Genomic DNA, 221569 nt, shown 5'->3' on the forward strand with positions numbered 1-221569 from the left:
CGGTTCTCGCGCGCACGCCGTTCCTGCACCGTCTGCATGACCAGCAGGCGGATGCCGACGCCGATCAGCGTGATCAACGCCAATCCCGCCAGCGTGGTGAGCAGGCCCTGCCACGAACTGAAATCCAGACCGCGCATGGATGTCTCCTCCGGAATGCCTACGGCAGCTTAGCGGACGCGTCAGCGCGCAAAGGCGACGCGCGCGCCGCGCAGGTGCGGCGCCGCGTCCGCCACATCGGTCCACACCAGCCAGGCCGCGCCGTGCGCCCATTGCAGGCGCGGAATGCCGCTGGCGCGTCCGCGTGCTGCGAGCGTGGCAACATCGGTGCGCTGCGCCTGCTTCCAGGACTCGTCGTAGCGACCCAGGACGAGGCGCTGGTCCGCGCCATCGCCCTCCTCCAGCCAACTGACGAACACATGCCCGTCGCCTCGTACCAGCCCGAGGCGGCCCAGCACCTGCGGCCCCTTCGCGAGCGTGACGGGTGCGCCGAACGTATCGCCGGCATCCTGCGAGCGCGCCGCGCGCACCTCCGGCATGCCGTCGGCTTCGGTGTACCAGGCCACCCAGACCGACGACCCATTGGCCACGACCATCGGGCCGTTCACCGGACACCCCGCGATCTCCCAGCCGTCGGCATGGACGTCGCGCGGCGGCGTCCACGCGGTTCCGTCAAAGCGGACGAGGCGGGTGTCGCGGATCTCGCCCGTCGTGCGACCTCTGTAAACCACAACGGTGCCGCGATCCGTCACGGCGGACGAGGTCGTGCAACAGTCGCAGGTGGACGCATCCAGCGCCCACTCGGCCTGTTGCTGCACATGGGCGTCGTACAGCGCAGCGCGCAGCATCATGGGCGCGCCTCCCCCATGATCGTGTCCGCCGTCGTCGTGCCCCGCATGACCCGCTGCCGCCTTCTGGCGGCTGTCCAGCCAGGCAATGCCCAAGCGATCGCGCGCATGCGGCCAGAACGTCACGAATCCATGGTCGCCACGCGTCGGCGGATGCACCAGCTGAGGGGCGCTCCAGGCGCTTCCGCCCGTTTCCGACCTCACCAATGCGATGCCGTAGTCCATCGGATCGGGGCCGGTGCGGCGCAACCAATGCGCCCACAGCGAGCCGTCCTGCAACGCGAACACATGGGGCGTGTCGGCCCAGTTGCGGAAAAGATCATCGCCTTCGGCAATCGTCGCCGGCGACGACCAGGCGCCCTGATGCGCCTTCGCATCCCATCGACTGACCCGGAAGCGCTGCTGCGTTCCCTCGGCGGGTTCGAGCCAGCTCAGCAACAGCCCACCCTCTGGCGTGGCCACGAGATCCGGCTGCGCAGCGCCCTCCGCCACCGGCAGCGCCCAGGCATGCACGGTGCCTTGCGACGCGGACGGCGCGGTCGCAACGGGCGCATCCGCAGGCGTACAACCGGCGACGACCAGAGCCATCAGCCACGGCGCCACCCAGCAACGCCATCCGGACGAACGAAGAGGCATCGGCATGCAGCGGTTCCGGGCGACAGGAGACCGCCATTCCACCATGGATTCCACATGGGCGGCGGCATCGGCGGCCAGCGTTTATCCTTGCGGCATGACGGACACGGCCCGCGACATCCTTACGCCCAGCCAGCTGAACGCGCTCGCGCGCAACCTGCTGGAAGACACCTTCCCGCTGATCTGGGTGGAAGGCGAGTTGGGGAACGTCACGCGGCCGGCGTCGGGGCACCTGTACTTCACCCTGAAAGACGCGCGCGCCCAAGTGAAGTGCGCCATGTTCAAACCGAAGAGCCAGTGGCTGAAGTTCGCGCCGCGCGAAGGCCTGGGCGTACTCGCGCGCGGACGGCTGACGCTGTACGAAGCGCGCGGCGACTACCAGTTGGTCGTCGACCACATGGAAGAGGCCGGCGAAGGCGCGTTGCGGCGCGCGTTCGAGGAATTGAAGGCGAGGCTCACCGCCGAGGGCCTGTTCGATGCCGACCGGAAGCGCCCGCTACCCGCGCATGTGCGGCGCCTTGCCGTGCTCACGTCGCCGACCGGCGCGGCCGTGCGCGACGTCCTGAGCGTCCTGCAGCGGCGCTACCCCTTGCTGGAGGTCGACGTGCTACCCGTGCAGGTGCAAGGCGAAACCGCCGCGGCGCAGATCGTCGAGATGCTGCAGCGCGCGGGACGCAGCGGCCGCTATGACGTGCTGCTGATAACGCGCGGCGGCGGCTCGCTGGAAGACCTGTGGGCCTTCAACGACGAGCGTCTGGCGCGCGCAATCGCGGCCTCACCGGTGCCGGTGGTGTCCGCCGTCGGCCACGAGACCGACTTCAGCCTGGCCGACTTCGCCGCCGACCTACGCGCGCCCACGCCGTCGGTCGCCGCCGAATTGCTGGTGCCGGACCGCCGCGACCTGCTCGCACGCGTGCGGATGCTGCACAGCCGACTCGCGAGCACGCAGGCCCATCGCCTGCGCAACGCTATGCAACGCGCCGATCGCGCGGCGCTGCGCTTGAACGCACAACGTCCGCAAGCGCGCTTGGCGATGCTCGGCCAACGCCAGGATGCGGCCGTGCGACGCTTGCATGCACTGTGGCAGGCGCGTCGGGCCCGCCACCTGGCGAGTCTGCGCCACGCCGAAGCGATCCTGCGCGCACACGCCCCGCAGCGCCGCCTTGAACAGTTGCGCGCGCGTCTGCTGGCCCTCGCACCACGTCCGCAAGCGTTGGTGGCGCGCACGCTGCAACGCGACGCCCTGCGCCTGCGTGCCCTCGCCCGCTCGCTGGAAGCCGTCAGCCCCCTCGCTACCGTCGCACGCGGGTATTCGCTGGTGACGAAGGAAGACGGAACCCTGGTGCGGTCGGTGGCGCAGGTGCAGGCCGGCGACCAGGTCTCCGCGCGCCTTGCCGACGGCCATGTGTCGCTGCAGGTGCTCTCGACGCACGCGACGCCTACTTCGAAAGACCTGTGATCGCCGCGAGGGCACGCGCGATCCCCGGTTAACCCCACTCCTTAAGCCCGGGCGTTCGACCTTCCGTACCCACCACGGAGTCACGCCATGTCGCACCGCCGCCTGACCTTCACCCTGCTCGCCGTCGCCATCCTCGCCGGCTGCAACTCGAACCCCACCGCGCAGCAGGTTCCCGCCGGGAAAACGGACACCCCCTCATCGCCAACGGAGGCCGTGGTCGCCGAAGCGGCGGCGGACGCCGCGGCAGCCGCGACCGCCGCAAGCTCGGAAGCCGAGCGCCGCGAGCGCGCGACGCTCGACAGCGTCGTCGTCACCGGCGCACGCCTTTCGCGTCAGGAAAAGGCCGCCGTGGCCGCACCGCCGGCGTATGCCTATGCGCCTCCGCCCCCACACGCTCCTGCCTCGGTGGGCTACCTCCAGGGCAATGCCATCGGTGGCGTGGCCGCTTATCCACAGGCGCAACCCGCCAATACCGAGAAGTACGCCGAACGCGACGACAATCCCGTGCGGCGCACGCTGGACGAGCCGGTCTCGACGTTCTCCGTCGACGTGGACACGGGCAGCTACAGCAACGTGCGCCGCATGTTGCGCGATGGGCAGCGGCCGCCTTCCGATGCGGTCCGCGCTGAGGAGTTCATCAACTATTTCCGCTACGGCCATGCCGCGCCCATGGATCGCAGCCGCCCGTTCCGCGTGACCACCGAACTGGCGCCCGCGCCGTGGAACGCCAAGCGCCAGGTGCTGATGGTCGGCATCAAGGGCTACGACGTGCCGAAGGCGACGCTGCCGGCATCGAACCTGGTCTTCCTGCTCGACACCTCCGGTTCGATGGAATCGCTGGACAAGCTACCGCTGCTGAAGCAGTCCTTCGCCCAGCTGGTGCCGCAGCTGCGTGCGCAGGACCGCGTCAGCATCGTGGTCTATGCGGGCTCCGCAGGCCTGGTGCTGCCGCCGACGCCGGGCGATCGCCACGACGAGATCCTCGCCGCGCTGGACCGCCTCCAGGCCGGCGGCAGCACCAACGGCGGCGATGGCATCCGCTTGGCCTATGCGATGGCCAAGCAGGCCTACGTGCCCAATGGCGTCAATCGCGTCATCCTGGCGACCGATGGCGACTTCAATGTCGGGACCATCAGCCAGGACGCGCTGGAAACGATGGTGGCGGACCAGCGAAAGTCGGGCATCGCGCTGACCACGCTGGGTTTCGGCACCGGCAACTACAACGACGCGCTGGCCGAGAAGTTGGCCGACGTCGGCGATGGCAACCATGCCTACATCGACACGCTGCAGGAAGGCCGCAAGGTGCTGGTCGAAGAGATGCAGTCCACCCTGCTGACCATCGCGCGCGACGTGAAGATCCAGGTGGAGTTCAATCCGGCCGTGGTCGCCGAGTACCGCCTGATCGGGTACGAAAACCGCGTGCTGGCGAACGAGGACTTCGCCAACGACAAGGTGGACGCCGGTGATATCGGTGCAGGCCACGAGGTGACGGCCCTGTACGAAATTACCCCGGTCGATTCCGGTGCAGATCGCCTGCCGGCGCTGCGTTATGGCGGCAAGACCGTAGCGGCCGGCGCGGCCACCGGCGAGGTCGCCCATCTGCGCCTGCGCTACAAACTACCGGGCCAGGACGCCAGTCGCCTGATCGAAGCACCAATCGCACGCGATTCACTGACGACGCAACCCACCGATGCCTTCCGCTTCGCCACCGCCGTGGCCGCGTATGCCGACCTGCTGCGCGGCGGCCAGCGCATCGACGGCTGGGCCTGGAACGACGTGGCGCGCACTGCCCGTGCGGCGACGGGGCGCGATCCCTACGGACTGAAGGCAGAGTTCGTGGGCATGATCGACCAGGCACACCGCCTTGTCGCCGCCCAGACGGATGCGCCGGCGATTGCCGGCGAGTGATCGTGGTCCATGCGGATGCGGCAGGGACGCCGCTCCGCAACCTGGATGCGCGGCCGATCAGGCCGCGTCGATCGTGGTGGCCTGGTCCAGGCTCGCGGCGGGCCGGCCGAGCAGGTAGCCCTGCCCCAGGTGGCAGCCCAGTTCCACGAGCGATTGGCGCTGCTCTTCGGTTTCCACGCCTTCGGCGATGGTTTCGATGCCCAGCGTACCGGCCAGCGCAAGGATCGCGCGCACCAAGGCCAGGCTTTCGGGTCGCGCTTCGTTGCCCAGCCCGGAGACGAAACTGCGGTCGATCTTGAGCACCGAGATGGGGAAGCGATGCAGGTACGACAGCGCCGAAAAGCCGGTGCCGAAGTCGTCCAGTTGCGCAAGGATGCCGTGCTGGCGCAGCGTGCGCAGGATGCGCAACGTCCGGGGCGCGTCATCAAGCAGCGCCACCTCGGTGATCTCCAGGCGTAGTTGCGACGGGTCGGCGCCCTGCGCCTCGAACATGGCCAGCAGGCGGTCGGCGAAATCCGGCGAACGGAAATGCCGCGGCGACACGTTGACCGAGATGTAGCCCTCCACGCCACGCGCGATCTGCCGCACGACCTGTTCGTAAAGCAGCCAGTCGACCTGTTCGATCAGTCCGCTGTCCTCGCCCAGCCCGATGAATTCCGCCGGCAGCAGCAGGCCACGACGCTCGTGCTGCCAGCGCAGCAGCGCTTCGTGCCCGATCACGCGACCATCGTCCATCCGGCGGATGGGCTGGTAGAACGGCAGGAAATCGCGGTTGTTGATGGCGCGCCGCAGATCGGCTTCCAGGTCCAGGCTCTGCATCGCGGCTTCGCGCATCGCCTCGTCGAACAGCGCGGAGCGGTCGCGCCCCTGCTCCTTCGCGCGGTACATCGCCGCGTCGGCGTCGCGCAGCAGTTCCTCGCCATTGCGGTAGCGGGGATGCCAGAGCGCGATGCCCAAACTGGCGGACGGGAACAATTCGCGCCCTGCCACCCACATTGGCCGACCCAGCGCCGCGAGCAGGCGCTGGGCGAAATCGCGCACGTTCTCGACACCGTCGGCGTACTCGACCAGCAGGGCGAACTCGTCGCCGCCGAGTCGCGCGACCACGTCGTCGCCGCGCACGCTCATGGTGATGCGGCGCGCGACTTCGACCAATAGTTCGTCGCCAGCCGCATGCCCCATGCTGTCGTTGACGAGCTTGAACCGGTCCAGGTCGAGGAACAGCACCGCGAACGCCTGCCCGTCCCCATGGCGCGCGCGTTCGATCGCCGCCGACAGACGGTCGAGCAGGTGCGGCCGGTTCGGCAAGCCGGTCAGCGCGTCATGCGTGGCCTGATAGGTGAGCTGCTGTTCAGCGCGCAGGCGTTCGCTGATCTGCCCGCGCAACTGGTGATTGGCTTCGTTGAGCTCGCGCGTGCGTTCCTCCACCCGGCGTTCCAGGTCCGCGTGCGCACTGCGCAGTCTGTCCTGGGTCAGCTGACGGTCCAGGCCGTTGCCGATGTGGTGGGCGACGAAGGTCAGCAGGTTCTGGTCGTGCGACGTGAATTTCACTTCGTCGGAGTAACTCTGCACCACCACCGTACCGACGACATCCTCGCCGCGGAACAGCGGCACGCCCAGCCAGCTGTGCGCAGGCGGCCCGTGCTGTAACACCTTGCCCGCCTCGGCCAGCTGCCCGATCACTTCGCGGTCCGCGAGCAGCGGACGGCCGGTGGCGACGACGTACTCCGTCAGGCCGTTGGTCATCCGGCGCGCCTTGCGCATCGGGTCGCGTTCGTCGATGGAGTACGGGAAGTTGAGCTCTTCGCCATCGTCCGAGATCAGCGCGATGTAGAAGTTGCGGGCATTGATGAGTTCGTCCACCACCACATGCACGTCGGCGTAGAAGCGCTCCAGGCTATCGGAGGTGATCGCCAGTTCGGTGATGCGGAACAGTGCGCGCTGCAGTTTCTCCGCCCGCTTGCGCTCCATGATCTCCGCCTGCAGTTCGCGGTTGGCGCGCTGCAGTTCGTGAGTGCGGACCGCCACGCGGTGCTCCAGCTCCACGTGGGCATGCTTGCGGTCCAGCGCCGTCAGGATGTGCTGGGCCACGTAGCCCAGCAGGGCGCGGTCTTCATCGGCATAGCTGGCAGGTGTGTCGTAGCTCTGCACGACGATGGCGCCGCAGACACGGTCGTCGCGCCGCATCGGCACGCCCAGCCAGTCCAGGCTGTCGGGGCCATGCGAGGGGTCGCGGACGACGCCCAGTTTCTGCCGGATCACTGCCGACGGACCACGCAGCGGCTGCCCATGGCGCAGCAGCGCGAAGGTCATGCTGTTGGCCATCTCTTCTTCGCCGAACTCGCGCTCCGGCTCGGCGATGTACGGGTCGCGCTGGTCCGCGAAGTACAGGAAACGGACGGTGCGACGCTGGTCGTCGTAGAGGACGATGTAGCAGTTCTCCGCGTACATCAGCGAATTCACCACCGCGTGGATGCGACGGAGCATCTCCGGCATCTCGAGGTCAGCACCGGCCAGGTCGGCGATCTCGTACAGCGCCTGCTGCAGGCGCTTGGATTTCTCCAACGAGACGATGCGCGCCTGCGCGCGCGACGCATCCAGTGTGGTCACCAGCAAGGTGCGGGCAAGCAGGAGCCAGGATTCTTCCTCCACCATCGAGAGCGGAGTCGGTAACGCCACAGCGAGGGCGACCCGCGCGTTGCCGTCGGCGTTGTCCCAGGCATGCACGCGCAGGTCGGGACCGTCGTGTTCGACGATCGCCTCGGCCAGTGCATGCTCGGCGCGCCGCCGGAGCATGGCGGAGGCGCCCGGTGTGGCGCCGGCTCCGTTGCCCAGCGCCCAGTCCCGCCAGCAGACCGCCAGCTCCGCGCCTGCCGGCAGCAGCCCACGCAGGATCGACGCGATCCGCTCAGCGGGCGACGCGGGCGTACTGGCCGGATTGTCTGCGCTGATCGATGGCGTAGGCATGACCGTGTCCCGACAGAGACGGTGCAAGTATCTGGATATCCCCCGGCGAGCATACCGCCTGCCGCCCCCTGAACGGAAACCGCGCCACAACCCCATCCCGGCCCGCGAGGCGTTCACCCTTCATGTGTGCAAGACGCTCGCCAGCGCCACCCTCGTCCTCATCGGCCCCGAAACCGCCTCGGCCGGGTGGCTGAACGCGTCGGCCGCGCTGCCCCGCCCCGGCTTCACGGCCGTGCGCGGACCGCTTACGCTGGTGGCGGTGAACGATCTTGCCGAACCCGCCGACGAAACCTTGATGCTGGCCTATGCCGCCGGCGACGCGTCGGCCTTCGAACAGCTCTACGCACGGCATCGCGGACCGCTCTACCGGTTCCTGCTGCGCCACCTGCGCGATGCGGCGCTGGCGGATGAGTTTTTCCAGGACACCTGGCAGCGTGTGATCGCCGCGCGCCAGGGTTGGAAACCGGAAGCGGCGTTCGGGACCTGGCTGTACCGGATCGCGCACAATCGGTTGAACGACCACTGGCGTGCGCTGAAGCACCGCCCGGCGGCCCCCGAGGACGCGGAAGCGCGCACCGAGCGCGTCCCGGACCCGGATACGCCCGAGCGGCAGCTGTCCGAGTTCGAGCAGCGGCGGCGGCTGCAGGTCGCGATGGATGAATTGCCCCCCGAACAGCGCGAAGTGCTGCTGTTGCGGTTGGAGCAGGAACTGACTCTGGAGGAGATCGGCGAGATCACCGGCGTGGGCCGGGAAACCGTGAAATCGCGGTTGCGGTATGCGATGGACCGGTTGCGGTCGAGGTTGAACGAATGAAGACGCCCCACGAACCCCTGACGCCCGAAGAACGCGCCCTGGCGCAGTCCCTGTCCAGGCTCGGCCCCCATGGCGGCCCATCGCCCGACCTGGATGCGCGCATCCTCGGCGCCGCCCGGGCGGCCGTGCAGGAAGCACCCGCGTCGCGCGGCGGGGCCGTGCGGTCATCGCGCCGGCGCTGGCCGCTTGGAATGGGCGTAGCCGCCTCCGTGCTGCTGGCCGCCGGGATCGCCTGGCAGTTGCGGCCCACCCACCAGATGCAGGCCGCCAGCGAGGTGCCTGTGCTGGCCCGGCATGAAACTGCGGTGATGTCTCCGCCCCTGGACCAGGCCATCGATGCCGCGGCGGCGCCGGAAGCGGACGTCGCGGCGGCTGCTGCGGCCGTCGAGTCCTACGAGCCGCCTGCCCCCGCCAAGAATCTCGCCCCGCCCAAGGTGGAGGCGGTGTCGGCACCGCCTGCTCCCCCCAGCCCCGCCCGCAAGAATGCCGAGGCCGCCGCGCGCCAGGAGCCTCCACCCAAGCGTGGGCCGCTGTCGATCATCCCCACCGTGCCGGGCCTGCCCGCGCCCGCCGAACCGACACTGGCGCGCAAGTCGACGGTACCTCAGGCATTCCCTGAGGCCGTCGAAGATCGCGCAGCCGCGGAAGAAGGCGCCCTGCAGCAACAGTCCCGCCAACGCGCATTGGCGGAGCAACAACGCGAACAGCAGCTGCGCAGCGAAAGCGAGCGTCGGTCGAGCGAAGCCAAAGCGGCCGCCGACTCCTCCGACACACTCGACGCCGTCATGGTCACCGGATCTCGGCTTTCGAAGCAGGATGGCTATGTTGCGGCGCCGGCCGCGGCCCCTCCGCCGCCCCCGCCCGCCCCTGCCGCCAGCGCAGGCGCCGCGTCGCCCAGCGTGGCGCGCAACGCGCTGCGCCGGACCGAGCTGCAGGTGCCCGTGGACGAAGACGCGCGCCTGATGCCCGCTGAGTGGCTGGACCGGATCCGCCTGCGCCGCGATCTCGGCGACAGCGCCAACGCGCTGCGCAGCCTGCAGCTGTTCGTGCAGGAACATCCCTTCCAGCGCGTGCCGGACGACCTGCGACCGCTGCTGGGAACGCCGTGACCGATACGCTCGCGGCGCGCGCCTCCCATCTGCTGGAGGTGAAGCACAGCCGTTTCCTCGCACTGGCCGCACCCGTCGCAACACCGGACGACGCGCTCGCCTTCCTGCGCGATGTCGCCGTCCCCGACGCCACGCACAACTGCTGGGCATACCGGATCGGCAGCGAGTACCGCTCCAGCGACGATGGAGAACCCGCGGGGACCGCCGGCCGGCCGATCCTAAGCGCGATCGACGGCCAGGGTTACGACCGCGTAATGGTGGTGGTGACCCGCTGGTACGGCGGCATCAAGCTGGGTGCCGGCGGCCTGGTGCGCGCTTATGGCGGGGCGGCGGCGGAGTGCCTGCGGCAGGCGCCGCGCCTGCCCGTCGTGGCGATGGCCTCCCTGGTGCTGGTCTGTCCCTTCGACGATCTGGGCGCCGTGCATGGCGCGCTGGCCGCCCATCTGGCGGTGAAACAGGACGAATCGTTCGACGAATCCGGCGCCCGGCTCGCGATCGAACTCCCCGCCGATCGCGTGGACGCCTTGAAAACCCAGCTGCGCGACGCCACCCGTAATCGTGTGCGCGTGATGCCGGCCACGGCCTGATGCGCTACGCGAGGCGCATGCGGGAGGCGCTGCGGGATCCCGACGGACCGCAACGCCTCCCACAGTCGCCTTGATCCGATCTTCCCGATGACCGACAACGCCACCGACACCCCCGACCCGTCCAAACCCAAGGCCAAGCTCGGCACGCTGCGCGCGCTGTGGCCCTTCGTGCGCCGGCATGCGGGCCTGTTCGCCGCCTGGCTGTGCGCGCTGGCGCTGGCGTCGGCGGCGACGCTGAGCTTCCCGGTCGCGTTCAAGCAGATGATCGATGGCGGTTTTCACAGCGGCGGGAACATCGATCGGGTGTTCCTGGGCGTCTTCATCGTCGTCCTGGTGCTCGCGATTGCCAGCGCGGCCCGCTTCTATTTCGTCTCGCTGCTCGGCGAGCGCGTCGTGGCCGATCTTCGCAAGCAACTGTACGGGCACCTGGTCGGACTGGATGCCGAGTTCCATGACCGCACCCGCAGCGGCGAACTGGTCTCGCGCCTTTCCGCCGACAGTGAACTGCTTCGCAGCGTCGTGGGTAGCAGCATGTCGGTGGCCCTGCGCAGCAGCATCACCGTGATCGGCAGCATCGTGATGCTGTTCGTCACCAGCCCGAAGTTGGCGGCCTACGCACTGGTCGGCATTCCACTCGCGGTGCTGCCCATCGTGCTGGGCGCCCGCCGGCTGGAGAAGGCATCGCGCGCCAGCCAGGACCGCGTGGCCGACGCCAACACGCTTGCCAGCGAAACTCTGGGCGCCGTGCGCACCGTGCAGGCGCACGCGCGCGAGCCGTATGAACTCAAGCGCTTCGGCGATGCGGTAGCGGTCGCCGTGGAAACCGCGCGCAAGCGCATTCGCGCGCAGTCGCTGGTCACGGCCACGGTCATCACGCTGGTGTTCGGCGCCGTGGTGCTGGTGCTCTGGTCGGGTGCGCACGACGTGATCGGCGGACGCATGACGACGGGCGAACTCGGCCAGTTCGTCTTCTATGCCCTGATCGGCGGCGGCTCGGTGGGCGCCTTGGCCGAAGTCTGGAACGAACTGCAGCGCGCCGCCGGCGGCATGGGCCGGATCGCCGAACTCCTCAACGAAACGCCGACGATCCGCGCCCCCGCGGCGCCGCATCGCCTGCCTGCCCCGGTGAAGGGCGAGATCCGCTTCGACAACGTCTCGTTCCACTACCCCTCGCGGCCCGACCTTCCCGCGCTCGACGATTTCGACCTGACCGTCAACCCGGGCGAAACCGTCGCCCTGGTGGGCCCGTCCGGCGCCGGCAAGAGCACGGTGTTCTCGATGCTGCTGCGCTTCCACGACGCGCAGACCGGCAGCGTGCGCATGGACGGCGTGGACCTGCGCGACCTCGACCCAGCCGACTTGCGCGAACACATCGCGCTGGTGCCCCAGCAGCCGACGATCTTCGCCGCCAGCGCTGCCGAGAACATCCGCTACGGCAAGCTCGACGCCAACGACGCGCAACTGCAGGCCGCCGCCGAAGCCGCCGAGGCCGATGATTTCATCCGCGAATTGCCGGGCGGCTTCGACAGCCCGCTGGGCGAGCGCGGCGCTCGCCTCTCCGGGGGACAGCAGCAGCGCATCGCGATCGCCCGCGCCCTGCTGAAGGACGCACCGGTGCTGCTGCTGGACGAAGCCACCAGCGCGCTGGATGCGCAGAGCGAGCGCGCCGTGCAGCACGCGCTGGAACGGCTGATGGATGGCCGCACCACGCTGGTGATCGCGCATCGCCTGGCCACCGTGCTGAAGGCCGACCGCATCGTCGTGATGGACCGTGGCCGCATCGTCGCCCAAGGCACGCACGCGGAGCTGCTGGCGCAGGACGGCCTGTACGCGGAGCTCGCGCGCCTGCAGTTCCTCGACTGAGGGTCGTCGCGCACGACAGCCCAGGGCACGTGGTCTAGGATGCGGGGCATTGCCCCCGGGAGCCGCACCCGATGTCCGATTCCCTGCCACCGCTGCTGCGCGGCCTGGGCACCCTGCTGATCCTGCTGACCAGCGCACTGGTCGTGACCGTGGAGCGGCGCGAGAACACCGCGCGTGTCGAACAGGCGCACATCGCCCGGGTCGCACTGAAGGCGGAGGAATCGCTGCCGCCAGGGCGCGCCGATACGGACGCGCTGACCCAGGAAGTGAAGCTGCTGCGCCTGCAGCTGCAGGACAACGACCTGGCCGACGACGTCTTCGAGAACCCGTGGTTCCAGTGGCTCGGCCTGCTGGGCACCGGCCTGATCGCCGCGTCGTTTTTTGCCGAATGGCGCCTCAAGCGCACCATCGCCCGCGCGGCGCGAGCGACGTCGCCGGAAGACGCCTAGCGGTTACGCGATGGCGTCGGCCGTCACCAGCGCCGGCATGCGGCGCGGACGGCTGGGAAACGCATGCCGCACGATCCGCCAGCACACCTGGCCGAATTGGGTAAACAGCGTACCGGTGTTGTAATGCTGTCCGTAGCGCGCGCAGATGGCCCGCACTTCCTTCGCCATCTCCGCGTAGCGGTTGGCGGGGATGTCCGGATAGAAGTGGTGTTCGATCTGGTGGCTCAGGTTGCCCGACATGACGTTCATCAGGAAACCGCCGCGCAAGTTCGACGAACCCCGCAGCTGGCGCAGGTACCAATGGCCGCGCGACTCGTTCTTGATGCAGTCCTTCGGAAACGTCTCCGCGTTGGCGGTGAAGTGGCCGCAGAAGATGATCACGTAGGTCCACACGTTGCGCAGGCCGTTGGCGACCATGTTGCCCAGCAGCACCGGCAGGAAGAACGGGCCGGCCAGTGCCGGATAGATCACGTAGTCCTTGGCCAGCTGGCGACCCATCTTGCGCACCACCGGCGCGGATTTCCGACGCAGCTGCTTGTTGGTCATCTTGCCGCTCCACCAGCGGCCCAGCTTCAGGTCCTGGATGGCGATGCCCCACTGGAACAGCAGCGCGAATACCACGGCCACGAACGGCTGCACCAGGTAGAACGGACGCCACTTCTGTTCGGGGAAGATGCGCAGCAGGCCATAGCCGATGTCGTCGTCCAGGCCGCGCACGTTGGTGTAGGTGTGGTGGCGGAAATTGTGGGTGTGCCGCCAGTTGTCGCTGGTCGCCACGATGTCCCAGTCGTAGGTCTTGCCGTTGAGCTGCGGGTCGCCCATCCAGTCGTACTGGCCGTGGATGACGTTGTGGCCGAGTTCCATGTTGTCCAGGATCTTGCCCAGGCCCAGCGAGAACGCACCCAGCGCCCACAGCACCCAGAACAACCAGCCCACCGCGCTATCGGCCAGCCACAGGCCACCGGCGATGGCGGCGGCGAACAGCAGCACGCGGCCGGTGAGGTTGCTGAAACGCACCGCCTTCACCACGTTGCGGATGTAGCGCGCATCGCGTGCGCCCAGCGTGGCGACGGTGCGCGCGCGCAGAGCGTCGAGTTCTTCGCCGAAGCGGTCCAGCTCTTCGACGGAAAGCTTGCGGTTGCGGGAAGAGGAAGTGGCCATCAGAGATCGAGCTCGAGATCGGTGGCGGCGCTGTGGGTGCACAGCTTCAACGCCTGGGTGGGTTCGTGGGACAGGTCGCCGCTCGGCAGGTGACGCGTGCTGCCGGCGGACTTGCCGCAGGCGCAGGTGTTGCAGATGCCCATGCGGCAGCCGGACGGCGGCTTCAGGCCATGCTGTTCCAGTGCGACCAGCAGCGACTCGCCGCGCGGTATGCGCAGCGTGCGCCCGCTGCGTTGCAGACGGATGTCGACCTCGCCTTCGTCGACCACCGTCACCGGGGGCGGCGTGAAGGCCTCGGCCTGGAATGAGGTCGCTTGCGCTGCGAGCAGCTGGCGCGCGGCTTCGACGAAGCCACCCGGACCGCAGGCCAACACCTGCGAAGTCGCTACATCGCCGGCATGCGCGGCCAGCAAGGCGTCGTCGATGCGGCCTTCGGCTTCGTCGGCCGCCGCGGCGGCTTCGCGCGTCACCAGCAGGCGGAAACGGAAGCGCGGCTGGGCCGCGGCGAGTGCGCGCAGCTCCGGCAGGAAGCAGGCTTCCTCGCGCGTGCGGACCCAGTACAGCAGCGTGGCGTCGGCGGGCATGTCCTTCGCCGAAAGCTCGCGCACTAGCGCGATCATCGGCGTAATGCCGCTACCGGCCGCCAGCATCAGATACGTGCCCTGCGGCACTGCCGGCAGTGTCATCCCGCCGAAGGCCTGGCCCAGCTCGACGATGTCGCCGATGCGTGCAGCCTTGCAGAGATGCTGGCTGACCTTGCCACCCTCGATGGCTTTCACCGTCACCGGCAGCAGGCCGTCCGCCCGCGGCGGCGTGGTCAGGCTGTAGCTGCGGGTGATGCGCACGCCGTCGATGTCCACGCCCAGGTTGACGTGCTGGCCGGCGCGGTGGCCGGCCCAGTGGCGATTGGGCTTGAACAGCAGGGTGACGGCATCGGCCGAGGCGGCTTCACGTGCGACCAGGCGCGCCAGCGGGCGCTCCCAGGTCCAGGTGCGGTGGAAACGGGCGGCCCAGAAGTCGAAGACATCCGGCTTCACGAGGGGCCGGATCAGGCGTTTCAGGGGACCGGGCCGGCGGGGGGACGGGCGGAACTGGGCGTTCATGGCCGCCACTATACCCATGTGAAGACGTTTGTGTATACAGTTGTATATTAATTTACCCGGCTATGATGCCCCTACCACCCCGTATGCCCGGCCCGCCCGCGTGACATTGCATCCGCACCCGCTGCCCCACGATGACCACGGCCCAGGCCGGAAGGCCACGATTTCGCGCGAGGATCTGCTGGCCGCCGCTCTGAAACTGGTGGGCCCGCACCGCAGCGTGTCCACGCTAAGCCTGCGTGAAGTGGCCCGTGAAGCCGGCATCGCGCCGAACAGCTTCTACCGCCAGTTCCGCGACATGGACGAATTGGCGGTGGCGTTGATCGACCTGGCCGGCCGCTCGCTGCGCAAGATCATCGGCGAAGCCCGCCACCGCGCCGCGAGCACCGACCGCAGCGTCGTACGTGGCTCGGTGGAAGCCTTCATCGAGCAGCTGCGCGCCGACGACAAGCTGCTGCACGTACTGCTGCGCGAGGGCAACGTGGGCTCGGACGCCTTCAAGCATGCGGTCGAGCGCGAGCTGCAGTTCTTCGAAGAGGAATTGCACGTCGACCTGGTCCGCCTGGCCACGCGCGACAGGGCGCCGCTGCACGAACCGGCCCTGGTGTCGCGCGCCATCACGCGCCTGGTCTTCGCGATGGGTGCCACGGCGATGGACCTGCCGCCCGAGCGCGACGGCGAACTGATCGACGAACTGTCGGAGATGGTGCGCCTGATCCTGACCGGCTCACGCGCCCTCGCCTCCCGCTCCGCGCCGCGCTGACGCGGCGTCAGGGATCGATGCGGATCGGCGTTCCGACCGGAACGCGTTGCCAGATCGCGTCCATCTCCGCATCGGTGACGGCAATGCAGCCTTCCGTCCAATCCGTGCGCAACCCCGGCGGGGTCGCGCCGTGGATCATGATGTCGCCGCCCGGATCCACACCGCGTGCGATGGCCTGCCGGCGATCGGCTTCGTCCGGATAGGAAATGCGCAGCGACAGGTGGAAGCGGCTGCGGTCGTTGCGATACGTGATGCGGTAGTCGCCTTCCGGCGTGCGCTGGTCGCCTTGCTGCCGCTTGTGTCCCACCGGCTCGCCGCCCAGCACGACACGATAGGTGGCGATGACACGGCCATCGCGCAGCAGGTCCAGCCGTCGCTGCGCCTTGTAGACCCGGATGGCATCGGCCTGCTGGGCCGCCGGAAGCAAGGCCGGCGCAGGACGACCCGGCTCATGCGCGTGCAAGGGCGCTAATCCGCACGCGACCAAGAGGGCGGTAAGACCGCGCATGAGACGGATCTTCATGCCGGCAGCGTCCGTGCGATCACGCCGGCGAAATCCCCCTCCGCCAAGGTGCCGAACACACGCCCCTGCTCGCCGCCCAGGCGACTACGTACGAACATCTCCGCCACCGGGCTGCCTGCGCGGATCAGCACGCCGGCCTGCAGCGCGAGCGCAAGCCGCTCGACCAACCTGCGCGCGCCGCTCTCGGTGGCCTGCGCCATGTCGTGCTGCAAACGCCCGACGAAGGCATCGAAGATCGCATCGCGCCCCGCACACGCTTCGAGCTCGGCGAGCACCGCCTGCGCGCTGGCGGGCTCACGCGACAGCGCGCGCAGTACGTCCAGACACTGCACGTTGCCACTGCCTTCCCAGATGGAATTCAGCGGTGCCTGCCGGTACAGCCGCGGCAGGATCGATTCCTCGACATAGCCCGCGCCGCCTAGGCACTCCTGCGCCTCGTTGACGAAGGCCGGTGCACACTTGCAGATCCAGAACTTGCCGACGGCCGTGGCGACGCGCGCGAACGCCGCCTCCGCGGTATCTCGCGGCGCGGCATCCACAGCGCGCGCGACGCGCACGGCGAAGGCGGTGGCGGCTTCCGACTCCAGTGCGAGGTCCGCCAGCACGTTCTGCATCAGGGCGTGATCGACCAGCCGCTGGCCGAATGCGCGACGATGCCGTGCGTGGTGCACCGCCTGCGCGAGTGCCATCCGCATCTCGGCGGCGGAACCCAGCATGCAGTCCAGGCGCGTCAGCATGACCATCTCGATGATGGTCGCCACACCCCGTCCCTCCTCGCCCACGCGCCATGCCTGCGCGCCGGTGAATTCGACCTCGCTCGATGCATTGGCCCAGTCGCCGAGCTTGTCCTTCAGCCGCATCAGCCGGAACGCGTTTTTCGTGCCGTCTTCGCGTCGGCGCGGCATCAGCAGGCAGGTCAGCCCTCCCGGCGCCTGCGCCAGCACCAGGAAGCCGTCGCACATCGGCGCGGAGAAGAACCACTTGTGCCCGACCAGTGCATACGTACCGTCTGCCTGTGCCGTAGCGACGGTCGCATTCGCGCGCACATCGGAGCCACCCTGCTTCTCGGTCATGCCCATGCCGAGGGTGATACCGGCCTTGTCGGCGATGGGCACATCGCGCGGATCGTAGTGCGGTGCCGCGGCCTTCGCCGCCCACTCGCGCAGCGCGGGGATGCGCTGGAGCACGGGCACTGCGGCATGCGTCATCGTCAACGGGCAGCTGGTGCCCGCTTCCGCCTGGTGATGCAGATAGCTGAGTGCTGCCCGTGCCACGTGCGCGCCCGGCACCGGCTCGTGCCACGAAAGACCGGCCACGCCGTGGGTCTTCGCGACCTCCATCAGCCGGTGGTAGGCGGGATGGAACTCGACGGTGTCTATCCGATGGCCAAGGCGATCGTGCGTGCGCAATCGCGGTCGGTCGCGATTCGCGTCGAAGCCGAGCCGGTACAGCTCGTCGCCCGCCAGCGCGCCATAGGCTGCGAGGCGGGACACGAACGCCTCGCCACCCTCGCGCAGCACGGCCTCGCGCAGCACGACATCATCCGCCCACAGATCGCGCGGTTCGAACGCAGGCGGTTGGTTGTCCACGCGATGCGTTTCGAATGGAGGAAGATCGTCCATCACCGGCTCCCACGGCGGGCTGTCGTCGTCGATTGTGCCCGATGATCGGTCGCGAGCTAGCCTTGCAGCGCCTCCAGGAAGTCCGGCTTCAGCCTCAAGGCACCGAAGAAGCCATGCTGTGTACCGCTCAACACCCGCAGCATGTGGCCACGTCCGCCCGGCAGGCGGCCCATCGGCAGGAAGGCGAGATCGCGCGCCCGTGCGATCACGTCGCGGTCGGACTGGAAGATCGGCGTCAGCCAGCGGCTCCAGAATTGGTAGACGCCCACATGCGCCTGGCGTTCGCGCTGGTAGGCGTGCAACGCAGCAGGAACGGACGCCTGTGTGCGCAACGCATCGCGTAGAGCCAGCGCATCCATCAGCGCCATGTTCACCCCCTGCCCCAGCTGCGGACTCATGCCGTGCGCTGCATCGCCTAGTACGACCAAGCGGTCGCGATGCCACTGGCGCAGGGTAACGTCGCGATAGCTCGCGCGCGCCAACTGGTCGGCATCGACGGTATCGGCCAGGCACGCATCGGCGTCGGGCCACAGGTGCGCAACCTCATCGCGCCATGCTGGCAGTCCGCGCGTTCGCCAAGCATCGAAATCGGCGACCGGCAGACTCCAGAAGAAGCTCAGGCGGGGCAAGTCGTCGCCTGGCCGGGTCCCCACCGGCAACAGGCCGATCATCTTGCGCGCCGCGACGTAGCGCTGCCGCAGTTCGTCGCCCCAGGCCCATCCGCCTTGTGGCACCAGCTGCCATAACGCACCCCAGGGATAGACGGCCTCGCGCTCCACCGCGCCGGTGAACCCGCGCAGCTGCGACGCCGACCCGTCCGCGGCGATGACCAGGTCGAACGGACCGTGCCAGCGACCGTGCTGGTCGCGGACGCGGCGCGTGTCCTCGCTGATCGCGTCGATGGCGTGGCCACGGTGTACCTCGCCGTGCTCGGCCCAGGCATCGGCCAGCAGCGAAAACAGCGCGCCACGCTGCATGCCCACGCCGAACAGCCGCACGTCCAGCCCCGCATAGCGCATGTCCATCACCGCGCGCCCGCACGGCGTCTCGCCATACAAGCGGTTCACGCGCCGGCCATGCGCCATCACCTGGCGCAGCAGGCCGAGCTCCCACAACACCTGCAGGCCGGTCGGCTGCAGCAGGAAGCCGGCGCCCACCGGCCCGAGTTCCGGCGCGCGCTCGAACACCTCCACCCGGTGCCCATCGCGCGACAGCGACAAGGCCGCCGCCTGGCCGGCGGTGCCGTAACCGATGATCGCGATGTGTTGGGAATCCATGGCGCGTGGCGGCCTTTCGTCGTTCGTCAAAGCGGCTTGGCAGGAAACGCGGGCGTTAAAAAACCCCGCCGGAGCGGGGTTCAAGAAAATCGTCTTGGATCAGGCTGCTGGCGTGATGTTGGACGCCTGTGCACCCTTCGGGCCCTGGGTCAACTCGTAGCTGACGCGCTGGCCTTCCTGCAGGCTGCGGAAGCCCTTGGAATTGATGGCGGTGTGGTGCGCAAAGACATCGGCGCTGCCATCTTCTGGCGCGATGAATCCGAAGCCCTTGGCATCGTTGAACCATTTCACGGTACCGTACGGCATAGCGCTTGCGTTTCCTTTTCTGGATGCGGGTGGTGGTGTGTGACTGGACGTCACACGCGCCGAGTATGCAAAGCCCAGCGCGCGTTGACAATCACCCGCGTGCCAGCGCCTCGACCAGGGCCGGGATGCCCGCCGACGCGGCGGCCACGTTCGCCAGCACTTCGTCCATCGTGATTTCCTCGTCGGTCCCGCAGCCGGCGGCCCAGTTGGCGACGATGGCCAGGCATGCGTATTCCAGGCCCATTTCACGCGCCAGACCCGCTTCCGGCATGCCGGTCATGCCGACCAGGTCGCAGCCATCGCGCCGCATGCGGCGGATCTCCGCACGGGTCTCCAGGCGCGGTCCCTGGGTGGCGCCGTAGCACCCGCCATCGACCAGGGAAACGCCGGTCGCGCGGGCGGCCGCAAGGATCTGCTGACGAAGTAAATGCGTGTATGGATCGCCGAAGTCGACATGCAGTACCTCGGTGCCGGGCTCTTCACAGATCGTCGAGATGCGGCCCCAGGTGTAGTCGATCAGCTGGTCCGGGCACGCCAGCACGCGCGGGCCGCAGGCATCGGTGATGCCGCCCACGGTGTTCAGTGCGAGCACGCGGGTGGCACCCAGGTCCTTCAGCGCCTGCAGGTTCGCGCGGTAGTTGATCTTGTGCGGCGGCACCGAATGGCCTTCGCCATGACGCGCGAGGAAGGCCACGCGCTGCCCGCCCAGCAGGCCGACACGGACCGGGCCGGACGGTGCGCCGAAGCGGGTGTCGACGTCATGGGCCTGCACGTCCTGCAGGTCCGCAAGCTTGTAGACGCCGGTACCGCCGATGACGGCGAGCGCGATGTCGCCCATGGCTCAGTCCTTCAACGCGTAGATGCCCGGCAGGTTGCGACCCTGCTCGTGGTAGTCCATGCCGAACCCGAACACGTAGCGGTCGGCGACTTCCAGCCCCACATAGTCGGCGCAGATGCCCGCCACGCAGCGGTCGTGCTGCTTGGTGGTCAAGGCAGCGATGCGCACGTCGGTGGCGCCCTGCTCCAGGCACCACTGCTTCACGGCGAGCAGCGTATGCCCCTCGTCGAGGATGTCGTCGACCAGCAGCACGCGGCGACCGTACAGCGCGGTGGCCGGGCGGTGCTTCCACACCAGTTCGCCGCCGGTGGTTTCGCCGCGGTAGCGCGTGGCATGAAGGTAGTCGAATTCCAGGTCCAGCCCCAACGCGCCCAGCTCCAGCGACAGCTGGCCGGCGAACGGCAGCGCGCCGTGCATGATGGTCAGATAGACCGGCACCTCGCCGGCGTAGTCGCGCGCGATCGGTGCCGCCATCTGCACGATGGCGCGGTCGATCGTCGCACGATCGACCAACAGGTCGGCGTTGGCCAGCGCATCGGCCAGCTTCGGCCGCGGATTGCCCAGCGATTCCATCAAGCCACTCCTTTCAGACTGTCGATGACGCGTGATTGCGTCTGGCCGTAGCGGTCGTCCGCGATCAGCCCATCCCATCCCAGTGCACCGCGCCCCAGTACGCCGAGGACGGCGGCGGTGTTCAGCGCGCGGCCTTCTACCGCCTTCAGCGATTCGTCGACGAGCTTCGGCGAGCAGACCAGCACCACGTCGCATCCCGCGTCCAGGTGGTCGTGGATGCGCTGCTTCACGCCACCAGCCGAGAATGCGGCGGCCATGCCGATGTCGTCGGAGAACACCACGCCGCGGAAGCCCATCTCTTCGCGCAGCACCTGCTGGATCCAGAACGGCGAATAGCCGGCCGGTTCTGGGGCGACGGCGGGATACTTCACGTGTCCCATCATCACCGCATCGGCCTTGGCCTCGATGCCGGCCACGAAAGGCACCAGGTCCTCGGCACGCAGCACCTCCAGCGTGCGCGGATCGACGGCGTCGTCGAAGTGGGTGTCTTCCAGCACCGTGCCATGGCCCGGGAAATGCTTCAGCGTGGCCGCCATGCCGGCGCTGTGCATGCCGCGCACGTAGGCGCGGGTGAACTCGGCGACGATCTGCGGATCGGCATCGAACGCCCGGTTGCCGATGGCCCGATTGCCTCGCGCCAGGTCCACGACCGGCGCGAAGCTCAAGTCCACGCCGCTGGCGATGATCTCGCTGGCCATCAGCCAGGCGTGCTCCTCGGCACGCTGCAGGGCCAGGGACGGATCCTGCGCATAGAGCTTGCCGAACCCTTCCAGCGCGGGCAGGTCGCTGTAGCCCTCGCGGAAGCGCTGCACGCGGCCGCCTTCCTGGTCCACGCAGACCAGTTGCGGACGCGGCGCGGCGGCGCGGATGGCCTGCGACAGTTCCGCCACCTGCGCGCGCGAGGCGAAGTTGCGGGTGAACAGGATGACGCCGGCGACGGCGTCGTGCTGCAGCCAGTCGCGCTCCTGCGCGGTGAGTTCGGTGCCGGCGATGCCGATGACGAGCATTTCGGGGGATCCTCAGGGAAGGTCGTGGGCGCTGCGCTCTTCGTCGGACCAGGCCGAGTACGGGCGCGACGCCAAGGCCAGATTGTAATAGCGGGCCGCGTCGGTGACCTGCTTGCCGATCCAGGCCGGTTTCACGAACGCTTCATCGGCATGATCCAGCTCGATCTCCGCCACCACTAGGCCGGCGTTGTCGTCCAGGAACTCGTCGACCTCCCACAGGTGGCCTTCGTGTTCCACGTAATACCGGCGCTTGTCGATCACGCCTCCCACGCACAGCGCCAGCAGTGCACGTGCGTCCGCGACGGGGATCGGGTATTCGAATTCCTGGCGCGTATGGCCGAGTTCGCGCGATTTCAGGTTGAGGAAGGCGGCATCGCCCTGGATGCGCACGCGCACAGAGGCTTTTTGTTCGCCGCGGTCCATCGCACCCATGTCGTTGATGTAACCCTGCGCCATGGGCAATACCTCGCGTGCGGCTGCACGCCAGCCATCGCCCTCCACCAGGAACTTGCGCTCGATCTCGACGCCCATCAGCGCTTCTCGAACAAGGCAATGGACTCGACATGCGCCGTGTGCGGGAACATGTCCATCGCCCCCGCCGACACCAGCGTGTAACCCTGCTCGTTGACCAGATAGCCGGCATCGCGCGCCAGCGAGCCCGGGTGGCAGCTGACGTAGACGATGCGGCCGAACTGCTTGAGCGGCAGTTGCTGCAGGACTTCGATCGCACCGGAGCGCGGCGGGTCCAGCAGCAGCTTGTCGAAGCCCTGCCGCATCCATGCCGCGTTGCGCTGGTCCTGGGTCAGGTCGGCCGCATGGAACTGCGCGTTGGGCAGCTTGTTGCGCTCGGCATTCTCGCGGGCGCGGGTCACCAGTCCGGCATCGCCTTCCACGCCGACCACTTCGCGCACCAGGCGCGCCATCGGCAGGGTGAAGTTGCCCAACCCGCAGAACAGATCCAGCACGCGATCGTCCGCCTGCAGGTCGAGCAGACCGAAGGTGTGCGCGATCATTCTCTCGTTGAGCGCGGCATTGACCTGGATGAAGTCCAGCGGGCGGAACGCGAGCGAGATATCCCACGGCGCCAACCCGAACGCCAGCTGCGGTGCTTCGGGCCACAGCGGATGGACGCTCTCCAATCCGCCGGGCTGCAGGTAGATGGCGAAACGGTGCACCTGCCCGAACGCGACGAGCGCGCTCCGGTCCGCATCGCTGAGCGCCATCAGGTTGCGGAAAACCAGCGCGACGCCGTCGAAGTCCGCCGTGGCGTCGCCGGCGATGAACTCGATCTGCGGGATGTGCTCGCGCGCCTCCAAGCCTTCCACCAGTTGGGCGAACGCGGTGACCTTGCCGCCGATTTCCGGGATAACGGTATGGCACTCGGCCAGGTCGGCGACGAAGCGCGGATCCTGCTCGCGGAAGCCGACCAGCGTCTTGTCCTTCTTGTTGACCCGACGCACCGAAAAACGACCCTTGCGACGGTAACCCCAGGCAGCGCCCGTCAGCGACGGCAACACGGTGCCGGGCGTGACATGGCCGATGCGCTCCAGGTTCTCCATCAGCACGCGCTGCTTGGCCTCGATCTGGCGATGTTCGTCCAGGTGCTGCAGTACGCAGCCACCGCAGGTGCCGAAATGCGGACAGCGTGGCGTCACGCGATCCGGCGACGCTTCTAGGACCTCCAGCGCCCTCGCCTCATCGAAATGGCGGTTCTTGGCGGTCTGTTCGGCCATCACCCGTTCACCCGGCAACGCGCCGGCAACGAACACGGCCTTGCCGTCGCGGCGCGCGACGCCGCGCCCGTCGTGGGTCAGGTCGGTGATCTGGGCTTCAAACGGGGTTTTGTCGATGCGGGGGGAGCGGGTACGTGCCACGTGGCGTCAGGCTGCGTGTTTCTGCGGGGGCCGCATTGTCGCATGGCCGACGTCCCCTCCCGCCGGCGCTAAGATGGAGGAAACCCGCAGGAAACCCCCCATGTCCGCGAACAGCGGCACCCCACCCCGCCTGCTGTTGGTGGAAGACGACCCGATCAGCGCGGCCTTCATGCATGCCGCGCTCGCCGCGCTGCCGGCCGAGGTCGAACTGGCCGCCGACGGCGCGCAAGCCCTCGCCGCGCTCCCCTCGTTCGACCTGTGGCTGATCGACGCCAACCTGCCGGATGGCAGCGGCAGCGTCCTGCTCCAGCACCTGCGCGCTCGCCATGCGCACCCGGTCGCGTTGGCGCACACGGCGGATGCCACGCCGGGCATGCGCTCGACGCTGCTCCAGGCCGGCTTCGCCGATGTACTGGTCAAACCGATGGGTGTACAGGCCCTGCAGCAGGCCGTGCGGGCAGCGCTCGGCGACACGCACAGTGACGACGCAGGCGATTGGGACGACGCTGCAGCGCTGGCGGCCTTGGGCGGTCATCGCGAACACGCAGCGCTGCTGCGCCAGCTGTTCCTCGCCGAGTTGCCGGCGACGCGCACCGCCTGCCTCGCCAGCTTCGAGCGGAACGACGAGGAAGCGCTGCGTGCGCACCTCCACCGCCTGCAGGCCAGCTGCGGCTTTGCCGGTGCAAGGGCGCTGGGCGGCATCGCATTGAGGTGGCACGCATCGCCGGGAAACACGGCCGAGCGCGATGCCTTTATCGCCGCGACAGACCGCTTGCTGGCGAACCGGCAGGACTAGCCCGCCCGCGGCTCCGACGCCCGACGCAGACGCCCCAAATCCCCGATCATTTCCCACGATTTCAGGCCGCGTGGCCCCAGGTGGTGCGACAGCACGGCACGCAGCGGCAAGCGCAGGCTGGCCAGGTCGTCGGCCGACGGTCGCGTGTCGCTAGCGAGCGCCAGCAATGCCAGCCCGGTCGCTGCGCGGCTGCGCTCCTCGTGGCCGCGGTCGCTGAGCAAGCGGCGCGGCCCCTGCTCGGGATCGAGTCGGTAACGTGCGGCAGGATCAATGGCATCGCCTTCGGCATCTTCGTCGAGCGGGAAGCCCACTCCCAGCGCTTCCAGCAGGTCGCGCTCGAAGCGACGCAGCGTCCAGGCCAAACCTTCCCGAAGGCGCAAGCCTTCGCGCGCATCCGCGTAGGCCTCGAACAGCGCGGGAAGCGGATCGTGCCGCGGCGCCAACCGCAGTACCAGTTCGTTGAGATAGAACGCGGCCAGCATCGCGTCGCCCGCTGGCTGCGGCGCGGCATCCAACGCTTCGGCGGCCACCAGTCGCCCGAGCTCGCCGCGCAAGTCGACATCCAGGCGGATACATTGCAGAGGCTGCAATGCCGCGCGCAACACATGCTTCTTCGGGCCCTGCACGCCACGCGCGACCAAACCGATGCGGCCGTGCTCATTGCCCAGCACCTCAACCAGCAGGCTGGTCTCCCGCCAGGGCCGCGCGTGCAGGACGAAGGCGGTCTCGCCCGTGATGCGCATCAGCGCGTCATTCGTAACCGAAGGCCTTGAGCGCGGTCTCGTCGTCGGACCAGCCCTCGCGCACGCGCACCCAGGTCTCCAGGAAGACCTTGCGACCGAACAGGTGCTCCATCTGCTGGCGCGACTTGCTGCCGATCTCCTTCAATCGCGCACCGCCCTTGCCGATGACGATCGCCTTCTGGCTCTCGCGCTCGACCCAGATCACGGCACCGATCCGCGCGAGTTCGCCCTTAGGGGAGTCCTCGGTGGTGAACCGTTCGATCTCGACGGTGGTGGCGTAGGGCAATTCCGCGCCGAGCTGGCGCATCAACTGCTCGCGCACCAGTTCGGCGGCAAGGAAACGCTCGCTGCGATCGGTGATCTCGTCCTCGCCGAACATCGGCGGCTGCTCCGGCAGCAAGGCCAGGACATCCTTCACCAGCGCCTCCAGGCCGTTGCGCTTCAACGCGGAGACCGGATGCACGGCCGCGAACTCGCGCTCCTGCGCGACTTCCGAGAGGAACGGCAGCATCGCCGCCTTCTCCTTGATACGGTCCACCTTATTGACCACCAGCACCACCGGGATGCCGGCATCGCGCAGCACGTTGTAGGCCAGCGTGTCCTCGTCGTCCCAGCGGCCCGCCTCGACGACCATCAACGCCGCGTCGACTTCCTCCAGCGCGCCGCGCGCGGCACGGTTCATCACCCGACTCATCGCCGAGGCAGAAAACTTGCCCTGCTGCTTGTGCAGGCCGGGGGTATCCACCAGCACGATCTGCCCCGCCGGCCGTTCCTTGGTTGCCGCGAACGTGGCGATGCCGAGCAGGCGGTGCCGCGTGGTCTGCGGTCGGTTGGAGGTGATGCTGACCTTGGCGCCCACCAGGGCGTTGGTCAGGGTGGATTTGCCGACGTTGGGACGGCCGATGACCGCAACGCTGCCGCTGCGGTAGGGGGAGGAGGTGCTCACCGGGGTGTACTCACTTCGAAATATCGAGCTTGTCGAGCAGGGCGGCCGCAGCCACCTGCTCGGCGTTACGGCGCGAAGTCCCCTCGCCTTCCGCCGTCAGCGGCGGATCCAGCGTGGTACAGCGCGCGAGAAAAACCTTAGCGTGGTCGTCGCCGCTTTCGGAGACCAGATCATAGACCGGGAGAGGCCGCTGGCGGCCCTGCAGCCATTCCTGCAGTCGCGTCTTGGCGTCCTTTTCCGGTCGCCCGACCGGCAGTGCGGCCAGGGAGGCCTCGAACCAGGGCAGCACCACACCGCGACACCCCTCGAAACCGGCATCGAGATAGATGGCGGCGACCACCGCCTCCAGCGCATCGGCGAGAATCGAATCGCGACGATGTCCGCCGGACTTCATCTCGCCGGGACCCATCGTCAGGCGCTCGCCCAACTGAAGTTCACGGGCGATGACGGCCAACGCGGCCTCGCGTACCAACTCGGCACGGGCGCGAGTCAGCGCCCCTTCGTCGGCTTTGGGCCAGCGCTGGAAAAGCGCTTCGGCGACCAGCAGGTTGACGACGCTGTCGCCAAGGAATTCCAACCGCTCGTTATGCGGCGCCCCGGCACTTCTATGCGTCAGGGCCTGCGCAAGCAGGCCCTGGTCGGCGAAGACATGGCCGATGCGGTCAACCGCCAAATGCTTATTCCGGCGCGCGCATTGTCAGCGCTTGGGACGCATCGAACTTGCCTACCACATCGAGATTCCCAACCAGTTCGCGACGGACTTCGTAGTTGACGTTCATCTTCCAGCCACCGTCCATGCGCTCGATCTTGACGTTGGAAGGCTTCACGTTCTGCGAGTAGTTGATGTACAGCCGACGGAAGAACAGGTCCTGGATCTTGGCCGGATCCATGTCGGAGACACCGGGCTCGGTCGCCAAGCCCTTCAGCGAAGATTTGACCGCGTAGTACTCCTGGTACATCGGGAACAACCGCATAGCGATGAAGGCCGCAAAGCCCACCACCACCAGCACCATCAGGAACCCCAACAACGTCATGCCACCTTGGTTGCGCTTCATTGCCATTCCCCCATGCCCCGTTGGACGTTCAATTGTTATTCGATGCCGTTGCCGATACGCGAGGCATCGAAGCCATTCTTGCAGACCCAGCCCTCGCAGTTCAGCCAGACCAGGAAGGCCTTGCCACGGAGATTCTCCTCCGGCAGGAAATGGTAGTCCCAGAACCGGCCGTCCAGGCTGTTGTCGCGATTGTCGCCCATCACGAAATAGCGGCCCGGCGGCACGATCCAGTCGCCTTCGCCGCCCCCCGGGGGCGGGACGCCGACGGTTTCCAGCACCGTGTGGGGACGTCCCGGCAGCTCTTCGCGCAGCAGCGTCGCGCCAGGCGCTTCCGTGTTGCCACCCGTGCCCTCGTAGGGACCCAGCGTCTGATACTTGAGGGGCTGGCCGTTCAGATAGACCGTATCGCCGTGGAACCCGATCTTGTCGCCCGGCAGGCCGATCACGCGCTTGATCCAATTGTTTTCCGGATCGTGCGGCGGTTTGAACACCACCACGTCGCCACGGGCGGGTTCGCCGAGGGCCAGGAACTTCTGGTTCGTGATCGGCAGGCGCAGGCCGTAGGAGAACTTGTTGACCAGGATGAAATCGCCGATCAACAGGTTCGGCATCATCGAGCTCGACGGGATCTTGTAGGGCTCGGCGATGAAGCTGCGCAGCACCAGGACCACCGCCAGCACCGGGAAGAAGGCGCGCGAGTAGTCGACCAGCACGGGCTCCTCGTCCAGCAATCCACCCTTGGCCTTGCGACGCTTGGCGAAGAACAGCGCGTCCAGCAGCCACACGGCGCCGCTGACGAGCGTGGCGCCCACCAGCAGCGATTCGAACCAGGTCATCAAACTCATTGAGCTTCCTTTGGGTTGCACTTGGCGGCAGTGCGGCGATGCGCCTGCGCCCCTACCGGAACCGGATTACTTGCTGTCCACCTGCAGCACCGCCAGGAAGGCTTCCTGCGGAATCTCCACGCGGCCGACCTGCTTCATCCGCTTCTTGCCCTCTTTCTGCTTCTCGAGGAGCTTCTTCTTGCGGGTGATGTCGCCACCATAGCACTTGGCCAACACGTTCTTGCGCATCGCCTTGACCGTGCTGCGCGCGATGATCTGAGAGCCGACCGCGGCCTGGATCGCCACGTCGAACATCTGCCGCGGGATCAGCTCCTTCATCTTTTCGCACAGCTCGCGACCGCGCCGGTCGGCGTGGCTGCGGTGCACGATCAGGCTGAGCGCGTCGACCTTGTCCCCGTTGATCAGCGTATCCAACCGCACGAACGGGCCAGGCTGGAAGCGCAGGAACGAATAGTCCAGCGATGCGTAGCCGCGGCTGACCGACTTCAGCTTGTCGAAGAAATCCAGCACCACTTCGGCCATCGGCAGCTCGTAGCTGATCTGCACCTGGCTGGCGAGGTACTGGATGCCGATCTGCACGCCGCGCTTCTCTTCGCACAGCTTGATGATGGCGCCGATGTAGGTCTCGGGGGTGAGGATGTTCGCGCGGATGATGGGCTCGCGCACCTCGTCGATCAGGTTGGACTGCGGCAGTTTGGCTGGGTTGTCCAGCGAAAGTACCGTGCCATCGGTCTTGAGGACTTCATACACGACCGTCGGGGCGGTGCTGATCAGGTCCAGGTCGTACTCGCGCTCCAGGCGCTCCTGCACGATCTCCATGTGCAGCATGCCGAGGAAGCCGCAACGGAAGCCGAAGCCCATGGCTTCGGAGCTCTCCGGTTCGAACCGCAGCGCGGCGTCGTTCAGGCGCAGCTTTTCCAGCGCCTCGCGCAACGCCGGATAGTCCTCGGCGTTCACCGGGAACAGGCCGGCGAACACGCGCGGCTGCATTTCCTGGAAACCGGGCAGCGGACCCGGCGCGGGATCACCGGCCAGGGTGAGGGTGTCGCCGACCGGCGCACCGTGCACGTCCTTGATCGACGCGGTGATCCAGCCCACCTCGCCTGCGCCGAGCTTTTTCAGCTCCTTGCGCTTCGGCGTGAACACGCCGACCTTGTCCACCTCGTGGGTGCGGCCGGTGGACATCACCAGGATCTTGCTCTTCGGGCCGATCTCGCCCTGCATCACGCGCACCAGCGAGACCACGCCCAGGTAGTTGTCGAACCACGAGTCGATGATCAGCGCCTGCAGCTTGTCCGTGTCGCGCGGCTCCGGCGGCGGGATGCGCTGGACGATGGCTTCCAGCACGAGGTCGACGTTGAGGCCGGTCTTGGCGCTGACCGCGACGGCGTCGTCGGCGTCGATGCCGATGACGGCTTCGATCTCGGCCTTCGCGCGCTCGGTGTCGGCGGTCGGCAGGTCGATCTTGTTCAGCACCGGCACGACCTCCAGCCCCTGTTCCACCGCCGTATAGCAGTTGGCGACGGACTGGGCTTCCACGCCTTGTGCGGCGTCCACCACCAGCAGCGCGCCTTCGCAGGCGGCCAGCGAGCGGCTGACTTCATAGGAGAAGTCGACGTGGCCTGGCGTATCAATGAAGTTGAGCTGGTAGACCTGCCCGTCCTTCGCCTTGTAGGGCAAGGACACGGACTGGGCCTTGATGGTGATGCCGCGCTCGCGCTCGATGGGATTGGAGTCGAGCACCTGCGCTTCCATCTCGCGGGCCTCGAGGCCGCCGCAAAGCTGGATGATGCGGTCGGCCAAGGTCGATTTGCCGTGGTCGACGTGCGCGATGATCGAGAAGTTGCGGATATTCCGCATGGAATCAGAAGACATGGGGGGCGGCGGCCTGTGCCGTCGTCAGGAATAACGGGACATTATCGCACGCCCGCCGGCCCATCTCGCCGTTCTGGCGTCCTGGACCGGGTCGCCCCGAGTGCTCGGGGGACCCGGTGAGGGGCCGGGTCAGGATTTGTCGATGGTGACGGCGAGGAAACGCGTGCCGAAACTGGGGTGCCGGACGAGCAGCATCACCGTATCGCCGGCCTTTGCACGGGCAAGCTCACGATCCAACGCCGCAGGGCTGTCCACCCGGGTCCTGCCCACCTGCAGGATGGCCATGCCGGGGGCGAGACCGGCCTCTCGTGCCGAAGCGCTCTCGACACGGCTCACAAGCACGCCGTCGCCGTTCTCGATGCCGAGCCGCTTGCGGGCAGTGGCGTCCATCGCCTGCGACTGGATACCCAGGGGGTTGCTTCCCGCTGGTGCGGCCGATGGCGCAGGCGCGGCACGCGGTGCACCCGCCATGTCGTCAGGCTCTTCGAGCGCACTCAGGGTTACCTTCACGTCCCGCGGCTTGCCATCGCGGATCACCGTCACCGTCGCCTTGCTGCCGGCGGGCAACGGGCCCACCAGCGGTGGCAGATCCTCGCGGGTGCCGATCTTGCGACCATTGAACGCCGTGATGACGTCACCGGGCACGATGCCTGCCTTCTCCGCGCCACTGCCCGGCTGCACCGTGGACACCAGCGCCCCGTTGGCGTCGGGCAGGTCCAAACCCTTCACTTCGTCCGGTCCGATGTTCTGCATGCTGACACCCAGCATCGCCCGACTGACCTTCCCGCCGGATTTCAGCTGCTCCACCGCGCTCATCGCCAGGTCGATCGGGATCGCGAAGCTGATGCCCATGTAGCCGCCCGACACCGAGAAGATCTGCGAGTTGATGCCGACGACCTCGCCGCGGGTATTGAGCAGCGGGCCGCCCGAATTGCCCTGGTTGATCGCCACGTCGGTCTGGATGAAGGGCACATAGCGCTGTTCGGGGGAGGCGCTGCGGCCGACCGCGCTGACGATGCCGGCGGTGACCGAGTGATCCAGTCCCAGCGGCGAACCGATCGCGACCACCCATTGACCGGGCTTCAGCGCCGCCGAACTACCGATGCGTACCGTGGGCAGCCCCTTGGCATCGACTTTCAGCAGGGCGACGTCGTACTGCTGGTCGCTCCCCACCACCTTGGCGGTCAGCTCGCGGCGATCCGGCAGCGTCACCTTCACTTCGTCCGCGCCATCCACCACGTGATGGTTGGTCAGCACATAGCCATCGGCCGAAATGACGAAGCCCGACCCGATCGACGTGCCACCGCGGCGCTGCGGCCCCTGCCCGGGGCCAGGCATCTCGAAGCCCGGCGGCAGCATGCGGCGAAAGATTTCCGGGATATCGCCCTCATCGGCCTGGGCGCTGGCGCGCGTGCCGATCTTGGCTTCGACATTCACCACCCCCGGCCCCACCTGCTCGACCAGCTGGGTGAAGTCCGGCAGGCCGGTCACCAGTTGCGGGGCGGCGGACTGAGCGACAGCCGGCGCGGCCGCCGCGACCGGGGCGGGCGCCTCGGCCTGCTGCGCGCAGGCGGCCAGCGGCGTGGTCAGCATCAGCAGGGTCAACAGACCATGACGGGCGTGGGGAGTCATCGAACGCAAGCCTCGATAGGAAGAAGGAACACGGGGAGGGACGCCGGCGACGGCCGGCGCCCGGGGGACTTACTCGCGCGGCGCGTCGGCAGGCAGCTCGACCGGCGGCGCCTGCTGCAGGCGCGGTTCGAACGGATAGAACGTCCGGCCCGCGGACTCACTGCTGTAGCCAGTCGTCAGGGCACCCGTCGCAGACGGATAGGACGACAGCGCGGAGCGCGGCCACGGACGCGCCGGCACGGCGGACGTATCCTGGGACGGATGGGAGAACGGGTTGGCCGAGGCATGCACGGGCGTTGCCGCCAAGGCGTTCGTGGTACTGCCCGCAGCGGCCAGCGTACCGGTCGCACGACGGGGCGCGTCCGCACTGGCCACGCGTTGCGCGGACCGGGCGGCCTGCTGGTTGCGGGTGGCGCTGCGACGGGTTGCGTTGTCCTGGCGACGCGGCAGGCTGGCGGCGGCGACCACGGCCGCAGCGGCGTAGGCCTCCGCATCAGGTGCCGGAGCCGACGGGTTCTGGGTCGGAGCCACGGACGGTGTGGCCTGCGCCGATGCGACCTGGGCTTCTTCACCGGCCGGGGCCGGTTGCGGTCCCTGCTGGCGGGCCATGAACAAGGCGACCAGCGCGACGGACGCCGCGAGCGCACCACCGCCCCAGCGGGCCAACAGGTTGCGCGACCGGCCAGCCGCGGCTTGCGCGGCGACCGGCGCCGCGGCGGACTCGGCCGCGACGGCCTTTGCCACGCGCTCGGCGAACCCGGTGGGCGCCGGTGCACGGCCTTGGCCACGCAGCACGTCGCCGCACAGCTGCCAGCGTTCCCAGCAGCCGGCCAGGTCCTGGTCATGCTGCAGGCGGCGCAGCAGGAAGCGGGCTTCGTCCGCCACCAGCTCGCCGTCCATCAGGGCGGAGAGTTGCTGGCGATGGTGGATGTCGAGCTTGTCGATGGTCTGAATCTCGTTGCGGGCAGTCATGAGCGGGCACGCTCCCGGGTTGTGTCGGTGTCCAGCAGGGGACGCATCTGTTCGTCGATGGCTTCGCGCGCCCGGAAGATGCGCGAACGCACCGTCCCGATCGGGCAATCCATCTTCTGCGCGATCTCCTCGTAGCTCAGCCCTTCCACCTCGCGCAGGGTGATGGCGGTGCGCAGTTCTTCCGGCAACGCGTCGACGGCCTTCATCACCGTGGCCTCCAGCTCCTGGCGCATCAGCTCGCGCTCGGGCGTGTCGGTGTCGCGCAGCCGGGCGCCGATGTCGTACTGCTCGGCGTCGGCGGCGTCCACGTCGTCCGTGGGGGGACGGCGGTTGTGCGCGACCAGGTGGTTCTTGGCGGTATTCACGGCGATACGGTGCAGCCACGTATAGAACTGGGAATCGCCCCGGAAGTTTCCGAGCGCGCGATATGCGCGCAGGAACGTCTCCTGGGCCACGTCCTGGCACTCACTCCAGTCATGGACGTACCGCCCGATCAGCGCCACCACGCGATGCTGGTACTTGCGCACCAGCAGGTCGAAGGCCGCGCTGTCGCCGCGTTGCACGCGTCTGACCAGCTCGAGGTCCAGCTCCTGGGTTGGATCTGTTTCGGCCATGCCGGGCCGCACTCCTGTCGGCTCGGCGGTGGCCGTGCCCTGTGACCGCGCTAGCGGAGGAAAGTTCAACGCCTTGTCCAAACCGTTGCCCTATCAAGAATTTAACCAAGGCAGCAGGAACATCCCCCTGCCGCCGGTCACGCCCATGACGACGTTTCAACGGATATGTGGATTTGACGTGGGTTAAACAACCTCGGGATGATAGCGGCCTTATCCATACGTCAACGGATGGTCCTGCATGGCCGCGAACTTCGATGGGCTGCGATTCAGTCACTGGCAGACCGAGCTGCGCGAGGACGGCATCGTGGTATTGGCGTTCGATCGCCAGGGCGCGAGCGTCAACGCCTTCTCGCAGGACGTGCTGATCGAGCTGGCCGACATCATCGAACGCCTGGCCATCGATCCACCCAAGGGCGTGGTACTGCGCTCAGCGAAGGCCTCGGGCTTCATCGCCGGTGCGGACCTGAAGGAATTCCAGGCATTCGACCGCAAGGGCACCGTCAACGACGCGATCCGCCGCGGCCAGGCCGTGTTCCAGAAACTCGCCGAACTGCCCTGCCCCTCGGTTTCCGCGATCCATGGCTTCTGCATGGGCGGCGGCACCGAGATTTCGCTGGCCTGCGATTACCGCGTGGCCAGCAGCGATCCGTCCACCCGCATCGGCCTGCCCGAAGTGAAGCTCGGCATCTTCCCGGGCTGGGGCGGCAGCGCGCGCCTGCCGCGCCTGGTGGGCGCGCCGAAGGCGATGGACATGATGCTGACCGGCCGCACGCTGTCGGCCAGTTCGGCCAAGGCGATGGGCCTGGTCGACAAGATCGCAGAACCAGCCGTGCTGGTCGACGCCGCCGTTGCATTGATCGCTTCGCGCCCGCAACGCCCGTTCAAGCAGCGCTTCACCGGCTGGATCAGCAACAGCTGGCTCGCGCGCCAACTGCTCGCCCCGCAGATGCTCAAGCAGGTCGCGCGGAAGGCGCCGAAGGCGCACTACCCCGCACCGTATGCACTGATCAACGTCTGGAAGACCGCCGGCGGCAAGGGCATCCAGGCGCGCCTGGATGCCGAGCGCAAGGCGGTGGTGAAGCTGGCCGGCACGCCGACCGCGCGCAACTTGATCCGCATCTTCTTCCTCACCGAACGCCTCAAGGGCCTCGGTGGCAAAGACCACGGCATCGCGAACGTGCATGTCGTCGGTGCCGGCGTGATGGGCGCCGACATCGCGGCGTGGTCCGCCTACAAGGGCTTCAACGTCACCCTGCAGGACCGTGAGCAGCGCTTCATCGATGGCGCACTCTCGCGTGCGCAGGAATTGTTCGCCAAGAAGGTGAAGGACGAGAGCAAGCGCCCCGCCGTGGCCGCGCGCCTGAAGGGCGACCTGGCCGGCGACGGTGTGCCGCAGGCCGACCTGGTGATCGAGGCGATCATCGAGAACCCCGAGGCCAAGCGCGATCTCTACCAGACCGTCGAGCCGCGCCTGAAAGCCGATGCGCTGCTGACCACGAACACCTCGTCGATTCCGCTGACCGAATTGCGCGAGCACATCCAGCGTCCGGCGCAGTTCGCCGGCCTGCATTACTTCAACCCGGTAGCGCTGATGCCGCTGGTGGAGATCGTGCAGCACGATGCGTTGGACGAAGCGAATGTCAAACGCCTTGCCGCGTTCTGCAAGGCGCTGGACAAATTTCCGGTGCCGGTCGCCGGCACGCCGGGCTTTCTGGTCAACCGCGTGCTGTTCCCGTACATGCTGGAAGCCGCGACCGCCTACGCCGAAGGCATTCCCGGCCCGGTGATCGACAAGGCCGCGGTGAAGTTCGGCATGCCGATGGGACCGATCGAACTGATCGACACCGTCGGCCTGGACGTGGCGCAGGGCGTGGGCGCGGAACTGTCGCCCTTCCTCGGCCTGCAACTGCCCGCGGCGCTGGCGACGGTGGAACCCGGCAAGCGTGGCAAGAAGGACGGCCAGGGCCTCTACAAATGGGAGAACGGCAAGGCGGTGAAGCCGCAGGTGCCGTCCGACTACAAGGCGCCCGACGATCTGGAAGACCGCCTGATCCTGCCGCTGCTCAACGAAGCGGTCGCCTGCCTGCACGACGGCGTGGTCGCCGATGCCGACCTGCTCGATGCCGGCGTGATCTTCGGCACCGGCTTCGCTCCGTTCCGCGGCGGCCCGATCGAGCACGTGAAGGCGGTCGGCCCCGACGCATTGCGGGAAAAGCTCAAGGCATTGCAGGCGCGCCATGGCGACCGCTTCGCACCGCGTCCGGGCTGGGACAACCCGGCGTTGCGCACGCCCACCGTCTGATCCGGCACCACGATCATGACCCTCGCAACGCTGCTGCTCGCGCTGATGCTCGGCACTTCGGCGGTTGCCGCCACGCCGGACGCCGCCCTGCTGTCCGGCCTGCTTGAAGTGCACGAGCGCGACGGCGGTTGCAGCGGCGAGGCGAACACCGACCTGCGCGTGCAGGTCGACGGCACGCGTACCACCTTCGAACAGGATGTCTGGCTGTCCGCGCGCGAATCGCTGGACCCGATGGACGTCCTGGAGGTTAAGCGCGAAGGCAGCGTGCTCAGCGCGACGGTGAACGTCCACGTCGCCCCGATCGAACCCGGCCGCCCGGTGCCCGCGTGCATCCGGCCGGTCAACGTGCGCCTGCACGTCGACGGCCTGCCGCCGGGTGACTACACGTTGCAGCTGAAGCGCGCGGAATCCTGATATCGGCGCACTGGGCGGCGGATCAGCCGCCCGGCAGCGTCTGGGTCATCACCCAGTCTTCCTTGGGGTCGTCACCCACGTAGAAGATCGAACGGCCCACGATCTGGAAGCCGTGCTTGCGGTAGAAGCGGATCGCCTGCGCCGATTCCTGCCAGACGTTGAGCCATACCGAACGCGACTTGCGCAGTTGGGCTGCCGCCAGCAGGTGCGACACCAGCACCGCCGCGATGCCTTGGCCGTGGAAGGCTTCATCGAGGTAGATGCGGCCCAGTTCCACCGTCGGCCGCAGCAGCACTTCGGCCGGCGGCACCGTTCCCCAGCGCAGTTGCGCGAAGCCGGCCCACACGCCGTCGTGCTCGACGATCAGGGTGAGCGTGTCGGGGTCGCGGATTTCCTGTGCCTGGCGTTCCGGCGTGTAAACCGTATCGAGGAACGCGGCCACGTTCTCCGGCGTACTGCAATGGCCATTCGCGGCCACGAAGGTGCGCCGCATCATCGCCGAGAGCTCGGCGGCTTCATTCGCCCGCGCGGGGCGGACCACGGTACCGGCCTTCATGCCGCGAGCGATGTCCCTGTTGCCATCCATGCCGATGACAACGCGTGCCGCAGGCAGGAAAGGCCACACCCGCGCGCCACACGTTCAGCGTCGCGCATGCACCTCGGGCGGCGCACGCATCGGACGCCGGGCGATCGCATCCTCATCCAGCGTGCCCAGTTGCGCGGCGAAATCGGCCAGGCGCGCCCAGACATAAGGCTGGAGATCGTCGGGGGCGGCGTCGTAGACCTGACGCCACAGCTGATCCATGAACACGCGCGGGTCTTCCCGCATCGCACCGCGTTCGATGCGCTCGCCTGCAAGGGCCAGGACGGCCCGGATGTCGGCCAACGTGTCCATGGCCGCAGGGTAAGGGCCTCGCATGCCGGTTGTGTTACACGACATCCGTTCATCCGACGACCGGTCCCGTTTCGTGAACGCGGTTACGGTTCTGCTTCGTCACTGCGCCGGCGGGGCTGCTTCCGGGAACAGCCAAAGCATCGCGCGCCGGTAACCCTCGCCGATGCTGGCGGCGTGGGTGCCGCCCTCGATCTCCAGCAGCGTGGTCTGCCACGGCACGTCGGCGCGCGCCGACCAGTCCGCGATCCATTCGCGGGCGAGCTGCCGGCGCCCTTCGTCCTCGCGCGTGCCGCTGACCATCGCCACCTTCAGGTCATTTCGCGCATGCGGCGCGGCCGGCGCGAACAACTGCTCCCGGGCCGGGCCGCGTGCCGGATTGCTGGCGATGCGGGCCCAGAACAGGTCCGGCGCCTCGCGCGCCGACCACAGCACGAAGTAACCGCCGCGCGACTGCCCCAGCAGGATCCTGCGCGCAGGATCGGCGGCATGGCGACGCTCCACCTCGGGGATCACCTGGTCGCGCAGGAATGCCAGGAAACCCGGCGCACCGCCCTGCTCGGCCGTGGCATCGGCACCGGGTGCGGTGAAGTCGGTATTGCGCTTGTTGATGGCCGGGTCGAAACCGCCGTACGCGATGCCGACCACGATGGCCTCGGGCAGTTTTTCGTCGTAGTGCAGGAACAGGTGCGTGGGCGCCAGCAGCGGAAACAGGCTGTCGCCATCCAGCAGGTAGACCACCGGGTAGCGCCTCGGCGCGGACGCGTCGTACCCCTCGGGTAGCCGCACGTAGATGTGGTGCACGCGGCCGGAACCATGATCGGTCAGCGGGAAGTAGTCGCCCTTCAACGCAGGCAGATGCTCCAGCGGTACGTGCTCCGTCGCGTTCCCACCGGGTGTGGCGGGCGGCACCGCCCACGCGGATGGCATCGCGATCATCAGCCACCCCACGAGCAGAGCGGTCATGCAGCGGATCATGGGCATCTCCCTCGCGCCCGCGTCCTGCGGGCGGCCCCATTCTCGCAGCATCGCCCGCGTGCGGGCGCGACGCCTCACGACGCCTTTACGCACCGCCGTTCAGGGTGCAAGGGAACCCAACGCGAGGACTCGCGCATGACGACACCCCTGGACAAAGCCCTGCGCCGTGAGATCACCGTCGACGACAAGGCCTACACCCTGACCATCGACCCGACCGGCCTGAAGCTGGTCGAGAAAGGGCGCCGCAACGGCGTGGAGCTGCAATGGAAGGACGTGCTTTCCGGCGACGCCGGACTGGCGGCGGCGTTGCAGGCGTCGACCCAGGCCTGACGCTCCGGCGGCTATCGCCGCCCCCGCGCGATCGGCGTAGTCTCATGCCACGGCGTGGGCGGCAGATCGATGAGCGTCAGGACGATTACGGACAACGGGCATTCGCTGACCGTGCAGACGGTCGAGAAGACCGACACCCTCGGCACGACCTATTGGCAGGGTCGTGCGATGTTCCGCGTCGCCGATGCGCGTGCACGCGTCGACGTGGTCACCACCGCGCGCCACGCCAGCCGGGAGAACGCCGAAGAAGCCGCGCTTGCCCTGGCGCGCCGGAACGGCTGGGGCGCCAGCTGAACGATTCAGACAGCCCGTGTCACACGCGTGCTAGTGTCCGGGCCTCTGCTGCATCTCGCAGCCCTTCGCGGTCGGAACCGCACAGGTCCTGACCATGAGATTGAACCTCTATCGCGTAGACGGGGGGTACTTCGTCTGCCCTGCCGGCGCGAACATCCCCGACTCTCACGCTGCCGACCTGCAGGGCCGCAGCCCCGACATGCAGTTCCTGTCGCGCGACACCGCGGGCCGATCCTTCATCGAAGACCACATGCGCAACAACGGCGCCGTGCTGATGGACGAGCACGTGGCCGGCATCATGCTGGCCGGCTATCCGGCCTGGGAAAAGCGCGCGTTCTGATCCGAACGCGCGTTGATTCAAGCGTGGCCTGTCAGGCCACCTTGCGGGGCGGCGCGATCTCCGCGATCCGGTAGCCCGCGCTCTGCACGGTGTGCAGCAGCGGCGTATCGAAGCCCTTGTCGATCGCCTTGCGCAGGTTGTACAGGTGGCTGCGCAGCGTGTCGGATTCAGGCAACTCGTCGCCCCAGATCTCGCGCTCGATCTCGCGGCGCGTCACCACGCGCGGCGATTCGCGCATCAGGATATTCAGCAGCTTGGTCGACACCGGCGACAGCTCCAGCTCCTTGTCGCCCCGGCGCACGCGGTGGCAGGCCGGATCGAACGACAGCTCGCCCACCGTCAACACTTCGCGCCCCACCTCTTTCCGGTTCCGGCGGATCACCGCGTTGAGGCGCGCCTCCAGTTCCTGGGTGGCGAAGGGCTTGGTCAGGTAGTCGTCGACGCCGCGGTCGAGGCCTTCCAGCTTGTCTTCCAGCGCGTCGCGTCCGGTGACCATGATGATCGGCGTCGCCACGCGCGCGACCTCGCGCAACCCACGCACCACGTCCAGCCCGTCCATGCGCGGCAAGTGACCGTCGAGGATGATCGCGTCGTAGCGGTTTTCCGCGGCCAGCCGGTAGCCTTCCTCGCCGTCGGCGGCGTAGTCGACTTCCATGCCGCGCGTTTCGAGATAGGTGCCGACGGTTTCCGCGAGCCCGCGGTTGTCTTCGATGATCAGAATGCTGGCCGAAATGGACACGAGTCCCCCTGGATGCGAGTCAGTGACGTGAACGTGCCTCAGGCCGTGTCGTCGGCATGTGAACGCCCCCGCGGGACCACAGGCACAATGCGCGTCGCTGAACGCTACCGAGGGAGTGCGCCGCCGGTGAATCCGCCCCCCGAACTGCTGCGCCGCCTGCTGCGCGCAAAGGACCGCATGGATGCGCATCCCGACCAGGACTGGCCGGTCGAGCGCCTGGCGGAGGTCAGCGCGGTGTCGAAGGCGCACTTCGCCCGCGCGTTCAAGCAGGCGTTCGGCTTGCCCCCGCACCGCTACCTGCTCACCCGCCGCATCGAGCGCGCCGCGGCGCTGCTGCGCGAGACCGACGCACCGATCATCGACATCGCGCTGCAGACCGGCTGGACCAGCATCGGCACGTTCGGCCGGATCTTCCGCGACATCCTCGGCGAGAGCCCGGGCGAGTGCCGGCGCCGCGCGCGGGAGATGATCGACCCGCGCAGCGCGATCCCGGAATGCGTCATGCGTGCGGTGGAGCGCCCGGACCTGAAGACCGCAGTTTCGGAGAAGCGCCGCCAGGCTGGCGAGGCTACGGTGGCCACCCCAACAACGGAGGTCCCATGAGCCAGGGTATCGAGGTGATCGGTGTATACGTGCGCGACCAGGACGAAGCGCTGGGCTTCTACGTGGACAAGCTCGGGTTCCGCGTGCAGGCCGATGTGCGCAACGGCAGCTACCGCTGGCTGACGGTGCAGCACCCGGAGCAGCCGTCGGTGCAACTGGGCCTGTTCACCCCCGGCCCGCCCGTCCACGACGCCGCCACGGCCGAGGCGCTCAATGCCCTGGTCGCCAAGGGCGCGATGCCGCCGCTGGTCTTGAAGGTCGCCGACTGCCAGGCCACGTACGCCGCGCTGAGCGCCAAGGGCGTGGAATTCATCCAGGAACCGATCAGCCGCTACGGCCAGGTCGATGCCGGCTTCCGCGACCCGTCCGGCAATGGCTGGAAGATGATCGAACGCCAGCGCAAGGAGACCGCATGAACATCGCGCGCTTCTCGCGGCAGAGCCACCGCTGGCTCTCCCTCGTGTTCACCCTGACGGTGATCCTCAACTTCGCCTGGCGCGCCGCCGCCGGCGGCGAACCGCCGGCGTGGGTCACCTACTCGCCGTTGCCGCCGCTGTTCCTGCAACTGTTCACCGGGCTGTATCTCTTCGCCCTGCCGTATCTGGGGCGCGGGCGTGCGGACGGCGCCGCGACCTGACATGCGTGCGCTGAGCACTGATGTGTGTTGATTCACCCAAGAAGCCTGACGCGTCAGGCTTTGTCTGAGTAAAGACCGTGCGGGCTGAACGGGCGCCGGTGGCGTGAGCGGCACGACGCTGCCGGCATCCCCGCGCACATGATGCGACCGCGAGCGCCCGCCTACTTCTTCAGGCCGGCGACCACTTCCCGCACGCTGAGGCCGAGCTCCAGCTGCAGGCGCACGTATTCGCGTTCCTTGCGCGACAGGGCGCGACCCAGCTCGATCCGCACGTCTTCGGCTTCCAGAATGCGCAGGATCCGCGGCATCGCCGAGCCGATGGCATCCTGGCCGTAACCGGCTTCGCGCAGCGCCGCCGTCAGTAGGGTTTCGACATCCATGGTGCATCCAGGTGCGGGGAAGGGAGCGCATTGTGCACCCTCCCCGCCTCGCCCGCGGCTCAACGGCAGACCGCGACCGCCTTGGATCGCTGGTCGATGACGACCACGGCGCCCTGCAGCGCGTGCGCGCCGACCAGCAGCTCCGGGTAACGCTCCGATATGCGCACCTCGACATCCGTGAGGCGGAGGTCGCCGACGCGGAACGGTCCATGCACCTTCGCACGCTGCGTGTCCACCTGCACGTTGGAGAGTCGTGCTTTGCCGGCCGCCTCGGCAGGCGCGTTGCCGATCTGATCGAAGAGCGCTTGCGGCAACACGAAGGCGACGTTCGCGCCGGTATCCAGATTGCCGACCGTCTCGATGTCGCCGATCGACACCGGCACGCGGAACGGCCGTTCGTAGGCCAGCACACCGGCCTGCCCGGGGGACAGCGCGAGGCGACGGCTGAACGACACCGTCTTCCGCGGGTAGTCGATCACCAGCACGCCGTCGGCGAAGAACTCGCGCGCGATGATCCCGGAGAACGCGGCTTCGGGCGCCATCTTGCTGTTGTAGTCGCGCGTGATGACGTTGAGGTCATGCCGGACGAGGCCGCCGACGTCGAGCGTATCGAACCGCGTGGTGTCGGCCTCGGCGGTCTTGACGCCATCGGAGTTCAGGATGGGCTTCTCGATCGGCAGGCCAAGCCGCGTAACCAGGCTGGCGTCCGCGCGTCCCAGCCCGCTGGCGCCGGTATCCAGCGCGAACGTGAGCGGCGCCTGCCCATTGACCTTCGCCTGCACGTAGATCCTGCCGTCGATCACCTCGAATGGCACCTGCATGTCGTACGCGTCGCGCGGCGCATGCGCGGCGTCGCAGGCGGAGCCAGGCGCTGCGTGCGCCGCGTCGATACTCGCGGTGAACAGGGCGGGTAGCGCAATGAATGCGATGCGCTCGACCCAGATGACGAGACTGCTCGGGCTGGACATGCGGGGGCTCCACGATCCGGAGTGCCCGTTGTACCGGCGCGATGCAGGGCGAGGCCCGTGCCGGAAGGCATGTGCCGGGAACACGGCGGGGCCGGCGCGTCGCAGGATCATGCGCGTCCTGCGCGCGGCGTCACCACTTCCCGAAGAAGGACGAGATGTCGAAGTAGATCTTCTTTTCTTCACCCGACGGCAGCTGGATCGTGATGAGGTCCATCGGGACCTTGCCCATCACCAAGGCCTGGGACTTCACTTCCGCACCGGGATAGTGCTTCTGCAGCCACTGTCGCTCGGCCTGGATGCTGCGGACCCGCACGGCGGATTCGGCCGTCAGTCCATCGCCTTGGGCACTGTCGGCGCTTTCCCGACCGGCCGGCGTCGATTGGCACGCTGCAAGCAGCAGGGCGAGTACCACCACGATCAGAACGCGCTGCATGTGACCTCCCGTTTGAACATCCACGACCACGCCTCAGGACGCGTCCAATGAGGCGCCATACCGATATCGATAGATCAGACGCCGGATGCCGGCGTTGCCGACCACCAGCCACAGTCCGATCACCAGCTCCGCGAGCGTGGCGAACACACTGGCCACCTGATCATGGGACCACTCGAAGTAGACCGCCGGGACCTGCCGGGTGCGGATCCACAGCGTGAGCCAATAGATCGCATCCACCACCCCATAGGCCAGCACCCAGATGCCGATCAGCGTCAGGCCGACGGACAGCGCCAGCGATGCATCCATGGGCGGTTCCGTGCGCGGCTCGCGCATCACGGGCAAGAGCCTGCGCGCGATGCTCAGCGGAAAGAACCAGAGCAGCACGCAGATCAGCGTTCCCGACAGGAGGCCCAGCGCATTGAAGATCGCCCACGCCCTGCCCTGATCGCCCGTGGCGAAGAACTGGACGACATCCGGCACCTGCTTGATCACGCCAAGGAACAGGAAAACCGAAAAAAGCCGGACCGCGATGGCGACAAAATCCTCTCTACTCAGCATGCTGTCCTCGTTGATTCCATCGAATGCGTCATCCGCGTCGCGCCTTCAGCACCCCATCGGCGGCAGGAAGGCCAGCGTCGTAACCTCCACCCACGTGCCCTTGCGCAGCACTTCGACGCGCACCCGCACCGTGCTGATCGCCACGTAAGGCGACACCGACACCAGCGCATCGGGCTTGTCGAGTTCGGGGAGCCAACCATCGGCGATGGTCGGGTCACCCTGCTTCGCCGCATGCGCATGCACCGCGGCGTCGAGTTCCCTGCGTGTGTACCTCGGGAAACAGCTCTGCTGCTCCGATGACGGTGTTGGCAGGACGAAGCTCACCGCATCGATCGTCTGCGTCGGCAGCCAGGCCGACGTGCAGTGCTTCCAGTCGATGAGATCCAGGTGCGGACCCTCCGCGCCCAGGGCGAGGCTGGTCTCAAACTGCACGCGCACACGGTACATTTCGCCCGCCTGCGCAGGCTGCAATTGCAGCGTTGCACCGTAGACCTCATCGCCCAGTTCCAGCGGCACCGTCAGCGACGTGGGCACCGTGCCCTCGTGCTTCCACCCCTGGAACGCATACTCGCCGTCGACGGACGGCAGCACGCGGATGCCGGACAGCGCCTGCGCCTGCGCCCACAGCGGCGCGCACAGCAGCGCGATCGCGAACAGCGCGCGCACGCGACGCAGCCGCCCGACTCCCTGTGTCCCCTTCATCCCTGCTCCCCTTTGGGGCGCCGACATCCCCGGGGCGATGGTAGCGCGATCCACAACGGCCGGCCGTCGCGCGCGGCGGCATGACCGGGTTAGGATGCGGCAGGGCCCGGGAGGGGATAACCGGCCCACACGACGAAGACCCGACGTCTGGCCGCCTGCGGAGGGCCGCCATGCTGCGCAGCCTTTTCCTGACGGTCCTGCTGTTGGTGGTCGGCGTGCCTCTGAGCGCGCTGCCGGCGCATGCGCTGGATCCGGGCGCCGGCATCGGCCAGCTCAAGCACAGCCGCTGGATGGCGGACGACGGTGTACCGCTGGGCATCTATGCGTTGGCGCAGACGCCGGACGGCTTCCTGTGGATCGGCAGCGACGCCGGACTGCACCGCTTCGACGGCGTGCGCTTCGATGCCGCCGCAGGACCGGACGGCGCACTTCGCAACGAACCGGTCTCGGCCCTCATGGCCGCGCGGAACGGCGACCTCTGGATCGGCTACCAGTCCGGCCGCATGGCCGTGTTGCGGGATGGGAAACTGCTCGACCGGTCGACACCCACCAGCGATCGCTGGGTGGTTCGGCTCTATGAAGACCGTGCAGGGGGGGTGTGGGCCATGACCGGCAACACCCGCCACCCACTGCTGCGGTACAGCGGCGCCCGCTGGGAACACATCGAAACGGCATGGGCGTTCACGGGGACCTACGCCTGGTCAATGGCCGAGTCCGGTGATGGCCGCCTGTGGCTCGCCGATGCGACCGAGGTCATGGTGCTGGCACCCGGCGAGCGCCGGCTCCGCCGAACCGGCATCGTGAGCAAGATCGAATCGGGCGACAACTTCGGCCTGACGGCGGACAGCACCGGACGCGTCTGGCAGTCGAGTGCGTTCAGCGGCACCCGCCGCCTGCCGGATGCTGCCCATGCGCAGGGCACACCGGACGCCACCGTGCCGGTGTCATCGGTCGGGCATTTCTATCGCAGCTTCCTGTTCGACCGCGATGGCGCCATCTGGGGCATCACCTATTCCGCGGGCATCTACCGCATCGCAAGACCGCAACGCCTGTATGCGGGGGAGCGCCCGCTGGAAGAGAGCTTCACCGCGAAGGATGGCCTCTCCTCCGACCGGGCACAGGCCATTCTGGAGGACCGGGAAGGCAATATCTGGATCGGTACCAGCGCGGGGCTGGATCGTTTCCGGCCAGCCAACATCCGCCCCGCCGCCGGCGTTACTGCGCATTCCCCGCTGGGTTACGTGTTGATGGGTACGCGCGATGGCACCGTGTATGTCGCCGATTCGGTCAGCGTGCTGCGCGTGCCAGTGGTGGGCGACGCGACCCGGGTGCTCGAAGGGCTGCGCAATCCCCAAGCGTTGTGCGAAGACCGCGACGGCGCCCTCTGGGTGAAGACCGGTGATGCGCTGTTCCGCGGCATCGAAGGACGCTACGAGCGCATGCCGGTGCCCGAAACGCCGCGCGGGGCGCTGGACTGCGTGGTGACCGCAGATGGCCGCCGCTGGTTCAATCGTGTTCGTGGCGGCCTAATGCGCTACGAGAACGGCGCATGGATCGATGCGCTGCCGGAAAGCGCGGACGACGAAGCCCCGAAGATCCCGGCGATGATCGAGGCGCCCAGCGGTGGCCTGCTGATGTACGCCCGCTCGCTGGGATTGGTGCTGTCCGAACCACCCCGGATGCGCATGCTGTGGAAACATGCCGACATTCCTGGCGGTGAAGTGACCGTGCTTTATCCCGTCGGCAAGGACGTGATCGTGGCCAGTCTCGGCGGTGTCGCCCGCCTGCGCGATGGCAAAGTGACCACCCTGCGCCGGAACGATGCCTGGCTGCTGGGCATCACCGGCATCACGGAAAGCCGCGACGGCTACATCTGGCTGCAATCGCGCGCGGGCATCGCCCGCCTGCGCAGAGAGGCGTTCCTGGGCAGCTTCGACACTCCAGCGCGCCCGCTGGAGGTCGAGTTACTGGACTTCGACGACGGCCTGCGCGCGCCCCCCGCCCCCGGTTACGCCAGGAACAGCGCGCTGACCGGCGGCGACGGTACGTTGTGGCTCCTGACAACCGACGGCGTGGCGCAGATCCAGCCGACGCAGTTGGCGCGCAATCCGGTGCCGCCGCCGGTGCGGATCGTCGGCCTCGCCTACGGATCGCAGCGGTTGCGGGACCCGACATCGGCCACGCTGCCTGCGGGCGTGTCGCGCATCGAGATCGACTACACCGCCCTGAGCCTGAGCGTTCCCAGCCGCGTGCGGTTCCGCTACCGGCTCGAGGGCGTGGACGAGGACTGGATCAATGCGGGACATCGCCGCCAGGCGTTCTACACCAACCTCGATCCGGGGCAGTACCGCTTCCGCGTGATCGCGGCGAACGACAGCGGCGTGTGGAACGAGAAAGGCGCAACGCTGGCGTTCGTCGTGCCGCCGACGTTCCTGCAATCGATCTGGTTCAAGGCGCTGCTGGTGCTCGCCGTGGCGGTGCTGTTGTGGGGCCTGTACGCGCTGCGCCTGCGCTACGAAACCGCGCGCTTGCGCGATCGCTTCCAGGGACAGATCGCCGAACGCACCCGTATCGCGCGCGAGCTGCACGACACGCTGCTGCAGGAATTCCAGGCGCTGACGTTGCGCTTCCAGGGTGCCGTGGACTGCCTGCGTACCGATGCGCGCACGCACGACGCACTGACCCGGGCGCTGGATCGCGCCGACGAGGCGCTGAAGGCCGGTCGCGAGCGCGTACACGACCTGCGTGCGCCACACACCGGCGACCACCTGCCCGACGCCCTGCAGGACACGGCCAGACACCTGATCGATGACGGTGCGTTGGATCTCCAGATATCCGTGGAAGGCATCCCTCGGCTGCTGGTCGATGCCGCGGCCGAAGAAGTGCGGCGCATCGCGGAAGAGGCACTGCGCAACGTGGTGCGGCATGCGCAGGCGCGGAACGCGTGCATCGTGCTCGCTTATCGCACCGAGGGGCTGTCGATGACGATTCGCGACGACGGCATCGGGCTCCGCGCGAAAGCGGACGGCGACGATGATCACTTCGGCTGCGCCGGCATGCGCGAACGCGCGCAGCAACTCGGCGGGAGGCTCGATATCGGCAATGCGCCGGCAGGCGGCACCGTCGTCGAGCTGTTCGTCCCTGCCCGGCATCTCTACTGTCAGCGCCACGCCGGCTTCTGGGGATGGCTGGTGCGGCGCGATGCCGCACCCCGCGACGACGTCCGCTGAGTCGCTCGCAGCCCACCATCGGCTGAACATCCGCCACGGGCATTCGGTTGCTTCACGGAAGCATGACCGCGGCCGACCTATGGTCGGAAAAAAGGCGCGGAGGCATTCCGATGACGATGATCAGACTGCGGGCCACCGGCACGCGCACCGGCTTCGATGCGCTGGTGGCGGCGCTGCATGGCGTGGATGGCGTGGAGCGCGTGGAAGAACTGGCGGACCTGATGCCGCACATGGACGACGAGGATTCCAGTTCCGCCGGGTTGACCGACGACCGCGGCGGCGACCTGCACGCGCTCGAGGTGGAAGCGGCCTCGCCGTACGCCGACACGGTGCGCGAGACGGCGGACGACATCGCGGCGCGCTACGACCTCGTGCTCGAGTTCGTCGACGAGTTCTGAGGCCGCGTGGCCGGCCTGCACTACACCACCGATACCCTGCCCGGCCTGCGCCGGCAGCGGCGTGGGCGCGGGTTCGTCTACCTGGATGCGCGCGGCCGTGCGGTGCGCGCGCAGACCACGCTGGAGCGCATCCGCCTGCTGGCCATTCCGCCGGCCTACACCGACGTGTGGATCTGCGCCGATGCGCGCGGCCACCTGCAAGCCACCGGACGCGATGCGCGCGGGCGCAAGCAGTACCGCTACCACCGCGACTGGCAGGCCGAACGCGGCGCCCGCAAGTACGACCGGCTGGTTGCCTTCGCCGATGCCCTGCCCCGGCTGCGCCGCCGCATCCGCGCCGACCTTGCGCTGCCGGGGTTTCCGCGCGACAAAGTCGTCGCGCTGGTGCTCGCCCTGCTCGGCCAGACCCTGCTGCGCGTGGGCAACGCCAGCTACGAGAAGGACAACGGGTCCTACGGCCTCACCACGCTGCGCAACGTGCATGCGCACTTCATCGCCGGCAGCGAAGTGCGCTTCGCCTTCCGCGGCAAGGGCGGCAAGCCGATCGAGTCGCGGGTCAGCGATGCGCGCCTGGTGCGGCTGGTGCGCGGTTGCCGCCAGCTGCCCGGGCAGGCGCTGTTCCAGTATCGCGAAGGCGACACCGTGCAGCGGATCAGCTCCGGCGACGTCAACGCATATTTGCAGGAGGTGATGGGCGGGCCGTTCACCGCGAAGGATTTCCGCACCTGGGGGGCCACCCTGTTCGCCTTCCGCATGCTGGCGGCGACAGCGGTGCCCGAGACCGACACGGCCCGCCAGCAAGCGCGCATGGACGTGCTGCGCCATACCGCCGCCATCCTTGGAAACACGCCGCGCATTTGCGAACGCTGCTACGTGGACCCGCGCGTGTTCGAGGGCTGGGAAGACGGCCGCGTGCAGCGCGCCACCGCGCGGGCGCGCGGTCAGCGGCAGTGGGAACAAGCGGCGATCCGTTTCCTCCGGCGCGCACGCCGCGGCTCATGAGCGAGCACGGCGTTTCTTCACGGGCGCGGCCGGTGCCTGCAATGCGGACAGTGCTTCGCTGACGCTTGCCAGATCCTGGCGCCGGCGCGTGTAGTCGCCCCAGGGGTGCGCGCCCAGGCGGCTCATGCGGCGCGGCGCGGTGGACAGCGTGTAGGCGTCGCCGCCCTTGATGCGGCCCAGTTCGTCCCATCGCAGCGGCATCGCCACCGGTGCACCGTCGCGCGCGCGCAGCGAGAACGATGCCACGCTGGTGGCCCCGCGGCCGTTGCGCAGGTAGTCGATGAAGATCTTGCCCTTGCGGAACTTCTTCGTCGCCGTGGCCACATAGGCCAGCGGCTCCGAGGCAGCCATCGATTCGGCGAAGGCATGGGCGAAGTCCTTCACCTGCGCCCACGGGCACGCTGGCTTCAGCGGCACGACCACGTGCAAGCCCTTGCCGCCCGAGGTGCGGACGTACGAGGTGAGTCCCAGCGCACGCAGGCGCTTGCGTACCAGGCGCGCCGCCTCGACCACGTGCGGCCACGGCACGTCGGGGCCCGGGTCGAGATCGAAGACGATGCGGTCGGCCGCGTCCGGGGCATCGGCCTGCGCGCCCCAGGGATGGAATTCGAGGGCGTTGAATTGCACCAGTTCCAGCAACCCCGCTTCATCGCGCACCACCAGGTAGTCGGCGGAGGTTCCGCCCTCCTCGGCCAACGGCACCGCGTCGACGCGATCCATGCCCGGCGTGTGGTGTTTCTGGAAGAAGCACGGGCGCCCTGCACCCTGCGGGCAGCGCACGATGGACAACGGCCGCTCGCGGATCTCCGGCAGCAGCCAGCGGGCCATCGCGCGGTAGTAGTCGAACACCTGCTGCTTGGTAATACCGCTGTCGGGGAAGACGACGCGCTCGGGATGGGTCAGTTCGATCGTGGACGGCGTCGCGTGACCGCGCGGAGGTGTAGGCATGGCGGTATCTCCGGCGGGCGTGCGGGATTCGCGCAGATCGCTCGCACGCTTGTCGCGGCGGATCGTCTTCAGCGACGGTTGCCGCAGCAGGCCCTGGTTGCCGCGGCCGTGATGGAACACCTCGGCGACCAGGCGTGGCGCGACCCAGCGCGCCCGGCGCAGCTCCGGATCGTCGACCTCGACGTGCGCGGTAGGCGTGGCGCGCGCGCCCTTGGCCAATTGCGTGGACAGCGTGTCGAGCAAGGCATCGCTGAAACCGGTGCCCACGCGGCCGGCGTACCGCCAGCCCTTGTCGCCATCGGGCGTGGCGAGCAACAGCGCACCCAATCCGCTGCGGCTGCCTTTCGGCGCGGTGAACCCGACCACGGCGAACTCTTCGGCATCGCGCTGCTTGATCTTCCGCCACGCATCGCCGCGGCCGGCGTGGTACGGCGCATCGGCGCGCTTGGCGATGATGCCTTCGAGGCCACGCTCGAGCGCCATCTTCAGCGCCTCGTCGCCGCGGCCGACGATGTGCGAGCTGTAGACCAGGCGATCGGGCGGCGACTTGAGGATTTCCGCCAGCAACGCCTTGCGCTGGTATTGCGGACTGCCCGCGATGTCCACGCCGTCGACTTGCAGGATGTCGAACAGCACATACGACAGCGTGGCGTTCTTCTCGCCGGACAGCGTGGCCTGCAGCAACCCGAAGTCTTCCTGCCGCCCGGCACCGGCGACCAGTTCGCCATCGAGCACGGCATCTTCCAGGTGCAGCGCTTCCAGCGCGGCAACGATCTCCGGCGCCTTGTCGGTCCACTCGCGTTCGTTGCGCGACCACAGGCGCACGCGGCCGCGGCGGATCTCGGCGATCAGGCGATAGCCGTCCCATTTGGCTTCGTGCAGCCAGTCGTCGCCGGGCGGCACCTGCTGCTGCAGCTTGGCCAACTGCGGCGCACGGAACGCAGGGCGATGCGAGGTGGCTCGCGCACCATCGAGCCGCGCGGCGCGGCGGGCCCAGCGCTCTGGCACGGCGTGCTTGCGCGCGCTGTGGGCCGCGGTGCGGCGACGGCGTGCGGGCCGTGCGCCCGGGGGCGGCGTGACGTCGTCCAGCAGGTCGTCGGCTTCCTGTGGGCCGGCGAAATCGTCGCGCGCCTTGTACAGCAACCACTGCGGCTGGCGCGCCGGCGTCTGCGTGCGCACCAGGTGCCAGCCACCCTTGAGCTTTTCGCCGAACATGCGGAAACGCAGGTGCCCTTTCGCGAGTTGCGCCTCGGCATCGCCCTCCGTGGTCCAGCGGCCGCGATCGAACGTGGCGACGTGCCCGCCGCCGTACTGGCCCTTCGGGATGTCGCCCTCGAAAGCGGCGTAGTCCACCGGGTGGTCTTCGACCTCGGCCGCCAAGCGCTTCACACTCGGATCGAAGCTGGGGCCCTTCGGCACCGCCCAGCTCTTGAGCGTATCGCCTACCTGCAGGCGGAAGTCGTAGTGGCGGTGGCTGGCGTGGTGCAACTGGACGACGAAAATCGGCCGATGCCCAGGCGCACGCTGCGCGTCGGCCGACGGTTCGGGCGTGCGGTCGAAACGGCGCTTGCGACGGTATTCCTGCAGGCTCATGGCGGGTCCTCGGCCTCGTTATGCCGCCAGTGCCGTCAACAGGGCGTGCAAGTAGCGCCCGATGCGGATCGCGCTTCAGCCGGGCGACAGGCTGTTGCGCGCGTGCCAGGCCTGGAGCGCCGGCGACACGGCACCTTCCAGCGACAGGCCGAGCACGCCATAGGCGTCGAGCGCATCGCGGAGGGTGTCCCACGGCGTGCCGGCGCGCGCGGGCGGCCACCCGTCCACCGGACCGAACCGGGCGACGGCGGCGTGTTCGCCGGCCTCCAGGTGCTCGCGCTGGGCGTGCAGGCGCTGCGCCACCCAAGCGCGCAGCGGGTGCACGCTGAAGCCTTCGTCTTCGAGTGCAACCCGCGCCCTCTGCAGGGCCGCCTCGGCACCGCGGAACCATTCGGTACGCCCCGCTGCACGGCTGGGCACCGTCAACGGCGGCGGTGCGGCATGCGCGCGGAGTTCGCGCTTCAGGCGCGTTTCCCATGCGCGCGCCTCGCGCATGCTGCCCGCTTCGGCCAGCCAACCGCGCTCAAGATCGAAGAACGCGTAGTAACGCGGCGAGAACGCCTGCATGCGCACCAGCGGATCGGTCGCGATGCCGAGCTTGGCGTGGTCTTCGTAGGCACAGGGCAGCACGTACAGGCAGGCTCGCCCGCTGGCGCCCGTACCGACGCCCTTCACCGGCACGATGCGACGACCGCCGCTCATGCGGTCAGCGCGCGGCGGTCTTGCGTGCGCGCTTGGCCGGCGCCTTCTTCGTGGCCTTGGTCGCCTTGCGCGCCGCTTTCTTCGCGGGTGCTTTCTTCGCAGTCGCGCGCTTGGAAGGGGATGTCTTGGCCGGGGTCCGCTTCTTGGTGTCCAGGCTCTTCTGCAGCAGCGCCATGAAATCGACCACGTTGGTGGCGGCATCCTCGTGGTCGGGCGACTCCTCCTCGACGATCTTCGTGGTCGCGCCACGTGCCTTGATGCGTTTCTTGATGATGGCTTCCAGCCGCTTGCGGAACTCGTCGTGGTAGTCGTCGGGCGTCCACTTCGCGGACATCGAGCCGATCAGGCTTTCCGCCATCTCGCGCTCCTTGGCGGTGATGCGATAGTCCGAGGCCTTGCCGGCGGGCAGTTTGTATTCCTCCGGATCCACCAGTTCCTGCGGATAGCGCAGCATCATCAGCACCAGCGCATCGCCTTCCGGCACCACGGCGCACAGGTACTCGCGCGTGCGGATCACCACCCGCGCCACGCCGACCTTGCCGGTGCTGGCCAGGGTGTCGCGCAGCAGCACGTAGCCCTTCTCGGCTTTCTTGCCGGGCACCAGCACGTAGGGCTTCTCGAAGAAGCGGATGCCGATCGCATCGCGGTCGACGAAGGCTTCCACATCGACGGATTCGTGCGTCTGCGGCGCGGCAGAGGCGATGTCCTCCTTCTCGACGACGACGTAGCTGCCCTTGTCGTACTCGAAGGCCTTGATGATGTCCTTCCAGGGCACCTCCTCGCCGGTCTCGGCGTTGACGCGTTCGAAGCGGATCGGCTTCTTGTCGCGCGAATCCAGCATGCGGAAGCTGATGTCGACCTTGCGCTCGCCGGACATCAGCGAGACGGGAATGTTCAGCAGTCCGAACGACAGGGTGCCGGTCCAGATGGGGCGTGCCATGGAGTGCCTGCCACAGGAATGAAGGCCTGCATGCTGGCCAGCCGGGACGAAAGCCTGCGTGAAAGCGGAGGTCCGCGCGAGGCGCGCGGACAGGACTCACATGGTGTGGGTCGGCTTCTCGCCGTTGAGGCTGCCGGCCAGCATCGTCTCGATGCGGTTCTTGATGGCCTCGCCTTCGCTGGTCTCGGCGAACTGCACGCCGATGCCGGCGGCGCGGTTGCCTTGCGCGCCGGCGGGCGTCACCCAGACCACCTTGCCGGCCACCGGCAGGCGATCGCTGGATTCGGGCAGCGTGAGCAGCAGGAAGACTTCATCACCGAGGAAGTAGCGCTTCGGCGTGGGCACGAAGATGCCACCGCCCTTCACGAACGGCATGTAGGCGTTGTACAGCGCGGCCTTGTCCTTCACTGCCAGCGACAGGATGCCCTGCCGTCCACCTGCTGCATTCATTCCCGTCTCCGTGCGTGTCGGTCAGCCGCGCCGCGCGCCGACAGCGCGGGTGCGGTCGTTGCCGGCCCAGGCCAGCAAGAGTTCCACCATGGCCAGATCGCCGCGCACCGTGGTCCGCAACAGGTCGCGGGTGCGGTTGGCGGCGTCGAACCACGTGGCCAGCTTGGTCAATCGGGCCGGATCGGTCAAGCCGGCAGCACCGGCCTGCTCCAGCGCGAGGTCCGCGGCGTGGCGCAGGCGCGCATCCGCGAGTTCGTCGTTGGCCCAGCGTTGCGCGGTTTCCACCACGCCGATCTCGCCCTGCTCCAGTCGTGCGAGGTCGCGTGCGACGGCCTGCCGCAACGCGAGCCCGTCGTTGCGCAGCCAGTCGTCCGCCAGGCCTGGGTGGCCGCGGGCAGCGTCCAGTGCGCGCTCGGCATCGGCCATGGCGTGACCCTGCGCCTTCAGCCACGCGAGGGCCTCGTCGCGCGGCGGCAGGCGGAACTCGATGCGCTGGCAGCGGCTGCGGATCGTCGCCGGCAATCGCGCGGGCTGCGCGCTGACCAGCCACAGGTAGCGACCGGGAGACGGTTCTTCCAGCGTCTTCAGCAGGGCGTTGCAGGCGGCGCGGTTGATGGCATCGGCGGGATCGAGGATCGCCACCTGCGCCTGACCGTACTGCGGCGTCAGCGCGAGCTTCTGCGAAATCTCGCGGACCTGGTCGATGACGATCTCGGTGCGCAGCTTGCTGCCGTCCCTGGTGGGCGCGAACGACACCACCATCAGATCGGGATGAGTGCCGGCGTCGATCAGGTGCGCGCTGCGGTCGTTCGGTGCAGGCTCGCCCTGCGCATCGCGATGCTGCGCCAGCACGCGCCGCGCCAGGCGGTCCACGACCGCACGCTTGCCCAGCCCGGCGGGCCCGCAGACGAGCAGGCCGTGGCCGAGGCGGCCCGCCTCCAGCGCTGCGACCGCATGGTCGTAGGCGCGTTGCTGCCAGGGCGAGAAGACACCGCTCATGCGAGGTCGCTGTCCGTCAGCGTGCGCAGGTAGGCGGTGATGGCGGCATCGACCGAGGCCGCGACGCCCGCCGGCGGCTGGCCGGCATCAATCACGCGGAAGCGCTGCGGGTCTGCAGCCGCACGCACACGGAACCCCGCACGCACGCGTTCGAAGAAGTCGTCCTGCTCGCTCTCGATGCGGTCCGGCCACAGGTCGCGGCCGGCGGTACGTGCGCGGCCCTCGCGCACGTCCAGGTCAAGCAGCAGGGTCAAGCCCGGCGTGACGCCGACGGCGCGCCGCTCGAGGGCAGCGATCCACTCCGGATCGAGGCCGCGGCCTGCGCCCTGGTAGGCGTAGCTGGAATCGGTGAAGCGGTCGCTGACGACGAACGCACCGCGACGCAGCGCAGGACGCACCACCTCTCGCACGTGTTGCGCACGCGAAGCGAACATCAGCAGCAATTCTGTTTCCGGCGCGAGCGCTTCGTCCTGCGGGTTCAGCAGCAGCTCGCGGATGCGTTCGGCCAGCGGCGTGCCGCCGGGCTCGCGCGTCAGCACCACCTCATGGCCTTCGGCTTGCAGGCGGTCGCGGATGGCCGCGATGGCGCTGGTCTTGCCGGCGCCCTCGCCGCCCTCCAGCGTGACCAGGCGCGGCTGCGAGAGAAGCGCTTCGGTCATGGTGCTTCCGCCTTACGCAAGGTCTCGCGGCGCGTCACCAGGTAGCGCGCCACCGCCGCGTTGTGCTCGGCCAGCGTCGCCGAGAAAAGGTGGCGCCCACTGCCGTCGCCCACTGCGACGAAGTACAGCGCCTGGCCATCGGCCGGATTCACCGCTGCGCGCAGCGCGTCGGCACCGGGCATGGCGATCGGCGTGGGCGTCAGGCCCTTGCGGGTGTACGTGTTGTACGGCGTGTCGGTGGTCAGGTCGCGGCGGCGGATGTTGCCGTCGTAGCTGCTGCCGATGCCATAGATGACGGTGGGATCGGTCTGCAACGGCATGCCGATCTTCAACCGGCGCGCGAAGACGCCGGCGATGGCCGGACGCTCTTCGGCGATGCCGGTTTCCTTCTCGATGATCGACGCCAGGATCAGTGCCTCTTCCGCCGACTGCAGCGGGATGTCCTGCGCACGTGCGTCCCATGCCGCGGCCAGCGCCTTCTCCATCGCGGCATAGGCGCGCTTGAGCACGTCGAGGTCGGATTCGCTGCGGGTGTAGACATAGGTCTCGGGCAGGAAGCGGCCTTCCGGATGCTGTCCGGCATGGCCGAGCGCCGCCATCAGTTCGGCATCGCTCATCTGCGCGGTCTTCTGCTGCAGCGGCGTGGCGTTTCGCAGCGCGGCACGCAGCTGGCGGATATTCCAGCCTTCCACCAGGGTGACCCGGTACTGCAGGGTGCGGCCCTCGCGCATGCGCTGCAGGAGCTCACGTGGCGTCAGCGTGGGTTCGAGCGCGTACTCGCCGACCTTGAGCTGGCTGGCGGTGTTGGTCTCGCGCGCGAGCAGGCGCCATTGCAGGTCGGAGCCGAGCGTCACCCCGTGTTCGCGCAACTTGCGCAGCACGGTGGGGAACGCATCGCCACTGGCGACTTCGACCGTGGCCTCAGCCGAGCCGCCGATGGGGCTGTCGGCGAAGCCGCGGTGCCCCTGCCACAGCCACAGACCCGCCGCGACCGCCAGGGCCAGCAGCAGGAAGAACATGACGACGATGAAGCGGCAACCGCGCTTGAGAGCTGACGCCACGCGATCCTCGGCGATGGGAGCAGGCCGTGCAGGATACCCGGTCGCCGTCTCAGGCTGTAGGCGCGCGGTCAGCCTTCCAGCGCCCGCAGCACGCCGCGGGCCTTGGCGCGGGTTTCGTCCAGTTCCTTGTCCGGGACCGAATCGGCCACGATGCCGGCGCCGGTGCGGAACCGGGCCACGCTACCGGTGCCGTCGGCGACGACTTCAGCGCTGCGGATCAGGATGTTCAGGTCCAGGTCGCCATCGCGGTTGAGCCAGCCGAACGCGCCGGTGTAGGCGCCGCGCGGCACCTGCTCCAGCTCGGCGATGATCTGCATGCAGCGCACCTTCGGGCAGCCGGTGATGGTGCCGCCGGGGAACGTGGCGCGGATGACGTCGCCGGGCGTGGCGTCGTCGCGCAGGTGGCCGCGCACGTTGCTGACGATGTGGTGCACGTGCGCGTAGCTTTCCACCGTCATCAGCTCATCCACCTGCACGCTGCCGGGCGTGCAGACGCGGCCCAGGTCGTTGCGCTCGAGGTCGATCAGCATCACGTGCTCGGCACGCTCCTTCGGGTGGCCGACGAGCTCACGGATGCGTGCCGCATCATCGTCGCCTTCGAAACGCGGGCGCGTGCCCGCGATGGGCCGGGTTTCGACCACGTCGCCACGCACCGACACGAGGCGTTCCGGCGAGGAGCTGACGACCGTCCAGTGCGGCGTGGCGAACAGGCCGGCGAACGGCGCGGGATTGGCGGTGCGCAGCCGGGCGTAGAGCGCTGCCGGATCCAACGGCGCATCGAAACGCGCCTGCCAGGCCCGCGAAAGGTTGACCTGGAAGATGTCGCCGGCGCGCAGGTACTCGAGGATGCGCTGCACGCCGTCGGTGAAGGCCGAGGGCGCGTCTTCGTCGATACGGGAGGGCAGCTGCCACGCGGGTAGCGCGGGCAAACCGGTGGCCGCGACGATGTCCTCCAGTGTGCGGGCGATCAACGTGCCCTGCCCCGCTTCGGCCACGACCACGCAGTCGCCGGTACTGCGGTCGCGCAGGACGGCGGCGGGACAGCGCAACGCGAGCGCGACAGGCTGCGTTGCAGGTGCCTGCGGCAGGTGCAGGACGGGTTCGACCTGCTGCGCCAGTTCGTATGCCAGCAGCAACGCCCAGCCGCCACGGAACGGCCAGCGTGGCTCCTCGCGCGGCGTGCGCTGCGCCTGCCAATGGCGGTCGAGCACGCTGAGGAAATCGCCGGCTTCCACCTCGCCCTGCAGGGTGCGGGTGATGCCATCGGCCGCCAGTTGCAACCCACTGCCGTCCGCGACCAGCAGGAAATCCCACCGCCCCTGCGCGGTGCCCGAGGCCACGGATTCCAGCAGGACCGGATAGCGCTGCGGCTCGAGGCGATGCAGGGCCAGCAGGTCGGTGGTGGCGGGAAGTGCGCGGGTTTCGATCATCGGGTTCTTCGTCCGCTCCCGTCGGGAGACAGGCCAGATGCAGGCGTGGAAAACAGGAACGGCGGACCGCAAGGGTACCGCCGCTCCTCATGCAACGCGGACGCCGTGCTTCAGATCCGCTTGAACACCAGCGTGCCGTTGGTGCCGCCGAAACCGAAGCCGTTCGACACGGCCACGTCGATCTTCTTCTCGCGCGCCGTGTGCGGCACGTAGTCGAGATCGCAGCCTTCGCCCGGCTCGTCCAGGTTGATGGTCGGCGGGATGATGCCGTGATGGATGGCCAGCACGGAGAAGATGGCTTCCGCACCGCCCGCCGCACCCAGCAGGTGGCCGGTCATCGACTTGGTGGAGCTGACCATGATCTTGTACGCGTGGTCGCCCAGCGCGCGCTTCATCGCCAGTGTTTCGGCCAGGTCGCCCAGCGGCGTGGAGGTGCCGTGCGCGTTGAGGTATTCCACCTGGTCCGCATTCAGTCCTGCGTCCTTCAGCGCCGACAGCATGCAGCGCGACGGGCCTTCGCCGTTCTCGCTGGGCGCGGTCATGTGGTACGCGTCCTGCGAGGCACCGAAGCCGGCCAGCTCGCAATAGATGCGCGCGCCACGCGCCTTGGCGTGTTCGTACTCTTCCAGCACGAGGATGCCGGCACCGTCGCCCAGCACGAACCCATCGCGGTCCTTGTCCCACGGACGCGACGCACGCGTCGGATCGTCGTTACGGGTGGACATGGCCTTCATTGCGCAGAAGCCGCCCACCGAGGTCGGCGACGAGCCGCGTTCGGCGCCGCCAGCGATCATCACGTCGGCGTCGCCGTACTGGATGGTGCGCATGGCGATGCCGATGGAGTGGTTCGAGGTGGCGCAGGCGGAGACCGCCGAGTAACCGGGACCCTTCAGCCCCTTCATGATGCTCAGGTGGCCCGGCAGCATGTTGATGATGGTGCTGGGGATGTAGAACGGGGAAATCTTGCGCGGGCCGCCTTCGTGCAGCTTCACTGCGGTTTCCTCGATGCCGAGGATGCCGCCGATGCCGGCGCCGATGATCGCGCCGATGCGCTCGGCGTTGGCTTCGGTCACTTCCAGCCCGGAGTCGTCCATCGCCATCAACGACGCGGCCAGTCCGTAGTGGATGAACGAGTCCATCTTCTTCACGTCCTTCGGAGAGACGAAGGCCGTGGGATCGAAACCGCGGATCTCGCCCGCGATCTTCGTGGTGTAACCCTCGGTATCGAAGCTGGTGATCGGGCCCAGGCCCGAACGCCCGTTGACGATGCCGTCCCAGCTGGTGGCCATGTCATTGCCCAGGGGGGACACCAGGCCCATGCCGGTGATGACGACGCGACGACGCTGGCTCATATCGGATTCCTCGTAAATCTTGGCGGCCGCGCCCTACGCAGGCGCATGGGGGCCGGATACGCGCGGGGCCGCATGCGCGGCCCCGACACGGTTTACTGCAGACGCGGGACTTACGCCTTGACGTGCGCCTTGACGTAGTCGATGGCCTGCTGCACCGAAGTGATCTTCTCGGCTTCCTCGTCCGGAATCTCGCACTCGAACTCTTCTTCCAGCGCCATCACCAGCTCAACGGTGTCCAGCGAGTCGGCGCCCAGGTCATCGACGAACGATGCGCTGGTGGTGACTTCTTCTTCCTTAACGCCGAGTTGTTCGACGACGATTTTCTTGACGCGTTCTTCGATGCTGCTCATGGATTCGCTCCAGACGGAGATTGGGTGACTTGTTGGACTCTGCCGTCGCTGTGCGAGGGCAAACCGGGGGATAGTGTAGTGGAAACCGGCGGCGTGGGGCAGTCGCCTGCAACCACCGTCGAATCAACCACTTACAGCTATTTTTTACTACGGCATGTACATGCCGCCGTTGACGTGCAGGGTTTCGCCGGTGATGTAGGCGGCGGACGGGCCGGCCAGGAACGCCACGGCGTTGGCGATGTCCGCGGGTTCGCCCAGGCGACCCAGCGCAATCTGCTCGGCCAGTGACTTCTTGGTCTCTTCCGGCAGGTCCTTGGTCATGTCGGTGGCGATGAAGCCAGGGGCCACCACGTTGACGGTGACGCCACGGCTGCCGATTTCCTTCGCCAGCGATTTGGAGAACGCGATGATGCCGGCCTTGGCCGCGGCATAGTTCGCCTGGCCCGCATTGCCGGTCACGCCGATCACCGAGGCGATGTTGATGATGCGGCCCTTGCGCGCCTTCATCATGCCGCGCATCACCGCCTTCGACGTGCGATAGACGCTGGTGAGGTTGGTGTCGAGGATGGCCTGCCAGTCCTCGTCCTTCATCCGCATCAGCAGGTTGTCGCGGGTGATGCCGGCATTGTTGACGAGGATGGAGATGCCGCCGAATTCCTTGGTGATCGCCTCCACCAGCGCATCCACGGCGCCGGCGTCGGTCACGTTGAGCTCGCGGCCATGTCCGCCCGCGTTCGCCAGGCGCTCGCCGATGGCCTGCGCGCCCGATGCGCTGGTCGCGGTACCGATGACGGTGGCGCCCTGTGCGGCCAGTGCGTCCGCGATAGCGGCGCCGATGCCGCGGCTGGCGCCGGTGACCAGCGCGATTTCACCCTGCAGGGGCTTGCTCATGATGGATGTCCTCGGGACGGGTCCGCGCGATCGCGGCGGACAGGATAAGGGAACGCGTGTCGCTGCGTATCAGGATTGCCAGTCGGCCAACGCACCCTGGAAATCGCCGACGCCACCGATGGCGCGCGCGTCGAGGCTCTTGTCGATGCGCTTGACCAGGCCGGCAAGCACTTTGCCGGGACCGCATTCGGCGATGCGCGTGACGCCCTCGGATGCCAGCGCCTGCACGCAGTCGGTCCAGCGCACGGGAAGATAGAGCTGACGCACCAGTGCGTCGCGGATCGCATCAACCCCGTCGTGCACCTTCGCATCGACGTTCTGCACCACCGGCAGCGACGGTGCATGCCACGACAGGCCCGCCATCACTTCGGCCAGGCGATTCGCGGCTTCGCGCATCAGCGTCGTATGCGAGGGAACGCTGACGGCCAGCTTCACGACCTTGCGGATACCGCGCTCGGTGAGCAGCGCGATCGCGCGCTCAACCGCATCGCTGTCGCCACCGATCACGATCTGGCCGGGCGAGTTGTAGTTCGCGGGCACAACCACCTTGCTGTCCGATGCCAACGCGCAGACTTCGGCGACCAGCGCATCTTCCGCACCCAACACCGCCGCCATCGCGCCTACGCCCGCCGGCGCGGCGTCCTGCATCAGCTGGCCACGAAGACGAACCAGATGGGCGCCATCCTTCAGCGAGAGCGCACCCGAGGCGACCAGCGCCGTGTACTCGCCCAGGCTGTGGCCCGCCAGGTGCGCGGGCTGCGCGCCACCCTGCTGCTGCCACGCACGCCACACCGCGATGCCGGCGGCGAGCAGCGCGGGCTGCGTGTATTCGGTGCGATTGAGCATTTCCTCGGGACCGCCCTGGGACAACGCCCAGAGGTCCACGCCCGCACCTTCCGACGCTTCGGCGAACGTCTCGCGCACGATCGGGTACAGCTCCGAGAGCTCGGCCAGCATGCCGACCGATTGCGAGCCCTGGCCCGGGAAGACGAAAGCGAGTTGCGTGGAGGCCACTCGGACACCCTGCGTGAAAAATCAGGCGGCGATGATACGGGCGAACCCGCCGGATTGTCTGTACCGGGGCGTATGCGCCTGCGACGGCACTTCGCAAGAAGATCACGTGAATACGCCACGAGAACAGGCCGCCAGAAACGCGAAAGACGACGCTGCGAAGCGTCGTCTTTCGTCATGCGGCGTGTCCCAGTGCGCAGCTTAGTAGCGCAGCAGCACCGAGCCCCAGGTGAAACCGCCACCGAAAGCTTCCAGCAGCAGCAACTGGCCACGCTCGACGCGACCGGAGCGGACCGCCGTATCCAGCGCCAGCGGCACCGAACCCGACGAGGTGTTGCCGTGCTTGTCGACCGTGACGATCACCTGGTCCATCGACATGTCCAGGCGCTTGGCCGTGGCTTCGATGATGCGCAGATTCGCCTGGTGCGGGATCAACCAGTCGAGGTCGTGCTTGTCGAGCCCATTGGCGTTGAGTGTTTCGTCGACCACGCTATCTAGCGCCTTCACGGCGTACTTGAAGACGTCGTTGCCCTTCATCTCGATACGGATGCCGTTGTTCGGCTCGTCCGCCTTGAAGCCGGTGGACACGCCGACCGGATTCCACAGCAGCTCCTTCTTGCTGCCATCGGCATGCAGATGGGTGCTGAGGATGCCGGTTTCGTTGTCGGCCTTGAGCACGGCGGCGCCAGCGCCATCGCCGAACAGCACGCACGTGGTGCGCTCGGTCCAGTCGACGATGCGGCTAAGTGTTTCGGTGCCGATGACGAGCGCGGTCTTCGCGTCGCCGCAGCGGATGAACTTCTCCGCCACGCTGAGCGCGTAGATGAAGCCCGAGCAGGCGGCATTGACGTCCATCGCCGCGCAGCCGGTCGCGCCGAGGCGCGCCTGGATCAAGCAGGCGGTAGAGGGAAAGATCAGGTCGGGCGTCGTGGTGCCGACGACGATCAGGTCGACCTCGGAGGCATCCACGCCGGCGGCTTCGAGCGCACGCAGCGCGGCCTGATAACCCAGGTCACCGGCGGTTTCGCCTTCGGCGGCGATGTGGCGTTCGCGGATGCCGGTGCGGGACTGGATCCACTCATCGCTGGTGTCGACCAACTTCGACAGGTCTTCGTTGGTCAGCACTTTCTCGGGCAAATAGCTGCCCGTTCCGGCGATGCGCGCGTAAATGCGCCCCTTGTTGCCCGGCTCGCTCATGCACGCTCCCATTGCCGGCCCGACAGCGGGCCCAGGTTGTCATCGATCATGCGGAAGGCGCGCCCGGCCGATCGGCGGGCGCGCTGCATGGATCAATCTTCCTCGACCGCCGAGGTCTTGGTGGCGATGACCTTCTTGCCGCGGTAGTAGCCGTCGGCGGTCACGTGGTGGCGCAGGTGCGTCTCGCCCGTGGTCGGGTCGGTGGACAGCTGCTTGGCGGTCAGCGCGTCGTGCGAACGACGCTGGCCACGACGGGACGGGGTGACGCGGGATTTCTGCACAGCCATGGGATTGCTCCAGCTCTCGTATCTGTTGGTGAACCTTGCGGTTCGTGTTGCCAGACCGCCGTAGCGGCTAGTTCTTCTTCAGCGAGGCCAGCGCCGCGAACGGACTGACCTTCGCCACCTCTTCTTCGTCCGCCGCCCATTCGCGTTCCACCGCGTCGGACGCCGGGTCCACCGCCACCACCGGCACGGCGAGGACCAGTTCGTCCTCCACCAGTTCGGCGGGGCGCAGCATGCCGTCTTCGGGCACCAGCAGCGCTTCGTAGTCGGGTGGCAGCGCAGCTTCTTCCTCTTCGCTGCGTACCAGACCCAACCGTTGCTTCAGTGTCACCGGCAGCACGAAACGCTGCAGGCTACGCTGGCACACCAACGGCAGGCCGGCCTCGATCTGCAGTTCCAGGTACGGGACCCGCAATGCATCGTGGTCGAACTCCACCGTGTAGCGCACTTCGCCTTCGGTATCGGCCAGAAGGCCTTGCAGGCGCGTCATGGCGGACAACGGCAGGCGGCCTTCGAAGCTGCGCCGGTTCGCGACCATGCGCCACGCATCCAACAGCTCGGGCGTATTCGCGGACATAAGCCGCTGAATGTTAAGGATCAAACCCTGAACTGTCAAACCACCCCGCTGGACGAGGATGCTTGCCGCCGGCGTAGCTGGCCGTCAGACTCCCCCGCCCCGCTCCCCCTGCCGGTCCTCGCCCCATGCCCTTGCTGCTCGCCTCCACGTCCCGTTACCGCCGCGAGCTGCTGGAGCGCCTGCGCCTGCCGTTCCACATCGCCCGTCCCGAGGTGGACGAGACGCCGCAGGACGGGGAGACCGTGCCAGCCATGGCGGCCCGCCTGGCCCACGCCAAGGCCGCCGCGATTGCCGCCCAGCACCCTGGCGCATGGGTCCTGGGATCCGACCAGGCGGCGGAACTCGACGGCGCCCCCCTGGGCAAGCCGGGCCACCGCGAGGCCGCCATCGCCCAATTATCGGCCATGGCCGGGCGCCAGGTCCGCTTCCATACCGCGGTAGCGCTGGTCCGCGACGACGAGGCACTGACGGTCCAGGACATCACGACGGTCCGCTTCCGCTCCCTCGCTCTGGCCGAGATCGAGCGCTATGTGGACGCCGAGCAGCCCTTCGACTGCGCGGGCAGCTTCAAGTCCGAGGGCCTGGGCATCGCCCTGTTCGATGCCATCGAATCGAGCGACCCCACCGCCCTCGTGGGCCTGCCGCTGATCGCGGTGTCGCGGATGCTGCGCGAGGCCGGCTTCGAGCTGCCCTGACCGGCCTCAGCGCAGCACGACCGACTGCTCCGCCCACGTCTCGACACTGCCGTCGCCCCCGGTGATGCGCAGACCCAGCCAGTGCCGACCGGGCGGCAGGTGACGGGCATCGACCTCGGCCTTGAACTGTACGCGTGGCATGCGCGGGTCCCGCGACGCGTTCTTGAGAAAGCCACGCAACCACTCGTTCGCCCCGGCATCTTCCGCAACGGCCACCACCCGGCCGTCCAAGGTGATTTCCACCTTCGCAACGCCCACGACATCCTTCACCGCCCAGCCACCCACGCCAAAGCGTCGGTCCACCGTGCTCCCCGCCGAAGGCACATCGATGTTGGCCACCACCGGCGTGATGCATGCGCCGTCGCCGCGTGCAGCGGGCAAAGCGATCAACAGGAATCGGCGTGCACCCCGGTCGATGTTCACCACCTGACCGGCCGGCAGTGCGCCGACGACGCCGCACAGCTGCTGGTAGTGCGCGAGCAACGCACTGAACTTCACGTCGGTCGCGCCGACGACCAACAGCGCTGGCGCGCTCCGCTGACCTGAATCGTGCAGACCCCATACTGCGAGTTGGGGCGCGCGGCCATGTTTCCGGTTCAAGGGATGATCGAGCACGCGGATGTCGGCGTTCCCCAGTGCGAATCCCAGTTCCGCGCCGGTCTTGAAATTGTCGGCCAGCAGCACGGCATCCACGGGCATTCGCGCCTGCGCCGTGCGCACCTCGGCCGCCAGCGTGTCCCAACCGGTGAAGTTCTCCGGGTAATACTTGCTGCCGGCAAGGTGCGTGCGCACGCCTGGCAGCGAAACAGCGACGTAGTAGCCCAGCATCAGCACGGTACCTATGGCGGTCAGTGCCCAGGTCGCCCGGCGAAACGATGTCGACCACTCGCAAAGCAGCAATGGCACGATGGCCAACAGTGCGAGATAGCCGGGCAACGTCCAATGAAAGCTCACGCGTTCGTTGTCGGCGAAGAACCCGAGCACGAAGAAGCCGAAGGTGGAAATGGCGCCCAGGAGCGCGAAGTACCGCCACGCAGGCTCCGCCCGACCGCTTGCCCGCAGCGCGCGCATGCAGACCACCAGCATCGCCCAGAACAGCAACGGTGTTGCCATCAAGGATTGGACCAACAGGAAGCGCGCACCATCGGCATGGAAGCTCCACGGATGGCGGTCCAGCAACTGGAAACGAAGGCCGGCATCCGCGTGTTCGATATTCCAGACAGCCAATGGCACCCACGCGAGCGCTCCGACGGCGAGTGCCGCCCATACACGCGCATCGCGCAGCACCTTCCGCCCTTCCGGCAACCACAGCATCGCGATCAGGCCCACGCCGATCACGCCCACGAACCGGTAGTGGCTCAGCGCACCCACCGCCAGGCCCAGCGCAAGTTCGGTCGCGGCCCCCGCATCGACACCCCTCAGCAGGCGCGCACCGGCGTCGGCGCACAGCACGGCGGCGACCGCCATCGGCACGTCGGGCAGGGCGAGCACGCCCAGGGTGCCCGACAACGGCATCAGCGTCGCCAGCGTCGCGGCTCGCCAGCCCGTTGTCGCACCGAACTCGCGCGCCGCGCAGCGTGCGACCAGCCACGGCAACGCGGCCGCCATGAGCAAGAAGGGCGCGCGCACCGCCAGCACATGATGGCCACCCATTTCGACGCCCAGGCGCGTCAACCATGCCGTCAGCCCCGGCAAGTCAGAGTAGGCCGCCGCCAGGTGCTGTCCTTCCTGCCAGTAGAAGGCCTCGTCCACGAACAAAGGGAGGCGCGCCGCGATCGCGATCTTGACCGCCGTCACGATTGTCCATGCCGCGATGAACCATCGCTGCGCGCGTTGTTCTTCACTCATCTCGCTACACTTCCCGACAACCACGATCGGAACCGAGAGCGCGATGTCCGCCATTCCCAGCACCCGCCCTATGCTATCCGAAGGCTTGGCCGATGCCCTCAAACGGGCCCAGGCCCAGGTCAACTCGCTGGTACTGGGCAAGGCGCATGAAGTGCGGCTGGCGTTCGTCGCTTTGCTGTCGGACGGCCACCTGCTGATCGAGGACCTGCCCGGTCTCGGCAAGACCACCCTCGCCCACGCCCTGGCGGCGACATTGGGGCTGACATTCCAGCGCGTGCAGTTCACCTCGGACCTGCTGCCGGCCGACGTGCTGGGCGTGTCGGTCTACGACGCGCAGGCGCGCGCTTTCACCTTCCATCCCGGCCCGGTCTTCACCAACGTGCTGCTCGCCGACGAGATCAATCGTGCGCCTCCCCGCACCCAGAGCGCGCTGCTCGAGGCGATGGCCGAACATCAGGTCACCCTGGATGGCGTGACGCATGCGTTGCCCGAGCCCTTCTTCGTCATCGCGACACAGAATCCCGTCGACCTGTCCGGCACGTACCCGCTGCCGGACTCGCAACTCGACCGCTTTCTGTTGCGCCTTGCACTGGGCTATCCCAGCGCGGAATCCGAGCGGGCTCTGCTGGCGGGTACCGATCGCCGCATGCTGATCGCGCAGGCGATGCCGCTGTTGTCATCGGACGAGGTCATGGCGCTGCGCCAGGCGGTCGGCGACGTGCATGCCAGCGAAGCGCTGATCGACTATGTCCAGGCCTTGTTGACGCGTAGCCGCCAGCACCCCGGCGTGCGCGTGGGCCTGTCGCCACGCGCCGGCATCGCACTGTTGAGGGCGGCCAAGGCCTATGCCCTGCTGTTGGGCCGCACGCACGTGTTGCCCGACGATGTCCAGGCCCTGTTCGCCGCTGTCGCGACGCACCGCCTCGTGCCGGAGGCCGAGGCCGCCTCCGCCGTTGCGTTGGCCAAAGCCATCCTGCACGCGGTTCCGGTGGATTGAGGATGGCGGGCTTGCGCGCATCGCTGGCGCGGCGGTTGGCGCAGTTCGCCCGTCCGCGCGCGGCGGAAGTGTTGCCGGTGCAGTTGGACCGCCGGCGCGTCTACGTGCTGCCGACAGGCTTCGGCCTCTTCTACGCGGCGCTCGTGCTGGCCATGGCGCTGGGAGCACTGAACTACAACAACAACCCAGCACTGCTGATGGCCCTGTTGCTGGGCGCGACGGCGATGGCGAGCCTTATTTTCGCCCACCTGCAATTGTCCGGCCTGCGCATGGACGCAGTATCGGCCGACCCCGTGCATGCCGGTGAATCGCTCATGCTGCACATCGCACTGTCGGCGCGCGACGGTCGCCCGCGTCGGGGCCTCAGGTTGGATGGCGCGGAGACGGCCACCTTCGCGCCTGCGATGTCCGCCGAGGGCACCGTCGTGGAGCTGGGACTGCCTACGCAACGACGCGGCTGGCACGACATCGGTCGACTCCGCGTGTCGACGACGCAGCCCCTGGGCCTGGCGCGCGCCTGGTCGTGGGTCTGGCCGCCGCCGCTGCTCGTCTATCCGGCAGTCGAAGTACACGGCCCCCCGTTACCGGAGGGGGGGCGCACCGGCCAGCGTGCGAAGCTCGATCCGGCCGGTGACGACGTCCATCACCTACGCGGCTATCGCCCCGGCGATGCCCCGCGCACGATCGCATGGAAGCCGTCCGCGCGGCGCGACGTGCTGTTGGTGCGCGAATACGAACAACCCGTCGGGGTGGAAGTCCGGCTGGACTGGGATGCGCTGGGCACCCTCGCGCACGAAGAGCGTATTCGGCGCCTGGCGCACTGGGTGGAACTCGGCGAACGCGAGGGACGACGCTATCGGCTCACTCTCCCGGGCCAACCGCCCCTGGGCCCCGCGAACGGCGCCCTGCACCGCCATCTGTGCCTGCGCGCGCTCGCGCTGATGCCGTATGCCGACCGCTAAGCCTGACGCTCCCATCCCCGACCGTTCCAGCCGCCTGTGGGCGTTGGGCAGCGCCGCGCTTTGCCTGCTCGCGCTGCTATTTCAGCTGCCCCTGTCGTTGGCACTGGCACTCGGTGCTGTCGGCGTCGTGCTGGGCGTCGCGTCCTGGTGGCGTCCGTTGCCGGCTTGGCTTCGCATCCTGCTGGCGCTGGCGATGCTCGCTGCCGTTCTCTACTCCACCGGCCTGAGGTTCGGGCGCGACACGGGATGCGCGTTGCTGGCAGCAATGCTCGCCCTGAAGCCAACCGAAACGCAGGGGCTGCGCGACAACCGCAGCCTGCTCGGTTTCGCGTTCTTCGCCCCATTCGCAGCATTCCTGCTCGATCAGGGGCCGTTGACGATGTTGCTGGGGCTGCTCGGCCTGTGCGCCGGCCTCATCGCGCTGCAGCGACTGGCCGACGTCGAGGCCCGCGCCACGGCGGGTTCGCCGACCGTGCTGCCGCGCCTGGCGCTGGTAGGGCGGCTGGTACTGATCGGTCTTCCGCTGGTGCTGGCGGCCTTCTGGCTATTCCCTCGTCTCGCCTCGCCCCTGTGGGGTGTTCCCGAGCGCGCGCTCGCCAAACCCGGCCTCGGCGAGGACATGTCGCCAGGAGGCTGGCTGGACCTCATGGCCGATGAAGATCCGGCGTTGCGCGTGCAGTTCTTTGGTGCCACGCCCGCGCCGGGTCAGATGTATTGGCGCGGACCCGTACTGTGGAACTACGACGGACGCACATGGACGCAGGCACCCTGGTTACGCGGACTACCGCCCGCGCAGACCTCGCGAAGCCCCGCTCGCTGGGATTACCAGCTTGAAGTCGAGCCCACCGATCGCCGACAGCTGGTCGCCTTGGACCTGCCCACGTCAGCGCCGGAGGGCGCTCACCTGGCGAACGATTACGCGATGACCGTGCGCACGCCGCTGAACGCACTCACGCGTTGGCGCATGCAGTCCTCGACACCGGCTCGCTTCGAATCGAGATTGCCGATGCTGCTGCGCCAGCAGGCTTTGCAACTGCCCAACGGGTTCAATCCGCGGACACGACGACTGGCGATGCAATGGCGGCAGGATGCCGGCGACGACGATCGCGCGGTCGTGCAGCGTGCACTGGGGTGGATCCGCGAGGAATTCGCTTACACGCTGGACACGCCTTTGCCTGGTAGGAATGCCGTGGACGAGTTCCTGTTCGATCAGAAACAGGGCTACTGCGAACACTTCAGTTCTTCGTTCGTCTTCCTGATGCGCGCCGCAGGCATACCCGCTCGCGTAGTGACCGGGTACACGGGCGGCGTCTACAACCGTCTGGGCGGTTACTGGGTAATTCGGCAGATGGATGCTCATGCCTGGGCAGAAGTGTGGCTGCCCGAGCGGGGCTGGGTCCGCGTCGACCCCACCGCCGCCGTCGCACCCGAACGCATCTACGACACGCTAGAGGATCAGTTGGGCGAAGGCGTGGAAGCCGGGCGACTCACACTGGGAGGTTTCGGCAGTGTCAGCGACTGGCTCCGGCGTGGCTGGAACGACCTTGTCCTCGGTTTCGACGCCCGCCGGCAGGCGCAGCTGCTGGAGCGACTGGGTGCGAACGGGCTCGGCAGCACAGGGCTGGGCCTGCTGTTCGGCCTCGCGGCGCTCGGTACGCTCGGCTGGATGGCTTGGTGGCTGGCGCGTGCCGAGCGCGAACGCGATCCACTGCTGCGCGCCTGGCGTCAGCTGGGTCGGCGCTACGCGCGTTTCGGATTGGCCCGCGAACCGCACGAAACCGCCTCGGAGTGGGTGCGCCGGGTCGCTGCTCGGCGCCCGCAGGGCGCGAACCTGCTGTTTTCGCTCAGCCGGCGTTTCGCCGCAGCGCGCTACGCTCCAGATGAGGGGGATCACCGCGCATTGATCGAAGACCTGCGCCGGCACCGCCCGTGACCCACTGGAGACTGGCCATGAATCTTCGCTTCGCTGTCCTCGCCGCTTCCACCGCCGTCCTGTTGTCGGCCTGCGCCACCGCGCCCCAACCGCTGCAGGGCAGCTTCACTCCCGTCAATCCGCGCGACTCCGTTGCCACGCCACAGGTGGGCGCATCCGTCCGTTGGGGGGGGCGCATCATCAGCACCACGCCCGCGGAGAACAGCACGTGCTTCCAGCTGGTCTCCCGCCCACTGTCCGGCACGGGTCGCCCGCTTTCCAGCGCACCGGACGCCACCGACGGCCGCTTCATCGCCTGCCGCGCCGGCTTCTACGATCCCGCCGTGTTCGCCGAGGGCCGGGAGGTGACCTTCGTCGGCAAGATCGATGGTTACGAAAGCACGCGCATCGGTGACTACGACTACCAGTTGCCGCGCGTCGCTGCCGAGGTGGTTTACCTGTGGCCGGAAGTACGCGAAGTCGAGGTGCGCCCTTACCCGTACTACGACCCCTTCTGGGGTCCGCGTTGGGGCCGTTGGGGCTGGTGGTGACCATCGCCCGCCACATGACGAAAAAGCCGCCCGATGGGCGGCTTTTTTCTGGGGACTCTGTGCGCCAGTCAACCTGGCGTGCCGAAACGCCCAAGCGGCGCGCCAGCCAATAGGTGCAGGTGGATGTGGAAGACGGTCTGACCGGCATGCTCACGGCAGTTCATCACCACGCGATAGCCGTCTTCGGCGAATCCTTCCCGGCGCGCATACTCCGCCGCCGCCAGCACCAGCTTGCCGACCAGCACGGCCTGTTCCGGGCGCACGTCATCGAGTGTCGGAATGGCTTCGTGCTTGGGGATGAAGAGCACATGCACCGGCGCTTGCGGTGCGATGTCCTTGAAGCCCAGCACGTCGTCATCCTCATAGACGATGGTGGCGGGAATCTCGCGACGGATGATGCGGGCGAAGATCGTGTCGGTCATGGGGTGCGCGTCCTCGTGGGCGGTATCAGATCATTTCGCTGCGGCCGCCGAACGCGTGCGCAAGCGTGCCGCGATCGACGTATTCCAACTCGCCCCCCAGCGGTACGCCGTGCGCCAGCCGGCTGGGTCGCACACCTTGCTGGCGCGCCAGCTGGGCGAGGTAATGCGCGGTGGCCTCGCCCTCGACCGTGGGATTGGTGGCGATGATCATCTCACCCACCTCTCCCGCCCCCAGGCGGCTGGTCAGCGCATCCAGCCCGAGCTCGCGCGGGCCGATGCCGTCCAGCGGCGAGAGCCTGCCATGCAGGACGAAGTAGACCCCGCGGTACCCGGTGGCCTGTTCTATCGCCAAGCGGTCCGACGGCGACTCCACCACGCAGAGCTGGTGGCGATCACGGCTGCCGCTCGCGCATATCCCACAGAGCGTGCCTTCGGTGAAGTCGCGGCACTGCGCGCAGTGACCGATGCGGTCGAGCGCATCGGCGAGCACTGCCGCCAAGCGTTTGCCACCGTCCCGCTCGCGATCGAGCAGGTGGTACGCCATCCGCTGCGCGGTCTTCTGCCCGACACCGGGCAGCACGCGTAGCGATTCGATGAGCTGTTCGAGCAGCGGACTGGACATCGTCATCCCCGACCCGCGCCCGCCATTGATGCGGGCGTCGGACCGGTGCGCGTCAGAACGGCAGCTTCATGCCCGGCGGCATCGGCATGCCGGCCGTGGCCGCACCCATCCGCGACTTCGACTCGGCGTCGACCTTGTTCGACGCGTCATTGAATGCGGCTGCGATCAGATCCTCCAGCATCTCAGCATCGGACAGCACCGACGGATCGATGCGCACCTTGCGGCACTCCTTGGCGCCGGTCAGCGTCACGCTGACCATGCCGGCGCCGGCGTTGCCGGTGACTTCCAGCTTGGCCAATTCTTCCTGGGCGCGCTGCAGGTTTTCCTGCATCTTCTGCGCCTGCTGCATCAGTTGGGCGATGTTTCCACGCATGTCGTGATCACTCTTCGTAAGGACGGATGGAATCCGGGACGAGCCGGGCGCCGTGCTGCTGCACCAGGCGCTGGACGTCCGGATGGTTCATGAAGGTTTCCTCGGCCACGCTCTGGCGCTCGTCGCGCTGCCGGTGGCTGCGCTCCTTAAGCGTTTCGGCCTCGGCCGCGCCGTGGGAGGACGCGAAGGCGAGCCGCGGCGCGACCCCGTAACGGTCCGCGATCGCGGCCGCCAGTTCGCCCAGCGTGCGCTCCGAACGCAGGTAGTCGAAACCGCTGTCCAGCGCCAACGTCAGCGTGCCCTGGGCGTAGCCGGAGAACGCGACGTTTTCGACCAACTGCTTGCCGACGCCTTTCAGGCCACAGGTGCTGGCGAAATGCAGCCAGGTTTCGGCGTCGATGATGCCGATGTCGGCGGGTATCGGGGTGGTGGCCGGGAGCGGCGGCGCTGGCGACGCGGATACGGACACCGGCGCCCAGGGTGGGTCGTCAGCCAACGCCTGCGGCGGTGGCGCGGTAACGATCTCGGTGCGCGCGGGCGCGACCGGGGCCGGTACTTCCTGGCGGACCGGTTCCGCCGTGCGCACCGGCTTGGCAGGCGCTGCCGAGGCCACCGCTCCGCCCGCTTCCACGGTCACCGGCACCGATTTGCCTTCGCCGCGCATCTCGCCGCTCTGGGCGGGACGGAACGCCAGCATGCGGAGCAGGCTCATCTCGAAGCCCGCGCGCCCGCTTGGCGCCAGATGCAGGTCGCGCCGGCCATTGATCGCCATCTGGTACCAGAGCTGTACCACTTCCGGCCGCAGCTGTCCGGCGAAGGACTCCACGTCGACGCCCTCGGCCTCGACAGCCGCGGAAGGCACTAGCTGGCGCACCTGGATCCGGTGCAGCGCTTCGGCCACCGCATCCAGCACGCCAGCCCAGTCTGGCGAGAACTCAGCCAAGCCGGCGATCACCTGCAGCAGCGTTTCGCCATCGCCCTCGGCCAGCGCAACGAGCATCGCGTTGACCTGGGTGCGGTCCACCGTGCCCAGCATCGTCCGCACCCCGTCGTCGTGCAGCGCGCCGCCTGCATAGGCGATGGCCTGGTCGAGCAGCGACAAGCCATCACGCAGCGAGCCATCGGCCGCGCGCGCGAGCTGGGCGATCGCCCCGGTGTCGGCTTCGATCTGCTCGGCGCCGAGGATCTTCGTTATCTGGCCACGGATCTGCTCTTCGTCCAGCCGCTTGAGGTTGAACTGCAGGCAGCGCGACAACACCGTCACCGGCAGCTTCTGCGGGTCGGTGGTGGCGAGCAGGAACTTGACGTGCTCCGGTGGCTCCTCGAGCGTCTTCAGCAGCGCGTTGAACGCCGCCTTCGAGAGCATGTGGACTTCGTCGATCAGGTAGACCTTGAACTTGCCTCGCGACGGCATGTATTGCGCGTTCTCGATCACCTCGCGCACGTCGTCCACGCCGGTGTTCGACGCGGCGTCGATCTCCAGCAAGTCGATATAGCGCCCGGCATCGATGTCCAGGCAGGCGGCGCACTGGCCGCAGGGATCGGCGCTGGTGCCCTTCTCGCAGTTCAGCGATTTGGCGAAGATGCGCGCGATCGTGGTCTTGCCGACGCCACGGGTGCCGGTGAACAGGAAGGCGTGGTGCACCCGGCCGGAATCCAGCGCGTTGGTGAGCGCGCGGACCACGTGTTCCTGGCCCACCAGTTCGGCAAAACGCTTGGGGCGCCACTTGCGGGCGAGGACAAGGTAGGACATGCCGACATTGTGCCATGGCATGCAAGCGGCCCCGACCGGATACAGGCGGTGATCGGCTTCGCTTGTGGCCCGCCTCGCCGGAGGCTAGAATTCACGGCCCTGAAAGCGGCCCACGGTCGCGTTCAGGTCCCGGAGAGGTGTCCGAGTGGTTGAAGGAGCACGCCTGGAAAGTGTGTAAGCGTCTAAACCGCGCTTCGGGGGTTCGAATCCCCCTCTCTCCGCCAGTTTACGCAAGCCCCTGACTCGTCAGGGGTTTTTCGTTTCTGGTCCCGACCGAGTGCAGGACACAAATCGGGACACACCTCCCGATGCGCATTCCACATCATCTGGTTCGTTCCTCTTCAGGGCTCTGGTCGTTTCGTCAGCGGGTTCCCGCCGACCTCCAGCACCTCATTGGCCGCCGCCTGCTCAAGCGCACCCTGCGCACTAATGACTTGTCCGAGGCCCGGCTTCGCGCGCTGGTGTTGGCCTCCCGCTATGCTCAAGCCTTCTCAACGCTGAGGGATCGGCGGATGGACAAGCTGGGGAAGAAAGAGGCCGATGAGCTGATCGCCCGACTGACGCAAGCGGAGGGTCTGAAAGACCTCACCCTCCACCGGACCCGAGCCCCCGACGGGACGGTGAGCGAGCGCTGGCAGATCGACACCGAGGAAGACCTGCGGCTCTTCCGCCAGGCCCAGCACGAGTCTAATGACCCTCTCCTAGATGCGGTCAACTCTCCTCTGTCACCGCGTGACTTCGCCGCAGCCAGGGCGAAGATCACCCCCATCACCTTGGCGGACGCTCGGGACGGGTGGCTGGCAAGCCTTCAGGGCAGCACGCTGCCCAAGACCCTCACGATTAAGAAGACCGCCGTTGAGGCTTTGGTCCGGTTTCTGGGGAGCAAGACCAAGCTGCACACCGTCACCCGCACGGACCTAGCCCGCTGGTATCAGCACATGCGGGACGAAGGCGCCTCGACTCCTACCCTCACCAACAAGCAATCGTATGTGGGCGGTCGCGGAGGCTTCTTCGAATGGGCCCAAGCATCCGGCTACTACCCAAAGGGAGACAACCCCGCCGCCGGCCATATCTCCTATTCAATTCGGGAGAAGCGGGCCAGACGAAAGTTTGGCTTCAAGGCCTATGACGCACATCAAGTCCAGACCTTGTTCGCTCCGGCGGCCTTCGAGGGTTTGGCCCTGTCGGCCCGCTGGGCTTCGGTCATCGGTCTCTATACCGGCGCCAGAGCGTCCGAGGTGGGTCAACTCTTGGTCGCGGACATCATTGAGGAAGACGGCCTGCTCTGCATCAGAGTTTCAGACGAAGGCGAGCACCAGAAAGTAAAAACCGAGGTCAGCCTGCGAACCGTGCCCGTGCATCCGGACTTGCTAGCGCTGGGCTTCCGAGAGTGGATCGACGGCCTTCGTTCCGCTGGTGCCGATCGTCTTTTCCCTGCCGCCAAGGCAGACGCGAAAAACGGCCAAGGGAACTGGATCACCAAAGCCTTCGGGCGACACCTGGAGCAGGTGGGAAAGAACTGGCCCGCAGGCAAGCGAGGCTTCCACTCGCTGAGAAAGACGGTCATCCAATCACTTCAAGGCGCTGGCGTGCCATCGGAGCTGCGTGCTCAACTCGTTGGTCACGAGCTCGACGACGAGCACCACTCAACGTATAGCCGTGACTTCACCGTGCGCGAGAAGCTTCATGGACCCGGCCCCACCACCCCGGGACTCTCAACGTTGGACTTCGGGCTGAACCTGCCCGCCCTCTCTCAACTGCTGTTAGATACCGCTCCGACTCCGCGGGTCGGACGCAAGCGCACTACACACGCCGTTGTGACCGCTCCGTAGCATGTCTGAGAGGCAATCAGCACGTAACCTAAGGAAATGGCGGTCGCAGCTGGTGAGATTGAAATCCTCTAAACAAGGCAATTCTTCACACTCAAGATACTCATGGACGAATCAATCAAACGCCCCATCCCGAGCACGTTTGAAATGTTGGAGCGCACCAAGCGCCCCAAGATTGTCAGTAAGTTTGATTGGATTGAGAACTGGTCCTTTATTGGTCTGATAGTTCTTGGTCTGCTGACCTTCGCGCTCTGGGGCTTAAGCAGCTACGGCTGGATGAGCTTGGAAACCGCGAAGTTCCTCCTGTTTTGGATCATTGTGGCAATGGTGCTCATCGTGGTCATTTGGGGCGCCTCCCAGCTTGTTGAAGCCTATCGGGCAATCAAAGCGGGCTATCGGCCCATGGCAGAACGCATCGATGCTGCTGCGGCCAACGAACGGGCAATCCTAGACGACCTTCAGGAATGCGACCATCAAGAACTGCGGGAGCGCTCCAAGCACTTGGAGCTGGAAGTCAAAGTGCTAGGCCGGCGAGCGGGCTTGGCCACGATCACTAGCGCTATCGCATTTGGCCTTATCAATCTTCTTGATACAGCCGCCAAGGCCAGCATTTGGCCGGAACTGTCACATGCACGCCTGTTTGTTTATACCGGCAGCTTGGGAATCCTAATCGGCTCGCTTCTACTCGTAATCTTTATAGGCAAGCTCGAGCGAATAGCAGGCCTTTACGCGTTGGCGGCTGAGCGCACCAAGCCTTAAGCCGAAAGGGCACGAATGAGAAGCCGAGTCCCTCCTAATACGCCCCCAATTCACTACTGACTAACTCTGATATATGTGAACAAAAGCGCAGATATCAGCTTGTGTTGATTCCTCCATCTGCTTTTATGAATGCTCCCCTCACCCTTCAGGAGTTTTCATGCCCGACGACATTCAACTTCGCATTGCCAGCGGCCTGCTCGGCCATCTTCTTGGTCAGCATTCCACACGGCAGCTTTCCGACCGCATGGATGACATCCAGCACTGCTTGGACGTTGCTGCTGAGCTGATGCGACGTCGAGGCAGTGATTTCCCGACAGGCCAAGCCCACGTTCCACTGCCCACTCCACCAAACGTGCGAGTTCGCAAAACAGTGACCGATCGCGAGGCTCTTCCGGTCATTCCTCCGAACCTAGAGCAGTGGCGTGCAACGCGTGCTCGGAAAACCTTTCCGGAGCCATCTACAGGCGGCCGTAAGAAGCCAACCATGCACTGACACTTTATTGCGAAGGCCCCGTCTCCACGGGGCCTTCTGACATTCACAAGCGAGGGCGACGAGCCCTGACGGCATTTCCAGGAAGAGCCACCCTTTCCGCCGTTTCGTATTCGGCCCTATGGCCCTGGCGCTTAGAGACTTGCTCGCTCAATTGCTCCAACTGAGCCGCCGCCGCTAGAACTTCTTCCTCGCATGCGGCTTCAGCCAAATCAGAAGTTACCTCCCTGGCACCTCTAAGCTCCACCGTTCGTTTCTGCAGCGCGGCCAACCGCCTGGCCCGACGTCGCTCCCATTCCTGCGTAGACCAAACGCCTCCGGTTCTAGGGAAATCAGCGTCAAACCTCTCCCAAGACTGCTCTGCCATATGGAAGAGCTGCTCTGCTCTTCGCAGTGCGGCCAATCGACTTGAAAATCGCATCAAACGACGCTTGAGCCGCCCCAGCCCGTTAAGCAACCCGTTGAGGTCGCGACGAAGGCTGGCGTCATCTCCAATCGCCTCGATTCGATTTCTTAGCTGGCCCAACAGCTGGCGCGTTGTAGTCAGAGCGAGATTCTGACGAACCGCAAAGATCTCAGCCAACTCCTGAGCGGCAATGGCCAGCAGGTCTCTGATTGAGCGCTGAGGGCCGGGTTGGGCTTCGACATGCACACCCCTGCCCACAAGGCTAGATGCTCGGATGCCGCTGATGCCATGAACTACCAGTCCACGCACAGGCGAGACGGGAAGCTGATGAGGGGACCCTCGTTCTTGGCCATCCTTTTGCGCTTGCGCTTGACTGTGTCCAGCCGGCACTGGAGCAGCCCTGCCCTCTTTCATAGCCTTTTCAAGCAGGCGTTCAAATGCCTCTTCGTTCTCCAGGACGACGCGCGCATTGTCTGCCGCCCTGTCGGTCATGACTCCTTTGCGCTCAAGTGCCGAAGCCGTCCTTCCCACGTGCTTAGTGGGCGTGCGTGACAATGCTATCGCTTCTCCCCACGCACCTCGCTCCATGGCGGATTCTGCTTGGACTTCCAGCCGACGATGGTCGATACGGATATCAAATCCTGCGGACGCCAAGTGCTCATTTATGGTTGACGCGATAGTCTTCCGCACCCATTCGATCTCGGTCTTGCCAGATACACCACCATCGAGCTCTCGGGTCTTTTCGCCAAAGCCTTCACTGGTGAGGCGGCGAGTGGTCGCCAGCAAGTGGACGTGATGATTCAAGCCGTCCCTGGAACCGGGGGAGTGGATGCTGGCTTGCAAGGCGAAGCCGTAGCGGCCTACCAGCGCGTGACCAATAGCCTCCGCCAGATCGGAGCGTCGTTCATCGTTGAGCTCATGCGGTAACGCCACCTCGAACTCTCTTGCGACGGTCGAGTTCCGCCGCGTCTCAGCCGCCTCCGCTGCGGACCAAAGCTCGCTGGGGACTACAGCCCAATCTGGGGCATCCTCAGGAACAATGCAGAAAGTCTCAACCACTCCCCCACGCCGCCGATAGTCGTGGTGCTTTCCCGTAAGGTGGTCGATCAAGAAAAGACCGCCGCGATAGGCAGCGGCAGCAACGGATGAGTCACCACGAGCGCGACTAAACGTTTTAACGCGAGAGTGGAAAATGGCCATGCGGGCTCCGAGATGTGCTCTGCCCTTTATGCCGTGGCTTTTGACTTTGGCAAGCGCATCGCGCCTGGGGTCCAAGGGGCGAAGCCCTTTGCGCACGCAATGTCGTAGACATTGCCTAAGTGCGCTCTTGCTTATTTCCTTTACGCCCTGTTTTTCAGTATTAGACGATTCCGCGAATTTCAAATTCTCGAAGCCGGTCAGAACTTGACAAGCCGCTTTTCCCTGATTGACTCAATACCAAAACCGAGGGAGACACGCATGACCGCAACAGAGCACTATCGCGATCAAATTCAACGAGCCACAGAACGCTTGACCCAGCTTCAAGCGAGGACTCTGTTGGCCCACCAGCGACGCGAAGCAAAGGCGCAAGGAAAAGCTAAGCGGGAGGAGATGAAACGACGGAAACGCGTAGCCGAACTAATTTTTCTGGTCGGCGCCCACGCATTGGACGATGAGGAAATTGTGGGCGCACTGTTAGAGCACACTGCTCGTAGGAACGACGAGAACATGCGTGAACTCATTCACGCGAAGGGCTCCGAGCGACTCAAACGCCACTGAAACCAAGCACCCCGCCTACCCCCTTCTCGGACCCGTTTAGGCCGCCGTCTCGACAAGGGCAGCACACCACAAAGAAATGTGATGCAATCAGCACTGGGGGCAGGCCGGCGTCATGGTGCGACGAGAACTTGACGGCGTTGCCCCCAACACCATAAACCGGATAGCAACGGGGGGAAGGATGATGTCCAAGGATGCGGCGGTGTCGGCGATTGAGAGCAGGCTGTGCCTTGAGCTCCGTTACGATGGTTTCTCACGTTTGGTAGAGGTCCATGCCGTCGGAACGAGCAAAACCGGGGAGCTTTGCATGCGGGTCTACCAAGTGAGCGGCGGGTCTGTGAGCGGCGAAAGATCCGGCTGGAAGATGATGCTCATAGACAAGAGCTTCTCCGCGCATCTTTCTACGACCCGGTCTGAGGCACCAAGGCCTGGCTATAGGAAAGGAGACCGGGACATGCTGACAATCTATTGCGAGCTCTAGCTCGACCACTCACTAGCGCCAAGGATAAACAATCTCATACGGACTGGGAGGCATTGCTCCATGCAGCTACTGAGAGCACGCATCAAAAACTTCCGCTCTTTGCGTGATGTTTCCATTGACTTTGAGGCTCACACCGCGCTGATCGGCGGCAATGGCGCAGGTAAGTCAAGCATCCTCAAGGCTCTTGAGAAGTTCTACTCCACGAGCAAAGTGCTCGACCAAGATGACTACTTCGGCCGCGACATCACTCTACCCGTGGAGATTGAGCTGACCTTCGGGGCGTTAAGTGCCGGGGAGCAAGAGACCTTTGAAAGCAGGGTTCGTGATGGAACCTTGACGGTATCGAGAGTTTTCGATGGGACGGCCTCCTCGGGTCGCTACTACGGATCGACTCTCCAAAATCCAGACTTCTCTGCTATACGCGCCATCGGTGGCGCAACTGAGAAGCGATCTGCCTACAAGGCGCTCAAAGAGGGGACCGCCGCTTACGCCGAGCTTCCCAGTGTCACGAGTGCTGGGCAAATCGAAGCATTTCTACAGGAGTGGGAGCTCGCCCATCCGGATTCGCTGGCCCTACTGAGGGACGACGGCCAGTTCTTCGGATTCCAGAATGCTGGACGTGGGGCGCTACAGCGCCATACAAGTTTTGTCTTCGTTCCAGCGGTTAGAGAAGCTTCGCTCGATGCAGCCGATGGAAAATCCAGCGCCATCGGGCGACTGCTTGAGATCGTTGTTCGCAGCGCCATTCTTCAGCGCAAGGATGTGCAGGCTTTTCAAGAGGAGGTGACAGCTCGCTATCGCGCTCTGGTCGCGCCTGCAAACATGCCCGAACTCGGAGAACTCGCGAACCGCTTAACCGGCGACCTCAAAAGCCTGTATCGAGACGCTGCTGTGGGCCTCACCTGGCGAGATGTAGCGGATATCGCAGTGCCCCTGCCTGCCGCAGACGTTTCATTGAGTGATGAAGGTTTCGGTGGCCCTGTTGACCGCCAAGGTCACGGGCTACAGCGTGCCTTTGTTTTCACGCTCTTGCAGCATTTGGCGAAGACCAGCCATCAGACTCCGGCGACCGAAGAAGAGACTACGGAGGAAACAGGCCAAACGACACCACTAGCGGCTCCAAGCCTCATCTTAGCCATTGAGGAGCCGGAGCTATACCAACATCCGACCAAACAGCGTCACTTAGCGAGCGTCCTGAGAGGCTTGAGCACCGGAAGTCTGCCAGGCGCAACTGGGCCAACCCAGATCATTTTTGGCTCGCACTCACCCATGTTCGTTGCGATGGAACGAGCCAACGAGGTGCGGCTTGCTCGACGGTTGAAATCGGCCGATAGCAAGTTCAAGCATGCGCATTTGACTTCGTTGAGCCTTGCCAACGTTGCTTCGCGCCTAGAAAAAGCAAACAACAAGGCGCCAGGAACTTGGACGGCAGCAACCCTTACCCCAAGACTGCATATCCTCGGGACGGAACTCTCAGAGGGCTTCTTTGCCAACGGTGTCGTGTTGGTCGAGGGTAGAAGCGACCGATCGGCACTTCAAGCATGTGCGCGACTGCTAGGCCTCGACTTCCATGCAGCGGGCATCGCCATCCTTCCCGTCGAGGGCAAGCTTAATCTTGACAGGCCCTACGCAGTCTTCACGGAGCTAGAGATTCCGACCTTTTTAGTCTGGGACTGCGATCTGAACAAGAAAGAGCCAGTGGCAAATACCGCGCTCCTTCATTTGGCAGATGCCCATGCCAAATATGATGAACCTCTCTCCACTCGCATAGCCAAAAACTACGCTTATTTTGAAGACACACTTGAATCAACACTGATTCTAGAGCTAGGAAATGACCTACATTCGCAATGCCTGGGAGAAGCATGCGAACCATTTGGCTTAACACCCAGTAGAGAGACTCACAAAATACCGGAGGTCATGCATCGCGTGCTTACCTGTGCGAAAGATAAGGGAACAAGCTCTCCCACGCTGGAAGCTCTTGTCAACGCGATATGGTTACACCTAGCACCTGATGAAATTCAACTCTAAAGCAGCCAGGCAGTGGGGCCGCCGACCTTTCAGGCTATCTAAACGAGCGAGCAGCGAACTGCGGCCAGCAGGAAGCAAGGCCGCTTTGGTTGGCCGTCAGAGCGCCCAATTGTTAACGTATCAAATGCAAACAGTGGCCACACACGGAACGAAACCCTGAAGAGTGCCGAGACGTTAGGCGGCACGCTCGTTGAGTAATGCGTCCTTCTTAGCTGCCTTTCTTGTGCTTATGAGGCTTGAGAGAGGGTGTGTTGCCGGGCGTCTCCTTGTTATCCCGGCGCCGCTGATCGGGCTTCCCCGTCGATTTTGCAATTGGCTTTGGACCAGGCTTGATGGCCATACGTGGACTCCTTACTTCGGAAGTTTCAGAGGATTGACCTACCGTGCCGCCTAACGTCTGCTTCGGGTCACGCAGCAACAGCTGCATCGACCCACAAAACCTTACCTAGCTTCCCCAAGCTGCCGCGCCGCTCCCGACTGGGAGGCCACTCACTTAAGCTTGAAGCCCGCCTTCTTGAAGGCGTCTTTGAGCTGCTTCTCCACCGCGGCCTTGGCTTGGGTTCTGGCGGTCCGCGTCACGTCCCCATACTTTCCGGTAGCCCCGCACCTCGCACAGGAAATCGTGTCCGAGGGCCGTCGGGTGCTCGGAACATTGAACTTGTCGCTGCCGCAGCGGCATTTTACGGAAATGGTGCCTGTGGTCATCGGATGCTCTCCAGACTAAGGGTCTATGCGAGGATCACGTTAGCGACAGCCCGTCGCAAATCCTGAGAACTGCAGACCCGACGAAGAGAAAGCGCGTCATTATTTACCTGCCGTACAGATCTTTCCTAACTTAGTCACGCCAGTTGTTAGTTTATAGCAGTTAAACAGTATGCAAATGACTGAAAATTCCAACACACCGCTTCGTGCAAGTGCCTGTATCAATTGAACTTGGCTCCCGAATCACTACGAGTGCAGATACCCCGCCAGCGGTGAAGGATCCACGTCTCAAGCGTTTGCCTAAGGAAAAAAATAAACAGGCTTTTCGCATTGACGATTTTTTTGGCCGCCGTATGACTACTTCCATTGGAACAATGGAAGCAAGACGTGACGAACCCCTACGCTAAATCACTGCAGGCCTACATCGATAAGCCCTCCGGCTCGCTGGTCATGGAAGACCTCCGGATAGGCCGCATTCGTATCGGGAAGCTAATTGTGGAAGGACGAGAGGCGGCTTACAGCGCTCAAGACCTTATCAATACGGCGTGCGACCGGACTGCAAGGGTTCGTAGTGGCAAGCACGGAACCCGCTACCACGACCCTCTGCCAGTTGGCAGTCCAGCGCGCCTCCTCTCCGTTGAGATAGAAGACTACGCAAAGCATCAGAAGCGTCGCCACTTGAAGGTCGGGACCGTCGAGGCATCAACCCGCACCCTCAACCTCTTGCTTCTGACTTCTGGTGACGTGCCGGTTTCTCGCATCGACCATACGCACATCGAACGCATGTGGGACTTGCTGCGATGGGCACCGCCTGGACTGGGCACAGATCCTGACCTCGTTGGCTTGTCCTTTGACCAACTGATTGCCCGCGGCCGGGTGCTCAATGTGCCTGGCGCTGCACGGTCAACGCAGGACAAGCATCAGCGATTCCTCACAGCGTTCTTCAACCGCCTTATGGCCACCAGGGCAATTCTTCACTCTCCTATGGCGGCGTTCGGTGACATCAAGAAGGATTTGACCCGCGATCCGGAGAGATCCGGCGCCAACCGGGGGCCCTTCAGCGACGACGAACTCCAGAAGATTTTCGATCCTGTCGTCTTCACCGAGTGGGCGCGTAAGTGGCCGCATCGCTGGTGGGCGCCCATGATTGGTTTGTATACAGGCGCGCGCATCAATGAGATCGCCCAACTCAAAGTGAAAGACATCGTCAAAGAAGGGGATGTCTGGTGCATCGCGATCCAACAAACCGTCGATGCTGATTTGGCCAGGAACGAAGGACAGAAATCGCGCCAGAGCCTCAAGGGAAGATCCGCCATTCGGAGGATCCCGATCCATCGAGCGCTGCTCGATGCAGGATCTCTGGACTTCGTGGACGACATCAAAGCGTGCCGGCACCCTCGTCTGTTCCCTCACCTGTCTGCAGGCGTTAATCGGGCTACAGGCGAGACGAATGCTCGGTATAGCCAAGGCCTGCTCAATCAGTTCAGCACATATATGAAGAGCCTTGGTTTCCCGAAGGGCATTGGGTTCCATGGCTTCAGGCACATACTAGCCACGTATCTGAAACACCGGCGCGTGCCAGATGCCGACGTTGCAGCGCTAACCGGGCACACACCGCGCCAAGACTTCCCAGTGCTAGGCCAATACAACAACTCGCCCAACCCCTTCGAGCGCACCCGACAACTAGAGGCCTTGGAGGTGTTCCAGCCGCCAGTGGTTCTGCCGCGTTACAAGCGGGGACAGTTCGCCAAGGAGTTAGGCCGGGGCGCGAAATTCTACCCCTGACGCCAGATGGACTTAGAGCGCTGACCTAGGGGCTGACAGAGCTCCAGCGCCCTCCCCTCTGACGGATGGCCCATAGCGGGATGAAGGCTTGCACAGCAAGGGAGAACGCGCTAGGTTTACCCCACACCAGCGACCAGGAGTAGCTCCGGTCTAATGCCTGGTCCCTACGGCGTTTTATCAATTTACGTATGCCCGGTCGAAGGCCCATGTCCGACCGGGCATTTCGTATGCGCAGTTCTCCTCGGCAATCGGCTACGCTTCGCTTCATCTTAGTGAGCGAAAGACGATCCATGACCCCGCAGCCGTTGCGCAAGCTGTTCGATGCCATGTATCACGGGAAATACCGCTTCGAGGAATTCTTGGCGCTCTCTCCCGAAGAGAACTACAGCCCGGTTCATTGGAAGAACCGCACCATCTATAAGCCATCCAGAGCACTGAAAGACTTTCACCTCTTCCTAAATGGCTTTGTCCTAGAGCATCTTCCTGTCAATACGTCGGTCTCCTTTGCATATCGCAAAGGCACCACACTGCTGCAAGCAGTCGAGCCGCACGCGAAAAGCCGAGCGTTCTTCCAGACCGATCTGGAGCGCTTCTTCGACAGCATCACAACTCCGTTGGTTCAAAAGGCCCTGGCGGAAAACGAGACTCCCGTTGCCGACCTTAGTGACCACCTAGACCACATCCTCAAGCTTCTTACCATCGACGGCCAGCTCCCCATCGGTTATTCCACATCCCCGATCCTCAGCAATGCTTGTTTGCTCTCCTTTGACCAGCGGCTGGCACAGATTAGCGCCGAACGCGGCTGGGTCTACACCCGCTATGCCGACGACATCATGCTCTCCACACAGGACCGCGCCGAGCTGTTGGACGCACGCACCGTCATTGAGGACTGCCTCACCACTGAACTGGGTGACGGCTTCAACCTCAACCCGGCAAAGAGCAAGCTGACCACAACCGGCCGGAAGATCAAGCTTCTGGGGCTAGTTATTCTCCCTACCGGCAAGATAGCCATTGACCGCGATGTCAGAAACCGCATCGAGTCCTGGATCTACTTTTATCTTCGGGATAGGTCGCGATTGTCGAGGATATTCGAGGAAACGTATGACGAGGGAATGGAAGAAGGATTAGAGCGCCTCGGCGGCCTCGTCAGCTATGCATATGCTTCCGACCACGCCTATCTCGAGAAACTTAGACGCAAGTTCGGAACCACTGTCATTGACAGTTTTCTGCGCAGGTCTGCCCAATGAGTTGCCTGCAAGTAACGCTTGAAGCCATCCAGCACATCGCCCATCTCCACCTTGACGTGGATTTATCCAAGAGCGGACTGATGTGCTTAGTCGGCCGAAATGGTGCCGGAAAGACGACCCTAGTGAGAGCCCTTCGGAACCTCTCCAGCTCAGACACGTTCATACGAACGGCAACGCCTTACGCTTTTTCGGAGACCAGCCGGATCGTCTATGACCTAGATGGCGCTCAGGCGACCTTTGTCTATGACACAGGAATTCGATCCCTCAACTGCCACGAAACAATCCCGAAAGAACTGCGCGAACTGATCGCGGCCGAACTCCCTATGCCATACGGGAGCCGATTCAACTTCTTCAAGAGCGCCAGCGATGCCGACCCGGACATTCGGACAGCTATTGCTCTTAAGACCTACCTACGTCCCGACGAGCTAATTGCCTTTCTTAACTCGGTCTACGAAACAGACCGCTACTCGGCGATGGCCGAAGTCAAGGTTAAAGGAAAGAGCTACTACGCTCTGGTCAGGGAAGATGGGACTTACATCCGTGAGGACTACCTCAGCTCCGGAGAGCACTTCCTCATCAACCTCTATCGGACGATCAAGGGTCCTTCGAAGCTCTTGGTGATCGACGAGATCGACCTCTCTCTGGACGCGGCGGCTCAGGCAAACCTGCCCGCGTGGCTGCGCGAATTTTGCTTTGAATACGAGTGCAAGATCCTATTCACCACTCATTCTCTCGCACTGATGCGACAACTGGAGACTGAGGAACTCTTCTACATGGAGTGCGACACTGGCCATGTCTCCATCAAGCCTACGTCCTACAGCTACGCGATGGCGAGACTATTCGGGTTCGTTGGATTTGACAGATACATTGCCACGGAAGATAAGAAGCTAATCTCGCTGATCCACCACTTGATCAAGAAGTTTTGCCCAACAACGCTACTAACCTACAAGGTTATTTATCTCGGAGGAGCCTCTCAAGTTGCCAGCCTCATCGAAAGCAATGAGTCGGACCAATTCTTGGCGGCACCAGAGAAGGTGATTGCGATCCTTGATGGTGATCAATCCAAGGAGAAATATGCCCAGCACCCGAGCATTCATATGATCCCACTGAACAGCGTGGAGAAAGCACTCTGGGCCGCGAGGCAGGAAGATCCGGACTTCCCCTTTGTCACTACGCGAGATAACTTCACTAGCGAAAAGGACTTCGAGAACTACCTCAAAGACAAGAAAATCGCCACGCAGGAGCAGATTTTTGACTACCTAATCGGCAAGCACGAGGCTGGTTTTCAGAAAATAGCGCAAGTCCTCACCGGACTTTTGCCTCCTCCTCATGGTTGAGGCTGACTCAGCGCCGCAGGCAGGTCTGCCGTTGGAGTCTTGAACAACGATTAGGCTCCGCGCGAACGCAAACCTTCTCGCACGAAATCACGCATCCTACGCACCAACTCCTCTTGCTCTCCTTCAGCCAGTTGCGACATCACCAAGATGGCTTCCGCCATTGGCTCACTCGCGGCATGAAAATAGGCAACAGGAAGCTCCAATGCTGCGGCCAGCTTCTCCATGCTTTCGTTGTCCGGCATACGGTCCCCTCGCTCATAGCGCGAAATCCTTGGGGCTGCCGTGTTCTCTTCCTCCAGCCCGAGAACAGCGCCCAGGGCGGCCTGGTTCATCCCCCGCGCAAGCCTGGCCTCGCGAAGGCGACGACCGAAGGTTGAAGCTGGGGGCAGCGGTGCAGGCATGAAGACCAACGGATGATGAACTGACCCATCAGTCTGCCGCTTCCCATCCTGCCCTGCATTTGCCATATTTGCAAACGTCGTCAGGCCGACGATTTTTAGGGGCTTTCTTATGAAACACGCAGGACACGGAGCGTTTGCTGCGCTCTTGGCATTGGCCTTCGCTTCCCTTACTCCCGCACTCGCTCAAGACAAGGCAACTGGGGAGACCAAGCCCGGTTTCTTCCGCCAGCTCGGCACCAGCCTCAAGGACGCGGGCCAGCAAATGGTCGGCGCCAAGCCTCGCACCGGCACCCGCGCCCAAACCGGCCCCCTCTACACCCCCATCAGCGGCGCCGGCCACATCAATGGGCTCTACAAGAACGAGGACCACCAGGCTGCCCAGATGGGTCGCCTGGACTGGCCCCGGGTGGCGCTCAGCTTCAAGGAATGGGGAGCGTCCCTGCCCTGCTGGACCGTGGAAGCTCGAATCTGGACCAGCGCGATCGCGTCCACCACGGAAACCTTCCGAGCCTGCGCCGACGCGCCACTGACCATCCGAGACGACCTCGGCGAAGAAGTGGAGCTCAATGACAACGCTCGAGCGAAGGCCACAACAGATCTCATGGTGGATCTGCGCATTCGCCCTGGGAAACCGACCACTGGTGATCAGCGGACCACCGGCCCTACCCCACCCCGCGAGCCCTTCAACGTCACCACATCCCGCGATGGCGTGGCGGAGCAGGCTCGAAAGGTCGCGCTGAGCGCGGCATGGGTCTCGGGCTACTTGCGTGCCGAAGACCTCTATCCCGGCCCTTCCGGAATCCTCACGCCTTTCCGAGACACCCGGATGTGGATCGGTGGATTCGATCCGGCCGGCAACCGCGACAAATGACCGCCCTACCCTCAAAACTCACCAAGGAAGAGACTATGACCATCTTTCGCAACGCCGCCCTTGCCATCGCTGCTGCACTCGCCCTGACCGCGTGCGGGAGTAAGCAGCCCTCCGAGGCCGAAGCGAAGGCGGCGCTGAGGGCCGAATTCGAACGCCTAATGGGCAGCGCCGTCCAAGTCCAAGACTTCAAGGACTTCGAAGTTCGTAACTGCCGAAAAGCCGAGTCGACCGATGACGTCGTCTGCGACCTCGGCGGGGCGATCGTTCTCAACATCGCTGGCACGCCGCAGACCCGTCCTTTCATTGAACCGGTGCGTTTTTCGAAAGCATCTGGCGAATGGACGGCGCACAAGCCCTGAGCCGATCATGACCTCTTACATGCCCGCCTCCACCGTCTCGGTGATGACCCCGCAGGCTCGCTTCACGCTGTGCGTCTGCGTTGCGGTTCTTCTGACGGGGCCGTTCGGCCTCGTTATCGGACCTGTGCTCTCACGTCTTCTTCGGAGGCGCGCGGAGCGCCTCCACCCTTTCGCTGCTGCCCAAGCTCAGCAGCGGAGCGGTGGCCACTTCAACGTCGGTCAGATCTGGGCCATCACTGCGTGCGGTCTCATGGGGCTGATCGGAGCGATTGTCATGCTGCCTACAGCGCTCTTCGTGGTCCTCGGAATCTTCGGCTGATCGCCCGCCCGCTGCAAAGATCAAGACCAACCCCGCACACGGGCCCTTCAATCAGAAGGCCCCGAGCAGATTCAGATTGACTTCATTCGGCGCCCGTATCTGGAGAGATACCAAACTCGATGCGATAGGGCTTCTTGCACCCAGAACAAGACCAATGTGTGCCTATTTTTACTTCGTCCAGCCAAAGCACAAATTCTCCTGAGCAGTTTTCAGTGGGGCACTTCGCCTCGCGCGTTAGTGGCTCCCACCACACCGTTCCATCATTCAGCAGGCTCACCTGATATGGGGCGCCACAAGAAAAGCACTTGGCCTCTACGGGGTGCTGACCGGTCGGCAAACGTTTTCTGATCGACTCGCCGCACCGTTTGCACGGAAGCCTCGCAAAATTTCCGAATGTAAAGTTCCGGATTGGCGACTCTAGCGACTTGGTTAGGGACTGTGTGATCGCTTCGAGGCGCATCCGGAGCTTGGCGGCATCCAACGGCTTAGCACGCTCCATCTGTTGCATCGTAGGCGTATGCAACACAGACCCGACTGCGTGATAGTGCTTTCTTAGCTCGACCAAGCTGAATACCGTATCGGTCCCCACCGTATGCATTTTCGTTGGAATTCCGCCTGGATACGGCTCTTCCCCGATCCTGAGCGTGTAGCTGCGATCCGCAGTCGGCTCGATCTCCAACAGCACTTTCATCACCTTATCCGGCTGCCAGGTCGCCATCTCCTCCGGTGGGATCTCCTTGGCGTAGGCTTGAGCGCGGTCATAGGTCAACGCCTCCATCGCAAAGCGTAGCTCCAAAGCCGCATAGCGAAGCTGGTCATCTACTCCTGCAGCAAGGAGCGCCTTGGCTCGATCCGCTGCCTCTCGCGCGCGTGATAGATAGGGGACTTTCATTCTGGATCTACCCGTCCGTCTCGTTCCCTGCGACAGTTTAGATGGACGCTTGCACTACAGAGGAGCCAACTATGACACGCGACGATGATTTGATCAGAAAGCTCATGCTGATCCTTGAACAGGCCAATAGCTACGTCAATGACAATCTTGTCGTTGAAGGCTACACGCGGGATCAGATTGCCTACCACCTAGGGCTCATTGTCCGAGCCGGCTATGCGGAAGGGCCACAACCCCGCTACTCATCCAGTGGAAGCGATCCAACTATCCCCTTGGCGGTGGTTGTCAATCGCCTCTCACCCGCTGGTCATGACTTCATCGCCGCATTACGCGACGACACGGTATGGGCCAAAGTCAAAGAGCGCCTGGCCAAGGTCGGTGGTTCTGCCAGCTTGGATGTCATCGGCCAGGTTGGTGCATCCGTCGCCAAGCAAATGCTTGGCCTAGCCTAGCCGAGAGCCTGAGATGTATACGCAATTCAATGTCGAACTCTGGGTCAACACCATCGGCATCGTGCCCGAATCTAGGGTATCCAAGACAGTTGACGCGGCCGATCACTATGCGGCCGTGCGAGAGGCTAGAAAGCGGGTGCAAGAGGAAAATCCAGACATCAACTTGACCAAGATCGACACGTGGTTCACGGATATATCACTGGAGTAATCTCGTCGCAACACTGTCATCACTGGCCAAAGCGCCTCTTTTGACTTCCATTTGAACCCAGCTTCAGCTCGGCGACATGGTGATCGCACGTTGAGCGAAACGACAATTTCTTCGCCACCCAAATGATGACAGCAAGATCGGAGCAGGAATGAGTGACTGCGAAACTAGATCGGCACCGGAGACACGCTACGGGGTTCTGAGAAGGATAAGAGGATCTCCGAGCACTGCTATTCAGGCCGGAACAATCAAAAACTTTCGGCCTCGCCCGCGATAAGATTTCACCAAGACAGCTTCATTAGCCGATGCACACAGTTCGAGCAAGGACTCCAGCTTGTTCACCGTTTTGATTTTTTTATACTGAGCTCGTAGTTTGTAGCGTTTTAGCTCATTTGCTGTGCAAGCCCTCTCTACTGAGGAAATAAGACCGCTTTTCTCGGCGAGCCGCATCTGCTCAGGATGAATCAGCCCCAGCATTGACGTTATTGCCCTGAGTCGCCCATTCAGAAAATTTACCGCGTCGGTCTCGGAGCGTATGCCAGAGTGTTTCCAGGCTGGCTCATGATGGAACACACGATTCCTAAACATCCGAATCGAGCGCACCTGATCACGGGTGTGGGTAAGCAATTGCGATGGAGTTCGCCCGCTCCAGTCTCCACGAAATGCTTGTCCTAGGCAGGCCGGCCAGATCAAGCGATCCCCCATAAATTCAGAATCCAAGATGAACTCCCAAGTTGAGAAGTCGGCCTTGGCCAAGATTTCTTGATGTGAAGGGATTACGCTACTTCGGTAGCGAGCGCGCTTCTCGGTTATCACCTTTTCGCGAGCGGACCTAAAGTTTTTTTCGATCTTCTCGACTACCTTTGGAGCGTTACGATCCCGCCGGTAGGAGCGATACTGTAAGATTCCGCTAGCCCACCATGATCGGCCTTGGTGCTGAGCACTGAGAGCCCTGTCGATTGCATTTCTTAATGAAACTTCCGTAAGTTGCAGAAGTGGATAAAAGTTGGCGCACACGTTGGCGTTCCATAAATACGCCCCTACCAGCTCCGCATCGTCCTCATGTCCAAAAACTGAACGGTAGCTTGCTATACGCCCCAGCGAAATAAGTTCGTCTATGATCTCGGGGCGATATTTGACGCTTCTAGGCATGGTTTGGTGACCTCTATTCAGCTCAAAGATATCGCATCTTGACTGCGCTCCGAACTATTGGTAGTCTGGATCCACTTGGCTGGCAACGGGTTCCACTGGGCATCGCCTACGTCCCCTGCAAAGGCCACGAAATCCCACCCCGGACCAGAGCCGGGGTTTTTCGTTTCTGGGCTAAGTAGATTCCTCAAGGCCCTTCGAGAGCGACCAGAACCCTCTCCGCGCCTTCTGATCAGGGTCGTCAACCCACCTGTAGACAGTCGGACATTCGGGCATCTAGCTGAACGCTCCTCGCCTTCAGAGCATCGATTACGCTGTCCCAAACGTGACAGTGCCCCACGCTGCCCACCCCTCCACCGCCTTGAGCGCCAGATTCCTCAGATGGCGCCAGAACTCGTGATGGGCCGACCGGCAGAGCCGGTCATAAAGCTCAACTTAGAGCCGCTTGTCTTCCCGCTGCCTTGAACCGCGCCACGCACTCCCAAAGACCCCAATCGGATACGGTCGAGATGAAATGGGGTCATCCGCTTGCTGCTCGGGCCCTCCCGGCCAGACGAAATGGAAGATTGGGATTCACATAGCCGGACGCTAGCCGGGAGAGCAGTCGGCAGGCTAAACTACGAGGACACAAAACAGGACACACTCCTGGTTTGCGTCCTGCAGGAGAATCAAGGACTTAGGGTCGGGTTGACTCGATCCCCCTCTCTCCGCCAGATTCGATGCATCCCGCCTTGTCGGGATGACAACGAACCGCGCTCCGGCGCGGTTTCGTTTCTATGGTGGCCCCGTCGGCCCCTCGCGACGCTAGGTCGAAAATCCCGCCAGGGCCGGAAGGCAGCAACGGTATCGATCGATGCGGGCGCCGAGGCCAGCCGGCGGGGCCACCGCCTTTTAAAGCGCGAGTTATTCATTCGCGCCTGCCGTTGCGACGGCATCATTCTCCGTGGAGCGGATCTACCGCGGGGCGCGGCCAGCCGGCGGGGCCACCGCCTTTTCGGGCGCCGCTGCGCAGTCTATTCAGTCGATGAAGCCCAACGCGTCGGGTTCGCGCCCGGTCACCCAGTAGTCGATGACCTGCCAACGCTGCGTATCGATCACGGCGATACGGTCGCCGCCGCTGATGGCCACGTAGGCACGTGGGCGGTCCGCGGCCACCACGACGCCGATAGGCAACGCGGCGTTGCCGAGCATGGTGGGCTGGTACGCCATGTCCTCGCGAGAGAGCGCGACCGTCGCTACCGGCACCTTGGTGCGCGCATTGAACACGGCCAGCGTGGCCGCGCGCGCATTGGTGACGAAGGCCAGCGCGCCATCCGCGGAGAAGGCCACACGGATCGGAAAGCCCTTGCTGCTCATCCGACGCTTGACCGCGAGCGTCCGCGGGTCGTGCACGGTCAGCGTGCCGTCCTCGCGGTTGGTCACCCAGACTTCGGTGCCGTCCGGCCGAACGGCCACGCCCTCGGCGCCCTTGCCGGCGGGTTTTTCGATCCTCGCGCCCGTGGCCAGGTCGATCCGACTGATTGTCCCGGCCTGGATCTTGGTCAGGTAAGCCACCTGCCCGTCCGGCGCCAACGCCAGCATGTGCCCGGTGCCGCCGCCGACATCGATGCTGCGCTCGACCTCGCCCGATGCCACATCCACGACCACCAGGCTGGCGGTCGCCTCCGTGGTGACCAGCACGCGGCGCCCGTCGGCCAGGAAGCGGACGCCATGCGGCGCGCTGTGCTGGCCCAGGTCGATGGTGCGCGTCGGCTTGCCGCTTACCAGATCCAGCACCGAGAGTGTGTTGCCCGACTTCGCGCCGCCGTAGTTCGTCACTACGGCGAGGCGCCCATCCGGCGCCACCGCGATCTCATGCGGCGCCTCGCCAGTCCGGTACTCGCCGATCCGGCGGCCATCGCGCAAGGAAAGACGCCAGACCGTATCGTCCGACTTGTTGCCAACCAGCAGTTCCGCCGAGTGCGCCGCGGGCGCGCCCACGCTCCCCAGCGCGATCAAGAGCCCCAAGACGAATCGACGAAGCACGCTCATGGGCCATCCGCCACGGGATGCAGCCAGTCGGCATCTCCTTCGCGATAGTGCTCGCGTTTCCAGATCGGCACGCGCTGCTTCACTTCATCGATGATGTAGCGGCACGCATCGAATGCCGCACCCCGATGTGCGGCGCTCACCCCGACCCATACCGCCAGGTCGCCGATCGCCAGCGCGCCGACGCGGTGCGCACAGCACGCCGCCAGCACGTCGAAGCGCTCCATCGCCTCGGCGACGATCCGCTCGCCTTCACGCTCGGCCAGTGCGCCATACGCTTCGTAGTCCAGTCCGTCCACCGCACGACCGGCATGGTGGTCGCGGACCCAACCTTCGAACGTTGCATGGCCACCCGCGCGCGGATCGCGCAGGTCGACTCCCAGCTGGGCGACATCCAGCGGTTCCGAGGAAAGAAGGAAACGGGGCACGCCTCAGCCTCCGCTCACAGGCGGGATGAAGGCGACCTCGCTGCCTGCCCGCAGCGGATCCTGCCAGCGCGCGAATTCGCCATCGACGGCGACACGCAGGTGTTCTCGCGGCCACGCGATACCGTGGCGGGCCTGGATCTCCGCGTAGAGATTTGCCAGGTCGACCGCTGCGGTGCTCACCGCTTCGCTTGCGACACCGGTGCGCTCACGCAGGCTGGCGAAGTACAGCAGGGTGAGGGTGACACTCATCGCGACCCCACATCGCGCTTGCCGCCGCGCTTGGCCACCAGCTTCGCCGGGCCCAATACGATGGCGTGCGACAGCGCCTTGCACATGTCGTACACCGTCAGCGCGGCAACGGTCGCGCCGGTGAGCGCCTCCATCTCCACGCCGGTGCGGTGCACCGTGCGGACCTCGCACTCGATCAGCAGCGCACTCTCGCCGTCCCAGTCGACGGACAAGCGACAGCCGTCGATGGGAAACGGGTGGCAGAACGGAATCAGTTCGTGCGTGCGCTTGACCGCCATCGTGCCGGCGATGATCGCCGTATCGACGATGCCGCCCTTGGCGCTGCGCAGCCCGTTGCGCTTCAGCTGGCGCGCGACATCGGCGGGAAAGCGCACGCGGCACGTCGCCCGCGCCTCGCGCGCCGTGACGGCCTTGCCTGACACGTCCACCATCGCGGGCCGGCCGGCGGCGTCGAGGTGGGTCAATGCGGTACGGGGCATGCGGGTCCTGGGGGCAAATCAACCGCCGATAAGATACATCTCGACACGGCGCCGGTCCCGCACTTCCGGGCGACCTCGCAGTTCGCTGTAGCGATCGCCGCGCGCCGACCACAAACCGGCCACGTGCGCCGCCAGCGCGTCCTCCCCCTGCGCCACGATCGCGCGCAGGTCGGCGCCGTCCGAGGCGAACAGGCAGGTGAACAGCCGCCCGTCCGCCGACACGCGTGCGCGGTGACAATCGCCGCAGAAAGGGGTGCTGACCGAGCTGACGAAACCGACTTCGCCGCCACCGTCGTCGAATGCGTAGCGCTCGGCCACTTCGCCGCGGTACTCGGCCTGCAGCGGGTGCAGCGGCCAACGCGCGCCGATGCGATCGCGCAGTACCGATGACGGAACCATCTTCTCCACCCGCCAGTCGTTGCTGTCGCCCACATCCATGAACTCGATGAAGCGCACCACGTGTCCGGTGCCGCGAAAACGCTCGACCAGCGGAAGCACTTCCGCTTCGTTGACGCCACGCTGCACGACCGCGTTGATCTTCAACCGCGAGAACCCAGCGGCGATGGCGGCATCAATGCCGGCCAGCACGTCGCCGACCTGTCCGCGCTGGCCCGACATCGCGGCGAACACCTCCGGGTCCAGCGCATCCAGACTGACGGTGATGCGCCGCAGCCCGGCGTCGTGCAGGGCCTGCGCCTGGTGCGCCAACAGCACCCCGTTGGTGGTCAGCGCGATGTCCTCCAATCCGGGAATGGCGGCCAGACGACGGACGAGCTCGGGCAGGCGCTTGCGCAGCAGCGGCTCGCCGCCGGTCAGGCGAAGCTTGCGCATGCCGAGCCGCACGAAAGCTCGGACCAGGATCTCGATCTCGTCGAAGGACAGCCGTTGCGAGGCGTCGGTGCCGTAATCCTCGGGCACCCTGTCCGCCGGCATGCAGTAGCCGCAACGGAAATTGCACGCGTCGATCACCGACAGCCGCAGGTCGTGCAGAGGACGCCTCAACAGGTCGTGCGGCAGCAACGGCGCGTTCACGGCAGTGCGACGACCGATGGCAGCGACAAGACGATACCCTCGCCAGGCATCGCAATCCGGTGTCCGCGCGCGCGCAGCGCCTCGCCATCGCCGGCGCTGGCGTAGTGGTAGAGCACGCAGCGGGCCAGCAGTTCCGGCGAGTATTCGCGCTCCAGATCCTCGATGCCGCTGTGCGAGGGATTGCCGTGCAGGCCGCAGTCGTGCGCGATCAACTCACCGGCATCCGCGTGGCGCGCCAGCATCTCCGGGATCGGCCGCGTGTCGCCCGTCCAGACGACGCTGCCGCGCAATCGCAGGCCGAATGCCGTCTCCGGCCAATGGTGACGCACGGGGAACACCTCCAGGCGCTGCCCGTCGTGCCAGAACGCATCGCCCACCGGAACCAGCTGGAACGCATCCCAGAAGTTCGCACCGCCCTCGGCCAGCACGTTCGGATAGCTGGCAATGCGCTGGTGCAACAGCGGGACCAGGGGCGCGGGCACGTACAGGCGAACCTTGCCGCGCCGTGCCGGATCGAAATAGCTCGAGACGAACAGCCGTTCCATCCCGGCCACGTGGTCCAGGTGCAAGTGGGTGATGAAGAGGGCGTCGGGCATGTCGCCGTAGCGCGCGTGATACGCAGTCAGGCCCTCGCCACCACAGTCGATGGTCAGCCAGGGCCTGCCGCCGCGTTCGAGGGTGGCCATAGCCGAACCTAGTTCGACCGCGCTGGCGTTGCCTACGCCATGAAAACGCAGCACCCACGTCATCTCAATAGCCCCGCGACCAGGCGTGGTCGTAGGCGCGACGCAGGTGGGCGAACTCCACGCCGACCTGTTCGACGCTGCGCGCGCCCCGCAGCTTGAGCAGCGAGCGCTTGAGACGCGCCAGATTCTGCTCCCGCCACGCGGTTGCCGGTATCCGCAGGCGCCCACGGTCGAAATCGATCAGCCAGCCGTGGCCGGCGCCATCGAACAGGATGTTCTGCGCATTGAGATCCGCGTGATCCAGGCCGGCGCGGTGGAAGCGCGCCACCAACCGGCCCGTGCTTTCCCACGGCGCCCGGCTTTCGTCCTGCGAGGCGATGTCGGCCAGCGTGCGGACGTCCATCAACCGTTCCACCATGATGGCGGCGCGGTAGAACATGCCGTCGCGCACGTAGCTGGCGGCGACGGGGCGCGGTACTGGCAGGCCGCGCGCCAGCAACGCGCGGGTCAGGCGGAATTCGGCGAAACTGCGCGTGCGGTCCGGGCCGTGCCAGAGGTAGCGATCCTGGCTGAAGCGCGAGGCCAGGCCCCCGCGGCGGTAGTGGCGCAGCACACACTGGCTGGAGGGCGCATCGATGAACCAGGCCCCTCCCCGGCCACCGCTGTCGACGGGCCGGGCGCGCTCGCCCCACTTTTCAGGCAGGAACCAGTCGGGATCCGCTTGCCGCAGGTGTTTGCGGTCGAACAGAATCGCACCGTATCCGCTGCCTTCGCGGAACGGCGTCAGGGATTCCGAGGCGTCAAAACCGACCATCCAGCGAGTCTAACAACACTTGTCCACGATTCCCCAATCGCTCTGCCTGCTCCGCCTGTCCGCACTCGGCGACGTGACCCATGTCGTACCGCTGGTGCGCACCTTGCAGCGGCACTGGCCGCAGACCCGCTTGCACTGGGTGATCGACAAGGGTGGCTTCAAACTGCTCGAGGGGCTGGAGGGCGTGGCCTTCCACACCTACGACAAGAAGACGGGACTGGCCGGCATGCGCGCCCTGCGCGCGGAACTGCCTGCCGAAGGTTTCGATGCGCTGCTGCAGATGCAGGTGGCGCTGCGCGCCAACCTGCTATCGGCGTTCATCCGTGCACGCCGCCGGATCGGCTACGACCGAAGCCGTTCCAAGGACCTGCACGGACTGGTGATCAACGAGCGCATCCCGGACCGTCCGGGCATCCACGTGCTTGATGCGATCGGCAGTTTTTGCGAACCCCTGGGCTTTACGCAGGACGCCGTGACGTGGGATCTCCCGGTTCCAGAAGACGCGCACGCGTGGGCCGCGGCGCAGTGGCCGGCGGACGGCCAGCGCACTCTGATGATCTCGCCTTGCTCCAGCCACGAACGCCGCAACTGGTATGCCGACCGCTACGCCGCGCTTGCCGACCATGCGGCTGCGCAGGACTGGCGCGTGGTGCTGTGCGGCGGTCGCAGCGACCTGGAACGCCGCACGGCCGATGCCATCCTGGCCGCCATGCAGGCACCTGCGCTCGATCTGGTCGGCAAGGACACCCTGAAGCAACTGCCTGCCCTGCTCGCCCGCGCCGACCTGGTGGTGACGCCGGACTCCGGCCCCATGCACATCGCCAATGCGATGGGCAGTGCGGTGCTCGGCCTGCATGCCGCCAGCAATCCGAGGCGCAGCGGCCCCTATTCCACCGTCCGCTACTGCGTGGACCGCTATGACGATGCCGCGCGCAAGTACCGCGGCAAGCCGGCCGTCGAGCTCCCTTGGGGCACCAAGATCGAGCACGACGGCGTGATGGAGCTGATATCCGTGGAAGATGCGGTGGCGGCGTTCGAGCGGCGTCGCGCCGATCTGGACGGCTGACATCATGGACCTGGCCGATCTGCTCGGCGTCCGCTGGCCACTGCTCCAGGCGCCGATGGCGGGCGTACAGGGCAGCCGGCTGGCACTGGCGGTGTGCGAAGCCGGTGGACTCGGTGCCCTGCCTGCGGCCGCGTTGACGCCGGCGGCGCTCGATGCGGAGATCCAGCGACTGCGCTCGGCTACGGATCGCCCCTGGAACCTCAACTTCTTCTGCCACACACCACCCGCATCGGACGCGTCGCGAGAACAGGCATGGCGGCAGCGGCTGCGGCCCGACTACGAGCGGTTCAGCCTGGACGTCGAACGCATCGCGGCGACGCCCGGACGCCGGCCCTTCGATGCCGATGCGCTGGCGCTCGTGCAGGCGCATCGGCCGGCGGTGGTGAGCTTCCATTTCGGCCTGCCCACGGACGACCTGCTCGCCGGAGTCCGCGACGCAGGCTGCCGCGTGCTGGCCACCGCGACCACAACGGACGAGGCGCGCTGGCTGCAGGCGCGCGGGGTCGATGCGGTAATCGCGCAAGGCTGGGAAGCCGGTGGGCATCGTGGTCATTTCCTGTCCGACAACCTGAGCCTGCAGGCAGACCTGTCGGCCCTGTTGCCGCGAATGGTCGCGGCCGTGGACGTACCGGTGATCGCTGCCGGCGGCATTGCGGATGCGCGTGGCGTCGCGGATGCAATGACGCTGGGCGCGGCAGGTGTGCAGATCGGCACGGCCTATCTGCTGTGCCCGGAAGCCGATACCCGCGCAGTGCACCGGCAGGCGCTGCGCGAACCACGCACCACCGCGGTGACCAATGTCTTCACCGGCCGCCCGGCACGCGGCATCGTCAACCGGGCTATGCGGTCCTGGGGCCCCTTGGCGGCCGACGCCCCCGCGTTCCCACTCGCGACGGCTTTCTCCGCACCATTGCGCGAGGCTGCAGAGGCGGAGGGCCTGGACGATTACTCGCTGCTATGGGCCGGCCGGCAGTTCGCGGCGTGCCGCAACGCGCCCGCGGCGGAGATCACCGCGGGATTGATCCAGGGCTTCGGCCCGCGTCAGGACCCGGCGCCCGCCCGGTAGTCCTGGTACGACTTCTCTTCGACGTAGCTCGACCCCAGCGCGAGGTTGATCGCCTTCTTGATCCGGGCGCGCTCGTCGTTCTCGATGTACACGCTGCGCGCCAGCCGGACGAACGCATCGTCGAAGGCCTGCGCCTTCTCCTTCACACGCACCTCGTCCTCGATCTCCCACAAACGCTCGTTGACCGCTTTCAGCTGCGCGCGCAGCTCGACGATGCTGTTCCCTGCCGCAGGGTGCGCCATCCACGCCTGCTCGAGCGCGGTCAGTTCGTCGCGCACATGGGCCAGCTTGGCCGGATCGCTCATGCGTTCGGACTTGATCTGCAGGATGGCGATCTTGTCGAGCAGCTCGCCGAAGGAGACGGGGACAAGGATCTCGGACATGGGTCGGTTCCCGGCAAAGAAGGCCATTCTAGGACGCGCATCCCGCTGCAGCATCCGTGACATGCCCATCGGGGTCGTCACAACGCAAAAAGCCCCCTTTCGGGGGCTTTCGCGAAACTGGCGGAGAGGGAGGGATTCGAACCCTCGATACGCTATTAACGTATGCCTGATTTCGAGTCAGGTACATTCAACCACTCTGCCACCTCTCCGGTGGCCCCGGACGTGTCCGGGGGCGTGAATCATACGTGGCGGGCCGCTTTCGGACAAGCCGAACGACGCCGATCCATGCGTTCGATGGCACGCGAGCGCCTAACGATGAATCCCGACTGCCCTCGCGACACGGTTCGGCTTGCCGGTTGTCCTGTCCGTCCGGATCATTGCGTATGAACGGGTAGGCGAAATCCGTCCCCACAGCGCAGGACACCATGATCGAATTCGGCCACATCTCCCACGTCGGCCTCCGCAGGGAGCTGAACGAGGACACCTATTACGGCGACAGCGAGCTGGGCCTGTGGCTGGTGGCCGACGGGATGGGCGGGCACGCCTGTGGCGAGGTGGCCAGCGCGCTGGCACGCGAAACCATCGTCCGCGAGGTTCGCGACGGCACGCCGCTGGCGCAGGCGATCCGGATCGCCGACGAGGAGATCATCCGCACCTCGCGCCGCCGCAACGACACGCTGCCGATGGGCACCACGGTGGTGGCCGCCCGCATCCAGGGCAACCGCTTCGAAGTGGCCTGGGTCGGCGACAGCCGCGCGTACCTCTGGCGCGAGGGTCAACTGGCCCAACTGAGCCAGGACCACAGTTACGTCCAGGAACTCATCGCCCAGGGCGCACTGACCGCCGAACAGGCCCGCTCGCACCCGCATCGCAACGTCGTGACCCAGGCGCTGGGCGTCACCGACCCGAATCATCTGAACGTGGAAACGATGACGGGCGAGCTGCGCCCCGGCATGCAGCTTCTGCTCTGCAGCGACGGTCTGACCGAGGAAGTCGACGACCGCAGCATCGCCGTCACGCTCAAGCACGACGACTGCAGTGCGCAGGAATGCGTCGACACGCTGATCGCGGCCGCGCTGGATGGCGGTGGCTCGGACAACGTCACCGCGATTCTGGTGCGTTGCCACTGACTCCGATCAGGCGCCGGCCTGCTCCAGTGCCGGCGGATCCCACAGGCACCGTCCTCCCGCCTTCTTCCGCAGTTTCTCCAGCCGGGCTTCATGCGCCGCCAATTCCTCATCGGTAACTGCCACGCGCGGGCGCTGCCCGGTGCTCGAGGTATCGAAGGCAATGACCGCAGCGACGCTGGCACCCGCCGCCGTCTCTTCCGCCCCGCCGAAGCCGATCTCGCTCTGCCCGGCGGTCAGGTTCAGGTAGACGTCGCACAGTAGCTGGGCGTCGAGCAACGCGCCGTGGAGTTGGCGGTGGGTGTTGTCCACACCCAGGCGCTTGCACAACGCATCCAGCGAATTACGCTGACCGGGAAAGCGCTGGCGCGCCATCAGCAACGAATCCTCGACGGTAACGCGATCCGCCAGCCGTCCGTACCGTTCGCCGAGACGCGACAGTTCGTAGTCGAGGAAGCCGACGTCGAAGGCTGCGTTGTGGATCACGAGTTCGGCGCCTTCGATGAAGGCGAGGAACTCATCGGCGATGTCGGCAAATAACGGCTTATCGGACAGGAACTCCAGGCTCAGGCCGGTGACTTCGGCCGCACCCTGTTCGAACTCGCGCTGCGGGTTGATGTACTGGTGATAGGTTCGCCCGGTCGGCCGGCGTTCCAGCAATTCGACGCAGCCGATCTCGACGACCCGGTTGCCCTTCTTCCATTCCAGGCCGGTGGTTTCGGTATCGAGGATGATCTGGCGCATCAGGCTGAGGTTTCCGGAACAAGGTACAGGTGGTAAAGCCCAACCTCGCGGTCGACGTGGGGCAGCGTGGTCATTCTCTCAAAGACGAATCCCAGCTTCTGCAACAGGCGGATCGAAGCAGTGTTGTCGGGATTGACGATCGCCAGCAGGCGGTGGAGCTGCAGGCGCTCCTTCGCATCGTCCATGACCGCGCGCGCCGCTTCCTCCGCGAAGCCTTGGCCGACGTGCGCCGGCAACAGCGCGTAGCCGATATCGGGACCGTCCAGCCCTTCGCGTCGCACCAGGCCGGCGTTGCCGATCAGTTCGCCCGTATCTTTCCGTTCGATGGCGTACATGCCCAGTCCATGCTCGGCATAGCTGCGCAGCGCGCCCCGGCGCAGGTAGTCGCTCGCCTGATCCAGCGTCCGGACGCCGCGGTCGGCGATGTGCTGGATGAAGCTGGGTTCGTTGAGCAGCGTCAGCATCAGGGCGGCGTCATCTGCACTGTCATCGGCCATGGCGCGCAAGCGCAGGCGCGGTGTTTCCGCAATGAGGGCGCCGGGCGCCAGCGGTACCGCCCTCATGCGACGGCACCGTTGCGAAAACGCGTGGCCTCATTGCGGGCCAGTACGTCGACACGCTCGTTGTCCGGATCGCCGTTGTGACCCTTCACCCACTTCCACTCGATGCGGTGACGACCGGCGGCGGCATGCAGTCGCTCCCAGAGATCACGGTTCTTGACCGGGTCGCCGCCTGCGGTTTTCCAGCCGCGGCGGACCCAGCTGGGCATCCACTCAGTGATGCCCTGGCGAACGTACTGGGAGTCGATGTGGAGCGTCACCTGGCAGGCTTCGGTCAGCACTTCCAGCGCACCGATGGCTGCCATCAATTCCATGCGGTTGTTCGTGGTCTGGGCCTCGCCCCCCACCAGCTCGCGCTCCTTCTCGCCATAGCGCAGGAGGGCGGCCCAGCCGCCAGGGCCAGGATTGCCCAGGCAGGAACCATCGGTATGGATGCTGACGTGCTTCATGCGGTCTCTTGAGGGGTTCAGGCGGCCGGTGCCGCGCGCCAGGCGCGCGCGACGGGGGTCGGGGGGATCAGGCCTGCAACGCGCTTTTCCGCCTCCAGCAAGCAGGCGGCACGCAGGGGCGCAGGATTGCTTCCGGGAGCATCGTTCAGGCTGCGCCAGACCGGGCCGTAATGAAGGACGTGCTGGGACGCATTCAGTCCGGCCGCAGCGAGCTGTAGCCGCCACTGTCCGAGGGTCCGCGGGACCAGCCCGGAACGGCGCCAGCGGAGCCGGTAGGGGCTCATCGGGTTCAGGACGAACAGCCACAGCCGACCGCCCGGTTCGAGCAATCGGGCGCACTCGTGCAGGAGAGGCTGGGGATCGCCCGCATCGAGCACGTGCTGGAGCACGATGACCCCAGCCGCCTCCGTAGGCAGCGGCAACGGCAGCGCACAGCGGACCCGACCCGACAGGTGGGCGGTCCCCGCGCGAGCTCGCAGGTGGAGCCCTCGGGTCGTCGGGCCGGCCGCCAAGGCGTCGCCGGTAGCCTCCGGCGAGATCCAGAGCCAGGGCTGGGGGGTACGGCTGGTGAGCGCCTGACTGACGCGGGCATGCTCGGACGCCAGCACCGGTTCGCCGCGCCCGGTCCCGAACCACGCCAGGGCATCGGGTTGACGGGTAAACGCGAAGGCAGGCATGTTCGGATTGTAGAGGACGCCGCCCCCGGGCGTCCGTTCCAGCCCGGAGTTCGTCCCCCGATGCGCCTGCTCGCCCTGCCCGCTTTCGAGGACAACTACATCTGGGCGCTGGTCGACGACGACGGGGATGCGCTCGTCATCGATCCCGGCGACGCTGCCCCCGTGTTGGCCGCAACCGGCAACGGCCTGTGGCCAGCAGCCATCTTGATCACCCACCATCACCCGGACCACGCCGGCGGCGTCCGCGCACTGCGGGAGCGCTGGCCGACCCTGCCGGTCTTCGCGCCGAAAGACGAGCGCGTGCCCGACGCCACGGAACGGGTCGGCGCGGGGGATGTCGTGCGCCTGAAAAACTGGCAGCTGTCGGTGCTGGAGGTGCATGGCCATACACGCAGCCACATCGCTTTCCATGGCGGTGGATCGGAGGGGCCGCCACACCTCTTCTGCGGCGACACGTTGTTCAGCCTGGGGTGCGGTCGCCTGTTTGAAGGAACGCCGGCGCAGATGCTCGAAGCGCTGGACCGACTGGCCTCATTGCCAGCCGAATCGCTGGTCTGCTGCGGCCACGAATACACGCTCGCCAATGGTGCGTTCGCCCAGGCGGTGGATCCACACAATGCCGCCCTGCGGCACCGCCTCGATGAAGTCCGCGCGATGCGGCAGGCCGGGCGCCCCTCGCTGCCTGTCTCACTGGCGAGCGAACTCGCCACGAATCCCTTTCTCCGCGTGGACACGCCCCCCGTGCGCGATGCGGTCGCGCACCGGCTGGGGCGTGCTCCGGTCGACCGCGTGGAGACCTTCGCCACGCTGCGGCAGTGGAAGAACGATTTCCGCGCATGAAGCCTTTCACTCACTTGGGTGTCGCGATCCTGACGGCGCTGCTCGGCGCGGCGCTGTCGCCCGCTTTCGCCGCCGATCCCCCTACACCGACGGATGTCGTGCTCGCGTCGCCATCCGCGAACGGCGTACTTCCGCCATCTGCCCTGCCCGCCAGTCATCAACGTAGCGGCTTGGAGGTGTACCAGCGTTTCCGCGACGGGCTTGCCGATCCGGAGTGCGACAGCGCCGCGACCAATGGCCGGTGGAAGAAGCAGTTCGGCCACGCCCCTGGACAACTTGCGCGCGCAGAAGACGATCTGTTGCCGCTCTTCGGCTATGTCGTCGACGCATTGCGCGAAGCGCACCTGCCGACCGAGTTCGCGCTCATCCCGTTCGTGGAAAGCGGCTACAAGCCCGGCGCACGCAATCCGAATGGCCCGGCCGGGCTATGGCAGTTCATCGGCATCACTGCGCGCAACCACGGCGTCCCGATGCGCGAAGGCTACGACGGCCGGTTATCGCCCGTGGACTCCACCCAGGCCGCCGTGCGCTATCTGAAGACCCTGCACGGCATGTTCGGCGGCGATTGGCGCCTGGCGGTCATGGCTTACAACGCTGGCGAATACCGCGTGCTGCAATCGATGCGGCGCGCCGGCATGAATGCGCGCAACGCCCGACCCGCCGAACTGCCCGGCCTCTCCGGGATCACTTACGCCTACGTGGAGAAACTGCACGCCCTGGCCTGTATTTTCCAGCAGGCGGATGACCGCGATGCCTGGCTTGACCAACTCGATCGACCCGTACCGCGTCTCGCCGCCCACCCGCTGCCTGAAGGCGGCACGCTGGCCTCGTGGGCGAGCATGTACGGACAATCCGAGAAGCTGTTGAATCGTCTCAACCCGGCGCTGGCAGGCCGATTCAGCCGAGGCTCGCGTCCCATGCGGTTGCTAGCGCCGAGCCTTGCGGTCGAAGCTGGCGGCGCAAACGACTCAACAGCCACGAACGAGCAGCCGTCCGCTCCGCGACAGGATGATCCAGCGAAGCCGTCCGAACGCACACATACCGTCAAGAGCGGTGAATCGGCCTGGAGCATCGGCAAGCGGCATGGCATACCGGCAGCTCGCCTGCTGCGCATGAACGGATTGAAATCTGGCGCCGTCCTGCGCCCCGGCATGGTCCTTCAGCTCGATGAGGCGTCGAGCGAGGCGCCCTGAAACAGAAATCCCGCCTTTCGGCGGGATTCCCGGGTTCCCTGCAACGCGACCGCTTACAACCGGTCTTCGAACACCTTCACCTTGAAGCGCTTGCGCAGCGCTTCAACGTAAGCCTGCGTCGCGATGCCGCCATTCAACTGGATCATCTGCTGTTGCATGGTCGCGCGCTCGGCCGGCGGCATGTCCGCCAGCACGCCTTCGGTCACCTTGTCGACGGTGAACACCGCATACGCACCGTTGCCCAGCGCGACCTTGCCCGGCGTCGACTTGCCCTCCGCCGGACGCGCTGTCGCGAAGATCGCCTCGTTGGCCTCGGCCGTCGGCATCGGCATGCCGCGGCGCATGCCCGGCAGTTCATTGAATCGCAAGCCATCTGCGGCGGCGATGGTGGCCAGCGACTCACCCTTCTGCAAACGGGCGACCAGCGCATCGGCCGCCGCGACAGCGGCCTTCTCACGGCGATCAGCGCGGATCGCGGCGACGACGGTGTCGCGCGCCTTGTCCAATGGCAGTGCCTGTTCTTCGGTGTGCTGCGCCACGCGGATCACGACGCTGTGGTTAGGCGCAATCTCGATCGGATCACTGACGGTACCATCCTGCACCAACGTGTCGGAGAACGCGGCACGCAGCACGGCCGGCACCGTGGCGATGCCTTCCGGTGCATTGCGCGAGAACGGTCCCACCTTCTGCAGCGGCAAGCCCACCGCCTGCGCGGCCGGCGCCAGCGCGGTAGGATTCTTCAGCGTCTCGTTGACCACCTTGCCCGCCAGGTCGTTGTAGGCGCGTTCGCGCTCACTACCGGCTTCTTCACCTGCGAGCTCGGCGCGCACCTCCTCGAAGCTGCGACCCGCACCGGCCTTGATCTCCTTCAGCTGCAGCACGTGGTAGCCGAAGTCGGACTTCACCGGGCCACGGATCTCGCCCGCCTGCATCGCGAACGCGGCGTCCTCGAACGGCTTGACCATCGAACCGTCTTTCGCGAACGGCGGCAGTTCGCCACCGAGGTCCTTCGAACCCGGGTCTTCCGAATTGGCACGCGCCAACGCAGCGAAATCGGCGCCTTCGCGCGCCTGTTTCGTGAGCGCAGCCGCCTTTTCCTCGGCCTTCTTCTGGGTTGCGGCGTCCGCACCAGCATCGGCAGCGATCAGGATGTGCGCGACGACGCGCTGTTCCGGCGAAACGAAGCGCGACTTCTCGGCCTCGTAGCGCTTACGCAGCGCGGCCTCATCGGCAGGCGCGCCGGCCGGCAGCGTGGCGGCGTTGATTTCGATGTACTCCAGCGACACCTGCTCGGGCTGCTTGAAGTCGTTCTTGTGCCCGTCGTACCAGGCCTTGATGTCCGCGTCGCTGACCGGCGCCGCATCCTCAGGCAAGGGCGGAAGCAGTGCGATGCCGATGTCGCGGGTCTCACCCAGCAACTTCCACATGCGCTCCTGCTCGCCTTCGGTGACGAAGTCGGAATCGTTGATCGCCATCGGCACCAGCATCATGCGCAGGCGATCACGCTGCTCTTCTTCGAACTTCTGCGGCGACAATGCCGGCACCTGCGAAGACAGCATCAGCTGATACTGCTCGGGGCTGAACTTGCCGTCGACCTGGAACGCCGGTTCGCTGGCGATCATTTTCTGTAGCGCCGCATTGCCGACCAGGATGCCGGCGCGCTTCGATCCGAGCGCCAGAACCTTCTGGTCGATCAGCTGCTCGAGCACCTTCCGCTTGTTGTCTGCACTCTCGAACTCGCGCGGATCGAAGGCTTCTCCCTGCTGCTGGCGGGCCTGCTGGCGCGCTTGCTCGAACGCCGCGCGGAACTCGTCCTGCGTGACCTCTTCGCGCTGCCACAGCATCGACGCCGGCCACCACTGCGGCGCACCCTCCCACCATGTCGGCGGCGCTTCCACGACCGCGACATCGCCGGCCGTACCACCGGTCATGTATTCGTTCACGCCCACGAAGGCGAACGGGATGATCAGCAAGCCCAGGATCAGGCTGGCGATCCAGCCAGAGGTTTTGTCGCGGAGTTTCTGCAGCATGTGCGGACGGGACCCGAATTCGTTCAGCCGCGCAGTTTAGCGCGCCCGGTCACCGGCGTCTCGCCGCCCGGCGGGGGACGGGCGCCTCGGCCCAAACGGGGTTCAGGCGATGCTTCTTTGGGCAGAAAGCAAAAAGCCCGCTTTCGCGGGCTTTTTGGGGTCTAGTGGCGGAGTGGACGGGACTCGAACCCGCGACCTCCGGCGTGACAGGCCAGCATTCTAACCGACTGAACTACCACTCCGCATCAAGACGAACATTGTAAGGTGGTTTGCGTACTTTCCGCTAGACCATCCGACAAAATTTTTTACTTCGCATCGCCCCGAGGTGGTGGGTGCTGAGGGTTTCGAACCCCCGACCCTCTCCGTGTAAGGGAGACGCTCTACCGCTGAGCTAAGCACCCAGGTGCATCAAGCACCCTGCCATCGGCAGCGAGTCGATTAGTTTACGGCATCCTTCAGGGCTTTGCCAGCCTTGAACGCGGGGTTCTTGGACGCCTTGATCTTGATGGTGTCGCCCGTCTTCGGGTTGCGGCCCGTGCGGGCAGCGCGCTTGCGGACCTGGAAGGTGCCGAAGCCGACCAGCGTCACGCTGTCGCCCTTCTTCAGGGCCTTCGTGATGCTGGAGATGACGGCGTCGACGGCACGGCCGGCTTCGGCCTTGGAGACTTCTGCTTCGTCGGCGACGGCATCGATCAATTCGGTTTTGTTCATTGAGTAACTCCCTTTGCGGAACAGCCGCGGAATGAGTAACCGGAACCCGGAGCTGCGCGCACCCTCGGGAACCGGTCGTTGTTTCCACACGTTTCGAGGCTTCGCCTGATGCGCGCGGGTGACGTCGTTATACCAGTGCGAAAAATGCCACGCAAGCCGAAAACCCAGCAATGACGCGGGTTTCGGGGGTTTTCAGCCGCCGTTCGTCACCGCGCTCAGTGTTTGACGCCGGGTTGCTGCGACGCTTTGTCGCCATCCTTATCCGTGCCGGGTACGCCACGCTCGGTGCCGCCCCCACCGTCCGCCGGGACGGGCGCCAACGGACGCTCCAACGCGAGATCGAGCACTTCGTCGATCCACTTCACCGGCACGATCTTCAGGCCTTCGGTGACATTGGCGGGGATGTCCGCCAGATCCTTCTTATTCTCGTCCGGAATGATCACTGTGGTGATGCCGCCACGCAGCGCGGCCAGCAGCTTCTCCTTCAGGCCGCCGATCGCCGTGACGCGACCACGCAGCGTAATCTCGCCGGTCATGGCCACGTTGGCGCGTACGGGATTCTTCGTCAGCGCCGAGACCAGCGCTGTCGCCATCGCGATGCCGGCGCTGGGGCCGTCTTTCGGCGTGGCGCCATCGGGCACGTGCAGGTGGACGTCGTGCTTCTGCAGGAACTCTGCATCCACGCCCAGGCTGGCAGCGCGGCTGCGGACCACCGACAACGCGGCGGAGCCGGACTCCTTCATCACGTCGCCTAGCTGGCCCGTCAGCAACATGCCGCCCTTGCCAGGCACCAGCGCGACTTCGATCTGCAGCAGATCGCCACCCACTTCGGTCCACGCCAGGCCCGTGACCAGGCCGATCTCGTTCTGCTCTTCGGCACGACCGAAGTCGTATCGGCGGACACCCGAGTATTTCTCGAGATTCTTCGTGCTGACCTGGATGGCGGTCGGCTTCGCCTTCTTCTTCGCCAGCGCTTTGGGACCGGCCAAGGCGATCTCCTTCACCACCTTGCGGCAGATCTTGGCGACTTCACGCTCAAGGTTGCGGACGCCGGACTCACGCGTGTAGTAACGCACCAGATCGCGAATCGCGCTCTCGGCGATCTTCAGCTCCTCCGGCTTCAGGCCGTTGGCCTTCAGCTGCTTCGGCACCAGGTAGCGCTGCGCGATGTTGACCTTCTCCTCCTCGGTATAGCCGGGGATGCGGATCACTTCCATGCGGTCCAGCAACGGGCCCGGGATGTTCAGTGAGTTCGAGGTCGCGACGAACATCACCTCGGAGAGGTCGAGATCGACTTCGAGGTAATGGTCGTTGAAGGCGTTGTTCTGTTCCGGATCCAGCACCTCAAGCAGCGCCGACGACGGATCGCCGCGGAAGTCCATCGACATCTTGTCGATCTCATCCAGCACGAACAGCGGGTTCTTGCTGCCGGTCTTATTGAGGTTCTGCACGATGCGGCCGGGCATCGAGCCCACGTAGGTGCGGCGATGACCGCGGATCTCGGCTTCGTCGCGCACGCCGCCCAGCGACATGCGGACGAACTTGCGGTTGGTCGCCTTGGCGATGCTCTGGCCCAGCGAGGTCTTGCCCACGCCCGGAGGGCCGACCAGGCACAGGATCGGGCCGCGCAGCTTCTTCACGCGCGATTGCACCGCGAGGTACTCGAGGATGCGCTCTTTGACTTTCTCCAACCCGTAGTGGTCGGCATCCAGCGTGTCCTGCGCGACCTTCAGGTCCTTGCGCACTTTGGTGCGCTTGTTCCATGGCACGCCGAGCAGCCAGTCCAGGTAGTTGCGGACGACGGCGGCTTCCGCCGACATCGGCGACATCTGCTTGAGCTTGTTGAGCTCGTTGCGCGCCTTGGTCTCGACGGGCTTGGGCATGCCGGCTTCAGCGATCTTGCGTGCCAGCTCTTCCTGCTCGTTCGGCGCCTCGTCGAGCTCACCCAGTTCCTTCTGGATGGCTTTCATTTGCTCGTTGAGGTAGTACTCGCGCTGGCTCTTCTCCATCTGCGACTTCACGCGACCGCGGATGCGCTTCTCCAATTGCTGTACGTCGATCTCGCCGTCGACGAAGCCTACGAGCAGCTCCAGCCGTTCGCCCACTTCGATGGTTTCCAGCAAACGCTGCTTGTCGCTCAGGCGAACGCCCAGGTGTGCGGCGATCGTGTCCGCCAGGCGACTGGGCTCGTCGATACCGGCGAGCGTCTGGAGCAGTTCTGGCGGAAGCTTGCGGTTGGTCTTGACGTACTGCTCGAACAGGCTCATCAACGAACGCGCGACCGCTTCGATTTCGCGCGGCTCGCGGCCATCGGTGGAGTCGACCTCTTCGCCTTGCCCGTAAAGCGAGCCATCGCGCTCGACCACGTTGGTCACGTTGATGCGCGCCGTGCCTTCGACCAGCACCTTGATGGTGCCGTCGGGAAGCTTCAGCAACTGCAGCACCTGCGCCAACGTGCCGACCGTGTACAGGTCGGCGGCGGCCGGATCGTCCGTCTCGGCCGACTTCTGCGCGAGCAGGATGATGCGCTTGTCGGCTTCCATCGCCTGTTCCAGCGCGCGCATCGACTTGTCGCGACCAACGAACAGGGGAATGACCATGTGCGGAAACACCACCACGTCACGCAGTGGCAGGACCGGTAGGTCGAGGATTTCAGTTTCAGGGCGGCGGGGCATGGGGGGCTCCAGCAAAAGTGCGAATCCGGGGTGTCGAAACACCAATGGGCCCGTTATGGGGCCATCCGAACGTGGATGCAATAGCGGTCGGGAAACACCAGCAAAACCAGCAACTTGCGAGCCAGCCAGAAAGTGAACAGGCGCCCAGTGGGCGCCTGTTTTTCGATGCATTTTCCGTGCCGGATTACTCCGCCGCCGCGACCTTCGGCGGAGGCGGACTCTGGTAGATCAGATACGGCTCGGACTTGTGCTCGATGACGGACTCGTCGACGACGACCTTGCTGACGTTCTCCATCGAAGGCAGGTCGTACATCGTGTCCAGCAGCACCGACTCCACGATCGTGCGCAGGCCACGGGCACCGGTCTTGCGCTTGAGCGCCTTGCGCGCGATGGCCGACAGGGCATCCGGGCGGAACTCGATCTCCACGCCTTCCATCTCGAACAGTTTCTTGAACTGCTTGGTGATGGCGTTCTTGGGCTCGGTCAGGATCTTGACCAGTGCGGGCTCGTCCAGCTCCTCCAGGGTCGCGACCACCGGCAGGCGACCGACGAATTCGGGGATCAGGCCGAACTTGATCAGGTCCTCGGGCTCGACGTCGGTCAGCAGCTTGCCGGTCTCGGTCTTGCGCTCGGAACTCTTCACCTTGGCGCCGAAGCCGATGCCGCTGGCTTCCGTGCTGCGCTGTTGGATGATCTTGTCCAGGCCGGCGAACGCGCCGCCACAAATGAACAGGATGTTCTTGGTATCGACCTGCAGGAATTCCTGCTGCGGGTGCTTGCGACCGCCCTGCGGCGGCACGCTGGCGACGGTGCCTTCGATCAGCTTCAGCAGCGCCTGTTGCACGCCTTCGCCCGACACGTCGCGGGTGATCGACGGGTTCTCGCTCTTGCGCGAGATCTTGTCGATTTCATCGATGTAGACGATGCCCTGCTGTGCCTTCTCGACGTCGTAGTCGCACTTCTGCAGCAGCTTCTGGATGATGTTCTCGACATCCTCGCCCACGTAACCGGCTTCGGTCAGCGTGGTGGCGTCGGCGATGGTGAACGGCACATTGAGCAGGCGCGCCAGGGTCTCGGCCAGCAGCGTCTTGCCCGAACCGGTCGGGCCGGCCAGCAGGATGTTCGACTTCGCCAGTTCGACGTCGTCGTTCTTCTGTCGGCTCTCGATGCGCTTGTAATGGTTGTACACCGCCACGGCCAGCGTGCGCTTGGCGCGGTTCTGGCCGATTACGTACTGGTCCAGGACCTCGAGGATCTCGCGCGGCTTGGGCAGGTGGCTGCGCGCGGACTGGGCCTTCTCTTCCAGCTCCTCGCGGATGATGTCGTTGCACAGCTCCACGCACTCATCGCAGATGAACACGCTGGGACCCGCAATCAGCTTGCGGACCTCATGCTGGCTCTTCCCGCAGAACGAGCAGTACAGGATTTTGGTGCTGTCGCCGGAACGGCCCTGACGATCTTCGCTCATGCTGGTATTACTCGGTCGCTCAACCTGCCCCAGGGGGCTTTCGGTCGGAGAATAGCACACGGTCCCGGCTTGTCAGCCGGGCCCGTGAACAGGGGTTTTGCGCGTGAAACCAGGGCAATCCGGGCCGTCAGCCCGCCTGGATCGAATCGTCCGGACGGCGCTCGAGCACCTGGTCGACCAACCCATAAGCCTGGGCGTCCGCCGCACTCTTGAAGTTGTCGCGCTCGGTGTCGCGTTCGATGGTCTCCAGCGCCTGGCCGGTGTGCTTGGCGAGGATCTCGTTCAGGCGGGCACGCAAGGTCAGAATTTCGCGGGCATGGATGTCGATATCCGTCGCCTGGCCCTGGAAGCCGCCCAGCGGCTGGTGGATCATCACGCGCGAGTTCGGCAGGGCATAACGCTTGCCCTTCGCGCCCGCTGCCAGCAGCAGTGCGCCCATGCTGGCCGCCTGGCCCACGCAGATCGTGCTCACGTCGGGCTTGATGTACTGCATGGTGTCGTAGATGGCCATGCCGGCCGTCACCACGCCACCGGGCGAGTTGATGTACAGGCTGATGTCCTTTTCGGGGTTCTCCGCCTCAAGGAACAGCATCTGCGCCACGATGACGTTGGCCACGTGGTCGTCCACGCCGCCGACCAGGAAGATCACGCGCTCCTTCAGCAGGCGCGAGTAGATGTCGTAGGCGCGCTCGCCCCGGCTGGTCTGTTCGACCACCATCGGCACCAGGTTGAGGGCTTTGGTTTCGATACTCATCTGTTCTCGCGCCTGTCGTTCATGGAAGGGGTCCGGCCTAGGATAGCCGGACCGCCTGCCCGGACGGGAGCCGGGCTCAGTTGCGGATGGCTTCCTGGAAGGAAAGCGTCTGCTCGGTGTGCTGGGCGCGCTCGGCGATCCAGTCGATCACCTGCTCTTCCATCACACGACCCTGCAGACTGTTCATCAGTTGGGGGTCGTTCCGGTACAACTCAATGACCTGCTCCGGCTCTTCGTAGGTCGAAGCGATCAGGCGCAAAGTTTCGTTAAGGCGCTTGGGATCCAGGCGCAACTGGTTGCGGCGGGCAACCTCGCCCACCAGCAGCCCCACCAGGACGCGCTTGCGGGCGGCATCGGCGAAGCCCTCATGCGCGTTGTCCGGGATCTGGACCTGCTGGCCCTGCCGGCGTGCCTGCTCGGCGGCCTGCTGGACCATCACCCGGGCCTCATTTTCGACCAGGCGCGGCGGCATCTCGACGTGCGAATAGGCGGCGATCAGCTGCTCGCCCACTTCGCGACGCAGTCGGGTCGCCAAGGCGCCCTTCAGCTCGCGCTCCAGGTTGCTGCGGATGTCGGCCTTGAACTGGTCGGCATCGCCGCCCTTCACGCCGAAGCTGCGGATGAAGTCGCGATCCACGTCGGGCACGATCGATTCGGCGACTTCGGTCACCTTCACATGCACGGCGACCTGCTTGCCCGCCAACTGCGGGACGCGCCAATCGGCCGGGAACGTCACCGACACGGTCTTCTCGTCACCCTGGGCCAGCCCGATCAGTGCTTGTTCGATCTCGCCGAACATCACGCCCGACCCGATCAGGGTGGCGCCCTTCTCGATGCCTTCTGCCGGCATGCGCTCATCGCCGGCCTGCGACCAGGTCTCCAGGCCTACGCGATCGCCTTCCTGCGCGGGGCGCTCCACGGCCTGGAACGTCCGTCGCTGCATGCGCAGATTCGACACCATCTGCTCGATGTCGGCGTCCGTCACGTCGGCGGTGTGGCGGATGACGTTCAACTTGGTCACGTCAACGTCACCGAAATCCGGCACAACTTCGAACGTCGCCACGAAATCCAGTTCGCCCGCGCCCTGCTTCTCGATACGCGGATTGCCGGCGAGCTGGAGGTCCTGCTCACGCACGGCATTGTTGAAGGTCTCGCGCAGCAGGCCGTCCAGCGCTTCGGCACGCACTTGATCGCCATAACGCTGCTCGATGACCTTGGCCGGGACCTTGCCCGGACGGAAGCCCTTGATGCGGGCGGTGCGCGACAACTCGCGCAGGCGACCACCGATATGGGTGTCCAGACGTTCAGCCGGCAGGCTGAAGCTCATGCGGCGTTCGAGATTGCCGATCGATTCGACCGAAACTTGCATACTCACTGACTCCTGCGGCCACGGCACTGCCGGGGCGATGTTGATAATCCGGGACGCCTGGGACGCGAGCACAAGGCCCGGCCGGCGGAACTTGTTAGTTTCGCCGATTCCGGGGCTGGCTGCCAGCGGGGCCGCATAAGGGGAGCTGGGGCGCCATCCGGGATGCGGTGGGCCGTGGTGCGAAAGGAGGGACTCGAACCCTCACGGGGGTTACCCGCTGGAACCTAAATCCAGTGCGTCTACCAATTCCGCCACTTTCGCAGTGTCTGACGATTGTACCGCGCCTCGACCGCTCCTCGGCGCCTGACCGGCGAACGCGCCGGGGTGAACCACCCGCACAAAGAAAAACGCCCGGCGTGAGCCGGGCGTTTTCGGGTTTGGTGGGCCGTCAAGGATTCGAACCTTGGACCTATTGATTAAGAGTCAACTGCTCTACCAACTGAGCTAACGGCCCCGAAAAACTGGCTGCGTAGTGTAACCGCATCTTCTTTTTGTGTGAACCCCCGCGAGTGCGGGAATTCGTGGATCAGTGGGGTGGCTGAGGGGACTCGAACCCCCGACATCTGGAATCACAATCCAGTACTCTAACCAGCTGAGCTACAGCCACCACTGAAGCTTTTTCTCCTGTCGCCGCACACCGGTAAGTGGCGCGCCCGACAGGACTCGAACCTGTAACCGCCGGCTTAGAAGGCCGGTGCTCTATCCGGTTGAGCTACGGGCGCCCGGTCCGGATTCTCGCCCTACCCTGTCGGTTACGCCAAGGCAGTACATCAGGCTGGTCGGGGTAGAGGGATTCGAACCCCCGACCCTCTGCTCCCAAAGCAGATGCGCTACCAGACTGCGCTATACCCCGACGAGGGTCCCGGCGTGGCGTCTGGACGCCAACGAGGCCGCGTATTGTCGGAACACCGGGCCCGGCTGTCAAACGAAACATGACGGAGCACCGCTTGGGATATGCTCGTCGGCTGGGGACAGAAGTCCGATGACCACATGAGGGAACCATGATACGCAGCGGCAATCCGGCACTGAAGGAATCCACCTTCCTCGACCTCGGCACGGGCAGCGTGGTGTCGCGCGAGGGCGGCACGATGACGCTCAATGGCACCGTCAACAAAACCGGCATCCTGCTGTTGCTGTCGGTGCTGACGGCCGCCTTCGCCTGGACGCAGTCGGTCGTCACCGGCCCCGATGGTGTCGCCACTGTGGCGCCGGGGATCATGATTTACGCTCTGGGCGGCGCCATTGGCGGCTTCATCCTCGCCCTGGTCACCGTGTTCAAGAAGGAGTGGTCGGCCGTCACCGCGCCGATGTACGCGCTGGTGGAGGGCTTCTTCCTCGGTGCGATTTCGGCGGTGTTCGAGCTGAAGTATCCGGGCATCGTGTTCCAGGCCGTGCTGCTGACGTTCGGCACGCTGGGCGCCCTGCTGGTGGCCTATCGCAGCGGCCTGATCCGCGCCACCGAGAATTTCAAGCTCGGCGTGGTCGCAGCGACCGGTGGCATCGCCCTGGTCTACCTGGTGTCGATGGGTCTGCGCCTGTTCGGCAAGGAAATGCCGCTGATCCATGAGTCGGGCATCGTCGGCATCGGCTTCAGCCTGTTCGTGGTCGTGATCGCTGCGCTGAACCTGGTGCTCGATTTCGACTTCATCGAGTCCGGCGTCGAAGCCGGCGCGCCGAAGTACATGGAGTGGTACGGCGCGTTCGGCCTGATGGTCACGCTGGTGTGGCTGTACATCGAGTTCCTGCGCCTGCTGGCTAAGCTGCAGTCGCGCGACTGATATCCACCGTCGTCCCGAAACGAAAAGGGCGCCCTAGGGCGCCCTTTCTTATGCGGTGGCGACCCTGCCCCGCCGCGAGGGCCAGACCATGAAGAGCACGGTCACGCCGGCGAGCAACCAGCAGTAATGCACCTTTCCCATCAGCGCCAGCGGCGACAGGCTGGCCAGGGACGCCGCCAGCAGGATTTGCGCACCGTACGGCAGCAGGCTCTGCACGATGCAGACGAAGATATCGAGCACGCTAGCCGCGCGCGCAGGCGGAACGTCATGGCGTTCGGCGATGTCGCGGGCCACACCGCCGCTGATCAGGATGGCAACCGTATTGTTGGCCGTGAACACGTCCGTCAGCGAAGCCAGCGCGGCAATGCACCACTCGCCGGTACGGCGACCGGTGTTTCCGCGGGCGATGCGCGTGATCTGCCGGGCTAGCCAGTCCAAGCCGCCACTCGCTTTCATGAGTGCGCCAAGGCCGCCGATGAACAAAGCCAGCAAGGTGATCTCCACCACGCCCTCGAAACCGGCATAGATATCGTCGGCGAAGTTGGGCAACGCGTAGTCGGCCGGCCCGAACCACAGCCCGAACAGCCCCGCCACCACCAATCCGATCGTCAATACGACCAGCACGTCCAGGCCGGTGATCGCCAGGATCAGTACCAGGACGTAAGGCAGCACCAACCAGGGAGACGAGGGTTCGGCAGCTTCCACGGGGGAGGCATCCCCGACGACTGCGAGCACCACCAACGTCAGCAGCGCGGCTGGCAGGGCGATCTTCACGTTCTCGCGGAATTTCTCCCGCACGGTGCACCCCTGCGTGCGCGCCGCGGCGATGGCGGTGTCCGAGATCACCGACAGGTTGTCGCCGAACGTCGCACCGCCCAGCACGGCGCCCACCACCAGCGCGCGATCGATGCCTGCAGCATCGGACACGCCCAACGCGATCGGGGTGACCGCCGCGATGGTGCCCATCGAGGTGCCGACCGCGAGCGAGAGGAAGCCCGCGACGAGGAACAAACCCGGCAGGATCAACGCCGGCGGCAGCGCACCCACGCCCAGTGCGACCACCGCATCCACCGCACCGATCTGCTTGGTGACCATCGCGAAGGCGCCGGCCAGCAGGAAGATCAGGCACATCAGGATGATGTTGCTGTCGCCGATGCCCTGCAGCAGCGTATCCATCGCCTTGATGCCGGCGCGATGCGCGATCCACAGGCCCAGCGCGATCGCGGGAAGGATCGCCACCGGCGCGTGCAGGCGATAGAAGCCCATCGCGTCGCCCTGCTCGGTGTAATAGAGCCCCGCACCGAAGAACAGGGCGAGAAACAGCAGCAACGGGGTCAGCGCGAGCGCGCTGGGACGGACGGACATGGCAAGGCCTTCTGCGTGGGGTCGCGGATTGTGCGTGCCACCAGCCTAGCGTCCAACCCCATGGATGGGACAGGGGCCAACAAAAACGGGACGCTGAGCGTCCCGTTCGTGCTTGCCGCGATGTGGCCGTGCTTACACGCGGCTGGCGATCGCCTTGGCGAACGTCATCGTGGTGCCCTCGCCGCCCAGGTCCGGGGTCAACGAATCCTTGGCTTCCAGCGTGGCGATGATGGCCGCGCGCAGGCGCTCGGCCTTCTCCGGCTGGCCCAGGTGGTCCAGCATCTGGGCTGCGCCCAGCAGCAGCGCGCACGGATTGGCGACGCCCTTGCCGGCGATGTCCGGGGCCGAGCCGTGCACGGCTTCGAAGATCGCCGCATCGACGCCGATGTTGGCGCCCGGGGCCAGGCCCAGGCCGCCGACGAGGCCGGCGCACAGGTCGGAGATGATGTCGCCGAACAGGTTGGTGGTGACGATGATGTCGAACTGCTCTGGACGCATCACCAGCTGCATGCAGGTGTTGTCCACGATCATCTCGTTGGTCTGGATGTCCGGGTACTGCGCGGCGACTTCGCGCGCGACCTTCAGGAACAGGCCCGAGGTCGTCTTCAGGATGTTCGCCTTGTGGACGATCGTGACCTTCTTGCGGCCGGTCTTGCGGGCCAGGTCGTAGGCGTAGCGCACGATGCGGTCGGAGCCCTTGCGGGTGATCTTCTGCGTCAGCAGCGCGGTCTCTCCGTCTTCCGAGATGGACTGGCCTTCGCCGATGTACGCGCCTTCGGTGTTCTCGCGCACGGTGATCAGGTCCACGCCCGACGGGAAGCGCGACTTGGTGTTCGGGAACGACTTCGCCGGACGCACGTTGGCGTACAGGTCGAAGTGGCGGCGCAGGGCCACGTTGATCGAGCTGAAGCCCTCGCCCACCGGCGTTGTCAGCGGGCTCTTCAGGGCCACGCCGTTCTTGCGGATCGAATCCAGGGTGGCCTGCGGCAGCAGGTCGCCGTGCTTCTCCAGCGCGACCATGCCGGCATCGGCCTCTTCGTAGGTCAGGCCGACCTTGAGGGCGTCGAGCACGTACAGGGTGGCGTCCATGATCTCCGGGCCAATGCCGTCGCCGCGGATGACCGTAATCGTCTGGGTCATTGAGTGGGGTTTCCGAACAGGGGCGCGCGCGGGCCGGGGCCGGAACGGGCGCAAAGGGGAAGGTCTGTGCCCGCCATTATGCCCGAGGCCCCCTCGGGGCCCCAAATCGACGATGGTCGGAGGCCCTGTGCGCGGGCTTGCAGGATCGGCTCAGCCGTGGTCGTGCGCGGCCGGGGCAGCGGTGTCGCCGCCTTCCAGTTGGTCGAGGAAATCCACTGCCCGGCGCAGGTGAGGAATGACGATGGAGCCCCCCACCACGAGCCCGACGGAGAACGTCTCGAAGAATTCCTCGCGGGTCACGCCCGCTTCCTTGCACTGCGCGACGTGATAGCTGATGCAGTCGTCGCATCGCAGGACCATCGAGGCGACCAGGCCCAAGAGCTCCTTGGTCTTCACGTCCAGCGCGCCTTCCTGGTAGGTCTGCGTGTCGAGTGCGAAGAACCGGCGGACGACCTGGTTGGGTTCGTCCAGGATGCGCTTGTTCATGCGCTGGCGGAATTCGGTGAACGCCTTCACGCGGTCCTGGCTGTCGTCGGCAGCGCTCATGCGGCCTCCCCCGCCAGCAGCGCGTCGAGCTTGCCCGCACGGTGCAGCGCGATCATGTCGTCATAGCCGCCCACGTGGACATCGCCGACGAAAATCTGCGGCACGCTGGTGCGCTTGGCCTTGGCGATCATCTTCTCGCGCTCGGCCGGGTCCAGGTCGATGCGGACCTCGGTCCAGGTCTGGCCCTTGCTCTTCAGGAAGTTCTTCGCGGCCACGCAGTACGGACAGATGGCCGTGCTGTAGAGGGTGATTTCCGGCGCGGTGGCGCCTTGCGGGGTGTCGCTCAAGGGAGATCTCCGGAACGAAAAGGACTTACTGCGGTCCCAACCAATATCGGGGCGACCGGGTCGTGTTACAGCCGGGGACGTGGAACAGTGCGGACCGGTACTGGCCCGGTTAACCACGTATTCACTCGCCCGGATCGATGACCGGTCATTCTGATGACGGCGCCATTATCCGCCACGGAGCTTCGATTTGCGCCCACTGCTGCTCGCCACTGCCCTGACCCTCGTCCTCGCAGCGCCGCTGGCGGCATCGCAGGACAGCCGGCTACCCGACATCGGTTCTTCCGCCGGCGAGTTGCTCACCCCGGCGCGCCAGGCGCAATACGGCGGCATGATGCTGCGCGAGCTGCGCAACTATGGCTACCTGCTGGAGGACCCGCTGGTCACGGACTGGCTGCAGACCGTCGGCAGCCGGCTCGGCGCCGACAGCGACAACCCCCAGCAGGCGTATACGTTCTTCATGATGCGCGACCGCCAGATCAATGCGTTCGCCACCCTGGGCGGCTACATCGGCATGAACGCCGGCCTGGTGTTGACGGCCGACCGCGAGGACGAAGTGGCCGCCGTGCTCTCCCATGAAATCGCCCACGTCACCCAGCAACACGTGCTGCGCGGGGTGGAACGGGCGCAGCGCGACCAGATCCCGATCCTGCTGGGCATGCTGGGCGCCATCGTGCTGGCACAGGCGGCCGGTGGCAGCTCCAGCGGCGATGCCTCACAGGCGGCCATCGCATCGGCGATGGGCCTGATGCAGCAGCGGCAGATCGACTACACCCGTTCCAACGAATCCGAGGCCGACCGCGTGGGCATCCGCACGCTGTCGCGTGCCGGCTACGACATCGATGCGATGGCAGGCTTCTTCTCCAAACTGCAGCAGGCCACCCGCGTCGCGCGAGGCAGCGGTCGCGAGGCGGTCCCCGACTACCTGCAGACCCACCCGGTCACCACGACCCGCATCAGCGAAGCCCGCCAGCGCGCGGATCAGTTGCGCGGCGAGCAGGTCACGACCGTCACCGCCGTTCCGGGTGGCGAACGTGTGGAACGGTTCGACCGACGCGGCATCACGCTGCCCGAGACACGCAGCGCGAATCCTCTGCTGCCGGTTCCGGTCACCTTGCCCTCGCTCGCTTTTAGCCAAGGCGGGACCGGCGATTTCGACTGGGCACGCGAGCGCCTCCGCGCACTCAGTGCAGACACCCCGTCGGCCGCCGTGCGCGAGTACGAAACCCTGCGCCGCCAGACCGGCAAGCCGCTGGGCGGCCCGCAGCGCTATGGCCTGGCCGTCGCCCACCTGCAGGGCGGTGACGTCCGCACGGCCCTGGCCGAACTGCGCAAGCTCGAGGACGATCATCCGGACAGCCTGTGGGTGTCCTTGACCCTGGGCGAGGCCGAGTCCCGGACCGGCGATACCGCCGCCGCGAACCGGCGTTTCGATGCCCTGGTCCAGCGCCTGCCGCAGAGCCGCCCGGTGGCCTTGACCTACGCCAAGGTACTGAATGAACAGGGCGGCGCCGCCGCCGGGCGCCGGGCGCAGGCCGTGCTGCGCCCCCTCATGGCGCGGGCCGGCGACGACCCGGTCTTCCAGCAGCAGTTCGCCCGGGCCAACGAACTGGCGGGCGACATGGCCCGGGCCGGCGAGGCCTATGCGGAGGCCGCCTACCTCAACGGACGCCCCGAGCAGGCCCTGATCCAGCTTCAGAATCTCAAGAAGCAGAGCGATCTGGATTACTACGCCCGCGCCCGGGTCGACGCCCGCATCGCCGCGATCACCCCCGAGGTGCTGGAACTGCGCCGGCAGGGTATCCGCGACCCGGACGTCGAACGCCGCTGAACCGCGCCGGCGACGTTATGACAGCCCGCTGGCACGTCATGTAATCGTCATAAAATTGTCGTCTACTGGCGCAGACCCCCACGCCACCGGACGCCGCGTGCAGAAGCACATCCTGATCGTCGACGACGAACCCGCCATCCGCGACATGGTGGCTTTCGCCCTGCGCAAGGGCGAATACGAGCCCATCCACGCCGGTGACGCCCGCGAGGCCCAGAACGCCATCGCCGACCGCGTCCCCGACCTGATCCTGCTGGACTGGATGCTGCCCGGCACCAGCGGCCTGGAGCTGGCCCGCCGCTGGCGCAAGGACGCCATGACCCGGGACGTGCCGATCATCATGCTCACCGCCCGCGGCGAGGAAAACGACCGTGTCGGTGGCCTCGAAGCTGGCGTGGACGATTACGTGGTCAAGCCCTTCTCGGCCCGTGAACTGCTCGCCCGCATCCGCGCCGTCATGCGCCGCTCGCGCGACGACGACGAGGACGGCAGCGTGTCGGTGGGCAACCTGCGCATCGACGGTGCCGCCCATCGCGTGTTCGCCGGCGACACGCCGGTGCCGATCGGCCCCACCGAGTACCGGCTGCTGCATTTCTTCATGACCCATCCCGAGCGCGTGTACTCCCGCACTCAGCTGCTGGACCACGTCTGGGGCGGCAGCGTATACGTGGAAGAGCGCACCGTGGACGTGCACATCCGACGCCTACGCAAGACGCTCGAACCGCATGGCCTGGAGAACATGGTGCAGACGGTCCGCGGCTCCGGCTACCGGTTCTCCGCGGCGATGTAAGCCGCAGGCCCCGGCCTGCGCGTCGCTGTCATACATATCTGCCTACAATCGATCCATGCCCCACCACATCCGTTCCGCGTGGTTCAAGACGCTAGGCCAACTGGCCGGCATCCTCGCGCTGGCCGTGGTGGTCGGCCTGCTGCTGGGCCAGGTATGGCCCGTGGTCACGTTGGCCGCACTGGGCGTAGTGGCCTGGCACTACTGGCGGCTGCGCAAAGTGCTGCTGCGACTGACCGCGCGGCAGCGACTGGAACCCGCCCAGGGCCAGGGCGTCTGGAACGAACTCGACCGTCTGCTCTTCCGCGGCCAGGCCGAGATGCGCACCCGCAAGCGCCGCCTGCTCGACATGCTGCGCGCCTACCGCGCCGCTGCTGCCGCCCTGCCTGACGCCGTCGTGGTGGTGGAACGCAACAGCCAGCGCGTGCAGTGGTTCAACAAGGCGGCTAGCAGCCTGCTCGGCCTGCAGTACCCCACCGACATCGGCGCACCGGTCGGTGACCGACTGCAGCCGCTGCCGATGTCGCATTGGCTCGCCGCCGGCCGCAACGCCGAGCCGATGCTGGATGCCGCCTCACCGGTGGACCCGGACCTGCGCCTCAACCTGCGCCTGATTCCCTACTCCGACCAGTACTGGCTGCTGGTCGCGCGCGACGTCAGCAAGATGCTGCGCCTGGAGCAGATGCGGCGGGACTTCGTCGCCAACGTTTCGCATGAACTGCGCACGCCGCTGACCGTCGTGCACGGTTACCTCGACATGCTCGAACCCACCGAATACCCGGACTGGGCGCCGATGCTGGCCGAGATGCAGAAGCAGTCGCAACGCATGACCCAACTGGTCGAGGACCTGCTGACCCTGTCGCGCCTCGAAGCGCAGGAGAGCCTGCCCGACGAGAACGTCGCGATGGCGCCCATGCTGGCCACGCTGCGTCGCGAGGCCGAAGCGCTGAGCCACCGCCGGCATACCGTGGTGATCCAGGACGAAGCCGGCGTGGACCTGTCGGGATCGAACAAGGAACTGCACAGCGCGTTCTCCAACCTGGTCAGCAACGCGGTGCGTTACACCCCGGTAGGCGGCACCATCACCGTCCGCTTCGCGCGCGAAGGCGACGGCGCGGTGCTCAGCGTGCGCGACACCGGCTACGGCATTCCGTCCTCGCACCTGCCGCGCATCACCGAGCGTTTCTACCGTGTATCGACCAGCCGCTCGCGCGAGAGCGGCGGCACCGGCCTGGGCCTGTCCATCGTCAAGCACGTGCTCAACCTGCATCAGGCGCGGCTCGAGATCGAAAGCGAAGTCGGCCATGGCAGTATCTTTTCCGTGCATTTCGGCGCACAGCGCGTGGAACCCCGCCTGGACGCTTCAACCCCCGCCCTGACGGACCAGACCGCATGAATGCCGCCCTCGACACGACGCCCACCGCCCTGACCGGTGAAGACGTGCTGCGCGATCCCGCGCTGTACCTCAACCGCGAACTGTCCCAGCTGGATTTCAACTTCCGCGTGCTGGCGCAGGCGCAGGATCCGTCGGTGCCGCTGCTGGAGCGCCTGCGCTTCCTGTGCATCTCGTGCACGAACCTGGACGAGTTCTTCGAGATCCGCGCCGCCACCGTGCGACACGCGCAGGACTTCGGCCTGCCGCCGGGCGCCGACGGCATGAGCCCGGCCACCGTGCTCAACAAGATCCACGACCGCGCCGCCGAACTGGTCGACGCGCAATACAAGTGCTGGAACGACGTGCTGCGTCCGGGCCTGGCCGAAGCCGGCGTGCGCGTGTTCGGCCGCGACAGCTGGAATGCGCGCCAGACCCGCTGGCTGCGCGCCTACTTCCGCAACGAAATCATGCCGGTGCTCTCGCCGCTGGGACTGGACCCGGCGCATCCGTTCCCGAAGATCCTCAACAAGTCGTTGAACATCGTGGTCGTGCTGAAAGGCAAGGATGCGTTCGGCCGCGCCGGCCACCTGGCCATCGTGCGCGCGCCGCGCTCGCTGCCGCGCATCATCCACCTGCCGCAGCGCGTATCGGGCGGCGAGAACGACTTCGTACTGCTGTCGTCCGTGCTGTCGGTGTTCGTGGACGAACTGTTCCCCGGCATGGAGGTCAAGGGTTCCTACCAGTTCCGCGTGACCCGCAACTCCGAGGTCGTGGTCGACGAGGAGGAAGTCGAGAACCTGGCGCTGGCCCTGCGCGACGAACTCGTGGGCCGCGGCTACCGCCCCGCCGTGCGCCTGGAGATCGCCCACGATTGCCCCAAGCCCATCGTGCGCACGCTGCTGCAGAATTTCGCGCTGCCCGACAACGCGGTCTACCCGATCAACGGGCCGGTCAACCTCAACCGTGTCATCCAGGTGTACGACCTGGTGCAGCGCCCGGAACTGAAGTACCCCGCCTTCACCCCTCGCACGCTGCGCGACAGCGATGCGATCTTCGAGAAGGTCGCCGATGGCGACGTATTGCTGCACCATCCCTTCGATTCGTTCGCGGCGGTGCATGAGCTGATCAAGCAGGCTGCCGTCGATCCGGAAGTACTGGCGATCAAGCAGACGCTGTACCGCACCGGCAAGGATTCGGCCATCGTCGATGCGCTGGTCCAGGCTGCGCGCAACGGCAAGGACGTCACCGTGGTGGTGGAACTGCGCGCGCGCTTCGACGAGGACGCCAACCTCGGCGTGGCCGACCGCCTGCAGGAAGCCGGCGCGCAGGTCGTCTACGGCGTGGTGGGCTACAAGACCCACGCCAAGATGCTGCTGATCGTCCGTCGCGAGGGCCGCAAGCTGCGCCGCTACGTGCACCTGGGCACCGGCAACTACCACAGCGGCACGGCGCGCGCCTACACCGACATCGGCCTGATCACCGCCGATCCGGACATCGGCAACGACGTGCACCTGCTGTTCCAGCAGCTTTCCGGTCTTGCGCCGACCACCAAGCTCAAGCGCCTGCTGCAATCGCCCTTCACGCTCCACCCCGGCCTGATCAAGAAGATCGAGCGCGAAGCGAAGCTGGCGAGAGCCGGCAAGCCCGCGCACATCATCGCCAAGATCAACGCGATCAACGAGCCACGCATCATCCGTGCGCTCTACGCGGCCTCGCAGGCCGGCGTGAAGATCGACCTGATCGTGCGCGGTGCCTGCGCGCTGCGCCCCGGCGTGCCGGGCATCTCCGAGAACATCCGCGTGCGCTCCATCGTCGGCCGCTTCCTGGAGCACAGCCGCCTTTACTGGTTCGGCAACGAAGGTACCCCGGAGCTGTACTGCGCGAGCGCCGACTGGCTGGAGCGCAACCTGCTGCACCGCGTGGAAACCTGCTTCCCGATCCTCGACAAGGACCTCGCCACCCGCGTGTTCAAGGAAGGCCTGCAGAACTACCTCGACGACAACTGCAACGCGTGGGAACTGCAGGCCGATGGCAGCTATCTCAAGCTGACGCCGGGCGACGATGCCCCGCATTCGGCCCAGGGCATCTTGCTCGCGAAGGTGTGATGCGACCATCGGACGCGCCTGCCTCGGTGCATCGACGCCATCGCGATGCACCATCGCGCATTCCCACCCGCTAAACTGACCGCATGGCGCCCCTGAACTCCCCCACCTCCCCACCGCTCCAGGACGGGGACCTGCTGGCCGCGATCGATCTGGGCTCCAACAGCTTCCACATGGTGGTCGCGCGCTCGCTGCTCGGCCAGTTGCGCGTGGTGGATCGCCTGCGCGAAACCGTACGCATGGCCGACGGCCTGGATGGCAAGGGCGGCCTGTCCGCCGCCGCGCGCCAGCGCGCGCTCGACTGCCTGTCGCGCTTCGGCCAGCGCATCCGCGACATTCCCGCCACGCGCGTGCGTGCACTCGCCACCAATACCGTGCGCCAGTTGCGCGAGCCCCAGGAGTTCCTGGTGGCGGCCGAAGCCGCGCTGGGCAAGCCGATCGAAGTGGTGTCCGGCCGCGAAGAAGCGCGCTTGATCTACCTCGGCGTCGCGCACTCCCAGCCGCCGAAAGCCGGCCAGCGCCGCCTGGTGATCGACATCGGCGGCGGCTCCACCGAATTCATCATCGGCCGCGGCTTCGAGACGCTCGAGCGCGAAAGCCTGCAGGCCGGCTGCATCGCCAGCACACGCCGGTTCTTTCCCGGCGGAAAACTCTCGCGCAAGCGCTGGAAGGAAGCCCTGACCGAGATCGGCGCGGAGTTCCAACAGTTCGCCGGCCTCTACCGCGGCCTGGGTTGGCAGGAAGCCATCGGTTCTTCCGGTACCAACAAGGCGATCGGCGAGATCTGCGCGGCGATGAAGCTCACCAAGGGCGCCGTCACCGCCGAGGCGCTGCCGCAGGTGCGCGAGAAACTGCTGCAGGCCGACCGCATCGAGGACATCGATCTTCCCGGCCTGTCCAACGACCGCCGGCCGATCATCGCCGGCGGCGTGCTGGTGCTGGAGGCCGCGTTCGAAGCGTTGGGCCTGCAGCGGCTGATGGTCAGCAAGGCGGCGATGCGCGAAGGCATCCTGTTCGACATGCTGGGCCGCGGCGGCGACAACGATCCGCGCGACCTATCCACTGCGGCGCTGATGCAGCGCTACGGCATCGACGAGTTCCAGGCCGCGCGCGTGGAGGCCACGGCGATGCGCCTGTTCGAACAGGTCGAGCAGAGCTGGGGCCTGGACGACGACGACGCGCGCATGCTCGGTTGGGCCGCGCGCTTGCACGAGATCGGCCTGGTGATCGCGCACAGCCAGTACCACGTGCACGGTGCCTACCTGCTGGAGCATTCCGATATCGAAGGCTTCTCCCGCCAGGAGCAGCAAGTCCTGTCGGCGCTCGTGCGCACGCACCGGCGCGGCATCCCGAAAAATGCGTTCGATGCTCTACCCGATCGCCTGCTGCTGAGCGCCAAGCGCAAGGCCGCACTGCTCCGCCTGGCCGTGTTGCTGCACCGCTCGCACGACAACGAAATCATCCCGCGCCTGGACGTAACCGCCCAGGGCGACCGCCTGGACCTGGTGGTCAGCAAGAAATGGATCGATGCCCGCCCCCTGCTGCGCTCGGACCTGCTGGGCGAACCCGAGGACATGCAGGGCCTGGGCGTGGCATTCAAGCCGTTCGTGGCCTGAGCCGCCCCGGCACTTCCCCTTATGTGACATGAAGGTACACTCGGACCTGCCGAGAGGTCCGCGGCGTGGCCTGTGCCCTTCTGTCCCCACGCCATCCTCCCCGTCCGCCCTTGCGGCGGGGGCAGGCCCGACGGCTGTTCCACTTCGTCGTACGCCTGTCTTCAGGAGGAAGCCTTGATCGATCGAAGAATCCACGACGAGCTGTTGTCTGATGCCTGGCTGGACGGTGGCCCCGGTGCCGCCGCCATCGGCCGCAATGTGGACCGCATGCTGGATGCCGTCCGACGCCACCTCGACATGGACGTGGCCTTCGTCTCCGAGTTCAACGGCCGCGACCGCGTCTTCCGCCACGTCGCCAGCCGACTGGACCCCGCCCCCATCCGTCCCGGCGATTCGAGCCCGCTTGAAGAGGGCTACTGCATGCGCGTGGTCGAGGGGCAGATCCCGCAGCTGATTCCCGACACCGGCGCCGTGCCCTTGCTGGAACACATCCCCGAAACCGCACTGGTTCCCATCGGCGCCCATCTCAGCGTGCCCATCCAGCTGCGCGATGGTCGTGTCTACGGCACGTTCTGCTGCTTCAGCCTGGCCGCCAATCTTTCCCTCAGCCAGCGCGACCTGCACATGATGCGGGCCTTCGCCGACCTGCTGGCTTACCAGATCGACGGCGACCTCGACGCCGTGCAGGCGCACGAGGAGAAAGTCGCGCGCATCACCGCGGTACTGGAAATGGGCCAGCCGCACGTGGTCTACCAGCCCATCTACCGCAGCAGCGAACGCCGCATCGTCGGCGTCGAATGCCTGTCGCGCTTCAGGCTGGAACCCCAGCGCACGCCCGACGTGTGGTTCGCCGAGGCACGCGAGATCGGCCTCGGCGTGCGCCTGGAGCTCAACGCCATCCTGTCCGCGCTCGATGGTCTTCGCCACATGCCGGGCGACTTCTACGTGGCGCTCAACGTGTCGCCGCAGACGATCATCAGCGGCGGCATCGACGGCTATATCGACGATCTCGACCCGCACCGCGTGGTGCTGGAAATCACCGAGCATTCGCTGGTGGACGACTACGGTCTGCTGAACAAGCGCCTGGCGCCGCTGCGCGAAGCCGGCGTGCGCGTGGCCGTGGACGACGCCGGCGCGGGCTACGCCAGCATGCGGCACGTGCTGGCGATCCATCCGGACATCATCAAGCTGGACCTCAGCCTGACCCGCGACATCGATACCGATTCGCCGCGCCGTGCGCTGGCGGCGGCGCTGATCGAGTTCGCACGTCAGACTCAATCGCACGTGGTCGCCGAAGGCGTGGAGACGGCTTCCGAACTGGCGGCCCTGCAGGCGCTCGGGGTGGACGATGTGCAGGGCTACCACCTTGCGCGTCCCGCGGACGCCGATGTCCTCGCGCAGATGCTCGCCGCCGAACGTCCGCGCGCCTGATGCGCCGCGACGCTCTGGCATGATGCCGGCTCCGTCCTGCGCGTGCCGCCGATGAAGACCTATCCCTTGGCCGATGGCCTCACCACGTCCCTCATCGGCTACGGCTGCATGCACCTGAGCCGCGCCTGGGATGCCTCGCCGATCACGGCGGATGAACGCCGCAACGCGCAACGGCTGGTCGAAACCGCGCTGGCCCATAGCATCACCCTGTTCGACCATGCGGACATCTATGCCCGCGGAAAATCCGAACAAATCTTCGGCGACGTGCTGCGCGGCTCACCCGCCCTCCGCGCAAAGATGGTGTTGCAATCGAAGTGCGGCATCCGCTTCGCCGACGATCCGCCCGGCACGCCGGGCCGCTACGACTTCAGCCGCGCGCACATCGTGGCCTCGGTGGAAGGCAGCCTTGCGCGCCTGGGCGTGGAGCACCTGGATGTCCTGTTGCTGCACCGCCCCGATGCGCTGATGGAGCCGGAAGACGTCGCGCAGGCCTTCGACGCCTTGCACGCCAGCGGCAAGGTGCGGCACTTCGGTGTCAGCAACCACACGCCCGGCCAGATCGACCTGCTGCGCCGCCATGTGCGGCAGCCATTGGTGGCGAACCAGGTGGAAATCAGCCTGCTGCACCTGCCGTTGATCGACGAGGGCGTGGTCGCCAACACCACCGGCCATGCCTATGCCTCGGCTGCCGGTACGCTGGACCACGCGCGCCTGCATGACATCCGCGTACAGGCGTGGTCGCCGCTGGCCGGCGGCAAACTGGCCACCACCTCCGAGTTCTCCGACCCGGTGATCCGCGAGACCTCGACGCTGCTGCGCCAACTGGCCGATGCCAAGGGCGTGGCGCCGGAGGCGATCCAACTGGCCTGGCTGTTGCGCCATCCCGCCGGCCTGCAGCCCATCGTCGGCACCACCGACCCGGTGCGGCTGGTGGCCTGCGCCGCCGCGGATGCGGTGCAGCTCTCGCGCGAGGAGTGGTATGCGCTGTTCACTGCGGCGCGTGGCGGGCGAGTGCCGTGAGCATTGCTGCCCCTTCTGCCGACGCACATCGAGGCGAATGACTTCAACGACGAGATCTAGCGCTTCAACCACCTCGATGGCCGCCCGTACGTCTGACGAAAACCAACCGACGACAATCCACTGGAGATCTGCATGGGCACCTGGGGCATCGGCTCGTTCGAGAACGACGACGCGGCGGATTTCATGATCGATGCATTGAAGAGCGGCGACTTGTCGTTGCTCGGTGAGGTGTTCGACAACGTGCTGACCTCCACCGAGTACGTGGAAGCGCCCGATGCCACGGTGGCCATCGTGGCCGCGGAGATCGTGGCCGCGGCGCAGGGGTGCCCCACCCCGGCCGCGCAACAGGAAGGCCGCCTGGCCGAGTGGCTGGCGCGCATCCGCCCCACCATCGATGCCGCGCTCGCCACCCAGGCGCGCGACGCGCTCGCCCGCATCCTGGCCGAGCACTCAGAACTCCGGGAGCTGTGGGAAGACACCGACGATTTCCATGCGTGGCAGGCCAGCGTCATCGAGCTGGGCCAGCATCTGCGCGCCTGACACATACTTCTTACCGAAACCGCATCAGGAACTGCCGTGACCGACCCGTACAACTCGTCGTCCGCCTACGCCCCTTCGCCTACCGCGCCGCATACCACCACCTTGTCGCTCAACGATGCGATGGTGACTACCGCGCTGGAACTTCCCGGCTATCGCATCCGCCGCAACCTGGGCATGGTGCGCGGCATCACCGTGCGATCGCGGTCGATCGTGGGCAATTTCCTCGGTGGCCTGCAGTCGTTGTTCGGCGGCAACATCACCATCTACACCGAACTCTGCGAACAAGCCCGCGACGAGACGTACCGCGACATGCTGCAGCACGCTCGGCAACTGGGCGCCAACGCGATCGTCGCCGTGCGCTACGACGCCACCGACGTGATGGCCGGCCTTACCGAGGTGCTGTGTTACGGCACCGCGGTGGTGGTCGAACCCACCGATTATTGATCACGGTCCCGATGACGCCATCGAAACGCAAGCGCCCGCGGTGGCGCAGGTTCGTGCTGGTCGCGCTGGTCCTGGCGGCCTACCCCGCCTTCGTCCTGATCTACACCTGGTCCCACGTCCTGCAGAGCCCGCTGCCGGGCGGCCGCCATGGCCCACTGGATGCGTACCGGCACACCCTCGCCAGCGCGGTCGTGGCCTACACGCTCGACCCGCGCGCCATCGACCTGGTGAACGGCGTGATGGAACGGCGCGGCAAACGATCCAACCAGATGGACATCCACAACAACCAGATCGGCGCCGGCATCGGCACGCGCGCGGCCCGTTTCTCGGACATCGAACCGACGGTGGCCCGCAGCGTGGCGGCCGGCCAGATCGATGCCGCAACGCCCAACCAGACCACGTGGCTGCCCCGAAGCGACTGGAAGGAAGGGTTTGCGTGGTAAGGACCCCATCGAAAACCTCAGGAGGCGCCTGAACCAGAGCTCCGCTATAGTCGCTCGCAGTCACGGCCGGCCCCACGCCGACGGGCAGTCCCTCGCATCCTTGCCGGAGGTTGTCATGAAGCGTGTGTTCCGTTTGATCCTGGCCGTCATCGCCGGGCTGTTCGTCGGCAGCATCGTCAACATGGCGCTGGTCATGCTCAGCGGCCACGTGATCCCGCCGCCGGCCGGCGTCGACACCACCACGACCGAAGGCCTGAAGGCGGCGATGCCGCTGTTCGAGCCGAAGCACTTCCTGTTCCCGTTCCTGGCCCACGCCGTGGGCACGCTGGTCGGCGCGTTCGTCGCGACACTGGCCACGCCCGGGCGGACCTGCGGCCCCGCATGGGTCGTCGGCGCGCTCTTCCTGATCGGCGGCATCGCCGCCGTCGCCATGCTGCCCTCGCCGCTCTGGTTCACCGTCGTGGACCTGGTGTTCGCCTACCTGCCGATGGCATGGCTGGGGCATCGGCTGGCGTCGCAGAAACCGCGGGCGGCTTGACGCGCCGACGGGCCAGGCATCGATCCGTGAAGCTGGCGGACATCCGCGCGCATGCGCTGTCGCTCGAGGCGGTGACCGAGGAGCCGCACCACACCTATTCGTCGTTCCGCGTGCGCGGCAAGATCTTCGTGACGATTCCGCCGGAGGAGACGCATCTGCACGTGTTCGTCGGCGAAGAGGATCGCGAACAAGCCTTGGCGATGCACCCCGCGTTCGTCGAGAAGCTGTTCTGGGGCAGCAAGGTGCTGGGACTGCGCGTGGACCTGGCCCGTGCCACACCCGCGGTCGTCAAGGCGTTGGTCGTGAAGGCCTATGAGACCCGCGTGCGCAAGGATGCGGGGCCTCCGCGCAAGCGCTCGGCACGCTGAGCGCACCGAGACAGTGACGAGATCAGCGACGGAGGCGCCCTGACCGCATCGGGTGAACGTGCCGCCGCGCACACCGTCATCCCACGGTCACCGAACCGAAACACCCGCGACACCTGCCGGCCCCAGCATGCGCAAAACGTGGAGCTGCGCATGCGCTTTGCCATCGTCACCGAAACGTACCCGCCCGAAGTCAACGGCGTGGCCCTCACCGTGCAAGGGCTGGAAACCGGCCTGCGCCAGCGTGGGCATGCCGTCTCGCTGGTGCGGCCGCGGCAGGCGACCGACACGACGCCGGCGGACGACACGCTGCTGGTGCGCGGCGCCAGCCTGCCCCGCTACCCGGGCCTGAAGTTCGGCCTGCCGGCCACCCGGCGCCTGATGGCGCTGTGGAAGGATTCCCCGCCGGATGCGATCTACGTGGCCACGGAAGGCCCTCTGGGCTGGTCCGCCGTGCGCGCCGCGCGCCGTCTGGGCATTCCGGTGGCCACCGGGTTCCACACCCGCTTCGACGAATACATGCGCGACTACGGCGCGCGCTTCCTGGAACATACCGCGCTGCGCTGGATGCGCCGCTTCCACAATGGCGCGCAGGCGACCTTGGTGCCGACGCGCGAACTGGCCGACTTCCTGCAGTCGCAGGGTTTCCACCAGGTGAGGCGGCTGGCGCGGGCCGTGGATGCGCAGCATTTCAGTCCGGCGCGACGGGACGACGCATTGCGCGCCCAATGGGGCCTGAAGCCGGATGACCTGGCGGTGATCTACGTGGGGCGCATCGCCGCGGAGAAAAACCTCGATCTGTCGATCCGCGCGTTCGATGCGATCCAGCGGCAACACCCGACGGCGAAGTTCGTCTGGGTGGGTGACGGACCGGTGCGCGAGCGGCTGGCGCAGGAGCACCCGGATTTCATCTTCTGTGGCGTGCAGCGCGGTGAAACGCTGGCACGGCACTTCGCCAGTGGCGACCTGTTCCTGTTTTCCAGCCACAGCGAAACCTTCGGCAACGTCACCCTGGAAGCGATGGCGAGCGGCGTGCCGACGATTGCATTCAACTACGGCGCCGCGCGCGAGCATCTGGTCGATGGCGCCCACGGGGCCGCCGTCGATGACGACGAGGCGTTCCTGGCCGCGGCGCAGCGGCTGGCCGCCGACCCCGCACTGCGTTGCACGATGGGCGAAGCCGCCGCGGTCGCGATGCGCGCGCTCCGCCCCGAGCAGGTCGCGGCCGACTTCGATGCCCTGCTGACCGATCTCGCCCACACCCGGAGAAGCCACCATGCGTCCGCTGCTGCCGCGTAATGCCTTCATGGGCCGGGATACCGGCTGGTGCCTGCGTGCGAACCGCTGGGGCGAATGGAGTGGCGTGCGCCGCTTCTTCGCCATCATCAGCCGACTCGGCGATGGGGTGTTCTGGTACGTGCTGATGGCCGCGCTGATCGTGGCCGACGGCCTCGACGGCCTGACCGCCTCCGCGCACCTGGCCGCCACCGGGGTGATCGCGCTGACGCTGTACAAGCTGCTCAAGCGCTGGACGCGGCGGCCGCGCCCGTTCGCCTCCGATGTGCGCATCCGCGCCTGGATCGCGCCGCTGGACGAATTCAGCTTCCCGTCCGGGCACACTCTGCACGCGGTGGCCTTCACGCTCGTCGCGCTTGCCCACTATCCGGCGCTGGCGCCGCTGCTGATCCCCTTCGCCGGCTGCGTGGCAGCCTCGCGCGTGGTCCTCGGCCTGCACTATCCCAGCGACGTGCTCGCCGCGACCGTGATCGGTACAGCCCTGGCGGGGCTGTCGATCTGGCTGGTGCCCGGGGTCAGTTTGTTGGGGTGATGCAAAGCCGTCAGGGCTTTTCCATCCGGGCGCGCGTGATCGCGGGTTGCAGTTGGCCCGCCCAGTCGCGGTCGTTCGCCACCTGCGCGTCGCCGCGACTGCGCTCGAGCGCGTCGAAATCGAGCTCGGCGAGCGTCCATACCTCATCGCCCGAGGTCTGCGCGACGACGCCATCGGCAGGCAATCCACGATCCATCGGCGCGAAGATCGCGGCCTCGCCGGTGTTGATGTCGAGCGCCGGACTCCACGCCGCCTCGCACGCCGTCACCGACTGCGCCACGAACACGCGGTTCTCCAGCGCCCGCGCCAGGCATCCCACGCGCACGCGGGTCGCGCCGGCCTCGGTATCGGTGCAGCTGGGGACGAGCAACAGGCGCGCACCGGCTTCGGCCTGCGCACGCACCGGCAGCGGGAACTCGCTGTCGTAGCAGACCGCCACGCCGGTGCGCACGCCATCCAGGTCGAACACCTTCAACGCATCGCCGCCGTCGATGACGGCAAGGCCTTTCTCGAACCCGGTGAGCTGCAGCTTGTCCTGCCACAGGTGGGCGCCCTGCGGCGTGAACACATCGCAGCGATTGCGGTAGCGGCCATCGCCCTGCGCCAGCAGGAAGGTGCCGGCCACGATATACATGTCCAGTGACGTCGCCAGCCGCGCGTACAACGCCAGCCAGTCGTCACGGTAGCGCTGGATCGCGGCCAGCGAGGCATGCAGGTCGGCCTGCGTATCGGCCTCGAAGGTGGCGGCCAGTTCCAGCGACAGATACTCAGGCAACACGGCGACGCGTGCGCCCTGCGCGGCGGCCTCGCCCAGCACGGCCGCCTGGCGCTCGGCGAACGCGGCGAAATCGCCAGGCGCCTGGATCGGATACTTCGCTACCGCGACTTTCATCGTGCCGTCTCCAGCGGGCGCAGCCAGAACGTCAGCGCATGGTCGATCTCGCCGTGGCCGATCTCATGCCACGGCAGTCGCATCGTCATGCCGGGGCGCCGCGCGTATCCACGCTTGGTCCAGAACACATCATTGCCGCGATGCCCTGCCGGCTTGCGCGCATCGCCGTCGTCGCGATCGACGGCGCAGAACGCGGTCCACGCGAAGCGGCCCAGCGCACGCGCATGTGCTTCGCGATGATCGAAGAAGGCGTGACCGATCCCACGCCCGCGATACGCCGGCAACAGGACGGATTCGCCAAAGTAGAAGACGTCTTCCGGATCGATGGCGCTGTCCAGGAACGGCTGGCGGAAGGCCTCCGTGTCATCCATCAGCGGGAGCCCGGTGGACGCACCGACCACCTGCCCCGCCTCCATCGCCAGCACGAACAGGCTGTCGGGCGACCGGACATAGGCAGCGAGGTAGTCGCGTTCGAAATCGAAATCGCCTTCGTACAGATAGGGCCAATCGCGGAACACCGCCACGCGCAGGCGCGCGACATCGTCCAGCCAGGGCGTGATCGCCGCCCCGCGAAAGAGGCCGATGGTGTGCGCAGAATCCATCCTTGAACTCTAACGCACGCCACCGGCCGGGGCGAAATGATGACGGGGTCGTTCAGTCCCACCAGCTGTAGACGATGAGGCGTTCGGTAGGCAGCACTACCAGCCACGCGCCGCCGCGGGTGTCGCGGGTGTAGTACGCACCCTCCTGCCACGCGGCGCGCAGCCTGCCGCGCATGCCGTTGCCGATGTCCGCATGGGCGACGCCGGGCCACAGGCCCGAGCTGTCGTCCCATTTGCTCCACGTGTCCGGCAGCGGAGAAGGCTGCCAGGCCTCGTAGTGCGCCGGCCCGCGCGAGGACAACACGCCCCGCGAGGTGGTGGCGCCCTCGAAGTACGCCAGCCCCTCGCGCCGGATGGCCGCCGCCGCGGAGTCGGACAGTTCCAGCACCACCGCACCGTGCGATTCGCAACGCAGCAGCAGACCTAACAGCACGCATTGCAGCTGGCCGGGCGTCATCGCGAAGCGTTGCAGGCCGGAGGTTTCGACCACCGACGGCAAGACTTGCTGCGCGCGGTGGTAGAGGCGAACGCGATTCATGGTCCAGCCTGCGGCGAGCACGAGGAGGAAGGCCGCAAGCGCGACCTTCCCCCGTGAGCGGCGTGCGCCCTGCGCCATGGGTCAGCGCAGTTCCGTGCCAAGCGCATACCAGTCCACCTTGCGGGTCACCCACATGATCACGGCGAGGATGCCGAACAGCAGCAGCGAACCCATCAGCAATGCGTTGTCTTCGGAAACCAGCAGCCCATAGAGCACGCCGTACAGCAGCGTGAGCATGGTGGCGAACCCCGCCGCGCGCAGCCAACTCTGGAGCACGCCCGACAGATAGACGAACTGCAAGCCGATGCACGCCGCCGCCGACACCAGGTAGGCCTGCCAGAAGGCGATGTGCTCGGACAGGCTCAGCAGCAGCAGGAAGAAGATCGCCAGCGCCAGGCCGACCAGCAGGTACTGCAGCGGATGGATCGGCAGCCGCTTGATCAGTTCGAACAGGGCGAAGCCGACGAAGGTCAGCACGACGAACAGGATGCCGTACTTGCTGGCGCGGTCGGCCTGCGTGTAGACGTCGATCGGATCGACCAGGCTGACGTGCAGCGCATCGACACTGCTGCTGAGCGGGGCCGCCAGCACGCGCCCATCGACGACGCGATCGGCACGCGCATCCTGGCCATCCTCGCCACGCAGTTGTTTCTGCGCATTGCTGGCCAGCGAGGAGATCTTCCAGGTGGCGTTGAAGCCGGACCCGCTGACTTCACTGCTGGGCGAGTAGCCTTCGAACTTCGGATGCGGCCAGCTGGATTTGATGCGGATATCGTTGTTGTCGCCCAGCGGCACGACCGACAGCGATTCGGTGCCCTTGAGCAGCAGCTTCATGGCGACCTGCTGGCCTGCCACCCGGCCCGCCGCGACTGCCGGCAATTCGGCATGGATGCCATCCAGCCGCGCACCCAGGTAACCCGTACCGGACTTCAGCGGCAGCGCCGCGCCATCCACCTTCAGCTCAGGCGTACCGGCGACGCCGCGCACGTCGGAGATGCCGAACACGAGATACGGCGTGCCGTACTGGCGCTCCGCGCCGGTCGCCGCAGGTCCCGGCAGTGCAGGCTCGAAGGTGGCTTCAAGATCGGCGTGCCATTCGTACACCCGCACCTTGTACAAGCCCACGGCGCGCTCCGAAGGCGCGAGGCGGCCGGTGACGCCCAGCGTCTTCGGCATCTGCAGCAGATGCCCAGTGGTCTTGTCTTCCCGCAGGCGCTTGATGCCCTTGTCGTCCAGCCATTCGGTACGACGGACCTCCGTCCACGGCACGACCCGGATCGGCCCGGTCACGCGCTGCTTGCCGGCCGTGCCTTCGATGACGCGCTCGACGGCCTGGTGACGGTACGCCTCGCGCTCCTGGATGGTGCCCCGGATCATCATCAGGGGAATGAGCAGCAGCAGGACCAGCCCGCCGATGGTGAGGAAACGCAACAGCAATTTCAGTGACTTCATGTCGATGCCCCGGTTGGATACGCGGTGCATCGTCCAGTGCCCGTGTGCAACGGGCCGGAAGCCTGTTTGAAGGCTGTGTGAAGTGCGGCGTCAGACCGCCGGCAGCGAGAGGACCGCTTCGGCGCCGCCGTCGGGCCGGTTGTGCAGCGTGGCTTCGCCGCCGTGCAGGCGCATCACTTCGCGCACGAACGGAAGGCCCAGGCCGGAACTGCGCTGGCCGTTATCAGGGCGTGGCAACGAATAGAAACGCTCGAACACACGCTCGTGCGCGTAGTCCGGCACGCCGGGACCGCGATCGCGCACGATGAAACGCACCTGGTCCGCGTCGGACTCGACGGCGAGTTCGACGACAGCACCCGCCGGCGAGAAGGCGATGGCGTTGTCCAGCAGGTTGCCCAACGCACGACGCAACAGGAAGCCGTCGCCCTCCACCGCCCAGGCTCCCTGTACCGGAGCTTTGACGACCTGCACGCCGCGTGGCGTCAAGCGATCGTCCACCGCCTGTACGACCTCGTTCGCCAATGTGGCGGCATCCACGCGTTCGCGGCGCTGCAGCCAGCCATGCTGCTCGACTTCCGCGAGTGCCAGCAGCTTGTCGATGGTTTCGGTCAGCCGCTGCTCCTGCGCCTGAATGTTGCGGGCGAAGCGCTCGCGGTCCGCTTCCGGCAAGGGCTCCTGCAGCAGCTCGGCGGCGCCGCGGATGGCGGCCAGCGGGCTCTTCATCTCGTGCGTCAGCGACTGCACGTACTGCTCCACGTAGGCCTTGCCGGCCAGCTTGCGCCGCATCGTCTCCAGCGCGCGCCCGAGGTCACCGATCTCGTCGGCGCGCGGACGCGGTGGCGGCACCGGTTCGCCCGCGCTGACCGCTTGCGCATAGCGGTTGAGCCCGCCGATGCCGCGCACCAGCCACCACGTCATCAGCACGCCGATCAGCGCGGAGATCCCGATGAGCCAAGCGCCGCGCAGCAGGATGCTGCGCTGACTGGCGACGATGAAGGGTTCGATGCTGCGGTTGGGCTGCGACAGCGTCAGCACGCCCAGCAGCGTGCTGCGATCACCCGGGTCGTAGATCGGCGCGGCCACATGCATCACGGTGTGCGCGGTATCCCCGGGGGTCTCCGCGCTGGAACGCGCACCGTACTCGCCACGCAGCGTGCGATAGACATCGTTCCAGCGCGAATTGTCGCGCCCGAGGTCGCGTCCCTGCGAATCGAACACCACGGTGCCGCGGGCGTCGGTGACCGTGACCCGGTAGTCCACGGTGCGCTTCTGGAAGCGCCACACCCAGGCTTTCGGGTCGCGCTTCTGCGCCAGCGCCACGTGGCGCGCGAACGCACCGTCGGCGATGCGTCCGGCCTTGAGATCGTCGGCGGCCACTTCGGCCAGCAGGTTCGCGGCATCGACCAGGGTGGATTCCATCGCCTGACGCACGCCGGGCTTCACCTCGTTGACGAACACGCGCATCACGAAGAACGCGGCGATGCCGACGATAAGGAAAAAGCCGAGGACGAGCTTGAGCCCGAGCCGCACCGGTCAGGCCTCGACGGCGTAACCCAGGCCGCGGTGGGTGCGGATCGGGTCGGGGTCGGCGCCGGCCGCGCGCAGTTTCGCGCGCAGCGTCTTCACGTGCGTATCGACGGTGCGGTCGGCACTGTCGGCATCGCTGTCCCAACCGCGGTCCATCAGCTGCGCGCGCGTCAGGATGGCGCCGGGACGCTGCAACAGCGCATCCAGCACGGCGTACTCATAGCGGGTCAGGTCGAGCAACTGCTGGCGGAAGCGGATGCGGTGGCCTTCGCGGTCGATGGCAAAGACCCCCCGCGTGACCCACTCGCCCGCCGCCTGCGGCGCACTGGCCCCTGCACGGCGCAGGCGCGCCCGCACGCGGGCGACCAGCTCGCGCGGCGAGAACGGCTTGGTGACGTAGTCGTCGGCGCCCAGCTCCAGGCCGAGCACACGGTCGATCTCGTCATTGCGGGCGGTGAGGAAGATCACCGGCACGTCGCTGAAGCCGCGCAGTTCGCGGCAGACATCGAAGCCGCTGACGTCGGGCAGGCCCACGTCGAGCACCACCACGTCCACGCCGCCGGCGCGCACGCGCGGGGCGACCTCGCGGCCGAGCAGGCAGTGGTCGGCCTCCAGGCCTTCGCTGCGCAGCGCATACAGCACGGCATCGGCGATGGCGGTTTCGTCTTCGGCAATCAATACGCGCGGCATGGCGCAAGCATATATGCTGCGCGCCATGAATTACCGCCATGCCTTCCACGCCGGCAACCACGCCGACGTCCTCAAGCACCTCGTCCTGCTGGCGATGGTGGATGCGCTGAAGCGCAAGGACGCGCCGTTCTTCGTGCTGGACACGCATGCCGGCCGTGGCCACTATCTGCTGGGCGGGGCGGAAAGCCGCAAGACCTCCGAAGCGGATGAGGGCGTGTTCAAGCTGGCCGGCGTGCCGCGCCTGCCTGAGCTGGCCGAACGCTACCTGCGCGCGGTGCAAGCCAACAACCCGGTCGGCGCGCTGGTCGCCTACCCCGGTTCGCCGCTGCTGGTCGCCCAGGCGATGCGCGCGCAGGACCGCTTGGCCGCCTGCGAACTGCAGCCGGAGGAAGCCGCGGCGCTGAAGGCGGTGTTCGACCATGACGACCGCGTCGCCGTGCATGCGCGCGATGGCTATGCGGCGATGAAGGCGCTGCTGCCTCCGCGTGCCGGCAACCAGCGGATCGCGCGCGGCCTGGTACTGATCGATCCACCCTACGAAGCGCAGGATGCCGAGTACCCTGCCATCACCGCGGCCCTGCGCGATGCGCTGGAGCGATGGCCCGCGGCGACGTACGCGGTGTGGTATCCGATCAAGCAGCGACGCAGCCTGCTGCCGTTCTTCCGCAAGATGGCCGCGCTGCCCTCCAAGGGCGCCTTCGTGGCCGAATTGCAGGTGCGCCCCGACGACTCGCCGCTGCGCCTCAATGGCAGCGGCATGCTGGTCATCAATCCCCCATGGCAGTTGGCCGAAGCATTGGCGCCGGTCCTGCCGGTGCTGGCCGCGAGCCTGGGCGAGACCGGGGCCAGCCATCGATTGGAGTGGCTGCGCGCGGCGAGCTGACGCGCACGGCATCGCCACGGGCCTGTGCGAGAATCGGCCCCCTCCCACGACGACACAGACCTTCTCCATGGCCGGATCCAGCCTGTTCGCCCTGATCGACGACATCGCCACCCTGCTGGACGACGTGTCCGTGATGACGAAGGTGGCCGCGAAGAAGACGGCGGGCGTGCTCGGCGACGATCTGGCGCTCAACGCCCAGCAGGTCACCGGCGTGAAGGCCGACCGCGAGTTGCCGGTAGTGTGGGCGGTGGCCAAGGGCTCGATCGTCAACAAGGCCATCCTGGTGCCGGCGGCGCTGGCGATCAGCGCGCTGGAAACCTGGCTGCACGGGCGCGGTTACAACATCCCGCTGGTGACGCCGCTGATGATGATCGGTGGCGCTTTCCTCTGTTTCGAGGGCGTGGAGAAGCTGGCCCACAAGTTCCTGCACAAGGGCGAGGACGAGCAGCAGCACGCCGAACGCCTGGCCGCGGTGCAGGACGCGAAGGTCGACATGGTCGCGTTCGAGAAGGACAAGATCCGCGGCGCCATCCGCACCGACTTCATCCTGTCGGCCGAGATCATCGTGATCTCGCTCGGTACGCTGGGCGGCCGCACGTTCCTGGAGCAGGTGCTGACGCTGGTCGCCATCGCCGCGATCATGACCGTGGGCGTGTACGGCCTGGTGGGCGGCATCGTGAAGCTGGACGACGCCGGCCTGGCGCTGACCTCCGACGCACGCGACAGCGGCTGGGCGCGCTTCAAGCGGTCCTTCGGCCGCGGCATCCTCTACAGCGCGCCGTATCTGATGAAGTTCCTCTCGATCGCCGGCACCGCGGCCATGTTCCTGGTCGGCGGCGGCATCCTGGTCCACAGCATCCCGGCGCTCCACCACGTCATCGCGCCGTATACGCAGGGCGGCTGGGGCGTGTTGTGGGAAAACCTGTTCAATGCGGGCGTGGGCGTGGTCGCCGGCGCGGTCATCCTGGCCGTGGTCACGGCCGTCCAGCGCCTGCGCGGCAAACGCCACGCCGCCTGAACCGCGTGCCCGACGGCCCTCGCCGCCCCTCCGGATTTCATGCGAGCATCCGCCCATGACCGCGCCGAAACGCCTGCCGCCCTGGCATGAACACTTCCGCCTGCCCAGCGGGCGCGAACTGCTGATCCGCCCGATCCGCCCCGAGGACGCCGGCCCCATCCAGGGCGCCTTCGGCCTGCTCGGGCCGGAAGAGATCCGCCAGCGCTTTCTGTACGCGCTGAAGGAACTGACCCCGGACATGGCCCAGCGCCTGACCCACCCCGACCCGAACACCGAGTTCGCGCTCGTCGCCGCCGAACCGCTGCCGCCGGGCGAGGCGCTGGTGGGTGCGGTGGCACGCGCCTCGCTGGTGGCGCGCACGCGCGATGCCGAATTCGCGATCCTGGTCAGCCACTTCATCGCCGGCCAGGGCCTGGGCCGCCACCTGATGCGCAAGCTGGCCAAGTGGGCGCGCTCGAAGAAGCTCGACCGGCTCTACGGCGACGTGCTCGACAGCAACGAGCCGATGCTGCAGCTCGCCCAGTCGCTGGGCTTCAAACGCGTGCGCGAGGCCGACAACGCGGGCCTGGTGCGCGTGGTGCTGGACCTCAACGAAGAGCCCTGAGGCCGCGACGCGGCCTGCTGTTCCGATCAACGGCCATTTCGCTCCAAGCCACCGGCGTAACCTGCGCGTCGGGGAGCTGGCGGCAGGCCTTGCCGTGTCCGGCAAGGTGCCTCCCATGGACAGCCCCGAAGACCGACTCAACGCCTTCCTCGGCCACGCCGTGGGCGACCTGGGCGCTGCGATCAGCGCCACCCTGATGCTGGTCGGCGACCGCCTCGGCCTGTATCGCGCGCTCGCCGACTCCCCGGCCACTCCCGCCGAACTCGCCGAGCGAACCCGCACCCACGAGCGCTACATCCGCGAATGGCTGGCCAACCAGGCCGCCGGCGGCTACGTCACCTACGACGCCACGACCGGGCGCTACGCCCTGGATGATGCGCAGCGGTTGTGCCTGGCCAGCCCGGATAGCCCGGTCGACCTGGCCGGCGCGTACTACATCGTCGAAGCTGCCTTCCACGCACTGGAACGCACGACCGACAACTTCCGGACCGGCCAGGGCATGGAATGGGGCGAGCACCACGCCTGCCTGTTCCATGGCACGGAGCGCTTCTTCCCGCGGGCTACCACGCGCATCTGCTGACCGAATGGCTGCCCGCGCTCGACGGCGCCGTGGACAAGCTCTCACAGGGCGCCCGCGTCGCCGACGTGGGCTGCGGGCATGGAGCAAGCACGCTACTGATGGCGAAGGCCTTCCCGCACTCGCAGTTCATCGGCTACGACTACCACGCGGACTCCATCCGCACGGCCAACGAGCGCGCGCGGGCCGCCGGCGTCAGCAATGCGCACTTCGCCGTGTCCGATGCGGTCGGCTACGAAGACAAGGATCTCGACCTGGTTGCGTTCTTCGATTGCCTGCACGACATGGGCGACCCGGTGGGTGCCGCCCGGCACGCCCGCCAGGCGCTCCGTCCCGACGGCCATTGCCTGCTGGTGGAGCCCTTTGCCGGCGACGCGGTGCAGGACAATCTCAATCCGGTGGGGCGCGTGTACTACGGCGCGTCGTCGCAGATCTGCGTACCGGTCTCGTTGGCGCGCCATGGGCCGGCGCTCGGCGCCCAGGCCGGCCAGGCACGCCTGCAGGCGATCATGAGCGAAGGGGGCTTCGGACGTTTCCGGCGCGCGACGCAAACGCCGTTCAACCTGGTACTGGAAGCCCGCCCCTGATCCCACCGAGGAGATCCCCATGCCCCGCTACCTCATCGAACGCGACATCGAGGGGGCCGGCCTGATGACGCCGGCCGAGCTGAAAGCCGTTTCGCAGAAGTCCTGCGGGGTGCTGGCCGAACTCGGTCCGCAGGTGCAGTGGGAACACAGCTATGTCACCGACGACAAGGTCTACTGCGTGTACCGCGCACCCAGCGAGGCGCTCGTGCGCGAACACGCGATGCGCGGTGGCTTCCCCGCCAATCGCATTTCGCCCGTGGTGGCGATCATCGATCCGCTGACCGCCGAATGAGGCATCCCGCGCGGCGGTGAAGGCCACCGCGCGGCCTGTTGGTACACTGCGCACCCCTTTGCGCTGGGCACACACGGTGTCCGGCGCTGCCGCTGTTTTGTGTACCCATGACCGACGCCAAGAACACCGCCCTTCCCGCTCCCCCCTTGCCGCGTGGCGGCCAGTCGCGTGCCTGGTGGCGCGCGCCCGCCTCGCCGACTGCGCTGGCCTGGTCGATCGCCGCCGCCGCACGTGCGCATGAGGGCCCCGTGCTGGTGGTCGCGCGCGACAACCATGAAGCGCACCAGGTGGAAGCCGACCTGCACACGCTGCTGGGCAGCGCCAGCGACTTGCCGGTGGTGCCGTTCCCGGACTGGGAGACCCTGCCCTACGACCAGTTCAGTCCGCATCCGGACATCGTCTCGCAGCGACTGTCAGCCCTGCATTGCCTGCCGACGCTGAAGCAAGGCATCGTCGTAGTGCCGGTGCAGACGCTGATGCAGCGCTTGTCGCCGCTGCGCCACATCGCCGGCGGCAGCTTCGACTACCGCGTGGGCCAGCGGCTGGACTTCGATGCCGAGAAGCGCCGTCTCGAGGCCGCCAGCTACCGGCACGTGCCGCAGGTGCTGGACCCGGGCGACTTCGCCGTGCGCGGTGGCCTGCTCGACGTCTACCCGATGGGCGCCGATGCGCCGCTGCGCATCGAACTGCTGGACGACACGGTCGACTCGCTCCGCCACTTCGATCCGGAAAGCCAGCGCTCGCTCGATCGGGTCGAATCGGTGCAGTTGCTGCCCGGCCGCGAAGTGCCGCTGGACGAGCGCTCGGTGGAACGCGCGATGACGCTGCTGCGCGACCGCTTCGACGTGGACACGCGTCGCAGCGCGCTGTACCAGGACTTGAAATCGGGTCTGGCGCCGGCGGGCGTGGAGTACTACCTGCCGCTGTTCTTCGATGCGACCTCGACGCTCTTCGATTACCTGCACACCGAAACGCTGCCGGTGCTGACCGGCGGCTTCGGCGAAGCGGCGGAAGCGTTCTGGGCGCAGACGCGCAATCGCTACGAGCAACGCCGCCACGACATCGAGCGTCCGCTGCTCCCACCCGACGAGCTCTACCTGTCGCCCGACGGCCTGCGCGAGCGGCTCAACCAGCAATCGCGCATCGACGTGTGCGGACCGCAGCACAGCCGCCACGCCGACGCCCTGCCGTTGGGCGACCAGCCGTTGCCGCCGCTGCCCGTGGCAGCGAAGGATGCGCCTGCCGGCGAAGCGCTGACGTCATTCCTCGGCCATTACCCCGGTCGCGTCCTGATCGCCTCCGATTCGCCGGGCCGGCGCGAGGCGCTGCTGGAAGTGCTGCAGGCCGCTGCGCTCGTCCCCGAGGTGCTGGCGGACTTCACCGCATTCCGCACCGGGCGCGACCGCTTCGCGATCACCGTGGCACCGCTCGAGGACGGCTTCGCCCTCGATGATCCGCGCATCGCGGTGCTCACCGAGCGGCAACTGTTCCCCGAGCGCGCCACCCAGGCGCATCGCCGCAAGCGCACCGGCCGCGAACCCGAAGCCATCATCCGCGACCTTGGCGAACTGACCGAAGGCGCGCCCATCGTCCACGAGGACCATGGCGTGGGTCGCTATCGCGGCCTGATCGCGATGGACGTGGGCGGGATGCCGGGCGAGTTCCTGGAAATCGAATACGCCAAGGGCGATCGTCTGTACGTGCCGGTCGCGCAGCTGCACCTGATCAGCCGCTACTCGGGCGCCTCGCCGGAGACCGCGCCGCTGCATTCGCTGGGCGGCGAAGCCTGGGCCAAGGCGAAGAAGAAGGCGGCCGAGAAAGTCCGCGACGTCGCGGCGGAACTGCTGGAAATCCAGGCGCGCCGCCAAGCCCGCGCCGGCTTGGCGCTGCACGTGGACCGGCCGATGTACGAACCGTTCGCGGCCGGTTTCCCGTTCGAGGAGACGCCCGACCAGCGCGCGGCCATCGAAGCGGTATTGCGTGACCTGCAGTCCAGCCAGCCGATGGACCGCGTGGTCTGCGGCGACGTCGGTTTCGGCAAGACCGAGGTCGCCGTCCGCGCGGCTTTCGCCGCCGCCAGTGCCGGCAAGCAAGTCGCGGTGCTCGTACCGACCACGCTGCTGGCCGAACAGCATTACCGCAACTTCCGCGACCGCTTCGCCGACTGGCCGTTGAAGGTCGAGGTGCTGTCGCGCTTCAAGACCGCCAAGGAAATCAAGGCGGAACTCGACAAGCTGGCCGAGGGCAAGCTGGACGTCATCGTCGGGACGCACCGCCTGCTCCAGCCGGACGTGAAGTTCAAGGACCTCGGCCTGGTGATCGTGGACGAGGAGCAACGTTTCGGCGTGCGTCAGAAAGAAGCGTTGAAGGCGCTGCGCGCCAACGTCCATTTGCTGACGCTGACCGCCACGCCGATCCCGCGCACGCTCAACATGGCGATGGCCGGCTTGCGCGACCTGTCCATCATCGCCACGCCGCCGGCCAACCGCATGGCGGTGCAGACCTTCGTGACGCCCTGGGACGACGCGCTGCTGAAGGAGGCCTTCCAGCGCGAGCTGTCGCGCGGCGGCCAGGTGTACTTCCTGCACAACGACGTGGAGAGCATCGGCCGCATGCAGCGCGAGCTGCAGGAGCTGGTGCCCGAGGCCCGTATCGGCATCGCCCACGGGCAGATGCCGGAACGCGAGCTGGAGCAGGTGATGCTGGATTTCCAGAAACAGCGCTTCAACGTGTTGCTGTGCACGACGATCATCGAATCCGGCATCGACATCCCGAACGCCAACACCATCATCATGAACCGTGCCGACAAGTTCGGCCTGGCGCAGCTGCACCAGCTGCGCGGTCGCGTCGGCCGTTCGCACCACCGCAGCTACGCCTACCTGGTGGTGCCGGACAAGCGCAGCATCACCGCCGATGCGCAGCGCCGGCTGGAAGCGATCGCCTCGATGGACGAACTGGGCGCGGGCTTCACCCTTGCCACGCACGATCTCGAGATCCGCGGCGCCGGTGAACTGCTGGGCGAAGACCAGAGTGGCCAGATGGCCGAAGTCGGTTTCAGCCTCTACACCGAGCTGCTGGAGCGCGCCGTGCGTTCGATCCGGGCCGGCCACCTGCCCGACGTCGACCTGGGCCAGGAGCGCCGCGGCGCCGAAGTCGAATTGAACGTGCCCGCACTCATCCCCGAGGACTACCTGCCCGACGTGCACACGCGCCTGACGCTCTACAAGCGCATCAGCAGCGCGCCGGAGAAGGACGACCTGCGCGACCTGCAGGTGGAGATGATCGACCGCTTCGGCCTGCTGCCCGATCCCGCGAAGTACCTGTTCGCCACGGCCGAACTGAAACTGGCCGCGAACGACCTGGGCATCCGCAAGCTGGAGCTCGGTGAGCACGGCGGACGCATCGTGTTCGAGAGCAAGCCGAACATCGACCCGATGGCAGTGATCCAGCTGATCCAGAAGCAGCCGAAGCTCTACACGATGGATGGCCCGGACAAGCTGCGGATCAAGGTGCCATTGCCCGATGCGCCGGATCGCTTCAATGCGGCCAAGGCCCTGTTGGCCACACTGTCGCCTTCCTGACGCAGATGTCGCAGCGCAACGCCATGGCGCGGCGAAGCCATGGCGACGGACGCTAAAGCTGCGATTCCACCGGCAGCCAACCCACCGCGCGGGCGACGCCGCGACGCCATGCGCTCGCTTCCGGATCGCGCTCCCAGACGCGTGGGGGCTTCTGCGACGCATCGTCCCAGCGCAGGGCGCCGTCCTGCAGGCGCACGCGATAGCTCTTGTCCGGCGCGATCTTGGCTTCGTAGCTGCGCAGCAGCGCGGCGGTAGCGGCGCGGTCGCGGAACAGGATGCCCATTTCGGTATTGAGGTTGACGGAGCGCGGGTCGAGGTTGAACGACCCGATGAAACCGCGCTCGGCATCCACTGCGAATGCCTTGGTGTGCAGGCTGGCGCCACTGGAACCGAACAGGCTGCTGTCCGGCCGCCCGTGCGGCATCAGTTCGTACAGCGTCACGCCCCCTTCCAGCAGCGGCACGCGGTACGGCGCGTAGCCGCCGTGCACCGCCATCACGTCGTTGGCCGCCAGCGAGTTGGTCAGCACGCTGACGTCGACGCCCTCCGCGCGTTTGCCGACCAGCCAGCGCGTGCCCTCGTCGCCCGGCACGAAGTACGGCGAGATCACCCGCAGCTCACGCTTCGCCAGGCCCATCGCCTTGCCCAGCCGATGGATCAACCACTGCGCCTGGCCTTCGCCCTGCCCCTTGGCGGCCGGATCCGAGTAAACCCCCACCTCGTCCAACCAATACAGCGCGTTTCCGCCGACCAGTGTCCGCAGTCCCGGGCTGCTGCGCAGGCGCGCGACGTAGTCGGCGGCGCGCGCCGAACGGTAGCCGGCGTCGCCATGCGTACGCAGCTGCTCCAGCGCGCCCTCCTTCGCCTGCGACAGCGCGACGAGCGGGATGACCGACGCACTGTTCCAGAAATCATCGAAGATCGCCGAGGTCTGCTGTACCGCCGGACCCACCAGCACCGCGTCCATGTCGAGGAAGTTGGTCTGCGCGGCGGCATCGAAGTACTCGTCGCCGACGTTGCGCCCGCCGACCACCGCGACGCGTCCATCGGCGATCCACGCCTTGTTGTGCATGCGGCGATTCATTGCGACCGGTCGCAGCAGCATTTCACTCGCGCGACCGAGCACGCCGACGCGGCTTCGCGAGGGATTGAACAGCCGCACCTCGATGTTGGGGTGCGCGTCCAACGCGGCCAGGTGCGAATCCTTGCCGTGCGCGGTCATGTCGTCCAGCAGCAGGCGCACGCGGACACCTCGGTCGGCGGCACGCAGCGCTTCATAACCCAACAGGTTTCCGGTGAAGTCGTGGTTCCAGATGTAGTACTGCAGGTCGAGGCTGCGGCCCGCCGCACGCGCGGTGGCGGCGCGGACGGTGAAGGCGTCCAGGTTGTCGGACAGCAAGGCCATGCCACTCTGGCGCGGATGCTCGCGCAGCATCGGCGCGACCGCGCGGTCCAGCGCGGTGGCATCCGCCGCCGTGGCCAGCGCCTGCGAAGGCGCGCCGCGCGCGGTTTCTGAGAACCGGCCATAGCTGTACAGCGCCACGGCCGATGCCACCACCAGTACCAGCAATCCCAGGCCGAGCCGTCGCAGCCACTTGCGCATCCTGTCCCCTCCCTCACGCGTCTGCGCCTATCGTAGTGCCTGACCCGTGAGGGCCGCGCTTGCACACCCCGGAGCGCCGTTGCACGCTCGCACCCTGTCATCGCCGAGGTTCGCCATGCGCTCCCTGACCCTGATCCGCCCCCTGGTCCTGCTGGCCCTGGCATCGCTGACCGTCGCCTGCAGCACCTCGCCACGGCAGGAAGTCGCGCAGGCGCCGCTGACCTTCATCGTCGTGCGGCATGCCGAGAAGGCGACCGACGACCCGCAGGATCCGAACCTGTCCGCCGCAGGCCTCGCGCGCGCCGACGCCCTGGCCCGGCGCCTGCGCGACGCGCCGCTCGTGGCGGCCTATGCCACCGAGTTCCGGCGCACGCAGCAAACCGCGCGTCCGGCCGCCGAGGCACATGGCCTTCCGGTCACTGCGTACTTCGCACGCGGTCCGGCGGCGGAGAGTGCGGCACAGTGGAAGCAGGCGCACCACGGCGGGACTGTGCTCATCGTCGGCCACAGCAACACCGTGCCCGACCTGGTCGCAGCGCTGTGCGGCTGCACCACGCAGCCGATGGACGACACCGAGTACGACCGCCTGTCCATCGTCCGCGTGGATGCGGCCGGTCGCGCGACGCTGGAGATCGAACGCTACGGCGCGACCGTGCCCTGACCGCGCGCCTGCCCGGATGGGGGATACGCGCAACGGACCGTTTCCGTATCGTCAGCCGGGTCGGCGCCAGCTCATGCGATGCTGCGCGCCTCCCACCGAGGACATGCCATGACCACGATCATCGCGCCACGCGTGCACGACTTGGGCGGCGGCTTCAACGTGCGCCGCGCCGTCCCCAGCCTGCAGGCCCGCAGCGTGGGCCCGTTCGTGTTCGTCGACCACATGGGGCCCGCCGTGTTCGAGCCCGGCCGCGGCATCGACGTGCGCCCGCATCCGCACATCGGCCTGGCGACGGTCACCTTCCTCTGGGCGGGCGCGATCAACCACAAGGACACGCTGGGTTCGGAACAGGTGATCTCGCCCGGCGACGTCAACTGGATGACGGCGGGCCGCGGCATCGCGCATTCCGAACGCACGCCCATCGACGTGCGCACCGGTCGCCACGACGTGCATGGCATGCAGACCTGGGTCGCACTGCCGAAGTCGTACGAAGAAGTCGCACCCGAGTTCCACCACCATGCGGCCGCGACGTTGCCGGTCGTGGACCGCGCCGGCGCGCGCCTGCGCGTGATCGCCGGCCGCGCCTACGGCGAGGAGTCGCCGGTGAAAGTCTTCAGCGGCACCTTCAACGTGGCCGTGGACTTGCAGCCGGATGCGGAACTCGAGATCGATGCAGGCCACGTCGAGCGCGCGCTCTATGTGCTGGAAGGCGACGCCCAGGTGGACGGCGCCGACATCCCGGAGAAGCATCTGGTGGTGTTCGACCGCGGCAGCCGCCCCGTGCTGCGGGCCAAGACGCCGATCAAGGGTCTGCTGATGGGGGGCGAACCGCTCGATGCGCCGCGCCACATGTGGTGGAACTTCGTGTCCAGCTCGCAGGAGCGGATCGACCAGGCCAAGCAGGACTGGCTGGACGGCCGCTTCGGCCACGTTCCGGGCGAAACCGAGTTCATTCCCTTGCCCGAGCGCTGAGCCGGGCGGAACAAGCGAAATGTGAGTTCTACAACACTCGCGTTTGAAGCGGGCGCGGCTAACGCAAAGCAAACACTTGCGCCGTTCCCGTTCCGCTATCGTGCGGCCACCGTCATGTGACGGGGCACGCACGCATTGGGGGCTGGCATGAGTCTGGCAAAGAAACTCGCGGCGGAATTCCTGGGGACGTTCTGGCTGGTACTGGGCGGTTGCGGCAGCGCCGTACTCGCGGCCCACTTCGGTGGCGATGGCAACCCGCTGGGCATCGGCCTGCTGGGAGTCTCGCTGGCGTTCGGCCTGACGGTGCTGACCGGGGCCTACGCCTTCGGCCACATTTCCGGCGGACACTTCAACCCCGCGGTCAGCGTAGGCCTATGGGCCGGCGGGCGCTTTCCGGCCCGGGAACTGCTGCCCTACATCGTGGCGCAGGTGGTGGGCGGCCTGGCCGCCGGCTTCATCCTGTTGCAGATCGCGCAAGGCCAACCGGGCTTCGCGATTGATCCGAACGCAGCGGGCGCGTTCGCCAGCAACGGCTACGGCGCCATGTCGCCGGGCGGGTACACCGTTGCGGCGGCCTTCCTCACCGAAGTGGTGCTCACCGCCTTCTTCCTGATCGTCATTATGGGCTCGACGCACGGACGGGCCCCGGCGGGCTTCGCGCCCATCGCGATCGGTCTGGCACTGACCCTGATCCACCTGATCAGCATCCCGGTGACGAATACGTCGGTGAACCCGGCGCGCTCCACCGCCGTCGCACTGTTCGCGGGCCCCACGGCGGTCGGACAACTCTGGCTGTTCTGGCTGGCGCCGCTGCTGGGTGGGCTGATCGGCGGCATGCTGTATGGCTGGCTGGGCCGCGACCGCGCCTGAACCCTTGCGCGCGCGCCCGGCCAAGACCGGGCACGCGCGTGACAGGGGGTGTGACTGGGGTCGCCGTTCACGCGTTTAGCGCGTTGTTTTGCGGCGCAGCATGGGCTATGGTCGGGCCATTGCCGGGGGAAAACGGCAACCGACACCGGGGATGACCAAGGGATGGCGCGGGGCCGCAAGGCCTGTCGCGGTGCGCGGACAACGCGGAACCGCCCGAGAGGGCGACCATCCAGGGGAATGCCATGAAGATCGTCATCGCCGCCAGCCTCTTCCTTGCCTCCGCCGCCGCATGGGCGCAGCAAGCACCGCCGTGCCCTTCCCTACCGGCCAGCGCCGGATTGCAGTGGGAACAGCGCGTGGATGCCAACTTCATCGCCTGTAAAGCCGTCGCCACCGATGGACGCCAGGTCCTGAACGTGATGCTGACCTCGCGCGATCCGAAGATCCGCCTGGAGCGTCGTCTGCGCGAAGAGGAGAGCACGTTCTCCGGCGAGGAAATCTTCTGGTATCGGCCTGACCTGGCTGGTCAGGAAATCTCGCCCGCGATGGCATCGCGCCGCATCACCGTCGTCGAGTTCGACGACGACCGGTACGCGCAGGTGTGGATCAACGCGAATTCGCCCGAGGAGCTCGGCACGCTGATCTCGCTGGCCCAGCAACTCGACGTACGCGCCACCAGCGCGCAGTTGTCCGTCGGCAACTGATGACCGCCAGGCGGGACAGCGTCCCGCCCTGCGCGTCGCTCAGAAACGGCCTTCCTGGAAATCCACGAAGGCCTGCATCAGTTCCTGTCGGGTGTTCATGACGAACGGGCCGTGGCGCATCACCGGTTCGCGCAACGGACGGCCTGCCACCGCGATCACACGCGCAGGACGACTGCCTGCATGCACCTGCAGCACTTCGCCGCCACCGAGCACGCCCATTTCGTGGGTATCCAGCGGCCGCGCTTCGTCGCCCTCACCCACGGTGAGCGCGCCTTCGAACACGTAGGCGAACGCGTTGTGCCCGGCCGGCAATGCGTACTCCCACGCCTTGCCCGCGTCGAGCGCGATGTCGAGGTACACCGGATCGGTGGCAGGCTGCGAAATCGGTCCCTGCACGTCGCCGACACGGCCTGCGATCACCTTCACCTCAACACCTGCCGCCGGCTTGGCGATCGGAATACGATCGGGAGCGAACTCCTGGTACTTCGGCGCCGTCATCTTCTCGCGTGCCGGCAAGTTCACCCAGAGCTGGAAGCCGCGCATGCGGCCGGATTCCTGCTCCGGCATTTCCGAATGCACCAGGCCACGCCCGGCCGTCATCCACTGCACCGCGCCCGGCGTCAGCAGACCTTCGTTGCCATGGTTGTCGCGATGGCGCATGCGGCCATCGAGCATGTAGGTGACCGTTTCGAAGCCACGGTGCGGATGCTCCGGGAAACCCGCGAGATAGTCCTCCGCCTTGTCCGTGCCGAATTCGTCGAGCAGCAAGAACGGATCGAGATCAGGCAACTCGGGGCCGCCGATCACGCGCGTCAGCTTGACGCCCGCGCCGTCGGACGTGGGTCGGCCGCGGACGGTGCGGATCACGCGGGCGGGAGTGGTGTCGGTCAGGGTGGCCATGGTGCCTCCGGTTCAATTACGGACAAGATGGCACCGCGCCGCCCGCTTCGGAACGGCAACCACCGTAACCATCCGTTCCACCGATGGATCGTCGCCCGGCGATGTGGGCGCCCGCCTCAGGCCACGTAGACCGACTTGATGTTCATGAATTCGTGGATGCCGTGCTCGGCGAGTTCGCGACCGAAACCGGAGCGCTTGGTGCCGCCGAATGGCAGGCGCACGTCGCTACGGACGATGGCGTTGACGAACGCCGCGCCGACCTGCAGCTGACGAGCGATCCGGTCGCCGCGATCCACATTGCGCGTCCATACACTGCCGCCCAGGCCGAAGGTGGTGTCGTTCGCGACCCGCACGGCGTCGGCGTCGTCCTTCACCCGCAGGATGCTGGCGACAGGGCCGAACAGCTCCTCCTCGTACGCCGGCATACCCGGCGCGACGGCATCCAGGATGGACGCCGGATAGCCTGCGTGCGACGCATCGGGTTCGCCACCGAGCAACACCTGTGCGCCCTTGGACACGCTCGCCTGCACCTGCTTGTGCAGTTCGTCGCGCAAGTCCTGCCGGGCCATCGGCGCGAGCGTGGTGGCATCGTCCTGCGGATCGCCCAGCTGCAGTTTCGCCGCCGCCTCGACGAAACGCTTCACGAATTCATCGGCGATACCTTCCTGCACGATGAAGCGCTTGGCCGCGATGCAGGTCTGCCCGGCATTGCCGAAGCGCGATGCCACGGCGCCGGCGACGGTCTTATCGAGGTCGGCATCGTCGAGCACGATGAAGGCGTCGCTGCCGCCGAGTTCCATCACGCTCTTCTTCAGCTGGCTGCCCGCATTGGCGGCGACGGCACGGCCGGCACGCTCGCTGCCGGTCAATGTCACTGCCGCGACGCGCGCATCGCGGATCACTTCGGCGGCCTGGTCGTTGTCGATGTGCAGCACACCGAACACGCCCGCCGGCACTCCGGCCGCGGACAGCGCCTCGGCGATGACGTCGGCGCAGCGGGGCACGTTGCTCGCGTGTTTCAACACCGCCACGTTTCCCGCCATGAAGGCCGGTGCGAGGAAGCGGAACACCTGCCAGATCGGGAAGTTCCACGGCATCACCGCCAACACGCAGCCGATCGGCTCATAGCGGACGTAGCTGCGCTGGCCGTCGGTGGACACCGGTTGGTCCAGCAGATAATCGGCCGCGTGGTCGGCGTAGTAGTCGCAGGCCCCGGCGCACTTGTCGACTTCGGCCAGGGCTTCCTTGCGCAACTTGCCCATCTCGGCGGTCATGATCCGCTGGATGTCGTCGCGACGGCGGCGCAACTCGGCCCCGATGGCACGCAACACCTTGCCGCGCTCGGCCAGCGACAGCGCCGCCCACGCGGGGAATGCCTGCTGCGCCGCCGCCAGCGTGGCATCGACCTGTGCCGACGTCATCAGCTCATGGCGGTACTCGACCTGCCCGGTCGCGGGATTGATGGTTTCGACAGTCATGGCATCACAGGGTGCATGTAGGTGCCGATCATTGTCGGCGTTGCGGCGTTAGCGGATCGTGGGCAACGGCGCGCCGTCACCCGTTCTCCTGCAGTGCCAGTTGCATGTCGCGCTGGCGGCGCTTCTCCTCGCGGTACATGAACCACCAGCCGAGGAAGGCGGCCACGCTCACCACCAGGATCATCAACGTGGCGAGCGCGTTGATCTTCGGGCTCAACCCGAGGCGCACCGACGAGAACACCTTCATCGGCAGCGTGGTCGAGCTCGGCCCGGCGACGAAGCTGGCGATGACCACGTCGTCCAGCGAGAGGGTGAACGCCAGCAACCAGCCCGAGACCAGCGCAGGCGCGATGATCGGCAACGTGATCAGGAAGAACACCTTGATCCTGTTCGCGCCCAGGTCCATCGCGGCCTCTTCCAGCGACTTGTCCAGTTCGGACAAGCGCGAGGACACGACCACGGTGACGAAGGCCAGGGTGAAGGTCACGTGCGCGATCCAGATCGCGACGATGCCCTTCGGCGCGAAGTAGCCATCGGTCAGCCCCTGCAACGAAACGAACATCAGCAGGATCGACAAACCGATGATCACCTCGGGCATCACCAGCGGCGCGGTAATCAGCGCCCCGAACAGGGTCTTGCCGGAGAAGCGGCGCATGCGCGTCATCACCAGCGACGCCATCGTGCCCAGCACGACAGCCGCCGTGGCCGTCCAGAACGCCACCTTGATGCTGACCCAGGCGGCGTCGAGCATCTGCTTGTCGCGGAACAGCTCGCCATACCACTTGAACGAGAAACCCGACCACACCGTGGCCAGGCGCGACTCGTTGAAGGAGTACACCATCAAGATGAGCACCGGCACGTACAGGAACGCGAACCCCAGGCCGAGCACCGTCCAGTTGACGGCGCGTTGTCCGATCCAGCTCATGTCAGCCTCCCTTCCATCTCGCGCTGCTGCACCCGGTTGAAGATCAGGATCGGGATCAGCAGCAGGATCAGCATGACGATGGCCACCGCCGACGCCGCAGGCCAGTCGCGGTTGTTGAAGAACTCGCCCCACAGCACGCGGCCGATCATCAGCGTATCCGGGCCACCAAGAAGTTCGGGGATGACGAACTCGCCCACCGCCGGGATCATCACCAGCATGCAGCCGGCGATGATGCCGGCCTTGGACAACGGCAGGGTGATGGTGAAGAACGCCTTCCACGGCTTGGCACCGAGGTCGTAGGCGGCCTCCAGTAGGCGATGGTCGTGCTTCACCAGGTTGGTGTACAGCGGCAGCACCATGAACGGCAGGTAGCAGTAGACGATACCGATGTACGCCGCCATCGGCGTGTAAAGGATCTGCAGCGGTTCGTCGATCAGGCCGACCTTCATCAGCAGGTTGTTGAGCAGGCCGTTGTTCTTGAGGATGCCGATCCACGCGTAGACCCGGATCAGGAACGAGGTCCACGACGGCAACACCACCAGCATCATCGCGATGTTGCGCGTGGACGGCGGCAGGCGCGCGATCACGTACGCGATCGGATAGGCCACCAGCAACGCGAGGAAGGTGGAGATCGCGGCGATCTTGATCGAACTCAGGTATGCCGCGACGTACTGGGAATCGGTGAACAGCGCGGCGTAGTTGCCCAGGTTGAGCTTGAGCGTCAGCGCCTCGTCGATGTACTCCAGGATCGGCGTATACGGCGGCATCGCGATCGCCAGCTTGGCGAACGAGATCTTCAGCACGATCAAGAACGGGATCGCGAAGAACAGCAGCAACCACAGGTAAGGCACCGAGATCACGCCCCAGCGCGGCCCCGGCAGGCGTTTCTGGAGGGAGCGCAGGATGTTCATGAGGTCAGCACCACGCCATCGTTGTCGCCCCACCACACCCACACTTCGTCGTTCCAGGTGAGCGCTTCGCTCGCCCAGCGCTGGACATTGGCGAAATTGGCCATGAACTTGTAACCGCTGGGCAGGCGCACGTGGTAGACCGAGTGGCTGCCGAAGTAGGCGATGTCCTCGATCACGCCCTTGGCCTTGTTGTGCGGCTGCCGCGGCTCCTGCTTGCCGATGCCCAGCTTCTCGGGCCGCACCGCGAAGGCGACTTCCTGGCCTTCGAAACCCGAAATGCCGTGACCGATGTAGATGGGATCCGGCAGCTGCGGCGAGCGGATGGTGACGTAGTTCGCTTCGTCCTCTTCCACCGCGCCCTCGATCAGGTTGACCGAGCCGATGAACTCGGCGGCGAAGCGGCTGGTCGGCTGCTCGTAGATTTCATCCGGCGTGCCGACCTGGCGGATCCAGCCCTGGTCCATCAGCGCGATGCGGGTGGCCATCGTCATCGCTTCTTCCTGGTCGTGCGTGACCATCACGCAGGTCACGCCCGACTTCTCGATGATGCTCACCAGCTCCAGTTGCATCTGCGACCGCAGCTTCTTGTCCAGCGCGCCCATCGGTTCGTCGAGCAACAGCAGCTTCGGCCCCTTGGCCAACGACCGCGCCAGCGCCACGCGCTGCTGCTGGCCGCCGGAAAGCTGGTGCGGCTTGCGCTTGGCCAGCTTGCCCAACTGCACCAGCGCCAGCATCTCCTCGACGCGCTTCTTGATCGCGTCCTTGGCGAGTCCGTCCTGCTTCAGGCCGAACGCGATGTTCTGCTCCACCGTCATGTGCGGGAACAACGCATACGACTGGAACATCATGTTGAGCGGCCGCTCGTACGGCGGCAGGTCGTTGAGCAGTTGGCCGTCGAGGAAGATCTTGCCGGACGTCGGCTTCTCGAAACCCGCCAGGCAGCGCAGCAGCGTCGACTTACCGCTGCCCGACCCTCCCAGCAACGCGAAGATCTCGCCCTTGCGGATGGTCAGGTTGGTGTCGTCGACCGCGACGAAGCCGTCGAATTCCTTGCGCACGTCGACGATGCGCAAGTATTCCTGCGCGTTCGCCTTGCCATTCGGTGCCGCGCCGTTGCCCTGTTCTGCCGCCATGGAGTTCCCCTGGTCACCGGCGCTGCGTCGGCGCCGGCCGTGGTATGTCGCGTGGATCCGTCGGATCCGGGGCGGAGGTCGTCCGCCCCGGCGGCGGCACTTACTTGCCGGTCTTCAATTCCGTCCAGATGCGCGTGTACTGGCGATCCACGTCAGGCGGAATGATGGCGAAGGTGAAGAGCTTGGCTTCGACTTCGGGCGTGGGATAGATGGTCGGGTCTTCGGTGATCGCCTTGTCCATCAGTTCCTTGGCCTTCGGAATGGCGTTCGGATAGCTGATGAAGTTGGAGTTGTTGGCCATCACCTGCGGGTCGAGCAGGTAGTTGATGAACGCGTAGGCCGCGTCGACGTGCTTGGCGTCCTTCGGGATGGATAGCATGTCGAACCACTGCGGCGCACCTTCCTTCGGGATGGCGTAGGCGATGTTCACGCCGTTCTTGGCCTCGGCAGCGCGGTCGCGCGCCTGGATGATGTCGCCCGACCAGCCCACCACCAGGCAGGTGTCGCCATTGGCCATCGCATCGATGTACTGCGAGGAATGGAAGTTGGTGATGTACGGACGGATCGTCTTCAGCAGCGCCGCCGCCTTGTCGATCACCGCCGGATCCTGGCTGTTCGGGTCCTCGCCCAGGTAGTTCAGGGCGATCGGGATGATTTCCGACGGCGTGTCGAGGAAGGTCACGCCACAATCCTTCAGCTTGCTGATGTTCTCCGGCTTGAAGACGATGTCCAGGCTGCTGGCGATGTCGGTGTTGCCGAACGCGGCCTTCACCTTGTCGACGTTGTAGCCGATGCCGGTGGTGCCCCACATGTAGGGAATGGCGTACTGGTTGCCCGGATCCTGGTTCTCCAGGCGCTTCATGAGGGCCGGGTCCAGGTTGGCGTAGTTGGGGATCTTGCTCTTGTCCAGCGGCAGGAACACGCCGGCCTGGATCTGGCGGCCCAGGAAGTTCATCGTCGGCACGACCACGTCGTAACCGCTGCTGCCGGCCAGCAGCTTGGTCTCCAGGACCTCGTTGCTGTCGAACACGTCGTAGGTGACCTTGATGCCCGACTGCTTCTCGAAGTTCGGGATGGTGTCCTCGGCGATGTAGTCGGACCAGTTGTAGACGTTGACCTGTTTGTCGCCGCCATCGGCCGGTTTGGCGGCATCGCCTTCGCCGGATTTCCCGCAGGCCGCGAGGGTACAGAGGGCCAGGGTGGTTGCCAGTACGCGCAGTTTCATCAATCTCTCTCCATTCGGCCCGCGAGGGCGGCTTGATGTGGTCCCCGCGTTGGCTCGTGGTCGCCGCGGGCGTGCTGTCATTGCTGTGGCCGGTTCCGTGCCGTGATTGCTTCCCCTTCTTTCCCCTTCCCCTTTGCCGCCTCCCCGTGACGCCGTCCGCTCACGCGTCCATCGCCACCATGACAAAGGGCGCGTCCATCATGGCCCGCGCCCTCGTGTGCTTCATCGTCCGGTCTTCAGTTCCGTCCAGATGCGCGTGTACTGCCGATCCACTTCCGGCGGCAGCACCGCGAAGGTGAAGAGCTTCGCGTCCACCTCGGCCGGTGGGTAGATCGTCGGATCGTCCGCGATCGTCTTGTCCACCATCGGCTTCGACGACGGCACCGGGTTGGGATACGTCACGAAGTTGGTGTTCGCCGCCGCGACCTTCGGCTCAAGCAAGTAATTGATGAAGGCATAGGCGTTGTCGACGTTCTTGGCATCCTTCGGAATCGCCAGCATGTCGAACCACTGCGGCGCGCCTTCCTTCGGAATGGAGTATGCGATGTTGACGCCGTTGCCGGCCTCGGCGGCGCGGTCGCGCGCCTGGATCACGTCACCCGACCAACCGACCACCAGGCAGACGTCGCCGTTGGCCAGGTCGTTGATGTACGAGGACGAATGGAAATTGCGGATGTACGGGCGGATGGTCTTCAGCAACGCGGCCGCCTTGTCGATCACCGCCGGGTCGAAGCTGTGCGGGTCCTCGCCCAGGTAGTTCAGCGCGATCGGGATCAGTTCCGACGGCGTGTCCAGCACGGTGATACCGCAGTCCTTCAGCTTCGCCGCATTCTCGGGCTTGAACACCACGTCCCAGCTGCCGGTGACGGCGGTGTCGCCGAAGATGGCCTTGATCTTGTCCACGTTGTAGCCGATGCCGCTGGTGCCCCACAGGTACGGCACCGCGTACTGGTTGCCCGGATCCTGTTGTTCGATGCGCTTGAGCATCGCCGGGTCGAGGTTCTTCAGGTTCGGGATCTTGCTCTTGTCCAGCGGGAGGAACACGCCGGCCTGGATCTGACGGCCCAGGAAGCTCAGCGACGGCACCACGACGTCGTAGCCGCTGCTGCCGGCCAACAACTTGGTCTCGACCATCTCGTCGCTGTCGAACACATCGTAGGTGACCTTGACGCCCGACCGCTTCTCGAAGTTCGGGAGGGTGTCCTCGGCGATGTAGTCGGACCAGTTGTAGACGTTGAGCGCCTTGGACGGCGCGCCGTCGGCGGCCTTCTCGTCCTTGCCGCCACAGGCGGCCAGAACGGCGGCGGCCAGCATGACGGTGAGGGTCTTGAGCTTCATCGGGGTCTCCATGGAACAGGATCGGGGGATGGAAACATCATACGCCCGGGCTGCGGCGCTGTGACGCAGCGCACGCTTGCCGGCGCGCCTACATCCCCAGATCCGCCGCGGTGTCGTTGAGCGCTTTCCACGTCTTGTCGAACAGTTCGTCCACCTGCGCGCGGGTGATGATCAGCGGCGGCGAGAGCAGCATGGCGTCCCAGGTCGCGCGCAGGATCAGCCCATGCTTGAGCGCGTGGTCGCGACAGCGTGGCCCCACGGTTCCTCGTTCGGGGAAGAACGCCCGCTTGCCCTTGTCCGGCACCAGTTCCAGCGCGCCGACCATGCCGGCGATGCGCGCCTGCCCGACCAGCCGGTGTTCGCCCAGTTCCGCCCAGCGCTGGGCCAGGTAAGGCGCGACCTCGGTCTTCGCGCGCTCGACGATCTTCTCGTCCTGCAGGATGCGGATGTTCTCCAGCGCGACCGCCGCGCAGACCGGATGGCCGGAATACGTGGCGCCATGCGCCAGCTCGCCGCCCTGCTCCTTCAGCACCTTGGCCACACGATCGTTGAACATCGCCGCGCCCAGCGGGATGTAGCCGGACGTGATGCCCTTGGCCACCGGCATGATGTCGGGCTGGAAGCCGAAGTACTGCGAGCCGAACCACTCGCCGGTGCGCCCGAAACCACAGATCACCTCGTCGGCCACCAGCAGTACGTCGTACTGGCGGCAGATGCGTTCGATCTCGGGCCAATAGGTCTTCGGCGGGATGTAGACGCCGATGGCGCCCATGATCGGCTCGCCGATGAACGCGGCCACGCGCTCCGGCCCCAATTCCAGGATCTTCTGCTCCAGCCGACGCGCCGCAACCAGACCGTACTCGTCCTCGGACAAGTCGCCGCCGTCGGCGAACCAGAACGGCGGATCGATGTGGTGGATGTCGGGGATCGGCAGGCCACCCTGCTTGTGCATGCCCTTCATGCCGCCGAGGCTGGCGCCGGCCATCGTGGTGCCGTGGTAACCGTCGTGGCGGCCGATGAAGATGTTCTTCTTCGGCTTGTCCTGCACCGCCCAGAAGTGGCGGACCATGCGCAGGATGGTGTCGTTCGCCTCGGAACCCGAATTGACGAAGAAGGAGTGATTGAGGTCGCCCGGTGCCAGTTCCGCCAGTTTCGCGGCAAGTGCGATGGTCGGCTCGGTCGTGCACTGGAAGAAGCTGTTGTAGTAGGCCAGCTGCGTCATCTGCTTCGACGCCACCTCACCCAGTTCCTTGCGACCGTAGCCGATGTTGACGCACCACAGGCCGGCGAAGGCGTCGAGGAGCTGGTTGCCGTCGGCATCCCAGACGTAGCAACCCTCGCCCTTGGTCAGGATGCGCGTGCCCTTCTTCGCCAGTGCGGCATTGTCGTTGAACGGATGCAGGTGGTGCTCGGCGTCGAGCTTCTGCAGGGTGCGGGTGTCGAGTTGGTTCATGTGAAACTCCACATCAAGATCAGTTGTGGGAGCGACGTAAGTCGCGATGGACTACCGGTAGAGCTTCATCGCGACTTACGTCGCTCCCACAGGAGAGAATGGGAACAGGCTTTCGATCAGACGTTCAACAACAGGAATTCCCGCTCCCACGAACTGATCACGCGGAAGAAGGTCTCGTATTCCTTGCGCTTGACCGAGACGTAGGCCCGCACGAAGCGCGCGCCCATCAGGTCCTGCAGCGCCTTGCAGCCTTCGAGTTCGTCCAGCGCTTCGCCCAGCGAGCGCGGCAGCTCGAAACCGATGTCCTGGGCGCTGCTCGCCAGTGGTTCGGTCGGCTTGAGCTGCTCGCGGATGCCCAGCAGGCCGCAAGCCAGCGTGCCGGCCATCGCGAGGTAGGGATTGGCGTCAGAGCCGGCGAAGCGGCTCTCCACGCGCATGTTCTCGGGGGTATCCATCGGCACGCGCAGGCCGCAGGTGCGGTTGTCGTACCCCCACTGCACATTGATCGGCGCCACCTGCCCCAGCGCGAGCCGGCGATAGGAATTGACGTTGGGCCCGAAGAACGCCATCGCCATCGGGACGTATTTCTGCAGACCGGCCAGGTAGTGCCCGAACAGCTTGCTGGACTTGCCCTCGGACTTACCCGCGAACACGTTCCGACCGGACTTCATGTCCACCAGGCTCTGGTGGATATGCATCGCGCTGCCCGGCTCGTTCTCCATCGGCTTGGCCAGGAACGTGGCGTACACACCGTGGCGCAGCGCGGCTTCGCGCATGGTGCGTTTGAACAGGAACACCTGATCCGCGCGCGACAACGCATCGTCGTGGGTGAAATTGACCTCCAGCTGCGCAGCACCGGATTCGTGGATCAACGTGTCCACGTCCAGCTCCATCGCCTCGCAGTAGTCGTACATCAGGTCGAGGATGGGGTCGAATTCGTTGACCGCGTCGATCGAGTACGACTGACGTGCGGTCTCTGGCCGTCCGGAACGTCCAGCCGGCGGCAACAGCGGGAAATCCGGGTCGGTGTTCTTCTGCACCAGGAAGAATTCCAGCTCCGGCGCCACCACCGGGCGCAGGCCTTCCTTCTCGTAGGCCGCCAGCACGCGGCGCAGTACGTTGCGCGGCGCCAGTTCGTGCGGCTTGCCGTCCTTGGTGTAGCAGTCGTGGATGACCTGCGCGGTCGGGTCCGCCGCCCACGGCACCATGCGTACCGTGTCCGGATCGGGACGCAGGAACATGTCCGAATCCGACGGCGAGGTCAGTTCGTAATAGTCGTCTGGATAGTCGCCGGTCACCGTGGTGGCGAAGATGCCTTCGGGCAGGCGCGTGCCGTAGTCATGACTGAACTTGTCGGCCGGAATGATCTTGCCGCGCGCATTGCCGGTGATGTCCGGCACCAGGCACTCGACCTCGGTGATGCTGCGTTCCTTCAACCAGCGGCGCAGCGAACTCTCGGAGGGCTCGGGGGTTTCGGTCTTCTTGCGTTGGGATTGTTTCTGGCTCATGGCAACTAAGTCGGTCGGGAGGGAATGCCGGCGCATCGCACCGGAAACGAATCGCACGGGCGCGTCAGCGCCCGCCCTCCCATGGCGGCGGGTGGCGCCGCTTCACGATGTCCTCCGCGCCGCGCGGGCCCGGCAGGCTTCGCCGAACGCACGGAAGATGGCCAGGTAGAACGGGTTCTCCCGCACCTTCCATTCCGGATGCCACTGCACCGCCAACATGAAAGCGGGACCATCGTGGCGATACGCCTCGATCAATCCGTCCGGCGCCTGGGCTTCCACCACCAAGCCCTCGCCCAGGCGACGCACGCCCTGGCCGTGCAAGGAATTGACGGCCGCCCGGGTGTCTCCGGCGAGGGTGGCCAACAGTCCGCCCGCCACGAGCGAAACGTCATGCGCAGGGCCGTACTGCACCTCCAGCGGATCGTCCTTGTTCTCGCGGTGGTCCATGAAACCGGGCTGCTCGTGCACCTTCTGGTACAGGCTGCCGCCGAAGGCCACGTTCACTTCCTGGAAGCCGCGGCAAATCGCGAGCATGGGCACGCCCATCTCGATGGCGAGCGGGATCAGCGGCAGGTTGGTCGCATCGCGGCGCGGATCCAGCAGGTTGCCTTCGTAGCTGGACTCGTCGCTGTAGTGGTGCGGCTCGATGTTGCTGACGGCGCCGGTCAGCAGCAGGCCGTCCAGGCCGGCGAGCACCTCGCGCAGCGGCAGCACCGGGTCGAGGGTGGGCACCAATAGTGGCAGGCAACCCGCCCCATCGACCACGGCGCGCACGTACTTCTCGCCGACGGCAAGGAAGGGATGCGCACCGATTTGCTTGTGGTCGGTCGGCAGACCGACCCGCGGCAGCGGGGTCATGCAGGAAGCCCGGGATGGCTTCCGGGCAACTTAACCCGGCCGTTTTATTTTTACAACACAAGCGCCCGCCACGACGTTTTCGGCGCCGATATGGTGCAGCGCGGCACCCATTTAGGGCATTTCCGGGGCTCGCGCGAATTCTTCCGTTGAGTATTCTTGACGCGCCCGCTGCTCTGCTAAGCTGCGCCGCAGCCTCCAGGAACGCCCTCATGCGCCCCGATTCCGCCGCGTCTTCCCTGCCCGCCGACGACGCCGCCACGATGGCGTCCATCCCCGATTGTGAGCAGATCGACCTGCTGCTGCCCGACATGAACGGGCTGCTGCGCGGCAAGCGGATCACCCGGGATGCGCTGGAGAAGGTGTACCGCGACGGTGTCTGCCTGCCGATGTCGCTGATCGCCACCGACATCACCGGCAACACGGTCGAGGAAACCGGGCTGGGTTACGACATCGGCGACGAGGACCGTATCTGCCGTCCCGTACCGGGCTCGCTGCGGCCCGTGCCGTGGTCGCCGCGCCCGGCCGCGCAGCTGCTGCTGAGCATGGAGGACGCGAAGGGCGGCATGTTCGAGGCCAACCCGCGCGAAGTGCTCAAGCGCGTGCTTGCACGCTACGCCGCGCGCGGCCTGAAGCCGGTAGTCGCGGTGGAACTGGAGTTCTACCTGTTCGACCAGCGCATGGACGACGCGGGACGCCCGCGTACGTCGATCAATCCGGCGACCGGGCAACGCAATACCAGCACGCAGGTCTACTACATGGAAGACCTGAACGACTACCGCGGCTTCACCGATGCGGTGGCCGCCGCGTGCCGTGCGCAGCGCATTCCCGCCGACACCGCTGTGGCCGAGTACGCGCCGGGCCAGTTCGAAATCAACCTCAAGCATCGCGACGACGCCCTGCTCGCCTGCGACGATGCGATCTACCTCAAGCGCGCGATCAAGGCCGCTGCGCAGCAACAAGGCCTGATGGCCAGCTTCATGGCCAAGCCGTTCGCCGATCAGGCGGGCAGCGGCATGCATATCCACGCCAGCGTGCTGGATGCCGACGGCCGCAACGTCTTCGCCTCGCCGCAGACGGCCCCGGCCGCAGCACTGAAGCACGCCATCGGCGGCCTGCAGCGCAGCGACCAGGATTGCCTGCTGCTGTTCGCGCCGCACGCCAACAGCTATCGGCGCTTCGTCTTGAACGCATTCGTGCCGCTCAACGACGTATGGGGCTACAACAATCGTACCGTCGCCATGCGCATCCCGCACAGCGACGAAGCCAACACCCGGATCGAGCACCGCATCGCCGGCGCCGATGCCAACATCTACCTGGTCACCGCCGCCGTGTTGGCCGGCATGCTGCACGGCATCGAGCAGGGCTTCGATCCCGGCCCGCCGATCACCGGCAACGCCTACGACCAGACCGAGATCCGTACGCCGTTCTGGCGCGAGGCCATCGGCGCGTTCATGGGCAGCGAATTCATCCGCGAGCAGTTCGGCACATCCTTCCAGCACATCTACGGCCAGCAGAAGCTCAAGGAGATGCACAGCTTCTACACCGAAGTGACCGACCTGGAGTACGCGTGGTACCTGCGATCGGTGTGAGCCAGGCGCTGCCCGCATGACGTCCGCTCATCCCTACCCCGACAGCTGGTACGCCGCCAGCACCACGCCGCTGCCTGCGCAGCCGGCGCTGGAAGGCCGCATCGAGGCCGATGTCTGCATCCTCGGCGCCGGCTACACCGGCCTGTCGGCGGCGCTGGAACTGGCCGAAGCCGGCTACAAGGTGGTCGTGCTGGAAGCCGAGCGCATCGGCTGGGGCGCCTCGGGCCGCAACGGCGGCCAGGCCATCGCCGGTTTCGGTTGCGGCGAGGCCAAGCTGGAAGCCCTCGTCGGCTTCGACGATGCGAAGAAGATGTTCGATCTCTCCGTGGACGGCCTGCGCTGGCTGCGCGGGCGGATCGACCGGCACGGCATCGACTGCGACTGGCGCGACGGCCATGCGACCGTGCCGATCAAGCCGCGCCAGCAGCGTGAGGTCGAACACGCGGTCGAGGACTTCAATACCCGCTACGGCCACCCCGTGCAGTGGTGGAGCCGCGAGCGGCTGCGCAGCGAACTGGCCAGCGACCGTTACCTCGGCGCGATGTACGACCCGGTCAGCGGCCACCTGCATCCGCTCGCCTACGCCCTGGGCCTCGGCCGCGCGGCGCTCGCCGCGGGCGCGACGATCTTCGAGGGCTCGCGCGTCACCCAACTGGTGCGCGGTGCGCGCCCGGTGCTGAAGACGGCGCATGGCGAAGTGGTCTGCGGCCAGGTCATCCTCGCCGGGAATGCGCTATTGCGTGGCATCGCGCCGGAACTCGAATCGCGGATGATGCCGGTGGGCACTTACATTGCCGCCACGCCGCCGCTGGGCGAGGAGCGCGCGCGCGCCCTGATCCGCAACAACATGGCGGTGGCCGACACCAACTGGGCGCTGGATTACTTCCGCCTGGGCCGCGACCACCGTGTGCTGTTCGGCGGTCGCGCGAGCTATTCCACCCTGCCCCCGCCCAACCTGCGCGGGGTGATGATCCGGCGCATGCACCGTGTGTTCCCGCAACTGCGCGATGTCGGCATCGAGTACCTATGGGGCGGGATGATCGACATCTCGCTCAACCGCGCGCCGCACTGGGGCCGGCTGGCGCCCAACCTGTATTTCGCACAAGGCTTCTCGGGCCACGGACTGATCGCCGCGGGCCTGGCCGGCACCACCCTCGCCCAGGCCATTCGTGGCCAGTCCGAACGGCTGGACCTGTTCGCGAAGATCGACCATCTGCCGTTCCCCGGCGGGCGCGCCCTGCGCACGCCCCTGCTGGTGGCCGCCATGGCCTGGTACAAGCTGCGCGACGCGCTCTGGTAGGCCAGCGGCGACGCGCTTCATTTTCGTGACGGTGCTCTCAAGTCCGGGCGAGTCGGGCCGATAGGGAGGCATGGAACCTCCGTAACGCCCATGACGATGCCGACACCCCTGCGCGCTTCGCCCGCCCCCGCCAGTCCGACTCCGCTACCCCAACGCATCCTGGTGGTGGAGAACTCGCGCACGCATGCACGCCTGATCGGCGAAGCGATCGAACAGAAGCTCAACCTGCCGGTCGTCTACGCCGCCACGCTCGCGGAAGCCCGCGCTGCGCTGGAACGGCATCCGGACTGGTTCATGGCCGTCACCAGCCTGGTGCTGGCCGATGGCAGCCACGACGAGGTGGTCGAGTTCTTCCTGTCGCGCCAGCTGCCCACGGTTGTGGTCAGCGGCGTCTACGACGATGCCATGCGCGAACAGGTGCTGCGTCGGCAGGTCGTGGACTACGTGCTGAAGAACACACCCGGCAGCATCGATTACCTGGTGTGGCTGGTGCAGCGGCTGGAGCGCAACCGACGGATCGCCGCGCTGGTCGTCGACGATTCGCGCTCCGCACGCCAGCACGCGGCGGCCTTGCTTTCGATGTACGGCTTCCGCGTGGTCGAAGCCGCCGACGGCGAAGCCGGTCTGGCGATGCTGGATGCCAATCCCGATATCCGCCTGGCCATCGTGGACCAGGAAATGCCCGGCATGAAGGGGCACGAATTCACCCGTCGCCTGCGCGCGCGCCATGCACGCGACCACCTGGCCATCATCGGCATTTCGGGCACCAGCGACGGCAGCCTGGTCCCGCGCTTCCTGAAAAGCGGCGCCAACGATTTCCTGCACAAGCCCTTCTCGCGCGAAGAGTTCTTCTGCCGGGTGTCGCAGAACATCGACCAGTTGGAACTGATCGGCACGTTGCAGGACCTGGCCACGCGCGATTTCCTGACCGGCCTGCCGAACCGCCGCCACTTCCTGGCCGAATGCCACGCACTGCTGCCGAACACGCTGGGCCGCCAGCAGGCGGTGACGGCGGCAATCGTCGACATCGACCATTTCAAGCACATCAACGATACCTACGGCCATGAAGCCGGCGACGTGGCGTTGAAGGCCGTCGCCCAGGCCATCGCACGCCATGCGGGCACGCAGGACCTGGTGGCGCGTTTCGGCGGGGAGGAATTCTGCGCGCTCGTTCCCTATCTGGGCGAGAGCGAGGCGGTGGAGTACTTCGAGTCGCTGCGCGGCGACATCGAAGCACTCGAGGTCGACATCGGCACCCAGAAGATCCGCATGACGGTCAGCATCGGCGTGTTCCGTACGCGCTTCCCGGGCCAGACGCTCAACCATCTGTTGAGCGAAGCCGACCGGCGCCTGTACCTGGCCAAGGCCGGCGGGCGCAATCGCGTGGTCTCGAGCGGCTGACCCCTGCGTCACCCGGTCGCGGCATTGATCCCGATCAATGCCCCACCAAAGACGCACACCTAGATTTTCCCTGCATTCCGGCATCCGCCGGCAGGGGACACGCACATGACACTGCTGATCTGGCAGGACGACATGGACACCGGCATCGACATCATCGATGGCCAGCACCGCCGCATCGTGGAGATGATCAACCACCTCCACGTCACCCAGAAATCGATGGAGCGCTTCGCCGTGGGCGAAGTGATCGACGAACTGGTCGACTACACCCTCTCGCACTTCGCCTTCGAGGAAGAGCTGATGGAGGAAGCCGGCTACCCCTTCAGCGCGGCGCACAGGCGCGTCCACGAGGTCTTCACCAAGCGCGTCTCCGAGTACCGGCTACGCTTTCGGGCCGGCGAGGATATCGTCGACGACCTGCGCAGCATGCTGTCGCGCTGGCTGTTCAACCACATCCGCAACGACGACAAGGCGTACGCGGATTCGGTCAAGCGGCACCTCAACCGGTTCGTTCGCGAGCACCAGCAGGGCGGCTGGCTCAGTCGCACCGTGAAGCGTCTGTTCGGCTAGTCGGTCGTGCGCGGGCGCGGCATGGCCCACAACGCCAGCAGCGTCAGCGTGGCCATGCCGGCCAGGTACCAGCCCACGGACGCAAGGCCGTAGCGCTCGCCCAGCCGCGTGGCGATATACGGCGCCGGCGATGCGCCGAGGATGCCCGCCATGTTGAAGGCCAGCGATGCGCCGGTATAGCGCACGGCCGTGGGGAACATCTCCGCGAGGATCGTGCCGCAGGGCCCGTAGGTCAGGCCCATCGCGCCCAGCCCCAGCGCCAGGAAGGCGAGCACGCCGAGGTCGCTGCCCGATTCCAGCAGCGGCGCGAAGACGAACCCGAAGCCGATGATCAGCAGCGTCGCCACGATCATCGCGTTGCGGCGGCCGTAGCGGTCCGCATACAGCGCCGACAGCGGAATGGTCAGCGCGAAGAACAACACGCCGCCCATCTGCAGCATAAGGAAATGCTCGCGCGAATAACCGAGTTTCGACGTACCCCAGCTCAGCGCGAACACCGTCAACAGGTAGAACAGCACGAAGGTCGCCACCAGCGCGAACGTACCCGCCACCAGCGCGAACGGGTGATCGCGCACCGCGGTCAGCATCGGCACCTTGACCCGTTCGTCCTTGTCCAGCGCCTTCTGGAAGTCCGGCGTCTCGGTGATCCTCAGCCGCACCCACAGGCCCACGAATACCAGCGCCGCGCTGGCCAGGAAGGGGATGCGCCAGCCCCACGCCAGGAACTGCGCGTCGGTCATCGCTTCGGTCAGCAACAGGAAGATGCCGGTCGAGCACAGGAAGCCGATCGGCGCGCCCAGCTGCGGGAACATGCCGTACCACGCGCGCTTGCCGGGCGGCGCGTTCTCGGTCGCCAGCAGCACCGCGCCTCCCCATTCGCCGCCCAGTCCGATGCCCTGCCCCAGCCGGCACACTGCGAGCAGCGCCGGCGCGAGCACGCCGACCTGCGCGTACGTCGGCAGCAGGCCGATGACCACCGTGGAGATGCCCATCGTCAGCAGCGCGGCCACCAGCGTCGCCTTGCGGCCGATGCGGTCGCCGAAGTGGCCGAACAGCGCCGAGCCCACCGGCCGCGCGATGAACGCCAGCGCGAAGGTGGCGAACGACTGCAGGGTGGCGCTGGCCGGATCGCTCTGCGGGAAGAACAGCTTCGGAAAGACGATCACCGCCGCCGTGGCGTAGATGTAGAAATCGAAGAACTCGATCGTGGTGCCGATCAGGCTGGCGAACAGCACGCGGCGCGGCGAATTGGCCGGCGCGGGGGCAGCAGTGGCGGTGGCGGTCATGGACGGGCCGGTCGGTGGGACGTGGGCGATTCTGGCAGAACCGCCCGCCCGCTGTGGAGGCCGGATCAACTGCCCAGGTTGATCCAGGTCGCCTTGATCTCGGTGTACTTGTCGAAGGCGTGCAGCGACTTGTCGCGGCCGTTACCGGACTGCTTGTAGCCGCCAAAGGGCGCGGTCATGTCGCCGCCATCCCAGTAGTTCACCCAGACGCTGCCCGCACGCAGCTTGCGCGCCACGCGGTGGGCACGGCTGATGTCGCGCGTCCACACGCCGGCTGCCAGTCCGTACTCGCTGTCGTTGGCCATCCGCAGCGCTTCTTCCTCGCTGTCGAACGCGATCACCGACAGCACCGGCCCGAAGATCTCTTCGCGGCTGATCGTGTGGTCGTGCGCGACGTCGTCGAACACGGTCGGCTCGATATAGCAGCCGCCGTTCACCACGTCGGCGCGCAGGCCGCCCAGCGCCAGACGGGCACCCTCGGCCTTGCCCTTCTCGATGTAGTCGAGCACGCGCTGCGTTTGGCCTTCATCGACCATCGCACCCATCGGCGCACCGGGGTCGAGCGGATGGCGCGGGCGCATGGCCTTGCCGGCTTCGACCACGCGGGCAACGAACTCATCCTTGATCGAGCGCTCCACCAGCAGGCGAGAGGCCGCGGTGCAGACTTCGCCCTGGTTGTAGAAGATGCCGCCGGCCGCGGCCTTCGCCGCCACCTCGAGGTCGTGCGCATCGGCGAACACGATGTTCGGGCTCTTGCCGCCGCACTCCATGTACGCACGCTTCATGTTCGACAGGCCCGCGCATTGCAGCAGGCGCTTGCCGACCGCGGTGGAACCGGTGAACACGAGCCCGTCCACGTCCATGTGCAGCGCCAGCGGTTCGCCGGCGGTCTTGCCGAAGCCCGGCACCACGTTGAGCACGCCGGCGGGGATGCCCGCTTCGATCGCCAGCTCGGCCAGGCGGATCGCCGTGAGCGGCGACTTCTCCGAGGGCTTCAGCACGATGGAGTTGCCCATCGCCAGCGCCGGGGCCAGTTTCCACGTGGCCATCAGCAGCGGGAAATTCCACGGCACGATCGCGCCGATCACGCCCAGTGGTTCGCGCGTCACCAGGCCCAGCTCGTCCTGGCCGGTCGCGGCGACTTCGCCGTAGACCTTGTCCAGCGCCTCGGCGGTCCAGCCCATGCAGCGGATGGTCGCGGCGACGTCGACGCTGCGTGCGTCGCCGACCGGCTTGCCCATGTCGAGCGATTCCAGCAAGGCCAGTTCGTCGGCATGCTGTTCGATCAGTTGGGTGAGCTTGAGCAGCACCTTCTTGCGATGCGTCGGACGCGCGTTGGACCACGCACCCGCATCGAAACTGCGGCGCGCAGCGGCGACGGCGCGATTGATGTCCTCTTCCTGCCCATCGGCCACCCGGCCCAGCACGCGGCCATCGATCGGGCTGACGCAGTCGAAGGTCTTGCCCGAGGCGGCATCGACGTACGTCCCGTCGATGAAGGCCTGCGTGCGGATCGACAGCGCGCCGGCCATGGCCTGCCAGTCCTGTTGCGTGCGGGGGTTGCTCATGGGGGCTCCGGCGGTAAGAAGGAAAAGCTCAGAACGTGGCGGGTGTGTTCGCGCTGACGATCACCGCATCGACATCGCCGACATTGCGGAAGCGATGCGGCGTACGGCTTTCGAAGTAGTAGCCCTCGCCGGCCTTCAGCACGCGGATCTGCTCGCCGACGGTGACTTCCACTTCGCCGGCGATCACCACGCCACCCTCTTCGCCGTCGTGCAACAGCATGCTGTCCCCGGTATCGCTGCCGGGCGGCATCACTTCGCGCAGGATGCACATCTGGCGCTGCGGGCGATGCTGGCCCACCAGGAAGTAGTGGATGCCGTTGCTGCCCACGTCCGGCAGCTCGTCGGCGACATAGAACGGGCTGTCGGGCAGCCCTTTCTCCAGGTCCAGGGTGAAGAAATCGGCCAGCGAGATCGGGATGCCGTCCAGCACCTTCTTCAGCGAACTGACCGAGGGGCTGACCTTGTTCTGTTCGATCAGCGAGATGGTGCTGTTGGTGACGCCCACGCGCTTGGCCAGCTCGCGCTGGCTGAGGCCTTTGGATTTGCGAACCAGTTGCAGGCGCGCGCCGATGTCCATCACCACCCTGGCAGGAAAGCGGAAAGTGTTGCGGGATACTTTACACCCCGGGACAGGCCGGTCAATCCGGGCTCACCGCGGTATTCGGAGGCGGATGAACGAGGGCGGGCCGGGACCGGGGCAATGCGGGGAATCCGACCTTCGACACGGTTGTAAAGTTTTTTCAACGCGCTAAGCTGCGCCCATCCGCCCCGCCCCCTGGAGCCGCGATGAGCGCCGACGACACTTCTTCCCGCGCCCTGGCCGATCACTACGCCCGCCAGAACCTCGAGGCGCCCGCCTCGCTCGACCACTTCTGGATGCCGTTCACGGCCAACAAGCAGTTCAAGGCCAAGCCGCGGCTGCTCGCCAGCGCGTCGGGCATGTACTACAAGGATGTCGACGGCAACGAGGTGCTGGATGCCACGGCCGGACTGTGGTGCTGCAACGCCGGCCATTCGCGGCCGCGCATTGTCGAGGCCGTGAAGCAGCAGATCGGCACGCTCGACTTCGCGCCCAACTTCTCGATGAGCTCGCCGCTGCCCTTCAAGCTGGCCGAGCGGCTGGCCGCGCTGGCGCCGGGCGACCTCAAGAAGGTGTTCTTCAGCAATTCCGGCTCGGAAGCGGTCGACAGTGCGCTGAAGATCGCCCTGGCCTACCACCGCGTGCGCGGCGAAGGCCAGCGCACGCGCTTCATCGGCCGCGAGAAGGGCTACCACGGCGTCGGCTTCGGCGGCATGTCGGTGGGCGGCCTGCCGAACAACCGCAAGTGGTTCGGCCCTGGCCTGCCCGCGGTCTCGCACATCCGCCACACGCTGGACGTGTCGCGCAATGCGTTCTCGAAGGGCTTGCCGCCGCACGGCATCGAACTGGCCGAAGATCTCGAGCGCCAGATCGCGCTGTACGACGCCACCACGATCGCGGCGGTCATCGTCGAGCCGATCTCCGGCTCGGCCGGCGTGGTCATCCCGCCGCAGGGCTACCTGCAGCGGCTACGCGAGATCTGCGACAAGCACGGCATCCTGCTGATCTTCGACGAAGTCATCACCGGCTTCGGCCGCGTCGGCCACGCCTTCGGCGCGCAGCGCTTCGGCGTCACCCCGGACATGATCACCGCCGCCAAGGGCATCACCAACGGCTGCGTGCCGATGGGCGCCACGTTCGTTTCCGAGCGCCTGTTCGACGCCTTCATGAGCGGGCCCGACAACGCCATCGACATGTTCCATGGCTACACCTACTCCGGCCATCCGCTCGCCTGCGCCGCCGCGCTCGCCACGCTGGATACGTACGAAGAGGAAAACCTGTTCGACAAGGCGCTCAGCCTGGGCGACTACTGGCAGGAGGCCCTGCACTCGCTGAAGGGTCTGCCGAACGTGATCGACATTCGCAACTTCGGCCTGGTCGGCGCCATCGAACTGGCCCCGCGCGCGGGTGCCCCCGGCACCCGGGCCTACGACGTCTTCGCCCGCGCCTTCCACGAAGGCCACCTGCTGACCCGGGTGACCGGCGACGTGATCGCCCTGTCGCCCCCGTTGATCGTGGAGAAGGACCACATCGACCGGATCGTGAACATTCTGGCGGACACCATACGGGCAACCGCGTAAAATTACGGACCAACGGCCCCAGCGCTCCCCCTCGCGCGAAGCCCCTTCCCGCTACTGGAGAGCAACATGCTGATTGGCGTCCCCAAGGAAATAAAGAACCACGAATACCGCATCGGCCTTACGCCGTCCGGTGCGCGCGAACTGGTCTCGAATGGCCACCAGGTCATCGTCCAGCGCGACGGCGGCAAGGCCATCGGCCTGACCGACGATCAATACATCAAGGCCGGCGCGGAGATCGTCGACACCGCGGCGGAGATCTTTGCCCGCGCCGACATGATCATCAAGGTGAAGGAACCCCAGCCGAACGAGTGCGCCATGCTGCGCCCCGGCCAGGTGCTCTACACCTATCTGCACCTCGCGCCCGATCCGGAGCAGACCAAGGCGCTGGTCGCCTCCGGCGCCACCTGCATCGCCTACGAAACCGTTACCGACCGCAAGGGCGGCCTGCCGCTGCTGGCGCCGATGTCGGAAGTGGCCGGCCGCATGTCGATCCAGGCCGGTGCGCACGCGCTGGAGAAGGCGCAGGGCGGTTCCGGCGTGCTGCTCGGCGGCGTGCCCGGCGTGAAGCCGGCCGAAGTGCTGGTGATCGGCGGCGGCGTGGTCGGCATCAACGCCGCACGCATGGCGATGGGTATGAACGCGCACGTCACCATCCTCGACCGTTCGCTCGACCGCCTGAAGTATCTGGACGAGTTGTACGGCCACCAGCTGACCACGATCTACTCGACCCGCGATGCCATCGAGGAACGCCTGCCCGATACCGATCTGGTGATCGGTGCGGTGCTGATCCCCGGTGCGGCGGCGCCCAAGCTGGTTTCGCGCGACCAGCTGAAGCTGATGCGCCCGGGGTCGGTGCTGGTGGACGTGGCGATCGACCAGGGCGGCTGCTTCGAAACCTCGAAGGCCACCACCCACCAGAACCCCACGTACGAAGTCGACGGCATCATCCATTACTGCGTGGCCAACATGCCGGGTGGCGTCGCCCGCACGTCCACCTTCGCGCTGACCAACGCCACCCTGCCCTTCGCGGTGCAGCTGGCGAACAAGGGCGCGAAGCAGGCGCTGCTGGACGACGAGCACCTGCTCAACGGCCTGAACGTGCACGCCGGCAAGATCACCTACAAGGCGGTCGCCGACGATCTGGGCTACGCCTACGTGCCGGCGCGCGAGGCGCTGGCCTGATCCGACCCTGAGGAGCATCGCATGAGCCACCCGCTGCACCATTTCTTCAACGGACAGCGGGTGGAAGGCGGCAGCGGCCGCCACGGCGATGTGTTCGATCCCGCCACCGGCACCGTCACCGCACGCGTGCCGCTGGCCTCGGCCGATGACGTGAAGCAGGCGGTGGACGCGGCGTCCGCCGCCTTTCCCGCGTGGGCCGCCACGACACCGTTGAACCGCGCACGGGTGATGTTCCGCTTCAAGGAACTGCTCGAGGCGCACGCCGGCGAGCTGGCAAAGATCATCACGTCCGAGCACGGCAAGGTGCTTTCCGACGCACGCGGCGAAGTGACCCGCGGGCTGGAAGTGGTGGAGTTCGCCTGCGGCATCCCGCACCTGCTCAAGGGCGAGCACTCGATGAACGTTGGACGCGACGTGGACTCGTGGAGCGAATACGCACCGCTCGGCGTCGTCGCCGGCATCACGCCCTTCAATTTCCCCGCGATGGTGCCGCTGTGGATGTTCCCGGTGGCACTGGCCTGCGGCAACACCTTCGTGTTGAAGCCCTCGGAACGCGATCCGTCCGCCGCGCTGTTCATGGCCGACCTGCTGAAGCAGGCAGGCTTGCCGGATGGCGTGTTCAACGTCGTGCACGGCGACAAGGCCGCGGTGGACGCGCTGCTCGACGAACCGCGCGTGCAGGCGCTGAGCTTTGTCGGCTCCACACCGATCGCCGAATACATCTATGCGCGCGGTTCCGCCAACGGCAAGCGCGTGCAGGCCTTGGGCGGCGCGAAGAACCACATGGTCGTGCTGCCCGATGCCGACCTGGATGGCGCGGTGTCAGCGTTGCTGGGCGCCGGCTATGGCTCGGCCGGCGAGCGCTGCATGGCGATCTCGGTCGCGGTCTGCGTGGGTGATGCCACGGCGGATGCGCTGGTAGCGACGCTGGCTCCGAAAGTGGCGGCGCTGAAGATCGGACCCGGCTGCCTCGACCCGGAAATGGGCCCGCTGGTCACCGGTGCGCACCGCGACAAGGTGCGCGGCTATATCGATGCCGGTGTTGCGGAAGGCGCGAGCCTGGTCATCGATGGCCGCGGCCATGTCGTCGATGGGCACGCGGAGGGCTTCTTCCTCGGTGGCTGCCTGTTCGACCGCGTCACGCCGGAGATGACGATCTACCGCGAAGAGATCTTCGGGCCGGTGCTGTGCGTGATGCGCGTGCCCGACCTCGATGCCGCGCTGCGCCTGGTCAATGAGCACGAATACGGCAACGGCACCGCCGTGTTCACCCGCGACGGCGGCGCGGCGCGCGAATTCGCCCACCGCGTGCAGGCCGGCATGGTCGGCATCAACGTGCCGATCCCCGTGCCGATGGCATTCCACAGCTTTGGCGGCTGGAAGCGCTCGATCTTCGGCCCCCTGCATGTGCACGGTCCGGACGGCGTGCGTTTCTACACGCGATTGAAGACGATCACCGCCCGCTGGCCCGAGACGCATGCCGCCGAGTTCGTGATGCCGACGATGAAGTAAAGTCGGGGCCGGTTCCCTCGAGGTGCTGGCCGATGTCCCTGCGTTCCCTCCGCATCCTGGTTTGCCTCGCCTGCTTGATGGCCTCCACGGTGGCGTCCGCTGCCGGACCCGTCGCGCAGGTGCGCGTCGCCTTCGACCGCAACGGCGTCGTCAGTGCCCATGCGGAAGGCATGGCGGATCTCGCCACCGGCCGCAAGATCACCGCCGATGATCCGGTGCGCGTCGCCTCCATCTCCAAGCTGGTGACCACGATCGGGGTGATGCGGCTGGTCGAGGACGGCAAGCTCGATCTCGATGCCGACGTCTCGACCTACCTGGGCTGGAGGCTGCGCCACCCGCGCTTCCCCGACATGCCGATCACGCTGCGCCTGCTGCTGTCGCACCGCTCCAGCCTGACCGATGCCGCCGGCTACTACGCCACACCGCTGGGGCAACCGCTGAAGGGCATCCTTGACGATGCCAAGGCCTGGGACGACGCACACGCACCCGGCACGCACTTCCGCTACACCAACCTCAACTTCCCGCTGGTGGCGATGGCGATGGAGAGCGTCACTGGCGAGCGCTTCGACCGGCTGATGCGCCGCCTGGTGCTGGAACCGCTGAAGCTGGATGCCTGCTTCAACTGGGAAAGCTGCGATGCCGCCACGGCGACGCGCGCCGTGGTGCTGTATCGCGACCGCGCACCGGTGCGCGACGAGAACCGCACGGGCAAGCCCGTCTGCGCCGTGGTCGTCGAGGACGGTGCCGATTGCGACCTCGCCCGCTGGAAGGCCGGCGAGAACGGGGCGCTGTTCTCGCCGCAGGGTGGCCTGCGCATCTCGGCGAACGGACTGGCGAAGATCGGCCGCCTGTTGCTCGACGGCGGCGAAGTCGACGGCGTGCGCCTGCTGTCGTCCGCCAGCGTCAACGCGATGGTCGCTCCGCAATGGACGTTCGACGGCGGCAATGGCGTGACGCATGAAGAAGACACCGGCGGCGGGCAGAACAAGGCCTTCTTCTGCCGGTACGGCCTCGCCATGCAGACCCTGGCGACACCCGCACAAGGCTGCGGCGACGATCCGTTCGGCGATGGCATCGCGCGCGTCGGCCACTCCGGCGATGCCTACGGCCTGCGCTCGGGCCTGTGGATCGACCGCAAGGCGGGCACGGGCGTGGTCTATTTCGCCACGGACGTAGGCGGCTCGCGCGGCGGTGCGCATTCCGCGTTCAGCCTTGTCGAGGAAACCCTGGCCGCCGGCATGACGCACTGACGCTCCCGCTCAAGAACTCCCCGGACCGGCCGATACGGCCTACATGTCGAACCGCGTCGCATCCGCTGCGCGGCCAACACGATCCACAGGGGGATCTTGAAATGACGTCACGTCCGACGGTTCTGCTTTGCGATGATTCGCGCGCACTGCGCATGCTGGCGGCACGCCAGCTCGACGATTGCGGCTTCCATGTGGTGGGCGAGGCCGGCAACGGTCTTGAAGCCGTCAGCCAATATCAGGCACTGAAGCCGGACGTGGTCCTGATGGACCTGGTGATGCCCGAATGCGACGGCAAGCAGGCGCTTGGCCAGATCCTCGCGCAGGACCCGGATGCGCGCGTGGTGATCCTCAGCTCGCTCGGCGCGCAGAGCGACATCGAGGAATGCCTGAAGCTGGGCGCGAAGTCCTACCTGCAGAAGCCCATCGATCCGGAAGTGATGGATCGCGTGCTGCACGAAGCGGTCGCCTGACCGGCACGCACGTCCTTCCACTTTACGTACGAGACGACCCATCATGGCAGCGAAATTCCTGGGCCAGTTCCTGCTGGAACGCGGCACCATCACCTCGGGGCAGCTCCTTGCCGCGCTCGACGCGCAGCGCGCGTCCAATCCCCTGCTCGGCGAACTCGCCACGCAGCACGGCATGCTGGACGCGACGCAGGCGCGCCGCATCAATGAACGGCAGCGCGCGGAAGACCGCCGCTTCGGCGACATCGCACTGGAGATGGGCTGGCTGAGCAACGTGCAGCTCGACGTACTGCTGGCCGCGCAGAAGCAGGGCCGCACCCTGTTCGGCCAGATCCTGGTCAACCAGGGCGTGCTGACGACCGAACAACTGGAAGCCGAGCTGGTCGCGCACCGTCGCGATCTGGACGAAGCCAACCACGCACTGGCGCTCGGCATCGCCGGCCACACCCTGGCCGACGTGGTCACCAGCGCGATCCGCGTCTGCAACCGCCTGTTCCCGCGTCTGGTGGGCAGCCAGTGCCAGGCCGCCGGCATCGCCGACGACGCTGCGCTGGACGCCTGCGAGTTCACCGCCCATGTGCGCATCACCGCCGCATCCCAATCGCTGCTGGTCGGCGTGGGGTGCAGCCGCGCCACCATGCATGCGATGGCCTGCGCCCTGCTCTCGCTGACACCCGAACAGTGCGACGACGAACTCGCGCTCGACGCGCTGGGCGAACTGGTCAACGTGCTGATGGGCTATGTCGTGCGCGACACGCTGCCGGACGATGCGTCCTACCGCGCGCAGCCGCCGTCCACGCGCCTATCGGCGGCCGACCTCGCCGCTACCGGCAGCACGCTGGCGCTGTCGATGGCCTCGCAGCGCGGCGACTTCGTCCTGATCGTCGGCTGACGCCCGGCGTTACGCCCGCGTCAACCGCCACGCGCGGTGGATGCGGGCGTTGCGTTCGAAATCCGGCGGAATCGTACTGGCGCTGATGTCTTCACAGCGCGCGAATTCCGCCACCGCGTTCTCGTCCAGCTTGAACCGACGGAAGTTGTTGCTGAAGTACAGCACCCCGCCCGGCGCCAGCCGCGCAACCGCGGCGCGCAACAGCCGCACGTGCTCCTTCTGCACGTCGAAGTCGTCAGCGCGCGCGGAGTTGGAGAACGTCGGCGGATCGCAGAAGACCAGGTCGTACTCGGCCTGCTCGGCCTCCAGCCAGCGCACGGCGTCGGCCTGCACGAGGCGATGCTTCGCGCCGCCCAGGCCGTTCTCGGCGAGGTTGTCCGCACACCACTGCAGGTAGGTCGCCGACAGGTCCACGCTGGTGGTGCTCGACGCACCCGCGACGGCGGCCTGTACGCTGGCCACGCCGGTGTAGCAGAACAGATTCAGAAACCGCTTGCCGCGCGCCTCTTGCGCCATCCGTCGCCGCAGCGGCCGATGATCGAGGAAGAGGCCGGTGTCGAGGTAGTCGAACAGGTTGGCCCGCAGCAGCGCACCCGACTCGCGCACGACGATGAACTCGTCGCGCTGCTGCATGCGTCCGTATTTCGACCCGCCCTTGCCGCGCTCGCGCGCCTTCACCGCGATCTGCTCTTGCGGCACACCGAAGACCTCGCGGGTGGCGGCCAGCAGCTCGCTGAAACGGCGACGCACGTCGTGCTCGGGAATGGTGGCCGGCGCGGCGTATTCCTGCACGTGCAGGAACGTGCGGGCCTGTCCGCCCTCTTCCACATAGACGTCGATGGCCGCCGCGTACTCGGGCAGGTCCGCATCGTAGGCGCGGTAGCAGGTGACGCCCTCGCGCGTGCGCCAGGCCTTGAACTTCTTGAGGTTCTTGCGCAGCCGGTTGGCGACCATCTGCGCACCGTCCGACAGCGGCTTGGCCTCGCGCGGTTCGCGGGCGGGCGTGGCGACCGGATCGCAGACGATCAGCGCGCACTCGATGGCGCCGTTGAACAGCTGGTACTTCTTGGCCGCGCGCAAACCGGTGGCATAACCGAGATCGGCGTTGCCGCATAGCAGGCTGGCGCGCCATTGCGGCACGGCGTGCTGCAGCGCATCGCCGAGCGCGCGGTATAGGTCGGCATCGGCGGCGAGTCGTTCGTCGTAGGGCGGATTGCAGACGACAAGCCCGCGCGGTTCTTCGCGCTTAGGCAACTGGGCGACATCGCGCATCTCAAACTGCAACTGGCCCGCGAGGCCGGCGAGCACCGCGTTGTCACGCGCGGCGCGGATCGCGCCCAGGTCGACGTCGCTGCCGAAGAACACCGGCTTCAGCGCCTTGCGGCCTTCCGTTTCGCGCTGCACGGCGTCGGCGAACAGCGTGCGCCACGTATCCACATTGAAGCCGAGCCAGCGCGTAGGCAGCGCCGGACCGTGGCGCTGCAGGCCCGGCGCGACATCGGCCGCCATCAGCGCGCCTTCGATCAGCAGCGTGCCGCTGCCGCACATCGGGTCGAGCAACGCGCCGCCGTCGTGGTACAGCGCCGGCCAGCCACCGCGCATCAGCACGGCCGCTGCGAGGTTCTCCTTCAACGGCGCCTCGTTCTGCGCCTGGCGCCAGCCGCGGCGATGCATCGGGCCGCCACCCAGATCGATCGATATCGTCGCGCGATTCTTGCGCAGCGACAGGTTGATGCGTAGGTCCGGCTGTTCGACATCCACCGACGGTCGCTCCAGGCCCTGCTGGCGCAGGCGGTCGACCACGGCATCCTTCACGCGCTGCGCGGCATAGCGCGCGTGGGTGATCGCCTCGCCGGACACGTGCGCATCCACCGCCAGGGTCAGTTCCGGCCGCGTGTGCGTTTCCCACGCCATCGCCATCACGCCGTCGTACAGCGCCTGTTCGTTCAGGCACTCGAACTCATCGATCGGCCACAGCACGCGACTGGCCAGCCTCGACCACAGCACGGCACGCTGCGCGTCCACGGGCTCGCCGTCGGCATTCACACCGGCGATGGTGGCGGTGGCCTTGGGCACGCCGAGCGCGAGCAGCTCGTCGGCGAGCAGATATTCCAGGCCCTTGGCGCAGGAGACGAAGAACTTCAAAGGAAACCTCGATACGTCAGAGAGCGGCGAGCAATTGCCCGAATGCATCCGCCGAAGCGGCGACATGGTCGGACAGGCGATGCCCGTCGTTGACCAGCAGCAGGCGCGCGCGGCGCGCATGCGCCCAATCGGTCACGGCCTGCGCGGGGATCAGTTCGTCGTCCCAGCCATGGATCACCGAGACCGGCACCGGCGCGGCGTCCAGCAGCGGCAGCGGCCCCATGCTGATCGGCGGCGCCATCAGGAACAGGCCCCGCACCGGCACCTCCAGCGAGATGCGGCCGGCGATGTAGGCACCCAGGCTGGAACCGGCCAGCACCACCGGCCCACGCGACGCGGCGGCGTGCGCGAGGGAGCGCAGGCGCTCCAGCCGTGCGACCACGTCGCCGAGCGAACTGACATCGCGGCGTGCGTCGAGGTCGGTGTAGTCGGGGCGTTCGTGGGTCCACCCCAGGCGTTCGGCCACGTCGGCGAGCGCGGTGACCTTGGTGGCATCCGGTCCGCTTTCGAACCCGTGCGACAGGATGCAGTGGCCGCGCATCAGAGCGCTTCCACCGGATCGCCGATGCGGAACGTGCCGCCTTCGACGATCCGCGCGCACAGGCCGCCATGGCCACGCATCGCGTTGTAGCCGCCCGGGCCTAGCGCGTCTTCCATCCGCGAGCACGGGTCGCATTCTTCCGTGCCCTCGAACACCGCGCTGCCGATGCGGAAACGGCGCTCCTTCAGCGCGATCAGCGGGATGCCGGACACGACCACGTTACGGCGCAACAGCGCTGGCGCCAGGTCGGGGCGCTGCGCCAGCGCGGCGATGGCGGGCAGGTGCTCGGCCTGGATCAGGGTGATCCCGCGCTTGCCGCTGCCGCCCTTGTAGCGGTCGCCGACCAGGCCAGCGCCGGTGACGGCTTCGACGGCGTCGGTGGAGACCATGACCTCATCGCGGGCCGGTCGCAGGCCGATCCATTCCACCTTGCCGGCACGCGGCAGGGTGGCCATGAGCTTGGCCAACGGGGATTCGGGGTTGAGCGGCATGGGAAACCCGCGCGACGGGAAAGGCCGCCAGTTTACCGGAGCGGCCCGTGTCCAGCCCGTTCCCCGCCCTGCCTGCTAGCATCGAAGCATGCGCACGGACCTGCCCTTCGCCCCCGTCATCGACCTGTTGCCCTACGAGGCCAAGCTGGACGTCCGGCCGCTGGAACAGATCGACCTGGTCGTCATCCACTGCACCGAGCTGCCGGACATGGCGTTGGCGCGCGAGTACGGCGAGCGCATCCTGCATGCCTCCGGCACCGGCAACAGCGGCCATTACTACATCGATCGCGACGGCACCGTGCATGTCTACGTGCGCCCGCAACACGTCGCCCACCACGTGCGTGGCTACAACCCGCGGTCGGTCGGGATCGAGCTGGTGAACACCGGTCGTTACCCCGATTGGCTCGCCGTGGGCCACCAGTCGATGGAAGAGCCTTACACCGATGCACAGATCGAGGCCCTGTCGGCGCTGCTGGCGCACCTGCGGCGCGAGCTGCCCGCACTGCGCTACATCGCCGGCCACGAGGACCTCGACACCACGTGCGAGCCTGCCAGCGACGATCCGGACGTCCTGGTGCCGCGGAAGATGGACCCGGGCCCGCTCTTTCCGTGGGACGCGGTGCTGCGCATGACCCCGCTGGAGCGGCTGCTGCCCTGACGGGCCGCGCACGGGCGGCCGGTATAATCGCCGTTCGCCAAGACTCCAGGCCCTGCCGTGCCCGCACCCGAACCCGTCGTCTCCGAGCTGATCGAACTGCTGTCGCTGGAGCGGCTGGAAGACAACCTGTTCCGCGGCCAGAGCCGCGATATCGGCACCAAGTACGTGTTCGGCGGCCAGGTGCTCGGCCAGGCGCTGTCGGCTGCGCAGGCCACGGTGGGCGGGGGTGAGGAAGAGCGCCGCGCGCATTCGCTGCACGCCTACTTCCTTCGCGCCGGCAACATCGAAGCGCCGATCGTCTACGAAGTAGACCGCACGCGCGACGGCGGCAGCTTCTCGGTGCGCCGCGTCACGGCGATCCAGCACGGCCGCGTGATCTTCTTCTGCGCGGCTTCGTTCCAGGCCGAGGAAGAAGGCGCCGAGCACCAGCTGTCGATGCCGGAAGTGCCGCAGCCGGAAGACATCCCGCCCGCGCCACCGGTGCCCGCGGAGGTCATGGCCACGCTGCCGCCGAAGGTGCAGCGCTGGCTGTCGCGACGCGGCCCGTTCGAATTCCGCCACGTCTATCCACGCGACGAGTTGAATCCGCCCAAGCGCCCGCCGTTCCAGCAGGTCTGGTTCCGGTTGAGCGAGCCGGTCGGCGATTCGCCCGAACTGCACCGCGCCCTGCTCGCCTATGCATCGGATTTCCAGTTGCTCGGCACGGCCACCTACCCGCACGGCATCAGCTACTACCAGCCGAACGTGCAGATGGCGTCGCTGGACCACGCGCTGTGGTTCCACCGCCCGTTCCGTGCCGACGACTGGCTGCTCTATTCGATCGACAGCCCCAGCGCGAGCGGCTCGCGCGGACTGGCGCGCGGGCAGATCTTCGATCGCCAGGGCCGTCTGGTCGCCAGCACCGCGCAGGAAGGCCTGATTCGCGTGGTGCCGGATGCCGAAGCGGCCTCGGCCGTCCCGGCGAAGGACTGAGGGAATACCTATGCGGCAAGTCTTTTCCAGCCAGCGCATCGAGACCGTCGAAGGCGTGGCCAAGCTGCTGAGCGATGCGGGCGTTCCCGTCTTCATCAGCAATGGCCGTTCGTACCACAGCAAGCGCGGCGGGCAGTTCAGCTACACCGAGCCGGTAAAGGCGCAGCTGCAGCCCGCCGTCTGGGTACGCCATGCCGAAGACCAGCCGCGCGCGCGCGAACTGCTGCGCGAGGCCGGCCTGATGGAGACCACGCGCCCTGGCTACGCGTCTACGCTGACGTTCCGCAGCGACCAGGAGCCCGTGGCCACGCCGCAGCGCTCCTGGGCCTGGCGCATCCGCCTGATCCTGCTGGCGCTGATCGCCCTGGCCGCCGTCGTCATGTGGATGCGGCGCCCGGTGCCGCCGCCCGCAGCGCCCGTCCCGGTGCCACGGGAACAACCCGCGACGCCCGCCCCCGCGAACGAGGCGCCCGAGGAAGACCGCATCCGCATCCAGCCCGCCACCGGCGGCTGACCGCGCACGGTCACATCCGTCTTCCCGGCCCGTCAGGGTCATCAGCCCACCCGATGATCCTGACGCCATGAATACCCTCGCCCTGGACCTGATGCTGCAGGCCGAACTGCCCGCCGCCACGCGCGGCAGCCAGGAGGCCTACGGCCGCATCGTCCACGCCTGCCAGAACACCGTCACCGCGATCGCACTGGCGATCACCCGCGACGTGCAGGCCAGCGAGGACATCGCGCAGGAAGCTTTCCTGAAGGCCTGGCAGCAGCTCGACCGGTTGAAGAACAGCGCCAGCTTCCTGCCCTGGCTGCGCCAGATCACCCGCAACCTCGCCCGCGACTGGCTGCGCGCGCAGCATGGCCGGCCGATGTCCGGTGAGGCCGCGGAGATCGCGATCGGCATGGCCGCCGATCCCGGCCCGACGCCCTCCGAACACCTGCTGCAGACGGAAGAAGAAATCGTCGCCACCGAGATCATTTCGTCGCTACCCGAGGACAGTCGAGAAACCTTGTTGCTGTACTACCGCGAAGGCCAGAGCTCGCAGCAGGTCGCCGAGTTGCTGGGCCTGAGCGACGCGGCGGTGCGCAAGCGCCTGTCGCGCGCGCGCAGCATGGTCCGCGACGAGCTGATGCAGCGCTTCGGCGAGTTCGCCCGCTCCACGGCACCGGGCGCGGCCTTCACCATGATCGTGCTGGGCGGGCTGGTCGGCGCGATGCCGGCGGCGAGCGCGGCGACGGTGATCGGCACTGGCGTCCTGGGCAGCGGCCTCGGGCTGGGCAAGCTGGGAACCGGCGGCGTGACCACCGGCGGCATCACCGGCGGCGTGGCGGGCGGCTCGCTGGGCGTGATCTTCGAACAGATCACCCAGCATCCGTTCGCGCTCGGCGGGGCACTGGGCGGCGTGGTCGGCGGACTGATCGGTTACGCCTTCACCTGGTGGTACCTCGCGCGTTTCTGCCAGACCGCGCAGGAACGGCTGTTGGTGCGCCGGTTCATGGTGCTCAATACCGTCACCGGTTCGGCCTGGCTGTTCTGCCTGATGCTGGCGACGGTGCTCGCGCCCGGCTGGGCGGCGATCGCGACAGTGACCGTGGTCGGCATGTGCGCGATCAACTACCAGTACCTGGTCATGCTGCCGCGGATCATGGACCCGATCCTCGCCTATCCCGCCAACGCGAAACGTCGACGCGGCTACGACTACGTGATCGGCCGGAAAGCCGTCGTGCTGAGCAGCCTGCTGGCGATCGGCGCCATCCTGTTCGTACTGGTCAGGACGGAGCGCCTGCCCCTCTAGTTCCGCTCCCTGTCAGGCTGGGTCACACTTCGGTCGGTCGGTCGTCGTGCCTGCATGGCCCGGAAGCACCGGGCGGAGCATGGAGACCGGATGGACACCCTGGCGATCGAACTTTCCCTGCGGGACGCCCTGCCCGCCGCCGCGCGTGGCGACCAGGCCGCGTACGGCCGCGTCGTCGCGCTCTGCCAGAACGCGGTCACGGGCATCGCGCTGGCGATCACGCGCGACGTGCAGGCCAGCGAGGACATCGCTCAGGAGGCATTCCTGAAAGGCTGGCGGCAGCTGGCCACGTTGAAGAACCCCGACAGCTTCCTGCCGTGGCTGCGCGAGATCACCCGCAACCTGGCCCGCGACCACCTGCGCGCCCAACGTCGCCGCCCGATGACCGGCGAAACCGCCGAGATCGCGCTGACGCTCGCCGCCGATACCGCACCCACGCCGGCAGAAACACTGCTGCAGACCGAACAGGAAGCGGCGGCGCGCGAAGTGATCGCCGCCCTGCCCGAAGACAGCCGCGAAGTGCTGCTGCTGTACTACCGCGAAGGCCAGCGTTCGCAGCAGGTCGCGTCATTGTTAGGCATCACCGATGCTGCGGTACGCAAGCGCCTGTCGCGCGCACGCCACTACGTGCGCGAGGAACTAATGGCGCGCTTCGGCGAATTCGCCCGCACCTCGGCGCCATCGGCGGCGTTCGCCAGCGGGGTGCTCGGCATGCTCGCGCTCGCGGCACCGCCCTCGGCGGGCGCGGTGGTGCTCGGCACCGGCGGCGCGGTCGCGGGCAAGGGATTGCTCAAGCTGTTGGGCGGCGCGCTGGGTGCGACCGCGTTCGGCACGCTGGTGGGCATCGGTGCGGTCTGGTTCGGCATCCGCAAATACCTGCGCGATCCGCTGGATGCGCGCGAACGCGACCAGTTGCTGCGCTACGGCACCGTCAACACGCTTGCCATCCTGCTCTTCATCGTCGGCATCAGCACGCTGGCCCGCGTGCCAGGCTGGATGCCGCACACGGCCCTGACCTTGGCCTACATGGCCGTCATCGGCTGGACGTCGGGGCGCTGGCTGCCGCAGATCCTGCAGCGTCGCCAAGCGCGCGACCTGGTGCTCGATCCTGAGGGCGAGGGCCGCCGCATGCAGCGCCAGCGCACGTGGCGGGTCTGGGGCTGCGTCTTGGGATTCACGCTGGCGACCGCCGGCCTGTTCGCAGGCCTGGTGATGTCGGGCCGACTTTCTTTCTGACCCAACAGCACGTGCACCCGGATCGCCGGGTGCACGTCGTTCCCCTCAGCGGCGCGCGGGCCTGCCTGCGGCCAGCTCGTCCTTGGACAGGAAGCCGTCCTTGTTGGCGTCGAGTGCGTCGAAGCGCGAAGCCAGGCGGCCGTCCTTCACCTCGTCGCGCGACAGGCGACCGTCCTTGTTCGCATCCGCACTCGCGAAGCGCTCGTCCATGCGGGCCTGCATCCGCTGATGGGCTTCTGTACGGCGCGCGGCGTCGGCCTGGTCGATCTCGGCGCGGGTCAGCTTGCCGTCCTTGTCGCTGTCGGCTTTGGCGAACCATTCATCGCGGCGCTGCTTGCCGCGCAGTTCGCGGTCGGCGCGATCGATCGCACCGTCCTTGTTGGCGTCCAGTGTTTCGAAGCGTTCGGCGAATTTAGGATCGGCCGCGGCTTCTGCCCGGCTGACCTTGCCGTCGCCATCGGCGTCGAGCTTCTTGAAGGCGATCGCGCCGCGTTCCCCGCCGCGGTGGTGGCGGCCAGGGCCGTGCATGCCCTTGCGATGGGGACGCTCCTCGGCGCTGAGCTTGCCGTCGCCGTTCTTGTCCAGCTCGGCGAAGCGTTCGGCCAAGCGCGGGTTCGCGGCGGCCTCGGCCTTGTCGATCACGCCATCGTTGTTCTTGTCCAGGCTCGCGCGCGCCGGCTTGTGCGCGTCGCCCGCCTGGGTGGCGGCCAGCGCTGAACCGGCGCCGAGGGCGGCCAGGACGGCCACGAAAAGCAGGGTCTTGCGATTCATCATGTTCTCCTGAAGACGCGGCGCGAGCTGCGCCACTGGCAGGGAAAACGCCTGCGTGCGTCCCGGGTTGACGCGCTGACGGACGCGTTCAGCCGGCGGACGGTCGCGACCCACGCGACGGAAGCGCCGCAGTATGCTGCGGACATGTCCCACGCCCTCGCCCGCGCGCTGTCCATCTCCGGCCACCCGATGCTGGTGCTGCCGCTCGCCGTGGTGGTGATCGCCCTGGTGCAGGGCGATCGCGGTGCGGCCGCCGGGGCCGCGCTGGGATTCGGCCTGTTCGCCGCCCTCGTCATGGGATTCTCGTGGTGGCAGGTGCGGCGCGGCCGCTGGGCGCACGTGGATGCCAGCGCGCGGCACGAGCGCGGCAGCCTCAATCGTTTCCTGTTGGTAGCGCTCGTGGCCGGCGCGGTGCTCGTGGCCTGGCGTGGCACGCAACCGCTGTTCGCGCTCGGCATGGCGATGTCGGCCGCGATGATTCTAGTGGCGATGGCCACGACGCGCTGGTGCAAGCTGTCGCTGCACATGGCCTTTGCGGTGTTCGCGGCGTGGCTGCTGCGCGAGCTCGGCATCGCATGGATGCTGGCGGCGTTGTTGTTTGCCGCCGCGATCGCATGGTCGCGCCTGGCACTCCACCGGCATACACCACGCGATCTCGTCGCCGGTGCGTTGGCCGGCTCGTTGGCGGGTGCCGCCTTCTGGCCGCTGGCCGCGCGGTGGAGTTGATGATGGGCGAGAACGGCCACCCCATCGACGACCTGCGGCTGTTCCACACCGGCGAACATCCGTGCGGCTACTGGCCCGACCGCGTGGCGCGCGACCTAGTGCTGGACCCGCGCGACCCGCGCCTTCCACAGCTGTATCCGGATGCGTTGTCGTGGGGCTTCCGTCGTTCCGGCGACATCGTCTACCGCCCGCATTGCCGCCAGTGCCGCGCCTGCGTCGCGGTGCGCCTCCCGGTGGCAGACTTCGCGCCCGACCGCAGCCAGCGCCGCTGCGCCGCCCGCAACGCGCGCGTCGAGACGCGCATCGTCGCCGCCCTGCGCGGCGAGGAGCACCTGGCACTCTACCGGCGTTATCTGGCGGCCCGGCATCCGCTCGGCGGCATGGACAACCATGGCGCGACGGAGTTCGACCAGTTCCTCGTCGGCAGCTGGTCGCGCGGGCGCTTCGTCGAACTGCGCGAGGACGGCCAGTTGCTCGCGGTGGCGGTCACCGACGTGATCCCCGGCGCGCTCTCGGCCGTCTACACCTTCTACGAGCCGGAACTGGAAGCGCGCAGCCTCGGAACGCTCGCCATCCTCAGGCAGATCGAGTGGGCGCAGCGCGATGGCTATTCGCATCTCTATCTCGGCTACTGGATCGACGGCCATCGGAAGATGGACTACAAGCGCCGTTTCCAACCGCTGGAGCACTTCGACGGTCGCCAGTGGCGCCGCGCCGAGTGAGCGCCGCTGGCACGAGGGTGTCATCCGTGCGTGGCATCATGGCGGCATGCGAACCCCTGCCCTCCTGCTTCCGATGATCCTCGCCCTGGCCGCCTGCAGCGCCGCGCCGCACCACGACGGCGCCACGCCGGAAACCGCTTCGTTGCGCGTGGCCACCTACAACACCTCGCTGTACTCCGATGATGCGGGTGGCGTGATCCGTCAGCTCGAGGGCGACAGTGCGCATGCGCGCAAGATCGCCTCCGTGCTGCAGAAGGTCCGGCCGGACCTGGTGCTGCTCAACGAGTTCGATTTCGACGAAGCGCACCGCGCCGCCGATCTATTCCAGCAGCGCTATCTCGAGGTCGCACAGCCTGCGGGTGGCGAGCCCCTGCGCTATCCGTACCGCTACCTGGCACCGGTGAACACCGGCGTGCCGAGCGGGCTGGACCTGGACGGCAACGGCACCATCGGCGGTACCGGCCGCGACCGCGGCAACGATGCGTGGGGCTACGGCCTGCATCCCGGCCAGTACGGCATGTTGGTGTTGTCGAAGTATCCGATCGATGAAGCCCAGGTGCGCACGTTCCAGTTGCTGCGCTGGAGCACGCTGCCGGGCGCGACCAATCCCGTCGATCCGGCCAAGGGCCATGGTTTCTATCCGGATGCGACCTGGGCGCAGCTGCGCCTGTCGTCGAAATCGCACTGGGACGTACCGGTGCGCATGCCGCAGGGCACGGTGCATTTCCTGGTCTCGCATCCCACGCCGCCGGTCTTCGACGGACCGGAGGACCGCAACGGGCATCGCAACGCCGACGAGCTTCGGCTCTGGCGCGAATACCTTTCGGCCGGCGACAAGCCCTGGCTGTGCGACGACCAGGGCCGCTGCGGCGGTCTCGCCGCGGATGCGCGCTTCGTCATCGCGGGCGATCTCAACAACGACCCGGTGGATGGCGATGGCCACCACGACGCCATCCTGGAGCTGCTGGAACACCCGCGCGTGATGCGGATGGCCACGCCACGCAGCGAAGGCGGCGAGGAAACCGCATTGGCATACGCGGCGAAAGGCTTGCAGCGTCGCGGCGCGCCGGCGCATGTGACCGGCGATTTCGGTCCGCGCGCGGGCGCCATGCGCCTGGATTACGTGCTGCCCTCGACCGGCTTCGCCTTGGTCGGCAGCGGCGTGTACTGGCCGAAGAAAGCCGATCCGGACGCCGCCATCGCCGATGGCAGCGACCATCATCTCGTTTGGGTGGACCTCACGCCGTAGGCGGTGCTGAGGTCCCGGGTGGCGTGGACACCCGCGGCCCGAAGCCGAACAGCGATTCGCTCTGCGCAGAGACGATCATCCGGATCATGCTGCCGGGCACCATCAGTTCCACCTGCACGTCGTGGCCTTCGGCGTCCTTGCCTACCAGCGTCATCTCGGTGAAGGCGCCACCGGTATCGATCTCCTTGCAGAAGATGTGCGGCCCTTCAGGCTGGTTGGTGAGGTAGGGCTTGATCGCTTCGCCCAGTGCCTCGAGCGCCTGCGGGAAGAAGAACACCGCGTAACCACCATGGCCGTTCATCGCGTGCGCCTCACTTCAGTTCAATGGTGATGGCCGCGGCCGCGGCGCGGGCCTTCGAGCGCGCGACATCGACGTCCTCGCCTCGCGCCAGCGTCACGCCCACGCGGCGGTGGCCTTCGACGCGCGGCTTGCCGAACAGGCGCAGCGCGGTGTCGGGTTCTTCCAGCGCGCCTTCCACGTTGCCGAACACCGGCACGCCGTGGCCGTGCGCCAGCATCGCGCACGACGCGGACGGGCCGCTCTGGCGGATCACCGGGATCGGTAGGCCGAGGATGGCGCGTGCGTGCAGCGCGAACTCCGAAAGTTCCTGCGACGCCAACGTAACCAAGCCGGTGTCGTGCGGGCGCGGCGAGACTTCGCTGAACCACACCTCGTCGCCCTTCACGAACAGCTCCACGCCGAACAGGCCCCACCCGCCCAGGTCGTCGGTCACCGCCTTCGCGATCTGCTGCGCGCGTTCCAGCGCGCGCGGCGACATCGGTTGCGGCTGCCAGCTCTCGCGGTAGTCGCCGTCCTTCTGCCAATGCCCGATCGGCGCGCAGAACGCGGTACCGTCGGCGTGGCGCACGGTCAGCAGGGTGATCTCGTATTCGAAATCGATAAAGCCTTCGACGATGCAGCGGCCGGCGCCGGCACGGCCACCGGTCTGCGCGTAGTCCCATGCGGGATCGATGTCGCTATCACTGCGCAACGTGCTCTGGCCCTTGCCGGACGAGGACATCACCGGCTTCACCACGCAAGGCAGGCCGATCTCGCGCACGGCCTCGCGGTACTCCTCGACCGTGTCGACGAAGCGATACGGCGACGTGGGCAAGCCGAGCGTTTCAGCGGCGAGCCGGCGGATGCCTTCGCGGTCCATCGTCAGGCGTGCGGCGCGCGCGGTCGGGATGACCCGCGCTGCGCCTTCCGCTTCCAGCGCCACCAGCGTCTCGGTATGGATCGCCTCGATCTCCGGCACGACCAGGTGCGGCTGCTCCTGCGCGATCAGGGCGCGGATCGCCGCCGGATCGAGCATGTCCAGCACATGCGAGCGATGGGCCACCTGCATGGCCGGCGCGTCGGCGTAGCGGTCGGCGGCGATCACTTCCACGCCCAGCCGCTGTAGCTCGATCGCCACCTCCTTGCCCAACTCGCCCGACCCCAGCAGCAGGACGCGGGTCGCATGGGGGGACAGCGGGGTGCCGAGGGTGGTCATGGGATCGTTCCGGAAAAGGGGGCGCCAGTGTACCGGTCGCCCCGACGGACGGCGGGGGCGAGCCGTTGACATTTGATATCAAATTGATATCTTCTGATCCAACAACCAGCCGGGGACCGACCATGCTCCATGTGATCCATCAGATCCAGCGCCGCTGGCCCTCCCAGGCGCACAAGGTCATCCCCGCCCTGCTCATTCTCTCCGTCGCCCTGCTCGCGCTCGGTGCCGGCCTGTCGCTGCTGTGATCCCGTCCTGAGACCAAGACCATGAAAGAGAACGCCAAGTCGTCGCTGCCCGGAATCCCGACCCTCCTCGGTCTGCTGGTGCTGGGCCTGGGGGTGATCGCCTTGTTCATCGTCGGCGCTGCGGACAAACAGCCCGCCTACATGGTCGTGGCCGCCGTGCTCGGCTTCGCGCTGATGTTCCTGATGGCCGGCCTGTACAAGCTGGAGCCCAACCAGTCCGCCGTGCTCAGCCTCTTCGGCAAGTATGTCGGCACGGTGAAGGACAACGGTCTGCGCTGGAACAATCCCTTCTTCAGCAAGCGCAAGGTGTCGCTGCGCATCCGCAATTTCGAAAGCAGCCGCCTGAAGGTCAATGAGCTGGATGGCAGCCCGATCGAGATCGCGGCGGTGATCGTGTGGCAGGTGGTGGACTCCGCCGAGGCCGTCTTCAACGTGGACGACTACGAGAGCTTCGTGCACATCCAGTCCGAAGCCGCGCTGCGTGCGATGGCGTCCAGCTATCCCTACGACCAGCACGAGGAAGGCCAGATCGCGTTGCGCAGCCATCCGCAAGAGATCTCGCAGCACCTGCAGGACCAGATCGCCGAACGCCTGGGCAAGGCCGGCGTGGACGTGATCGAAGCGCGCATCAGCCACCTCGCCTACGCACCGGAAATCGCCCAGGCCATGCTGCAGCGGCAACAGGCCAACGCGGTGATCGCGGCCCGCACGCGGATCGTCGCCGGCGCGGTGGGCATGGTGGAGATGGCGCTCGCCGAGCTGCAAAAGAACGATGTGGTGAAGCTGGACGAAGAGCGCAAGGCGCAGATGGTCAGCAACCTGCTGGTGGTGCTGTGCGGCGAGCGCGGCACGCAGCCGATCGTCAACACCGGCTCGATCTACTGACCGGCCGCTCCGCATGCACGCGCTCGCACCGCTCATCGTCGCGCTCTCCGGCCTGCCTGCGCTCTTCATCGGCGCGTGGGTAAGCCGGGCACGCGACCCGCGTTCGCGCGGCATGGCCCTGCACTGGGTGCTGATCGGCCTGGCCATCCAGGCCGGCGCCGTCGGCTTGTACTGGGCGGGTGACGACGACCGCCTGGCCACGGGCGCCGTCATCGCGATGGTGGTGGTGGTCAATGCACTGATCGTCTCGATGGTGCTGCAGCTCCGCCGCAACGGGACGCCCCGGTGAGCGAGAAGCAGGACAAGAAGGCCTACCCGCTGCGCATCAGCGCCGACGTGCTGACCGCCGCGCAACGCTGGGCCGACGACGAACTGCGTTCGCTGAATGCCCAGATCGAATACGTGCTGCGCGACGCGTTGCGCAAGGCGGGCCGGCTCCCGAAGGCCGGCTCCAATCCGGAAGACAGCAAGAAGGAATCGCCATGAACCACCGTTGGAGCCACAAGGTCGTCGAAGTCCCGTACAAGATGTTTGCGGGCAAGCTCACCGACCGCATCCAGCAGGAGATGGACAAGATGAGCGCGCAGGGCTGGGAGCTGGTCAGCACCCTCTTCATCGAGCACGAAGTCTCGGTGCGTCTGTTCTTCAAGAAGCTCGCCTGACGTCCCACCCGCACGGAGTCGCCGCATGCAGCACCCGCAGGACTTTCCCGTCGCCCCGCTGTCTGGCCATACCGGTTGGTGGCTGTGGCTGCCGATGCTGCTCGCGAGTGTCGCATGCATCGCCGCGCTGACGATGGAATCGAAAACGCCGCCGCTCGCGGCCTGGCTGACGGTGCCCTTCGTCCTGCTGGTGGGCGTGGTGCTGGCATTCGCGCTGCGGCGACGCGCGATCGTGCTGGACAACCGCCAGTTGCAGGTGAAGGCGACGTTCTACACGAAGAAGCTCGCCGTCGAAGCCATCGACCTGGACAAGGCCCGTGTACTGAGCCTGGAAGAACATACCGAGCTCACGCCGATGCTGAAGACGAACGGTTTCAGCCTGCCCGGTTTCAAGGCGGGACACTTCCGCCTGCGCAACCTGGGCAAGGCGTTCTGCCTGGTGACCGATCGCACCCGTGTACTGACACTGCCGCTGCGCGATGGCGGCCTGGTGCTGCTGAGTCCGGAACGTCCCGCCGACCTCCTCGCCCGGCTACGCGAACTGGCAACGCCCGCGCCGCGTCGCTAAGCTGCGGGCATGCGCCGCCTGCCCTCCCAGCCACTGACGTCTACCCTGCTCAACACGTCGCAGATCGAACTGTGGCCAGCGGACCTGTTGCGCGTGCGCAGCAATGCGGACGCCCGCATCCTGGCGCTCGCGCACGCGGTATTGCGTCGCAAGCACGACGGTCGCTATCTCGCCGCAGTGTCCGTACGTGGCGTGCATCCACTTGTGCCGGGCCTGCCCCGCGAACCCGGCCTGGATGAAGCGTGGGATGCACTGGAAAATTTCGAGAGCGCAACGCGCGGCTTCGACGCAGATGCCCAGGGCCTGCTGCCCCTGCATGCGTTGCAGGAACGCCTGCATGCACTGGGCCTGGATGAGGATGCGTACGCCGACCGTACCGGCCTGGCACTCGTGGCCGAGCCGGCGGCCCTCGCGTTCGCCGGCCGGGACCGCTATCGCCGGCCGCTCTGGCTCACGCGCGGAGCCGCACGCGCATGGCAGGCGCTACGCGCTGCCGCGGCACGCGACGGCATCGTGCTGGAGGCCATTTCCGGCTATCGCAGCCACGATTACCAACTCGGCATCTTCGAGCGCAAACGCGCCCGTGGACAGACTGTCGACGAGATCCTGACCGTCAACGCCGCACCCGGCTACAGCGAACACCACAGCGGCCGCGCGCTCGACATCGGCGCGCCGGATGAACCGCCGGCCGAGGCGTCGTTCGAAGGCACGCCCGCCTTCGCCTGGCTTACCGGGCGCGCCACCGACTTCGGCTTCGTCATGAGCTACCCGCGCGACAACCCCCACGGCATCGTGTACGAGCCGTGGCATTGGTACTTCGTGGGATCCAACGCCGCTTGACGAAGCGTGGCGCAATGGACACGCTCCGCACGGGGACCCTCGACATCGCTTCGTCGCCGGCCACGCCGGCGCGGGCCTGCGTGATATGCCCCTCCCATGGCCTGGAAGGAATACATGACCGCATCCAATCCCTACGAGAGTCCAGCGGCCGTCATCGCCGAGACGCGCCTGCCGTTGGAGCGTGACGTCCCGGAGGAAATTTCGCGCCCCATCAAACATGGATGGGTGGCGGCCTGTGTCTCTTGCGTCATGACACTGATCGCCACCCTGATCGCGCTCTCGGGTGATTCGGCCGGAAACCCCGATGCGGCCTGGAACTTGGTCGACGTCGCCCTGATCGCCGGCCTCGCCTTCGGCATCTACAAGCGCAGCCGGACGGCTGCCACGATCATGCTCGCGTACTTCGTGCTATCGAAGGTGCTGATCATGATGAACACCGGAATGCCGTCCGGCGTGGTACTGGGTCTGCTGTTTGCGATCTTCTACTTCCGCGCGATGACGGCGACATTCCGCTACCACCGCTTCCTTCGCGAGTGGAAGCGCAATCCCCCGGCACCGAAACGTTCCCTCAGCGAGGACCCTCTGTTCGCCCCGAAGGCCACGGATACCGGCGGCGGCTGAGACCGCTCAATCCTGCGAACGCTTCGTCGCCGTCTTCGCCTCTGTGCCGAAATCGGCGATCCGCCACAAGTACTGGGCCGCATACGTGCGGTAAGGACCCCACTTCTCGCCACGCGCCAGCAGTTCCTTCGGCGTGGGCATCGCGTCCTGCTTGTCGACGAACTGCGCGCCCTTGCGCACGCCGAGATCGTCGATCGGCAGCACGTCGGGGCGGCCCAGGCGGAACATCAGCATCATCTCCACCGTCCAGCGGCCGATGCCGCGGATCGGCACCAGCGCGGCGACGATCTCGTCTTCGCTCATCACCGACATCTGCCGCAGGTTGGGGATTTCGCCACGTTGTTCGCGTGCCGCCAGGTCGCGCAGCGCGAGTGTCTTGTTGCCGGAAACGCCACAGGCGCGCAGCGCGACGTCGTCGATGCGACCGAGCGTGTCGAAGTGCAGACGCGTACTGCCGATGGCGGTCTCGACGCGACCGACGATCGTGCCGGCAGCCTTGCCGCTGAGTTGCTGGTAGAGGATGGCGCGCGCCAGCGCGTCCACGGGATCGAACGGCTTACGCCACGTCGGCTGCGGCTCGATATAGCCGATCCGCTTCATCCAGGTGCCCAGCTTGCGATCGCGTCGCGCCAGGTGGTCCCAGGCCTGCTCGGTATCGAAGCCGCGCGCGTGTCGGGGCATGGCGTCAGCGGCGCACCGCGTCCACCGCCCACAACACCCATCCCAGCATCAGCGTGATGCCGCCGGCGGGCGCGAGCCGCGTGGAGAGACCGCCCAGCGCGCCGCCCACCAGACTGCCCGAGAAAAGCAGTGTGCCCAGCAACAACAGGCCGAGGGCCAGCTTGCCCATGCGGCGGGTGGTGCTGGGGGACAACGCCGCGAGCGCAAGTCCATGCCCGAAGGCGAACAGGGCAGCCGTCTGCACGTGCGACTGCGCTTCCGCCGTCGCGATGCCATGCGACGCATACGCGGACAAGCCCACGGCGATCGCGGCGAGCAAGCCGCCACTCAGTGCGAGGAACGAAGGTTTGCGTTGGCGTCGATCGTAGTTCATCGGCTCGGGGGTCCCGGCATCGGGCGGGCATCCTGCCCCGTGGAGGAAGGGCCGCGGCGAAACGCCGCCCCCACAAACGCAACGCGCCGCATGAAGCGGCGCGTTGGCATGGAGCTGACCATCAGGGACAGCGGTCCAGGATGGCTTAGTGCTTGACGGCCCAGTAGATGTCGAACTTGCCGCCGGCTTCGAACGAACCATCCACGCCGGACTTCCACGACTCGTACGGACGGTCAACGACTTCGTGGCCCGCGGTCACCGCCCAGGCGCGCAGTGCATTGCGCTGGTTATCGAGCTCTGCCATGTAGCCGGTGTAGCTGGCGAAGGCAGACTTGCGCGCGTCCAGGTGCACGTAGGTCACCGGCGCACCCGACGGGATCGTGACCTTCAGTTCGCCCGTGGAAGCGACCGGAGCGGCTGGCGGCGGGGTCACCGGAGGTTCACCGGCGGCCGCAGGTGCCGCCTCGGGCTTCGGCGCGGCGCTGCCCTTGCGGACCGGCTGCGCGACGTCAAAAGCGTACTTCTCGGTGCCGAAATCGGTGGTGATGATGCGCAGCGGACCGTTGGCGACCAGGCCGTTGGCCTCCATCACGCGCTTGATCCACTCCTGGTTGGACTTGATCGAGGCCTTGATGGCGTCGTTGGTGCGGTCGATGTTGCCGGCGTTAACGACCAACAGGTCTTCGGCCGGCACGTCGACGATCTTGAGATCGGTCAACGGACTGCCTTCGGTGCGGTAGTCGAAGTTGGGCACGGTGGCCAGCATGTTGGTCAGCTTGGACAGACCAGCCTTCACGCTGTCGCCCACGTGGCGGCTGACGTACATGCCCGCATAACGGCCGATCAGGTTCCAGCCGTACTTCACTTCGTACTGCTGGGTGATCTTAACGTTGCGGTTGTTCTTGCCCGACGGCTCCAGCGAGAAGATGCTGCGCTTGTCGGTGCCCATGCGCTTGTCGGTGATCGCGTAGACGATCTTGCCGGGGCCGCCGGACGGCGCAGGGCGCTCGCTCTCGACGATTTCCCAGCTGCCCTGGCCCCAGGCGGCATTGGCGGAATTGAAGTCGACCTTGGCGCCAACGCCAGCGTCATTCTCGCCACCGGAATAGCTCAGCTCGTTGGCGGCGCTCGGGATCAGCGGATTCCAGTCCTTCAGTCGGCGCACGTTGTTCAGCGTATCGAACACGATGGTCATGCGACGGTTGGTTTCAACGCTTTCCTGCAGCTCGCGCGAGGACGGCAGAACCAGGCCAATCACCAGGAACAGCGCCAGAACCAGCGCCAACGCAATCACGAACTCGATCAAACGGGTCATTCAGGAAGTCTCCGGGGGCCGGTGCCACGGCCGTGAAAAAAATGCACCGCGCATCCTAGCAGGGTTGCCGGGCTTCGGGCAGCCCACCTGACACCGGTTGGCGCCCCTATTCCGGGGCGTATGGAGCCCGTGTTCGAGCTCCTTACAGGGGGCTGCCGATGGGAACCCGGGCCGCCGTCACACCAACTGCAATTCGAAGGCCTTCAGCACGGCCCGGGTGCGGTCGCGCACGCCCAACTTGGACAGGATGTTGGACACATGGTTCTTGATCGTACCCTCGGCCACGCCCAGCGAATTGGCGATCTCCTTGTTGGAGAAGCCGCTGGCCATCAGCCGCAGGATCTCGGTCTCGCGATCCGTCAGCGGATCCGGACGATCCAGGCTCACGAATTCGTTGCGCATGTGTTCCAGGCCGGACAGCAGGCGCTGAGTGACCGCGGGCTGGACCAGGGAGCCACCATCGGCCACCGTGCGGATCGCGCCGACCAGTTGCTCCAGGGAGACGTCCTTCAGCAGATAGCCCTTGGCGCCCGCCTTCAGACCAGCGAGCACGAGCTGGTCGTCGTCGAACGTGGTCAGGATGATGGTCGGCGGTAGTTGGCCAGCCCTGGCCAGCGCTTGCAGGGCTTCCAGGCCCGACATCACCGGCATGCGCATGTCCATCAGGACCACATCAGGCTTGACTTGCGGGACCACGTCCACGGCCTGGCGGCCGTCCGCCGCCTCGGCTATCACCTCGATACCGTCGTCAAGCGCCAGCAGGGAGCGGATACCCTGGCGCACCAGGGTTTGATCGTCGACCAGGCAGACACGGATCACGGGGTTCCTCCGGAGCTGAGCTCGGGTATGGGTTCGGGTGGGGAAACGGGAAGAGGCGCAAGCGCCGGCGGGGTTTCGCTGACAGGCAAGGCGATGTGCAGGCAGAAGCCCTGGCCCGGTTGCGTCTGGATGCGCAGCTCGCCGCCGTACTGGGCCAGGCGCTCACGCATGCCAGTCAGGCCGTTGCCAGCCACCACATGCGGGCTGCCGGCACCATCGTCGCGTGCGTCGATCAGGATCCTGGCACCGTCCCTGCGGCAATGCAGCCACAGGTTGCGGGCGCCGGCATGGCGGACCGCGTTGGTGATGATTTCCTGGGTGCATCGCAGCAATACATGGGCGCGATGCGGGTCCTCGAGGGTCAATGGCTCCTCGATGTCCATGTGGATGGCCAGCGAGGGCACTTTCTCGGCCAGCGGCACCAGCGCGGCGCCAAGGTCGATCGCCCCACTGTCGCGCAACTGGCTGACGGCTTCGCGCACGTCCGTCAGCAGCAGGCGGGCCAAGGTGTGGGCCTGGCGGACGTGCTCCTGGGCGCGCCCCTCGGTCATGTGGCCAGCGACTTCCAGGTTCAGGCTGAGCGCCGTCAGGTGGTGTCCCAGCAGGTCATGCAGTTCGCGGGAGATACGCGTGCGCTCGTTGACCCGGGCGCTCTCGGCCAGCAGGACGCGGGTGGCCCGCAGCTCCGCGTTGAGGCGGCGCTGCTCTTCGCGGGCCTGGGCCTGCTGGCGCGCCACATAGGTGGTGATGAGCACGAAGGCGGCGAAGCCCACGTAGAACATCGACTGGAACAAGGCTTCCCAGAAGTTGAAGTCGTCGCGTGCCATGAACGACGGCACCAGCAGCACGTGCGCCGCCAGCAGCCAGGCCACGGCGAAGCGCAGCTCCAGCAGCCAGGGCAGCACGCCCGCCATGATCAGCAGCAGCACAGCGCCCAACCCGGTCTGGGTGTAGAAACCCACGCCGATGGACGTTGCCGTCAACACCATGGCCAGCGGCACGTTCCAGGCCACCGGCAGGCTGTCCCGGCGTCCATCCAGGGCGCGCGTCGCCAGCCAGTACACCGCGCCGAACGCGAAATAGCTCAACGCGGTCAACGGCAGGTTCACGCCCTGCCCATCCGTACCGCTGGACGGCGGCAGCACCCACACATTCAGGATGATGGGTATTCCCACCAGGGCCCATGTGTAGAGCCCGGCGGCGCGCAGCAGGCGGGTATGGCTGAGTCGTCCCAACATCCGGGCATAGTAGGCGGAATCCCCGGCGACCATGTCCCAACTAAAGTCATGCTGCCGCGGCAGGGACGCACCAGACGGGTTCATGCCCCGCTCACCCACTGCCTCGCCGGGTTCGGCGCCACCATGCGATAATCCAGGCTTGGCCGTGTGCCACCCTGCAAGACCCGTACGGAGTCAGGTAATGTCGATCGTCATCCGCGACGTGCGCGAGCACGAGCTGGATTCCGTCCTAGCCCTCAACAACAATGCCGGACTGGCGATCCTCCCGCTGGATTCAGCCAAGGTCCGCCGCTTCTACGAGACGGCCGAATACTTCCGCGTCGCCGAGCGCGACGGCAACCTCGCCGGTTTCCTGGTCGGCTTCGGCTCGGCCGCCGGACACGACAGCAGCAACTTCGCCTGGTTCGGCGAGCGCTATCCGCAGTTCTTCTACATCGACCGCATCGTGGTGGCGAGTCGCCGCCGTGGCGGCGGCGTGGGCCGCGCCTTCTATGCCGATGTCCAGAGCTTCGCCGAACTGCGCTACCCGCAGCTGGCGTGCGAAGTCTTCCTCGACCATGGCGCCGATCCGGCCCTGCTCTTCCACGGCAGTTTCGGCTTCCGCGAAGTCGGTCAGCACGTGATGGCCGAGGCGAACGTCCGCGCCAGCATGCTGATGAAGGAACTGTGCAGTTATCCGTGGGTGCGCGACACCTACGGCGACGCGCTGCCCGATACACCCTGGACCCGTACCCGCCTCGTGGCGGCAGCCGGCGCGCAGCGCCCGACGGGAACATGAGCGTGACCCGGACCCACATGGATTACGAACAGGCCGGCGAACTGAAGATCGGCCAGGTCGGCATCGCCAACCTCCGCATCCGCACCCTCGACGTCGACCAACTGGTTCGCGAAATGCGTGAGCGCGTCGATCGTGCACCGAAGCTGTTCGGCCGTGCAGCCGTCATCGTCGATTTCGGCGGCTTGGCTCGCATGCCCGACGTGGCGACGGCGCAGTCGCTGATCGACGGCCTGCGCGCTGCGGGCGTTCTCCCGGTGGCGCTGGCGTACGGCTCCCGCGACACCGAGGTGCTGGCCGAGCAACTGGGCCTACCCTTGCTCGCCAAGTTCCGCGCGCAGTACGAATCCTCTGCCCCCGCCGCGCCCGCCCCTGCACCCGCGGCCCGCCCCGCCGCCGTCGAGCCTGCGCCGGCGAAACCGGCGCCCGCCGCCAAGGCGGCCGACAACAAGCCGGGACTGGTCCAGAAGACCCCCGTGCGCTCCGGCCAGCAGTTGTACGCCGAGAATCGCGATCTGACCGTGCTCAGCACCGTCGGTGCAGGCGCCGAAGTCATCTCCGACGGCTCCATCCACATCTATGGCGCGCTGCGTGGCCGCGCGCTCGCCGGTGCGCGCGGCAATGCCGATGCCCGCATCTTCTGCCGTGAATTCCACGCCGAACTGGTCGCCGTCGCGGGCCATTACAAGGTGATGGAGGAAGTGCCCAAGGAACTGCGCGGCAAGGCCGTGCAGATCTGGCTGGACCAGGACCAACTCAAGATCGTCGCGCAGGACTGAGCGCGCCACCACCCGAACATAAGAACGACCAAGGAGAACACCGTTGGCTGAAATCATCGTAGTCACGTCCGGCAAGGGCGGCGTCGGCAAGACCACCACCAGCGCCAGCATCGCCTGCGGGCTGGCCCGCCGCGGCAAGAAGGTCGCGGTCATCGACTTCGACGTCGGCCTGCGCAACCTTGACCTCATCATGGGCTGCGAGCGCCGCGTGGTGTACGACTTCGTCAACGTCACCCAGGGCGAGGCCACGCTGAAGCAGGCCCTCATCAAGGACAAGCGCTTCGAGACGCTGTACGTGCTCGCCGCGTCGCAGACGCGCGACAAGGACGCGCTGACGAAGGAGGGCGTGGAGAAGGTGCTGAAGGACCTGTCCGACGACGGCTTCGAATTCGTCGTGTGCGACTCGCCCGCCGGCATCGAGAAAGGCGCGTTCCTGGCGATGTATTTCGCCGACCAGGCGATCGTGGTGGTCAATCCGGAAGTGTCCTCGGTGCGCGACTCCGACCGCATCCTCGGCCTGCTGGATTCCAAGACCCGTCGCGCCGAGAACGGCGAGCCGCTGAAGGCCAACCTGCTGCTGACCCGCTACAACCCCGCGCGCGTCGAAGGCGGCGAGATGCTCAGCATCAAGGACGTGGAGGACGTGCTGGGCCTGAAGACCCTCGGCGTGATTCCCGAGTCCGGCGACGTGCTGAATGCGTCCAACAAGGGCGAACCGGTCATCCTCGATCTGGAGTCGCCGGCCGGCCAGGCCTACGACGACACCGTCGCCCGTCTGCTGGGCGAAGACCGCCCGTTGCGCTTCACCACCCTGGAGAAGAAGGGCTTCTTCAGCAAGTTGTTCGGAGGCTGATCATGGGCCTATTCGATTTCCTGAAGGCGAAGAAGAACACCGCCGAGACCGCCAAGAACCGCCTGCAGATCATCATCGCGCAGGAACGCAGTTCGCGTGGCGCCCCCGACTACCTGCCGCTGCTGCGCCGCGAGTTGCTGGAAGTGATCAAGAAGTACGTCAACGTCGACGTCGATGCGGTCAAGGTCGACCTGATCAAGGACGGCGACCACGACGTGCTCGACATCTCCGTGGCGCTGCCGGAAGGCAACAACTGAAGCCGTAACGGGCGGAGCCCCGCTCCGCCCGCGTTTCCGATGAACGCGACGCTGACCGATATCGAGAGCTCCGTGATGCGGGTGGGCAGCGTGTCCTTCGACGATGCTGCCTCGTTGCTGGCCCGCCATGGGCTGACACTGCACCGCGTGGAGGATGGCTTGCCGATTCCCGGCAGTTTCTGGGGCGAACCGGAAGCCGGCGTCATCGCCCACAACGTCTACGTGCGCAACGACACGCCCGTGCACTCCATGCTGCACGAAGCCTGCCATCTGATCGTGCTCCCGCCCGAGCGGCGCGCCCGGGTGCACACCGACGCCACCGACTCGGTGATCGAAGAAGACGCCACCTGCTGCCTGCAGATCATCCTCGCTGACGCCCTGCCCGGCGTGGGGCGCGCGCGCCTGATGGCCGACATGGATGCTTGGGGGTATACCTACCGCTTGGGGTCGACACAGGCGTGGTTCGAGCAGGATGCGGATGACGCCCGCACTTTCCTGCAAGAACGCGGGCTGCCCTTTCGCTGATCTGGCGGCGACACCCGGGCGCGCTGCGGCGCGTGCTCTGCCGCGGCGCCCATCGTTCCACCGGACGCGGTTCGAGCACGACACCGACGAGCCCGCGCGTTCCTGAAGGATCGGGGCCTGCCGCTCCGCTGAAGGCGCCGTCCCAACAGGCGGCGCAACGTCGCACTTGCCGCCCCTCCCCCGTCTCACTACCCTTCGGGTTCCCGTGCCAGCCGCACACTGAAGGACGTCCCGTGAAGCACCGCCACCTTTTGCTCGCCCTCGCCATCGGCGCCGGCGTTGCCACGCTCGCTGCCTGCAAGAAGGACGAACCGGCCACCGACAGCGCCGCCGTGCCCGCCGCGCCGAAGGGCGAGACCGCCGACGAGTTCGTCGCGCGCGTCAACGACGAATTCAAGAAGATGTATCCGGAGCTGACCGCCGCGCAGTGGTTGTCAAGCACGTACATCAACGACGACAGCCAGCTGCTGGCCGCCAAGGGCAACGAGCGCTACCTGACCCAGCTCAACAGCTGGATCGACCAGGCGAAGAAGTTCGAGGGCCAGAAGATGTCGCCCGAGTCCGCGCGCGCCATCCAGTTGCTCAAATTGGCCACCGCGATGCCCGCGCCGAAGGATCCGGCCAAGCTGGCCGAGCTGACCCAGATCGCCACCAAGATGGAAGGCACTTACGGCGCCGGCAGCTACTGCACCGGCGAAGGCGATGCGAAGAAGTGCCGCCAGCTGGGCGAACTTGAGGACGTCCTGCGCAGCAGCCGCGACTACGACGCGCAGTTGGACGCGTGGCAGGGCTGGCACACGATCGCCCAGCCGATGCGCAAGGACTACACGCGTTTCGTCGAGCTGGTCAACGAAGGCTCCAAGGAAATGGGCTTCGCCGATGCCGGCGAGATGTGGCGCAGCGGCTACGACATGACGCCGGCCGAGATCGCCGCGGAAACCGACCGCCTGTGGGGCCAGGTCAAGCCGCTGTACGAACAGCTGCACTGCTATACCCGCACCAAGTTGCAGGCCACCTATGGCGTGGAGAAGGGCCAGGTTAACGGCCTGCTGCCCGCGCACTTGATGGGCAACATGTGGCAGCAGGACTGGGGCAACCTGTGGGACATGCTGGAGCCGTACAAGGGCGCCGGCAGCCTCGACATCACCGGCGCGCTGGAGAAGCAGTACCAGGCCGACTACCAGGCGGCGCTGGCCAAGGCCGGCCCGGGCGTGGGCACCGACAAACTGTTCCAGGCCGAGCGCGAGGCGCAGCTGCAGGTCGCCAAGCAGATGACCGAGCGTGCTCAGGACTTCTACACCAGCCTGGGCATGCCCAAGCTGCCTGAGAGCTACTGGACCAAGACCCAGTTCATCAAGCCGATGGATCGCGACGTGGTCTGCCACGCGAGCGCTTGGGATATGAACATGACCGGCGACGTGCGCACCAAGATGTGCATCAAGCCGAACGAGGAAGACTTCACCACCATCTACCACGAGCTCGGCCACGTGTATTACTACCTGGCCTACAACAAGCTGCCGCCGCTGTTCCAGACCGGCGCGCACGACGGCTTCCACGAGGCCATCGGTGACACGATGGTGCTGGCGATGACGCCGGACTACCTCAAGTCCATCGGCATGGTCGGCGACCAGCAGCAGACCAACGAAGCGCTGATCAATGCGCAGATGCGCATGGCGCTGGCCAAGGTATCGTTCATGCCGTTCGGCCTGATGATCGACCGTTGGCGCTGGGGCGTGTTCGACGGCAGCATCAAGCCGGCCGACTACAACAAGGCCTGGTGGGACTTGAAGGCGAAGTACCAGGGCGTGGCACCGGCCACGGCGCGTAGCGAAGACTTCTTCGATCCGGGCGCGAAGTACCACGTGCCGGGCAACACGCCATACACGCGCTACTTCCTCTCGCACGTACTGCAGTTCCAGTTCTACAAGGGCCTGTGCGACGCGGCCGGCTATAAGGGCCCGCTGTACAACTGCAGCTTCTACGGCAACAAGGCGGCGGGCCAGAAGTTCTGGGCGATGCTCGAGAAGGGCGCCAGCCAGCCGTGGCAGGGCACGCTGAAGGAACTCACCGGTACCGACAAGATGGACGCCGGCGCGGTGCTGGAATACTTCGCCCCGTTGCAGGAGTGGCTGAAGCAGCAGAATGAAGGCCAGACCTGTGGTTGGCCGGCGACGGCGCCTGCCGCCGCGGCCGCGCCCGCAAAGCCCTGAGCCCCACCCGTGGGCGGACCGTCATCGGTCCGCCCCTTCCTGCCCCACGCTCCGACACGGAGGTCTTAAGAACGATGCGATCGAACACCTTGCGATGCCTGGCCAGCGCGATGCTGGTCTTTCTGCCCCTCGCCGCCAGCGCTGCGGTGACACAGGTGACCGGCGAAGTGAGCCGCACGCCCTCACAAGCGGCGCCGACCTGGAAGCTCGCCCAATTCCCGGCCCGCAACGTCATTCGGCAGGGCTACCGGGAACTGGCCATCGAGCGCTTGGTGGAGCTGGAGCGGAACAATACCAGCCAGCGCATCAAGGCCACCCAGATCGGCGTAGGCCGCGCGTTGGCGACCGAAGGCATCGAGCGCATGACGCCTGCGCTGCGCTGGGTGCCCCTCGCGTCGGGCGGCGCGGTCGCACGGTTGCAGATCGGCTCGCCTGATGCGCTTGGCCTGCGCATTGGCCTGCAAGTGAAGGGACTTCACCCGCATGTGGAACTGCGCTTTGCCGGCGTCGATGAGCCGGGTCGGGTCGTGGCGAGCGTCACCGCTGCCGAGGCGCAATCGCTGGCTGACGATCAGGGGCTGTACTGGACGCCGGCCACGGACGGCGATGCCCAGATCATCGAGATTTATCGACCTGCCCACGTCAAACTGCTCCAGGCGAGACTGCAAGCGCCGCAGGTTTCGCACCTCCTCACCAATAGCCGAAATGATTTCAAGATCGTGAAAGCATTGGGCGACTCCGGCGCCTGCAACATCAACGCCGTCTGCCGCGTCGACCAGTTGGGTCCCGCCTACGTGCAGGCGAAGAACGCCGTGGCGCATATGGTGTTCTCTACTGGCGGCAAGAGCTACGTCTGTACCGGCACGCTGATCAACGACACCACCCCGTCGACGCAGGTTCCCTACTTCTACTCGGCCGCGCACTGCATTGGCGATCAGACCGTCGCGAACACGCTCAACACGTACTGGGGCTACGAAAACACGGGCTGCAACGTCACCAACGGTGTCCGGACGAATCCGCTGACAGGCGGTGCCGATTTGCTCTTCGTGGACACCGCCAGCGATGCACTGCTGCTACGCCTGCGGAACCCTGCGCCCGCCAGCGCCACGTTTGCTGGCTGGGATGCCAGCCCGGTGGCCCTGAACGCCGACGTTGTCGCCATCCACCATCCGGCTGGCGATGCGAAGAAGGTTTCTTTCGGCAAGTCGGTGGCGGGGAGTCCCTACCCCGAGCGTTTCGCGGCGGGCTGGCTGGAAGGAACCACGGAGGGCGGTAGCAGCGGCTCGGGACTCTTCACCCGCTATGCCGACAACTCCTATCGCCTGCGTGGCGGCCTGTACGGGGGCTGGGCGACGTGTGCGAACTCCGGCAACCTCAATAATGCGGAGAACCGCGACTTCTATTCGCGACTCGACCTGATCTTCCCACAGATCAAGCAATGGATCGCCGCCGATCCCGTGCTTGAGCGCAGCTCGCAACCGCTCGTGCGCAACGCGGGCGCGACGGCCGGCGTTCCCGCGCAAGGCCAGGGTGCGCGTGCCGCCGGCACGACGGACGCTCCGGTATCCCCCGCGCCTTCGACGAGCGCCGAGCGTGTGCGCAAGGCACCGCTGCGCACGAACCAGCGCGAACGCTGATCCCCGCGCAGGGCTCGCTCTCGAAAAGGCCGGCGCGATGCCGGCCTTTCCTTTTGGCCACACGCGCACTTCATCGAAGACACACGTCGGCGGCGGACGTTGGCCATCACACCGAACGACATCTCGCATGCCCACGATCCTGACCCACGCGCTGCTCCCCCTCGCCGCCGGCATCGCGCTGGGGCGCAACCGCGTCCCGCCCCGATTGGTCGCCGCCGGCATGGCCGCCGCGATGTTGCCCGACGCCGATGTCGCCCTGTTCGCGCTCGGCATCGACTACGCGCATGCCCTCGGCCATCGTGGCGCCAGCCATTCGCTGGTCTTCGCACTGGCGTGCGGACTGCTGGCCACGTGCCTCGCGCGAACGTTGAAAACACCGCCTATCACCGCGTTGTTTTTCGTCGCGCTGTCTGCCGCCTCTCACCCGCTGCTGGACATGCTGACCGATGGCGGCTTGGGCGTGGCGCTGTACTGGCCGTGGTCCGACGCACGCCACTTCGCGCCGTGGCGGGTGATCGAGGTTTCACCGTTCGCGAACCGCTTCTTCAGCGCGCGCGGCCTGGCCGTGCTGCGCTCGGAGTTCTGTTGGGTATGGCTGCCGACGCTTGCGCTTGCCGGCCTCGTCTTCTGGGCACGTGCCGCAGGACGAAGCACGCGACCGCGCGGCGTCAGTTGATGTCCGGCGCCGGTTCTTGCTTGTTGGCCTTCATCTGCTCGGCCATCTGCTGTTCGAACTGCTCCAGCGTCAGGCCCTGAGCCGCCGCCTCGATCACCGCCGTATCGCGCAGTTCGTCGGAATACACCAGGCGCACCGCATTGCCTTGCGCTTCGTGCAGCGCCGCGGCCTGTTTGATCATCGCCAGCACTTCGGCCGCGCTGTCGGAACTGCCGGCGATGCGGCCGTCCATGCCCAGCACCCACACCCCCGCCTGGCGCACGATGCCGGCCAACAGGTCGCCCTGCGGATTGCGCAGCTCGGCATGCGGCTCGATCGCCGGCGCGTTGGCGCGCGCCACGTTGCGCTCCTTGGTCGCCTTGCGCTTCTTCGCTTCGCGTCGGGCCTTGGACTGGATGGACATGGGAAATCTCGCTGCAGGTCAGAGTTGATCGGTGGGCTCGAGCGCGGCCGGCGCGCGTGGGCAGGCGGGCTGGCGGCGGCTGGCGTGCGCTTCCCATTGCCACATCAGCCAGCCCACCAACACGAAGCCGGCCATGCCGAGCGCCAGGTGCAGGCCATGATGGCTCAACAGCGGCGAGAGCACGCCGGCGATGATGGCGTTCACCATCAGGTTGCTGAAGGCCTGCAACGACGACGCTGCGCCGCGCTGGCGCGGATACATGTCGAGGATGGCCAGGGTCAGGATCGGGAACACCAGCGCCACGCCCAACGCCGCCAGCATCATGGGCAGCACGGCCCAGGGCACCCGGATATCCGCCCCGGCCCAGGCGTTGTAGCCCACGTTCGCCACCATCGCCAACGCCATGCAGGCGTAGCCGATCCGCACCAGGCGCGCGCCTTCCACGCGGCCGGCCGCACGCCCGGAGAGGAATGCGCCCAACACCATGCCGCCGATGGTCGGCAGGAACAGCCAGGCGAACTGCTGCTCGTTGAGGTGCAGCAGGTCCATCACGAACGCAGGTGCGGACGCGATGTACAGGAACAGGCCGCCGAAGCTCAGCGAACCGGCCAGCGCCAGGCGCAGGAAGCGCCGGTTGCGCACGATGCCGACGTAGTCGCGCAGCAGGCGGCGCGGCGACACCTTCAGGCGCACCTCGGCCGGATGCGTCTCCGGCAGCCATACGGCCACCGCGACCAGCAGCAGCAGCGAGAACGCCGCCAGGAACCAGAAGATCATCGGCCATGCACTCCAGCCGAGGATCCAGCCGCCCACGATCGGCGCGATGGCCGGCGCGATGCCGAAGATCATCGAGACCTGGCTCATCAGCCGTTGCGCATCGTCGCCCTGGCGCGCGTCACGGATCACCGCGCGGCCGACGATGAAACCCACGCCTGCCGACAGGCCCTGCAGCGCGCGGAACAGCAACAGCGTGCCCATGTCGGTGGCCAACGCGCAGCCCACCGAGGCGAGCAGGAACACGAACAGGCCGCCCTGGATCACCCGCTTGCGCCCGAACGCGTCCGACAGCGGCCCGTGCACCAGGCTCATCAGCGCATACGTCAGCAGGTAGGCGCTGATCGTCTGCTGCATCGCCACCTTGTCCGCGCCCAGCTGCGCGCCCATCGCCGGGAAGGCCGGGAAGATGGTGTCGATCGAGAACGGGCCGAACATCGCCAGCCCGCCCAGCAGCAGGGCCAGGCGGCGGTTGGAGATGGCGTGGGGGGCACTCATTGCGGGGAACGCTCCGGACGGGCGCGGCGGTCCACCATGAACAGGCCGCGCCGGGCGGCACATGGTACGCCGAAACCGCCGGCGGCCCCGTCGCCGGGCTATAATCGGCCGGCACTACCCGGTGGGAGAAGCCTGTCGCACGCGACCGGCTGCCGAAGGCGCAAACGCCCGTAATCGCTCAGGCCCGATACCACCACTGCAACAGACACTCTGGAGAGACCGGCCGCCTTGCGGCAGCGCCGGCGCCGAAGGGGCACGAAGCACGCGACCTCGTCCGCCGCGCTTCCAAACTCTCAGGCAAAAGGACAGAGGGGCATCCCACGTGCGGTTTCCGCGCGCCGGTCCTCATTGCCCTTCCCGGATGCCTGCCATGTCGAATACCCCCTCCCTGCGCGAGCTCGAGCACCACGGCGCGTTCCTCGAACGCCACATCGGCCCCAACGACGCCGAGATCGCGCACATGCTCGGTGTCGTCGGCCATGCTTCGCTCGACGCGATGACCGATGCCATCGTGCCGGCCAACATCAAGTCCGCGCAGCCGCTGGCCCTGCCCGCGCCGATCAACGAAGAAGAAGCGCTGGCCAAGATCCGCGCCGTCGCCGACCGCAACCAGGTCTTCCGCAGCTTCATCGGCCAGGGTTACTACGGCACCCACACGCCGAAGGTCATCCTGCGCAACATCCTCGAGAACCCGGCCTGGTACACGGCCTACACGCCCTACCAGGCGGAGATCTCGCAGGGCCGCATGGAAGCGCTGATCAACTTCCAGACCATGGTCGCCGACCTGACCGGCATGGAGATCGCCAACGCCTCGCTGCTCGACGAAGGCACCGCCGCCGCCGAGGCGATGACGCTGGCCAAGCGCTCGGCCAAGTCGAAGTCGAACACCTTCCTGGTCGCCGGCGACACCCACCCGCAGACGCTGGAAGTGCTGGCCACCCGCGCCGAACCGCTGGGCATCACCGTCGACGTCGTGCGCTCCACCGACGCCTTCCACGAGAAGCTCGCCGCCGGCGACTACTTCGGGGTGCTCGTGCAGTACCCGGCCTCCAGCGGCTGGGTCGAGGAATGGACGAAGGACGCCGAGACCATCCACGCGCACAACGCGCTGTTCGTCGTCGCCACCGACCTGCTCGCGCTGACCCTGCTGAAGTCGCCGGGCGAGATGGGCGCGGACATCGTGGTCGGCAACTCGCAGCGCTTCGGCGTGCCGTTCGGCTTCGGTGGCCCGCATGCGGGCTTCATGGCCTGCCGCGACGCCTACAAGCGCAGCATGCCGGGCCGCCTGATCGGCGTGTCGGTCGATGCCGAAGGCAAGGCCGCCTACCGCCTCACGCTGCAGACGCGCGAACAGCACATCCGCCGCGAGAAGGCCACCTCCAACATCTGTACCGCGCAGGTGCTGCTGGCCGTGATGGCCAGCATGTACGCCGTCTACCACGGTCCCGAGGGCCTGAAGCGCATCGCCGGCCGCGTCGCCCGCCTCACCGCCATCCTCGCCGAAGGCCTGCGCACGCTGGGTTACCCGGCGGTGCACGCCAGCGCGTTCGACACGTTGTGCATCGAACCCGGCGACGCCCGCGATGGACTCCTCGCCCGCGCCCGCGCCGCCCGCATCAACCTGCGCGTGCGCGGCAACGGTTCGCTGTGCATCTCGCTGGACGAAACCACCACGCGCGCCGAGGTCGAAGCGCTGTGGGGCGTGTTCGCCGGCGAAGGCGCCACGCTGCCGTCGATCGATGCGCTCGACGCTTCCGCACCGTCGCTGATCCCGGACGCCCTGCGCCGCACCAGCGCGTTCCTGACCCACCCGGTGTTCAACACGCACCACAGCGAGCACGAACTGCTGCGCTACATGCGTGCGCTGTCGGACAAGGACCTGGCGCTGGACCGCACCATGATCCCGCTGGGCAGCTGCACCATGAAGCTCAACGCCACCGCCGAGATGATCCCGGTGACGTGGCCTGAGTTCGGCAACCTCCATCCGTTCGCGCCGGCCGAGCAGTCGCAGGGCTACACGCAGCTGATCGACGAGCTGGAAGCGATGCTGGTCGAGTGCACCGGCTACGACGCCGTCAGCCTGCAGCCGAACTCCGGCGCGCAGGGCGAGTACGCCGGCCTGCTCGCCATCCGCGCCTACCACCGCGCGCGTGGCGACGCCCATCGCGACATCTGCCTGATCCCCGAATCCGCACACGGCACCAACCCGGCCAGCGCGCAGATGTGCGGCATGACCGTGGTGGTCACCAAGTGCGATGCCAACGGCAACGTCGACGTGGAGGACATCCGCCGCGCCGCCGAGAAGTACAGCGACCGCCTGGCCGCGATCATGATCACCTACCCGTCCACGCACGGCGTGTTCGAGGAAGACGTGGTCGCCATCTGCGACATCGTCCATCAGCACGGCGGCCAGGTGTACACCGACGGCGCCAACATGAATGCCCTCGTCGGCGTGGCCAAGCCCGGCAAGTGGGGCTCGGACGTTTCGCATCTCAACCTGCACAAGACGTTCTGCATTCCGCACGGCGGCGGTGGCCCCGGTGTGGGTCCCTGCGCGGTGAAGGCGCACCTCGCGCCGTACCTGCCGAAGAAGCTCGGCGGCGAAGGCGACGTCGGCATGGTCAGCGCGGCCAGCTTCGGCAGCGCCAGCATCCTGCCGATCAGCTGGATGTACGTCACCCTGATGGGCGCCTCCGGCCTGCGCAAGGCCACCCAGGTGGCGCTGCTCAACGCCAACTACATCGCCAAGCGCCTGGAAGCGCACTACGAGACGCTCTACACCGGCCGCAACGGGCTGGTCGCGCACGAGTGCATCCTCGACCTGCGCCCGATCAAGGACGCCACCGGCATCAGCGCCGAGGACGTCGCCAAGCGCCTGATCGACTTCGGCTTCCACGCGCCCACGCTGAGCTTCCCGGTCGCCGGCACGCTGATGGTCGAGCCGACCGAAAGCGAATCGCAGCACGAGCTGGACCGCTTCATCGACGCGATGATCGAGATCCGCGAGGAGATCCGCGCGGTCGAGGATGGCCGCCTGGACCGCGAGGACAACCCGCTGAAGAACGCGCCGCACACCGCCACGATGGTGATGGCCAGCGAGTGGACCCACGCCTATCCGCGCGAACTGGCCGCGTTCCCGCTGGCCACGCTGAAGCTGCAGAAGTACTGGCCGCCGGTGGGACGCGTGGACAACGTCTACGGCGACAAGAACGTCATGTGCGCCTGCATCCCGGTGGATGCGTACAAGGAAGACGTCGAAGCCTGAGTGCGACGCCGAGCGTGACCAAGAAGCCCCGCCGATGCGGGGCTTTTTTTCAGCGCAACGCGGCCAAGGCGACCGCATCCGCCCCTGCGGGAAAGTGCAGCTGCCCGGTCGCGTCGTGGACCGCATTCCAGACCGCCTGCGCGACATCGGCTTCCAGGGTGAAGGCACCGGCATCGGCGAACCCGGCGAACACGTCCTGCGCATAGCGCGCGTACGCCTCCGGCACCAAGCCGCGCATGCGCTCTTCGCCATTGGCCGCGAACCGCGTGGTCGGTGCATATCCCGGTTCGACCAGGCGCACCGCCACGTCGAAGGCACCCAGTTCGTGCGCGAGCGAGGCGGTGAACCCTTCGATCGCCGTCTTGCTGGCGGTGTACGCCGCCACCAGCGGCATCGGCGCCAGCGTCGCGCTGGAGGTGACGTTGACGACAGTACCGGCGCGGCGCGCGCGGAACTGCGGGATCACCGCCTGCGTCATCGCCATCGTGCCGAACGTGTTGGTCTCGAAGATCTCGCGCACCGTCGCCATCGGCGTGGCTTCGAACGCGCCGAACAGGCCGAGCCCCGCGTTGTTCACCAGCACGTCCAACGGACCGGCGGCGTCGAGCGCGGTGGCGATGCTGTCGGCCCGGGTGACATCGAGCGGCAGCACGCGCAGGCGCTCGTCGACGGGTAGCAAATCGGCGCGCGGCGTGCGCATCGTGGCGATGACGCGCCAGCCCTGGGCGTGGAAGTGGCGGGCAGTCTCCAGGCCGTAGCCGGAGGAACAACCGGTGATGAGGATGGTCTTCATAGTGGGGTCCGGGTGGTTGAACAGGCCGCCACGATAGGCGAGCATAACCGGACTCTCCATTGCATTCTGTCCACAATTCTTCTCGAATCGTCCGGATGTCAGACCCCCTCTCCGACATTGTCCGCCTGCTCCGGCCCCATGCCGCCTTCTCCAAGGGGATCAGCGCCGCCGGCCGCTGGGCCGTTCGCTACGCCTCCTTCGGCGAGCCTAGCTTCTGCATCGTCCAGGAAGGTCGGTGCATGCTGGCGGTCGACGGCGAAGAGACGATCACCCTGGAAGCTGGCGATTTCGTCCTGTTGCCGGCCACGCCGGGCTTCCTGCTTTCGGACGGTGTGACCCAGCTGCCCACCCACATCGATCCCGTCCGCGAGCCGCTGCCCGATCGCGACGTCCGCCATGGCCACCAGGACGGCCCGCCCGAGGTGCGGCTTTTGGGGGGTTGGTTTCGCTTCGAGCGCCAGGAGCCCGCGTTGCTCGCTTCGCTGCTGCCCACGCTGGTGCATGTGCGCGGCGTGCCGCGTCTGTCGAACCTCGTGACCCTGTTGAGCGATGAAGCGGACCACGACTGGCCGGGTCGCGCCGTGGTGCTGTCGCGGCTGGTGGATCTGCTGCTGGTCGAGTCGCTGCGCGCCACGCCGGGCGCATCCGCCCCACCCGGATTGCTGCGCGGCCTGGCCGACGCGCGCCTGGCACCCTCGCTGCGCGACCTGCATGCACGCCCGGCGCATGCGTGGACCGTCGACCAGCTGGCCGAACGCGCCGCACTCGCGCGCTCGGCCTATTTCGAACGTTTCACTCGCGCGTTGGGCGTGGCCCCGATGGCTTACCTGCTTGCGTGGCGCATGGCGCTCGCGCGCGAGTTGCTGCGCGAGAGCCATGCCAGCGTGGCCGAAGCCGCCGAACAGGTGGGCTACAGATCGGTGAGTACCTTCAGCATGGCCTTCCATCGCCACACGGGCATGCCGCCCCGCCGCTACGCCCGCCAGTACGAACCCACGCCCCGCGACGCGCGGCTATCATCGCCGCCATGACCGACCTCACTGCGCTCGTCCTCGATGCCCTGATCTTCATCGGCCTGGCCTGGACGGCCTGGCGCGTGCTGGGACGGTCGATCCCGATCGCCGTCATCCCGATCATCATCGGCCTGCTGCTGGCGGCCACCGGCGTGCTGCCAGCCAGTTGGGGCGTGCCGTCGAAGCTCGGCGACCAGATCGGCTTCATCGGCGTGCTGCTGCTCGCCTTCACCGCCGGCCTGGAGACCCGCCAGTCCGCGCACCTGCCCAGCGCGCCGAATGCGGCGCCCCTTCCGCGCCCGCAGGCGTTGCGTTTCATCGCCAGCGCCGGCATGGCGCTGCTGCTGCCGTTCGTCGCCGGCACGCTGGCGGCGCATTACTACTTCACCGGCCTGCCGGGTTGGGATGCGCCGAAGGGTGGCGCATGGATGGGCTCGCTCGCGATCGGCCTGTGCATCGCGGTCAGCGCACTGCCCGTGCTGATCGGCATCATCCGCGAGCTCGGCCCGCTGCACCGCCCGCTCACCCAGATCGCCCTGCGCATCGCCGTGATCGACGACGCCGTGCTGTGGACCGGCCTCGCCCTGCTGTTGCTCGCGGCCGAAGGCGGCTCGCTGCTCGCCAGCGCGTCGCCGGTCACCGCACTCGCGATCGGCGTGCTCGTGGTGCTCGCCTTCGCAGGCCGGCTGGCGCAGCGCGCGTCGTCGGTACCGCCGGCGTGGGCCGTGTGGACCGCGCTGCCGCTGTTCCTCGTCGCCGGCGCATGGGCCAGTGCGCAGCTCGGCCTGCATGCGTTGCTCGGTGCGTACTTCGGCGGCGCGATGGTGCCTTCCGCGTGGTCGCGCCGCGTGCCGGTCGAACGGCTGGGCCAGTTCGCCCTGATCGGCATCGCCCCGCTGTTCTTCGGCCACAGCGGTTTGAAGATCGATGGCAGCGTGCTGGGCTGGGCCTCGCTGCAGGCCTCGCTCGCGCTGCTGGTGGTAGCGGTGGCCGCCAAGCTGGTCGCGGTGATCGCGTGCCCGCCGTCTTCCACGCTGTCGCGCCGCGACGCGCTCGCGGTGGGCGCGCTATTGCAATGCAAGGGCCTGATGGAAATCGTTGCGGCCACCATCCTGCGCGACAAGGGCCTGCTGTCCGAACATGCCTTCGCCGCATTGGTCACGCTGGCCGTGTTGTCGACGCTGCTGACCGGTCCGTTCTTCCGTGCGCTGGTGAAGCGCCGCGCCACCGCCGATGCGCAGGGCCGGCAACCGGTGTGATCGCGGTTGCGCGTCGCGATCATGCATCCAGATAAGGCCGCGTCGTCTCCGTCAGCCACGCCATGAAGGCTTGCACGCGCTGCGGCAGGTGGCGGCGGTGCGCGTACAGCAGCGTCACCGGCATCGGCTCAGCGACGTACTGCGGCAGCACCTCCACCAGCAGCCCCTGCTCCACCAGCGTACGCAGGCCCGCGACCGGCGCCTGGATCAGGCCCAGGCCGGCGATGCACGCCGCTTCGTAGGCATCGGAACTGTTGACCGTCAGCGCGCCTTCCATCGGCACGCTGGCGTAGCGCGCTCCATCCCAGTATTCCCAGCCGTCGGGCTTGCCGCCGAACTGGCTGGCGTAGTGGATGAGCCGATGCGCATGCAGATCGTCCGGCGACTGCGGCACGCCATGGCGTTGCAGGTACGCCGGGCTGGCGCAGGTCACCACGCGCAACTGGCCCAGCGGCCGCGCGATCAGGCTGGTATCGGCCAGCGTGCCCACGCGCAGCACGCAGTCGAAGCCTTCGCGCACCACGTCGACGCGGCGGTCGGTGCAGCTCAGCTCCAGCGCGAGCTGCGGATGCTCGTGCAGGAACGCCGGCAGGTGCGGCAGCACGAAGTGCCGTGCGAAGCGCGCCGGCATGTCCACCCGCAACCTGCCGCGCAGCGCCTGCGGCGAGCGCGCGAACAGGTGCTGCACCTCGTCCATGTCGGCCAGCAGGTCCTGGCAGCGCTCGTAGAAGGCCTGCCCGTCCTGGGTGAGCTGCACGCGCCGCGTGGTCCGGTGCAGCAGCTGCGTGCCCAGCCAGGCTTCCAACTGCTGCACGGCGGTGGAGACGCTGGCCTTGGGCAGACCCAGGCTGTCGGCCGCACGGGTGAAGCTGGCCATCTCGGCGACCCGGACGAAGGCCTGCATGGCATCGAGGCGGTTCATGGCGGCTCCGGCGATTGTTCGTCTTTGACGAACGGTCCAATCAGTCTAAGCCGATTTATCCGCTCAATCCTGTCCAATACAGTGCCTCCACGGTGAATCCACCGCCTTCCCCGACTGGAGACCTGCCATGACCCCGACCACCTCCCCCCTCACCCTCATCACCGGCGGCAGCCGCGGCCTGGGCCGCAACATGGCGCTGGCCGTCGCCCGCCAGGGCCACGACGTACTGATCACCTACCGCAGCCAGCAGACGGAAGCCGAAGCCGTCGTCGCCGAGATCGAAGCTCTCGGCCAACGCGCCGCCGCGCTGCCGCTGGACGTCGGCCAGAGCGACACCTTCGATGCCTTCGCCGATGCCGTGCGTGCCCGCCTCACTGCTTGGGGCCGTGAACGTGTCGACCACCTGGTCAACAACGCCGGCATGGGCGTGCACGCGGGCTTCGCCGAGACCACGCGGGCGCAATTCGATGCGCTGGTCGACGTGCACTTCAAGGGACCGTTCTTCCTCACCCAGGCGCTGCTGCCGCTGCTCGCCGATGGCGGGCGCATCATCAACATCTCGTCCGGCCTGGCGCGCTTCGCCCTGCCCGGCTACGCGGCGTATGCGGCAATGAAGGGTGCGATGGAAGTGCTGACGCGCTACCAGGCCAAGGAACTCGGTGCGCGCGGCATCGCGGTGAACATCGTCGCCCCCGGTGCGATCGAAACCGACTTCGGCGGCGGCGCCGTGCGCGACAACGCACAGCTCAATGCCTTTGTCGCCTCGCAGACGGCGCTGGGCCGCGTGGGTGTGCCCGACGATATCGGCGGCGTGGTCGCTTCGCTGCTGTCGCCGGCCAACCGCTGGGTCAACGCGCAGCGCATCGAAGCCTCGGGCGGCATGTTCCTGTAAACGCGCGGCAACGCCTTCTCCCCGCCACGCGGGGAGAAGGTATTAGTCAGCGCTAGAACTCCACCTTCACCGACGGCGCACTGCGCTTGGCTTCGCCGTGGAAGACCGCTTCGATGTTGTTGCCATCCGGGTCCAGCACGAACGCGCCGTAGTAGCCCGGGTGGTACGCGCGCAGGCCCGGCGCACCGTTGTCCTTGCCGCCGTGCGCAAGCGCGGCCTCGTAGAAGCGGTCCACCATCGCGCGATCCTGCGCCTGGAACGCGATGTGGTGGCGGCCGGTGAGCTTGCCGTCCGCGGCTTCGCTGTCGGCGGTGGAGACGAACAATTCGTCGGCCCAGAAGTAATTGCCGGCCTCGCCGCCCAGCGGAATGCCGAGCACGTCGAACACCGCCGTGTAGAACGTGCGGCTGGACTCCAGGTCGCGCACGACCAGCTGGATGTGGTCGATCAGGCGACCGCGGTGCAGTTCATTGGTTTCCATGGCAGGACCTCCGGTGGTGGTCGCGGCAGTATCCGCGGGCATTGTGGACAAGGAGTGTCCGCGAGGCGCCGTTAACGCGGCCTCGACAGCGCGTGAGGGAGGCTGCCATTCCGCCAGCCATCGCGAGCGCGCCATGCCCGAGTCCATCTACGACGCCCTTCACGAAAGCCATGAAGCCCAACGCGCGCTATGCCGCCGGGTGCTCCGCTCCAAGCCGGGCACGCGCGAGCGGCTGGACCTGTTCACCGCGCTGCGCATCGAACTGGCCGCACACGCCGCCGCCGAGGAACGCTTCCTCTACGTGCCCATCCTGATGGACGACCGCGGCCTGAATTCCTCGCGCCACGCCCTGCACGAACACCACGAGATCGACGAGCTCGTCGAAGACATCCAGGCCCTCGACCCGCGTCAGGCCGCCTGGCTGAAGAAAGCGCGCAAACTGTCCGAGAAGGTGCACCACCACCTGCGCGAGGAAGAGAAGAAGTTCTTCCAGGTCTCCGGCCGCATCCTCAGCGTCACGAAGAAAGCGCAGCTGGCGCGCCAGTACCGCCGCGACTACGCGCGCATGCGCAAGGAACTGGAAGCGGAGTAGGCGCTACGCGTTCTTTACGCCTCGGTCGCCGAAACGCATGGCGACGTTACGGGGTGCGGGCCTAACGTAGTCTCACCGCACGCGCCGTGCGCCACGACCCGCTCCATGTCCATCCTGATCCTGCGTGGCCCGCATGCCGCGCATCCCAATACGCCCCCCCTCGATCCTTCGTTGCGAAGGCGCGCCCATGCCGCCGGGCAGGCGCTGCACTGCCGCGCCTTCGCGAGCGTCCGCGACCTCCTCGCGGGCCTGCGCCGTGCGCGCGCCGAACGCGCCGACCTGCTATTGCTCGATGTCGGCGATCTCGCATTGCCGGACGCATCGCATACGCACGCCCTGCGCGATGCGCTCGATGCGCTGCCCACGCCCTACATCGAACTGCACGACGATGCCGCGCATGCACTGGAACCGCGCGTGCAGCCGCAGCACGCACCGCTGGTCACCGTGATCCTGCGCGACGACCTGCCGCGCGCCTACGTGATGGCGCTGGACATCGCCCTGCGCCGACTTCGCCCTGCGGCGGCGGAGCCCTTCCATGCCTGAGCCGGAGCCCCTCATGTCCATCCTCGTCATCCGTGGTCCCGAACGCCACGACGCCCTCGTGTCGCCACCGCCGCCGTTGCCGCCGTCGGTGCTCGGTGCGCTGGTGCAACGCGCCGGCTGCGCTGGACAGACACTCGTCGTGCGCAGCTGCGGCTCCACCACCGAAGTGCTTACCGCCCTGCGCCTGGCCAACGCGTGGGGCGTGCGCGCCACCCTGCTCGATCCGGGCGCGCTCACCGATCATCCGCTGCTGCAACGTGCGGTGCAGGGCCTCGCCCATCCGTACGTGGAAGTGCACGACACGCTCGACGAAGGCGCCCTGCCCCCTGCCACCGGCCGTCGCCTTGCGGTGGTCGATGGCTACGGCGCGCGCAGTTACGCGCTGGCGCTGGAGATCGCGCTCGAGCAACTGGGCTGCGCGGAATGCGAGTGCGATGTGCATGTCGGCACGTGACGTGGACGATCGCGCATCGCCGCCGCGCTACTTCGCGGACTACGAGGTCTACGACGTCGGGCAGTGCATTGCGTGGGGACAGGCAACGCTGGCGAGCACGCCAGATCATGCCGTCGACGCGTTACGCAGATGCGCCGCGGAACAACAGGCCGTCGACGCGGGCGCCATCCGCCTGCGGACTATTTGTCGCCTGTGAACGATCGCACGTCGGTACACCGGCGCAGCGCCAACCTGAAGGTGAGGCAACGGGTACGGCGGGCCGGACGCTCGGTCAGGTCGCAGGGACGACGGGCCAGGTACGCACGCGGACAAGCGCGAAGAATGCGCACTCCCCCGAGACCCCTGGATTCCGTATGTCCGCTGTCGCCCTCGCCCGCAAAACCGATCTGCGCATAGCCCCTGATTTCGACGCCCTGAAGGCACGCCAGCAGGCCACATGGGCCAGCGGCGACTTCGCCGTCGTGGGCACCACGCTGCAGATCGTCGGCGAATCACTGGCCGAAGCGGTCGACGTCCGCGCCGGTGAGCGCGTGCTCGATGTCGCCGCCGGCAACGGCAATGCCACTCTCGCCGCGGCCCGCCGCTTCGCGCGTGTCACCTCGACCGACTACGTGCCTGCCTTGCTCGACAAGGGCGCCGCACGTGCACGGGCGGAAGGGCTCGAGGTGCAGTTCGAGGTTGCCGATGCCGAGGCCCTGCCCCATGCCGATGCGAGCTTCGACGTCGTGCTGTCCACCTTCGGCGCCATGTTCGCGCCCGACCACGCGCGCGCCGCCGGCGAAATGGCACGGGTGACGCGGCCGGGTGGACGGATCGGCCTGGCGAACTGGACGCCGCACGGCTTCATCGGCGAGTTGTTCCAGGCGATCGGGCGCCAGCTTCCCCTGCCCCCGGGCGTCGCCTCGCCCGCGCTATGGGGCACGGAAGCGCACGTCACGCGGTTGTTCGGCGGCCATGCGCGCGAGATCAACTGCGCGCGCCGCGTGTTCAATTTCCGCTACGCATCGGTGGCGCATTTCGTGCATGTGTTCCGCACGTACTACGGGCCCACGCACAAAGCCTTCGCGGCACTGGACGCACGCGGCCAGCGCGAGCTCGAGGACGCGATGGTCGAATTGCTGCGGCGTTGGAACATCGGCGGCCACCGCTCTCTCGTGGTGCCCTCGGAATACCTGGAATTCGTGATCGCGCGCGCCTGATGGGCGCCGCCATGCGGTTCAAGCGGCACGAGACAGCGCATGTTCACGCGCGCGTGTGACCCCGCACGCAGTTTCGCGCCGTGTGCACGGCTGCGTTGACGCCGTCTTTGCGAATGCCGCGCGACACTGCACGTGTGGTCGGTGCCGCTCAGCGGCCAACCGGATCCAGGTGAACAGCCACGGCGACCACAAGGACACCGTTGTGCGAAGCCCTAGCTTCGTCCAGCTCGGCTGCATGTGCGTCCCCGTCGATAGGATCGCTGGCGCGGTGTCCTCTTCTTTCAGAATGCGCATCGCGCGTTTCCCTTCCTGGGGAGGCGCGCGATGGCAGCCAGTGTCATCCGGCGCGCATATCGTCTGCCGGTATCGCTTCGTACCAGGCCGTGTCCTGCAGCGCGAGCAGCGCCTCGGGCGCCGTCGCCGCGCCCATCGCCATCATGGCCATGGCCAATAGACCCGCCGTCGACAACGGTGCGATCCCAGGCACGCTGCCTTCGCAGCTGCGACGCGTACGCATCGCGCGACGGCGGCCCGCATCGGGCGACACCCGTTTCATACGTTCGGCGGCAGCGGCAGGCGGACGCGGGGCTGCGGCTCGGGCAACGAAGCCAGCGACTGCAGCTGGCAGAAGGTGGCGTCGTAGGCGGCCACTTCTTCCTGGTACTGGCAGAGCGCGCGGAACGGATTGCGCGCGGACAGCGCCTGCGCGGTGGCGCGCAATTGCTGACCGTCGGGATGGGTCTGCACCAGGGCCGCCACCCATACGGTGAGGGCTTCCAGTTGGCCGGTGGTGCGGGCATCGCTGGTTTCCAGGCGATCCAGCAGATTGTGCAGGTGGGTTTGCGAGTACAGCAGCATGGGGCGTGGCATCCGGTGCGTGATCACCGCGGCCTGGCCCCTGTTCCAGCGCGTTGGTTTTCCCCTGTCACGGGTCGCGCCACGCCATCCGGCCACCGTTCGGCGGCCGGAGTCAGGTGCGGTTGGGGAAATCGTGACTTCCGGCCTAGGCCGTGCGGCTGCGCGTCATCCGCGCAGGTTTACCTCGGCCACCTTGTCTTCGTAATCCTGCTTGGGATCCACGCCGAACAGCAGCTTCATGCCGGCCCACAGGCTCTGCTCGTTGAGCCAGATCTCTGCGTGCTCGGCATCGAAGCGCAGCAGCGCGAGCTTGGGATCGTCCTTGCCCTCTTCGTACCAGGCGGCGACGAAGGGATTCCACAACCGCTCGATCACGTCGCGGTCGTCATCGCGCACCAGTGCGCCCTGCAGGCTGGCGAACAGGTCGTGGCCCATCGAGGCGAACGTGGCGATGGCACGTTGCGGCGTGGTCGCACGCTGCGCCAGCAGGTTGTCGGTGGCGGTGAAGATCCACAGCGGGCCGCGGCCTTCGTGTTCGAGCAGCGCGGTCATCGGGCGTGTGTGGCCATCCTCCGCACCGTCCAGGCCCAGCATCAGCGTGCGGTCGGACTTCAGCGCCTTCCACAACTTCTTTTCGAGTTCTTCGGGGGTATGCATGGCGGCGTCCTCGTCGATGGATAAGCAGAACGTAGGCGCGCGGGTGTGGGGCCAATGTCAACGCGAGAGGGACATCGTCAGGCCGTGGTCATGTTTGTCGCGCGCGCGTCACAGGCAGTGCACTGGCAGGTGAATGCGCGTGTGCGGCTTTCACTTGGGGTTCGCAACAGCGCGCGCAGGCTGGCCCCGCGATACCCACCAGGAGAAGCGCATGAAGACCTCCCGCCTCGTGCTGTCGCTCGGCCTGCTGTCGGTGATGTCGGCCGCGGCCGCGCAGAACAGCTACTACGGCCCGGAAGACGAGGGCCGCCGCTTCAGCGACGGCAGCAAAGTGGAATGCCGCAACGTGGAAGTGCAGAAGAACACCCGCGACCCGAACCGCGTGGCCGGCACCGCCATCGGCGCGGTGATCGGCGGCCTGCTGGGCAACCAGGTGGGCAGCGGCAACGGCAAGAAGGTCGCCACCGTGGGCGGCGCCGTCGCCGGCGGCGCGATCGGTCGCAAGGTCCAGGGCAACAGTCAGGAAACCAAGGGCGACCGCATCGTCGAACGCCGTTGCGAGCGCGTGTACCGCTGACGCACCTGCTC

Annotated in this window: 229 protein-coding genes, 9 tRNA genes, 1 other RNA gene, 2 pseudogenes and 1 riboswitch (1 of these 242 only partly in view); of the genes and pseudogenes, 115 read left to right on the top strand and 126 right to left on the bottom strand. The window is 66.7% G+C overall.

Going from position 1 to position 221569, the window contains the following annotated elements:
• A protein-coding gene (locus tag BM365_RS03400) for a hypothetical protein (RefSeq protein WP_093486604.1) crosses the window boundary here: on the bottom strand, positions 1-137 show its 5' end (the start). It extends 550 nt beyond the left edge of the window; only the first 137 of its 687 coding nucleotides appear in the window; its start codon is at positions 135-137; its stop codon lies beyond the left edge, outside the window.
• A gap of 42 nt (positions 138-179) precedes the next feature.
• Entirely contained in the window at positions 180-1487 is a 1308-nt protein-coding gene (locus tag BM365_RS03405; RefSeq protein ID WP_093486606.1) for a hypothetical protein, read from the bottom strand.
• A gap of 88 nt (positions 1488-1575) precedes the next feature.
• Between BM365_RS03405 and xseA the strand changes: the two genes are divergently transcribed.
• The gene (gene xseA / locus BM365_RS03410) at positions 1576-2937 is read left to right on the top strand and encodes an exodeoxyribonuclease VII large subunit (protein WP_093486608.1); all 1362 of its coding nucleotides are present in this window, start codon (positions 1576-1578) and stop codon (positions 2935-2937) included.
• Between the two features lie 87 nt (positions 2938-3024).
• Complete coding sequence (locus BM365_RS03415) at positions 3025-4845, top strand: vWA domain-containing protein (protein WP_093486610.1); 1821 nt, start codon at positions 3025-3027, stop codon at positions 4843-4845.
• Positions 4846-4902: 57 nt separating this feature from the next.
• On the opposite strand, the gene BM365_RS03420 is transcribed toward BM365_RS03415, so the two are convergent.
• Positions 4903-7812 carry a bifunctional diguanylate cyclase/phosphodiesterase gene (locus tag BM365_RS03420; RefSeq protein WP_093486612.1) on the bottom strand — a complete coding sequence of 970 codons (2910 nt, stop codon included), beginning with the start codon at positions 7810-7812 and terminating at the stop codon, positions 4903-4905.
• A 259-nt stretch (positions 7813-8071) separates the two neighbouring features.
• On the opposite strand from BM365_RS03420, the gene BM365_RS03425 reads away from it, so the two are divergent.
• From BM365_RS03425 to BM365_RS03445, 5 genes are all read left to right on the top strand, one after another.
• The gene (locus BM365_RS03425) at positions 8072-8626 is read left to right on the top strand and encodes an RNA polymerase sigma factor (protein WP_093489443.1); all 555 of its coding nucleotides are present in this window, start codon (positions 8072-8074) and stop codon (positions 8624-8626) included.
• Entirely contained in the window at positions 8623-9735 is a 1113-nt protein-coding gene (locus BM365_RS03430) for a hypothetical protein (protein ID WP_093486614.1), read from the top strand. Before BM365_RS03425 ends, BM365_RS03430 begins: the two co-directional genes overlap by 4 nt.
• On the top strand, positions 9732-10322 hold the full coding sequence (locus BM365_RS03435; protein WP_093486616.1) for an IMPACT family protein: 591 nt from the start codon (positions 9732-9734) through the stop codon (positions 10320-10322). The genes BM365_RS03430 and BM365_RS03435 overlap by 4 nt, the downstream gene beginning before the upstream one ends.
• Positions 10323-10409: 87 nt before the next feature.
• On the top strand, positions 10410-12185 hold the full coding sequence (locus BM365_RS03440; RefSeq protein WP_093486618.1) for an ABC transporter transmembrane domain-containing protein: 1776 nt from the start codon (positions 10410-10412) through the stop codon (positions 12183-12185).
• A 71-nt stretch (positions 12186-12256) separates the two neighbouring features.
• Positions 12257-12634 (top strand): hypothetical protein, encoded by a 378-nt coding sequence (locus BM365_RS03445; RefSeq protein ID WP_093486620.1) that lies wholly within the window; start codon positions 12257-12259, stop codon positions 12632-12634.
• Positions 12635-12637: 3 nt separating this feature from the next.
• Here the strand turns inward: BM365_RS03445 and BM365_RS03450 are convergent, their stop codons facing one another.
• The gene (locus tag BM365_RS03450) at positions 12638-13795 is read right to left on the bottom strand and encodes a fatty acid desaturase family protein (RefSeq protein WP_093486622.1); all 1158 of its coding nucleotides are present in this window, start codon (positions 13793-13795) and stop codon (positions 12638-12640) included.
• Positions 13795-14898: a ferredoxin reductase gene (locus BM365_RS03455; protein WP_093486624.1), complete on the bottom strand. Its 1104-nt coding sequence runs from the start codon at positions 14896-14898 to the stop codon at positions 13795-13797. Before BM365_RS03455 ends, BM365_RS03450 begins: the two co-directional genes overlap by 1 nt.
• Before the next feature lie 106 nt (positions 14899-15004).
• Between BM365_RS03455 and fabR the strand changes: the two genes are divergently transcribed.
• Entirely contained in the window at positions 15005-15658 is a 654-nt protein-coding gene (gene fabR, locus BM365_RS03460; protein ID WP_093486626.1) for an HTH-type transcriptional repressor FabR, read from the top strand.
• 7 nt (positions 15659-15665) lie between these two features.
• On the opposite strand, the gene BM365_RS03465 is transcribed toward fabR, so the two are convergent.
• From BM365_RS03465 to rlmD, 9 genes are all read right to left on the bottom strand, one after another.
• The gene (locus BM365_RS03465; protein WP_175502033.1) at positions 15666-16181 is read right to left on the bottom strand and encodes a L,D-transpeptidase family protein; all 516 of its coding nucleotides are present in this window, start codon (positions 16179-16181) and stop codon (positions 15666-15668) included.
• Positions 16178-17803, bottom strand: a complete 1626-nt coding sequence (locus tag BM365_RS03470) for an acyl-CoA dehydrogenase family protein (RefSeq protein ID WP_093486628.1) — start codon at positions 17801-17803, stop codon at positions 16178-16180. Before BM365_RS03470 ends, BM365_RS03465 begins: the two co-directional genes overlap by 4 nt.
• Positions 17804-17859: 56 nt before the next feature.
• Entirely contained in the window at positions 17860-19080 is a 1221-nt protein-coding gene (locus BM365_RS03475; protein ID WP_093486630.1) for an FAD-dependent oxidoreductase, read from the bottom strand.
• 99 nt (positions 19081-19179) lie between these two features.
• Complete coding sequence (locus BM365_RS03480) at positions 19180-19386, bottom strand: cold-shock protein (protein WP_055942196.1); 207 nt, start codon at positions 19384-19386, stop codon at positions 19180-19182.
• Positions 19387-19477: 91 nt separating this feature from the next.
• Entirely contained in the window at positions 19478-20224 is a 747-nt protein-coding gene (locus BM365_RS03485) for an S-methyl-5'-thioinosine phosphorylase (protein ID WP_093486632.1), read from the bottom strand.
• Positions 20225-20227: 3 nt separating this feature from the next.
• Positions 20228-20797: a hypoxanthine-guanine phosphoribosyltransferase gene (locus BM365_RS03490; protein ID WP_093486634.1), complete on the bottom strand. Its 570-nt coding sequence runs from the start codon at positions 20795-20797 to the stop codon at positions 20228-20230.
• Positions 20797-21804 carry a beta-N-acetylhexosaminidase gene (nagZ, locus tag BM365_RS03495; RefSeq protein WP_093486637.1) on the bottom strand — a complete coding sequence of 336 codons (1008 nt, stop codon included), beginning with the start codon at positions 21802-21804 and terminating at the stop codon, positions 20797-20799. Before nagZ ends, BM365_RS03490 begins: the two co-directional genes overlap by 1 nt.
• Before the next feature lie 12 nt (positions 21805-21816).
• Positions 21817-22335 (bottom strand): CYTH domain-containing protein, encoded by a 519-nt coding sequence (locus tag BM365_RS03500; RefSeq protein ID WP_093486639.1) that lies wholly within the window; start codon positions 22333-22335, stop codon positions 21817-21819.
• Positions 22335-23678, bottom strand: a complete 1344-nt coding sequence (gene rlmD / locus BM365_RS03505; RefSeq protein ID WP_093486641.1) for a 23S rRNA (uracil(1939)-C(5))-methyltransferase RlmD — start codon at positions 23676-23678, stop codon at positions 22335-22337. Before rlmD ends, BM365_RS03500 begins: the two co-directional genes overlap by 1 nt.
• Positions 23679-23778: 100 nt before the next feature.
• On the opposite strand from rlmD, the gene BM365_RS03510 reads away from it, so the two are divergent.
• The gene (locus BM365_RS03510; RefSeq protein WP_158253452.1) at positions 23779-24474 is read left to right on the top strand and encodes a response regulator; all 696 of its coding nucleotides are present in this window, start codon (positions 23779-23781) and stop codon (positions 24472-24474) included.
• Here BM365_RS03510 and recO read toward each other — a convergent pair.
• From recO to rpoE, 9 genes are all read right to left on the bottom strand, one after another.
• Positions 24471-25217: a DNA repair protein RecO gene (gene recO / locus BM365_RS03515; protein WP_093486643.1), complete on the bottom strand. Its 747-nt coding sequence runs from the start codon at positions 25215-25217 to the stop codon at positions 24471-24473. The genes BM365_RS03510 and recO overlap by 4 nt on opposite strands.
• Before the next feature lie 7 nt (positions 25218-25224).
• Positions 25225-26163, bottom strand: a complete 939-nt coding sequence (gene era, locus BM365_RS03520) for a GTPase Era (RefSeq protein WP_093486645.1) — start codon at positions 26161-26163, stop codon at positions 25225-25227.
• Positions 26164-26173: 10 nt separating this feature from the next.
• Positions 26174-26836, bottom strand: a complete 663-nt coding sequence (gene rnc / locus BM365_RS03525; protein WP_093486647.1) for a ribonuclease III — start codon at positions 26834-26836, stop codon at positions 26174-26176.
• Positions 26837-26840: 4 nt separating this feature from the next.
• A complete protein-coding gene (locus BM365_RS03530) occupies positions 26841-27218 on the bottom strand; it encodes a DUF4845 domain-containing protein (RefSeq protein ID WP_093486649.1) in 378 nt (125 codons plus the stop codon).
• Between the two features lie 35 nt (positions 27219-27253).
• Positions 27254-28054 carry a signal peptidase I gene (gene lepB / locus BM365_RS03535; RefSeq protein ID WP_093486651.1) on the bottom strand — a complete coding sequence of 267 codons (801 nt, stop codon included), beginning with the start codon at positions 28052-28054 and terminating at the stop codon, positions 27254-27256.
• 75 nt (positions 28055-28129) lie between these two features.
• The gene (gene lepA, locus BM365_RS03540) at positions 28130-29938 is read right to left on the bottom strand and encodes a translation elongation factor 4 (RefSeq protein ID WP_093486653.1); all 1809 of its coding nucleotides are present in this window, start codon (positions 29936-29938) and stop codon (positions 28130-28132) included.
• A 129-nt stretch (positions 29939-30067) separates the two neighbouring features.
• Entirely contained in the window at positions 30068-31570 is a 1503-nt protein-coding gene (locus BM365_RS03545; protein ID WP_093486655.1) for a Do family serine endopeptidase, read from the bottom strand.
• Positions 31571-31639: 69 nt separating this feature from the next.
• Positions 31640-32542: a sigma-E factor negative regulatory protein gene (locus BM365_RS03550; RefSeq protein ID WP_093486657.1), complete on the bottom strand. Its 903-nt coding sequence runs from the start codon at positions 32540-32542 to the stop codon at positions 31640-31642.
• A complete protein-coding gene (gene rpoE / locus BM365_RS03555) occupies positions 32539-33156 on the bottom strand; it encodes an RNA polymerase sigma factor RpoE (RefSeq protein ID WP_093486659.1) in 618 nt (205 codons plus the stop codon). The genes BM365_RS03550 and rpoE overlap by 4 nt, the downstream gene beginning before the upstream one ends.
• A gap of 238 nt (positions 33157-33394) precedes the next feature.
• Between rpoE and BM365_RS03560 the strand changes: the two genes are divergently transcribed.
• Together BM365_RS03560 and BM365_RS03565 are read left to right on the top strand one after the other, a co-directional pair.
• Positions 33395-35458 carry a 3-hydroxyacyl-CoA dehydrogenase NAD-binding domain-containing protein gene (locus BM365_RS03560; protein ID WP_093486661.1) on the top strand — a complete coding sequence of 688 codons (2064 nt, stop codon included), beginning with the start codon at positions 33395-33397 and terminating at the stop codon, positions 35456-35458.
• A 15-nt stretch (positions 35459-35473) separates the two neighbouring features.
• Positions 35474-35872 (top strand): hypothetical protein, encoded by a 399-nt coding sequence (locus BM365_RS03565; RefSeq protein ID WP_093486663.1) that lies wholly within the window; start codon positions 35474-35476, stop codon positions 35870-35872.
• Between the two features lie 22 nt (positions 35873-35894).
• On the opposite strand, the gene BM365_RS03570 is transcribed toward BM365_RS03565, so the two are convergent.
• From BM365_RS03570 to BM365_RS03580, 3 genes are all read right to left on the bottom strand, one after another.
• Positions 35895-36428 carry a GNAT family N-acetyltransferase gene (locus BM365_RS03570; RefSeq protein WP_158253451.1) on the bottom strand — a complete coding sequence of 178 codons (534 nt, stop codon included), beginning with the start codon at positions 36426-36428 and terminating at the stop codon, positions 35895-35897.
• An 84-nt stretch (positions 36429-36512) separates the two neighbouring features.
• On the bottom strand, positions 36513-36767 hold the full coding sequence (locus BM365_RS03575; RefSeq protein ID WP_093486667.1) for a hypothetical protein: 255 nt from the start codon (positions 36765-36767) through the stop codon (positions 36513-36515).
• A gap of 99 nt (positions 36768-36866) precedes the next feature.
• Entirely contained in the window at positions 36867-37730 is an 864-nt protein-coding gene (locus BM365_RS03580) for an alpha/beta hydrolase (RefSeq protein ID WP_158253450.1), read from the bottom strand.
• Between the two features lie 147 nt (positions 37731-37877).
• Here BM365_RS03580 and BM365_RS03585 point away from each other — a divergent pair, with 147 nt between their 5' ends.
• The 3 genes from BM365_RS03585 (at position 37878) to BM365_RS03595 (ending at position 38706) form a co-directional block, all read left to right on the top strand.
• Positions 37878-38072: a hypothetical protein gene (locus tag BM365_RS03585; RefSeq protein WP_093486671.1), complete on the top strand. Its 195-nt coding sequence runs from the start codon at positions 37878-37880 to the stop codon at positions 38070-38072.
• A 69-nt stretch (positions 38073-38141) separates the two neighbouring features.
• Positions 38142-38366, top strand: coding sequence for a hypothetical protein (locus BM365_RS03590; protein WP_093486673.1), 225 nt, complete (start codon positions 38142-38144; stop codon positions 38364-38366).
• A gap of 94 nt (positions 38367-38460) precedes the next feature.
• Positions 38461-38706 (top strand): hypothetical protein, encoded by a 246-nt coding sequence (locus BM365_RS03595; RefSeq protein WP_139227301.1) that lies wholly within the window; start codon positions 38461-38463, stop codon positions 38704-38706.
• Between the two features lie 31 nt (positions 38707-38737).
• Here the strand turns inward: BM365_RS03595 and BM365_RS03600 are convergent, their stop codons facing one another.
• Positions 38738-39445 carry a response regulator transcription factor gene (locus BM365_RS03600; protein ID WP_233210771.1) on the bottom strand — a complete coding sequence of 236 codons (708 nt, stop codon included), beginning with the start codon at positions 39443-39445 and terminating at the stop codon, positions 38738-38740.
• Positions 39446-39571: 126 nt separating this feature from the next.
• Between BM365_RS03600 and BM365_RS03605 the strand changes: the two genes are divergently transcribed.
• The 3 genes from BM365_RS03605 to BM365_RS03615 are packed head-to-tail and all read left to right on the top strand — an operon-like array spanning position 39572 to position 40685.
• On the top strand, positions 39572-40048 hold the full coding sequence (locus tag BM365_RS03605; RefSeq protein WP_093489451.1) for a helix-turn-helix domain-containing protein: 477 nt from the start codon (positions 39572-39574) through the stop codon (positions 40046-40048).
• Positions 40045-40464 carry a VOC family protein gene (locus BM365_RS03610; protein ID WP_093486677.1) on the top strand — a complete coding sequence of 140 codons (420 nt, stop codon included), beginning with the start codon at positions 40045-40047 and terminating at the stop codon, positions 40462-40464. Before BM365_RS03605 ends, BM365_RS03610 begins: the two co-directional genes overlap by 4 nt.
• Positions 40461-40685 (top strand): hypothetical protein, encoded by a 225-nt coding sequence (locus BM365_RS03615; RefSeq protein ID WP_093486679.1) that lies wholly within the window; start codon positions 40461-40463, stop codon positions 40683-40685. The genes BM365_RS03610 and BM365_RS03615 overlap by 4 nt, the downstream gene beginning before the upstream one ends.
• Positions 40686-40846: 161 nt before the next feature.
• Here BM365_RS03615 and BM365_RS03620 read toward each other — a convergent pair whose 3' ends face one another.
• The 5 genes from BM365_RS03620 to BM365_RS03640 all read right to left on the bottom strand — a co-directional run bounded on the left by BM365_RS03620 (position 40847) and on the right by BM365_RS03640 (position 43726).
• Positions 40847-41065: a polyprenyl synthetase gene (locus tag BM365_RS03620; RefSeq protein WP_093486681.1), complete on the bottom strand. Its 219-nt coding sequence runs from the start codon at positions 41063-41065 to the stop codon at positions 40847-40849.
• A gap of 59 nt (positions 41066-41124) precedes the next feature.
• The gene (locus tag BM365_RS03625; RefSeq protein WP_199186222.1) at positions 41125-42033 is read right to left on the bottom strand and encodes a pepsin/retropepsin-like aspartic protease family protein; all 909 of its coding nucleotides are present in this window, start codon (positions 42031-42033) and stop codon (positions 41125-41127) included.
• 130 nt (positions 42034-42163) lie between these two features.
• A complete protein-coding gene (locus tag BM365_RS03630) occupies positions 42164-42466 on the bottom strand; it encodes a hypothetical protein (RefSeq protein WP_093486683.1) in 303 nt (100 codons plus the stop codon).
• 33 nt (positions 42467-42499) lie between these two features.
• Entirely contained in the window at positions 42500-43024 is a 525-nt protein-coding gene (locus BM365_RS03635; protein ID WP_139227303.1) for a hypothetical protein, read from the bottom strand.
• A 45-nt stretch (positions 43025-43069) separates the two neighbouring features.
• Complete coding sequence (locus tag BM365_RS03640) at positions 43070-43726, bottom strand: hypothetical protein (RefSeq protein WP_139227305.1); 657 nt, start codon at positions 43724-43726, stop codon at positions 43070-43072.
• A gap of 170 nt (positions 43727-43896) precedes the next feature.
• Here BM365_RS03640 and BM365_RS03645 point away from each other — a divergent pair, with 170 nt between their 5' ends.
• The 3 genes from BM365_RS03645 (at position 43897) to BM365_RS03655 (ending at position 48356) form a co-directional block, all read left to right on the top strand.
• The gene (locus BM365_RS03645; protein WP_158253449.1) at positions 43897-46956 is read left to right on the top strand and encodes a sensor histidine kinase; all 3060 of its coding nucleotides are present in this window, start codon (positions 43897-43899) and stop codon (positions 46954-46956) included.
• 110 nt (positions 46957-47066) lie between these two features.
• Entirely contained in the window at positions 47067-47354 is a 288-nt protein-coding gene (locus tag BM365_RS03650) for a hypothetical protein (protein WP_093486691.1), read from the top strand.
• A gap of 6 nt (positions 47355-47360) precedes the next feature.
• The gene (locus BM365_RS03655) at positions 47361-48356 is read left to right on the top strand and encodes a DNA topoisomerase IB (protein WP_093486693.1); all 996 of its coding nucleotides are present in this window, start codon (positions 47361-47363) and stop codon (positions 48354-48356) included.
• On the opposite strand, the gene ligD is transcribed toward BM365_RS03655, so the two are convergent.
• From ligD to BM365_RS03730, 15 genes are all read right to left on the bottom strand, one after another.
• On the bottom strand, positions 48351-50897 hold the full coding sequence (gene ligD, locus BM365_RS03660; RefSeq protein WP_093486695.1) for a DNA ligase D: 2547 nt from the start codon (positions 50895-50897) through the stop codon (positions 48351-48353). The genes BM365_RS03655 and ligD overlap by 6 nt on opposite strands.
• Positions 50898-50972: 75 nt before the next feature.
• Positions 50973-51599, bottom strand: coding sequence for a GIY-YIG nuclease family protein (locus tag BM365_RS03665; RefSeq protein ID WP_093486697.1), 627 nt, complete (start codon positions 51597-51599; stop codon positions 50973-50975).
• A 4-nt stretch (positions 51600-51603) separates the two neighbouring features.
• Positions 51604-52539 carry a non-homologous end joining protein Ku gene (locus BM365_RS03670; RefSeq protein WP_093486699.1) on the bottom strand — a complete coding sequence of 312 codons (936 nt, stop codon included), beginning with the start codon at positions 52537-52539 and terminating at the stop codon, positions 51604-51606.
• A 96-nt stretch (positions 52540-52635) separates the two neighbouring features.
• Positions 52636-52989, bottom strand: coding sequence for a PilZ domain-containing protein (locus tag BM365_RS03675; RefSeq protein WP_093486701.1), 354 nt, complete (start codon positions 52987-52989; stop codon positions 52636-52638).
• 21 nt (positions 52990-53010) lie between these two features.
• A complete protein-coding gene (locus BM365_RS03680; RefSeq protein ID WP_093486703.1) occupies positions 53011-53988 on the bottom strand; it encodes a DNA polymerase III subunit delta' in 978 nt (325 codons plus the stop codon).
• Positions 53985-54647, bottom strand: coding sequence for a dTMP kinase (gene tmk / locus BM365_RS03685; protein ID WP_093486705.1), 663 nt, complete (start codon positions 54645-54647; stop codon positions 53985-53987). The genes BM365_RS03680 and tmk overlap by 4 nt, the downstream gene beginning before the upstream one ends.
• Positions 54644-55666: an endolytic transglycosylase MltG gene (mltG, locus tag BM365_RS03690; RefSeq protein ID WP_093486707.1), complete on the bottom strand. Its 1023-nt coding sequence runs from the start codon at positions 55664-55666 to the stop codon at positions 54644-54646. Before mltG ends, tmk begins: the two co-directional genes overlap by 4 nt.
• A gap of 110 nt (positions 55667-55776) precedes the next feature.
• Positions 55777-57138, bottom strand: coding sequence for an aminodeoxychorismate synthase component I (locus BM365_RS03695; protein ID WP_093486709.1), 1362 nt, complete (start codon positions 57136-57138; stop codon positions 55777-55779).
• Positions 57139-57248: 110 nt separating this feature from the next.
• Positions 57249-58490: a beta-ketoacyl-ACP synthase II gene (gene fabF / locus BM365_RS03700; RefSeq protein WP_093486711.1), complete on the bottom strand. Its 1242-nt coding sequence runs from the start codon at positions 58488-58490 to the stop codon at positions 57249-57251.
• Between the two features lie 110 nt (positions 58491-58600).
• Complete coding sequence (acpP, locus tag BM365_RS03705; RefSeq protein ID WP_014161144.1) at positions 58601-58840, bottom strand: acyl carrier protein; 240 nt, start codon at positions 58838-58840, stop codon at positions 58601-58603.
• Positions 58841-58987: 147 nt separating this feature from the next.
• On the bottom strand, positions 58988-59731 hold the full coding sequence (gene fabG / locus BM365_RS03710; protein ID WP_093486713.1) for a 3-oxoacyl-ACP reductase FabG: 744 nt from the start codon (positions 59729-59731) through the stop codon (positions 58988-58990).
• Between the two features lie 69 nt (positions 59732-59800).
• Positions 59801-60745: an ACP S-malonyltransferase gene (gene fabD / locus BM365_RS03715; RefSeq protein WP_093486715.1), complete on the bottom strand. Its 945-nt coding sequence runs from the start codon at positions 60743-60745 to the stop codon at positions 59801-59803.
• Between the two features lie 198 nt (positions 60746-60943).
• A complete protein-coding gene (locus BM365_RS03720) occupies positions 60944-61939 on the bottom strand; it encodes a beta-ketoacyl-ACP synthase III (protein ID WP_093486717.1) in 996 nt (331 codons plus the stop codon).
• A gap of 92 nt (positions 61940-62031) precedes the next feature.
• The gene (gene rpmF, locus BM365_RS03725) at positions 62032-62226 is read right to left on the bottom strand and encodes a 50S ribosomal protein L32 (RefSeq protein WP_056880637.1); all 195 of its coding nucleotides are present in this window, start codon (positions 62224-62226) and stop codon (positions 62032-62034) included.
• Positions 62227-62293: 67 nt separating this feature from the next.
• Positions 62294-62800 (bottom strand): YceD family protein, encoded by a 507-nt coding sequence (locus BM365_RS03730; RefSeq protein WP_093486719.1) that lies wholly within the window; start codon positions 62798-62800, stop codon positions 62294-62296.
• A gap of 125 nt (positions 62801-62925) precedes the next feature.
• Here BM365_RS03730 and BM365_RS03735 point away from each other — a divergent pair, with 125 nt between their 5' ends.
• Complete coding sequence (locus BM365_RS03735; RefSeq protein ID WP_093486721.1) at positions 62926-63495, top strand: Maf family protein; 570 nt, start codon at positions 62926-62928, stop codon at positions 63493-63495.
• Between the two features lie 6 nt (positions 63496-63501).
• Here the strand turns inward: BM365_RS03735 and BM365_RS03740 are convergent, their stop codons facing one another.
• Positions 63502-65343 (bottom strand): ArnT family glycosyltransferase, encoded by a 1842-nt coding sequence (locus tag BM365_RS03740; protein WP_093486723.1) that lies wholly within the window; start codon positions 65341-65343, stop codon positions 63502-63504.
• A 43-nt stretch (positions 65344-65386) separates the two neighbouring features.
• Here BM365_RS03740 and BM365_RS03745 point away from each other — a divergent pair, with 43 nt between their 5' ends.
• From BM365_RS03745 to BM365_RS03760, 4 genes are read left to right on the top strand one after another with little or no spacing between them, the layout of a single operon-like run.
• Positions 65387-66340: an AAA family ATPase gene (locus BM365_RS03745; protein ID WP_233210770.1), complete on the top strand. Its 954-nt coding sequence runs from the start codon at positions 65387-65389 to the stop codon at positions 66338-66340.
• Between the two features lie 2 nt (positions 66341-66342).
• Positions 66343-67302 (top strand): DUF58 domain-containing protein, encoded by a 960-nt coding sequence (locus tag BM365_RS03750; protein ID WP_093486727.1) that lies wholly within the window; start codon positions 66343-66345, stop codon positions 67300-67302.
• Positions 67289-69235: a transglutaminase TgpA family protein gene (locus BM365_RS03755; RefSeq protein WP_093486729.1), complete on the top strand. Its 1947-nt coding sequence runs from the start codon at positions 67289-67291 to the stop codon at positions 69233-69235. The genes BM365_RS03750 and BM365_RS03755 overlap by 14 nt, the downstream gene beginning before the upstream one ends.
• Before the next feature lie 17 nt (positions 69236-69252).
• A complete protein-coding gene (locus tag BM365_RS03760) occupies positions 69253-69765 on the top strand; it encodes a Slp family lipoprotein (RefSeq protein ID WP_093489455.1) in 513 nt (170 codons plus the stop codon).
• Positions 69766-69833: 68 nt separating this feature from the next.
• Here BM365_RS03760 and BM365_RS03765 read toward each other — a convergent pair whose 3' ends face one another.
• From BM365_RS03765 to dnaX, 4 genes are read right to left on the bottom strand one after another with little or no spacing between them, the layout of a single operon-like run.
• Positions 69834-70187: a histidine triad nucleotide-binding protein gene (locus tag BM365_RS03765; protein WP_093486731.1), complete on the bottom strand. Its 354-nt coding sequence runs from the start codon at positions 70185-70187 to the stop codon at positions 69834-69836.
• A 25-nt stretch (positions 70188-70212) separates the two neighbouring features.
• Positions 70213-70809, bottom strand: coding sequence for a recombination mediator RecR (gene recR / locus BM365_RS03770; RefSeq protein ID WP_093489457.1), 597 nt, complete (start codon positions 70807-70809; stop codon positions 70213-70215).
• A gap of 52 nt (positions 70810-70861) precedes the next feature.
• A complete protein-coding gene (locus BM365_RS03775; RefSeq protein WP_093297077.1) occupies positions 70862-71182 on the bottom strand; it encodes a YbaB/EbfC family nucleoid-associated protein in 321 nt (106 codons plus the stop codon).
• A gap of 7 nt (positions 71183-71189) precedes the next feature.
• Positions 71190-72935, bottom strand: coding sequence for a DNA polymerase III subunit gamma/tau (gene dnaX, locus BM365_RS03780; RefSeq protein WP_093489459.1), 1746 nt, complete (start codon positions 72933-72935; stop codon positions 71190-71192).
• A 131-nt stretch (positions 72936-73066) separates the two neighbouring features.
• Here dnaX and BM365_RS03785 point away from each other — a divergent pair.
• The 4 genes from BM365_RS03785 to BM365_RS17730 all read left to right on the top strand — a co-directional run bounded on the left by BM365_RS03785 (position 73067) and on the right by BM365_RS17730 (position 76016).
• A tRNA-Ser gene (locus tag BM365_RS03785) sits at positions 73067-73159 on the top strand.
• A gap of 84 nt (positions 73160-73243) precedes the next feature.
• Positions 73244-74767: a site-specific integrase gene (locus BM365_RS03790; RefSeq protein WP_093486733.1), complete on the top strand. Its 1524-nt coding sequence runs from the start codon at positions 73244-73246 to the stop codon at positions 74765-74767.
• A gap of 102 nt (positions 74768-74869) precedes the next feature.
• On the top strand, positions 74870-75523 hold the full coding sequence (locus BM365_RS03795) for a hypothetical protein (RefSeq protein WP_093486735.1): 654 nt from the start codon (positions 74870-74872) through the stop codon (positions 75521-75523).
• A 157-nt stretch (positions 75524-75680) separates the two neighbouring features.
• Positions 75681-76016: a hypothetical protein gene (locus BM365_RS17730; RefSeq protein ID WP_139227307.1), complete on the top strand. Its 336-nt coding sequence runs from the start codon at positions 75681-75683 to the stop codon at positions 76014-76016.
• Positions 76017-76059: 43 nt separating this feature from the next.
• On the opposite strand, the gene BM365_RS03800 is transcribed toward BM365_RS17730, so the two are convergent.
• Positions 76060-77619, bottom strand: coding sequence for a MobA/MobL family protein (locus BM365_RS03800; RefSeq protein WP_093486737.1), 1560 nt, complete (start codon positions 77617-77619; stop codon positions 76060-76062).
• A 258-nt stretch (positions 77620-77877) separates the two neighbouring features.
• Here BM365_RS03800 and BM365_RS03805 point away from each other — a divergent pair, with 258 nt between their 5' ends.
• The 5 genes from BM365_RS03805 to BM365_RS03835 all read left to right on the top strand — a co-directional run bounded on the left by BM365_RS03805 (position 77878) and on the right by BM365_RS03835 (position 85754).
• Complete coding sequence (locus tag BM365_RS03805; protein ID WP_093486739.1) at positions 77878-78177, top strand: conjugal transfer protein TraD; 300 nt, start codon at positions 77878-77880, stop codon at positions 78175-78177.
• Positions 78178-78715: 538 nt separating this feature from the next.
• Positions 78716-80683 carry an ATP-dependent nuclease gene (locus BM365_RS03815; RefSeq protein ID WP_093486743.1) on the top strand — a complete coding sequence of 656 codons (1968 nt, stop codon included), beginning with the start codon at positions 78716-78718 and terminating at the stop codon, positions 80681-80683.
• A 1089-nt stretch (positions 80684-81772) separates the two neighbouring features.
• The gene (locus BM365_RS03825) at positions 81773-83170 is read left to right on the top strand and encodes a site-specific integrase (protein WP_093489461.1); all 1398 of its coding nucleotides are present in this window, start codon (positions 81773-81775) and stop codon (positions 83168-83170) included.
• A 290-nt stretch (positions 83171-83460) separates the two neighbouring features.
• On the top strand, positions 83461-84417 hold the full coding sequence (locus tag BM365_RS03830) for a reverse transcriptase family protein (protein ID WP_093486747.1): 957 nt from the start codon (positions 83461-83463) through the stop codon (positions 84415-84417).
• The gene (locus BM365_RS03835; RefSeq protein WP_093486749.1) at positions 84414-85754 is read left to right on the top strand and encodes an AAA family ATPase; all 1341 of its coding nucleotides are present in this window, start codon (positions 84414-84416) and stop codon (positions 85752-85754) included. The genes BM365_RS03830 and BM365_RS03835 overlap by 4 nt, the downstream gene beginning before the upstream one ends.
• Before the next feature lie 50 nt (positions 85755-85804).
• Here the strand turns inward: BM365_RS03835 and BM365_RS03840 are convergent, their stop codons facing one another.
• Entirely contained in the window at positions 85805-86155 is a 351-nt protein-coding gene (locus BM365_RS03840; RefSeq protein WP_093489463.1) for a helix-turn-helix domain-containing protein, read from the bottom strand.
• A gap of 109 nt (positions 86156-86264) precedes the next feature.
• Here BM365_RS03840 and BM365_RS03845 point away from each other — a divergent pair, with 109 nt between their 5' ends.
• From BM365_RS03845 to BM365_RS03855, 3 genes are read left to right on the top strand one after another with little or no spacing between them, the layout of a single operon-like run.
• Positions 86265-87026 (top strand): hypothetical protein, encoded by a 762-nt coding sequence (locus tag BM365_RS03845; RefSeq protein ID WP_093486751.1) that lies wholly within the window; start codon positions 86265-86267, stop codon positions 87024-87026.
• Between the two features lie 35 nt (positions 87027-87061).
• Positions 87062-87385 carry a hypothetical protein gene (locus tag BM365_RS03850; RefSeq protein ID WP_139227311.1) on the top strand — a complete coding sequence of 108 codons (324 nt, stop codon included), beginning with the start codon at positions 87062-87064 and terminating at the stop codon, positions 87383-87385.
• Between the two features lie 7 nt (positions 87386-87392).
• Positions 87393-87704: a hypothetical protein gene (locus BM365_RS03855; RefSeq protein ID WP_093486755.1), complete on the top strand. Its 312-nt coding sequence runs from the start codon at positions 87393-87395 to the stop codon at positions 87702-87704.
• 82 nt (positions 87705-87786) lie between these two features.
• On the opposite strand, the gene BM365_RS03860 is transcribed toward BM365_RS03855, so the two are convergent.
• The gene (locus tag BM365_RS03860) at positions 87787-88596 is read right to left on the bottom strand and encodes a DUF4398 domain-containing protein (protein ID WP_139227313.1); all 810 of its coding nucleotides are present in this window, start codon (positions 88594-88596) and stop codon (positions 87787-87789) included.
• 71 nt (positions 88597-88667) lie between these two features.
• Here BM365_RS03860 and BM365_RS03865 point away from each other — a divergent pair, with 71 nt between their 5' ends.
• Both BM365_RS03865 and BM365_RS03870 read left to right on the top strand, forming a co-directional pair.
• Positions 88668-89045 carry a DUF2513 domain-containing protein gene (locus BM365_RS03865; protein WP_158253448.1) on the top strand — a complete coding sequence of 126 codons (378 nt, stop codon included), beginning with the start codon at positions 88668-88670 and terminating at the stop codon, positions 89043-89045.
• A gap of 13 nt (positions 89046-89058) precedes the next feature.
• Positions 89059-89253 (top strand): hypothetical protein, encoded by a 195-nt coding sequence (locus BM365_RS03870; protein WP_093486761.1) that lies wholly within the window; start codon positions 89059-89061, stop codon positions 89251-89253.
• Between the two features lie 231 nt (positions 89254-89484).
• On the opposite strand, the gene BM365_RS03875 is transcribed toward BM365_RS03870, so the two are convergent.
• Complete coding sequence (locus BM365_RS03875; RefSeq protein WP_093486763.1) at positions 89485-90402, bottom strand: Abi family protein; 918 nt, start codon at positions 90400-90402, stop codon at positions 89485-89487.
• A 782-nt stretch (positions 90403-91184) separates the two neighbouring features.
• Between BM365_RS03875 and ffs the strand changes: the two genes are divergently transcribed.
• Positions 91185-91281: signal recognition particle sRNA small type (ffs, locus tag BM365_RS03880), an RNA gene on the top strand.
• 135 nt (positions 91282-91416) lie between these two features.
• On the opposite strand, the gene BM365_RS03885 is transcribed toward ffs, so the two are convergent.
• Genes BM365_RS03885 through BM365_RS03915 form a run of 7 tightly spaced genes read right to left on the bottom strand, consistent with a single transcriptional unit; the run spans position 91417 to position 96115 of the window.
• Positions 91417-92430 (bottom strand): beta-propeller fold lactonase family protein, encoded by a 1014-nt coding sequence (locus BM365_RS03885; RefSeq protein ID WP_093486765.1) that lies wholly within the window; start codon positions 92428-92430, stop codon positions 91417-91419.
• Positions 92427-92825: a molybdenum cofactor biosynthesis protein MoaE gene (locus BM365_RS03890; RefSeq protein WP_233210856.1), complete on the bottom strand. Its 399-nt coding sequence runs from the start codon at positions 92823-92825 to the stop codon at positions 92427-92429. Before BM365_RS03890 ends, BM365_RS03885 begins: the two co-directional genes overlap by 4 nt.
• Before the next feature lie 33 nt (positions 92826-92858).
• Positions 92859-93104 (bottom strand): molybdopterin converting factor subunit 1, encoded by a 246-nt coding sequence (gene moaD, locus BM365_RS03895; RefSeq protein WP_093486769.1) that lies wholly within the window; start codon positions 93102-93104, stop codon positions 92859-92861.
• The gene (moaC, locus tag BM365_RS03900; RefSeq protein WP_093486771.1) at positions 93101-93583 is read right to left on the bottom strand and encodes a cyclic pyranopterin monophosphate synthase MoaC; all 483 of its coding nucleotides are present in this window, start codon (positions 93581-93583) and stop codon (positions 93101-93103) included. The genes moaD and moaC overlap by 4 nt, the downstream gene beginning before the upstream one ends.
• 18 nt (positions 93584-93601) lie before the next feature.
• Complete coding sequence (gene moaA, locus BM365_RS03905; protein WP_233210768.1) at positions 93602-94615, bottom strand: GTP 3',8-cyclase MoaA; 1014 nt, start codon at positions 94613-94615, stop codon at positions 93602-93604.
• A complete protein-coding gene (locus BM365_RS03910; RefSeq protein WP_093486775.1) occupies positions 94612-95364 on the bottom strand; it encodes an MBL fold metallo-hydrolase in 753 nt (250 codons plus the stop codon). The genes moaA and BM365_RS03910 overlap by 4 nt, the downstream gene beginning before the upstream one ends.
• A gap of 1 nt (position 95365) precedes the next feature.
• Positions 95366-96115 carry a 3-deoxy-D-manno-octulosonic acid kinase gene (locus BM365_RS03915; protein ID WP_093486777.1) on the bottom strand — a complete coding sequence of 250 codons (750 nt, stop codon included), beginning with the start codon at positions 96113-96115 and terminating at the stop codon, positions 95366-95368.
• Between the two features lie 19 nt (positions 96116-96134).
• Between BM365_RS03915 and BM365_RS03920 the strand changes: the two genes are divergently transcribed.
• Together BM365_RS03920 and BM365_RS03925 are read left to right on the top strand one after the other, a co-directional pair.
• Entirely contained in the window at positions 96135-97181 is a 1047-nt protein-coding gene (locus BM365_RS03920; RefSeq protein ID WP_093486779.1) for a glycosyltransferase family 9 protein, read from the top strand.
• 4 nt (positions 97182-97185) lie between these two features.
• Positions 97186-98247: an NAD(P)H-dependent flavin oxidoreductase gene (locus BM365_RS03925; protein WP_093489465.1), complete on the top strand. Its 1062-nt coding sequence runs from the start codon at positions 97186-97188 to the stop codon at positions 98245-98247.
• On the opposite strand, the gene BM365_RS03930 is transcribed toward BM365_RS03925, so the two are convergent.
• Both BM365_RS03930 and BM365_RS03935 read right to left on the bottom strand, forming a co-directional pair.
• Entirely contained in the window at positions 98223-98630 is a 408-nt protein-coding gene (locus tag BM365_RS03930; protein WP_093486781.1) for a DUF6165 family protein, read from the bottom strand. The genes BM365_RS03925 and BM365_RS03930 overlap by 25 nt on opposite strands.
• Before the next feature lie 118 nt (positions 98631-98748).
• Positions 98749-98839, bottom strand: a tRNA-Ser gene (locus BM365_RS03935).
• A 216-nt stretch (positions 98840-99055) separates the two neighbouring features.
• Between BM365_RS03935 and BM365_RS03940 the strand changes: the two genes are divergently transcribed.
• Positions 99056-99760 (top strand): PP2C family protein-serine/threonine phosphatase, encoded by a 705-nt coding sequence (locus BM365_RS03940; protein WP_093297046.1) that lies wholly within the window; start codon positions 99056-99058, stop codon positions 99758-99760.
• A 6-nt stretch (positions 99761-99766) separates the two neighbouring features.
• Here BM365_RS03940 and dnaQ read toward each other — a convergent pair whose 3' ends face one another.
• Genes dnaQ through BM365_RS03960 form a run of 4 tightly spaced genes read right to left on the bottom strand, consistent with a single transcriptional unit; the run spans position 99767 to position 102187 of the window.
• On the bottom strand, positions 99767-100501 hold the full coding sequence (gene dnaQ / locus BM365_RS03945) for a DNA polymerase III subunit epsilon (protein WP_093486783.1): 735 nt from the start codon (positions 100499-100501) through the stop codon (positions 99767-99769).
• The gene (locus BM365_RS03950) at positions 100501-101064 is read right to left on the bottom strand and encodes a GNAT family N-acetyltransferase (RefSeq protein WP_093486786.1); all 564 of its coding nucleotides are present in this window, start codon (positions 101062-101064) and stop codon (positions 100501-100503) included. Before BM365_RS03950 ends, dnaQ begins: the two co-directional genes overlap by 1 nt.
• A complete protein-coding gene (gene rnhA / locus BM365_RS03955) occupies positions 101061-101510 on the bottom strand; it encodes a ribonuclease HI (RefSeq protein ID WP_093486788.1) in 450 nt (149 codons plus the stop codon). The genes BM365_RS03950 and rnhA overlap by 4 nt, the downstream gene beginning before the upstream one ends.
• Positions 101511-101527: 17 nt before the next feature.
• Complete coding sequence (locus BM365_RS03960; protein ID WP_093486790.1) at positions 101528-102187, bottom strand: methyltransferase domain-containing protein; 660 nt, start codon at positions 102185-102187, stop codon at positions 101528-101530.
• 60 nt (positions 102188-102247) lie between these two features.
• On the opposite strand from BM365_RS03960, the gene gloB reads away from it, so the two are divergent.
• Positions 102248-103027, top strand: a complete 780-nt coding sequence (gene gloB / locus BM365_RS03965) for a hydroxyacylglutathione hydrolase (RefSeq protein ID WP_093486792.1) — start codon at positions 102248-102250, stop codon at positions 103025-103027.
• Positions 103024-104220 (top strand): lytic transglycosylase domain-containing protein, encoded by a 1197-nt coding sequence (locus BM365_RS03970; protein ID WP_093486794.1) that lies wholly within the window; start codon positions 103024-103026, stop codon positions 104218-104220. The genes gloB and BM365_RS03970 overlap by 4 nt, the downstream gene beginning before the upstream one ends.
• 53 nt (positions 104221-104273) lie before the next feature.
• On the opposite strand, the gene BM365_RS03975 is transcribed toward BM365_RS03970, so the two are convergent.
• The 13 genes and pseudogenes from BM365_RS03975 to BM365_RS04035 all read right to left on the bottom strand — a co-directional run bounded on the left by BM365_RS03975 (position 104274) and on the right by BM365_RS04035 (position 114080).
• Positions 104274-106250: a SurA N-terminal domain-containing protein gene (locus BM365_RS03975; RefSeq protein WP_093486796.1), complete on the bottom strand. Its 1977-nt coding sequence runs from the start codon at positions 106248-106250 to the stop codon at positions 104274-104276.
• Positions 106251-106415: 165 nt separating this feature from the next.
• Positions 106416-106492: transfer RNA gene (locus tag BM365_RS03980), tRNA-Asp, on the bottom strand.
• Positions 106493-106576: 84 nt separating this feature from the next.
• Positions 106577-106651, bottom strand: a tRNA-Val gene (locus tag BM365_RS03985).
• A gap of 37 nt (positions 106652-106688) precedes the next feature.
• Positions 106689-106994, bottom strand: coding sequence for an HU family DNA-binding protein (locus BM365_RS03990; protein ID WP_255412341.1), 306 nt, complete (start codon positions 106992-106994; stop codon positions 106689-106691).
• Between the two features lie 278 nt (positions 106995-107272).
• Positions 107273-109636 (bottom strand): annotated as a pseudogene (gene lon, locus BM365_RS03995) (endopeptidase La); the annotation flags it as partial.
• 184 nt (positions 109637-109820) lie between these two features.
• Complete coding sequence (gene clpX / locus BM365_RS04000; RefSeq protein ID WP_093486800.1) at positions 109821-111104, bottom strand: ATP-dependent Clp protease ATP-binding subunit ClpX; 1284 nt, start codon at positions 111102-111104, stop codon at positions 109821-109823.
• Positions 111105-111231: 127 nt separating this feature from the next.
• Positions 111232-111858 (bottom strand): ATP-dependent Clp endopeptidase proteolytic subunit ClpP, encoded by a 627-nt coding sequence (clpP, locus tag BM365_RS04005; protein ID WP_093297022.1) that lies wholly within the window; start codon positions 111856-111858, stop codon positions 111232-111234.
• Positions 111859-111934: 76 nt separating this feature from the next.
• Positions 111935-113227 (bottom strand): trigger factor, encoded by a 1293-nt coding sequence (tig, locus tag BM365_RS04010; RefSeq protein WP_093489467.1) that lies wholly within the window; start codon positions 113225-113227, stop codon positions 111935-111937.
• A gap of 175 nt (positions 113228-113402) precedes the next feature.
• Positions 113403-113488: transfer RNA gene (locus tag BM365_RS04015), tRNA-Leu, on the bottom strand.
• A gap of 117 nt (positions 113489-113605) precedes the next feature.
• A tRNA-Lys gene (locus BM365_RS04020) sits at positions 113606-113681 on the bottom strand.
• Positions 113682-113757: 76 nt separating this feature from the next.
• A tRNA-His gene (locus BM365_RS04025) sits at positions 113758-113834 on the bottom strand.
• A gap of 38 nt (positions 113835-113872) precedes the next feature.
• Positions 113873-113949, bottom strand: a tRNA-Arg gene (locus BM365_RS04030).
• 54 nt (positions 113950-114003) lie between these two features.
• A tRNA-Pro gene (locus tag BM365_RS04035) sits at positions 114004-114080 on the bottom strand.
• A gap of 151 nt (positions 114081-114231) precedes the next feature.
• Here BM365_RS04035 and BM365_RS04040 point away from each other — a divergent pair.
• Positions 114232-115005, top strand: a complete 774-nt coding sequence (locus tag BM365_RS04040; RefSeq protein WP_093489469.1) for a Bax inhibitor-1/YccA family protein — start codon at positions 114232-114234, stop codon at positions 115003-115005.
• A gap of 48 nt (positions 115006-115053) precedes the next feature.
• On the opposite strand, the gene BM365_RS04045 is transcribed toward BM365_RS04040, so the two are convergent.
• The 4 genes from BM365_RS04045 to grxC form a co-directional block, all read right to left on the bottom strand.
• Positions 115054-116370, bottom strand: coding sequence for a Na+/H+ antiporter NhaC family protein (locus tag BM365_RS04045; RefSeq protein ID WP_093486802.1), 1317 nt, complete (start codon positions 116368-116370; stop codon positions 115054-115056).
• A gap of 132 nt (positions 116371-116502) precedes the next feature.
• A complete protein-coding gene (locus tag BM365_RS04050) occupies positions 116503-117510 on the bottom strand; it encodes an isocitrate dehydrogenase (protein ID WP_093486804.1) in 1008 nt (335 codons plus the stop codon).
• A gap of 150 nt (positions 117511-117660) precedes the next feature.
• Entirely contained in the window at positions 117661-118056 is a 396-nt protein-coding gene (locus BM365_RS04055; protein WP_093486806.1) for a carboxymuconolactone decarboxylase family protein, read from the bottom strand.
• On the bottom strand, positions 118053-118343 hold the full coding sequence (gene grxC / locus BM365_RS04060; protein WP_175502034.1) for a glutaredoxin 3: 291 nt from the start codon (positions 118341-118343) through the stop codon (positions 118053-118055). The genes BM365_RS04055 and grxC overlap by 4 nt, the downstream gene beginning before the upstream one ends.
• Before the next feature lie 187 nt (positions 118344-118530).
• Here grxC and BM365_RS04065 point away from each other — a divergent pair, with 187 nt between their 5' ends.
• From BM365_RS04065 to BM365_RS04130, 14 genes are all read left to right on the top strand, one after another.
• On the top strand, positions 118531-120171 hold the full coding sequence (locus BM365_RS04065; RefSeq protein ID WP_093486810.1) for a M48 family metalloprotease: 1641 nt from the start codon (positions 118531-118533) through the stop codon (positions 120169-120171).
• A gap of 97 nt (positions 120172-120268) precedes the next feature.
• Positions 120269-120958, top strand: coding sequence for a phosphate regulon transcriptional regulator PhoB (phoB, locus tag BM365_RS04070; RefSeq protein WP_056881464.1), 690 nt, complete (start codon positions 120269-120271; stop codon positions 120956-120958).
• Positions 120959-121013: 55 nt separating this feature from the next.
• Entirely contained in the window at positions 121014-122351 is a 1338-nt protein-coding gene (gene phoR, locus BM365_RS04075; protein ID WP_093486812.1) for a phosphate regulon sensor histidine kinase PhoR, read from the top strand.
• The gene (gene ppk1, locus BM365_RS04080) at positions 122348-124435 is read left to right on the top strand and encodes a polyphosphate kinase 1 (RefSeq protein ID WP_093486814.1); all 2088 of its coding nucleotides are present in this window, start codon (positions 122348-122350) and stop codon (positions 124433-124435) included. Before phoR ends, ppk1 begins: the two co-directional genes overlap by 4 nt.
• An 83-nt stretch (positions 124436-124518) precedes the next feature.
• The gene (gene ppx, locus BM365_RS04085) at positions 124519-126048 is read left to right on the top strand and encodes an exopolyphosphatase (RefSeq protein ID WP_093486816.1); all 1530 of its coding nucleotides are present in this window, start codon (positions 124519-124521) and stop codon (positions 126046-126048) included.
• A gap of 174 nt (positions 126049-126222) precedes the next feature.
• Positions 126223-127479: a sensor domain-containing phosphodiesterase gene (locus BM365_RS04090; protein ID WP_139227316.1), complete on the top strand. Its 1257-nt coding sequence runs from the start codon at positions 126223-126225 to the stop codon at positions 127477-127479.
• Positions 127480-127530: 51 nt separating this feature from the next.
• Entirely contained in the window at positions 127531-128499 is a 969-nt protein-coding gene (locus tag BM365_RS04095) for an aldo/keto reductase (protein WP_093486820.1), read from the top strand.
• Between the two features lie 132 nt (positions 128500-128631).
• Positions 128632-129039, top strand: coding sequence for a DUF4259 domain-containing protein (locus tag BM365_RS04100; RefSeq protein ID WP_093486822.1), 408 nt, complete (start codon positions 128632-128634; stop codon positions 129037-129039).
• A gap of 36 nt (positions 129040-129075) precedes the next feature.
• Positions 129076-129483, top strand: a complete 408-nt coding sequence (locus tag BM365_RS04105) for a YbjQ family protein (protein ID WP_175502035.1) — start codon at positions 129076-129078, stop codon at positions 129481-129483.
• Positions 129484-129494: 11 nt separating this feature from the next.
• On the top strand, positions 129495-129926 hold the full coding sequence (locus BM365_RS04110) for a hypothetical protein (RefSeq protein ID WP_093486824.1): 432 nt from the start codon (positions 129495-129497) through the stop codon (positions 129924-129926).
• 115 nt (positions 129927-130041) lie between these two features.
• A complete protein-coding gene (locus BM365_RS04115; protein WP_093486826.1) occupies positions 130042-130464 on the top strand; it encodes a hypothetical protein in 423 nt (140 codons plus the stop codon).
• A 26-nt stretch (positions 130465-130490) separates the two neighbouring features.
• Complete coding sequence (locus tag BM365_RS04120; protein WP_158253447.1) at positions 130491-130832, top strand: MmcQ/YjbR family DNA-binding protein; 342 nt, start codon at positions 130491-130493, stop codon at positions 130830-130832.
• Between the two features lie 150 nt (positions 130833-130982).
• The gene (locus BM365_RS04125; protein ID WP_093489473.1) at positions 130983-132128 is read left to right on the top strand and encodes a glycosyltransferase family 4 protein; all 1146 of its coding nucleotides are present in this window, start codon (positions 130983-130985) and stop codon (positions 132126-132128) included.
• Positions 132129-132135: 7 nt separating this feature from the next.
• Positions 132136-132657, top strand: coding sequence for a phosphatase PAP2 family protein (locus BM365_RS04130; RefSeq protein ID WP_093489475.1), 522 nt, complete (start codon positions 132136-132138; stop codon positions 132655-132657).
• Between the two features lie 10 nt (positions 132658-132667).
• On the opposite strand, the gene BM365_RS04135 is transcribed toward BM365_RS04130, so the two are convergent.
• The 6 genes from BM365_RS04135 to creB form a co-directional block, all read right to left on the bottom strand.
• Positions 132668-133549: a carbon-nitrogen hydrolase family protein gene (locus tag BM365_RS04135; RefSeq protein ID WP_093486830.1), complete on the bottom strand. Its 882-nt coding sequence runs from the start codon at positions 133547-133549 to the stop codon at positions 132668-132670.
• On the bottom strand, positions 133546-134151 hold the full coding sequence (locus BM365_RS04140; RefSeq protein ID WP_093486832.1) for a GNAT family N-acetyltransferase: 606 nt from the start codon (positions 134149-134151) through the stop codon (positions 133546-133548). Before BM365_RS04140 ends, BM365_RS04135 begins: the two co-directional genes overlap by 4 nt.
• Before the next feature lie 52 nt (positions 134152-134203).
• Positions 134204-134689: a hypothetical protein gene (locus BM365_RS04145; RefSeq protein WP_139227317.1), complete on the bottom strand. Its 486-nt coding sequence runs from the start codon at positions 134687-134689 to the stop codon at positions 134204-134206.
• An 81-nt stretch (positions 134690-134770) separates the two neighbouring features.
• Positions 134771-136141: a cell envelope integrity protein CreD gene (gene creD / locus BM365_RS04150; protein ID WP_093489477.1), complete on the bottom strand. Its 1371-nt coding sequence runs from the start codon at positions 136139-136141 to the stop codon at positions 134771-134773.
• Positions 136142-136231: 90 nt separating this feature from the next.
• Positions 136232-137671 carry a two-component system sensor histidine kinase CreC gene (gene creC / locus BM365_RS04155; RefSeq protein ID WP_093486836.1) on the bottom strand — a complete coding sequence of 480 codons (1440 nt, stop codon included), beginning with the start codon at positions 137669-137671 and terminating at the stop codon, positions 136232-136234.
• A gap of 3 nt (positions 137672-137674) precedes the next feature.
• On the bottom strand, positions 137675-138385 hold the full coding sequence (gene creB, locus BM365_RS04160) for a two-component system response regulator CreB (protein WP_175502036.1): 711 nt from the start codon (positions 138383-138385) through the stop codon (positions 137675-137677).
• Here creB and rlmJ point away from each other — a divergent pair.
• The 7 genes from rlmJ (at position 138384) to mfd (ending at position 145900) form a co-directional block, all read left to right on the top strand.
• Entirely contained in the window at positions 138384-139241 is an 858-nt protein-coding gene (rlmJ, locus tag BM365_RS04165) for a 23S rRNA (adenine(2030)-N(6))-methyltransferase RlmJ (RefSeq protein ID WP_093489479.1), read from the top strand. The two genes, creB and rlmJ, sit on opposite strands and share 2 nt — an antisense overlap.
• Before the next feature lie 67 nt (positions 139242-139308).
• A complete protein-coding gene (locus BM365_RS04170) occupies positions 139309-140259 on the top strand; it encodes a DUF808 domain-containing protein (RefSeq protein ID WP_093486840.1) in 951 nt (316 codons plus the stop codon).
• Positions 140260-140314: 55 nt separating this feature from the next.
• Complete coding sequence (locus BM365_RS04175) at positions 140315-140863, top strand: GNAT family N-acetyltransferase (protein ID WP_093486842.1); 549 nt, start codon at positions 140315-140317, stop codon at positions 140861-140863.
• 115 nt (positions 140864-140978) lie between these two features.
• The gene (locus BM365_RS18055; RefSeq protein ID WP_199186221.1) at positions 140979-141443 is read left to right on the top strand and encodes a hypothetical protein; all 465 of its coding nucleotides are present in this window, start codon (positions 140979-140981) and stop codon (positions 141441-141443) included.
• A gap of 29 nt (positions 141444-141472) precedes the next feature.
• Positions 141473-142027: a class I SAM-dependent methyltransferase gene (locus BM365_RS18060; protein ID WP_199186220.1), complete on the top strand. Its 555-nt coding sequence runs from the start codon at positions 141473-141475 to the stop codon at positions 142025-142027.
• A gap of 19 nt (positions 142028-142046) precedes the next feature.
• Positions 142047-142319 carry a DUF4242 domain-containing protein gene (locus BM365_RS04185; RefSeq protein ID WP_093486844.1) on the top strand — a complete coding sequence of 91 codons (273 nt, stop codon included), beginning with the start codon at positions 142047-142049 and terminating at the stop codon, positions 142317-142319.
• A gap of 107 nt (positions 142320-142426) precedes the next feature.
• Positions 142427-145900, top strand: a complete 3474-nt coding sequence (gene mfd, locus BM365_RS04190) for a transcription-repair coupling factor (RefSeq protein ID WP_093486846.1) — start codon at positions 142427-142429, stop codon at positions 145898-145900.
• A gap of 52 nt (positions 145901-145952) precedes the next feature.
• On the opposite strand, the gene BM365_RS04195 is transcribed toward mfd, so the two are convergent.
• Positions 145953-147503 (bottom strand): phospholipase D family protein, encoded by a 1551-nt coding sequence (locus tag BM365_RS04195; RefSeq protein WP_093486848.1) that lies wholly within the window; start codon positions 147501-147503, stop codon positions 145953-145955.
• Between the two features lie 115 nt (positions 147504-147618).
• Between BM365_RS04195 and BM365_RS04200 the strand changes: the two genes are divergently transcribed.
• From BM365_RS04200 to BM365_RS04215, 4 genes are all read left to right on the top strand, one after another.
• On the top strand, positions 147619-148164 hold the full coding sequence (locus BM365_RS04200) for a SixA phosphatase family protein (RefSeq protein WP_093486850.1): 546 nt from the start codon (positions 147619-147621) through the stop codon (positions 148162-148164).
• 108 nt (positions 148165-148272) lie between these two features.
• Positions 148273-149136 carry a pirin family protein gene (locus BM365_RS04205; RefSeq protein WP_093486852.1) on the top strand — a complete coding sequence of 288 codons (864 nt, stop codon included), beginning with the start codon at positions 148273-148275 and terminating at the stop codon, positions 149134-149136.
• Positions 149137-149283: 147 nt separating this feature from the next.
• Positions 149284-150006, top strand: a complete 723-nt coding sequence (gene aqpZ, locus BM365_RS04210; RefSeq protein ID WP_093486854.1) for an aquaporin Z — start codon at positions 149284-149286, stop codon at positions 150004-150006.
• Between the two features lie 242 nt (positions 150007-150248).
• The gene (locus BM365_RS04215; protein ID WP_093486856.1) at positions 150249-150710 is read left to right on the top strand and encodes a hypothetical protein; all 462 of its coding nucleotides are present in this window, start codon (positions 150249-150251) and stop codon (positions 150708-150710) included.
• A gap of 39 nt (positions 150711-150749) precedes the next feature.
• Here BM365_RS04215 and BM365_RS04220 read toward each other — a convergent pair whose 3' ends face one another.
• The 10 genes from BM365_RS04220 to BM365_RS04265 form a co-directional block, all read right to left on the bottom strand.
• Positions 150750-151610: a pirin family protein gene (locus BM365_RS04220; RefSeq protein ID WP_093486858.1), complete on the bottom strand. Its 861-nt coding sequence runs from the start codon at positions 151608-151610 to the stop codon at positions 150750-150752.
• Between the two features lie 116 nt (positions 151611-151726).
• The gene (locus BM365_RS04225) at positions 151727-153088 is read right to left on the bottom strand and encodes an NAD-dependent succinate-semialdehyde dehydrogenase (protein ID WP_093486860.1); all 1362 of its coding nucleotides are present in this window, start codon (positions 153086-153088) and stop codon (positions 151727-151729) included.
• Between the two features lie 76 nt (positions 153089-153164).
• The gene (locus BM365_RS04230; RefSeq protein ID WP_093486862.1) at positions 153165-154013 is read right to left on the bottom strand and encodes an ABC transporter permease subunit; all 849 of its coding nucleotides are present in this window, start codon (positions 154011-154013) and stop codon (positions 153165-153167) included.
• Positions 154010-154924, bottom strand: coding sequence for an ABC transporter permease subunit (locus BM365_RS04235; protein WP_175502037.1), 915 nt, complete (start codon positions 154922-154924; stop codon positions 154010-154012). Before BM365_RS04235 ends, BM365_RS04230 begins: the two co-directional genes overlap by 4 nt.
• Positions 154921-156057, bottom strand: coding sequence for an ABC transporter ATP-binding protein (gene potA, locus BM365_RS04240; RefSeq protein ID WP_093486864.1), 1137 nt, complete (start codon positions 156055-156057; stop codon positions 154921-154923). Before potA ends, BM365_RS04235 begins: the two co-directional genes overlap by 4 nt.
• A 100-nt stretch (positions 156058-156157) precedes the next feature.
• A complete protein-coding gene (locus BM365_RS04245; protein WP_093486866.1) occupies positions 156158-157282 on the bottom strand; it encodes a polyamine ABC transporter substrate-binding protein in 1125 nt (374 codons plus the stop codon).
• Positions 157283-157504: 222 nt separating this feature from the next.
• Positions 157505-158620, bottom strand: a complete 1116-nt coding sequence (locus BM365_RS04250) for a polyamine ABC transporter substrate-binding protein (protein ID WP_093489483.1) — start codon at positions 158618-158620, stop codon at positions 157505-157507.
• Between the two features lie 88 nt (positions 158621-158708).
• A complete protein-coding gene (locus tag BM365_RS04255; RefSeq protein WP_093486868.1) occupies positions 158709-160073 on the bottom strand; it encodes an aspartate aminotransferase family protein in 1365 nt (454 codons plus the stop codon).
• 116 nt (positions 160074-160189) lie between these two features.
• Positions 160190-161581, bottom strand: coding sequence for a glutamine synthetase family protein (locus BM365_RS04260; RefSeq protein WP_093486870.1), 1392 nt, complete (start codon positions 161579-161581; stop codon positions 160190-160192).
• 102 nt (positions 161582-161683) lie between these two features.
• The gene (locus BM365_RS04265; protein ID WP_093486872.1) at positions 161684-162439 is read right to left on the bottom strand and encodes a gamma-glutamyl-gamma-aminobutyrate hydrolase family protein; all 756 of its coding nucleotides are present in this window, start codon (positions 162437-162439) and stop codon (positions 161684-161686) included.
• A 209-nt stretch (positions 162440-162648) separates the two neighbouring features.
• On the opposite strand from BM365_RS04265, the gene BM365_RS04270 reads away from it, so the two are divergent.
• The 4 genes from BM365_RS04270 to BM365_RS04285 all read left to right on the top strand — a co-directional run bounded on the left by BM365_RS04270 (position 162649) and on the right by BM365_RS04285 (position 167296).
• Positions 162649-164028 (top strand): glutamine synthetase family protein, encoded by a 1380-nt coding sequence (locus BM365_RS04270; RefSeq protein ID WP_093486874.1) that lies wholly within the window; start codon positions 162649-162651, stop codon positions 164026-164028.
• Between the two features lie 16 nt (positions 164029-164044).
• The gene (locus BM365_RS04275) at positions 164045-165328 is read left to right on the top strand and encodes an NAD(P)/FAD-dependent oxidoreductase (protein ID WP_093486876.1); all 1284 of its coding nucleotides are present in this window, start codon (positions 164045-164047) and stop codon (positions 165326-165328) included.
• A 96-nt stretch (positions 165329-165424) separates the two neighbouring features.
• Positions 165425-166729: a diguanylate cyclase gene (locus BM365_RS04280; protein WP_093489485.1), complete on the top strand. Its 1305-nt coding sequence runs from the start codon at positions 165425-165427 to the stop codon at positions 166727-166729.
• Positions 166730-166834: 105 nt separating this feature from the next.
• A complete protein-coding gene (locus BM365_RS04285; RefSeq protein WP_093486878.1) occupies positions 166835-167296 on the top strand; it encodes a bacteriohemerythrin in 462 nt (153 codons plus the stop codon).
• On the opposite strand, the gene BM365_RS04290 is transcribed toward BM365_RS04285, so the two are convergent.
• The 3 genes from BM365_RS04290 to BM365_RS04300 form a co-directional block, all read right to left on the bottom strand.
• The gene (locus BM365_RS04290; RefSeq protein WP_093486880.1) at positions 167293-168582 is read right to left on the bottom strand and encodes an MFS transporter; all 1290 of its coding nucleotides are present in this window, start codon (positions 168580-168582) and stop codon (positions 167293-167295) included. The genes BM365_RS04285 and BM365_RS04290 overlap by 4 nt on opposite strands.
• 65 nt (positions 168583-168647) lie before the next feature.
• Positions 168648-170150 carry an aldehyde dehydrogenase gene (locus BM365_RS04295; protein WP_093486882.1) on the bottom strand — a complete coding sequence of 501 codons (1503 nt, stop codon included), beginning with the start codon at positions 170148-170150 and terminating at the stop codon, positions 168648-168650.
• A gap of 28 nt (positions 170151-170178) precedes the next feature.
• Complete coding sequence (locus BM365_RS04300; RefSeq protein ID WP_093486884.1) at positions 170179-170727, bottom strand: cupin domain-containing protein; 549 nt, start codon at positions 170725-170727, stop codon at positions 170179-170181.
• Positions 170728-170936: 209 nt separating this feature from the next.
• Here BM365_RS04300 and BM365_RS04305 point away from each other — a divergent pair, with 209 nt between their 5' ends.
• The 6 genes from BM365_RS04305 (at position 170937) to BM365_RS04330 (ending at position 177613) form a co-directional block, all read left to right on the top strand.
• A complete protein-coding gene (locus BM365_RS04305) occupies positions 170937-172310 on the top strand; it encodes an omega-aminotransferase AptA (RefSeq protein WP_093486886.1) in 1374 nt (457 codons plus the stop codon).
• A 66-nt stretch (positions 172311-172376) separates the two neighbouring features.
• Positions 172377-173492: an alanine dehydrogenase gene (gene ald / locus BM365_RS04310; protein WP_093486888.1), complete on the top strand. Its 1116-nt coding sequence runs from the start codon at positions 172377-172379 to the stop codon at positions 173490-173492.
• 21 nt (positions 173493-173513) lie between these two features.
• The gene (locus tag BM365_RS04315; RefSeq protein WP_093486890.1) at positions 173514-175004 is read left to right on the top strand and encodes a CoA-acylating methylmalonate-semialdehyde dehydrogenase; all 1491 of its coding nucleotides are present in this window, start codon (positions 173514-173516) and stop codon (positions 175002-175004) included.
• Positions 175005-175036: 32 nt separating this feature from the next.
• Complete coding sequence (locus BM365_RS04320; RefSeq protein ID WP_093486892.1) at positions 175037-176254, top strand: serine hydrolase domain-containing protein; 1218 nt, start codon at positions 175037-175039, stop codon at positions 176252-176254.
• 101 nt (positions 176255-176355) lie between these two features.
• Positions 176356-176724, top strand: a complete 369-nt coding sequence (locus tag BM365_RS04325) for a response regulator (protein ID WP_093486894.1) — start codon at positions 176356-176358, stop codon at positions 176722-176724.
• Between the two features lie 43 nt (positions 176725-176767).
• Positions 176768-177613, top strand: a complete 846-nt coding sequence (locus BM365_RS04330) for a cyclic di-GMP-binding domain-containing protein, MshE-related (RefSeq protein WP_093486896.1) — start codon at positions 176768-176770, stop codon at positions 177611-177613.
• A gap of 9 nt (positions 177614-177622) precedes the next feature.
• On the opposite strand, the gene rlmKL is transcribed toward BM365_RS04330, so the two are convergent.
• From rlmKL to BM365_RS04345, 3 genes are read right to left on the bottom strand one after another with little or no spacing between them, the layout of a single operon-like run.
• Positions 177623-179758: a bifunctional 23S rRNA (guanine(2069)-N(7))-methyltransferase RlmK/23S rRNA (guanine(2445)-N(2))-methyltransferase RlmL gene (gene rlmKL / locus BM365_RS04335; protein ID WP_093486898.1), complete on the bottom strand. Its 2136-nt coding sequence runs from the start codon at positions 179756-179758 to the stop codon at positions 177623-177625.
• A 16-nt stretch (positions 179759-179774) separates the two neighbouring features.
• Positions 179775-180302 (bottom strand): alpha/beta hydrolase, encoded by a 528-nt coding sequence (locus BM365_RS04340; RefSeq protein ID WP_093489487.1) that lies wholly within the window; start codon positions 180300-180302, stop codon positions 179775-179777.
• The gene (locus BM365_RS04345) at positions 180299-180790 is read right to left on the bottom strand and encodes an MOSC domain-containing protein (protein WP_093486900.1); all 492 of its coding nucleotides are present in this window, start codon (positions 180788-180790) and stop codon (positions 180299-180301) included. The genes BM365_RS04340 and BM365_RS04345 overlap by 4 nt, the downstream gene beginning before the upstream one ends.
• Before the next feature lie 88 nt (positions 180791-180878).
• On the opposite strand from BM365_RS04345, the gene BM365_RS04350 reads away from it, so the two are divergent.
• From BM365_RS04350 to BM365_RS04370, 5 genes are all read left to right on the top strand, one after another.
• Complete coding sequence (locus tag BM365_RS04350) at positions 180879-181448, top strand: N-acetylmuramoyl-L-alanine amidase (RefSeq protein WP_093486902.1); 570 nt, start codon at positions 180879-180881, stop codon at positions 181446-181448.
• Positions 181449-181505: 57 nt separating this feature from the next.
• A complete protein-coding gene (gene tesB / locus BM365_RS04355) occupies positions 181506-182420 on the top strand; it encodes an acyl-CoA thioesterase II (RefSeq protein WP_093486904.1) in 915 nt (304 codons plus the stop codon).
• Between the two features lie 10 nt (positions 182421-182430).
• Positions 182431-182934, top strand: a complete 504-nt coding sequence (locus tag BM365_RS04360; protein ID WP_093486906.1) for a putative signal transducing protein — start codon at positions 182431-182433, stop codon at positions 182932-182934.
• Between the two features lie 67 nt (positions 182935-183001).
• Entirely contained in the window at positions 183002-184219 is a 1218-nt protein-coding gene (locus BM365_RS04365) for an RNA polymerase sigma factor (protein ID WP_093486908.1), read from the top strand.
• Positions 184220-184309: 90 nt separating this feature from the next.
• Positions 184310-185455, top strand: a complete 1146-nt coding sequence (locus BM365_RS04370; protein WP_093486910.1) for an RNA polymerase sigma factor — start codon at positions 184310-184312, stop codon at positions 185453-185455.
• A gap of 45 nt (positions 185456-185500) precedes the next feature.
• On the opposite strand, the gene BM365_RS18300 is transcribed toward BM365_RS04370, so the two are convergent.
• Entirely contained in the window at positions 185501-185677 is a 177-nt protein-coding gene (locus BM365_RS18300; protein WP_343124175.1) for a hypothetical protein, read from the bottom strand.
• Positions 185678-185710: 33 nt separating this feature from the next.
• Positions 185711-186229: pseudogene (locus BM365_RS04375) on the bottom strand (EF-hand domain-containing protein); the annotation flags it as partial.
• Between the two features lie 141 nt (positions 186230-186370).
• On the opposite strand from BM365_RS04375, the gene BM365_RS18105 reads away from it, so the two are divergent.
• The 3 genes from BM365_RS18105 (at position 186371) to BM365_RS04390 (ending at position 188923) form a co-directional block, all read left to right on the top strand.
• Complete coding sequence (locus BM365_RS18105; RefSeq protein ID WP_093486915.1) at positions 186371-186952, top strand: phosphatase PAP2 family protein; 582 nt, start codon at positions 186371-186373, stop codon at positions 186950-186952.
• 2 nt (positions 186953-186954) lie between these two features.
• The gene (locus tag BM365_RS04385) at positions 186955-187674 is read left to right on the top strand and encodes an arginyltransferase (RefSeq protein ID WP_093486917.1); all 720 of its coding nucleotides are present in this window, start codon (positions 186955-186957) and stop codon (positions 187672-187674) included.
• A gap of 73 nt (positions 187675-187747) precedes the next feature.
• The gene (locus tag BM365_RS04390; protein WP_233210855.1) at positions 187748-188923 is read left to right on the top strand and encodes an endonuclease/exonuclease/phosphatase family protein; all 1176 of its coding nucleotides are present in this window, start codon (positions 187748-187750) and stop codon (positions 188921-188923) included.
• On the opposite strand, the gene BM365_RS04395 is transcribed toward BM365_RS04390, so the two are convergent.
• A complete protein-coding gene (locus BM365_RS04395) occupies positions 188913-189224 on the bottom strand; it encodes a hypothetical protein (protein WP_093486921.1) in 312 nt (103 codons plus the stop codon). The two genes, BM365_RS04390 and BM365_RS04395, sit on opposite strands and share 11 nt — an antisense overlap.
• Before the next feature lie 10 nt (positions 189225-189234).
• Positions 189235-190419: a formate-dependent phosphoribosylglycinamide formyltransferase gene (gene purT, locus BM365_RS04400; RefSeq protein ID WP_093486923.1), complete on the bottom strand. Its 1185-nt coding sequence runs from the start codon at positions 190417-190419 to the stop codon at positions 189235-189237.
• 122 nt (positions 190420-190541) lie between these two features.
• Between purT and BM365_RS18240 the strand changes: the two genes are divergently transcribed.
• The 8 genes from BM365_RS18240 (at position 190542) to BM365_RS04435 (ending at position 194240) form a co-directional block, all read left to right on the top strand.
• Positions 190542-190664, top strand: a complete 123-nt coding sequence (locus BM365_RS18240; RefSeq protein ID WP_255357666.1) for a hypothetical protein — start codon at positions 190542-190544, stop codon at positions 190662-190664.
• A gap of 21 nt (positions 190665-190685) precedes the next feature.
• Positions 190686-191549: an SPFH domain-containing protein gene (locus BM365_RS04405; protein ID WP_093486925.1), complete on the top strand. Its 864-nt coding sequence runs from the start codon at positions 190686-190688 to the stop codon at positions 191547-191549.
• 13 nt (positions 191550-191562) lie between these two features.
• Positions 191563-191838 carry a hypothetical protein gene (locus BM365_RS04410; RefSeq protein ID WP_093486927.1) on the top strand — a complete coding sequence of 92 codons (276 nt, stop codon included), beginning with the start codon at positions 191563-191565 and terminating at the stop codon, positions 191836-191838.
• The gene (locus BM365_RS04415) at positions 191835-192035 is read left to right on the top strand and encodes a type II toxin-antitoxin system antitoxin (protein ID WP_093486929.1); all 201 of its coding nucleotides are present in this window, start codon (positions 191835-191837) and stop codon (positions 192033-192035) included. Before BM365_RS04410 ends, BM365_RS04415 begins: the two co-directional genes overlap by 4 nt.
• On the top strand, positions 192032-192211 hold the full coding sequence (locus tag BM365_RS04420) for a DUF4177 domain-containing protein (protein WP_093486931.1): 180 nt from the start codon (positions 192032-192034) through the stop codon (positions 192209-192211). Before BM365_RS04415 ends, BM365_RS04420 begins: the two co-directional genes overlap by 4 nt.
• Positions 192212-192236: 25 nt before the next feature.
• Positions 192237-192779: a PH domain-containing protein gene (locus tag BM365_RS04425; RefSeq protein WP_093486933.1), complete on the top strand. Its 543-nt coding sequence runs from the start codon at positions 192237-192239 to the stop codon at positions 192777-192779.
• Positions 192780-192788: 9 nt separating this feature from the next.
• Positions 192789-193619: a M15 family metallopeptidase gene (locus BM365_RS04430; protein ID WP_093486935.1), complete on the top strand. Its 831-nt coding sequence runs from the start codon at positions 192789-192791 to the stop codon at positions 193617-193619.
• A 114-nt stretch (positions 193620-193733) separates the two neighbouring features.
• A complete protein-coding gene (locus BM365_RS04435; protein WP_139227319.1) occupies positions 193734-194240 on the top strand; it encodes a hypothetical protein in 507 nt (168 codons plus the stop codon).
• 6 nt (positions 194241-194246) lie between these two features.
• Here BM365_RS04435 and BM365_RS04440 read toward each other — a convergent pair whose 3' ends face one another.
• The 5 genes from BM365_RS04440 to BM365_RS04460 form a co-directional block, all read right to left on the bottom strand.
• Positions 194247-194921, bottom strand: coding sequence for a DNA-3-methyladenine glycosylase family protein (locus BM365_RS04440; protein ID WP_093486939.1), 675 nt, complete (start codon positions 194919-194921; stop codon positions 194247-194249).
• Between the two features lie 4 nt (positions 194922-194925).
• A complete protein-coding gene (locus tag BM365_RS04445) occupies positions 194926-195294 on the bottom strand; it encodes a DUF423 domain-containing protein (protein WP_093486941.1) in 369 nt (122 codons plus the stop codon).
• A gap of 145 nt (positions 195295-195439) precedes the next feature.
• Positions 195440-196609, bottom strand: a complete 1170-nt coding sequence (locus BM365_RS04450; RefSeq protein WP_093486943.1) for a polyketide cyclase — start codon at positions 196607-196609, stop codon at positions 195440-195442.
• 177 nt (positions 196610-196786) lie between these two features.
• A complete protein-coding gene (locus tag BM365_RS04455) occupies positions 196787-197428 on the bottom strand; it encodes a response regulator (protein ID WP_093486945.1) in 642 nt (213 codons plus the stop codon).
• The gene (locus BM365_RS04460; RefSeq protein WP_093489489.1) at positions 197425-198666 is read right to left on the bottom strand and encodes a sensor histidine kinase; all 1242 of its coding nucleotides are present in this window, start codon (positions 198664-198666) and stop codon (positions 197425-197427) included. The genes BM365_RS04455 and BM365_RS04460 overlap by 4 nt, the downstream gene beginning before the upstream one ends.
• Before the next feature lie 181 nt (positions 198667-198847).
• On the opposite strand from BM365_RS04460, the gene BM365_RS04465 reads away from it, so the two are divergent.
• From BM365_RS04465 to BM365_RS04500, 8 genes are all read left to right on the top strand, one after another.
• Positions 198848-199444 (top strand): GNAT family N-acetyltransferase, encoded by a 597-nt coding sequence (locus BM365_RS04465; RefSeq protein ID WP_093486948.1) that lies wholly within the window; start codon positions 198848-198850, stop codon positions 199442-199444.
• Between the two features lie 2 nt (positions 199445-199446).
• Complete coding sequence (minC, locus tag BM365_RS04470; RefSeq protein ID WP_175502075.1) at positions 199447-200220, top strand: septum site-determining protein MinC; 774 nt, start codon at positions 199447-199449, stop codon at positions 200218-200220.
• Between the two features lie 43 nt (positions 200221-200263).
• Positions 200264-201073, top strand: a complete 810-nt coding sequence (gene minD / locus BM365_RS04475) for a septum site-determining protein MinD (protein WP_093296826.1) — start codon at positions 200264-200266, stop codon at positions 201071-201073.
• Positions 201074-201075: 2 nt separating this feature from the next.
• Positions 201076-201330, top strand: coding sequence for a cell division topological specificity factor MinE (minE, locus tag BM365_RS04480; protein ID WP_093486953.1), 255 nt, complete (start codon positions 201076-201078; stop codon positions 201328-201330).
• A gap of 39 nt (positions 201331-201369) precedes the next feature.
• Positions 201370-201855, top strand: coding sequence for a hypothetical protein (locus BM365_RS04485; protein ID WP_093486955.1), 486 nt, complete (start codon positions 201370-201372; stop codon positions 201853-201855).
• A gap of 233 nt (positions 201856-202088) precedes the next feature.
• Complete coding sequence (locus BM365_RS04490) at positions 202089-204065, top strand: M2 family metallopeptidase (protein WP_093486957.1); 1977 nt, start codon at positions 202089-202091, stop codon at positions 204063-204065.
• Between the two features lie 74 nt (positions 204066-204139).
• Entirely contained in the window at positions 204140-205702 is a 1563-nt protein-coding gene (locus BM365_RS04495) for a trypsin-like serine peptidase (protein ID WP_093486959.1), read from the top strand.
• 127 nt (positions 205703-205829) lie between these two features.
• On the top strand, positions 205830-206378 hold the full coding sequence (locus BM365_RS04500; RefSeq protein ID WP_093486961.1) for a metal-dependent hydrolase: 549 nt from the start codon (positions 205830-205832) through the stop codon (positions 206376-206378).
• Here the strand turns inward: BM365_RS04500 and BM365_RS04505 are convergent.
• The gene (locus BM365_RS04505) at positions 206371-206781 is read right to left on the bottom strand and encodes a hypothetical protein (RefSeq protein ID WP_093486963.1); all 411 of its coding nucleotides are present in this window, start codon (positions 206779-206781) and stop codon (positions 206371-206373) included. The genes BM365_RS04500 and BM365_RS04505 overlap by 8 nt on opposite strands.
• Before the next feature lie 18 nt (positions 206782-206799).
• The gene (locus BM365_RS04510) at positions 206800-208053 is read right to left on the bottom strand and encodes a multidrug effflux MFS transporter (protein WP_093486965.1); all 1254 of its coding nucleotides are present in this window, start codon (positions 208051-208053) and stop codon (positions 206800-206802) included.
• A gap of 200 nt (positions 208054-208253) precedes the next feature.
• Positions 208254-208372, top strand: a riboswitch (glycine riboswitch).
• A 42-nt stretch (positions 208373-208414) separates the two neighbouring features.
• On the opposite strand from BM365_RS04510, the gene gcvP reads away from it, so the two are divergent.
• Entirely contained in the window at positions 208415-211318 is a 2904-nt protein-coding gene (gene gcvP / locus BM365_RS04515; RefSeq protein ID WP_175502039.1) for an aminomethyl-transferring glycine dehydrogenase, read from the top strand.
• 49 nt (positions 211319-211367) lie between these two features.
• Here gcvP and BM365_RS04520 read toward each other — a convergent pair whose 3' ends face one another.
• Positions 211368-212171 (bottom strand): SDR family oxidoreductase, encoded by an 804-nt coding sequence (locus BM365_RS04520; protein ID WP_343124171.1) that lies wholly within the window; start codon positions 212169-212171, stop codon positions 211368-211370.
• A gap of 35 nt (positions 212172-212206) precedes the next feature.
• Between BM365_RS04520 and BM365_RS04525 the strand changes: the two genes are divergently transcribed.
• The gene (locus BM365_RS04525; RefSeq protein WP_104367903.1) at positions 212207-213142 is read left to right on the top strand and encodes an AraC family transcriptional regulator; all 936 of its coding nucleotides are present in this window, start codon (positions 212207-212209) and stop codon (positions 213140-213142) included.
• The gene (locus BM365_RS04530) at positions 213139-214383 is read left to right on the top strand and encodes a cation:proton antiporter (protein WP_093486967.1); all 1245 of its coding nucleotides are present in this window, start codon (positions 213139-213141) and stop codon (positions 214381-214383) included. Before BM365_RS04525 ends, BM365_RS04530 begins: the two co-directional genes overlap by 4 nt.
• 19 nt (positions 214384-214402) lie before the next feature.
• Here the strand turns inward: BM365_RS04530 and BM365_RS04535 are convergent, their stop codons facing one another.
• Positions 214403-215305, bottom strand: a complete 903-nt coding sequence (locus BM365_RS04535; RefSeq protein ID WP_093486969.1) for a LysR family transcriptional regulator — start codon at positions 215303-215305, stop codon at positions 214403-214405.
• Positions 215306-215432: 127 nt separating this feature from the next.
• On the opposite strand from BM365_RS04535, the gene BM365_RS04540 reads away from it, so the two are divergent.
• The gene (locus BM365_RS04540) at positions 215433-216197 is read left to right on the top strand and encodes an SDR family NAD(P)-dependent oxidoreductase (protein WP_093486971.1); all 765 of its coding nucleotides are present in this window, start codon (positions 215433-215435) and stop codon (positions 216195-216197) included.
• Positions 216198-216249: 52 nt separating this feature from the next.
• On the opposite strand, the gene BM365_RS04545 is transcribed toward BM365_RS04540, so the two are convergent.
• Positions 216250-216678 carry a VOC family protein gene (locus tag BM365_RS04545; protein WP_093486973.1) on the bottom strand — a complete coding sequence of 143 codons (429 nt, stop codon included), beginning with the start codon at positions 216676-216678 and terminating at the stop codon, positions 216250-216252.
• A gap of 133 nt (positions 216679-216811) precedes the next feature.
• On the opposite strand from BM365_RS04545, the gene BM365_RS04550 reads away from it, so the two are divergent.
• The 5 genes from BM365_RS04550 to BM365_RS04570 all read left to right on the top strand — a co-directional run bounded on the left by BM365_RS04550 (position 216812) and on the right by BM365_RS04570 (position 219466).
• Complete coding sequence (locus tag BM365_RS04550; RefSeq protein ID WP_093486975.1) at positions 216812-217270, top strand: hemerythrin domain-containing protein; 459 nt, start codon at positions 216812-216814, stop codon at positions 217268-217270.
• A gap of 105 nt (positions 217271-217375) precedes the next feature.
• Positions 217376-217813 carry a hypothetical protein gene (locus BM365_RS04555; protein WP_093486977.1) on the top strand — a complete coding sequence of 146 codons (438 nt, stop codon included), beginning with the start codon at positions 217376-217378 and terminating at the stop codon, positions 217811-217813.
• Between the two features lie 13 nt (positions 217814-217826).
• Entirely contained in the window at positions 217827-218267 is a 441-nt protein-coding gene (locus BM365_RS04560; RefSeq protein ID WP_093486979.1) for a hypothetical protein, read from the top strand.
• Complete coding sequence (locus tag BM365_RS04565) at positions 218254-218463, top strand: hypothetical protein (protein WP_104367902.1); 210 nt, start codon at positions 218254-218256, stop codon at positions 218461-218463. Before BM365_RS04560 ends, BM365_RS04565 begins: the two co-directional genes overlap by 14 nt.
• Positions 218464-218620: 157 nt before the next feature.
• On the top strand, positions 218621-219466 hold the full coding sequence (locus BM365_RS04570) for a class I SAM-dependent methyltransferase (RefSeq protein ID WP_093486983.1): 846 nt from the start codon (positions 218621-218623) through the stop codon (positions 219464-219466).
• Positions 219467-219803: 337 nt separating this feature from the next.
• Here BM365_RS04570 and BM365_RS04575 read toward each other — a convergent pair whose 3' ends face one another.
• The 3 genes from BM365_RS04575 to BM365_RS04585 all read right to left on the bottom strand — a co-directional run bounded on the left by BM365_RS04575 (position 219804) and on the right by BM365_RS04585 (position 220981).
• The gene (locus tag BM365_RS04575) at positions 219804-219983 is read right to left on the bottom strand and encodes a hypothetical protein (protein ID WP_093486985.1); all 180 of its coding nucleotides are present in this window, start codon (positions 219981-219983) and stop codon (positions 219804-219806) included.
• 35 nt (positions 219984-220018) lie between these two features.
• Positions 220019-220324: a hypothetical protein gene (locus tag BM365_RS04580; RefSeq protein WP_093486987.1), complete on the bottom strand. Its 306-nt coding sequence runs from the start codon at positions 220322-220324 to the stop codon at positions 220019-220021.
• Positions 220325-220489: 165 nt separating this feature from the next.
• Positions 220490-220981: a pyridoxamine 5'-phosphate oxidase family protein gene (locus BM365_RS04585; protein ID WP_093486989.1), complete on the bottom strand. Its 492-nt coding sequence runs from the start codon at positions 220979-220981 to the stop codon at positions 220490-220492.
• A 211-nt stretch (positions 220982-221192) separates the two neighbouring features.
• Here BM365_RS04585 and BM365_RS04590 point away from each other — a divergent pair, with 211 nt between their 5' ends.
• Complete coding sequence (locus BM365_RS04590) at positions 221193-221558, top strand: glycine zipper 2TM domain-containing protein (protein ID WP_093486991.1); 366 nt, start codon at positions 221193-221195, stop codon at positions 221556-221558.
• Positions 221559-221569 lie beyond the last annotated feature (11 nt).

The organism is Pseudoxanthomonas sp. YR558, from assembly GCF_900116385.1.
In the GTDB taxonomy this organism is placed as follows: domain Bacteria; phylum Pseudomonadota; class Gammaproteobacteria; order Xanthomonadales; family Xanthomonadaceae; genus Pseudoxanthomonas_A.

Excerpts from the sequence above, each read along its gene's own strand:
- BM365_RS03405 (WP_093486606.1), bottom strand. The coding sequence starts at position 1,487 with ATGCCGATGCCTCTTCGTTCGTCCGGATGGCGTTGCTGGGTGGCGCCG.
- xseA (WP_093486608.1), top strand. The coding sequence starts at position 1,576 with ATGACGGACACGGCCCGCGACATCCTTACGCCCAGCCAGCTGAACGCG.
- BM365_RS03415 (WP_093486610.1), top strand. The coding sequence starts at position 3,025 with ATGTCGCACCGCCGCCTGACCTTCACCCTGCTCGCCGTCGCCATCCTC.
- BM365_RS03420 (WP_093486612.1), bottom strand. The coding sequence starts at position 7,812 with ATGCCTACGCCATCGATCAGCGCAGACAATCCGGCCAGTACGCCCGCG.
- BM365_RS03430 (WP_093486614.1), top strand. The coding sequence starts at position 8,623 with ATGAAGACGCCCCACGAACCCCTGACGCCCGAAGAACGCGCCCTGGCG.
- BM365_RS03440 (WP_093486618.1), top strand. The coding sequence starts at position 10,410 with ATGACCGACAACGCCACCGACACCCCCGACCCGTCCAAACCCAAGGCC.
- BM365_RS03445 (WP_093486620.1), top strand. The coding sequence starts at position 12,257 with ATGTCCGATTCCCTGCCACCGCTGCTGCGCGGCCTGGGCACCCTGCTG.
- BM365_RS03450 (WP_093486622.1), bottom strand. The coding sequence starts at position 13,795 with ATGGCCACTTCCTCTTCCCGCAACCGCAAGCTTTCCGTCGAAGAGCTG.
- BM365_RS03455 (WP_093486624.1), bottom strand. The coding sequence starts at position 14,898 with ATGAACGCCCAGTTCCGCCCGTCCCCCCGCCGGCCCGGTCCCCTGAAA.
- BM365_RS03465 (WP_175502033.1), bottom strand. The coding sequence starts at position 16,181 with ATGAAGATCCGTCTCATGCGCGGTCTTACCGCCCTCTTGGTCGCGTGC.
- BM365_RS03470 (WP_093486628.1), bottom strand. The coding sequence starts at position 17,803 with ATGGACGATCTTCCTCCATTCGAAACGCATCGCGTGGACAACCAACCG.
- BM365_RS03475 (WP_093486630.1), bottom strand. The coding sequence starts at position 19,080 with ATGGATTCCCAACACATCGCGATCATCGGTTACGGCACCGCCGGCCAG.
- BM365_RS03480 (WP_055942196.1), bottom strand. The coding sequence starts at position 19,386 with ATGCCGTACGGTACCGTGAAATGGTTCAACGATGCCAAGGGCTTCGGA.
- BM365_RS03485 (WP_093486632.1), bottom strand. The coding sequence starts at position 20,224 with ATGGGCGACATCGCGCTCGCCGTCATCGGCGGTACCGGCGTCTACAAG.
- BM365_RS03490 (WP_093486634.1), bottom strand. The coding sequence starts at position 20,797 with ATGGAATCGCTGGGCAATCCGCGGCCGAAGCTGGCCGATGCGCTGGCC.
- nagZ (WP_093486637.1), bottom strand. The coding sequence starts at position 21,804 with ATGCTCGTCATCGGCATCGCCGGCACCGAACTCACCGCGCAGGAGCGC.
- BM365_RS03500 (WP_093486639.1), bottom strand. The coding sequence starts at position 22,335 with ATGGGCGTCGAGATCGAGCGCAAGTTCCTGGTGGAGGGCGATGGCTGG.
- BM365_RS03510 (WP_158253452.1), top strand. The coding sequence starts at position 23,779 with ATGTCCGCGAACAGCGGCACCCCACCCCGCCTGCTGTTGGTGGAAGAC.
- recO (WP_093486643.1), bottom strand. The coding sequence starts at position 25,217 with ATGCGCATCACGGGCGAGACCGCCTTCGTCCTGCACGCGCGGCCCTGG.
- BM365_RS03530 (WP_093486649.1), bottom strand. The coding sequence starts at position 27,218 with ATGAAGCGCAACCAAGGTGGCATGACGTTGTTGGGGTTCCTGATGGTG.
- lepB (WP_093486651.1), bottom strand. The coding sequence starts at position 28,054 with ATGACCTGGTTCGAATCGCTGCTGGTGGGCGCCACGCTCGTCAGCGGC.
- lepA (WP_093486653.1), bottom strand. The coding sequence starts at position 29,938 with ATGTCTTCTGATTCCATGCGGAATATCCGCAACTTCTCGATCATCGCG.
- BM365_RS03545 (WP_093486655.1), bottom strand. The coding sequence starts at position 31,570 with ATGACTCCCCACGCCCGTCATGGTCTGTTGACCCTGCTGATGCTGACC.
- BM365_RS03550 (WP_093486657.1), bottom strand. The coding sequence starts at position 32,542 with ATGACTGCCCGCAACGAGATTCAGACCATCGACAAGCTCGACATCCAC.
- rpoE (WP_093486659.1), bottom strand. The coding sequence starts at position 33,156 with ATGGCCGAAACAGATCCAACCCAGGAGCTGGACCTCGAGCTGGTCAGA.
- BM365_RS03560 (WP_093486661.1), top strand. The coding sequence starts at position 33,395 with ATGGCCGCGAACTTCGATGGGCTGCGATTCAGTCACTGGCAGACCGAG.
- BM365_RS03565 (WP_093486663.1), top strand. The coding sequence starts at position 35,474 with ATGACCCTCGCAACGCTGCTGCTCGCGCTGATGCTCGGCACTTCGGCG.
- BM365_RS03570 (WP_158253451.1), bottom strand. The coding sequence starts at position 36,428 with ATGAAGGCCGGTACCGTGGTCCGCCCCGCGCGGGCGAATGAAGCCGCC.
- BM365_RS03575 (WP_093486667.1), bottom strand. The coding sequence starts at position 36,767 with ATGGACACGTTGGCCGACATCCGGGCCGTCCTGGCCCTTGCAGGCGAG.
- BM365_RS03580 (WP_158253450.1), bottom strand. The coding sequence starts at position 37,730 with ATGACCGCTCTGCTCGTGGGGTGGCTGATGATCGCGATGCCATCCGCG.
- BM365_RS03585 (WP_093486671.1), top strand. The coding sequence starts at position 37,878 with ATGACGACACCCCTGGACAAAGCCCTGCGCCGTGAGATCACCGTCGAC.
- BM365_RS03590 (WP_093486673.1), top strand. The coding sequence starts at position 38,142 with ATGAGCGTCAGGACGATTACGGACAACGGGCATTCGCTGACCGTGCAG.
- BM365_RS03595 (WP_139227301.1), top strand. The coding sequence starts at position 38,461 with ATGAGATTGAACCTCTATCGCGTAGACGGGGGGTACTTCGTCTGCCCT.
- BM365_RS03610 (WP_093486677.1), top strand. The coding sequence starts at position 40,045 with ATGAGCCAGGGTATCGAGGTGATCGGTGTATACGTGCGCGACCAGGAC.
- BM365_RS03615 (WP_093486679.1), top strand. The coding sequence starts at position 40,461 with ATGAACATCGCGCGCTTCTCGCGGCAGAGCCACCGCTGGCTCTCCCTC.
- BM365_RS03620 (WP_093486681.1), bottom strand. The coding sequence starts at position 41,065 with ATGGATGTCGAAACCCTACTGACGGCGGCGCTGCGCGAAGCCGGTTAC.
- BM365_RS03625 (WP_199186222.1), bottom strand. The coding sequence starts at position 42,033 with ATGTCCAGCCCGAGCAGTCTCGTCATCTGGGTCGAGCGCATCGCATTC.
- BM365_RS03630 (WP_093486683.1), bottom strand. The coding sequence starts at position 42,466 with ATGCAGCGCGTTCTGATCGTGGTGGTACTCGCCCTGCTGCTTGCAGCG.
- BM365_RS03635 (WP_139227303.1), bottom strand. The coding sequence starts at position 43,024 with ATGCTGAGTAGAGAGGATTTTGTCGCCATCGCGGTCCGGCTTTTTTCG.
- BM365_RS03640 (WP_139227305.1), bottom strand. The coding sequence starts at position 43,726 with ATGAAGGGGACACAGGGAGTCGGGCGGCTGCGTCGCGTGCGCGCGCTG.
- BM365_RS03645 (WP_158253449.1), top strand. The coding sequence starts at position 43,897 with ATGCTGCGCAGCCTTTTCCTGACGGTCCTGCTGTTGGTGGTCGGCGTG.
- BM365_RS03650 (WP_093486691.1), top strand. The coding sequence starts at position 47,067 with ATGACGATGATCAGACTGCGGGCCACCGGCACGCGCACCGGCTTCGAT.
- ligD (WP_093486695.1), bottom strand. The coding sequence starts at position 50,897 with ATGAGCCTGCAGGAATACCGTCGCAAGCGCCGTTTCGACCGCACGCCC.
- BM365_RS03665 (WP_093486697.1), bottom strand. The coding sequence starts at position 51,599 with ATGAGCGGCGGTCGTCGCATCGTGCCGGTGAAGGGCGTCGGTACGGGC.
- BM365_RS03670 (WP_093486699.1), bottom strand. The coding sequence starts at position 52,539 with ATGGCACGCCCCATCTGGACCGGCACCCTGTCGTTCGGACTGCTGAAC.
- BM365_RS03675 (WP_093486701.1), bottom strand. The coding sequence starts at position 52,989 with ATGAATGCAGCAGGTGGACGGCAGGGCATCCTGTCGCTGGCAGTGAAG.
- BM365_RS03680 (WP_093486703.1), bottom strand. The coding sequence starts at position 53,988 with ATGAGCGGTGTCTTCTCGCCCTGGCAGCAACGCGCCTACGACCATGCG.
- tmk (WP_093486705.1), bottom strand. The coding sequence starts at position 54,647 with ATGACCGAAGCGCTTCTCTCGCAGCCGCGCCTGGTCACGCTGGAGGGC.
- mltG (WP_093486707.1), bottom strand. The coding sequence starts at position 55,666 with ATGTTCTTCCTGCTGCTGGCCCTGGCGGTCGCGGCGGGTCTGTGGCTG.
- BM365_RS03695 (WP_093486709.1), bottom strand. The coding sequence starts at position 57,138 with ATGATCGAAACCCGCGCACTTCCCGCCACCACCGACCTGCTGGCCCTG.
- fabF (WP_093486711.1), bottom strand. The coding sequence starts at position 58,490 with ATGAGCCAGCGTCGTCGCGTCGTCATCACCGGCATGGGCCTGGTGTCC.
- acpP (WP_014161144.1), bottom strand. The coding sequence starts at position 58,840 with ATGAGCAGCATCGAAGAACGCGTCAAGAAAATCGTCGTCGAACAACTC.
- fabG (WP_093486713.1), bottom strand. The coding sequence starts at position 59,731 with ATGAGCAAGCCCCTGCAGGGTGAAATCGCGCTGGTCACCGGCGCCAGC.
- BM365_RS03720 (WP_093486717.1), bottom strand. The coding sequence starts at position 61,939 with ATGAGCGAGCCGGGCAACAAGGGGCGCATTTACGCGCGCATCGCCGGA.
- rpmF (WP_056880637.1), bottom strand. The coding sequence starts at position 62,226 with ATGGCTGTGCAGAAATCCCGCGTCACCCCGTCCCGTCGTGGCCAGCGT.
- BM365_RS03730 (WP_093486719.1), bottom strand. The coding sequence starts at position 62,800 with ATGTCCGCGAATACGCCCGAGCTGTTGGATGCGTGGCGCATGGTCGCG.
- BM365_RS03735 (WP_093486721.1), top strand. The coding sequence starts at position 62,926 with ATGCCCTTGCTGCTCGCCTCCACGTCCCGTTACCGCCGCGAGCTGCTG.
- BM365_RS03740 (WP_093486723.1), bottom strand. The coding sequence starts at position 65,343 with ATGAGTGAAGAACAACGCGCGCAGCGATGGTTCATCGCGGCATGGACA.
- BM365_RS03745 (WP_233210770.1), top strand. The coding sequence starts at position 65,387 with ATGTCCGCCATTCCCAGCACCCGCCCTATGCTATCCGAAGGCTTGGCC.
- BM365_RS03750 (WP_093486727.1), top strand. The coding sequence starts at position 66,343 with ATGGCGGGCTTGCGCGCATCGCTGGCGCGGCGGTTGGCGCAGTTCGCC.
- BM365_RS03755 (WP_093486729.1), top strand. The coding sequence starts at position 67,289 with ATGCCGACCGCTAAGCCTGACGCTCCCATCCCCGACCGTTCCAGCCGC.
- BM365_RS03760 (WP_093489455.1), top strand. The coding sequence starts at position 69,253 with ATGAATCTTCGCTTCGCTGTCCTCGCCGCTTCCACCGCCGTCCTGTTG.
- BM365_RS03765 (WP_093486731.1), bottom strand. The coding sequence starts at position 70,187 with ATGACCGACACGATCTTCGCCCGCATCATCCGTCGCGAGATTCCCGCC.
- recR (WP_093489457.1), bottom strand. The coding sequence starts at position 70,809 with ATGTCCAGTCCGCTGCTCGAACAGCTCATCGAATCGCTACGCGTGCTG.
- BM365_RS03775 (WP_093297077.1), bottom strand. The coding sequence starts at position 71,182 with ATGCGTGGAAACATCGCCCAACTGATGCAGCAGGCGCAGAAGATGCAG.
- dnaX (WP_093489459.1), bottom strand. The coding sequence starts at position 72,935 with ATGTCCTACCTTGTCCTCGCCCGCAAGTGGCGCCCCAAGCGTTTTGCC.
- BM365_RS03790 (WP_093486733.1), top strand. The coding sequence starts at position 73,244 with ATGCGCATTCCACATCATCTGGTTCGTTCCTCTTCAGGGCTCTGGTCG.
- BM365_RS03795 (WP_093486735.1), top strand. The coding sequence starts at position 74,870 with ATGGACGAATCAATCAAACGCCCCATCCCGAGCACGTTTGAAATGTTG.
- BM365_RS17730 (WP_139227307.1), top strand. The coding sequence starts at position 75,681 with ATGCCCGACGACATTCAACTTCGCATTGCCAGCGGCCTGCTCGGCCAT.
- BM365_RS03800 (WP_093486737.1), bottom strand. The coding sequence starts at position 77,619 with ATGGCCATTTTCCACTCTCGCGTTAAAACGTTTAGTCGCGCTCGTGGT.
- BM365_RS03805 (WP_093486739.1), top strand. The coding sequence starts at position 77,878 with ATGACCGCAACAGAGCACTATCGCGATCAAATTCAACGAGCCACAGAA.
- BM365_RS03815 (WP_093486743.1), top strand. The coding sequence starts at position 78,716 with ATGCAGCTACTGAGAGCACGCATCAAAAACTTCCGCTCTTTGCGTGAT.
- BM365_RS03830 (WP_093486747.1), top strand. The coding sequence starts at position 83,461 with ATGACCCCGCAGCCGTTGCGCAAGCTGTTCGATGCCATGTATCACGGG.
- BM365_RS03835 (WP_093486749.1), top strand. The coding sequence starts at position 84,414 with ATGAGTTGCCTGCAAGTAACGCTTGAAGCCATCCAGCACATCGCCCAT.
- BM365_RS03840 (WP_093489463.1), bottom strand. The coding sequence starts at position 86,155 with ATGCCTGCACCGCTGCCCCCAGCTTCAACCTTCGGTCGTCGCCTTCGC.
- BM365_RS03845 (WP_093486751.1), top strand. The coding sequence starts at position 86,265 with ATGAAACACGCAGGACACGGAGCGTTTGCTGCGCTCTTGGCATTGGCC.
- BM365_RS03850 (WP_139227311.1), top strand. The coding sequence starts at position 87,062 with ATGACCATCTTTCGCAACGCCGCCCTTGCCATCGCTGCTGCACTCGCC.
- BM365_RS03855 (WP_093486755.1), top strand. The coding sequence starts at position 87,393 with ATGACCTCTTACATGCCCGCCTCCACCGTCTCGGTGATGACCCCGCAG.
- BM365_RS03860 (WP_139227313.1), bottom strand. The coding sequence starts at position 88,596 with ATGAAAGTCCCCTATCTATCACGCGCGCGAGAGGCAGCGGATCGAGCC.
- BM365_RS03865 (WP_158253448.1), top strand. The coding sequence starts at position 88,668 with ATGACACGCGACGATGATTTGATCAGAAAGCTCATGCTGATCCTTGAA.
- BM365_RS03870 (WP_093486761.1), top strand. The coding sequence starts at position 89,059 with ATGTATACGCAATTCAATGTCGAACTCTGGGTCAACACCATCGGCATC.
- BM365_RS03875 (WP_093486763.1), bottom strand. The coding sequence starts at position 90,402 with ATGCCTAGAAGCGTCAAATATCGCCCCGAGATCATAGACGAACTTATT.
- BM365_RS03885 (WP_093486765.1), bottom strand. The coding sequence starts at position 92,430 with ATGAGCGTGCTTCGTCGATTCGTCTTGGGGCTCTTGATCGCGCTGGGG.
- moaD (WP_093486769.1), bottom strand. The coding sequence starts at position 93,104 with ATGAGTGTCACCCTCACCCTGCTGTACTTCGCCAGCCTGCGTGAGCGC.
- moaC (WP_093486771.1), bottom strand. The coding sequence starts at position 93,583 with ATGCCCCGTACCGCATTGACCCACCTCGACGCCGCCGGCCGGCCCGCG.
- BM365_RS03910 (WP_093486775.1), bottom strand. The coding sequence starts at position 95,364 with ATGACGTGGGTGCTGCGTTTTCATGGCGTAGGCAACGCCAGCGCGGTC.
- BM365_RS03915 (WP_093486777.1), bottom strand. The coding sequence starts at position 96,115 with ATGGTCGGTTTTGACGCCTCGGAATCCCTGACGCCGTTCCGCGAAGGC.
- BM365_RS03925 (WP_093489465.1), top strand. The coding sequence starts at position 97,186 with ATGGACCTGGCCGATCTGCTCGGCGTCCGCTGGCCACTGCTCCAGGCG.
- BM365_RS03930 (WP_093486781.1), bottom strand. The coding sequence starts at position 98,630 with ATGTCCGAGATCCTTGTCCCCGTCTCCTTCGGCGAGCTGCTCGACAAG.
- BM365_RS03940 (WP_093297046.1), top strand. The coding sequence starts at position 99,056 with ATGATCGAATTCGGCCACATCTCCCACGTCGGCCTCCGCAGGGAGCTG.
- dnaQ (WP_093486783.1), bottom strand. The coding sequence starts at position 100,501 with ATGCGCCAGATCATCCTCGATACCGAAACCACCGGCCTGGAATGGAAG.
- BM365_RS03950 (WP_093486786.1), bottom strand. The coding sequence starts at position 101,064 with ATGAGGGCGGTACCGCTGGCGCCCGGCGCCCTCATTGCGGAAACACCG.
- rnhA (WP_093486788.1), bottom strand. The coding sequence starts at position 101,510 with ATGAAGCACGTCAGCATCCATACCGATGGTTCCTGCCTGGGCAATCCT.
- BM365_RS03960 (WP_093486790.1), bottom strand. The coding sequence starts at position 102,187 with ATGCCTGCCTTCGCGTTTACCCGTCAACCCGATGCCCTGGCGTGGTTC.
- gloB (WP_093486792.1), top strand. The coding sequence starts at position 102,248 with ATGCGCCTGCTCGCCCTGCCCGCTTTCGAGGACAACTACATCTGGGCG.
- BM365_RS03970 (WP_093486794.1), top strand. The coding sequence starts at position 103,024 with ATGAAGCCTTTCACTCACTTGGGTGTCGCGATCCTGACGGCGCTGCTC.
- BM365_RS03975 (WP_093486796.1), bottom strand. The coding sequence starts at position 106,250 with ATGCTGCAGAAACTCCGCGACAAAACCTCTGGCTGGATCGCCAGCCTG.
- clpX (WP_093486800.1), bottom strand. The coding sequence starts at position 111,104 with ATGAGCGAAGATCGTCAGGGCCGTTCCGGCGACAGCACCAAAATCCTG.
- clpP (WP_093297022.1), bottom strand. The coding sequence starts at position 111,858 with ATGAGTATCGAAACCAAAGCCCTCAACCTGGTGCCGATGGTGGTCGAA.
- tig (WP_093489467.1), bottom strand. The coding sequence starts at position 113,227 with ATGCAAGTTTCGGTCGAATCGATCGGCAATCTCGAACGCCGCATGAGC.
- BM365_RS04045 (WP_093486802.1), bottom strand. The coding sequence starts at position 116,370 with ATGTCCGTCCGTCCCAGCGCGCTCGCGCTGACCCCGTTGCTGCTGTTT.
- BM365_RS04050 (WP_093486804.1), bottom strand. The coding sequence starts at position 117,510 with ATGACCCAGACGATTACGGTCATCCGCGGCGACGGCATTGGCCCGGAG.
- BM365_RS04055 (WP_093486806.1), bottom strand. The coding sequence starts at position 118,056 with ATGAGCGCTGCCGACGACAGCCAGGACCGCGTGAAGGCGTTCACCGAA.
- phoR (WP_093486812.1), top strand. The coding sequence starts at position 121,014 with ATGCCCCACCACATCCGTTCCGCGTGGTTCAAGACGCTAGGCCAACTG.
- ppk1 (WP_093486814.1), top strand. The coding sequence starts at position 122,348 with ATGAATGCCGCCCTCGACACGACGCCCACCGCCCTGACCGGTGAAGAC.
- ppx (WP_093486816.1), top strand. The coding sequence starts at position 124,519 with ATGGCGCCCCTGAACTCCCCCACCTCCCCACCGCTCCAGGACGGGGAC.
- BM365_RS04095 (WP_093486820.1), top strand. The coding sequence starts at position 127,531 with ATGAAGACCTATCCCTTGGCCGATGGCCTCACCACGTCCCTCATCGGC.
- BM365_RS04100 (WP_093486822.1), top strand. The coding sequence starts at position 128,632 with ATGGGCACCTGGGGCATCGGCTCGTTCGAGAACGACGACGCGGCGGAT.
- BM365_RS04110 (WP_093486824.1), top strand. The coding sequence starts at position 129,495 with ATGACGCCATCGAAACGCAAGCGCCCGCGGTGGCGCAGGTTCGTGCTG.
- BM365_RS04115 (WP_093486826.1), top strand. The coding sequence starts at position 130,042 with ATGAAGCGTGTGTTCCGTTTGATCCTGGCCGTCATCGCCGGGCTGTTC.
- BM365_RS04125 (WP_093489473.1), top strand. The coding sequence starts at position 130,983 with ATGCGCTTTGCCATCGTCACCGAAACGTACCCGCCCGAAGTCAACGGC.
- BM365_RS04130 (WP_093489475.1), top strand. The coding sequence starts at position 132,136 with ATGGGCCGGGATACCGGCTGGTGCCTGCGTGCGAACCGCTGGGGCGAA.
- BM365_RS04135 (WP_093486830.1), bottom strand. The coding sequence starts at position 133,549 with ATGAAAGTCGCGGTAGCGAAGTATCCGATCCAGGCGCCTGGCGATTTC.
- BM365_RS04140 (WP_093486832.1), bottom strand. The coding sequence starts at position 134,151 with ATGGATTCTGCGCACACCATCGGCCTCTTTCGCGGGGCGGCGATCACG.
- BM365_RS04145 (WP_139227317.1), bottom strand. The coding sequence starts at position 134,689 with ATGAATCGCGTTCGCCTCTACCACCGCGCGCAGCAAGTCTTGCCGTCG.
- creD (WP_093489477.1), bottom strand. The coding sequence starts at position 136,141 with ATGAAGTCACTGAAATTGCTGTTGCGTTTCCTCACCATCGGCGGGCTG.
- rlmJ (WP_093489479.1), top strand. The coding sequence starts at position 138,384 with ATGAATTACCGCCATGCCTTCCACGCCGGCAACCACGCCGACGTCCTC.
- creB (WP_175502036.1), bottom strand. The coding sequence starts at position 138,385 with ATGGCGCGCAGCATATATGCTTGCGCCATGCCGCGCGTATTGATTGCC.
- BM365_RS04170 (WP_093486840.1), top strand. The coding sequence starts at position 139,309 with ATGGCCGGATCCAGCCTGTTCGCCCTGATCGACGACATCGCCACCCTG.
- BM365_RS04175 (WP_093486842.1), top strand. The coding sequence starts at position 140,315 with ATGACCGCGCCGAAACGCCTGCCGCCCTGGCATGAACACTTCCGCCTG.
- BM365_RS18055 (WP_199186221.1), top strand. The coding sequence starts at position 140,979 with ATGGACAGCCCCGAAGACCGACTCAACGCCTTCCTCGGCCACGCCGTG.
- BM365_RS04185 (WP_093486844.1), top strand. The coding sequence starts at position 142,047 with ATGCCCCGCTACCTCATCGAACGCGACATCGAGGGGGCCGGCCTGATG.
- mfd (WP_093486846.1), top strand. The coding sequence starts at position 142,427 with ATGACCGACGCCAAGAACACCGCCCTTCCCGCTCCCCCCTTGCCGCGT.
- BM365_RS04195 (WP_093486848.1), bottom strand. The coding sequence starts at position 147,503 with ATGCGCAAGTGGCTGCGACGGCTCGGCCTGGGATTGCTGGTACTGGTG.
- BM365_RS04200 (WP_093486850.1), top strand. The coding sequence starts at position 147,619 with ATGCGCTCCCTGACCCTGATCCGCCCCCTGGTCCTGCTGGCCCTGGCA.
- BM365_RS04205 (WP_093486852.1), top strand. The coding sequence starts at position 148,273 with ATGACCACGATCATCGCGCCACGCGTGCACGACTTGGGCGGCGGCTTC.
- aqpZ (WP_093486854.1), top strand. The coding sequence starts at position 149,284 with ATGAGTCTGGCAAAGAAACTCGCGGCGGAATTCCTGGGGACGTTCTGG.
- BM365_RS04215 (WP_093486856.1), top strand. The coding sequence starts at position 150,249 with ATGAAGATCGTCATCGCCGCCAGCCTCTTCCTTGCCTCCGCCGCCGCA.
- BM365_RS04220 (WP_093486858.1), bottom strand. The coding sequence starts at position 151,610 with ATGGCCACCCTGACCGACACCACTCCCGCCCGCGTGATCCGCACCGTC.
- BM365_RS04225 (WP_093486860.1), bottom strand. The coding sequence starts at position 153,088 with ATGACTGTCGAAACCATCAATCCCGCGACCGGGCAGGTCGAGTACCGC.
- BM365_RS04230 (WP_093486862.1), bottom strand. The coding sequence starts at position 154,013 with ATGAGCTGGATCGGACAACGCGCCGTCAACTGGACGGTGCTCGGCCTG.
- BM365_RS04235 (WP_175502037.1), bottom strand. The coding sequence starts at position 154,924 with ATGAACATCCTGCGCTCCCTCCAGAAACGCCTGCCGGGGCCGCGCTGG.
- potA (WP_093486864.1), bottom strand. The coding sequence starts at position 156,057 with ATGGCGGCAGAACAGGGCAACGGCGCGGCACCGAATGGCAAGGCGAAC.
- BM365_RS04245 (WP_093486866.1), bottom strand. The coding sequence starts at position 157,282 with ATGAAACTGCGCGTACTGGCAACCACCCTGGCCCTCTGTACCCTCGCG.
- BM365_RS04250 (WP_093489483.1), bottom strand. The coding sequence starts at position 158,620 with ATGAAGCTCAAGACCCTCACCGTCATGCTGGCCGCCGCCGTTCTGGCC.
- BM365_RS04255 (WP_093486868.1), bottom strand. The coding sequence starts at position 160,073 with ATGAACCAACTCGACACCCGCACCCTGCAGAAGCTCGACGCCGAGCAC.
- BM365_RS04260 (WP_093486870.1), bottom strand. The coding sequence starts at position 161,581 with ATGAGCCAGAAACAATCCCAACGCAAGAAGACCGAAACCCCCGAGCCC.
- BM365_RS04265 (WP_093486872.1), bottom strand. The coding sequence starts at position 162,439 with ATGACCCCGCTGCCGCGGGTCGGTCTGCCGACCGACCACAAGCAAATC.
- BM365_RS04270 (WP_093486874.1), top strand. The coding sequence starts at position 162,649 with ATGCGCCCCGATTCCGCCGCGTCTTCCCTGCCCGCCGACGACGCCGCC.
- BM365_RS04275 (WP_093486876.1), top strand. The coding sequence starts at position 164,045 with ATGACGTCCGCTCATCCCTACCCCGACAGCTGGTACGCCGCCAGCACC.
- BM365_RS04280 (WP_093489485.1), top strand. The coding sequence starts at position 165,425 with ATGCCGACACCCCTGCGCGCTTCGCCCGCCCCCGCCAGTCCGACTCCG.
- BM365_RS04285 (WP_093486878.1), top strand. The coding sequence starts at position 166,835 with ATGACACTGCTGATCTGGCAGGACGACATGGACACCGGCATCGACATC.
- BM365_RS04290 (WP_093486880.1), bottom strand. The coding sequence starts at position 168,582 with ATGACCGCCACCGCCACTGCTGCCCCCGCGCCGGCCAATTCGCCGCGC.
- BM365_RS04295 (WP_093486882.1), bottom strand. The coding sequence starts at position 170,150 with ATGAGCAACCCCCGCACGCAACAGGACTGGCAGGCCATGGCCGGCGCG.
- BM365_RS04300 (WP_093486884.1), bottom strand. The coding sequence starts at position 170,727 with ATGGACATCGGCGCGCGCCTGCAACTGGTTCGCAAATCCAAAGGCCTC.
- BM365_RS04305 (WP_093486886.1), top strand. The coding sequence starts at position 170,937 with ATGAGCGCCGACGACACTTCTTCCCGCGCCCTGGCCGATCACTACGCC.
- ald (WP_093486888.1), top strand. The coding sequence starts at position 172,377 with ATGCTGATTGGCGTCCCCAAGGAAATAAAGAACCACGAATACCGCATC.
- BM365_RS04315 (WP_093486890.1), top strand. The coding sequence starts at position 173,514 with ATGAGCCACCCGCTGCACCATTTCTTCAACGGACAGCGGGTGGAAGGC.
- BM365_RS04320 (WP_093486892.1), top strand. The coding sequence starts at position 175,037 with ATGTCCCTGCGTTCCCTCCGCATCCTGGTTTGCCTCGCCTGCTTGATG.
- BM365_RS04325 (WP_093486894.1), top strand. The coding sequence starts at position 176,356 with ATGACGTCACGTCCGACGGTTCTGCTTTGCGATGATTCGCGCGCACTG.
- BM365_RS04330 (WP_093486896.1), top strand. The coding sequence starts at position 176,768 with ATGGCAGCGAAATTCCTGGGCCAGTTCCTGCTGGAACGCGGCACCATC.
- BM365_RS04345 (WP_093486900.1), bottom strand. The coding sequence starts at position 180,790 with ATGCCGCTCAACCCCGAATCCCCGTTGGCCAAGCTCATGGCCACCCTG.
- BM365_RS04350 (WP_093486902.1), top strand. The coding sequence starts at position 180,879 with ATGCGCACGGACCTGCCCTTCGCCCCCGTCATCGACCTGTTGCCCTAC.
- BM365_RS04360 (WP_093486906.1), top strand. The coding sequence starts at position 182,431 with ATGCGGCAAGTCTTTTCCAGCCAGCGCATCGAGACCGTCGAAGGCGTG.
- BM365_RS04365 (WP_093486908.1), top strand. The coding sequence starts at position 183,002 with ATGAATACCCTCGCCCTGGACCTGATGCTGCAGGCCGAACTGCCCGCC.
- BM365_RS04370 (WP_093486910.1), top strand. The coding sequence starts at position 184,310 with ATGGACACCCTGGCGATCGAACTTTCCCTGCGGGACGCCCTGCCCGCC.
- BM365_RS18300 (WP_343124175.1), bottom strand. The coding sequence starts at position 185,677 with ATGCAGGCCCGCATGGACGAGCGCTTCGCGAGTGCGGATGCGAACAAG.
- BM365_RS18105 (WP_093486915.1), top strand. The coding sequence starts at position 186,371 with ATGTCCCACGCCCTCGCCCGCGCGCTGTCCATCTCCGGCCACCCGATG.
- BM365_RS04385 (WP_093486917.1), top strand. The coding sequence starts at position 186,955 with ATGGGCGAGAACGGCCACCCCATCGACGACCTGCGGCTGTTCCACACC.
- BM365_RS04390 (WP_233210855.1), top strand. The coding sequence starts at position 187,748 with ATGATCCTCGCCCTGGCCGCCTGCAGCGCCGCGCCGCACCACGACGGC.
- BM365_RS04395 (WP_093486921.1), bottom strand. The coding sequence starts at position 189,224 with ATGAACGGCCATGGTGGTTACGCGGTGTTCTTCTTCCCGCAGGCGCTC.
- purT (WP_093486923.1), bottom strand. The coding sequence starts at position 190,419 with ATGACCACCCTCGGCACCCCGCTGTCCCCCCATGCGACCCGCGTCCTG.
- BM365_RS18240 (WP_255357666.1), top strand. The coding sequence starts at position 190,542 with ATGCTCCATGTGATCCATCAGATCCAGCGCCGCTGGCCCTCCCAGGCG.
- BM365_RS04405 (WP_093486925.1), top strand. The coding sequence starts at position 190,686 with ATGAAAGAGAACGCCAAGTCGTCGCTGCCCGGAATCCCGACCCTCCTC.
- BM365_RS04410 (WP_093486927.1), top strand. The coding sequence starts at position 191,563 with ATGCACGCGCTCGCACCGCTCATCGTCGCGCTCTCCGGCCTGCCTGCG.
- BM365_RS04420 (WP_093486931.1), top strand. The coding sequence starts at position 192,032 with ATGAACCACCGTTGGAGCCACAAGGTCGTCGAAGTCCCGTACAAGATG.
- BM365_RS04425 (WP_093486933.1), top strand. The coding sequence starts at position 192,237 with ATGCAGCACCCGCAGGACTTTCCCGTCGCCCCGCTGTCTGGCCATACC.
- BM365_RS04430 (WP_093486935.1), top strand. The coding sequence starts at position 192,789 with ATGCGCCGCCTGCCCTCCCAGCCACTGACGTCTACCCTGCTCAACACG.
- BM365_RS04435 (WP_139227319.1), top strand. The coding sequence starts at position 193,734 with ATGACCGCATCCAATCCCTACGAGAGTCCAGCGGCCGTCATCGCCGAG.
- BM365_RS04440 (WP_093486939.1), bottom strand. The coding sequence starts at position 194,921 with ATGCCCCGACACGCGCGCGGCTTCGATACCGAGCAGGCCTGGGACCAC.
- BM365_RS04445 (WP_093486941.1), bottom strand. The coding sequence starts at position 195,294 with ATGAACTACGATCGACGCCAACGCAAACCTTCGTTCCTCGCACTGAGT.
- BM365_RS04450 (WP_093486943.1), bottom strand. The coding sequence starts at position 196,609 with ATGACCCGTTTGATCGAGTTCGTGATTGCGTTGGCGCTGGTTCTGGCG.
- BM365_RS04460 (WP_093489489.1), bottom strand. The coding sequence starts at position 198,666 with ATGTTGGGACGACTCAGCCATACCCGCCTGCTGCGCGCCGCCGGGCTC.
- BM365_RS04465 (WP_093486948.1), top strand. The coding sequence starts at position 198,848 with ATGTCGATCGTCATCCGCGACGTGCGCGAGCACGAGCTGGATTCCGTC.
- minE (WP_093486953.1), top strand. The coding sequence starts at position 201,076 with ATGGGCCTATTCGATTTCCTGAAGGCGAAGAAGAACACCGCCGAGACC.
- BM365_RS04485 (WP_093486955.1), top strand. The coding sequence starts at position 201,370 with ATGAACGCGACGCTGACCGATATCGAGAGCTCCGTGATGCGGGTGGGC.
- BM365_RS04495 (WP_093486959.1), top strand. The coding sequence starts at position 204,140 with ATGCGATCGAACACCTTGCGATGCCTGGCCAGCGCGATGCTGGTCTTT.
- BM365_RS04500 (WP_093486961.1), top strand. The coding sequence starts at position 205,830 with ATGCCCACGATCCTGACCCACGCGCTGCTCCCCCTCGCCGCCGGCATC.
- BM365_RS04505 (WP_093486963.1), bottom strand. The coding sequence starts at position 206,781 with ATGTCCATCCAGTCCAAGGCCCGACGCGAAGCGAAGAAGCGCAAGGCG.
- BM365_RS04510 (WP_093486965.1), bottom strand. The coding sequence starts at position 208,053 with ATGAGTGCCCCCCACGCCATCTCCAACCGCCGCCTGGCCCTGCTGCTG.
- gcvP (WP_175502039.1), top strand. The coding sequence starts at position 208,415 with ATGCCTGCCATGTCGAATACCCCCTCCCTGCGCGAGCTCGAGCACCAC.
- BM365_RS04520 (WP_343124171.1), bottom strand. The coding sequence starts at position 212,171 with ATGGAGAGTCCGGTTATGCTCGCCTATCGTGGCGGCCTGTTCAACCAC.
- BM365_RS04525 (WP_104367903.1), top strand. The coding sequence starts at position 212,207 with ATGTCAGACCCCCTCTCCGACATTGTCCGCCTGCTCCGGCCCCATGCC.
- BM365_RS04530 (WP_093486967.1), top strand. The coding sequence starts at position 213,139 with ATGACCGACCTCACTGCGCTCGTCCTCGATGCCCTGATCTTCATCGGC.
- BM365_RS04535 (WP_093486969.1), bottom strand. The coding sequence starts at position 215,305 with ATGAACCGCCTCGATGCCATGCAGGCCTTCGTCCGGGTCGCCGAGATG.
- BM365_RS04540 (WP_093486971.1), top strand. The coding sequence starts at position 215,433 with ATGACCCCGACCACCTCCCCCCTCACCCTCATCACCGGCGGCAGCCGC.
- BM365_RS04545 (WP_093486973.1), bottom strand. The coding sequence starts at position 216,678 with ATGGAAACCAATGAACTGCACCGCGGTCGCCTGATCGACCACATCCAG.
- BM365_RS04550 (WP_093486975.1), top strand. The coding sequence starts at position 216,812 with ATGCCCGAGTCCATCTACGACGCCCTTCACGAAAGCCATGAAGCCCAA.
- BM365_RS04555 (WP_093486977.1), top strand. The coding sequence starts at position 217,376 with ATGTCCATCCTGATCCTGCGTGGCCCGCATGCCGCGCATCCCAATACG.
- BM365_RS04560 (WP_093486979.1), top strand. The coding sequence starts at position 217,827 with ATGTCCATCCTCGTCATCCGTGGTCCCGAACGCCACGACGCCCTCGTG.
- BM365_RS04565 (WP_104367902.1), top strand. The coding sequence starts at position 218,254 with ATGTCGGCACGTGACGTGGACGATCGCGCATCGCCGCCGCGCTACTTC.
- BM365_RS04570 (WP_093486983.1), top strand. The coding sequence starts at position 218,621 with ATGTCCGCTGTCGCCCTCGCCCGCAAAACCGATCTGCGCATAGCCCCT.
- BM365_RS04575 (WP_093486985.1), bottom strand. The coding sequence starts at position 219,983 with ATGCGTACGCGTCGCAGCTGCGAAGGCAGCGTGCCTGGGATCGCACCG.
- BM365_RS04580 (WP_093486987.1), bottom strand. The coding sequence starts at position 220,324 with ATGCTGCTGTACTCGCAAACCCACCTGCACAATCTGCTGGATCGCCTG.
- BM365_RS04585 (WP_093486989.1), bottom strand. The coding sequence starts at position 220,981 with ATGCATACCCCCGAAGAACTCGAAAAGAAGTTGTGGAAGGCGCTGAAG.
- BM365_RS04590 (WP_093486991.1), top strand. The coding sequence starts at position 221,193 with ATGAAGACCTCCCGCCTCGTGCTGTCGCTCGGCCTGCTGTCGGTGATG.